Origin of the sequence: Burkholderia sp. BCC0405, from assembly GCF_902833075.1 — a bacterium.
GTDB lineage: Bacteria > Pseudomonadota > Gammaproteobacteria > Burkholderiales > Burkholderiaceae > Burkholderia.
The window spans coordinates 225,311-451,614 of sequence record NZ_CADFEO010000002.1 but is presented as its reverse complement, the minus strand read 5'-3'; the positions used below and the strand labels follow the sequence as shown (position 1 = coordinate 451,614).

Sequence of the window (226,304 nt, the reverse complement as noted above, 5' to 3'; positions counted from 1 at the left end):
ACTTTTTTACGCTAAGATTGAACTCCGGTTCTTCATCGGGCATCTATACGTGCCCGATGCCTCATTCGCTCCTCACCAATAACCAGATGGACAGCTCTCCTGCGTCGCTCCGGATTTTCCGGACGCTCGGCACGCTGGCAGCCTGTATTGCGGGCCTGTCGCTTGCGCTTCCGACACCGGCATTCGCCGATCTGCTCGACCAGCGCTCCGAACTGATCAACAAATTCGTCAACGAAATGCACGCCGATCCGCTCGCCGCCGATTGTGCAGCGCACGGCAGCTTCATTGCCAGTACGTCGTCTGCCTTCGACCGCGTCGACTTCGCGCCGAACGCATTTGACAGCGGCAACGCGACGATCACGCCATGGAACGACTCGTTCGACCAGGGCAAGCAGCGCGTGAAGGTCGACAATATCGTCACGGTCGACGGCCTCGGCATCCACAGCGACGGCAGCGACCCGACGCCGCTGAAATTCCGATGCGGCTATGTCGGTCAGCAAATGCTCGCGTTCAGCTGGAACGACCCGGTTCCGCCGCTTAAGCCGCGCGTCGAGCGCTCCTCGTCCTCGACGAAGAAATTCAAGGGCAAGACGCACCGAGGCAAGGGCAAGGCAAAGGCATCGAGCCGCACCGGCAGCAAGAAGGCCGTTGCAACGAAAAAGTCGAGCGGCCAGAAGAAGGTCGTGAAGAAGAAAACCGCGAAGAAGTCCTGATACGACGAAGCGACATCGACAGAAGCGAAAAAGCCGGGGCATCCTGAGATGCCCCGGCTTTTTTTCTCATGTCGCGACGCTACGCTTACGCGAACGTGTCGAGGTGCACCAAGATCGCCGCCAGCATCGCCGCGCCAAGCGCCGCGCTGCGCTCGCCGTTCCAGCCGACTCGTTCGTCGGGCAGGTTGGCGTTGTCCTTGAACGGCATCTCGAGCGTCAGCGACAGGCAGCCGAACTGATGGCCGATGTACTTCGACGCGAGCTTGAGTGCATCCTCCTTGTACTTGCTCGCGGCATAGCCGTGCTCAGTCTGGAAGTCGGGGCTCGCGACCTTGAACGCTTCGATGAACGCGGTCTGCTCCTTACCCTGCTGCTCGGTAAAGCTCGGCAGCATCTCCGACCCTGCAACGAACACGTACGGCAGATCCTCGTCGCCGTGAATGTCGAAGAACATGTCGCAGCCGATCGCGTGGATTGCATCGCGCACGGCCAGCACCTCGGGGCTGCGCTCGGCATCGGGCGCCATCCACTCGCGATTCAGGTTCGCGCCTGCCGCATTGGTGCGCAGGTTGCCATGCACGCTGCCGTCCGGGTTCATGTTCGGGACGATATGGAACGTCGCACGATCGTACAGCTTGCGCGCGACCGGATCGCCGGCCCAGTCGCCCCATCCGGCCAGTCGCTTGACGAGGCCTTCGACGAACCATTCGGCCATCGACTCACCAGGATGTTGGCGCGCGATGATCCACACCTTCTTCTTCGGCGTGCCGTCGGTTTCCGGCGTACCGAGCGTCAGCAGCGACATCGGTCGACCTTCGACCGTGCGGCCGAGTTCGACGACGCTCGCCTGCGGCAACTGCTGGACCGCGCCGAGAAATGCCGCGTGACGCTCTTCCGAGTACGGTTCGAAATACGCGTAATAGATGCTGTCGAATTCCGGCGTATGGTCGATGGTCATCGTCTTGCCGTCGAACGTCGTCGGCACGCGAAACCAGTCGACCCGGTCATAGCTCGCCACCGCGCTGTAATTGCGCCAGCCCGACGGATACGCGCATTCGGCAGCATTCTCGAACGTCATCACACAGCGCTCACCGCGCGCACCGGTCAAGCGGTAGTAAAACCATTGCGCGAATTCCGAGCGGGTGTCGCCGCGCACGCGCAGCCGAATCGCATCGGGACTGTCGCACGACACGACGTCGATTGCGCCTGCGTCGAAATTGCTGGTGATCGAAAGGGCCATCTGTCTCTCCTTGGACGACCGGAACAGGCGCTGTAGCGCTTGCCCGGCCTCATGCATGCGCCGGCCGTCTCGTGAACGGCCGGCAGGGTCACTCGCCGACTCGCCGGCGATATACGTAAGTCGAATCATTCGACGCTGCCGCATCGAACGCATAGCCTTCCGTCGCGAAATCCTTCAGCGCCTTCGGGTCGGTAATACGGTTCTCGACGATAAAACGCGCCATCAGGCCGCGCGCACGCTTCGCATGGAAGCTGATGATCTTGTAGCGGCCGCCCTTCCAGTCCTCGAAAACCGGCGTGATGACGGGCGCGGCAAGGAGTTTCGGCTTGACCGACTTGAAGTATTCGGTCGATGCGCAGTTGACCAGCACGCGCGCCGCGCCGCTGCGCGTTTCGAGCTGTTCGTTCAGCGCCTGCGTGATGCGGTCGCCCCAGAACGCGTACAGGTCCTTGCCGCGCGCGTTCGCGAAGCGCGTGCCCATCTCGAGCCGGTACGGCTGCAGCAGGTCGAGCGGACGCAACAGCCCGTACAGGCCCGACAGCACGCGCACGTGCTGCTGCGCATAGTCGAGATCGGCAGGCGACAGCGATTTGGCGTCGAATCCTTCATATACGTCGCCGTTGAACGCGAGCACGGCCTGTTTCGCGTTGGCCGGCGTAAAGATCGGCGACCAGTCGGCGTAACGCTGGAAATTCAGGCGAGCGAGCGGATCGGAGATATCCATCAGCGTCGCGATGTCCTGCGGCGACAGCTTGCGCAGGCCGTCGATCAGCTCCGACGCGTCGTCGACGAATGCAGGCTTCGTGTAAGACTGGACGTGCGCGGGCGTATCGTAGTCGAGGGATTTGGCTGGAGAGAGAACGATTATCATAGAGGCTCGCTGGCACGCCGTGCCTTGCGGTCAGACGAAAACCACCGATTGTAACGAATGACCTGCTCTCTCGCCCCGCATGCCGCGCATCGCGTCGTGCTCGACTCGAACGTCTGGATCGACATCCTCGTATTCGACGACCCTGCCACGCGCCCGATCCGTGCCGCGCTCGAACGCGGCACGCTTGCCGCCGTGATCGACGGCCGCTGCCTGACCGAACTCGAGTATGTGCTCGATTATCCGCAGTTCCAGGCGCGCGCTGTCGACAAGGCGGCTGCGCTCGCGACCGTCGCCCGCCTGGCGAGCCTCGTGGAGCCGCCGGCCGTCGATGCCGACGCGCCGCCGCTGCCGAAGTGCAAGGACCGCGACGACCAGAAGTTTCTCGAACTCGCCCGCGCCGCCCAGGCCGATTGGCTCGTGTCCAAAGACCGCGCGCTGCTGAAGCTCGCGAAGCGCACTGCACGCGACTTCGGCTTCAGGATCGCGCAGCCTGCGCCCTTTGCCGAGGCTTGCGCGCTCGACGCCACGCCGGCCTGACGCACGCACCACCACCCGATTTCGACCGTATCGATGAACGCTCCTTCAGACACGCCAACGACTCCCGTTTTCCCCTCGCGCCTGCCGAACGTCGGCACGACGATCTTCACGGTCATGAGCGCGCTTGCCGCAGAAAAAGGCGCGGTGAACCTCGGCCAGGGCTTTCCGGATTTCGACTGCGATCCGCGCATCGTCGATGCGGTTGCCGGCGCGATGCGCAACGGGCACAACCAGTATCCGCCGATGGCCGGTGTCGCGCCGCTGCGCGACGCGATCGCAGACAAGATCGCGCAGGTCTATGGCCGGCGTTACGATCCGGCGACCGAGATCACCGTCACGGCCGGCGCGACGCAGGCACTGCTGACGGCGATCCTGTGCACGGTGCATCCCGGCGATGAAGTGATCGTCGTCGAACCGACCTACGACAGCTACCTGCCGTCGATCGAACTCGCGGGCGGCAAGCCCGTGTTCGTCACGCTGGAGGCGCCCGACTACGCAATCCCGTTCGACCGTCTGGCGGCTTCGATCACGCCGAAAACACGCATGATCCTGATCAACACGCCGCATAACCCGACGGGTACCGTGTGGCGCGAGGCGGACATGCGCAAGCTCGAAGAGATCGTGCGTGGCACCAACGTGCTGATCCTGTCCGACGAGGTCTACGAGCACATGGTCTATGACGGCGCGCGCCACGAAAGCGTCGCGCGCTATCCGGAACTCGCCGCGCGCAGCTTCATCGTGTCGAGCTTCGGCAAGACCTATCACGTGACGGGCTGGAAGGTCGGCTATGTCGCGGCGCCTGCCGCACTGACCGCGGAATTCCGCAAGGTCCACCAGTTCAACGTGTTCACGGTGAACACGCCGATGCAGATCGGGCTCGCCGACTACCTGCGAGACCCGGCGCCGTACCTGACGCTTGCCGACTTCTACCAGAAGAAGCGCGACTTTTTCCGGGCCGGCCTCGAACGCACGCGCTTCAAGCTGCTGCCCTGCACGGGCACGTACTTTCAGTGCGTCGATTATTCGGCGATCAGCGACCTGCCGGAAGCGGAATTCTCGAAGTGGCTCACATCGGAGATCGGCGTGGCCGCCATTCCGGTGTCGGCGTTCTATCACGAGCCGCACGAATCGGGCGTCGTCCGATTCTGCTTCGCGAAGCAGGAAAGCACGCTCGCGTCCGCGCTCGAACGGCTCGCCCGCCTGTAAGACCCGCACGGGCGGTCGCACGCCGCCCTGCGGGAACCGCGCTTACGAACGCGCGACGCTCGTCGCGTCGATATACGCCTTGCGCTCGGCCGCCACGCGCTGCGCGGCAGGCCGCTCGCCCACCTTCTTCGCATGCGCCTTCCAGTCGATGCCTGCATCGAGCAGGAAATCGCGTCCGAATATGGCTTTCGTCGCCATGCCGATGACCGGCAGATGGACCCAGGCGGCGATGTCGGCGAGTCCGAACGACTCGCCGAGCACATACGGCGAAAACTGCGTCATCTGCTTGAACGCATCGATCGCGCGCGGCAGGCGTTTCTCGACGTGTGCCTTCATCCCGTCGCTGACCTTTCCCCCGAAAAACGCTTCGGTGTAGACCTCGCGCGCCACCCATTCGAGATACAGCTCGAGCGTCTCGATCAGTTCGCGCACCTTCGCACCTGCAAACGGGCTTGCCGGAAAGATGCCTTTCTCGGGATAGCGCGCGGCTAGGTATTCGATGATCACCTGCGACTCGAACAGCGCGCCTTCTTCGGTCTTCAGAAATGGAATCTTGCCGAGCGGCGAATCGGCGAGCTGCGCCGGATCGCTGATCGGCAATCCGCATACCGACTCCTCGAACGGAATGTCGTGCTCGAGCAGGACGAACTTCACCTTGTTGTAGTAGTTGGACAACGGAATACCGCACAGCTGTAGCATCAGGGTCTCCTTCCTTGCTGAAGCGCGGCCGCATCGATGCCGGCCGCTTCGGGATTCATCGCGCTGAAAAGCACGTTCGTGCTAGTCTAAAGCAAGTTTTGCGTTCGTCACGACAACAATACCTCTGCTACTGCATCGGCCGCATCAGCGTGCGCTATGCGCCCGCTGCCGCAGCCCCGCCATTCGATGGAGACACACTCGCATGAGTGCTGAACTGCTGGCCTCGCGTCCGCCCGAGAGCGAATCGACGCTCGTCCTCACGCTATCCAATCCCGGCGCACGCAATGCGCTGCATCCCGACATGTACGCGGCCGGCATCGAAGCGCTCGCCACCGCCGAACGCGATCCCGGGATTCGCGCGGTCGTGCTCACCGGCGCCGATCGCTTCTTCTGCGCGGGCGGCAACCTGAACCGGCTGCTCGACAACCGCTCGAAGGATCCGTCCTATCAGGCCGACAGCATCGATCAGCTCGCCGCATGGGTGACGGCGATCCACGCTTCGACGAAGCCGGTGATCGCAGCGGTCGAAGGCGCCGCGGCCGGCGCGGGCTTCTCGCTCGCGCTCGCGTGCGACCTGATCGTCGCCGCTCAAGATGCGAAGTTCGTGATGTCGTACGCGCGTGTCGGCCTGACGCCCGACGGGGGCGGTTCTTGGTTCATCGCGCGCGCGCTGCCGCGCGCGACCGCGGCCGAGATCCTGTTCGAAGGCAAGCCCGTCGCAGCCGAACGTCTGTACACGCTTGGCGTCGTCAACCGGCTCGCCGTGCCCGGCGCGGCACTGGCCGATGCGCTGGCATGGGCCGATGCGCTCGCCGGCATCTCGCCGAATGCACTCACGCGCATCAAGTCACTGCTCGACGACGCAACGCTGCAACCGCTCGACGCGCATCTCGCGACGGAGCGCGATCATTTCGTCGCATCGCTGCATCATGCGGACGGCCTCGAAGGCATCACGGCATTTCTCGAGAAACGCCCGCCCCGCTACAAGCGCTGAACCGTCGCGCTTGCTTTCGAATTGACACGTCGCCACCGCATCGACCCGATGCGGCACGGCGACACCTCCCTCTCGACGACTCGGGACGACATGTGCCCCCGACGCGATGTAGCCCGACACCCGCGCACGCGCATCGGCGCGTCCGTTTCCGTCGCCAGCAGCCCGCATCGATCCATGCTCTAATGACCGCCTGTCGCGGCGCTGCCTGCGCCGTTTTCGCGCATGCAACAAAGGAGTTCACGATGATCGACGTCTATAGCTGGGCGACCCCGAACGGCCACAAGGTGCACATCATGCTCGAGGAAACGGGCCTCGCTTATCGTGCCCACCCGGTCGATATCGGCGCCGGCGACCAGTTCAAGCCGGAATTCCTGAAGATCAGCCCGAACAACAAGATCCCCGCGATCGTCGATCCGGACGGCCCCGGCGGCAAGCCGATCTCGCTGTTCGAATCGGGCGCGATCCTGATCTACCTCGCGGAGAAGACCGGCAAGTTCCTGCCGACCGATCAAGCCGCACGCTATGCGACGCTCGAATGGCTGATGTTCCAGATGGGCGGGGTCGGCCCGATGCTCGGACAGGCACACCACTTCCGCCTGTACGCGCCCGAGAAGATCGAATATGCGGTCAACCGCTACACGAACGAAGCGAAGCGCCTGTACAACGTGATGGACAAGCGTCTCGGCGAATCCGAATATCTCGCGGGCGACGCGTACACGATCGCGGACGTTGCGACGTTCCCGTGGACGCGCTCGTGGCAGAACCAAGGCATCGTGCTCGACGAATTGCCGAACGTGAAGCGCTGGTACGACACGATCGCCGCACGACCGGCCGTGCAGCGCGGCGTCGAAGTGCTCGCATCGCTGCGCACGGCGCTGCAGGGCGACAAGGCGCGCGAGGTGCTGTTCGGCGCGACGCAATACGCGAAGCACTGACGCGCATGGGAAAAGCGGGGCGGCATCCGTGCATGCCGCCCCGCGCTTCAGAAGTAATGCAGCGTGATGAATTCCGCCGCGCAAACAGGCAGTGGCGCGTCGGGGCGCTCGACCTGCATCGTCACCGACCACGTCACCTGCACACCGCCCCGCGCGGCCTCGGCGGTTTCCTTTACCGCAAACAGCGCACGCACGCGCGCGCCGACCGGCACCGGCTTCAGGAACCGCACGCGGTTCAGTCCGTAGTTCACGCCCATCTTCTGCTCGAAATGCATCGCATCGGCCATCAACGCCGGAATCAGCGACAGCGTCAGGAACCCGTGCGCGATCGGGCCGCCGAACGGAGATTCGCGCCGGGCGCGTTCGGGATCGACGTGAATCCATTGATGATCGCCGGTCGCATCGGCAAAGCCATCCACACGGCGCTGGTCGATCGCGATCCAGCCGCTCGCAAGCGGCTCTGCGCCCACACGTGCCTGCAGCGCTTGTGCCGATGCGATCAGCGGCATGGTCGTGTCGGTCATGCTTGCGTGCCTCCCGGATGGCGCAGCCCGAAGATCACCTTGGTATGCACAGTGATCACCGTCTCGCCGGCGCCGTTCACGCCGACCCACTCCGTCGACACGATGCCGCGGTCGGGTTTGCTCTCCGACACGCGCTTGTCGTGGACCTTCTGATACATCGTGATCGTGTCGCCGGCGCGCACCGGCTTGAGCCAGCGGATCGAATCGATGCCGGGCGAGCCCATGCTCGTCGAGTCCGACCCGAGCTTCCTGATGAGCAGGCTCATGAACACCGAACACGTATGCCAGCCGCTCGCGACGAGCCCGCCGAAATGCGATGCCTTCCCGGCCTCTTCGTCGAGATGGAACGGCTGTGGATCATAGCGTTGCGCGAACGCCTTGATGTCGTCGGGTTCGAACGTGTAACGGCCCACTTCGGTGGTACTGCCGACCACCAGGTCTTCGTAACTGATGCCCACTAGGTGTCTCCTTGTCTGGCGCGCTCTCGCGTCGCCGTCATGCCGCGTCGGTCTGCGCGAAATCGGGCAGCGCCGCGATGCGGGCAAGATGATGATCGGTGTCGCCGAGCGTCGTCTCGATGATCGTCAGCCGCTTGAACAGGTGCGCGGCGGCGACCTCGTTGGTCACGCCCATACCGCCGTGCAGTTGAACGGCCTGCTGGCCGACGAAGCGAGCGGCGGCGCCGACACGTGCTTTCGCGGCCGACACGGCCTTGCGCCGCGCATCGGCATCGCCGCTCGCGTAGCGTACGGCCGCCAGGTAGGTCAGCGAACGTGCCTGCTCGGCGTGGATCAGCATGTCGACCATCCGGTGCTGCAGCGCCTGGAAACGCGCGATCGGCACGCCGAACTGCTCGCGCGTCTTCGTGTATTCGACCGTGGCGCGATTCAGTTCGTCGAGCGCGCCGACCGCTTCCGCGCACAGCAGGAACGTCGCATAATCGGCAACCTGCTCGAGGGCCGCAGCATCGCGCGCACCGCCCGTCAGCAGTCGCGCCGGCGTTTCATCGAACTCGATCGTCGCAGCACGCTGACCGTCGATCGTCCGGTAGTCGACCACCTTCGCGTTCGCGGCATTCCGTTCGACGACGAAGAGGCCGATGCCGCCGCCGTCGACGCGTGCGGGCACGATCCACACATCCGCCTGCGCGCCATGCTGAACGACCGACTTCGTGCCGGTCAGCCGCGACGTGCCGCCCTGCTCGCGCGCATGCGTGTCGATTTCGAACAGGTCGTAGCGCGCATGCGGTTCGTGGAACGCAACCGCCACGCGCTTCTGCCCCTGCGCGATCGCCTCCAGCAGCGCCGCATCCTCACCGGCGCCGCCGCCGGCGATGCGCAAGGCCTCGACGCCCACCGTCGTTGCCCAGTACGGCTCGATCACGAGCGCGCGGCCGAGCTCCTGCATTACGACCAGCATGTCGACCGGGCCGCCGCCAAAGCCACCCTGCGCGTCCGGCACGGGCAGCGCGGTCAACCCCAGTTCGGTGAACGCGCGCCATTGCGCGTCCGACACGCCCGCGTCGCTGCACACGATGGCCTGGCGCGCTTCGAAGCCGTATTGCTCGCCGAGATAACGACGTAGCGCGTCGGCGAACTGCTGCTGCTCATCGGTAAAGCTGAAATCCATGGTTGTCTCCGTTCCCTGATCACAGCCCCAGAATCATCTGCGCGATGATGTTCTTCTGGATCTCGTTCGAACCGCCGTAGATCGACGTCTTCCGGTAATTGAAGTAGTACGCGGCAAGCGGTGCCGCATCGTCGTCGCCCGCGGCGCTATGCTCGCGCTGGCCGTCGAGGAACGGTACGTCGAACGGTGCGGCGAGCGGGCCGATCGCGTCGACCATCAACTCGGTGAGCGCCTGCTGCACTTCCGTGCCCTTGATCTTCAGCATCGACGCCTCGGGGCCCGGCCCCTTCCCGCTCGTCTCGCGGCTGACGACGCGCAGCACCGTCACCTCGAGCGCCATCAGTTCGACCTCGAGCGCCGCGACCTTCGCGGCAAACACGGGATCGGCGAGCAACGGCTTGCCGTTCTTGCGCTGGTTCGACGCCACGCGCTTCAGGAACGCGAGCTCGCGCTTCGACGCACCGACTCGCGCGATGCCGGTGCGCTCATGGCCAAGCAGGTATTTCGCGTAGGTCCAGCCGCGGTTCTCGTCGCCGACGAGATTGTCGACCGGCACCTTCACATCCTCGAAGAACACCTCGTTGACCTCGTGGTCCTCGTCGAGCATGACGATCGGGCGCACCGTGATACCGGGCGTCTTCATGTCGATCAGCAGGAACGAGATGCCCTCCTGTTTCTTCGCGGCCGGATCGGTACGCACGAGGCAGAACATCATGTCGGCGTACTGGCCGAGCGTCGTCCAGGTCTTCTGGCCATTGACGACGTAGTGGTCGCCCCGGCGCTCGGCACGCGTGCGCAACGACGCGAGGTCGGATCCCGAACCCGGCTCCGAGTAGCCCTGGCACCACCAGTCGGAGCCGTCGAGAATGCGCGGCAGATAATGACGTTTCTGCGCTTCGCTGCCGTATTTCATCAACACGGGCGCGACCATCGATACGCCGAACGGCAGCACGGTCGGCGCGCCGATCCGCGCGCACTCCTCGTCCCATATGTGCCGTTGCGTCGCGTTCCAGCCCGGGCCGCCATATTCAACCGGCCACGCGGGCGCGGACCAGCCGCGCTGGCCGAGAATCCGGTGCCAGCTCGCGAAATCCTCGCGGCCGAGTCGTTTGTGATCGAGTACTTTGGCGCGCAGTGCGTGAGGCAGGTTGGCCTCGAGCCAGGCGCGAACGACGACGCGGAACGCGTCGTCCGAGGGGGAATAATCCAGATCCATGCGCAGTGTCTCCTGTCGACCGGAGTTAGCGCTTCAGCGGTTAGTCCGGTCCCGTGCAAGGCTGTCCGCAGCCGTCCGGCCCGGCAAGGAATCACTGCATACGTTATTGCAGCGGTTCTTTAAGCGCGGCAGGAATCGGCAGCGGCATCACGTCGATGCCTTCTTCGGCCAAGGATTGCGCATCTTCGGCGGTCGTAACGCCACGAATGCTGCGTGCCGGCGCCTCGTTGTAATGGATGCGCCGCGCTTCCTCGGCGAAGCGCTCGCCCACGTTCTCGGTTTTCTCCAGCACCTCGCGCAGCGCACGCATCACCTGCGCCTGCAGCGCACGCGGATCGGCCGGCTGTGCCTGCGTCGCGCCCGACAAGTTCAGGCGCGGCGCCGACGGCAGACGGCTGACCTCGGTCGTTCCGCACACCGGACATTCGACCAGCTTGCGGGACAACTGCGCTTCGAATTCATCGGCGGAAGCGAACCAGCCTTCGAACCGATGATCGTGCGGGCACTGTAAATCGAGGACCTTCATGCTGAATCAGGGCGTGTAGCGAGTGTAGCGCAAAAAGCAGTTTTGTGAACGGTCGTGCTAAATACCGGTCGCGCGACGCGGCGGCGCCGCGTCACCCGATTGTAACGCGGTGCCCCACCTGCCGCTGACGCCGCGCTCAGGGCGTCAGGACCGGCCCGAGCGGCCACGTACCGGACAGCACCTTGTCGAGCCACATCGCGCCGATGATCGTCTTCACATCGGAGATCTGGCCCGTACGCACCCATTCCTGCAGATCGGCCTGCGTCGCGATGAAGGTCTCGAGGAATTCGCCTTCGTCGAGCTTGCGCTCGCCGGCCGTCAGCCCGCGCGCCAGGTACAGGTCGATGAATTCGGTCGAATAGGAAATGATCGGGTGAATCCGGGCCAGGAACACGTACTCGCGCGCCGTGTAGCCGGTTTCTTCGCGCAGTTCGCGCACCGCGCATGCGAGCGCGCCTTCGTCAGGATCGAGCTTGCCGGCCGGGAATTCGGCCATCACCTTGCCGATCGGGTAGCGATACTGGCTTTCCATCAGCACGCGGCCGTCGTCGAACAGCGGGATCACCATCACTGCGCCCGGATGCTGGACGTATTCGCGCGTGGCCTTCTTGCCGTCCGGAAGACGGACGGTATCACGCTTGAGCTTGAGGAACGCGCCTTCGAAGATTGCCTCGCTTTCGAGGCAGGTTTCGGTCAGTGCGGCGTCGTGATTGGGTAGTTCGGCCATCGGCGGCTCCGGGAATGAGCGCGACGGCCGAAGCCGTCAGCGTCGTTTGACGAGATACTGGAACGTGAAGCCGGGAAACGCGAACACGACGAAAAGACTGAACGTGATCGCGTAGAACTGCCAGCCTTGTTCGAAGCGGTTGCCGGCGCGCGACTCGAGCCAGAAGCCGAGTGCGCCGACGATGAAGTACAGCACGATCAGCTCGCCGATCCGCACCCACCCGCTCTTCTTCGCCGTGCCGAACGGCACGACGGCGAAGAGGCGTTGGTTCAGGAACGGCAGGTTGGCGCAGACGAGCGCCAACAGCACGATAAACCAGCCGGCTGCCGACATTACAGCGGCAGCGTGTGACGAATTGCCTGCAGGCAGGCCGTCAGCAGCGGGCTCGGGATCAGGCCGAGCGCGACGACCGCCAGGCCGTTCAGCACGAGGATCGTGCGCTTGCAGAAATCGCCCGAGATCGGCGTCGTATCCTGCGGTGCATCGAAGTACATCAGCTTCACGATGCGCAGGTAGTAGAACGCGCCGAACAGCGACGTGATCACGGCCAGCACGGCCAGCCACGTGAGGCCCGCGTTGACGGTCGCCTCGAGCACGGCGAGCTTCGCGTAGAAGCCGACGGTCGGCGGAATACCGGCCAGCGAGAACATCATGACCATCATCACGAACGCGAACACCGGGCTGCGCTTGTTGAGGCCCTTGAAGTCGTCGATCGTTTCGGCTTCGAAATCGCGGCGGGCGAGCAGCATCACCACGCCGAACGAGCCGAGCGTCGTGATCAGGTAGACGATTGCGTAGAACATCGCCGAGCTGTATGCGTTCGCCGGCGCCGTCGCGTCGCCCTTCACGATGCCCGCGAGCAGGCCGAGCAGCACGAAGCCCATGTTCGAGATCGCCGAGTACGCGAGCATCCGCTTGATGTTGCGCTGGACGATACCGGTGATGTTGCCGACGATCAGCGACAGCGCGGCGAGGATCACGAGCGCGGTCTGCCAGTTCTGTGCGAGCGGCAGCAGGCCCATCACCAGGAAGCGCAGGCCCCATGCGAACGCGGCAACCTTCGGGCCGCCGCCGACGAACAGCGTCATCGCGGTCGGTGCGCCCTGGTAGACGTCCGGCACCCACATGTGGAACGGCACGGCGCCGAGCTTGAACGCGATACCCGCGACGATGAAGACCACGCCGAACATCAGCACGGCTGCGTCGGTGTTGCCGCCGACCGCCTTGTACACCTCGCCCAGCTCGAGCGAGCCGGTCGCGCCGTACAGCATCGAGATGCCGTACAGCACGAAGCCCGATGCGAGCGCACCCAGCACGTAGTACTTCATCGCGGCTTCGCTCGACTGCGCGGCGTCACGGCGCAGCGCGATGACTGCGTACAGCGACAGCGACATCAGTTCGAGACCGAGGTACAGCGTCAGGAAGTTGTTGCCCGACACCATGACCAGCTGGCCGAGCAGCGAGAACATGCCGAGCAGGAACACGTCACCGCGGAACATGTCGCGATCTTCGAGGTACTTGCGCGAATAGACGAGCGAGACCGCGAAACCGAACGACACGACAGCCTTCATCATGCTCGCGAACGAGTCGACGACGACCATCTTCGAGAAGAAGTAGTACTGCTGCGGGTCGAGCGCCTGCACCGCGAACCACACGCCGGCGACGACCGACGATACGACCGCGATCAGATAGGTCAGGCGGCGGCCGGAAGCGCCGGTAAAGGTGTCGTTCAGCCATGCGACGACGATGGCGGCCATCACCAGCGCGTCAGGCAACAGGACATTCATAGGAGCATTCATGATCTTGAGTTCCTCCGCTCGCGATTACTGGGCCAGCGGCAGCTTCGACTGCGCGACGTGGGAGAGGAGGTTTTCCACGGAAACGTGCATCACGTCGGTGAAAGGCTTCGGATAAAGGCCCATCAGCAGCGTGAACGCGGCGAGCACGGCCAGCATCAGGAATTCGCGACGGCCGATGTCCTTCAGCTTGGCGACGTGATCGTTCGCAACGGCGCCGAAGTACACGCGCTTGTACATCCACAGCGTGTAGGCAGCGCCGAGGATCAACGTGAATGCCGCGCCGAATGCGATCCAGAAGTTGTACTGGACGGCCGCGAGAATCACCATGAACTCGCCGACGAAACCCGACGTACCCGGCAGGCCGCAGTTGGCCATCGAGAACAGCATCGCGAAGGCCGCAAACTTCGGCATCACGTTGACGACGCCACCGTAGTCGGCGATCTGACGCGAGTGCACGCGGTCGTACAGCACGCCGATGCAGAGGAACATCGCGCCCGACACGAAGCCGTGCGAGATCATCTGGATGATCGCGCCTTCGACGCCGAGCTGGTTGAAGATGAAGAAGCCGAGCGTGACGAAGCCCATGTGCGCGATCGACGAATACGCGACCAGCTTCTTCATGTCGGCCTGCACCATCGCGACGAGGCCGATGTAGATCACCGCGATCAGCGACAGCGTGATCACGACGGGCGCCAGGAAGTGGCTCGCGTCAGGCGTGATCGGCAGCGAGAAGCGCAGGAAACCGTACGCGCCGAGCTTCAGCATGATCGCAGCCAGCACGACCGAGCCGCCCGTCGGCGCTTCCACGTGCGCGTCCGGCAGCCAGGTGTGGACCGGCCACATCGGCACCTTCACGGCAAACGCGAGGAAGAACGCGATGAACAGCAGGATCTGTGGCGTCATCGCGATCTTGGCGTTCTGCCACGTCGCGAGGTCGAACGAATGCGTTTCCGTATACAGGTAGATCAGCGCGACCAGCATCAGCAGCGAGCCGGCCAGCGTGTACAGGAAGAACTTGAATGCCGCATACACGCGGTTCGGGCCGCCCCATACGCCGATGATGATGTACATCGGGATCAGGGTCGCTTCGAAGAACACGTAGAACAGCAGGCCATCGGCCGCCGAGAATACGCCGATCATGATCCCGGACAGGATCAGGAACGCCGCGAGGTACTGCGCGACGTTCTCGGTGATCACTTCCCATGCGGCGATCACGACGATCACCGTAATCAGCGCGGTCAGCACGACGAACCACATCGAGATGCCGTCGACGCCGAGGTGATACGCAATGTCGAAGCGCTCGATCCAGGTCGACTTCTCGACGAACTGCAGCGCAGCCGTGCTCGAATCGAAGCCCGTGATCAGCGGGATCGTGACCGCCAGGCCGAGCAGCGAACCGATCAGCGCGATCCAGCGGGCCGTCCCCGGATTTTTGTCGTTACCCACCGCAAGCACGAGGAGGCCGAAAACGATCGGCAGCCAGATCGCGGTACTGAGAATCGGAAAAGCGTGCATTAAGTTGTCCCCCCGCCTTATTTGCCGCCGAGCGTTACAAACAGGGTCAGGAGCCCCAGCATGCCGATGATCATGGCGAACGCGTAGTGATAGATGTAACCGGATTGGAGGAAGCGGATCACGCCGGCGAACCAGCCGATGAACCGGGCGCTGCCGTTGACGAGGCCGTCGATCACCACGACGTCACCCTCCTTCCACAGGCCGCGGCCGATCGCCACCGAACCTCGGGCGAACACCACTTCGTTGATCTTGTCCATGTAGTACTTGTTGTCCAGCAGCGTGTAGATCGGGCCGAACGCGCGGCGGATCGACGCCGGCAGCTCCGGACGCTTCAGGTACAGGAACCAGGCGACAACGACACCGGCGAGCGCGAGCCAGACCGGCAGGCCCGACACCGAGTGCAGGCCCATGCCTACCCAGCCGTGGAACTCTTCGGCCATCTCGGCCAGCGCCGGATGGTTTTCGCCGATGAAGATCACCTTGTCGAACGCAACGCCGTGCTGGAAGAAGTCACCGAACAGCATCGGGCTGATCGCGAGCGCGCCGATGATGACCGACGGGATCGCCAGCAGGACCAGCGGCACCCACACGACCCACGGGGTCTCGTGCGGTTCGTGCGCGTGATCGTCATGACCGTGGCCATGGCCGTGGTCGTCATGACCGTGCGCGGCTGCCATGCCCATCGGCGATTCCGGATGCTTCGGCTTGCGGAAGCGCTCTTCGCCGTGGAACACCAGGAAGTACATGCGGAACGAGTACAGCGCGGTGACGAACACGCTCGCGACGACCGCGAAGTACGCGAAGCCCGAACCCGGCAGGTGCGACAGCTTCACCGCGTCGATGATCGAGTCCTTCGAGTAGAAGCCCGAGAAGAACGGCGTGCCGATCAGCGCGAGCGAACCGACGAGCGACGTGATCCACGTGATCGGCATGTACTTGCGCAGGCCGCCCATGTTGCGCATGTCCTGGTCGTGGTGCATGCCCATGATGACCGAACCTGCGCCAAGGAACAGCAGCGCCTTGAAGAACGCGTGCGTCATCAGGTGGAACACGGCGACCGGGTAAGCGGATACGCCGAGCGCGACGGTCATGTAGCCGAGCTGCGACAGCGTCGAGTACGCGACCACGCGCTTGATGTCGTTCTGGACAATACCGAGGAAGCCCATGAAGAGCGCCGTGATCGCGCCGATCACCGTGATGAACGACAGCGCGGTATCCGACAGCTCGAACAGCGGCGACATGCGCGACACCATGAAGATGCCGGCGGTCACCATCGTCGCCGCGTGAATCAGCGCGGAGATCGGGGTCGGGCCTTCCATCGAGTCCGGCAGCCACACGTGCAGCGGGAACTGTGCCGACTTACCCATCGCGCCGATGAACAGGCAGATACAGGCGACGGTCAGCAGGCCCCAGTCGGTGCCCGGGAAGTGCAGGCTCGCGAGCTCAGCGCGCTTCGCGAACACTTCGCCGTAGTTCATCGAGCCGGCGAATGCGAGCAGCAGGCCGATGCCGAGCAGGAAGCCGAAGTCGCCCACGCGGTTCACGAGGAACGCCTTCATGTTCGCGTAGATCGCGCTCTCACGCGTGAAGTAGAAGCCGATCAGCAGGTACGACACCAGACCCACCGCTTCCCAGCCGAAGAACAGCTGCAGGAAGTTGTTGCTCATCACGAGCATCAGCATCGAGAACGTGAACAGCGAGATGTACGAGAAGAAGCGTTGATAGCCGTCTTCTTCCGCCATGTAGCCGATCGTGTACACGTGCACCATCAGCGAGACGAAGGTCACGACGACCATCATCATCGCGGTCAGCGAATCGACGAGGAAGCCGACTTCGAGCTTCAGCGAGCCGACGTTCATCCATTCGTAGACGGTCGCGTTGAAGCTTGCGCCGCCCATCACGTCGAAGAAGACTTTCGCCGACAGGAGGAACGCGATCATGACGCCGAGGATCGTGATCCGGTGTGCGCCCTTGCGCCCGACTGCGTTCCCGAACAGCCCCGCAATCAGCGAGCCGGCCAGCGGAGCGAGCGGAATCGCCAGCAGCAGGTTTTCATTGAGTGTCGTTGACATAACAGCGTTGCCTGAAATTAACCTTTGAGCTGATCGAGATCCTCGACATTGATCGTGTCGAGCTTACGGAACAGGGTCACCAGAATCGCAAGACCGATCGCGGCTTCCGCTGCGGCGACAGTCAGCACGAAGAACACGAAGATCTGGCCGTGCACATCGCCGAGGTAGTGCGAAAACGCGACGAAGTTGGTATTCACCGCCAGCAGCATCAGCTCGATCGACATCAGGATGATGATGACGTTGCGGCGGTTCAGAAAGATCCCGACGATCGCGATCGCAAAGAGGATCGCGCCGAGCACGAGGTAGTGAGCAAGAGTCAGCATGGTTTTCCTTTCCTCCGCTTAGCCGTTGGTGCTCGAACCGGCTTCGCTCTGCGCCGTTTCCGGCTGCGGCTTTTCCGCGTCCATCTTCACGAGGCGCACGCGATCGTTGCGGCGCACCTTGACCTGATCCGACACGCGCTGGCGCTTGCTGTCCTTGCCCTTGCGCTCGGTCAGCCCGATCGCGGCAATGATCGCGACCAGCAGCACGAGGCCGGCGATTTCAAACGCGAAGATGTAGTCGGTGTAGATCACCTTGCCGATCAGGCGCGTGTTCGACCAGTTGGCCATCTCGCCCGTCGCCATCGCGTGCACCGTCTGCGTGTCGCCGTAGCCGCGCCACAGGATCAGCGCGGTTTCGATCACGATGATCGCGCCGACCACGGTCGCCATCGGGACGAAGCGCTTGAAGTCGCGGCGCAGGTAGTCGATGTTGATGTCCAGCATCATCACGACGAACAGGAACAGCACCATCACGGCGCCCACGTAGACCAGCACCAGCAGGATCGCGAGGAACTCCGCTTCCAGCAGCATCCAGATCGCGGCGGCGTTGAAGAACGCCAGCACAAGGAAAAGCGCAGACGCCACCGGGTTGCGCGAAGTGATCACCTTCAGCCCTGATACCACCAGGAGCAGCGCGAAGATGTAGAACAGTACGGTCGTGAATTCCATGATTACCGGTTCATCGTTAGGCCATAGTCAGGCGCGGCTTGCGGGACGCCCGCACCCGTCGCGGCGGCGCGGCCCGATCCTGCCGGGCCGGCACTTCAAACACAATCAACGATACGGCGCGTCGGCAGCCTTCGCCGCGGCGATGTCCTTCTCGTAGCGGTCGCCCACCGCGAGCAGCATTTCCTTCGTGAAATACAGGTCGCCGCGCTTCTCGCCGTGGTACTCGAGAATCTGCGTCTCGACGATCGAATCGACCGGGCAGCTCTCTTCGCAGAAACCGCAGAAGATGCACTTCGTCAGGTCGATGTCGTAGCGCGTCGTGCGGCGCGTGTTGTCCGCGCGCGTTTCCGACTCGATCGTGATCGCCATCGCGGGGCACACGGCCTCGCACAACTTGCACGCGATGCAGCGCTCTTCGCCGTTTTCGTAGCGACGCAGTGCGTGCAGCCCGCGGAAACGCGGCGAAATCGGGGTCTTCTCTTCCGGGAACTGCACGGTGACCTTGCGCTTGAACGTGTAACGGCCGGTCAGCGCGAGCCCCTGCAGGAGCTCGGTCAGGAAGAAGGTCTTAAAGAAGTGTTGGATTGCGCTCATGATTTCGTCCGATTACTTCACCCAGATGTTGAGCGGCGACATCATCCAGAAGCCGACCACGACCACCCAGACCACCGTGACGGGCAGGAACACCTTCCAGCCCAGGCGCATGATCTGGTCGTAACGGAAACGCGGGAACGTCGCGCGAACCCAGATGAACACCGACAGCAGCGCGAATATCTTCAGCACCAGCCAGAAGATGCCCGGGATGAACGACAGGAATTCGAACGGTGCGTCCCAGCCGCCGAGGAACAGCGTGGAGGCCAGCGCCGAGATCACGATCATGTTGATGTACTCGGCGAGGAAGAACAGCGCGAACGCCATACCCGAGTAATCGATCATGTGACCGGCAACGATCTCCGACTCCCCTTCCACCACGTCGAACGGGTGGCGGTTCGTTTCGGCGATGCCCGAGATGAAGTACACGACGAACGCGGGCAGGAGCGGCAGCCAGTTCCACGACAGGAAGTTCACGCCGTGGCCCGCGAAGAAGCCGTGCTGCTGCGAACCGACGATTTCCGACAGGTTCAGGCTGCCGGCCGTCATCAGCACCAGCACCAGCGCGAAGCCCATCGAGATTTCGTACGAGACCATCTGCGCCGCGGCGCGCATCGCGCCGAGGAACGCGTACTTCGAGTTCGACGCCCAGCCCGCGAGAATCACCGCGTACACGCCGATCGACGAGATCGCCATCGCGTACAGCAGGCCCGCGTTCACGTTCGCGAGGACCGCTTCGGCCTGGAACGGGATCACGGCCCACACGGCAAACGCCGGCACGACGGTCATCACCGGCGCGATCAGGTACAGCCAGCGGCTGGCGGCGCTCGGCTGAATGACTTCCTTCAGCAGCAGCTTCAGCACGTCGGCGATCGGCTGCAGCAGGCCGCCGGGGCCGACGCGGTTCGGGCCGAGACGCACGTGCATCCAGCCGATCAGCTTGCGTTCCCACAGAATCAGGTACGCGACGCACAGCAGGATGACGACGGAGACGACGAGGATGCGCACGATTGCCCACACCGTCGGCCACGCGAAGCCGAGAAGCTGGGACCCGCCCGCGTTGATCGTATCGAACAAGCTCATTTACGCCTTCTCCACCACCAGTTCACCGGACAGGCTGCCGAGCGCTGCGCCGGCAGGCGTCGCCGCCGACACGCGAACGACGGTCTCCGCAAGATTCGCGTCGCGCACGGCCGGCAACTGCACCGCACGCTCGCCCTGGCGCACGCGCACCGCGTCGCCTTCCTTCAAGCCCAGCTTGTCGAACAGCGCGGCCGGCAGGGCTGCGGCATTCGCCGCCTTCGCGGCGGCCGTCAGGTGCAACGCACCTGCGCGGCGCACAAGTGCGTCGGCGTGATAGATCGGCACATCGGCCAGGCGCTCGAAACCGCCATTCGCGGCATTCGCCGCAACGCGCACCGGCGCGACCGACGTCTGGTTCGACAGGCGGCTCGCGACGCCGGCGTCGCCGAGTGCCGCGAGACGCACGTCTTCCACGGTCTCGTATTCGAAGTTCGGCAGGCCGAGCAGGCTACCGAGCACGCGCAGCACCTTCCAGCCCGGACGCGTGTCGCCGAGCGGGCGCACGACGCCGTTGAAGCTCTGCACGGTGCCTTCCGCATTCACGTACGTACCGGCCGTTTCCGTGAACGGCGCAACCGGCAGCAGCACGTCCGCGTAGTCGAGGCCGTGCTTGAACGGCGACATCACGACGACCATTTCCGCCTGGTTCAGCGCGGCAAGCGCCTGTGCCGGATCTGCGGTGTCGAATTCCGGTTCGACGTTCAGCAGCACGTAGCCCTTGCGCGGCTGCGCGAATGCTTCGCGTGCATTCAGGCCGCCTTCGCCCGGCAGCGCGCCGACGACGTGCGCGCCGACCGTGTTCGCCGCTTCCGTCAGGAAGCCGAACGTGGCGCCGGTGTTATCGGCGATCCACTTGGCGACGGCGTGCAGCTTTGCGAATTCCGGATGGCGGACCGCGACGTTGCCGAGCAGCACCGCGCGGCGTTCGCCGTTCGCGAGCGACTGGGCGACAGCCTGCGCGGCCGGCGATGCGGTGACGCCCGCGAGCGTGTCGGGCAGTGCGACGCCGCGCAGTTGCGCGACGGCCGCTGCGATACCGGCCAGCTGGTCGAGCCATGCCGACGGTGCGGCAACGATGCGCTGCGCGGTCGGGATCAGTGCGTCGTCACCGGTCGCGTGCAGGAAATGCAGCTTCGCGCCGTTCTTCGCGGCCTGACGCAGGCGGGCGGCGAACAGCGGGTGGTCGCGGCGCAGGAACGAACCGACGACGAACGCGGCGTCCACGTTCGACAGGTCGGCGATCGGCATGCCGAGCCACGGTGCGCCCTGGACCGGCGCCGAGAAATCCTGCTGGCGCAGACGGAAGTCGACGTTCGGCGTCTTCAGTTCGTTGGCGAGCTGCTTCACGAGGAACAGCTCTTCAGCGGTGCTGTGCGCGCTCGCGAGCATCGCCAGCGCGTTCGCGCCGTGATCCGCGGCGATGCCCTTCAGGCCCTTCGCGACGTATTCGAGTGCGGTCTGCCAATCGGTTTCGATCCACTGGCCGCCCTGCTTCAGCATCGGCTTCGTCAGGCGCTCTTCGCTGTTGAGGCCTTCATACGAGAAGCGATCCTTGTCCGAGATCCAGCATTCGTTGATGGCTTCGTTCTCGAACGGCAGCACGCGCATCACGCGGTTGTTCTTCACTTGGACGACGAGGTTCGCGCCGACGGAATCGTGCGGGCTCACCGACTTGCGGCGCGACAGTTCCCACGTACGGGCGCTGTAGCGGAATGGCTTGCTGGTCAGCGCGCCGACCGGGCACAGGTCGATCATGTTGCCCGACATTTCGGAATCGACCGTCTTGCCGACGAACGTCGTGATTTCCGAGTGCTCGCCGCGGCCCAGCATGCCGAACTCCATCACGCCGGCGACTTCCTGACCGAAGCGGACGCAGCGCGTGCAATGGATGCAGCGCGACATTTCTTCCATCGAGATCAGCGGGCCCACGTTCTTGTGGAACACCACGCGCTTCTCTTCCGAGTAGCGCGACGACGACTTGCCGTAACCGACCGCCAGATCCTGCAGCTGGCATTCGCCGCCCTGATCGCAGATCGGGCAGTCGAGCGGGTGGTTGATGAGGAGGAATTCCATCACCGACTGCTGCGCCTTCACGGCCTTGTCGGATTGCGTATGGACGATCATGCCGGCCGACACGGGGGTCGCGCAGGCAGGCACGGCCTTCGGCATCTTCTCGACTTCGACGAGACACATCCGGCAGTTGGCCGCAACCGACAGTTTCTTGTGATAGCAGAAGTGAGGAATGTACGTATCCGCCTTGTGCGCAGCCTGGATCACCATGCTGCCTTCGGGCACCTCGACCTTCTTGCCGTCTATTTCAAGTTCAACCATGATGGTGAATGGTCCTTAACCTATTTCCGCCCGTTCGCGCCTTCGCCCGACCGTGCGCTCAAATTCCGCAACCGGGTTCGCTTCAGGCAGCCGCCGCGTGCGCGTGGCCGCCGACCATGCAGTGCTTGTGCTCGACGTGGTACGCGAATTCGTCCCAGTAGTGCTTGAGCATCCCGCGTACCGGCATCGCCGCCGCATCGCCGAGCGCACAGATCGTGCGGCCCATGATGTTCTCGGCGACCGAGTTCAGCAGGTCCAGATCTTCCTGGCGGCCTTCGCCGTGCTCGATACGGTTCACGACGCGATACAGCCAGCCGGTGCCTTCGCGGCACGGCGTGCACTGGCCGCACGATTCCTCGTAGTAGAAGTACGACAGGCGCAGCAGCGAGCGCACCATGCAGCGCGTCTCGTCCATCACGATCACCGCGCCGGAACCGAGCATCGAGCCCGCCTTCGCGATCGAATCGTAGTCGAGATCCGTCTGCATCATGATGTCGCCCGGGATCACCGGCGCCGACGAACCGCCCGGAATCACGGCCTTGATCTTCTTGCCGCCGCGCATCCCGCCGGCAAGCTCCATCAGCGTCGCGAACGGCGTGCCGAGCGGCACTTCATAGTTGCCCGGACGCTCGACGTCGCCCGACACCGAGAAAATCTTCGTGCCGCCGTTGTTCGGCTTGCCGATCTCGAGGTAATTCTGCGGCCCGATGGACAGCAGGAACGGCACCGCCGCGAACGTCTCGGTGTTGTTGATCGTGGTGGGCTTGCCGTACACGCCGAAGCTCGCCGGGAACGGCGGCTTGAAGCGCGGCTGGCCCTTCTTGCCTTCGAGCGACTCGAGCAGTGCCGTTTCCTCGCCGCAGATGTACGCGCCGTAACCGTGGTGCGCGTGCAGCTGGAACGAGAATTCCGAGCCCATGATGTTGTCGCCGAGGAACCCGGCAGCGCGCGCCTCATCGAGCGCGGCTTCGAAGCGCCGATACACTTCGAAGATTTCGCCGTGGATGTAGTTGTACCCGACGGTGATGCCCATCGCGTACGCGCCGATGGCCATGCCTTCGATCAGCGCGTGCGGGTTCCAGCGCAGGATGTCGCGATCCTTGAACGTGCCCGGCTCGCCTTCGTCCGAGTTGCAGACGAGATACTTCTGCCCCGGGAACTGGCGCGGCATGAAGCTCCACTTCAGGCCGGTCGGGAAGCCTGCACCGCCACGGCCACGCAGGCCCGACGCCTTAACGTCGGCGATCACCTGCTCGGGCGGAATCTTTTCGTCGAGAATGCGGCGCAGCTGCTTGTAGCCGCCGCGCGCAACGTAATCCTCGAGATGCCAGTTCTCGCCGTTCAGACCAGCGAGGATCAGCGGTTTGATGTGACGGTCGTGGAGGGACGTCATTTCGAGAGCTCCTCAAGCAGCTGGTCGATCTTGTCGCGGCTCATGAAGCTGCACATTCTGTGATTGTTCACCAGCAGTACCGGCGCATCGCCGCACGAGCCCATGCATTCGCCTTCCTTCAGCGTGAACTTGCCGTCGGGCGTGGTCTCGCCGAAGCCGATGCCCAGCTTCTGTTTCAGGTAGTCGGCAGTCGCTTCAGCGCCACCGTCCGGGCCCAGCTGGCACGGCAGGTTCGTGCAGAGCGTGATCTTGTGCTTGCCGACCGGGTTGAGCTCGTACATCGTGTAGAACGTCGCGACTTCCTGCACGGCAACGGCCGGCATGCCGAGATAGTCCGCAACGAACTGCATCAGTTCGGGCGACAGCCAGCCGTGCTCTTCCTGAGCAACGGCCAACGCCGACATCACGGCGGACTGTTTCTGATCGGCGGGATACTTCGTCAACGCTCGATCGATTTCCTTCAGGCCTTCAGCTGAGATCATTTTCAGACACGACTCTTTCAATTCCTACCGAACGAACAACCTGCCGCACACTGGGGTGCATGGACGGCAGACCTGGCGCTCACTCTGTTGACAGCTTGCGAAGCCGCGCCGGTTCAGCGCGCATCGCGTGTGACTTACTGCTCGCCGCCCGCTCTCGCGGGCAAGCGCAACCATTAGCGATCGATTTCGCCGAACACGATGTCCTGCGTACCGATGATCGTGACGGCGTCGGCGATCATGTGACCGCGCGCCATTTCGTCGAGCGACGCCAGGTGAGCGAAACCCGGTGCGCGAATCTTGAGGCGATACGGCTTGTTCGCACCATCCGACACGAGGTAGATGCCGAACTCACCCTTCGGATGCTCGACCGCCGCGTACGCTTCGCCTTCCGGCACATGGAAACCTTCGGTGAAGAGCTTGAAGTGGTGAATCAAGTCTTCCATGTTGGTCTTCATGCCGACGCGCGACGGCGGTGCAACCTTGTGATTGTCCGTCATCACCGGGCCCGGATTCTTGCGGAGCCACTCAATACACTGTTTCGCGATGCGGATCGACTGGCGCATTTCTTCGACGCGCACCAGATAGCGGTCGTAGCAATCGCCGTTCACGCCGACCGGCACGTCGAAATCCATGCGATCGTACACTTCGTACGGTTGCTTCTTGCGCAGATCCCAGGCGATGCCCGAGCCGCGCAGCATCGGGCCCGTCAGGCCCATCTGCAGCGCACGTTCCGGGCTGACAACGCCGATCCCGACCAGACGCTGTTTCCAGATCCGGTTGTCGGTGAGCAGCGTTTCGTATTCGTCGACGCACTTCGGGAAGCGCGTGAAGAAGTCGTCGATGAAGTCGAGCACCGAGCCGCTGCGCGCTTCGTTCATCTTCGCGAGCGCCTTCTCGTTGCGAATCTTCGACGCCTTGTATTGCGGCATTGCGTCAGGCAGGTCGCGGTAGACGCCGCCCGGACGATAGTACGCCGCGTGCATCCGGGCGCCGGACACCGCTTCGTACACGTCCATCAGGTCTTCGCGTTCGCGGAACGCGTACAGGAACACGGCCATCGCGCCGACGTCGAGCGCGTGCGCACCGATCCACATCAGGTGGTTCAGCACACGCGTGATTTCGTCGAACAGCACGCGGATGTACTGTGCACGCTCCGGCACGTCGATGCCGAGCAGCTTTTCGATCGCGAGCACGTAGCCGTGCTCGTTGACCATCATCGACACGTAGTCGAGACGGTCCATGTACGGCACGGACTGGATGAACGTCTTGGATTCCGCGAGTTTTTCGGTCGCGCGGTGCAGCAGGCCGATGTGCGGATCGGCGCGCTGGATGACTTCGCCGTCGAGCTCGAGCACGAGGCGCAGCACGCCGTGCGCTGCCGGGTGCTGCGGGCCGAAGTTGAGCGTGTAGTTCTTGATTTCTGCCATGACGCCCCCTTAATGTTTCAGACCGCCATAGCGATCCTCGCGGATCACGCGCGGCGTGATTTCGCGCGGCTCGATCGTCACCGGCTGGTACACGACCCGCTTCTCTTCCGGGTCGTAACGCATTTCGACATAACCCGACACCGGGAAGTCCTTGCGGAACGGGTGGCCGATGAAGCCGTAGTCGGTGAGGATGCGGCGCAGGTCGGGGTGGCCTTCGAACACGATGCCGTACAGGTCGAACGCTTCGCGCTCGTACCAGTTCGCGGAGGTCCAGATGTCGACCAGCGATGCCACGATCGGCAGGTCGTCGTCCGGCGCGAATGCGCGCAGGCGCAGGCGCCAGTTGTTCGTGACCGACAGCAGGTGCGACACGGCCGCGAAACGCGGGCCGTCGTAGGCGCCGTCGCCGAAGGTCTGGTAGTCGACGCCACACAGGTCGATCAGCTGCTCGAAACGGAGCTTCGGATCGTCGCGCAGTGTCTTTGCGACTTCGAGGTAATCGCTCGCCTTCACGACGAGCGTCAGTTCACCGATCGCTTCGGTGAGGCTCACCACGCGCGCGCCGAGCGCGGCTTCGAGGTTTGCCTTGAGGGTCTCGATTTTGCTTGCCATATTGAGGGGACGCTCGGGGCTTTATTGACGGGCGATGGTATTGGTGCGGCGGATCTTCGCCTGAAGCTGGATCACGCCGTAGACCAACGCCTCGGCCGTGGGCGGACAGCCCGGCACGTAGACGTCGACCGGCACGATCCGGTCGCAGCCACGGACCACCGAGTACGAGTAATGGTAGTAGCCGCCGCCGTTCGCGCACGATCCCATCGAGATCACCCAGCGCGGCTCGGCCATCTGGTCGTACACGCGACGCAGCGCGGGCGCCATCTTGTTGCAGAGCGTGCCAGCGACGATCATCACGTCCGACTGACGCGGACTCGGGCGGAACACGACGCCGAACCGGTCCAGGTCGTAACGGGCCGCGCCCGCATGCATCATTTCGACGGCGCAACACGCGAGCCCGAACGTCATCGGCCACAGCGAGCCGGTACGCGTCCAGTTGATCAGCTTGTCAGCCGTCGTGGTGACAAACCCTTCCTTCAAGACCCCTTCGATACTCATTTGCTTTCCACTCCAGACGAGCGACCGAGCGTGGCCGCCCATGCAAACCGGCGATTAACCCATCACTCCCAGTCGAGGCCGCCTTTCTTCCAGATATAGGCAAAGCCCAGCAGGAATTCGAGCAGAAAAATCATCATTGCGATGAAACCCGGCCAGCCGATATCCCGGAGCGCGACGCCCCACGGAAACAGGAATGCGGTTTCGAGATCGAAGATGATGAACAGGATAGCGACGAGGTAGTACCGGACGTCGAATTTCATCCGGGCGTCTTCAAAGGCCTCGAAGCCGCACTCGTACGGTGCGTTCTTCTCGACGTCCGGCTTGTTGGGACCAAGGAGCTTGCCGATGCTGACCAGCGCTATACCTAAACCAGTGCCCACGAGAAGGAACAACAAGACGGGGTAATAGGCTGCGAGGTTCAAGGCAATCCTCTATCGGTTGGTTCTGAGCGTCCGGAGAATACCACCATCCGGCGGAAGGAATCATTTCGGAGTGCATGCGATCGCAAGACAACCGCAAGCACACCCCAGAAATGAAAAATGCCAGCCACTAGAAGCGGCTGGCATTGAGTAACTTTGGTGCCGACGGCGAGACTCGAACTCGCACAGCTTTCGCCACTACCCCCTCAAGATAGCGTGTCTACCAATTTCACCACGTCGGCACTGCATGCAACCGGGGTTGTAACTACTTGTTTCCCGCGAATCGCTTCAAGAATTAAATTCTAACCTGACTTCCGGAATTGTTCAACGCACAACCGCAAAAATTTTAACTTTTTATTTCGGGACGTCCTGGCCCGGCGCGCTTGCAGCCGAACCTGCCGCAGCGGATGCCGCAACAGCCGGCGCCGATGCTGCAGGCGCGGATGCCGGTGCGGTCGCGACCCCACCCAGCACGCCCGCCGACGGCGTCGACTTGTACGAACCGAGGTACGTCAGCGCGAGCGTCGCGACAAAGAAGATCGTCGCGAGAATGCCCGTCGTACGCGACAGGAAGTTCGCCGAGCCCGTTGCACCGAACAGGCTGCCCGACGCGCCGCTGCCGAACGCAGCGCCCATGTCCGCCCCCTTGCCGTGCTGCAACAGCACGAGACCAATCACACCGAGTGCAGACAGCACCTGCACCACAATAATCAGCGTCTTGAATAACAGCATCACACCCACCCGAATGGATCAGGCGACCGGACCGACCGGCCGCCGTCATGGTTCAATTCGATCGCAGACCGCTCAACGTGCGGCCCGGCAGATCGCCAGGAAATCTTCCGCCTTCAGCGACGCGCCGCCGATCAGGCCGCCGTCGATGTCCGGCTGCGCAAACAGCTCTTCCGCGTTGTCCGGCTTCACGCTGCCGCCGTACAGCACGGACACGTCCGCCGCACCCTTTGCCGCGAGACGCGCACGCAGGAACGCGTGTACGTCCTGCGCCTGCGCCGACGTCGCGCTCTTGCCCGTGCCGATCGCCCAGACCGGCTCGTACGCGACGACGATGCGCGCAGCCTCTTGCGCGGTCAGCACGGCCAGCACCGCGTCGAGCTGCGCACCGACCACCTGCTCGGTCGCACCCGACTCGCGCTCGTCGAGCGTCTCGCCAACGCACACGACCGGCGTGAGCCCCGCAGCGAGCGCGCGCTGCGTCTTCGCCGCAACCGTCTCGTTGCGTTCGCCGTGATACGCGCGGCGCTCCGAGTGACCGACGATCGCATAGCGTGCGCCGAACTCCGCGACCATCGCGGCCGCCACTTCACCGGTGAACGCGCCCTGCTCGTGCGCCGACACGTCCTGCACACCCCACGCGACACGGCCGCCGTCGAGTTGCGCCTGAACCTGCGCGAGATACGGGAACGGCACGCACACGCCGACCGACGTTTCGGCCGCCACCGCGCCCGCGCCCTGCACCACTTCGTTCAGCAACGCCTGGTTGCCGGCCAGCCGGCCGTGCATCTTCCAGTTGCCGATCACACGCTTAGTTCTCTGTTTCGACATCGTGTCTGTCTCGTCACCGCTTGGTCATTAACGCGCCGGAATCCGGCCGTCAGGTTTGATCTGGCGAAGCAAACCCGCGATTTTACTGCGCGCGGCTTGAACCGGTCAAACCGCGCATGTCAAGCCCGGCCGCACGGGCCGTCAGGCGTTCGTACCCCAATCGAGCACGATCTTGCCGGTGTGCTCGCTGCTTTCCATCAGCGCGTGCGCCTGCGCGGCGTCCGCAGCCGGCAATACGCGATAGATCACCGGCTTGATGCGGCCGTCGGCAAGCAGCGGCCACACGCGCGCCTTCAGTTGCGCGGCGATCTGCGCCTTGAACTCGACCGGACGCGGGCGCAGCGTCGAACCCGTGATCGTCAGCCGGCGACGCAGGATCTCGCCCAGGTTGACATCGGCCTTCGCGCCGCCGAGCAGCGCGATCAGCACGAGACGGCCGCCATCCGCGAGCGCGGACAGTTCGCGCGGCACGTACGAGCCCGCCACCATGTCGAGGATCACGTCGACGCCGCGATCGTGCGTCAGCGACTTCACGACCTCGACGAAGTCTTCGGTCTTGTAGTTGATCGCGCGTTCGGCGCCGAGCGCCTCGCACGCGCGGCATTTGTCGGCGGTGCCGGCCGTCGCGAACACGCGAAAACCGAGCGCATGCGCGATCTGGATTGCCGTCACGCCGATGCCGCTCGAGCCGCCCTGCACGAGCAGCGTTTCCTGCTCGCCCCCCTCTCCCGCGCCGAGCTGCGCGCGGTCGAACACGTTGCTCCACACCGTGAAAAACGTTTCGGGCAGCGACGCGGCCTCGATATCGGTGAGCCCGCCGGGCACCGGCAGGCATTGCGGCAGCGGTGCGACCGCATACTCGGCATAGCCGCCGCCCGCGAGCAACGCGCACACGCGATCGCCGAGCTTCAGGCCGAACGGATTCAGCGCGGCGTCCGACAGATCGCCGCCGACGATCTCGCCCGCGACCTCGAGGCCCGGCAGATCCGATGCACCCGGCGGCGGCGCATACGCGCCCTTGCGCTGGAACACGTCGGGCCGGTTCACACCGGAAGCCGCCACCTTGATCAGCACTTCGCCGCGCTTCGGTTCGGGGCGCGAACGCTCCGCAAGCTTCAGCACGTCGGGGGCACCGAATTCGGTGATTTCGATGGCTTTCATGGTGGTGGTCGCTCCAGGATCAGGTCGGAATCGGATGACGCGCCCGCACGCGGCACGGGCGCCCGGCCGGCGCTGCTGCGCCGCACAACGATGCTACAGAAAAAACGGCCGGCACGCTTTCGCACTGCCGGCCGTTGATCCGCCTGCCCGCTTACTGCTGCGGCGGCGTGTCCGACTGCGGCGCCGCCGCTGCTTCATTCAGCAGCGCCTTCGCCGACAGACGCACGCGACCCTTTTCGTCCGTCTGGATGACCTTGACCTTCACTTGCTGGCCTTCCTTCAGGTAGTCGTTGATGTCCTTCACACGCTCGTTGACGATTTCCGAGATGTGCAGCAGACCATCCTTGCCCGGCAGCAGGTTCACGATCGCGCCGAAATCGAGCAGCTTCAGAACCGTGCCTTCGTACACCTGGCCGACTTCGATTTCGGCCGTGATGTTCTCGATGCGCTTCTTCGCTTCGGCCATGCCGTCGCTGTTCGTGCTTGCGATCGTCACGACGCCGTCGTCGGAGATGTCGATGGTCGTGCCGGTTTCTTCCGTCAGCGCACGGATCACCGAACCGCCCTTGCCGATCACGTCGCGGATCTTTTCCGGGTTGATCTTGATCGTGATCATGCGCGGAGCGAATTCCGACAGTTGCGTGTTCGCGCCGGAAACGGCTTGCGTCATCTTGCCGAGGATGTGCATGCGGCCTTCCTTCGCCTGCGCGAGCGCAACCTGCATGATTTCCTTCGTGATGCCCTGGATCTTGATGTCCATCTGCAGCGCCGTCACGCCTTGCTCCGTACCGGCCACCTTGAAGTCCATGTCACCGAGGTGATCTTCGTCGCCGAGGATGTCGGTCAGCACCGCGAACTTGTTGCCTTCGAGGATCAGGCCCATCGCGATACCCGCGACGTGCGCCTTCATCGGCACGCCGGCGTCCATCAGCGCGAGACAGCCGCCGCACACCGATGCCATCGACGACGAACCGTTCGATTCGGTGATTTCCGACACGACGCGAATCGAGTAGCCGAATTCATCGGCGCTCGGCAGGCACTTGACCAGCGCACGCTTCGCGAGACGGCCGTGACCGATTTCGCGGCGCTTCGGCGAGCCGACGCGGCCCGTTTCGCCGGTCGCGAACGGGGGCATGTTGTAGTGGAGCATGAAGCGCTCGCGGTACTCGCCTTCGAGCGCATCGATGATCTGCTCGTCGCCCTTCGTGCCGAGCGTCGCGACGACCAGCGCCTGCGTCTCGCCGCGCGTGAACAGCGCCGAGCCGTGGGTACGCGGCAGCACGCCGGTGCGGATTTCGATCGGGCGCACGGTGCGCGTGTCGCGGCCGTCGATGCGCGGCTCGCCGTTCAGGATCTGCGAACGGACGATCTTGGCTTCGATGTCGAACAGCACGTTGCCGACGGTTGCCTTGTCCGCCGCGACCGTACCGGCCGCCTGTGCGTCTTCCTCGAGCTTCGCCGAGGTTGCTGCGTAGACTTCCTTCAGCTTCGCCGAGCGTGCCTGCTTGTCGCGGAGCTGGTAGGCAGCGAGCAGGTCGTTCTGTGCCAGCTCGGTCACGCGCGCGATCAGCGCTTCGTTCTTCGGTGCCGGCTGCCAGTCCCACTCGGGCTTGCCGCCTTCGCGCACCAGTTCGTGGATCGCGTCGATCGCGACCTGCATCTGCTCGTGGCCGAACACCACGGCGCCCAGCATCACGTCTTCCGACAGTTGATCGGCTTCCGATTCGACCATCAGCACGGCACGTTCCGTGCCCGCGACGACGAGGTCGAGGCTCGATGCCTTGATCTGGTCACGCGTCGGGTTCAGCACGTATGCGTCGTCGATGTAGGCAACGCGTGCGGCGCCGACCGGGCCGTTGAACGGCAGGCCCGACACGGCGAGCGCAGCCGATGCGCCGATCAGCGCGGGGATGTCCGCCGGGATTTCCGGATTCACGGACAGCACGTGGATCACGACCTGGACTTCGTTGTAGAAGCCTTCCGGGAACAGCGGGCGCAGCGGACGGTCGATCAGGCGCGACGTCAGCGTCTCGTGCTCCGACGGACGGCCTTCGCGACGGAAGAAGCCGCCCGGGATCTTGCCGGCCGAGTAGGTCTTCTCGAGGTAGTCGACGGTCAGCGGGAAGAAATCCTGGCCCGGCTTCGCCGACTTCGCGCCGACGACGGTTGCCAGCACGACGGTGTCTTCGACGTCGACGATCACGGCGCCACTTGCCTGGCGAGCGACTTCACCGGTTTCGAGGCGCACCTTGTGCTGGCCCCACTGGAATTCCTTCACGACCTTGTTGAACATGGACATGGTTGCTCCTTTGAATTCATGCATTTCATTCGCCGCGCCGGCCATCCCGCGCGGCGGCGTCCCGACCGAATCACCCGGAGCAAGGTGTGTTTTTTATGCCATTCCAGCGCGGCGCTCGTGCAGCAACGCGCTGGAATGACACAAATCCTGCCCCGGTATCGGTCGTTGCGGCGGCCCCGCACCTGCGTGCCGGACAGCCTGCGGTGCGCGTGACGCTACGCACCGCGCAAAAACAAAATGCCTGTATCAGCGGACTGACACAGGCATCTTGCTGGCGGCAATCGCCTCGATTACTTACGCAGACCCAGCTTCTCGATCAGTGCGCGGTAACGGTCGGCATCCTTGCCCTTGAGGTAGTCGAGCAGCTTGCGGCGGCGGCTCACCATGCGCAGCAGGCCGCGGCGGCTGTGGTGATCCTTCGCGTGGGTCTTGAAGTGACCCGTCAGTTCGACGATACGTGCGGTCAGCAGTGCGACCTGGACTTCGGGCGACCCCGTGTCGTTGGTACCGCGGGCGAACTGAGCAACAACTTCCGACTTCTTGATATCTGCAACAGACATGTGATTTCCTTTCTAACTGAACAGGCGGACACGGAAGAATGGCCGTGCCGTGACTTACAACCGGCGCGCATTGTAGCACAACTCCGCGCCGTTCTTACCGCCTCCTGTCACGGGCGCGTCATCGAGCAGGCGGACGGCATCTCGGTGCGCTGCGCCGGCACCGCAAGCACCGTCCGGAAGCCGTAGCCCGAACCCTCGTTGTCGAAGCGCACGCCCGGCGTGCCGACCTTGTCCATCTCCATCACGTAAAGGGGCTGGATCAATTGATGATCCTGCGCCCGCATCCGCGACGCGTGGAAGCCGTCGTCGAACGACAGGCCCTCCAGCGCGCGCGCGACCGCGACGGGGTCGGCCGAACCCGCGCGGTTCATCGCGGCGGCCAGCATCTCGATCATCAGGCTCATCCGTCGCACCGGGTAGTCGTCCTGGGCGGCCGGAAAGCGGTTCCGGAACGCGCGGTAGAACGCGTCGGATTTCGCGCCGCCCGCGTTCGGGTGCCAGTCCGCCACGGCCACGACCCGCCCGACGCCGGCATCGCCGAGTGCGGCCGGCGCGCCCAGGCTGTTGCCGTAGAAGGTATAGAACTTCGCATTCAACCCCTGCTCGCGCGCCGCCTTCACGAGCAGCGTGAGGTCGTTGCCCCAGTTCCCGGTGACGACGGCGTCGGCGCCGCTCGCGCGGATCTTCGCGATGTACGGCGAGAAATCCTTGATTCGCCCGATCGGGTGGAATTCGTTGCCGGCGATCGCCACGTCCGGGCGCCGCGCGGCCAGCGCCTGCCGTGCAAGCGCGCTGACGTCGTGGCCGAAACTGTAGTCCTGATTCAGCAGGTAGACCTTGTGGAGCGCGCGGTCGCGCGCCATCACGTCCGCGAGCGCGGCCATCCGCATGCCCGCGTGCGCATCGAAGCGGAAATGCCAGAAACTGCAGCGCGCCCCGGTCAGCGCCGGATCGTCGGCCGAATAGTTGAGGAACAGCGTCCGGCTGTCCGGATCGCGCGCGTTCAGCTTGTCGAGCGCCGCGACCAGCGCGGCTGCGACGGCCGAACTGTTGCCCTGCGCGACGAACCCGATATGGCGGTCCGCGGCCGCGCGCAACTGCACGAGCGCTTCCTCGGGGCTGCCCTTGCTGTCGAGCACGACGAGTTCGAGCGGATGGGCGCCGTCGCGCAACTTCACGCCGCCCGCCGCGTTGACCTGCTCGACGCCGAAGCGCAGGTTGCGCTCGACCGCCGCGCCCGCATTCGCGAACGGGCCCGACATCCCCTCGATCAGCGCGATCCGCACCGGCTCGCCGCCGGCAAACGCGGACGACGCCAGCATCCACCCCGCGCTCAATGCGAGCGCACACCGCTTCCACCCCTGCATCGGCCACCTGCCCTTCAATCTGCCCGAGAAGCGCGGATCATAGGCCGACGCCCCCGCCGCCCGCAAGCGCGACGCGCCCGGCGATCCGTACCGATTTTTTCCGTGCGATGCGCGGTCGCGCGCCGTCCGTGATAAAACGGGACTTGTTTCCGTGTTCTGGAGAATCCCCATGCGCATTCGCATTTCCGCGCGCCTGCCGGTACTGCTCGCCAGCGCCGCCGCGCTGCTGGCCGGTTGCGCGCAACCGTGGCAGCAATACCAGGCCGGCCAGGACGAGTCGGCGATCGTCGCACGCATGGGCCCGCCGCGCGAGATCTACGACCTGCCCGGCGGCGGCAAGCGCCTGATGTGGCCGACCCAGCCGATGGGAGAAATCACCATCGCGGCCGACGTCGACGCGGCCCACAAGATCGTCAACGTGCGCCAGGTCCTGCAGCCGAACGAGTTCTATCGCGCAGAGATCGGCAAATGGACGAAGACCGACGTCCTCGTCAACTTCGGACGCCCCGTCGAGACGTCCTACTTCCCGCTGATGAAGCGCGAGGTGTGGACCTACCGGTATCTCGAGGACAACGTCTGGTACATGATGTACAGCTTCTACTTCGATCCGCAGGGCATCCTGCGTATCACGCAGAAAACGCCCGACCCGCTGCACGACCCCGACCGCCGCAACCTGTTCTGACCGATTACGCATTTACGCGCAATTTTCACCGTGGCCATTCACGAATCATTGCGTGAATGGCCATTTCCTTTTTCCCGCCTCTCTATTAATTCGGAAAATTCGGCGGAAATCTTTTCCGATCGGTGACATTCCGATGGCACCACGCTGACATCCCTGTCATGCGGGCCTTTCCGCGCAAACACGCATGCGCGGTGCATGTCATGCGGTGAATTGGTGCGTGCAATGCACTACGCCAAATCAATTTGAAACAAATTGTTTCAAGCCACCCGAAGTGCTAGGGCATACCCCTAATATCAGTCGAAACCCAACCTTTCAATTTAGAAAGAATGTCATTGCGTCATTTCTGCCGATATCCGTTTGCCTTCATCACAAAGGAGTCCTCATGAATCGCCCCAAGAGCATGCTGGTTGCCAACATCGCCTGGGCCCGCGAAACGCGTGAATATACGCCCGGCTTCTTCGACGCGCTCGCGCGCGGCCAAAACCCGCGCGTGCTGTGGATCGGCTGCGCCGACAGCCGCGTGCCGGCCGAAACCATCACGCACTGCGCGCCCGGCGAGCTGTTCGTCCATCGCAACATCGCGAACCTGTTCCATCCCGACGACGACAATTCCGCCAGCGTGCTCGAGTACGCGGTGCGGGTGTTGCAGGTCGACCACGTGATCGTGTGCGGGCACTACGGATGCGGCGGCGTACGCGCATCGCTGCTGCCGCCACCAGCCGACCTGCCGCACGTCGCACGCCGCATCGCGCCGCTGTGCGCGCTCGCGCGGCGCCATCGCGACGCGCTGGACGGGCTCGACGACACGGCCGCCGCAGACCGCCTCGCCGAACTCAACGTGCTGGAACAGGTACGGCTGCTGCGCGCGTCCCCGATCGTGCACGGCCGCGAACGGCCGCCGCTCGTGCACGGCTGGATCTTTTCCCTCGCCGACGGCCGCCTGCAGGAACTCGATTCCGGCTACACCACGCCGGCCGTCGACGTCGAATCCGTGCAGGCCGCGACGGCCGGCGCGCTCGGTTGACCTACCCCGCCCCAAGCCAATGAAATCGCCCCAACCATGAAACTGAACGAGCGCCTGTCCACCCTGCCGCGCGACATCGTCGCCGGCGTTGTCGTTTTCCTCGTCGCGCTGCCGCTGTGTCTCGGCATCGCCAATGCTTCCGGCGTCGAGCCATTCGCCGGGCTCGTGTCCGGCATCGTCGGCGGCATCGTCGTCGCGCTGCTGAGCGGCTCGTCGCTGTCCGTCAGCGGGCCGGCCGCCGGCCTCGTCGTGATCGTCGTCGAAGGGATCGCGCAACTCGGCAGCTTTTCCGCGTTCCTGCTCGCGGTCCTGCTGTCCGGCGTACTGCAATTCGGGTTCGGCATGCTGCGCGCCGGCCGTTTCGCCGCCTATGTGCCGTCGCCCGTCATCAAGGGCATGCTCGCGGCGATCGGGCTCCTGCTGATCCTGAAGCAGATTCCGTTCGCATTCGGCATCGGCGGCTCCGCCGCGCAATCGTTTGCGAATTGGCCGGGCCTGCCGGTCGCGTGGGCCGCGACAGCCATCGCGCTCGCGTCACTCGCACTGCTGGTCGCATGGGACACGCCCGCGCTGCGCCGCTTCGCGCTGGTGCGCTCGGTGCCGGCCCCGCTCGGCGTGGTCGTGCTGGGTATCGGCGCCACGCTCGCGCTGAGCGTCGTCGCACCGTCGGTTGCGCCGGGCGCCGCCCATCGCGTGACGCTGCCCGAACTCGGATCGTTCGCGGCCTTCGCGGCGTCGCTCAAGCATGCGGAGCTCGGCCCGAACTTCGCGCAGCTCGTCAATCCGGACGTGTGGCGCGTCGCGATCACGCTTGCGGTCGTCGCAAGCCTCGAGACGCTGCTGAGCCTCGAAGCAGTCGAGCAGATCGACCCGAAGCGCCGGCCGACCCAGCCCGACCGCGAGCTCAAGGCCCAGGGCGTCGGCAATCTCGTCGCGGGCGTGGTCGGCGGGCTGCCGATCACGTCGGTGATCGTGCGCAGCTCGGTGAACGTCAATGCGGGCGCGCAAAGCCGGATGTCCGCAATCGTGCACGGGATGCTGCTGCTCGCGAGCGTGTTCGCGCTCACCGGCCTGATCAACCTGATCCCGCTCGCGAGCCTGGCCGCGATCCTGATCCACACCGGCTTCAAACTCGCGAAACCGGCGCTGTTCCGTTCGGTGATGAAACAGGGGCCGGCTGCGTTCGTGCCGTTCGCCGCGACGATTGCCGGCGTGCTCGCGGTCGACCTGCTGTTCGGCATCGCGCTCGGCCTTGCCTGCAGCGTGCTGGCGGTCGCCGTCGCGAACCTGAAGAGCCCCGTCACGCTCGCGCAGCACGACGACCACTTCCTGCTGTCGTTCCGCAAGGACGTGTCGTTTCTCGGCAAGGTCCAGGTCAAGCACCACCTGCGGCACATTCCCGACCGGGCCGCGGTGATCATCGACGCGACGCGCGCCGACTACATCGACCACGACGTGCTCGAACTGCTCGACGCGTTCGTCGCCGATGCGCCGCAGCGCGGCATCGCGGTCGAGTTCCGGCGGCGCAGCCCGGCGCCGCGCACGGCCACGCGCCGCTGGCTGTTCCGCGCGCCGGCCGCCGAATGAGCGACGCATGAAAAACGCCCCGGCGGCGCAGGGCCGCACGGGGCGTTTCGGGTGATGCGCAGCGCGCTGCGATTATGAGCGCTGCGGATTGACCTTGTCGTCCTTCGAATGCAGCTTGTTCAGTGCGGAGATGTACGCCTTCGCGGATGCGGCGACGATGTCCGGATCGGTGCCGACGCCGTTGACGATCCGCCCGCTCTTCGACAGACGGACCGTCACTTCGCCCTGCGCCTGCGTGCCGGTCGTGATCGCGTTCACCGAGTACAGCAGCAGCTCGGAGCCGCTGCCGACTTCGCCCTCGATCGCGTTGAACGTCGCGTCGACCGGACCGTTGCCGCGCGCCTCGCCGGTCACTTCCTTGCCTTCGACCCCGAACACGACCTTCGCGTGCGGCTGCTCGCCCGTTTCCGAGTGCTGCGACAGCGACACGAATTTGAAGTGCTCCTGCTCGTGCGCGAGCGCCGATTCCTCGGACACGATCGCGATGATGTCTTCGTCGAAGATCTCGGCCTTGCGGTCGGCCAGATCCTTGAAGCGCATGAACGCGGCATTCAGTTCGCTCTCGCTGTCGAGCGACACGCCAAGCTCCTGCAGGCGCTGCTTGAACGCGTTGCGGCCCGACAGCTTGCCGAGCACGATCTTGTTCGCGGTCCAGCCCACGTCTTCCGCGCGCATGATCTCGTAGGTGTCGCGCGCCTTCAGCACGCCGTCCTGGTGGATGCCCGACGCGTGCGCGAACGCATTTGCGCCGACCACGGCCTTGTTCGGCTGCACGACGAAACCGGTGATCTGCGACACGAGCTTCGACGTCGGCACGATCTGCGTCGTGTCGATGCCGACGTCGAGGCCGAAGTAGTCCTTGCGGGTCTTCACGGCCATCACGATTTCCTCGAGCGACGTGTTGCCCGCGCGCTCGCCGAGACCGTTGATCGTGCACTCGATCTGACGCGCGCCGCCGATCTTCACGCCGGCGAGCGAGTTCGCGACGGCCATCCCGAGGTCGTTGTGGCAGTGCACCGAGAAGATCGCCTTGTCCGAATTCGGAATGCGTTCGCGCAGCGTCTTCACGAGGTTGCCGTACAGCTCCGGGACGCCGTAGCCGACCGTGTCGGCGATGTTGATCGTCGTCGCACCTTCGGCAATCACGGCTTCCAGCACGCGACACAGGAAATCCATGTCGGAGCGGCTGCCGTCCTCCGGCGAGAATTCGACGTTGTCGGTGAACTTGCGCGCGAAGCGCACCGCGAGGCGGGCCTGCTCGAACACCTGGTCGGGCGTCATCCGCAGCTTCTTCTCCATGTGCAGCGGCGACGTCGCGATGAACGTGTGGATCCGGAAGCTCTCGGCCGGCTTCAGCGCGTCGGCCGCACGCTGGATGTCCTTGTCGTTGGCGCGCGCCAGCGAGCAGATGGTGCTGTCCTTCACGAGACCGGCGATCGTGTGGATCGCGTCGAAATCGCCGTTCGAGCTGGCTGCGAAACCGGCCTCGATCACGTCGACCTTCATCCGCTCGAGGTGCTTCGCGATACGGATTTTCTCTTCCTTCGTCATCGACGCGCCGGGCGATTGTTCGCCGTCACGCAAGGTCGTATCGAAAATGATCAGCTTGTCTGTCATGGGGGGCTCCAGGGCTCTTTATACGGAAGTCAAACGTAACGAGATCGCGCCACCGCTGGCGACGCTCAACAACAGACGAGGCTTGACGGGGGGGCGAGAACGGTCAGCGCGGCAGGCGCGCCGAAGCTAGCGCGCGTAGCGGCGCACCGGCTAGAAGGAGGGAGAGGCGGGAAAATGCAGTCATGCCGTCGACTATAGCGGCATTCCGTTAGGTGCGCAATCGGACGGCACCCGGGGCTTCCAGCGGCCCGGTTCGAAAAAGGGGGCAAAAGAAAACGGCGGCCTCAGGCCGCCGTTTCCGGGCAAAAAACGCGCGTCAGTGATCGCGCTGCGACGAGCGGGCCGGATTCGCGCGCCCGCGGATGGCCATGTAGGCCCAGAACACGTAGCCCGACAGCCCGTACAGCACGAACAGGCAGAACAGCATCAGCGGCGGATCGGACGACACGAGCACGAACGCGACGACGACGAGCAGGATCGCCGCGAACGGCACGCGGTGCCGCACGTCGAGCGCCTTGCCGCTGTAGAACGGCGCGTTCGACACCATCGTCACGCCCGCGTAGATCGTCAGCACGAACGCGACCCACGGCAGCCAGCCGAGCTTCATCGGCACGCGGTTGTCGGTGGCGAGCCACACGAAGCCCGCGATCAGCGCGGCGGCGGCCGGACTCGGCAGCCCCTGGAAGAAGCGCTTGTCGACGACGCCGATGTTCGTATTGAAGCGCGCGAGCCGCAGCGCGGCGCCCGAGCAATAGACGAACGCGGCGAGCCAGCCCCAGCGGCCGAGATCCTTCAGCACCCACTCGTACATCACGAGCGCGGGCGCGACGCCGAACGACACCATGTCCGACAGGCTGTCGAACTGCTCGCCGAACGCACTCTGCGTATGCGTCATGCGCGCGACGCGCCCGTCCATCCCGTCGAGCACCATCGCGACGAAAATCGCGATCGCGGCGATCTCGAAACGCACGTTCATCGCCTGCACGACCGCGAAGAAGCCGCAGAACAGCGCGGCGGTCGTGAACGCGTTCGGCAGCAGGTAGATGCCACGCGTCTTCAGGAACCGCTGGCGCGCGGCGCGGCGGCTCTCGATGGGTACCGGATCGGCGGCCATCCCCTTGTTGCGGCGGAACGGGCGTGGCGTCTGGCCGGAGCCGTTGCGCGGCCGGCGTGGTTTGAATGCGGCCATCGTGCGCCCCGCCGCTTACTGTTCGAGCTCGGCGAGGATCGTCGACGACGCGTAGACCTTCTCGCCGATCGACACCTTCGCGCGGCTGCCGAGCGGCAGATACACGTCGACGCGCGAACCGAAGCGGATGAAGCCGTAGCGCTGGCCGCGCGACAGCGGCTCGCCGGCGCGTACGTAGCAGAGGATCCGGCGGGCGACGAGGCCCGCGATCTGCACGGCGGTGACGGTCTTGCCGCTCGCCGTCTGGATCACGACCGCGTTGCGTTCATTCTCGGTCGACGCCTTGTCGATCGCCGCGTTCAGGAACGCGCCCGGGAAGTACTCGACCTTGGAGATCGCGCCATCGACCGGCGAACGTTGCGAATGGACGTTGAAGACATTCATGAACACGCTGATCTTCAGCGCTTCGCGGTTCGCGTACGGGTCTTGCGCGGTCTCGACCGCGACGATGCGGCCATCCGCCGGGCACAGCACCGCGTTCGGCTGCGCCGGGATCGGGCGCTGCGGATCGCGGAAGAACTGGACGACGAAGACGAGCAGCAGCCAGAACGGCCACGCGAAGCCGAAGCCCCCGACGGCATGGATCAACAGCGCGATGACGGCTGCAATCGCGATGAACGGCCAGCCTTCGCGCGCGATGATCGGATGAGGATAGTTCATGGATTCGTTCTGTGTTCGGTGAATTGCAAAGCCCGTAGGATAGCAAAAGCCGCCCGGGGCACTGCTGCCTTCGGGCGGCTTTTTGGTACCGGCCCTCTATTCGAGGGACCGGAACAGCACGCGGTGCTTAGTTCTTCGACTGGTCGACGAGCTTGTTCTTCGCGATCCACGGCATCATCGCGCGCAGCTTCGCACCCACTTGCTCGATCTGGTGCTCGGCCGTCAGGCGACGGCGCGACTGCAGCGTCGGCGCGCCTGCCTTGTTCTCGAGAATGAAGCTCTTCGCGTACTCGCCCGTCTGGATGTCGGTCAGGCACTGCTTCATCGCCTTCTTCGTCTCTTCCGTGACGATGCGCGGGCCCGTCACGTACTCGCCGTACTCGGCGTTGTTCGAGATCGAGTAGTTCATGTTCGCGATGCCGCCTTCGTAGATCAGGTCGACGATCAGCTTCAGTTCGTGCAGGCACTCGAAGTACGCCATTTCCGGCGCGTAACCTGCTTCGACCAGCGTCTCGAAACCCGCCTTGATCAGCTCGACGGTACCGCCGCACAGCACGGCCTGTTCGCCGAACAGGTCGGTTTCGGTTTCTTCACGGAAGTTCGTTTCGATGATGCCGGCACGACCGCCGCCGTTCGCTGCCGCGTACGACAGCGCGATGTCGCGCGCCGCGCCCGACTTGTTCTGCGCAACCGCGATCAGGTGCGGCACGCCGCCACCTTGCGAGTACGTGCCGCGAACCGTGTGGCCCGGCGCCTTCGGCGCAATCATGATCACGTCGAGGTCGGCGCGCGGGATCACCGCGCCGTAGTGGACGTTGAAGCCGTGCGCAAATGCCAGTGCCGCGCCCTGCTTGATGTTCGCATGCACTTCCTTCGCGTACACGTCGGCGATCTGCTCGTCAGGCAGCAGCATCATCACGACGTCGGCGCCCTTCACCGCTTCCGCGACTTCCTTGACCGACAGGCCGGCGTTCTCGGCCTTGCTCCACGACGCGCCGCCCTTGCGCAGGCCGACCGTCACGTTGACGCCGCTGTCCTTCAGGTTCAGCGCGTGCGCATGGCCTTGCGAGCCGTAGCCGATGATCGTGACTTGCTTGCCCTTGATGAGGGAGAGGTCAGCGTCTTTGTCGTAGAAAACGTTCATGATGGTTCCTTCGCTAATTCAAAAATTCAACAATTTGTTCGGATGGAGTACTGCGGGCCGGGACTTGACGGCGCACCCGGCGTGCCTGTCCGGCATCACACCTTCAGGATGCGCTCGCCGCGTCCGATGCCGGAGCTGCCGGTGCGCACGGTCTCCAGGATCGCGCCCGCGTCCAGCCCCTGGATGAACGCGTCGAGCTTGTCGCTCGCGCCCGTCAATTCGATCGTGTAGGTCTTTTCGGTCACGTCGATGATGCGGCCGCGGAAAATGTCCGCCATCCGCTTCATTTCTTCGCGCTCCTTGCCCACTGCACGCACCTTGATCAGCATCAGCTCGCGTTCGATGTGTGCACCGTCGGTCAGGTCCACCACTTTCACCACCTCGATCAGGCGGTTCAGATGCTTCGTGATCTGTTCGATCACGTCGTCGGAGCCAATGGAAACGATGGTGAGCCGCGACAGCGATTGGTCTTCGGTCGGCGCCACCGTCAAGGTTTCAATGTTGTAGCCGCGTGCCGAAAACAGACCGACCACGCGCGACAGCGCGCCCGGTTCGTTCTCCAGCAGGACGGAAATGATGTGTCTCATGTTCGCTTCTTCCAGAATGTGTCCGTGTCGATTCACTCGCGCCGCGCGCTGCCGCGTGCCGCACCGCCCTTCGTGAAGGCGGCCGCATCGGGCTCAGGCGCGCGTCGCGCCGTTACAGATCTTCCGATCCGAGCAGCATCTCGGTGATGCCCTTGCCGGCCTGTACCATCGGCCAGACGTTTTCGGTCGGATCGGTCTGGAAGTCGAGAAACACGGTGCGGTCCTTCAGGCGCAGCGCTTCCTTCAGCGCCGGCTCCACATCCGAGGTCTTTTCGATCCGCATGCCGACATGGCCGTACGCTTCGGCAAGCTTCACGAAATCAGGCAGCGCATCCATGTACGAATGCGAATAGCGCTTGCTGTATTCGATCTGCTGCCACTGGCGAACCATGCCGAGATAGCGGTTGTTCAGCGAAATGATCTTCACGGGCGTGTCGTACTGCAGGCAGGTCGACAGTTCCTGGATGCACATCTGGATCGAGCCTTCGCCCGTGATGCACAGCACGTCGTCGTCCGGGTGCGCCATCTTGACGCCCATCGCTGCCGGCAGGCCGAAGCCCATCGTGCCGAGGCCGCCGGAGTTGATCCAGCGACGCGGCTTGTTGAAACGGTAGAACTGCGCCGCCCACATTTGGTGCTGGCCGACGTCCGAGCACACGAACGCATTGCCGTCCGTCAGCTCCCACGCCTTCTCGACCACATATTGCGGCTTGATGATCTCGCTTTCGCGGTCGTATTTCAGGCAGTCCTTCGCGCGCCAGCCCTCGATGTCCTTCCACCATTGCGCGAGCGCCTCGGTGTCGGGGCCATGCTCGGCCGTCTGCAGCTGCTCGATCAGCTCCTTGAGCACTTCCTTCACGTCGCCGACGATCGGGATGTCGACCTTCACACGCTTCGAGATCGACGACGGGTCGATATCGATGTGGATGATCTTGCGCGGACGCGACGCGAAGTGCGCCGGATCGCCGATCACGCGGTCGTCGAAGCGGGCGCCGATCGCGATCAGCACGTCGCAGTGCTGCATCGCCATGTTCGCTTCGTAGGTGCCGTGCATGCCAAGCATGCCGAGGAATTTCTTGTCCGACGCGCGATAGCCGCCGAGGCCCATCAGCGTGTTCGTGACCGGATAGCCGAGCAGGTCCGCGAACTGGTTCAGTTCGCGCGACGCGTCGGCGAGGATGATGCCGCCGCCCGTGTAGATGTACGGACGCTTCGCCGTCAGCAGCAGCGACACGGCCTTGCGGATCTGGCCCGAATGGCCCTTCGTGACCGGGTTGTACGAACGCAGCGACACGCTCTTGACGGGCTCGTACTCGCACGGCGTCTTCGAGATGTCCTTCGGGATGTCGATCAGCACCGGGCCCGGACGGCCGGTGCGGGCGATATAGAACGCCTTCTTGACGGTTTCCGCGAGGTCGCGCACGTCCTTCACGAGGAAGTTGTGCTTCACGCACGGACGCGTGATGCCGACGGTGTCGCACTCCTGGAATGCATCCTGGCCGATCGCGGCCGTGGGCACCTGGCCGCTGATCACGACCATCGGGATCGAATCCATGTACGCCGTGGCGATGCCGGTCACCGCGTTGGTGACACCCGGGCCGGACGTCACGAGACAGACGCCGACGTTGCCGGTGGAACGCGCATACGCATCGGCTGCGTGCACGGCCGCCTGTTCGTGGCGCACCAGCACGTGCTGAATCTTGTCCTGCTTGTAAAGCTCGTCGTAGATGTAGAGTACCGAGCCGCCGGGGTAGCCCCAGATGAATTCGACGTTTTCATCGGCCAGTGCCTTCATGAGCACGGTGCCGCCGATGGAGTCGCTATCGGGAGGGGAAAGGGGTTCCGACGTGGAGAATTCCGCGCTGGGCATGTTCATGTTGACCTTTCGAATTTTCGGCAAAAAATTGATCGGGTGCTCTCTGCCGGGCTTGTGGCTCGGGTTCAAGCGGCGCGTCCAGTTTGAAGGGCAGGCTTCTTGGGCCAGCCTCAAATGAGACCATCACTTCATGTTGCGAATCATTGACGATAGCGGGTCGCGAATGGGTCGTCAAGCAAAATATCCCGCAGCGCATCATGGGCGCTGCCCGGCACCCCGCCGCCGCGGCTCGCGCGCAACGTGCGGCGCCCAACCCGGTGCCAAGCGGCGCGAAAATTTGATAGCATCCGCGGGTTTTACGAAATTTTTCGACCTTTTACACCACGCAGCGGCCCGCAGCGCATACCTTCACGGAATGGCATCAGACAAGGAACTCGCCGACTTTCTGGCGGGCGTCGAAAGGCGCGCGTTCAAGCAGGCTGCGTACGCCGTGCGTGACGACGATGCGTCGCTCGACATCGTGCAGGACGCGATGATCAAGCTTGCGGAGAAGTACGGCGACCGGCCGGCGGCCGAGTTGCCGCTGCTTTTTCAGCGGATCCTGCAAAACGCGATCCACGACTGGTTCCGCCGTCAGAAAGTCCGCAACACGTGGGTCACGCTCTTCTCGTCGCTGAACAACTCTGACGACGACGACTTCGACCCGCTCGAAACACTCGAATCCGCGGACGACAACGCGGGCGTCGAGAGCAGCGAGCACCGCCTCGAACGAGAGCAGGTTCTGGCCCTGATCGACGAAGAAATCCAGAAGCTTCCGGCGCGTCAACGGGAAGCGTTCCTGATGCGTTATTGGGAAGATATGGATGTCGCCGAGACTGCCGCCGCAATGGGGTGCTCCGAGGGCAGCGTGAAGACGCACTGCTCACGGGCCACCCACACGCTGGCGCACGCGCTCAAGGCCAAAGGAATCACGCTATGAGCTCCGCTCCCGCAAATCGAGAACACGAATTCGCGCTGAAGGTGCGCCGCGCGCTGGACGAGCGCGCGGCCGACCTGCCTGCCGCGACCACCGACCGTCTGGCCGTCGCCCGCCGGGCTGCGCTCGCGCGCAAGAAGCCCGAGGCCGCGACCGTGCCGGTGTTCGTGCCGGCCTTCGCCGGCGCGGCCGGTGCGTACGGCACGGCGCCAGCAAGCCGCCCGCAGGCGTCGCTCGCGCGCCGCCTGCTGCGCGCGTGGCCGCTGGCGCTGCTGCTCGCGGGGCTCGTCGGCATCGCCTACTGGGAAGACATGCAGCGCACCGCCGAACTCGCCGACATCGACGCGGCGATGCTCAGCGACGACCTGCCGCTCAACGCATATCTCGATCATGGGTTCAACGCGTATCTGTCGCGCGCTCACTAACAGACAATAACGAGGGGATCGCACGGGTGAGTCAGAAGCGCGGCCTGGCCGTATTTTTCGGATGCGTAATCGCGATCGCCGTTTCCTACGTCGCCACTTACCCACGATTCCACCCGGCCCCCGCGACGACCACCGCCGCGGCCAGCAGCGCTGCCGCGCCCGCATCGGCCGCGACCGGGCTGACCACCGAACTCCCCCCGCTCCCCCTGCCGCTGCCGGCCGCTACCGGCCCGCTGTCGTGGGCGCGCCTCACGCCGGCACAGCACGCGGCACTCGCGCCGTTCGCCGACCAGTGGGACGGCTTCAGCGACGCCCGCAAGCGCAAATGGCTGAAGATCGCATCGCGTTTCTCGAAGTTGACGCCCGATGACCAAAAACGCCTGCAGGACCGGATGACCGAATGGGCGCGGATGACGCCCGAGCAGCGCCGCGTCGCGCGCGAGAATTACCAGAGTGCGAAGGAGCTTTCCGCGCAGGCGCGCGAGCGTGCGTGGAAGGCGTACCAGCAACTCCCCGAAGAGCAGAAGGAACGTCTCGCGGCCGCCGAGCGCCGCCGCCGGCCGAGCGTCGTCAGCGCGCCGCCGACCGTTGCCGACCGCGATGTCCGCCGCCTCGTCAATTCGCACGAACACCCGGCAAACGGCCCGGCCACCGCACCGGCGCCCGTCTCGGCCGCCGTCGCGCCGCCGGTGCCCGCATCGTCGACGGCCGGCACCGCATCCGCACCGGCTGCCGTGGCGCCGGTGTCGCCCGCCGACGCCCCCTCGCTGTTCAAGGGCTCCTGAGCGGCCGTGGCGAACGCCCGCGCACCCGAAACCCCGGCCGCCGCGCCGTCCGTGCGGCGGCGCCTCGCCGCGCTGCTCTACGAAGGTGTGCTGCTGTTCGGCGTGGTGTTCTTCGCCGGACTCGCGTTCAGCCTCGCCACGCAGCAACGCAACGGCCTCGTCCATCACAACCTGCTCGCCGCCTGGATCGCGCTCGTGGTCGGCGCGTACTTCGTCTGGTTCTGGACCCACGGCGGCCAGACGCTGCCGATGAAGACCTGGCGGCTGCGACTCGAATCGTCGAGCGGCCGGCCGCTGAGCGCGGGCCACGCGCTCATCCGCTATGCGCTCGGCTGGCTGTGGTTCCTGCCGCCGCTCGCGCTGCATCCGCTCCTCGGCCTGTCGGTCCCCGTCACGCTCGCGCTCACCGCCGCATGGATCGTCGTGTGGGCCGGCGCCGCGCGGCTGCATGCCGGCCGCCAGTTTCCGCACGACCGGATCGCCCGCACACGCGTCGTTGCGATGCCACGTTGACGCGCCGCATTCGCCAGACGAAAAAACCTCGCCGAGGCGGCTCCCGCCCGGCCTGACAGGCTTGCCAGACAACGGTCGGCCGTTCCGTACGGCAGATTTCACAACGCCCCGTCATTCACTGCTAAACACCCTGCAGCGGTCGTAATAAGAACGTCTCGTGACTGTCACGGCACAGTCACGCCCGCATGGCGGAATGCCGGTAATGTCAACCGGCGCGAGTCATGCATGGGCCAGAAATCGTCCGCGACCTCCCTGTTCCGTCACCCCATCGGCGCCCGCGCCGCCACGGCTTTCCTGTCCGGTGCTGCCGCAGCCGACGGGCTGGTGTCGCAAGACCCGCCAGCCGGGCACGCCACGCAGCATGACGATCCCGATTCGTCTGCCCACCGCTACCGCACCATCTGGCTGTCCGACATCCACCTCGGCTCAAGCGGTTGCCAGGCGCCGTACCTGCTCGACTTCCTGCGCCACAACGATTCGGAGTACCTGTACCTCGTCGGCGACATCATCGACGGCTGGCAACTGAAGAAGGGCTGGTACTGGCCGCAGGCACACAACGACGTCGTGCAGAAGATCCTGCGCAAGGCACGCAAGGGGACGCAGGTCGTCTACATCCCCGGCAACCACGACGAAGGCGCGCGGCAGTTCTGCGACCTCGCGTTCGGCGACATCCAGGTGCGCGGCGAGGCATTCCACACGACGCTCGCGGGCAAACGTTTGTGGATCGTGCACGGCGACCTGTTCGACGGCGTGATCCAGCACGCGAAATGGCTCGCGTACCTCGGCGACACGCTCTACACGCTGATCCTCGTGCTGAACCGCTGGTTCAACCGGATCCGCAGCCGGCTCGGCTTCCAGTACTGGTCGCTGTCGCAGTACCTGAAGCACCAGGTCAAGAACGCCGTCAACTTCATCTCGCAGTTCGAGACCGTGATGACCGACGAGGCCCGCCGCCGCGGCTGCGACGGCGTCGTGTGCGGCCACATCCACAAGGCGGAGATCCGCGACATCGACGGCGTGCTGTACTGCAACGACGGCGACTGGGTCGAAAGCCTGTCCGCACTCGTCGAAACGATGGAAGGCGAACTGAAGATCGTCTACTGGACGGCGATGCGCACCGCACCGGCGGAGACCACGTCGCGCAAGGCCAAGGCCGCTGCCTGACACCCCCTACTTACAGGACAAAGCCGCGATGAAGATCATGATCGTCACCGACGCGTGGGAACCGCAGGTCAACGGCGTCGTGCGCACGCTGAAGAGCACGGCGCGCGAACTCACCGCGCTCGGCCACCGCGTCGAACTGCTGACGCCGCTGGAATTCCGCACGGTGCCCTGCCCGACCTACCCCGAGATCCGCCTGTCGATCCTGCCGTACCGCAAGCTGCGCGCGCGGATCGATGCGTTCGCGCCCGACGCGCTGCACATCGCGACCGAAGGCCCGCTCGGCCTCGCCGCGCGACGCTACGCGCGTTCGCGCAAACTGCCGTACACGACCGCGTACCACACGCGCTTTCCGGAATACGTGCAGGCGCGCTTCGGCATCCCGCTCGCCGCCACCTACCGCTTCCTGCACTGGTTCCACGGCCCGTCGCTCGCGGTGATGGCGCCAACGCCGGTCGTCAAGCAGGATCTCGAGAAATTCGGCTTCACGAACGTCGTGCTGTGGACGCGCGGCGTCGATCTCGACATCTTCCACCCGATGGAATCGAAGGTGCTCAACACCGCGCGGCCGATCTTCCTGTACGTGGGCCGCGTCGCGATCGAGAAGAACGTCGAGGCCTTCCTGCGCCTCGACCTGCCTGGCTCGAAGTGGGTCGCGGGCGAAGGCCCCGCGCTCGCGGAGCTGAAGTCGCGCTATCCGGAAGCAAACTATCTCGGCGTGCTGTCACAGGCCGAGCTCGCGAAGGTGTATGCTGCGGCCGACGTGTTCGTATTCCCGAGTCGCACCGACACGTTCGGCCTCGTGCTGCTCGAGGCGCTCGCCTGCGGCACGCCGGTTGCCGCGTATCCCGTGACGGGCCCGATCGACGTGCTCGGCGATGGCGACGCCGGCGCAATGCACGAAGACCTGCAGGAAGCCTGCCTCGAGGCGCTGAAGATCGAACGCACCACTGCGCGCGCGTGGGCCGAACGCTTCTCGTGGCGCGCGGCGTCCGAGCAGTTCGCGTCGCATCTGAAGCCGCTGCCGAAGACCGCGTACTCGCCAGCAGAAGGTGCCGCCGTTTGAAACGAGACCTGAACGACAAGACCCCGCCCCCCGACGCAACGCCGCAACGGCACCGCCCGTTCGACGAGGAAGAGCCGCACGCCGACGCGGACGTGCACGCGCACGAGCCGCTCGGCCCCGACGATCGGCTCGCGCCGCTGCCGCCGAACCCGTACAAGCGCCATCGCGGCATCACGCGCGCCTGGTACGCCCTCAAGCATTCGCTGAACGGCTTTCGCGTCGCGATCCGCGAGGAGAGCGCGTTTCGCCAGGAACTCACGCTCGCCGCGCTGATGCTCCCGATCGGCGCGTTCGCGCCGGTGCCGGCCGCATCGCGTGCACTGCTGATCGCCTCGGTGCTGCTCGTGCTGATCGTCGAGCTGCTGAACTCGAGCGTCGAGGCCGCGATCGACCGCATCTCGCTCGAGCGCCACGAACTCTCGAAGCGCGCGAAGGACCTCGGCAGCGCAGCCGTGACGGTCGCGCTGTTCGCATGCGTGACGACGTGGGGCTTCGTGCTCGGACCGGTCGTCGCACGCTGGCTCGGCTTCTAGACGACTGCCCGGCGGGCACCTGCGTACCGCCCGCGTGCGGCGCTGCAACATGCGCCGCGCGGGCCTGCGAACACGAAATGCCCCGATGTGGCGGAACCCCGGTTTATAATCGTCCGCCAGACATAGAACAGCAACCCGCGCCGGACGAATCACGCAGCATCGATTGCAGCGCCCGCCCAGTCCGGCACACACAGGGCCGGACGACATGGAAGCGAAACCTCCCCGCCGCACCCGCGAACGGATTCTCGAGTTGTCGTTGAAACTCTTCAACGAGATCGGCGAGCCGAACGTCACGACCACGACGATCGCCGAGGAAATGGAAATCAGTCCAGGCAACCTGTACTACCATTTCCGCAACAAGGACGACATCATCAACAGCATCTTCGCGCAGTTCGAGCAGCAGATCGAACGGCGGCTGCGCTTTCCCGAAGATCATCGTCCGACAATCGACGAAACCTGGTCGTACCTGCAGTACATGGCCGATTTCATGTGGACCTACCGGTTCCTGTATCGCGACCTCAACGACCTGCTCGCCCGCAACCGCACGCTCGAGACGCACTTCAAGCAGATCATCAGCCACAAGGTGCGCTTCGCGCGCGACATGTGCGAACTGCTCGTGTCCGATGCCGAGATGGTCGCGACGCCCGCCGAGATCGAGGTCATCGCCACCAACATGGCCGTCATTTCGACGTACTGGCTGTCGTATCAGTACGTGATGCATCCGCGCAAATACAACGACCAGGACGCGATCCGCGAGGAACTGCACCAGGTCAGCATGCACGTGATCTCCGTGATGGCACCTTACCTGCGCGGCCGTTCGCGCCAGTTGTTCGACGACCTGGTCTCCGGCAAGCTGCCGAAGCGCCAGTTCACCGACTACCTGCCGCCGCGCGACGGCTCGCCGCGCCCCGCCGGCAGCCCGGTCGTCGTTGGGCAAGCCCCCGCCAAGGATGCCAAACAATGAAGGCAGTGTGTGTTTACTGCGGCTCGTCGTCCGGCGTGCGGCCCGTCTATGCAGACGCCGCGCGCGCATTCGGGCGCGCGCTCGTGGATGCGGATCTCACGCTCGTCTACGGCGGCGGCCGGGTCGGCCTGATGGGTGTGATCGCCGACGAAGTGATGGCGGCCGGCGGCCGTGCGGTCGGCGTGATCCCCGAACTGCTCGTCGACAAGGAAGTCGGTCATACGGGGTTGTCGGAACTGCACGTCGTGCCCGACATGCACCACCGCAAGAAAATGATGGCCGACCTGTCCGACGCGTTCGTCGCGATGCCCGGCGGCGCCGGCACGCTCGAGGAGCTCTTCGAGGTCTACACGTGGGCGCAGCTCGGCTATCACCGCAAGCCCGTCGCGCTCTACAACATCGATTCGTTCTACGATCCGCTGATCGCGCTGCTGCGCCATACGGTCGACGAGGGCTTCATGCGTCCGGCCTATTTCGACGCCCTGTGCGTCGAGTCGGAACCCGTCGAACTGATCGAGCGACTGCGACGCTACCAGCCGCCCGCCCGCGACAAGTGGGCGCCCGACGCAGCCAAGTAACCGTCACCGGAACCCGCACGCGATGACCGCACCGTCCGACCGCAAGGCCGTCCTCATCACCGGCGCGAGCCGTGGCATCGGCCGCGCGACCGCCGTACTCGCGGCCGAACGCGGCTGGGACGTCGGCATCAACTACGCGCGCGACGCGGCGGCGGCCGAACTTACCGCGCAGGCCGTCCGCGACGCGGGCGGCCGTGCGTGCGTCGTCGCGGGCGACGTCGCGAACGAAGCCGATGTCGTCGCGATGTTCGACACCGTGACGACCGCATTCGGCCGCATCGACGCGCTCGTCAACAACGCGGGCATCGTCGCGCCGTCGATGCCGCTCGCCGACATGCCGGCCGACCGGCTGCGGCGGATGTTCGACACCAACGTGCTCGGCACGTACCTGTGTGCGCGCGAAGCCGCGCGCCGGCTGTCCACGGACCGCGGCGGCCGCGGCGGCGCGATCGTCAACGTATCGTCGATCGCGTCCCGGCTCGGCTCGCCGAACGAATACGTCGACTATGCGGGGTCGAAAGGCGCGGTCGACTCGCTGACGATCGGCCTGGCGAAGGAGCTCGGCCCGCACGGCGTGCGCGTCAACGCGGTGCGCCCCGGCCTGATCGAGACCGAAATTCACGCGAGCGGCGGCCAGCCGGGCCGGGCAGCCCGCCTCGGCGCAACGACGCCGCTCGGCCGCGCGGGCGAAGCGCAGGAGATCGCCGAAGCGATCGTCTGGCTGCTGGGCGACGCGGCGTCTTACACGACGGGCGCCCTGCTCGACGTCGGCGGCGGCCGGTAATTCCGCCCGGCGGCGCTTCAAAATCGCCGCCCGCAACAATCCGTCGTCACGACACCACAAATCTCCACAATTCCGTGACACGAACGGTAAACCGCCGTAACAATTCCGTGGTTTACTAGCGGACATTCAGACGCGTGTCATCAACACCTGTCCGCTAGCCCTTGATGTGACCCTAAACGGTCCTGCCGATGTCGCCGGACCGCCTCGACCCGACCCGAGATTCCTTCCATGTCTGGAACCGCAGCGCCCAGCCGGCGACGCACGTCTGTGCCCGCTCCGGCCCAGCGCACCCGCTCGACCGCCGACGCCGACCTCACTGCAATGCTCGACGCCACCGGCACGCCCGTCGTCGCCTCGACCGCCGCAGCCGGCACCACGCGCGAACGCTCGCTCCTGCTCGGCTGGCGCACGTGGCTGTTCGTCGCCGCACTGATCTGCGCCTATACGCTGCCGGGCGTGCTCGGCCACGATCCGTGGAAGCAGGACGAAACCTACACGTTCGGCATCATCCAGCACATGCTCGAGACCGGCGACTTCGTCGTGCCGACCAATGCCGGCCTGCCGTTCATGGAAAAGCCGCCGCTTTACGCGTGGGTCGCGACCAGCCTCGCATGGCTGCTGCAGCGCGTGATGCCGCTGCACGACGCGGCACGGCTCGCGAGCGCGCTGTTCGCCGCACTGGCGTTCGGCTTCATCGCGCGCGCGGCGCGCGTCGCCAGCCGCGCAGACTCCTGGTTCGATCTGCGCGTGATCGGTCCCGTCGTGCTGAGCGCGGGCACGCTCGTCGTCATCAAGCACGTACACGACATGATGACCGACGTCGCGCTGTTCGCCGGCACGGCAATCGGCTTCTGCGGGTTGCTCGAACTCGTGATGCAGCACGTCGCCCGCGCGCAGCAGATGCGGCACGGGCTGCCGGTCCGACCGTCGGGCCGCTGGGCCGCGCCGATCTTCGGCGCGGGCGTCGGCATCGCGCTGATGGCGAAGGGGCTGTTCGTGCCGCTCGTGTTTGCGGCCACGCTCCTCGGCACACTGGTGCTCTATCCGGCCTGCCGCACCCGCTCGTTCGCGCGCGCGCTCGGCGTCGCCGCACTGGTGTTCGCGCCGTTCGCACTCGTGTGGCCGACCGCGCTGCTCCTGCGCTCCGAGACGCTGTTCATGACGTGGTTCTGGGATAACAACGTCGGCCGCTTCTTCGGTTTCTCCGTCCCCGAACTGGGCGCGGAAAACGACAAGCCGTTGTTCATCCTGCGCGCGTTCCTGCTCGTCGGCTTCCCGGTCGCGCCGCTCGCGATCGCCGCGCTCGCGCGCGGTGCGTGGCGCAACTGGCGCACGCCGCGCATCGCGCTGCCCGTGATATTCACGGGCATCGGGCTCGTCGTGCTGCAAGTGTCCGCAACGTCGCGCCAGCTTTACATCCTGCCATTCTTCGCCCCGCTCGCACTGGTCGCTGCGCAGGCGATCGAACGCCTGCCGCGCCGGCTACATCTCGCGTGGGATTACCTGAGCCGCTTCCTGTTCGGCACGATCACCGTGCTCGCATGGGCGATCTGGGCGGTGATGACCGATCCGGCTGCATCGCACACCTATCTCGCGCCGCTCGGCCGCTGGCTACCGCTCGACTGGACGATGCCGGTCGAGCCCGCGCTCGTGATCGGCGCACTCGTGCTGACGGTCGGCTGGTTGATGCTGCTGCCGAAGCTGCGCGCGACCGGCCTGTGGCGCGGCGCACTGTCGTGGGGTGCCGGTGCGCTCGTCGCGTGGGGGCTCGTCTATACGCTGCTGCTGCCGTGGCTTGACATCGCGAAGAGCTACCGCTCGGTGTTCGACGACCTGAACGCGCATCTCGCGCTCGAATGGAACGACGGCGACTGCATGGTAAGCGTCGGTCTCGGGGAGTCGGAAGCGCCGATGCTGTACTACTTCTCCGGAATCCAGCACACGCCGATCGACGATGCGCAGGCTGCCCGCTGCACGTGGATGATCGTCCAAGGCAAGCAGACCGTCGGTCCAGCACCCGGCAGCGGGTGGAAACCGTTCTGGTCCGGCGCCCGCCCGGGCGACTCCGCGGAACTGCTGCGCGTCTACGTGCGCACGCCCGAATAACACCTGCAATGAAGCACGAGACGGCGCGCCGCGCCGTCTCGTGCTGGTCCATCCAGATACCTGCCGAAGGTCGACCATAGCTGCCTGAACGCGGTGCACGCCCCGCGCGATACGCGCCCTCCGCCAGCCGATTTCCACGGCACCCGCGACTCCGCGGGCCTGCCCCCTCCCCCGCGTCACGCCACCGGCCCGGATCTTCAGAACGAGGAGCCGGGCTCGCGAAGAAACGCCGTCTCCTCGTCGCTCGATACCCGACCGAGAATCGCGTTCCGGTGCGGAAAACGGCCGAAGCGCTCGACGACGGCCGCGTGCAGCAGCGCGAAGCGGTGATAGCGCTCGCACCCTGCCTCGTCCCGGATGCCCGCGCACAGGCGCACGGCCTCTCGCTGGCTCTCGACCGACTCGTCGTGCTCGAACGGCAGATACGCAAACGCGCGGTGATGCCCGCTCGGCAATTGCGCGTCCCAACCGGCCGCAACGACGCGGCGCGCGAGCGCCTTCGGATCGGCGGCAAACGCGCGCGGCGTGCCGCGATGAATGTTGCGCGAGAACTGGTCGAGCACGACGATCAACGCAAGCGCCCCCGACGGCGAGCCCGCCCAGTGATCGCAAGCCCCGTCGCACGCGGCGTCGAGCAATGCGCCATAGCGCGTGCGCAGCACGTCGTCGAACGCCGCACCGCCGTTGAACCAGACCTTGCGGTCCTGCCCGAATTCGGCCGAACCCGGCGCGCCGAACCAGAAATCCAGAATCTCCCGCGCTTGCGGATCGAGCGCCGCCGCGCCCGCGTGGGCGGTGTCGATCGTCATGCAAACTCCAGTACGAGGCGGCGGGTGCGCGCGCTCTTCTTTTCCAGTTTCGCAACCCGGAGCGCGCCGATTTCGGACGTGTTGCGCACATGCGTGCCACCGCACGGCTGCAGGTCGACCTGCTCGATGCGCAGCAGCCGCACACGGCCGAGACCCATCGGCGGCTTCACGCTCATCGTGCGCACGAGATCCGGCCGTGCGGCCATCTCGTCGTCGGTGATCCATTCGGTCGTGACCGGGTGTGCGCCGGCCACCAGGCCGGCGAGGCGCCGCTCGACGTCATCGCGATCGATCGCGTCGGAAGTCGCGAAATCGAGCCGCACGTAGTCGGCCGTCACGCTGCAGCCGTCGACCGCGTACGGCAGCACCGCGCACATCAGGTGTGCCGCCGTATGCAGCCGCATGTGGCGGTAGCGGCGCAGCCAGTCGATCTCCGCGACCACGCGCGTGCCCGGCACGAGCGCCGCGACACTCGCCTCCTGCCCCGGTGCGGGCACGTGCACGGCGTCGTCGGGCGTCGCGCCGTCGAACCTGGCCTTGCGTGTATCGGCAATCGCGATCGCGCTGCCGTCGGGCAACGTCAGCGTGCCGGTGTCGCCGGCCTGGCCACCGCCAAGCGGATAGAACACGGTACGGTCGAGCCGGATACCGTCGTCGCCGACGGCCAGGACGACCGCGTCGCATTGCGTGAGGTATGCGTCTTCGCGAAACAGCGCTGGTGTCGTCATCGGGCGAGCCTCGTATCGATTGGGGGAAGCGGCCAGTGTCGCGCCGCTCGGCGCGCGCGCCCAGACGCAGATCGTCCCGCGCGCGGGCGGCGGCGTACCGGTCGATCAACCGGGCCGGTTGCGCATCCAGTCGGCCGTGTCGTAGAACGAATGCATGAGCCGCTCGCGCAGCGGCTCGGGCAGCCCGATGTCGTCCATCGCCCACGCCATGCAGCGCAGCCACTGGTCGCGCTCGACCGACGCGATCGGGAACGGCAGGTGCCGCGCGCGCAGCCGCGGATGGCCGAACCGGCCGATGTAGTGGTCCGGGCCGCCGAGCCACCCGCACAGGAACCAGAACAGCTTGTCGCGCGAACCGTCGAGCGATACCGGATGCAGCGCGCGAATCTGCGCGAACTCGGGCTCGAGGTCCATCAGGTCGTAAAAGCGGTCCACCATTTCGCGCACGCGGGCTTCACCGCCCACGAGCTCGAACGCCGTCGGCTGCGACGGCGCATCGTCATTCACATCGGTCATACGGATAGTCGGAAAACAGGATCTTCGGGGCCGCCGGCGACGCTCATGCGTCGCGCAGGGACTGCAGCGCGGGGCGCCGCAACACATTATGCAGGCTCAGCCAGCCGGCCGCACCGGCGCACGCGACGCCGGCCACGATGCCGGCCGGCACGAGCCACGGATCGACGGCGAGCTGGAAGTCGAACACGCGCGACGCAAGCGCCCAGCCGACCGCGATCGCACCCGCCGATGCCAGCGCACCGGCCAGCGCGCCGACCACGACGAACTCCGCGCGCTGCACCGCGTTGACCTGCGCCCGTGACGCGCCGAGCGCGCGCAGCAGCGCGGCTTCGCGCACCCGCTCGTCGCGCGTGCCGGCAAGCGCCGTGTACAGCACGAGCACGCCGGCCGCGAGCGTGAACGCGAACAGGAACTGCACCGCGCCGACCACCTGCAGCATCATCCGCTGCAACTGCGCGAGAATCGGCGCGACGTCGATTGCGGTCAGGTTCGGGTAGCGCGCGATCAGCGGATCGAGCAGCGCGGCGTCCGATGCCGGCAAATGGAAGCTCGTCAGGTACACGGCCGGGAAATCCTTCAGCACCGGCGGTGGCATCAGCACGAAGAAATTGACGCGGAACGAACCCCAGTCGAGCTTGCGCACACTCGTGATCGGCGCGTCGACCGTCAGCCCCGTCACGTCGAAACGCAGCACGTCGCCCGGCTTCACGTTCAGCGTCTTCGCGAGGCCAGCCTCGATCGACATCTGCGGCGTGGCCGCGTTGCCGAACCAGCCGCCTGCGACGATCCGGTTGTCGGACGGCAGCTCGGTCGTATAAGACAGGTTGAACTCGCGGTCGACGAGCCGGCGCGCCTCCTCGGACGGGTACGCGTCCGGATTCACCGGCTTGCCGTTGATCGCGACGAGACGGCCGCGCACCATCGGCGCGGGCACCGCGTCGCGCACACCGTGCGCGCTCAGGTAGGCCGCGACGTCGGCGCGCTGGTCCGGCTGGATGTCGATCAGGAATTGATTCGGCGCATCGGGCGGTGTCGACTGCCGCCAGCCCGCGACGAGGTCGTTGCGCGTGATCGCGATCAGCAGCAGGCACATCAGGCCAAGCGCGAGCGCGGTGATCTGCAGCGCGCTGGCCGTGCCGCGCCGGTGCAGCGACGCGAGTGCGTAGCGCCAGCCGATGCCCGCGGCCACGCGTGCATTGCGCACCGCGCGCGCGGCGGCGAACAGCACGAGCCGCGCGATCAGCGCGAAACCGACCAGCGCGCCGGCGAAACCGCCCGTGACGATCAGCCCGAGTTTCAGGTTGCCGGCGGCCGCGATCAACAGCCCCGCGAACAGCACGACACCGATCGCATACGCGGCCCATGCCGTGCGCAACGCGTCGCCCCACTCGCGCCGCAGCACGCGCACCGGCGGCACGCGCGTGAGCGGCACGAGCGGCGGCAGCGCGAAGCCGAGCAGCAGCACGAGCGCGACGCCCACGCCGATCAGCGCCGGCCACAGCGTGGGCGGCGGCAGCACCACGTCGATCAGGCCGCCGAGCGCGGCCAGCAGCGCCCAGTGGCCGCCGTAGCCGAGCACCGCGCCTGCAGTGCCGGACACGATCCCGATGCCGGCGAATTCGAGTGCGAACAGCGCGCCGAGCGTGCGGCGGCTCACGCCAAGGCAGCGCATCGTCGCGCAGCCGTCGAGATGGCGCCGCATGTAGCGCTGCGCGGCCATCGCGATCGCGACCGCCGCGAGCAGCGCGGTGAGCAGGGCGACGAGCGTCAGGAAGTGACGCGCACGATCCAGCGTCTGCCGCACTTGCGGCTGGCCTTCCTGCAACGACTCCAGACCGACGCCGCGCAGTTTCCCGCCGTCGACACGTGCGTGCGCATACGCTTCGAAGCGCGCGACGGCCTGCTGGTCGCCGGCAACCAGCAGCCGGTACGTGACACGGCTGCCATAGCCCGTGAGCCCCGTCGCGGCCAGTTCGTCCGCGCGCATCATCAGCCGTGGCGAAAAATTGACGAAGGAAAAACCGCGATCGAGTTCGCGGGAGATCGATGCGGCGACCTTGAACACGCGCAGCCCGACGCGCACCGTATCGCCCGCCTTCAGGTGCAACGCATCGAGCAGTGCCGGATCGGCCCACACGGTGCCGGGCGCGGGAATCCCGGCGGCCTTCTGCGCGACGGCAGCGCCGGCCGGCAGGATCTCGACCGCGCCGCGCAACGGATAGCCGGGGGACACGGCCTTCACGGCCGCGAGGCGCGAGGGCGCGGCGTCGGCCGCCTGCCCGCCGGTGGCGGACGCGATCATGCTCGGGAAGATGGCGGTCGTCGCGGTACGCAGGCCGAGCGCGCGGGCCTGCCCGTCGAACGACGGATCGACGGGGCGATCGGCCCGCACGACGAAATCGGCGCCCAGCATCTGGCGCGCGTCGCGCTCGAGCCCCTGGCGCAGCCGGTCGGCGAGGAAGCCGACGCTCGTCAGCGCCGCGACCGCGAGCACCAATGCAAGGACGAGCAGCGTCAACTCGCCCGCGCGCCAGTCGCGCGCGGTCATGCGTGCGGCCTGGCGGACCAGGTCGCGCAGGCCGAAGCGGCCGCCATGCGCGCTCACCTCATGGCCAGGTTGCCCGGCCGGCGGCTGCGCCGCGTGTTGCCGCCCCTTCAATCGCGCTTCCCCCCGATCGAGTTCAGCCGCGACACCATGTGGTTCGCCATGCCGCGAAAGCCGCCGGAGACGCCGCGCCACAGGCGCGGGAGCGCCCACGCGGAGGCCGCGATGAAGGCGGCCAGCAGCACGAGGAACGCGAGCGGAACGAAGAACGCGAGCACGAGCCCGCCGACCACGAGGCCGTCCTCGGTCGACGACGCGATCCAGTTCGAAATCGGTTCGGGCGACAGGTTGATCATCGCGCGCGTGCCGGCCTTCGCCACATGCGCGGCACCGGCGAGCGAGCCGCCCGCGAGCCCCGCGACCGCGAGCACGGCCGGATCGGCATGGCCGAGCGCGCCGGCTGCGAGCACGGCACCGGCCGGAATGCGGATGAAGGTGTGCACGGCATCCCACAGCGAGTCGAACGCGGGGATCTTGTCGGCAAGGAATTCAGTGACGGTGAGCACGGCTGCGGCGCCGATGACCCACGGCGACGTCAGGACGGCCAGCGTGTCGGGCAGGTGGAGCCAGCCGAACCGCGCCAGCACGCCGGCGATCAGCACCGTCAGGTACAGGCGCAGGCCGCTCGCCCACGCGAGCCCCGCGCCGAGCGAAATGGCTTCGATCATGGCCCTCTCCTTGCACTTTCCGTGCGCTTTGCCGATTGATCGGATCGAGGCGGACAGACCAGCCGCGCGGCGCGTGGCGACCGGCACCGCGTGCCGCGAAAAGCACGACGGTATTCAGGCCCGAATGCGTTCCATTATAGACAGGCTGGACGGGCGGACGGCGCAATTCCGCAGTGCGGCGCCCGGGCGCGGGGGCACCCGGGTGCCTTCGTCAGGCAGCCGACGACAGCTTGAGGCCGATCAGCCCCGCGACGATCAGCGCGGCGCTCGCGACGCGCGCGACGGTCAGCGCCTCGCCCATCATCACGATGCCGAACACGAACGCACCGACCGCGCCGATGCCCGTCCACACCGCGTACGCGGTGCCGAGCGGCAACTGGCGCATCGCGACCGCGAGCAGCCCGAAGCTGGCCAGCGCCGTCACGATCGTAAACACCGACGGACCGAGCCTCGTAAAGCCGTCCGACGATTTCATGCCGGCCGCCCAGGCCACTTCCAGCAAACCGGCAATGAACAACCATACCCACGCCATCTCGACGTACTCCGTATCGGATGGGGCCGTCCCCGTTGAAACGAATGACCCGGGGTCGTCCCCGGGCGGCGCCGAGTATAACAAGATGCTTACGGACGCGGCGCGCGGCCGGGGGCCGATCGGGGCCGCGACCGGCCGGGCCCGGTCAGTTCGATACGCGCTTCGGCGTGGCGCCGCCGACGCAGCGGTCATCGCGGTACAGCGCCCACTCCTCGCACACGCGACCGTCCTTGAACACGCACATGCCGACCTGCCCGCTCGACAGGTTGCGGATCGTGTGGCGACCGCCGAGCTTGGCGCAATTGACCGACGCGGGATTGGCCATCGCCTGCTGGGACGACGATGGTTGCTGCCCGGACGGCAGCGGTTGGGCGAACGCGCCAGACGCAGCAAGCGCCAGCGCACAGATGACGACCAGACGGACGGACATTGCACGCTCCTCGTTTTCGTTCGCGGAACGGTCAGGATAACGGGGAATGAGCGCCGGGTGTACAACGCGCGTGTCGGCCGCGAGACTGTCGCGCCGGCGCAACCGTGCGGGCGCGCGACGTCACGCGCACGTGCGCCGCCGCGGCCCGGCCCGGGCCCGTCATGCGGCGCCGACGAGCCGGTAGCCGACACCCGTCTCGGTGACGATGTACTCGGGCTGCGCCGGGTCGCGCTCGAGCTTCTGGCGCAGGTGCGCCATGTAAATCCGCAGATAGTGGTGGCTCTCGACGTGAGACGGCCCCCACACGTCGCGCAGCAGCTGGCGGTGCGTGAGCACGCGCCCCGCGTGCCGCACGAGCGTCGCGAGCAACCGGTACTCGAGCGGCGTCAGGTGCACGATCTCGTTGTCGCGCCACACCTGGCGCAGCGCAAGATCGACGCTCACGGTGCCGAAGCTCACCTTCGGCGATTCGTTCGCACCGCCCTGGTTGCGCCGGCGCAGTTGCGCGCGGATCCGCGCACGCAGTTCGGACACGCCGAACGGCTTGGTCAGGTAATCGTCGGCGCCGGCGTCGAGCGCCGCGACCTTCTCTTCCTCCTGCGTGCGCGCGGACAGCACGATCACCGGCACCTCGGACCAGCCGCGCAACTCCCGGATCACGTCGAGGCCGTCGGTATCGGGCAAGCCGAGGTCGACGATCACGAGATCGGGCTTGCGCGTCGCCGCGTCGATCAGCCCCTGCTTGCCCGTCTCGGCCTCGAACACCGCGATGTCCTCCTCCTCGAGCGCGGCGCGCACGAAACGGCGGATCTGCTTTTCGTCCTCGATCAGGACGACGGTCAGGCTGGGTTCACTCATGGTCTGGCAATGATTCGGATGGGGACGACGCGCCCGGCACATCGGGTTCGTCGTCGGGTACGGCAGGCGCGGCCGGCGGCGTCTCGACCGGCAACGTGAACCAGAAGCGCGCGCCCGTCACGTGGCCGTCGGGCGCGGTGCGGTTGAGCGCGCCGATTTTACCGCCGTGCGCCTCGACGATCGCGCGGCAGATCGCGAGGCCGAGGCCGATGCCCGGCGTCGCCGATTCCTTCTCGCCGCGCGTGAACTTGTCGAAGATCCGCGTTTCCATCCCGGCCGGCAGGCCGGGGCCGTAGTCGTCGACGAGCACGCGCACGAACGGCAGCCCGTCTTCGGTCACGCGCTCGGCGCCGATGTCGAGCGGCGTATCGGGCGGCGTGTACTTCGCCGCGTTCTCGAACAGGTTGGTGAACAGGCGCTCCATCAGCACCGCGTCCATCTGCAGGAGCGGCAGGTCGGCCGGCAGCACGACGCGCGCGGAATGACGCGCAAGCACGCGCTTGCATGCGGCGAGTGCCGCGCCGACGGTTTCCTCGAGCAGCGACCACTGGCGCTTCAACTGCAGGCTGCCGGCCTGCAGCCGCGCCATGTCGAGCAGGTTCGTGACGATGCCCGTCATCCGCAGCGCCTCGTCGTGGATCGCGTCGACGAGTTCGCCCTCGCGCTGCGCGAAGCGCTCGGCCGCCGCCGCGTCGCCGCCCTGCGCGGCCGCGCGCCCGTTCGCGAGCATCGACGAGAAGCCGACGATCGTCGTGAGCGGCGTGCGCAGGTCGTGCGAGATCGCCGACAGCAGCGAGTTGCGCAGCCGCTCGGATTCCATGCTCACCAGCGCGTCGCGTGCGATCTCCACGTAGTGCACGCGTTCGAGCGCGAGCGCGATCTGCGCGGCGAATGCGTCGAGCATCCGCTGCTGCTCCGGCACCTCGAGTTCGCGCGGCTCGCGCGACGCAACCGCGAGCACCCCGCGCGTGCGCATCGGCGCCTTCAGCGGCAAGTACAGCGCGACCGTCGCAGGCAACGTATCGGTGCCGCGGCCGGCCGGCTTCTGCTGGTCGTACACCCATTGGCCGACGTCGCTGTCGAGATCGGCGCCCGTCAGCGTGACGGCCGCATCGGGATCCTCGATCTTCTGGCGCACCTTGTCCGCGCTGTCGGGCAGCAGGAACGCGACGCGCGCGCGGAACACCTCGCCCACGTGGCGGCTGCCGATCTCGACGATCTGCTCGGTCGTCAGCGCCGCGCCCAGCTCGCGCGCCATCGCATAGATCGCGCCGGTGCGGCGCTCGCGGCGCTGCGCGACGCTCGCCTGGCGCGTCAGCGTCGAGGTCAGGTGGCTGATCACGAGCGACGTCAGCAGCATCCCGAAGAAGGTCAGCAGGTATTGCGTGTCGCTGACCGAGAACGACATGCGCGGCGGCACGAAGAAATAATCGAACGCGGCCACCGACAGGAACGACTGCAGCACGCCCGGGCCGCGCCCGAGCCGCACGGCCGAGAACACGACGCCGAGCAGGTACAGCATCACGAGGTTCGTGAGGTCGAGCCGCTCGGAGACGAGGCTCGCGACGACCGTGATTGCCGCGCAGATGGCGGCCGCATACACGTAGTGCCGCGGCGGCGAACGATGCGTGCCGAACTGCGCGAACGCATCGCGCCAGTCGCGCGCACGCGCGTCGAGCGGTGCGGCGCGCGCCTCGTCGCTCGCGGACGCACGGATCAGCATCAGGTCGACGTCGCCCGCGCGTTCGGCGAGCTTCTCGCCGAACGGCCGCACGAAGCGACGCATGAGTCCGACCTTCGGCGAGCCGCCCGCGACGATCTTCGACACGTTGCGCACCTTCGCATAGCCGATCAGCGCGGCAACCGCGTCGGCGCCGGCGAGCGTGGCCGTCTCCGCACCGAGTTCGGCCGCGAGCTTCAGCGCGTCGAGCGTGCGTTGCCGCCGCGCATCGGGCAGCCGCTGCAGGCGCGGCGTCTCCACATAGACCGCGATCCAGTCGGCCTTCAGGCTCGCCGCGAGCCGCGCGGCCGCCCGCACGAGCGTCGGCGCCTCGGGGCCCGGCCCGACGCACACGAGCAGCCGCTCGCGCGCCTGCCAGATGCGCTGGATCGAACGGTCGGCGCGGTATTCGCGCATCTGCGCGTCGACCCGGTCGGCCGTGCGCCGCAGCGCCAGTTCGCGCAGCGCGATCAGGTTGCCCTTGCGGAAGAAGTTGCGCACCGCGCGCTCGGCCTGCTGCGCGAGATAGACCTTGCCGTCGCGCATCCGCTCGAGCAGCTCCTCGGCCGGCAGGTCGACGAGCGTGACTTCGTCGGCCGCGTCGAACACGCGGTCGGGCACCGTCTCCCACACGCGGATGCCGGTGATCGCGCCGACCACGTCGTTCAGGCTTTCCAGGTGCTGGACGTTGACGGTCGTGTAGACGTCGATGCCCGCGTCGAGCAACTCGTACACATCCTGCCAGCGCTTCAGGTGCCGGGCGCCCTGCACGTTCGAGTGTGCGAGTTCGTCGACGAGGATCAGTTGCGGCTGGCGCGCGAGCGCGCCGTCGAGATCGAATTCGGTGAGCGTGCGGCCGCGATAGTCGATGCGCGCGAGCGGCAGCACGTCGAAGCCGTCGAGCAGCGCGGCGGTTTCGCTGCGGCCGTGGGTCTCGACGATGCCGACGACGACGTCGACGCCTTCCTGCAGGCGCTGGCGCGCGGCCTGCAGCATCGCATAGGTCTTGCCGACACCGGCCGATGCGCCGAAGAAGATCTTGAGCTGGCCGCGCCGCTGCTTTTCTTCGTCACGCTGCAGCTTGTCGAGGAGTTGGTCTGGATCGGGACGATTCATGCGTCAGAAAGGCGGAGCGCCCGGATGCGCGCGAGTACCAGCATTGTTGTTCCAAATCGCCGCAAAAGGCAAAGACGGCGCATGCGCCGTCGGGAAAAAGGGGCGTCCGGCGCGAATCGGGCCGCGCCGGACGCCGGTTGCCGCCGCAAGCCTGGACGCGCGGTCAGTGCGCGGCCTGGGCCGCGTCGAGCGCGAGGTTCAGCTTCAGCACATTCACGCGCGGTTCGCCAAGCACGCCCAGCTGGCGGCCCGTCGTGTTCGCGGCGACGAGTTGCGCGACCGCGTCGGGCGCCAGGTTGCGCGCCTTCGCGACGCGCTCGACCTGGTACGCGGCGGCGGCCGGCGTGATCTCCGGATCGAGGCCGCTCGCCGACGCCGTCACGAGGTCGACCGGCACCGGCTTCGACATGTCGGTGCCCGCGTCGCGCAGCGCGGCGATGCGCCCCTTCACCTGGTCGGCGAGCGACGGGTTCAGCGGGCCGAGGTTCGAGCCGCCGGAGCCGGTCGCGTTGTACGGCATCGGCGCGGTAGCCGACAACCGGCCCCAGAAGTACTTCGGCGCATCGAACTGCTGGCCGATCAGCGCGGAGCCAACTGCCTTGCCGTCCTTCTCGATCAGGCTGCCGTTCGCCTGCGACGGGAACACGGCCTGGCCGAACACGGTCATCACGGCCGGGTAGGCGAGCCCCGTCACCGCGGCCAGCACGGCAAAGATCACGACGAGCGGACGAATCAACGTTTTCATGATGTTTCCTTCAAATACGACCAGCTCAGGCCCAGCCGAGCGCCGCGAGCGTCATGTCGATCAGCTTGATGAACGGGAACGGCAGCAGCACGCCGCCCAGGCCGTACACCAGCAGGTTGCGGCGCAGGAGCGATGCCGCGCCGAGCGGACGGTAGGTCACACCCTTCAGCGCCAGCGGGATCAGCGCGACGATGATCAGCGCGTTGAAGATCACCGCCGACAGGATCGCCGACGCCGGCGACGTCAGGTGCATGATGTCGAGCACGCGCAGTTGCGGATAGGTGGTCACGAACGCGGCCGGGATGATCGCGAAATACTTCGCGATGTCGTTCGCGATCGAGAACGTCGTCAGCGAGCCGCGCGTCATCAGCATCTGCTTGCCGATCTCGACGATCTCGATCAGCTTCGTCGGGTTCGAGTCGAGGTCGACCATGTTGCCGGCTTCCTTCGCCGCCTGCGTCCCGGTGTTCATCGCGACCGCCACGTCGGCCTGCGCAAGCGCCGGCGCGTCGTTGGTGCCGTCGCCCGTCATCGCGACGAGACGCCCGGCCGCCTGGTGCTCGCGGATCGTCGCGAGCTTGGTTTCCGGCGTCGCCTCCGCGAGGAAATCGTCGACCCCTGCTTCCGCCGCGATCGCCGCCGCCGTCAGCCGGTTGTCGCCCGTCACCATCACGGTCTTGATGCCCATCTTGCGCAGTTCCGCGAAGCGCTCCTTGATCCCGCCCTTCACGATGTCCTTCAGCTCGATCACGCCGAGCACGCGTGCCGCACCCTCATGCTGGTCGGCCACGACGAGCGGTGTGCTGCCGCGGCGCGCGACGTCGTCGACCGCGCGGCGCACTTCTTCCGGGAAGCGGCTGCCGTGTGTCTCGACGTAGTTGCGGATCGCATCGGCCGCACCCTTGCGGATCTCGCGGCCGGGCAAATCGACGCCGCTCATCCGCGTCTGCGCGGAGAAGCCGATGAACGTCGCGTGCAACTGCCCCATGTCGCGCTGGCGAATGTTGAAGCGCTCCTTCGCGAGCACGACGATGCTGCGGCCTTCCGGCGTTTCGTCGGCGAGCGACGACAGCTGCGCGGCATCGGCCAGCGCTTCCTCGGTCACGCCCGGCGCCGGCACGAACGTCGATGCCTGGCGGTTGCCGAGCGTGATCGTGCCGGTCTTGTCCAGCAGCAGCACGTCGACGTCGCCGGCCGCCTCGACCGCACGGCCCGACGTCGCGATCACGTTCGCCTGCATCATCCGGCTCATCCCGGCCACGCCGATCGCGGACAGGAGGCCGCCGATCGTCGTCGGGATCAGGCACACGAGCAGCGCGACGAGCGCGGTGATCGTCACCACGTGGCCGGCCTTCATCGCTTCGACCGAGAACATCGAGAACGGCAGCAGCGTCGCGGTCGCGAGCAGCATCACGATCGTCAACGCGACGAGCAGGATCGTCAGCGCGATTTCGTTCGGCGTCTTCTTGCGCTTCGCGCCTTCGACCATCGCGATCATCCGGTCGAGGAACGCCTCGCCCGGGTTCGCGGTGACCTTGACGACGATCCAGTCGGACAGCACGCGCGTGCCGCCCGTCACCGACGAGAAGTCGCCGCCCGACTCGCGGATCACCGGCGCGGATTCGCCGGTGATCGCCGATTCGTCGACCGATGCGACCCCGTCGACCACCTCGCCGTCGGCCGGGATCACGTCGCCGGCCTCGACGAGCACGACGTCGCCACGGCGCAGCTCGGTCGCGGTCGTGATGCGGATCGGCGACTTCGGGTGCGGCTCGTTGAGCTTCTTCGCCATCACGTCCTTCTTCGCGCTGCGCAGCGACGCGGCCTGCGCCTTCGAGCGCCCTTCCGCGAGCGCCTCGGCGAAGTTCGCGAACAGCACGGTGAACCACAGCCACAGCGCGATCGCGAGGATGAAGCCCGCGGGCGCCTCGGCCTGGCCGGCGAGCGCCGCGATCCACAGGATCGTGGTCAGGATGCTGCCGACGTACACGCAGAACATCACCGGGTTGCGGAACTGCGTGCGCGGCGTGAGTTTCTTGAACGAGTCCACGATCGCCGGGCGCAGCAGCGCCGGATCGAACATGGACCGTGTTGCGGAATGTTGAGTCATTGCGATCTCTTCAATCTCTTCAGTCTTTTCAAGGTGTCGCCATGCGGGCGCGCATCACGCGCCCAGCCACATCATCAGGTGCTCGACGCCCGGGCCGAGCGCAAGCGCCGGCACGTAGGTCAGCGCGCCCACCAGCAGCACGGTGCCGAGCAGCAGCACGACGAACAGCGGACCGTGCGTCGGCAGCGTGCCGCTCGTCACCGCGATGCGCTTCTTCGCGGCCAGCGAGCCGGCGATCGCCAGCACCGGCACGATCGTGCCGAAGCGGCCGAACCACATCGCGATCGCGGTCATCCAGTTGTAGAACGGCGTGCCGACCGTCAGGCCCGCGAACGCGCTGCCGTTGTTGTTGGCGGCCGAGCTGAACGCGTACAGGATTTCCGAGAAGCCGTGCGGCCCCGGGTTCGCGATGCCGGCCTTGCCCGCATCGGCGAGCACGGCGACCGACGTGCCGACCAGCACCAGCAGCGGCGTGAGCAGCACGACGATCGACACCATCTTCATCTCGTAGGACTCGATCTTCTTGCCGACGTATTCCGGCGTGCGGCCGATCATCAGGCCGGCGACGAACACCGCGAGCAGCGCGAACACGAGCATCCCGTAGAGCCCCGAGCCGACCCCGCCGTAGACCACCTCGCCGAGCTGCATCAGCAGCATCGGCACGAGGCCGCCGAGCGGCGTCAGCGAATCGTGCATCGTGTCGACCGCGCCGCACGACGCGGCCGTCGTCGCGACCGTGAAGATGCCGCTCTGCGCGATCCCGAAACGCGTTTCCTTGCCTTCCATGTTGCCGCCCGGCTGCAGCGCGCTCGCCGACTGGTCGACGTGCAGCGCGGCGAGCGTCGGGTTGCCGCCCTGCTCGGCGTTGACCTCGACGCCGACCGCGACCGCGAACGCAACCGTCATCGCCGCGAGCACCGCGATGCCCTGCCGGCGGTCGCCGATCACGCGGCCGAACACGAGGCACAGCGCGGCCGGGATGATCAGGATCGAGAAGATCTGCAGGAAGTTCGCGAACGGCGTCGGGTTCTCGTACGGGTGCGCCGAGTTCGCGTTGAAGAAGCCGCCACCGTTGGTGCCGAGCATCTTGATCGCTTCCTGCGACGCGACCGGGCCCATCGCGAGCGTCTGCTTCGTGAGCGGGGTCGGCACCGTCACCGGGTTGCCCTTGTCGTCCTTCACCGGGTTGCCCTGCGCGTCGAGCTTCGGCGCCGCATAGGTGCTCGCCTGCAGCACCGGCACGTCCTGGTACGCCTTCATGTTCTGGATCACGCCCTGGCTCATCAGCAGCGCGGCGATGATCATCGACATCGGCACGAGCACGTACATCGTCACACGCGTGAGGTCGACCCAGAAGTTGCCGATGGTCTGCGACGTATGTCGCGCGAAGCCGCGGATCAGCGCAACCACGACCGCGATGGCAGTCGCTGCCGACAGGAAGTTCTGCACGGTGAAGCCGAGCATCTGCGCCAGATAGCTGACGGTCTGCTCCGGCGTGTAGTCCTGCCAGTTCGTGTTGGTGACGAAGCTGATGGCCGTGTTGAACGCGCCATCGACCGTCATCGCGCCGAATTGCTGCGGGTTGCCGGGCAGGAAGCCCTGCAGGCGCAGCAGGCCATAGAGGAACAACGCGCCGAGCGCGTTGAACGCGATCGTCGCGACCGCGTACTGCTTCCAGTTCATCTCGCTGCCGGCGTCGACGCCGGCGATGCGGTACAGCGCGCGCTCGAGCGGCCCGAACACGCGCACGACGCGCGAACTGCCATCCATCACCGCCGTCAGGTAGCGGGAGACCGGAACGGCCGCCGCCAGCAGCACGACGATGAACAGCAACGATTGCAACAGGTTGTTCGCGTTCATTCGATGTCCTCCGCGCGCAGCAGCGCAAAGACGAGGTACGCGAACAGCAGGGCCGTCGAGGCGCCCGCCAGCCAAAGCATCCAGGTCATGCTCGCCCCCCGCGACCGTATTGCACGAGCTTCTCGCAACCGGCAATCAAACCGAGGATCAGCGCGGTGAAAAGCACCAGGGCGCCGATAAAAACCCCATCCATTTTTGTGTTCTCCGTCGTCGAAGTCAGACGACTAGAACCTTATGGGAACGCACGTAAAGGACGGGTCAAAGGTATCGGGGCGCGTATAAAAAACGCGTAAACGCGGAATTCAGGGGAGGACGGCAGGAACCGTGAGGCAGGACGGACGGCGCCGTGGCGCCGCCCGGAAAAGCGCGTGCCGGCGGGGCGCCGGCACGAAAAGGCAGCTCAGGGAACGAGGATCGTCGAGCCGGTAGTCTTGCGCGCTTCGAGATCCTCATGCGCGCGGCCGACTTCCGCGAGCGGATAGCGCTGGTTGATGCTCGTCTTCACCTTGCCCGACAGCAGCACGTCGAACAGCTCGGCGGCGGCGGATTCGAGATCGGCACGCTTCGCGATGTACGAGAACAGCGTGGGCCGCGTAAAGAACAGCGAGCCGCGCGACGAGAATTCCTTCGAATCGATCGGCGGCAGCGGGCCCGACGCATTGCCGAAGCTGACGAACATCCCGAGCGGCGCGAGGCTGTCGAGCGAGCCGATGTAGGTGTCGTTGCCGATCGAGTCGTAGACGACCGGCACGCCCGCGCCGTTCGTGATCTCCTTCACGCGCTGCGTGAAGTTCTCGCGCGTGTAGACGACCGGATGGTCGCAACCGTGCGCCTTCGCGAGCGCGGCTTTCTCGTCGGAGCCGACCGTCCCGATCACGGTCGCGCCGAGCGCCTTCGCCCACTGGCACACGAGCAGGCCGACGCCGCCGGCCGCCGCGTGGATCAGGATCGTGTCGCCGGCTTTCACCGGATACGTGCGGCGCAGCAGGTAGTGCGCGGTCAGGCCCTGCAGCATCACCGACGCCGCGTCGTCGTAGCTGATGCCGTCGGGCAGCTTCACGAGCCGCTCGGCCGGCATCACGCGCTCCTGCGCGTACGCGCCCGGCGGCTGCCCGACGTACGCGACGCGGTCGCCCGGCTTGAGCGCGGTCACACCTTCGCCGACGGCCGTCACCTCGCCCGCCGCCTCCATCCCGAGGCCGCCGGGCAGCGCTTGCGGGTAAAGGCCGGTGCGAAAATAGACGTCGATGTAGTTGAGGCCGACCGCGTGCTGCCGGATCCGGACTTCACCCGCCTTCGGTTCGCCGACCTCGACATCGACCCACTTCATCACATCCGGGCCGCCCGGCTGGTCGTATCGGATTGCTTTCGGCATCGTTTCGCTCCTCGTTTCTGATTCGGTCAGGGAAAAATCCGGGTCGGCGACACGCGGAGCCGGCCGATTCATCCGGGAACCGGGTGGCAGGGCCGTGTCGCGACGCCCGATTCTCGCGCGCCGCGGCCATCCGTGCATGGCCCTGCCGACAGCAGGGGCAATCAGGCGCGGGCAGCGCCTAGCAAACGTCCTGCATGTTGCGCGCCAGATCGTCGAGCAGCATCCGCGCGGTCGCGACGTTGGTCGCGACCGGCACGTCGTGCACATCGCACGCGCGCACGAGCGCGGTGATGTCGGGGTCGTGCGGCTGCGCGGTCATCGGGTCGCGCAGGAACACGACGATGTCGACGCGGCCGTCGGCCAGCTCCGCACCGATCTGCAGGTCGCCGCCGAGCGGCCCCGACAGCTTGCGCTCGACCTCGAGCCCGTGCGCGGCGGCGATGCGGCCGCCCGTCGTGCCCGTCGCGACCAGCCGGCACTGCGCAAGCGTCTCGCGGTACTGGCCCGCGAGCGCGACGATCTCGTCCTTCTTCGCGTCGTGCGCAATCAATGCGATGCGGGGTTTGCTCATCTCCAGATCCTTCGTTTCAGGTTGTTGTCGTGAAAGGCAGTGCGCGCGTCAGAACGTGCCCGGATACGCGCCGCCGTCGAGCAGCCAGTTCTGCCCGGTGATGTAGCCGGCATGCACGCTGCACAGGAACGCGCACGCCGCGCCGAACTCTTCGCGCGTGCCGAGGCGGCCGGCCGGGATGTCCTTCGTGCGCCGCGCGCGCATCTCGTCGACGCTCACGCCCTGCGCCTTCGCCGACGCGGCGAGCGTGGTCGCGATCCGGTCGGTGTCGAACAGGCCCGGCAGCAGGTTGTTGATCGTCACGCCCTGCCCCGCGACCTTGCGCGACAGCCCCGCGACGAAGCCGGTCAGCCCCGAGCGCGCGCCGTTCGACAGCGCGAGCACGTCGATCGGCGCCTTCACGGCCGAGCTCGTGATGTTGACGATCCGGCCGAAACCGCGCGCGATCATCCCGTCGAGAGTCGCGCGGATCAGCTCGATCGGCGTCAGCATGTTCGATTCGAGCGCGCGGATCCAGTCGTCGTGCGAGAAGTCGCGGAAGTCGCCGGGCGGCGGGCCGCCGGCATTCGTCACGAGAATGTCCGGCTGCGGGCACGCGGCGAGCGCGGCCGCGCGCCCGTCCGGCGTCGTGATGTCGCAGGCGACCGCGGTCACCGACACGTTCGCGCCGGCGCGGATCTCCTCCGCGGTTTCCTCCAGCGTGGCGCGCGTGCGCGCGACGATCACGAGGTTCACGCCCTCGGCGGCCAGCGCTTGCGCGCAGCCACGGCCGAGCCCCTTGCTTGCCGCGCACACGAGCGCGGTCTTTCCTTCGATACCGAGATCCATCGTCGACTCCTTGGTGGCGACACGCGCCGGCTCGGCCCCGTCGCGCCGGCGCATGGACCCCGGGCGGGTCAGGCGGGCAATCGGGCGGGCGCGGGTGCGCGGATTGTCGTGAGACGTCGATATTATCCGGATCGTGCGGCGCGCCTTGGTAAAATTGCGGGCATAAGCGCGCGGCCGGCTTGCGCCCGCCGCCGCCCCCGATCCTCTTTTGCCGCCAAGGCGCCCCCGCCATGAAACAGGACAGCCGTTTCCCGAATCTCTTCATCACCGATCACCCGCTGATCCAGCACAAGCTCACGCACATGCGCGACAAGGACACGTCCACGCGCACGTTCCGCGAGCTGCTGCGCGAAATCACGCTGCTGATGGGTTACGAGATCACCCGCAACCTGCCAATCACGACCAAGCGGGTCGAAACCCCGCTCGTCGAGGTCGACGCGCCGGTGATCGCGGGCAAGAAACTGGCGATCGTGCCGGTGCTGCGCGCAGGCATCGGGATGTCGGACGGCCTGCTCGACCTGGTTCCGTCCGCGCGCGTCGGCCACATCGGCGTGTACCGCGCCGACGACCACCGCCCGGTCGAATACCTGGTGCGCCTGCCGGACCTGGAAGACCGCATCTTCATCCTGTGCGACCCGATGGTCGCGACCGGCTACTCGGCCGTGCACGCGGTCGACGTGCTCAAGCGCCGCAACGTGCCGGCCGCGAACATCATGTTCGTCGCGCTGGTCGCCGCCCCCGAGGGCGTGCAGGTGTTCCAGGACGCGCACCCGGACGTGAAGCTGTTCGTCGCGTCGCTCGATTCGCACCTGAACGAGCATGCGTACATCGTGCCGGGCCTCGGCGACGCGGGCGACCGCCTGTTCGGCACCAAGAACTGAGCACCGGCACGGCCGCGCGGCGCGCGGCCCGGCTCGCGGCGGCCTGCCTGGCCGTCCGGCCATGCGCGGCGGCCCCGATCAGGCGGTCGCCGCGTGATAAAATCTCGATCCACTCGACACGCGCGGCCCCGCGGCTTCATGCCCGCCGAAACGGCCGCCGATTCAACGACACATTGAAACAATCGCCCGCGCAGCGCGCCCGGGCACGGAGAAAGGTATGGCTGGTCATTCGAAATGGGCCAACATCAAGCATAAGAAGGCAGCGGCCGACGCGAAGCGCGGCAAGATCTGGACCCGCCTTATCAAGGAAATCCAGGTCGCGGCGCGCCTCGGCGGCGGCGACGTCAGCTCGAACCCGCGCCTGCGCCTCGCGGTCGACAAGGCGGCCGACGCGAACATGCCGAAGGACAACGTCAAGCGCGCGATCGATCGCGGCGTCGGCGGCGCGGATGGCGCGAACTACGAGGAAATCCGTTACGAAGGCTACGGCATCAGCGGCGCGGCGGTCATCGTCGACACGCTGACCGACAACCGCACCCGCACGGTCGCGGAAGTCCGCCATGCGTTCTCGAAGTTCGGCGGCAACATGGGCACCGACGGCTCGGTCGCGTTCATGTTCGATCACGTCGGCCAGTTCCTGTTCGCACCGGGCACGTCGGAAGACGCGCTGATGGAAGCCGCGCTCGAAGCCGGCGCGAACGACGTGAACACGAACGACGACGGTTCGATCGAAGTGCTGTGCGACTGGCAGGCATTCTCGGCGGTGAAGGACGCGCTCGAAGCCGCGGGCTTCAAGGCCGAACTCGCCGAAGTGACGATGAAGCCGCAGAACGAAGTCGAATTCACCGGCGACGACGCGGCGAAGATGCAGAAGCTCCTGGACGCGCTCGAGAACCTCGACGACGTGCAGGACGTGTATACGAACGCCGTCATCGTCGAGGAATGATGTGCCGGCCGCCGTGCTCCTGTCGCGGCGGCGGCCCGACCGAATCCGCGGCCGGCGCGCCTGAGCGTGCCGGCCGCCCTGTTTTCTAGTCTGCGGGGAATCCCATGAAACTACTCGTCGTCGGTTCCGGCGGCCGCGAACATGCGCTGGCGTGGAAGCTCGCGCAGTCGCCGCGCGTCCAGATGGTCTACGTCGCACCCGGCAATGGCGGCACGGCGCAGGACGAGCGTCTGAAGAACGTCGACATCACGGCGCTCGACGAACTCGCCGATTTCGCGGAACGCGAAGGCGTCGCGTTCACGCTCGTCGGGCCGGAAGCGCCGCTCGCGGCCGGCATCGTCAACCTGTTCCGCGCGCGCGGCCTGAAGGTCTTCGGCCCGACCCGCGAAGCCGCGCAGCTCGAGAGCTCGAAGGATTTCGCGAAGGCGTTCATGAAGCGCCACGGCATCCCGACCGCCGAGTACGAAACGTTCTCCGACGCGGCCGCCGCGCATGCGTACATCGACGCGAAGGGTGCGCCGATCGTCGTGAAGGCCGACGGCCTCGCGGCCGGCAAGGGTGTCGTCGTCGCAATGACGCTGGAAGAAGCGCACGAAGCCGTCGACATGATGCTGTCGGGCAACAAGCTCGGCGACGCCGGCGCGCGCGTCGTGATCGAGGAATTCCTCGATGGCGAGGAAGCGAGCTTCATCGTGATGGTCGACGGCAAGCACGCGCTGGCGCTGGCTTCCAGCCAGGACCACAAGCGCCTGCTCGACGAGGATCGCGGCCCGAACACCGGCGGCATGGGGGCGTATTCGCCCGCGCCGATCGTCACGCCGCAGATGCATGCACGCGTGATGCGCGAGATCATCATGCCGACCGTGCGCGGGATGGAGAAGGACGGCATCCGCTTCACGGGCTTCCTGTATGCGGGCCTGATGATCGACAAGGAAGGCAATCCGCGCACGCTCGAGTTCAACTGCCGGATGGGCGACCCGGAAACGCAGCCGATCATGGCGCGCCTGAAGAGCGATTTCTCGAAGGTCGTCGAGCAGGCGATCGCGGGCACGCTCGACACGGTCGAGCTCGATTGGGACCGCCGCACCGCGCTGGGCGTCGTGCTGGCCGCGCACGGTTATCCGGACGCGCCGCGCAAGGGCGACCGCATCAACGGGATCCCGGCCGAGACCGAACAGGCCGTCACGTTCCATGCAGGCACGACGCTGGACGGCGACAAGCTGACGACGTCCGGCGGCCGCGTGCTGTGCGTGGTCGGTCTCGCCGATTCGGTGCGCGAAGCGCAGCAGCATGCGTACGAGACGATCAACCAGATCAATTTCGAAGGCATGCAGTACCGCCGCGACATCGGCTTCCGCGCGCTCAACCGCAAGAACGCTTGACGTCGCGATCGCCGCCCCGCCCTCGTGCGGCGGCGGCTCCTCTGCCGGGGTTCGTTAGAATGCCCGGCAGGGGCCTTTTTTACGGCCCCCGCTTCGGGTGGGGGCACCCAGTCCAGACATGACCGATTCGACCTACGACGTAGCGCGCGTGCGCACGTACCTCCAGGGCCTGCAAACACGCATCGCCGACGCGCTCGGCGCGCTCGACGGCACGCCGCTCGCGACCGACGCATGGCAGCGCGGGCCGGCCGAACGCCTGCGCGGCGGCGGCTGCACGCGGATTCTCGAAGGCGGCCGCGTGTTCGAACGCGCGGGGATCGGTTTTTCCGACGTCGCGGGCGATGCGCTGCCGCCGTCGGCGAGCGCGGCGCGCCCGCAGCTCGCGGGCCGCGGCTTCGAGGCGCTCGGCGTGTCGCTGGTGCTGCACCCGCGCAATCCGTATTGCCCGACCGTGCACATGAACGTGCGGATGCTGATCGCGACGAAACCTGGCGAAGAGCCCGTGTTCTGGTTCGGCGGCGGCATGGATCTGACACCGGTTTACGGTTTCGAGGACGACGCCCGGCATTTCCACCAGACCTGCAAGGATGCGCTCGACCCGTTCGGCGTCGAACTCTATCCACGCTTCAAGAAATGGTGCGACGAGTATTTCTTCCTGAAGCACCGCAACGAGATGCGCGGCATCGGCGGGATCTTCTTCGACGATTTCTCGGAGCCCGGTTTCGAACGCTCGTTTGACATGATGCAAAGCGTCGGCGACGCGTTCCTGCAGGCCTACCTGCCGATCGTCGAACGCCGCGCCGAGCTGCCGTACGGCGAGCGCGAGCGCGACTTCCTGGCGTACCGCCGCGGCCGCTATGTCGAATTCAACCTCGTGTTCGACCGCGGCACGCTGTTCGGCCTGCAAAGCGGCGGCCGGACCGAGTCGATCCTGATGTCGATGCCGCCGGTCGCGAACTGGCGCTACAACTGGCAGCCCGAGCCGGGAACGCCCGAAGCGCGCCTGTACAGCGACTTCATCGTGCCGCGCGACTGGGTCTGACCCGCACGCGCGCTGCTTCAAGAAAAGGACGCGTTTCTGGACACCACCGCCCGCCCCGCCCCGCTGCCGCGTCGTATCGGCTTGCTGGGCGGCACTTTCGACCCGATCCACGACGGCCATCTCGCGCTCGCGCGCCGGTTCGCCGAACTGCTCGGCCTGACCGAACTCGTACTGCTGCCCGCCGGGCAGCCGTACCAGAAGCGCGACGTGTCGGCCGCCGAGCATCGGCTCGCGATGACGCGCGCGGCCGCCGGCTCGCTGTCCGTGCCGGGCGTGAGCGTGACCGTCGCCACCGACGAGATCGAGCACGCCGGCCCGACCTACACGGTCGAGACGCTCGCGCGCTGGCGCGAGCGGATCGGCCCGGACGCGTCGCTGTCGCTGCTGATCGGCGCCGACCAGCTCGTGCGCCTCGACACGTGGCGCGACTGGCGCAAGCTGTTCGACTACGCGCACATCTGCGTGTCGACGCGCCCGGGTTTCGACCTCGGCGCGGCGCCGCCGGACGTCGCGCAGGAAATCGCCGCGCGGCAGGCCGGCGCCGACGTGCTGAAGGCCACGCCGGCAGGCCGTCTGCTGATCGATACGACCCTTTCGTTCGACATTGCCGCGACCGACATCCGCGCCCACCTGCGCGAATGCATCGCGCGCCACGCGCAAATGCCCGACGCATCGGCCGAACATGTACCGGCCGCCGTATGGGCCTATATTCTTCAACATCGCCTCTACCATTCCTGAATCCATGGATATTCGCAAACTGCAGCGCGTGATCGTCGACGCCCTCGAAGACGTCAAGGCGCAAGACATCAAAGTGTTCAACACCAGCCACCTGACCGAACTGTTCGACCGCGTGGTCGTCGCTTCGGGCACCTCCAACCGCCAGACCAAGGCGCTCGCGTCGAGCGTGCGTGACAAGGTCAAGGAAGCCGGCGGCGACATCGTCAGCTCCGAAGGCGAAGACACCGGCGAGTGGGTGCTCGTCGACTGCGGCGACGCGGTCGTGCACATCCTGCAACCGGCCCTGCGCCAGTACTACAACCTCGAGGAAATCTGGGGCGACAAGCCCGTGCGGATGAAGCTCGGCGGCGGCAAGGGGAACGGCTTCGCCACGGCCAGCGAAGGCGGCGAAGACGAAGAGGAAGAGGAAGCCGCGCCCGCACGCCCGGCGCGCAAGACGGCCGCCCGCCGCCGTTGAGCCCCGAGTCGCTACGCCTCTCCCGATGAAGCTTTTCATCCTTGCGGTCGGCCACAAGATGCCGGGCTGGATCGCGTCCGGCTTCGACGAGTACACGAAACGGATGCCGCCCGAGCTGCGCATCGAGTTGCGCGAGATCAAGCCCGAACTGCGTTCGGGCGGCCGCAGCGCCGAAAGCGTGATGGCGGCCGAGCGGCAGAAGATCGAGGCCGCGTTGCCGAAGGGCGCGCGCCTCGTCGCGCTCGACGAGCGCGGCCGCGACTGGACCACGATGCAGCTCGCTCAGGCACTGCCCGGTTGGCAGCAGGACGGCCGCGACGTCGCGTTCGTGATCGGCGGCGCCGACGGGCTCGATCCGGAACTGAAAGCGCGTGCCGATACGCTGCTGCGCATCTCGAGCATGACGCTGCCGCACGGGATGGTGCGCGTGCTGCTCGCCGAACAGCTTTACCGGGCGTGGAGCATCACGCAGAATCACCCCTACCACCGCGCATGACGTGTCGTCCTCGAGACGCGCGCCACGTGCGCACACCGAGATAACGACACCATGCCGTCCAGCACGCCCCCCGCGCTTTTCCCGATCCTTTACCTCGCTTCGCAAAGCCCGCGCCGCCAGGAGTTGCTGCAGCAGATCGGCGTACGCTTCGAACTGCTGCTGCCACGCCCCGACGAGGACGCCGAGGCGCTCGAAGCCGAACTGCCCGGCGAGGCCGCCGATGCTTACGTGCGGCGCGTGACCGTCGCGAAGGCCGAAGCCGCGCGTGCGCGCCTCGTCGCGAGCGGCAAGCCCGCCGCCCCCGTGCTGGTTGCCGATACAACCGTGACGATCGACGGCGCGATCCTCGGCAAGCCCGCCGACGACGCCGACGCGCTCGCGATGCTCACGCGCCTCGCGGGCCGCGAACACGCGGTGCTGACCGCCGTCGCCGTGATCGACGCGAGCGGCGAACTGCTGCCGCCCGCGCTGTCGCGCTCGTCGGTGCGCTTCGCGGCGGCGTCGCGCGACGCGTACGCGCGCTATGTCGAATCGGGGGAGCCGTTCGGCAAGGCCGGCGCGTACGCGATCCAGGGGCGCGCCGCCGAGTTCATCGAGCGAATCGACGGTTCCCATTCAGGTATCATGGGTCTGCCCCTTTTTGAGACCGCGGCGCTATTGCGCGCCGCGCGTGTCGCCTTCTGAATCCCACCATGAACGAAGAAATCCTGATCAACCTCACGCCGCAGGAAACGCGGGTCGCACTCGTCCAGCAAGGCGCGGTGCAGGAGCTTCACGTCGAGCGCACGCTGTCGCGCGGGCGGGTCGGCAACATCTATCTCGGCAAGGTCGTGCGCGTGCTGCCGGGCATGCAGTCGGCGTTCATCGACATCGGCCTCGAGCGCGCGGCGTTCCTGCACGTGGCCGACATCTGGCACCCGCGCCTCGCGGGCGAGCCGCAGTCGAACACGCCGCACCAGCCGATCGAGAAGACCGTGTTCGAAGGCCAGACGCTGATGGTCCAGGTGATCAAGGATCCGATCGGCACGAAGGGCGCGCGGCTGTCGACGCAGGTCAGCATCGCGGGCCGCACGCTCGTCTACCTGCCGCAGGAGCCGCATATCGGCATCTCGCAGAAGATCGAGAGCGAGGCCGAGCGCGAGGCCGTGCGCGCGCGCCTGACAGCCGTGATCCCGCCGGACGAGAAAGGCGGCTACATCGTGCGCACGATCGCCGAGGACGCAACCTCCGACGAGCTGGCCGGCGACGTCGCTTACCTGCGCAAGACCTGGGCGACGATCGTCGCGCAGGCGCAGCGGTTGCCGGCGACGAGCCTGCTGTACCAGGATCTCGATCTCGCGCAGCGCGTGCTGCGCGATTTCGCGAACGACGACACGACGCGCATCCAGGTCGATTCGCGCGAGACGTACCAGCGCCTCTCCGAATTCGCGTCCGAGTTCACGCCGGCCGTGAGCGCGAAGCTGCACCACTACACGGGCGAGCGGCCGCTGTTCGACCTGTACAACATCGAGACGGAGATCCAGCGCGCGCTGTCGCGCCGCGTCGACCTGAAATCGGGCGGTTACCTGATGATCGACCAGACCGAGGCGATGACGACGATCGACGTGAACACGGGCGGCTATGTCGGCGCGCGCAACTTCGACGACACGATCTTCAAGACCAACCTCGAGGCCGCGCACACGATCGCGCGGCAACTGCGGCTGCGCAACCTCGGCGGGATCATCATCATCGACTTCATCGACATGGAGAACGCCGAGCATCGCGACGCGGTGCTGTCCGAACTGAAGAAGGCACTGTCGCGCGACCGCACGCGCGTGACGGTCAACACGTTCTCGCAGCTCGGGCTCGTCGAGATGACGCGCAAGCGCACGCGCGAATCGCTCGCGCACGTGCTGTGCGAGCCGTGCCCGACCTGCCAGGGCAAGGGCCAGGTGAAGACGTCGCGCACCGTGTGCTACGACATCCTGCGCGAGATCCTGCGCGAGTCGCGGCAGTTCAACCCGCGCGAATTCCGCGTGATCGCCGCGCAACAGGTGATCGATTTGTTCCTCGACGAGGAATCGCAGCATCTCGCGATGCTGATCGACTTCATCGGCAAGCCGGTGTCGCTGCAGGTCGAGTCGAACCTGAGCCAGGAGCAGTACGATATCGTGCTGATGTAACGTTCCGTCCATCCGCCGCCGGCATCGCCGCGCGGCGCTTCGATCCGGCACCCGGGCCGCCCGCGACGGCACCCGCTGCCGCCCTTTTCTACTACCCTTTTCGCATTCAACGCATACCATGAGCCAAGGCCACAACCGCCGCCAGCGCAAGAAACTCCACATCGGCGAATTCCAGGAACTCGCGTTCAACGCCACCGCGCATTACCGCAACGAGATGTCCGACCTCGAACGCGGCCAACTGATCGACGCGTTCATCGACTTCGTCGAAGCGAACGGACTGCTGACCGTCGCGTCGGCGGACGAAGGCATCGGCGCTTACGTGATTTCCGGCGCACCGCGCGGCACGACGACCGACGCCGACCGCGAACTCGTGCGCGGCTGGCTGGCCGCACGGCCGGAACTGACCGACGTCAAGGTCAGCGAATTCACCGACGCGTGGTACCCGGAAGCCTGAGCTTCCGGTTTCACACCCCTCGCGCAGCGCCCGCGCCTGCCCGCCGCCACGGCGGGCGAGGCCGGCGCCGCCCCGTTCCTGCCCCTGCGCCGTCGCGCGCCCCCCGCCACCCACTCACACGATTCGCGCCGCGATCCCTTCCTTTTCCCGACAGTGCGCCTCCAGCAAGCCATCGAAATCGGTCCTGAAAGCAAGACACGTTAAACTCTCACCTCGCGTGGTGCGCCGCCCGCACCCGCCATCCATCGCCAGCCGCGTGCCCTCGTGCCGCCCCCGACCCATGGAGTGAGTGTCAATGAGCGGCGGACTTCCGTTTCCCGCATCCCGCAAGTCGTTGCCGTCCTCGACGGTCTTCCTGATCCTCGCCGCCGCCGCGCTGCTGTCCGGCTGCGGCCTGCTGCCGGTCCAGAATCCGCCTGCGCCGATCAGCGAGGCGCTCGTCGAGCCCATCGAGGAAACCGCCGGCGAACCGCTGACGATGCCGCCCGTGCCCGCACCGACGCACCCGGGGGAACCGGAGGCGCCAAAGAAGCCGCACCGCGAAGTCGCGCGGCCGAAGCCCGTGCAGCGCCCCGAATCGCCGACACCGCCACCGCCGCCCCCCCCGCCGATCGTCGCGACGCGCCCGCTCGACCGCACCCAGATCCATGCGTTGCTCGACAGCGAAGTCGCGCGCCGCAACGGCAAGGTGATCGGCCGCGCGGTCGACATGGTGACCGACGCGAGCGGCAAGCCGCGCGAGATGGTCGTCAACCTGCAGGGCTTCATGGGTGTCGGCGACCGCAAGGTCATCTTCCCGTGGAACGTGTTCCGCTTCACGCCGGGCGGCAAACAGGAGCCGATCGTGCTCGACGTGCCGTCGGGCGACCTGCCGCCGGCCGCGCGGCCCAAGGCCGTGCCGCTGTCGGGTTCGGCCGCTGCCTCACCCGCGACGCGACTGCCGTTGCTCGACAGCGACGTCGAGCGCCCGAACGGCACGAAGATCGGCCGTATCGTCGACGTGCTGATCGACCGCGCATCGCAGCCGCAGGCGGTCGTGCTCGACCTTGGCGGCCTCGTCAATACCGACCGCCGTTCGATCGCCGCGAGCTGGGGCGCGCTGCGCTTCGTCACGCGCGACAAGGCGCTGCGTCCGCAGCTCGACCTGAACGACGCGCAGATCAAGGCGTCGCCGCCCTACGCGGCCGACAAGCCGATCGTCGCGGTTTTCCCGCCCGTTGCCCCGGCACCGGCCTCGCCTGCGAGCACGACCCGATGACGATCAAGCATTCCGTCAGCGTACGCAGTCTGCGGTCCCTCGACTGGCTCAACTTCTTCGTTGCAAACGTTCAAACCGGGTTCGGTCCGTTCATCGCGTCCTACCTCGCGTCGCACAAGTGGACGCAGGGCGAGATCGGCATGGTGCTGTCGATCGGCACGATCAGCGCGATGGTCAGCCAGGTGCCGGGCGGCGCGGCCGTCGATGCGCTGAAGAACAAGAAAGGCGCGGCCGCGTGGGCAATCGCGGCCATCATCCTGTCCGCGGTGCTGCTCGCGTCGAGCCCGACGATCGTGCCGGTGATCGCCGCCGAGGTGTTCCACGGCTTCGCGAGCTGCATGCTCGTGCCGGCAATGGCCGCGATCTCGTTCTCGCTCGTCGGCCGCGCCGACCTCGGCGACCGGCTCGGCCGCAACGCGCGCTGGGCGTCGATCGGCAGCGCGGTCGCGGCGGGCCTGATGGGGCTCACCGGCGAATACTTCTCCGCACGCGCGGTGTTCTGGCTGACCGCCGTGCTCGCGCTGCCCGCGCTGTTCGCACTCGCGATGATCCAGCCGACACACGAGGTGATCCCGCAGTCGTCGAAGCCCGACGACCACGACGAAGCCGGCGAGCGCGAAACGCTGCTCGAGCTGCTGCGCGATCGCCGGATGCTGATCTTCGCGGCGTGCGTCGTGCTGTTCCACCTGTCGAACGCGGCGATGCTGAACCTCGCGGCCGGCGAAGTCACGGCCGGGATGGGCGAGAACGTACAGCTCGTGATCGCCGCGTGCATCATCGTGCCGCAGGCGATCGTCGCGATGCTGTCGCCGTGGGTCGGCCGCTCCGCGCAACGCTGGGGGCGCAGGCCGATCCTGCTGCTCGGGTTCTCGGCGCTGCCGGTGCGCGCGCTGCTGTTCGCCGGCGTGAGCAGCCCCTACCTGCTGGTGCCGGTGCAGATGCTCGACGGCATCAGCGCGGCCGTGTTCGGCGTGATGCTGCCGCTGATCGCGGCCGACGTCGCGGGCGGCAAGGGACGCTACAACCTGTGTATCGGGCTGTTCGGGCTCGCGGCCGGGATCGGCGCGACGCTCAGCACGGCTGCGGCCGGCTACGTCGCCGATCACTTCGGCAACGCCGTGAGCTTCTTCGGGCTCGCCGGCGCCGGGGCGCTCGCGGTGCTGCTGGTCTGGCTCGTGATGCCCGAAACGCGCGTCGAGAACGGTGACGCGGCCGCCGACGAACCGGCCGCCACATCGCCCGAACAGGCGCGCTGACGCCGGCGCGCCGCCGTTCCCGCTTCTTGGCCAACGCATGATGGATACGATCAGGACACTCAACGAAGCCCGCCAGCAGATCCAGCAGTCGATCTTCGATCTGTTCAAGGGGCTGTCATTCAGCGAACGGCTCGCGCAAGGCGGGTTGATGGCGCTGCAGGCCGTGTGCGGCGCATGCCTCGCGTACGTGATCGGCCGTGCGCTGCACACCGAGCAGGCCGTGTGGGCGTCGATCACCGCGATCGCCGTGACACAGCACAACTATTCGGACACGATGTCGCTGTCGCGCGACCAGTTCATCGGCGCGATGGTCGGTGGCGTGCTCGGCTTCGCCGGCGCGGCGCTCGGCGGCGACCGCCTCGTTGCGTATGCGATTACCGTCGCGGTCGTGATCGTCTGCTGCTGGTGCCTGAACGTCGGCAGCGCGGCACGGCTCGGCGGCGTGACCGCGACGATCGTGCTGCTGTTTCCGGGCAACGGCCCGCTGTGGGACATTCCGCTGATGCGGCTCGGCGAGGTGGCGCTCGGCACCGTGTGTGCGCTGGGCGTGTGCTGGGTGATGTCGAAAATCGAGCGCCGCTGGTTCCGCCACACAGCCGCAAAGTAACGCGGTGAACCGGCTGCCCGGCGCGCATCGCGGCATCGCGATCCGTGTCGGGCCGTCAGCCAGGTCAGTCACCGATCCGCAGCACGATACCGGAGCCGATCTGCACGAGCAGGTGATCCCCGCCGATGCCAACCCATTGATAGCCGCGCGGCGGCGGGCTCAGGTGATAGCCGCGCCAGTCGTCGATCACATACTGGCGATCGCGGAACTCGGGAGGAAGCCGGTCGCCCTGGTGCCACTCGCGGCGCGGCTGGTCGGCCCAGCGCGGCGGCACGTCTTCAACGCGGCCGGGTCCTTTGCGCATGTCATGCTTGCCATGGCCATACGCATGGCTATTGCCATGATCGCGCCCCTGGTCATCCTGTTGTGCGCTGGCTAACGTCGGCGCCGCCAACGCGGCGGCCACGAACAAAACGGCAAGAATCGGGTGCCTTGTTACCATCATCCACCTCCCGTCGAACCGCCGGCGCCGGGATGACGCCGCGGCCGTACAAGGCTAGCACACCTCGCAGGCCCCGCCAGTCGCGCGGCTTCACGCGCGGGGCAGCGGGTATACTCTCGCTCACCTTCGATCCGTACGATTTTTCATGGCTGAATCTACGCTCGGCGTCGCCATCATCGCCCACAACGCGGCCCGCCGGCTCGCACAGTGCCTCGACGCACTCGCTTTCGCGGACGACATCGTCGTCGTCGACGGCGGCAGCACCGACAACACCGTCGAGATCGCCCGAGCGCACGGCGCCCGGGTAATCGTCGCCGCCGACTGGCCGGGCTTCGGCCCGCAGAAGAATCGCGCACTCGCGGCGCTGTCGACCGACTGGGTGCTGTCGATCGATACCGACGAAGTCGTATCGGACGAACTCGCCGCATCGATCCGTGCGGCGATCGGCGCGCCGCGGGTCGACGTCTATGCGGTCGATCGCCTGTCGGCGTTTTGCGGCAGCTGGATCCATCACAGCGGCTGGTATCCGGACTGGATACCGCGCCTGTTCCGGCGCAACGCCGCCCGCTTCTCGGACGACCTCGTCCACGAGCGGCTGGTGTTCGACAGCCGCGCCGAGCGGCTCGACGGCAAGCTGCTCCATTATTCGTACGACGACATCGAAGCAGTGCTGCGCAAACTCGACACGTATTCGAGCGCCGGAGCGCGACAGCGCCGCGCGGCCGGCGAGCGGGCGACGGTTGGCAAGGCCATCCGGCGGGGGATCTGGGCGTTCGTGCGCACCTACGTCATGCGCCGCGGATTCCTCGACGGGCGCGCGGGACTGATGATCGCAGTATTCAACGCGGAGACGGTGTACTACCGCTTCCTGAAGCTCGCGCACGACGATACGCACGCGTCTGGCCGCTAGACGGCCACGGCGCGCAGGTTACGCGCCGCCGCGCGGCAGCGCCGACACGTCGATCACCGATTCGCGCGGAGCCTCGACGGCCGGGCGCCCTTCGACGAGCGCCGTCGCGACGGCAATCACGCGCTGCGCGGAGAGCTCCGTCAGGCAGCGGCTCCAGCTTTCGAGATGACGATCGCAACCTTCGAGCTTGCACGGCACGCACTCGCCGTCGCCTTGCATCAGATAGACGTTGCCGCGCTGCGCCGAGCCGCACAGCGGCCAAGGCTCGTCGTGCGCGAGCCAGTTTGCAGGCCACGGCCCCCAGCGCACCGGGTTGGACGGCCCGAACAGCGCGAGCGTCGGCGTCCCGCACGCGGCAGCGACGTGGGTCGCGCCGGTGTCCGGCCCCACGAACAGCCGCGCGCGGCGAATCAGTTCGGCGGTCTCGCCGAACGTCAGGCGCCCGACGAAATTCGCGACCGGCTCGCCCGCGGCAGCCACGATCCGCTGTGCATACTCGACCTCCGCCGCGCCCGGCCCGCCGCTCAGCGCGACATCGAAGCCGCTTGAGCGCGCCCAGCGGATCAGTTCGACCCAGCCGTCCTCACGCCACTGCTTGTAACGGAACATCGGGGATGGGTGCAGTACGATGTGCGCCCGCGTGCGCGACAGCGCGGCCGGCCCGTACAGCAGCGCGTCGAAGCGCGCGATGCGCGCCGGATCGGTGCCGATGCCGGGGGCGACCACTTCCGCGCAAGGCATCACGCCGAGCGCTTCGGCAATCGCGAGACTGCTCGTCACCGTATGGACGTCACCGTGCCGGTTGAGCGCAATACCGTCCAGCATGAAGCGCGTCAGCCGCGTGACCCGCTCCGGATCGACGAGCCCCACGCGCCGGCGCCCGCCGAACCACGTGTAGAAACGGGCGCGATCCGAACTGATCGCCGCGCATGCGAGATCGTAGCGGCGCCACAGGCGCAATGCGTCGGCGAACCGCTCGCGCGGCTTCGCGCGCTGTGCGACGACGATCACGCGACGAACGTCCGGATTGTGCTCGAGCACGCCCTCGGTGCCGCGAAATACGACCATGTCGATCTGCGCGTCGGGCCACTGCCGCTTCAGCGAGCGAACCAGCGGCGTCGTCAGCAGCACGTCACCGATTCTGCGGGTGCAGGCGACGAGAATGCTGCGCGGCGGCGTATCGAACGTAAGGGGAGCGGTCACGGCGGGTATCGGCTGAGGGAGGCGGGCCATTTTAGCGAAATCGCGTTGCGCGAACCATGCGGCCTGCTCAGCGCACGGCCGTGAGCAGGCAATCGGCAAGCGCGGCGAAGCGCCGGTTCGCGGCAGGCACGTCAAACGTCGCGATCCGCGCAGCCGCGTTGGGCGCGAGCGCCGCGCGCACGGCCCGATCGGATACGAGGCACTCCAGTGCGGCCGCCATCGCGTCGACGTCGCCAACCGGCACGAGCAGGCCCGCGCGGCCACCGTCGAGCATGTCCCGCGGGCCCGTCGGGCAGTCGGTCGCGAGAACCGGCGTGCCGAGCGCCATCGCCTCGCCGAGCACCATGCCGAACCCCTCATAGCGGCTGCTCAGCACGAGCGCCTCGGCCACGCGTACGTACGGGAACGGATTCGCGCAATAGCCCAGGAAGTGCACGGCATCGCCAATCCGCAGTTCATCCGCAAGCTGCTCGAGCGCCGCGCGGTCGGGCCCGTCGCCGAGCAGCACGAGATCCGCGGCGTTCGGCCGGCGCGTGCGCCATTGCGCATACGCCCGGAGCAGCGTGCGATGATCCTTCTGCCCTTCGTCGAGCCGCGCGACCGACACGACGAAGCGCTCGGCCGGCCGCTCGAACGGCATCGTCGCACGCCGCCGGATCGCATCGATATCGATCACGTTCGGCAATTCGACGATTCGCACGCCGGAGCCCGCGAACATCTTCTCGGCCTCCTGCTGCATCGCGGGCGTCAGCACCGTGATCGCGGCATAGCGCGCGTACTGGCGCGTGCGGCGCGCCATGTAGGCATCGCCCTTGTGGCCGAAGCGCGCGACGAAACTGTAATGGCTGACGCCGAACCACGGCGCGGTTCCGCGACCGGCGATCCGCCGCAGCGAGAAATCGTAATCGCAAACGAGATCGTAGCCGGCGGCGACCTGCAGGAAGCGACGCCCGATCAGCGGGCGGATCACCGCGTGGGTCGTCAGCTTGTGCAGCAGCTTCTCGTGAAGCCGCAGCCGACGGCGACGCTCGACCTGGTGCAGCACGTGCGACCAGCGCGCCGTCGCCAGCACATGGACCGGCACGTCGGCGGGAATCGCTCCGCTGCGCCGCAGCGCATCCAGTGCATCGGTCGGAAACGCCACGGACAGCGCGGGCGCAACCACCCGCCTGTCGAGCGCGTTCAGCCACGCGAGCAGCGCCGTTTCGGTACCGCCACGACCGAAATCGTCGATATGAAACAGCACGCGCACGGGCTTGCCGGTCGTGGTGCAATCCGCTTCGTCAGTGCGTGTCGCGACGTCGCTCATGTCAATTGATCTTCCATTGCGCGCGGGGCCCTTCCGACGCAGCGCCTGTCGCTACGTCTGGTCTTCATCTTGTGCCTTGCCGGTCCAGCCGCGTCGCGTAAAACGGGCGCAATCGGCGTGGTGGCGGTCGGTCCGCCCGTGGCGCGGCGGCCGGCCACGCATCGTTCAGGCCGCCTGCTGCTGATACTGGATGCGGTGGAGGTGCGCGTACAGACCGCCTTGACGCAGCAGTTCCTCGTGACTGCCCTCCTCTGCGATCCTGCCTGCTTCGAGCACCAGGATCCGGTCGGCGCGTTCGATCGTCGACAACCGGTGCGCGATCACGAGCGTCGTGCGACCTTCCATCAATCGCTCGAGCGCCGCCTGCACGTGACGCTCCGATTCGGAATCGAGCGCCGACGTTGCTTCGTCGAGGATCAGGATCGGCGCGTCCTTGTAGATCGCACGTGCGATCGCGAGACGTTGCCGCTGGCCGCCGGAAAGCCGCATGCCGTTGCCGCCGACGATCGTATCGAGCCCGTCCGGCATCGCCGCCACCGCGTCCGCGAGGTTCGCCGCCTCGAGCGCGGCCTGCACGCGCGTGCGATCCGGCGTCTGGCCGTAAGCGACGTTCGCGGCGATCGTGTCGTTGAACAGCACGACGTCCTGGCTGACCATCGCCATCTGGCTGCGCAGCGCGTGAATGTCGTAGTCGGCAATCGGCACGCCGTCGAGCAGGATCGCGCCGCCCATCGGATCGAAGAAGCGCGGCAGCAGGTTCACGAGCGTCGTCTTGCCGCTGCCGGACGGTCCGGCCAGCGCCACCATTTCGCCCGGCGCGACCTTGAATGCGATGCGATCGAGCGTCGGCTGCCCGGTTGCGCCATAGTCGAACAAAACGTCGCGGAATTCGATTTCCCCACGCGCATGCGCCAGCGGCCGCCCGCCGCCCGTCGGCTCGACCGGCTCGTCGATCAATCCGAAGATCAGTTCGGCAGCCGTCATCCCGCGCTGCAGCGGCTGATTGACGTCGATCAGGTGCTTGAGCGGCGAAATCACCAGCAGCATCGACGTGACGAACGCGACAAAGCCGCCGACCGTCGTCTGGTCATTCGACGACTGCACGACCGCGATCGTGATCACGATGGCCAGGGCGATCGACGCGAGGAATTGCGTGAGCGGCTGCGCGAGGCCGCCGGAAACCGTCATGCGCATCGCGTAGCCGCGCAGGCGCTTGCTCATCGCGGTGAAGCGATCGATTTCGTACGGCTCGCCGTTGTGGACCTTGACGACCTTGTAGCCCGCCACCGTTTCCTCGACGACGTACGACAGCTCATTCGTCAGTGCCTGATGCTCGCGGTTCAGGCGCCGCAGCCGGCGGTTGATCTTGCTGACGAGCCAGCCGATGCCCGGCAGGATGACGGCGACGATCAACGTGAGACGCCAGTTCAGGTAGAACAGGTAGCCGAGCAGGAAGATGACCGTGAGCGAATCGCGCACGAGCGTCACCATCACGCTCGTCAGCACGTTGAGCACCTGGTTGACCTCGAACACGATCGCATTGATGACCGTGCTCGCCGTCTCGCGCTGGAAGAACGACGCGCTCGTGTGAATCATCCGTTCGAACATGCGCAGACGCAGATCGAGCAGGATCCGGTTCGACACATAGCTCAGCAGATAGCCCGATGCATACTGGGCAACGCCACGCACGAGCGCGAGCCCGATGACCGCAGCGGGGACGAACCATTTCGCATTGTTGCTCCCGTGGGAGCCGAAGCCACGGTCGAGGAGCGGCTTGAGCAACGCCGGAATCCCGGCTTCCGTGGCGGCAACGACCCCCATCGTGGCGATGGCGAGCACGATGATGCCGAGCAACGGACGCACGTGCGGCCAGAGACGATTGAGCAGCGTGGCGGGTGTGGTACCCGAAACGCTCATGGGTTTGCTCAGGGTGTTCGGACTATCCAAAGATGATCCTTGTGATGCCGCGAACGGCCGATGGACGGAAAGAGGCCCGGCATTATACCCGTATTAGCCATACCGGCTGCGGATGCGCGGCGTCGCCTCCCCCGGCGCGCAACCGCCCTGTCGCCGCATGCGCGGCGGCCATTGCCCCCAAACCGCCTGTCGAGCGTCTAATGTGGGTTCCCGTGCACCGGCAGCCTGGACGCGAACTGGCTCGCCTTCTCCGCTGCGATGCTGGCGCGCTCCGCTTCGAATTCCGGCTGGCGGCCGGTGCGATCGCCGACGGAACGCGTGTCGTCGGCCGCGGCGAGCTCACGCTTGCGCGCCTCGATCCACGCCAGCAGCGTCGCCAGTGTCAGCGCGAAAAATGCGGTATTCATCACCAGCGTCAATACGTCGATCGTCAACCCGAAGATGACCGTGGCGCCGACCATCGCGAGCCCCAGATACGACGCGGTCACGATTTCAGGATCAGGATGGGTACGATTGCGCCAGAACGGCATGAACGTCCCGGCATACAGGAAGAACAGGGCCGCGACGCCGACGGTGCCCATTTCCGCCAGAACCGAGAAGAACTCGCTGTGAGCTCGGCCGTTCACGATGACGGCCTGCACTTCGCCCCGCTCCGCTTTCGCGCGCAGCTCGCGCTCCAAGCTACCGCGCCCCACGCCCAGCACCGGATGCGCCAGATACAGCTCCGTGGAGGCGCGCCACAGGTTGAGGCGGATTCCCGTCGACGTGTCGGCGTCGCCCCGCTGCATCGCCGTCATGTCGGAGCCAAACGCGGCGACGCGTTCCCGCACGACGCTCGTGCTCGCAAGCGCGCCGATACACGCCAGCACCACGACGCCGAACACGACGCGCGCTCTCAGGCTGACCAGCCAGTGCCGGCCGCCGGCCGCCGCCCAGATGAGAAACGGCAACGCAATCCACCCGCCGCGCGCCCCCGACAGGTAGGACGCATAGCATCCGGCCACGAGCGCGAGGGTCTTGACAACGACTTCAAGCCACGAGACGTCCGGGCTACGCCGGATCGATGCCATCGACAGGAAGCCGAGGATCAGCGCCGTATCGCCGAACGGAATCGGATTCGTGAACGTGTTGCCGACGCGATCGATCCCGTACGCGACTTGCGGGTGGGCCAACTGATAGAACACCCAGATTCCGGTTCCCAGCGCGCCGATCACAAAGCCCCACTGAACCCGCCTGAGGTGCCGCGAAGGCAGCGATGCCAGAAAGAAAAAGCTCGGAATGACGAGCACGAGGCGCAACAACGGGTCAAGTGACGGAAATGTACCGGTTCGCAGCACGAGGATCTGGAACAGTACGACGCAAGGCAGCGCGAGCAGCGCAAACACCAGCGAGCGATACTTCCGATACAGTTCCGCCGCACTGCGGCGATGATCCACCCTGCCCAGGTAAAAGAGGGACAACGTAAACACCATGAAGAAGCAGTATCCGGTACCGCCTTTCAACGAAAGCATCAAGGCTGGCGACAGGACGACGGCCGCCGTTGCGACGAAATCTGACAATCGGGTGGTGCGCATCAGGTTGGAACGAGTTGCCTAAATATCGATCAATTATAGCCGAAGGCCCGGCCGGAATTTGTCGATTGGGGGCCAGTTCAGGCCGCAACCGGGCGGCCGAAATCGGGGGATTTTCGGATCATCGAGTGCCTGTCTCAGCGCCCCGCCCAGCCGGATTCGCGCGTCGGGTGTAGTGTCCGCGGCCGGCGCTCAGCGCGTATCGCGAGGCCGAGTCTCATTGATTCACCGCCTGCCATGCGGCGCGGCAGACGACCATTCCTGCCCGCAACGCGCCTCGGCATCGCCGGCGCCGCACCACGGCAGGGATCGCGTCATGCTGCTGGGATCAAGCCCCCGCGCGCGCGACATCGGGCTTGTGGAGCCGGGTGGCCAGCGCCATGAGTGCATTCACGTGGGCCGTTACGCCGGTGTCGTAGGTGACGGCCCCGCGTGCAATTTCGTCAGGTGCGCACCGGCCGTCGAGCGTCGCCTGGACCGCTCGACGCAGTGCCGTGCGCAGCGATTGCACATCGCCCGGCTCGAACAGGAATTTCGCGTGACCCGCGATCGCGTCGCAGCAACCGATGTTGGAGGAGAAAATCACCGGCGTGCCGCACATGACCGATTCGATGCCCACCAGCCCGAACGGCTCGTACTTCGACGCGAGGATCGTGAAATCGGCCGCACGGTAGCCGGCCTCCATGTCCTTTACGTACCCGATGTAGCGCACCTGCCTGCTCGCCGACTCCGGCGGGCGCCCCGCCACGGCGACGACAACGGGCAGATCGAGATCACGCAGCGCCGCTTCGATCAGCGGCAGCCCTTTCCGTTCATGGCTGCCCGACGGAAACAACAGCACGACCTCGTCGTCGGCAAAGCCGAAGCGCTTGCGCAATGCAGCGCGTGTTGCGGCGTCGCACGGCGCGAATCGCGAGCCGTCGACCGGCGGAAACAATACGCTGATCTTCACGTCGTCGATCTCGTACAACGTACGCAGTTCGGTCCGCATCTGCGGCGAATGCGCGACCACGACGCTCGCCTGGCGATATTGACGCGTCTCGAGCCCGATCTGCATTCGATCCGACCAGGTGGGCGTACGGCCGATCGCCCCCAGGAAGCCGCGATGGGTGCCGCCGCAAATCGCGATCTCGGACGACTCGACCCGGTTGCAGCCGATCAGTACGTCGACGCCTGCCGCGCGGCGCTCCCCGCGCAGCCGCCAGGAAAACCACGTGTCGCGCAACTTGCCTGGCAGGAACGACACGTTGATCCGATATGCATCGACCAGCCGACGCTCCGGCAATGCCTCGTCGAATCGCCGCGCAAAAAACGCCGGCTTCAGGCCGCGCGCGGCAAGGCCGCGCACCAGATCCATCGCATAGCGTTCCAGCCCGCCGCCATGCTTGAGCGCGTTGGCCGAGATACCTAACTTCATTTTGCGTGCAAGTCCCTCAAAGGAAAGGGCTTCTTCAGTAAAGCAAATCGACGGCATCCGCCCCGAATGCCTGACGCAATTCGGTGACCAGTTCGTCGTTCGGCTTGACCCGCCAAGTATCACCGAGGTGAAGCTCGCCCTGGGCGACCGCATTGCGATAGACGATCCGCACCGGCAAGCCGCTCGGGATCACGGGCTGCGGGCGCCGCCCGCCGTCGCGACCGCCGCGTGGCGCCGGCGCTTCCACGACAGGCATTTCCTCGGCTTTCACGACGCGCGGCTCGAGCACGCGGCGCAGCGCGGCCGCGTCGGCGTTGCCGTTCATCGTCAGCCGCACGGCCTGCGCATAGCGGCTGCGCGCGCGCTCGAGATCCATCACGGTATCGGCCGTGAAGCGGATGCCGCCCGTGAACGCATCGTTGCGCGCCTGCCCCTGCACGATCAGCAGCTCATCTTCCTTGAACAGCGCCTTGTTCGCCTCGAACTGCTCGTTGAAGATCGTGATCTCGCACTGGCCCGAACCATCGTCGAGCAGCGCGATCAGCATCTTGCCGCGCTGGGTCATCTGCGTGCGCAGCGACGCGATGATGCCGGCCACGAGCTTGTCGCGCCCTTCCTTCAGGTCACCGACCTTCTGCCGCACGAAGCGGCGGACCTCGTCGCGATACGCGTCGAACAGGTGGCCGGACAGGTAGAAGCCGAGCGCACCCTTTTCTTCCTGCAGGCGGCGCTTGTCGTCCCATGCGGGCTCGTCGACGAGCGCATGCGCGTGCGGCGACTCGGCGCCCATGTCGAACAGGCCGGCCTGCATCGCGTTCGCCTCGGCCTGGTCGGCCGCTTCCATCGCCAGCGGCACCGACGCGATCAGCTGCGCACGGTTCGTGTTCAGCGAATCGAACGCGCCGGCACGGATCAGCGCCTCGACCGTGCGGCGGTTGACCACGCGCCGGTCGATCCGCTCGCAGAAGTCGAACAGGTCGGTGAACGCCTTTTCCTCGCGGGCGCGCAGGATTTCCTCGATCGCGTTCTGGCCGCTGCCCTTCACCGCGCCGAGACCGTAGCGAATCGTGCGCGAACGCTTGCCATCGGCTTCGGCGACCGGCTCGAAGCGGTAATGCGACTGGTTGATGTCCGGCGGCAGCACGGCGAGGTTGTTCACGACGCAGTCGTCGAACAGGATCTTCACCTTGTCGGTGTCGTCCATCGCGAGCGTCATGTTGGCCGCCATGAATTCGGCCGGATGGTGCGCCTTCAGCCATGCCGTGTAGTACGCGAGCAGCGCATAGGCGGCCGCGTGCGACTTGTTGAAGCCGTAGCCCGCGAACTTCTCCATCAAGTCGAAGATCTCGTCGGACTTCTCGCGCGTGAGGCCGTTCTTCGCCGCACCCTCGGCGAAGATCTCGCGGTGCTTGACCATCTCCTCGGGCTTCTTCTTGCCCATCGCGCGACGCAGCAAGTCCGCGCCGCCGAGCGAGTAGCCGCCGATGATCTGCGCCATCTGCATCACCTGCTCCTGATAGACCATGATGCCGTAGGTCTCTTTCAGGACGGGCTCGACGCGCGGATCCGGATACTCGACCTTCTCGCGGCCGTGCTTCCGTGCGCAGAAGCTCGGGATCAGGTCCATCGGGCCCGGACGGTACAACGACACGAGCGCGATGATGTCCTCGAAGCGGTCGGGCTGCGCATCCTTCAGCATGCCCTGCATCCCGCGGCTTTCCAGCTGGAACACCGCGACCGTATTGGCCTTTTTCAGGATCTGGAACGAGGCGGGATCGTCGAGCGGCACCTGCGCGAGCGACCAGTCGGCCTTCGACGGATCGAGGCGGCGGATGTAGCGCTCGGCCCAGTCGAGGATCGTCAGCGTCGTGAGACCCAGAAAGTCGAACTTCACGAGCCCGACGGCTTCGACGTCGTCCTTGTCGTACTGGCTGACGACGCCGCCGTCCTCGCCCTGCGTGTACAACGGGCAGAAATCGGTCAGCTTGCCGGGCGCGATCAGCACGCCGCCCGCGTGCATCCCGACGTTACGCGTGAGGCCTTCGACGCGCTGCGCGAGATCGAGCAGCTGGTGCACCTCGTCCTCGTGGTCGTAGCGCTCCTGCAGCTGCGGCTCCTCCTTCATCGCGTCGGCGATCGTCACGTGCTTGCCCGGCTTGAACGGGATCAGCTTCGCGACGCCGTCGGTGAACATGTAGCCGAGGTCGAGCACGCGGCCGATGTCGCGCACGGCCGCCTTCGCGGCCATCGTGCCGAAGGTGGCGATCTGCGACACGGCGTCCGCGCCGTACTTCTCCTTCACGTACTGGATCACGCGGTCGCGGCCGTGCTGGCAGAAGTCGATGTCGAAGTCGGGCATCGACACGCGTTCCGGGTTCAGGAAGCGCTCGAACAGCAGGTTGTAGCGCAGCGGGTCGAGGTCGGTAATACCGAGCGCATACGCGACCAGCGAGCCGGCGCCCGAGCCGCGGCCCGGGCCGACGGGCACGCCGTTGTTCTTTGCCCAGTTGATGAAGTCCGCGACGATCAGGAAGTAGCCCGGGAAGCCCATCTTCGTGATGGTCCCGCACTCGAATTCGAGGCGCTTGTAATACGTGTCGCGCTGCGCTTCGCGTTCGGCTTCGACCGGATACAGCTGCGCGAGACGGGTCTCGAGCCCTTCCTTCGACAGCTGGACCAGGTAGTCGTCGAGCGACATGCCGTCCGGCGTCGGGAACAGCGGCAGTTTCGGCTTGCCGAGCTCGAGCTTCAGGTTGCAGCGCTTCGCAACTTCGACCGTGTTCGCGATCGCCGACGGCAGGTCGGCGAACAGCGCAACCATGTCGGCCTGCGTGCGGAAATACTGGTCGGTCGTGAAGCGCTTCTGGCGCCGCGGGTTCGCGAGGATGTCGCCTTCCGAGATACACACGCGCGCCTCGTGCGCGGTGAAATCGTCGTCGGTCATGAACTGCGTCGGGTGCGTCGCGATGACCGGCAGCTTCAGCGCCGCGGCGAGCGTCGCGGCCTGCTGGATGTACGCCTCGGCGCCCGGCTGGCCGTAACGCTGCAGCTCGATGTAGAAGCCGCCCGGGAACACCTTCGCCCAGCGCTCGGCGTGACGGCGCGCGGCTTCTTCGTTGCCCGCGGCAAGCGCGAGCCCGATGTCGCCCTGCTGCGCGCCCGACAGCGCGAGCAGCCCTTGGGCGAGCTCGCCGTCGAGCCAGCTCGCGTCGAGTTCCGCACGGCCGCGATACTGGTTCGTGAGCCACGCCTTCGACAGCAGCTCGCAGAGATTCAGGTAGCCGACCTTGTCCTTGACGAGCAGCAGCAGCCGCGACGGCTTGTCGCGGTCGTCCGGATTGGCGATCCAGACGTCGCAGCCGGCGATCGGCTTGATGCCCTTGCCGCGGGCTTCCTGGTAGAAACGGACGAGGCCGAATGCGTTGCCGAGATCGGTGAGCGCGAGCGCGCCCTGACCGTCTGCGGCCGCCGCCTTGACGATGTCGTCAATGCGCACGATGCCGTCGGCAATCGAGAATTCGGAGTGAACGCGAAGATGGACGAAGCGGGGATCTGACATGGGCGCTATTGTAGCCGCCCCGCCGCGCAGCCTGCCCAAAAAATCCCCGCGCCGGCCATTCGGCCAATGCACGCGACCGCACGTCGCGCGGCTGGCCAAACGGCTGGATGCCGGCCTGCGCGCGGTTTGCGGGATAATACGGTTTTTCGAATCAACGCCCCGGCTTCGCACCCCTTTTTTGCGGGCCGCCGTGCGGCCGTTTTCCCGTCGGACCATCATGACCATCGTCAACCTCGCCGCCTACCACTTCGTGTCGCTCGACGCGAACGAGCACTGGCGCCCGCTCGTCACCGCCCGCTGCAACGAACTCGGCCTGCGCGGCACGATCCTGCTCGCGCCGGAAGGCATCAACCTGTTCGTCGCCGGCACGCGCGAAGCCACCGACGCGTTCATCGCGTACCTCCGCCACGACCCGCTGTTCGAAGGCAAGTTCGCGTCGCTGCAGTTCAAGGAAAGCCTGTCCGACTCGCAGCCGTTCCGCCGCATGCTCGTGCGCCTGAAGCGCGAGATCATCACGATGAAGAAGCCGGCGATCAAGCCGGAACTCGGCCGCGCGCCGTTCGTCGACGCGCAGACGCTGAAGACGTGGCTCGACCGCGGCCACGACGACACGGGCCGCCCGGTCGTGATGCTCGACACGCGCAACGCATTCGAAGTCGACGTCGGCACGTTCGACGACGCGCTCGACTATCGGATCAACAAGTTCAGCGAATTCCCGGAAGTGATCGACGCGAACCGCGCCGACCTCGAAGGCAAGACGGTCGTGTCGTTCTGCACGGGCGGCATCCGCTGCGAGAAAGCCGCGATCCACATGAAGGAAATCGGCATCGAGAACGTGTACCAGCTCGAAGGCGGGATCCTGAAGTATTTCGAGGAAGTCGGCGGCGCGCACTATCACGGCGACTGCTTCGTGTTCGACTACCGCACCGCGCTGAATCCGCAACTCCAGCCCACCGAGAACGTCACGTGCTTCGCGTGCCGCGCGGTCGTCACGCCGGACGCGCAACAATCGCCAAGCTACGTGCCCGGCAAGTCGTGCCCGGCCTGCGCACCGGCAGCCAGCGCCGCGTAAGCGCGCGCGGCCCCGCGCCCCGATGACCGCCTATCGCGGCCGCTTCGCGCCGTCGCCCACCGGCCCGCTGCATTTCGGATCGCTGGTCGGCGCGCTCGCGAGCTGGCTCGACGCGCGCGCACACGGCGGCACATGGCTCGTGCGCATCGAGGATCTCGACGGCCCGCGCACGGTGCCCGGCGCCGCCGAGGATATCCTCGCGACGCTCGCGCATTTCGGCATGACGCCCGACGAGCCGCCCGTCTGGCAAAGCACGCGCGATGCCGCGTACACAGCCGCGCTCGAACGGCTCGTCGCGGCCGGGCTCGTCTATCCGTGCGGCTGCACGCGCAAGGAAATCGCCGATTCGCTGCGTGCCGCGCACGAGCGCCACACGACGCTCGCCTACCCCGGCACCTGCCGCACCGGCCTGCACGGCAAGCCCGCGCGTGCGTGGCGGCTGCGCGTGCCGGACGGCGACGATGCGATCGTCACGTTCGACGATCGCTGGCAGCACACGCAGTCGCAGAACCTCGCGACAGAGGTCGGCGATTTCGTGCTGAAGCGTGCGGACGGACAATGGGCCTATCAGCTCGCGGTCGTCGTCGACGATGCCGATGCGCACGTCACGCACGTCGTGCGCGGCGCGGACCTGCTCGACTCGACCGCGCGCCAGATCCACCTACAGCACTGCCTCGGCGTGCCGACGCCGCGATACCTGCATGTGCCCGTCGTCGTCGATGCGAACGGCGAAAAGCTCAGCAAGCAGACCGGCGCGACCGCGCTCGAACGCGACGATCCGCTGCCGGCGCTGCAGGCCGCGGCCGCGCACCTGGGCCTCGCGCTCGCATGCACGACCCTCGATGCGTTCTACGCAGCCGCAACGGCCGCATGGGCGACGCGCTTCGGGCGGCAGGCCGGCTAGCGCACGGCAGCTGGCGGCGGCCGCGGCGATCGGGCAGCAGCCGGATGCCGCTTGCATCGTCCGCAGCCTGCGCCCCGCCCCTCCCCCAATCTAACCGCAGCCCCAATGAAAAACGGGCACATGCTCATCGCATGCACCCGCTTTTCCTGCAGCGCTCGCGCGCTGCGTGTCACATCGGCCCGGCTTACACCGACGGCTTGCGCGGCATCCCGAACCCGCCGAGCAGTGCGGCGACCTGACGCTTCGGCCCCTTCTTCTCGGGCTGCTGCGCGGGCTGCGCGTCGTCGTGCTGCTTCGCCGACGCCGACGGCTCGTACGGCTTCAGGAAAAAATCGTCGACCGGCGCTTCGTGGCGACGGTGATGACCGCGCTCGGAACCGCCCGGCCGGCGCCCCGACGCGCCGCGATGCTCGTCGCGATCGCGACGGCCACCTCGTTCGCCGCCCCGCTCGGCACCGCGCTCGCTGTTGCGATCGCCGCCGCGGTCGTTGCCGCGCTCGTCGTGACGATGGCGTGCGGGCTTGTCGAGCGCGAGCGTCTGCACTTCGAGCGGACGCTTGATCAGCTTCTCGATATCGGCAAGCTGCTTGCGCTCGTTCGGGCTGCACAGCGACAGCGCGTCGCCCGTCGCACCCGCACGGCCGGTACGGCCGATCCGGTGCACGTAGTCTTCCGCGCTGAACGGCAGGTCGAAGTTGATCACGGCCGGCAGTTCGGCGATGTCGAGGCCGCGCGCGGCCACGTCGGTCGCGACCAGCGCCTCGATCTCGCCGCGCTTGAACGCGTCGAGTGCCTGCATCCGCTCGATCTGCGTCTTGTCGCCGTGGATCGCCGACGCGACCACGCCGTCGCGCTCGAGATTGCGCGCAAGGCGGCTTGCGCCGATCTTGCTGTTGCAGAACACGATGACCTGCTTGAGGCCGCGATCGCGCAGCAATTGCACGACGGCCGCCTGCTTGTCGCCTTCGGCGACGTCGTAGACGATCTGCGTGACGTTCGCGTTCGTCGAGTTGCTGCGTGCGACTTCGATCGTCTGCGGGTTGCGCAGGTAGGTCGACGCAAGCTTCTTGATTTCCGGCGAGAAGGTGGCCGAGAACAGCAGCGTCTGGCGCTCCTTCGGCAGCAGGTTCAGGATGCGCTGCAGATCGGGCAGGAAGCCCATGTCGAGCATCCGGTCGGCTTCGTCGAGCACGAGGATCTGCACCTGGCCGAGATTCGCCGTTTTCTGCTGTACGTGGTCGAGCAGACGGCCGGGCGTCGCGATCAGGATCTCGACGCCGCGGCGCAGTTCGGCCATCTGCGGGTTCATGTCGACACCGCCGAACACGACCGCGCTGCGCAGCGGCGTGTGCTTCGCATACGCGTGCACGTTCGCGGCGACCTGGTCGGCGAGTTCGCGGGTCGGCGTGAGGATCAGCGCACGCACCGGGTGGCGCGCCGGAGACGCGCTCGTGTTGGCCTGCGGCAGCAGCCGCTGGATGATCGGCAGCGAGAAACTCGCGGTCTTGCCGGTGCCTGTTTGCGCGGCGCCCATGACGTCGCGGCCGGCGAGCACGACCGGAATGGCCTGCGCCTGGATCGGCGTCGGCGTCGTATAACCCTGCTCCGCAATGGCTTTCAGGATATCGGCGGCAAGGCCGAATTGATCGAAGGTTGCGTCGACGGGCTTGGCGACAGAATTGGACATGGTGGCGTTTCGCTCAAAAGGCGCGGCGGGGACATCGTGCGTCAGGCCAGCCGGGCCTGCGCTCATCACAATTCGGAATTAGACGGAGCCGCGGCGCGCCGCGCGGCGCCGCTCTGGCGCTTGGGACCGGTTCAATGCGAACGCTGGACGCCAGGCCGTGCGGACTCCGTTCGGCGCGAATGCCGACGGAAAGGGCCGTATTGTAGCACTGCGCAGCCATCTGTCCGTGACAACGCCGCGAACAGCCGCGACGGCGGTTCGCGCGGCGGGCCCGGGCAGCCCGTGCGGCAGACGAATGACCCGATCGGATTCACCTGATCGGCCCGCGGCTGATTTCAGGGGGCTGATCCCGGATCGTCTGGCGCGGTCGCCCGCCGCCAGCCCGCTTGCCGGGCCGGCAGGCCCGGGAGCCGGCCGCCGGCAGGCACCGGCCGCACGATCCACGTTCCCGCCGGGCGCTCAGCCCTTCTTCTTTTTCTTCTCGACCTGTACGCAGTCACCCAGCAGCGGCGGCGCGTTCGGGTCGGCGATCTCGTCGCGCAGCGTCGCTTCCTTGCCCTTCGTCCACCACGTATAGCGGCCGGCCTGGTAGCGCGCGCCCGACGCCGACACGGTGTCGACGAACAGCATCTGCCTTCCGTTGACCGGCACGAGCGCGAAGCTCTGGCCGTTGCCCGCGAGCCAGTACGACACGCGCACCGGTTGCTTCTGGTTCGCGCACTGGTAGACGGCGAACTGGCGCGAATCGGCGTCGATCTCTTCGACGGTCAGTTGCGCGGCATGCGCGACGGAAACGGCCGTGCCGGCGAGCGCGAGCGCGGCGAGGGTTTGGCGAATCATGCAGGTCCTCTCACGAGACGGGTGAAAACGCGCCCTCGCGGGGCGCGCGATTATTGCTGGCGATCGGGACGGGTATCGTGATCAGGGATCGATGACGTCGGCACACGCGTCGGTCGGTGCGGCCGCGACATGGCCGACGAGCGGCACGATCTTGAGCCCGGCCGAGGCGACCCGGCACGGTGCGGCCGCGAGGCCGCAACCGGCGAGGTTCACTGCAAGCGCCAGCGCGGCGGCCAGCTTCCCGATACGCAGCCACGTCGGCGCCATCGTCCTCTCCTGGTTGCGTCAGCGTGCCGACACGGGCCGGACGGCCGCGGCGGCACGCTTCGCGCGTTCGCGGGCTTCGTCGACGGTCGCGCCGGTCGCCAGCGCGACGCCCATGCGCCGCTTCGCAAAACTTTCCGGCTTGCCGAACAGGCGCAGGTCCGCGCCCGGCACCGCGAGCGCGTCGCGCACGCCCTCGAACGCGATCCCGCGCTCGTCGAGCCCGCCGTAGATCACGGCCGACGCGGCCGGCGTACCCAGCGCCGGATCGACCGGCAGCCCGAGAATCGCACGCGCGTGCAGCTCGAATTCCGACTGGCGCTGCGACGCAAGCGTGACGAGGCCCGTATCGTGCGGCCGCGGGCTCACCTCGGAGAACCAGACGTCGTCGTCGCGCACGAACAGCTCGACGCCGAACATCCCGCGCCCGCCGAGCGCCTCGGTGACCTTGTGCGCGATCTCGCGCGACTTCTCGAGCGCCACCGCGCTCATCGGCTGCGGCTGCCACGACTCGACGTAGTCGCCCGCGACCTGCACGTGGCCGACCGGCTCGCAGAAGTAGGTGCGCGTGGCGTCCGTCGCCGGATCGATCGCGCGCACGGTGAGCTGCGTGATCTCGTAATCGAAATCGATGAAACCCTCGACGATCACGCGGCCGTGGTTCACCCGTCCGCCCGCCATCGCGTAGTCCCACGCCGGCTTCACGTCGGCTTCGGTCTTCACGACCGACTGCCCCTTGCCCGACGACGACATCACGGGCTTCACGACGCACGGCATGCCGATCTTCGCGATCGCCGCGCTGAACGCCTCGAACGAATCCGCGAACGCATACGGCGAGGTCGGCAGGCCGAGCTCCTCGGCCGCGAGCCGGCGGATCCCTTCACGGTTCATCGTGAGCTGCGTCGCGCGTGCGGTCGGGATCACCTCGGCAAGGCCGGCCGCCTCGATCGCCGCGAGCGCGTCGGTCGCGATCGCCTCGATCTCGGGCACGATCAGGTGCGGGCGTTCGGCTTCGACGATCGCCCGCAGCGCGGCGGCGTCCGTCATGTCGATCACGTGCGCGCGGTGCGCGACCTGGTGGCCCGGTGCGTCCGGATAGCGGTCGACCGCGACGACTTCGACGCCGAGCCGCTGCAACGCGATGATGACTTCCTTGCCGAGTTCGCCGGCGCCGAGCAGCATGACGCGCGTGGCCGAGGGTGAGAGCGGCGTACCGAGCCGCTGACCGATCTGCATGTGATTACCCGCTTCTGGTGGAGGACGAAAACGGCTCCGATGTTAACACGCGCCACGGCACCGGTTTTGCGCGTTTCGCCGCGCCGACGCCCGGCCGCGGGCCGCTCGCAAGCGGGCTGCGAACGTTTTCACGCGCGAAGTGTCGGCTCGCCTGCCGCGGGGTGGGTGCGTTACTCTTACGCCTTGATCAGAATCCGATGAGGAACGAGGCTCATGTCCCACCTGTCCGCCGCCGCACGCGCACGCACCGGCCTGCTTCGTCCGCTGCGCGCGCCGCTTTGCGCGTTGACGCTTGCCACGCTTCTCGCCGCCTGCGCAATGCCGACCCACCCCGATTCCGCCGCCCCCGCGCCCGACCCGTACAATCCGGCCGCCGTCCAGCTGCTCGACGACACGAGCTGGGAACTCACCAGCTGGCTGAATGCCGACGGCACGCAGCGCGCGATCCCGCACGGCGACAACGGCGAGCCGATCAAGCTCGCGCTGTCGACCGACTCGGGCATCCGGCGCGCCAGCGGGTTCTCGGGCTGCAATCGCTACACGGGCACCTATGCGATCAAGAACGGCCTGTTGAGCTTCGGGCCGCTCGCCGGCACACGGATGGCCTGCCCGAATACGCTCGGCGGCCAGCTCGAAACCGCGTACCTCGACGCACTCGCCCACGTCGACAAGACCGGCGTGCAGATGCGCGAGCCGCAGCAATTGCAGATCGTGACCACTTCCGGCGCAACGCTGACCTTCACGCACCGGAGCCCCTGATGCACGGCGCGCGCGAAGGCCGACCGACCGCCTTCGCGTGGCGCGCCACGCGCGTGTGCCGCGCACACGCGTCGCGCGGCGTGAATCGAATGCACGCCGCGTTAGAGTCTTGTTCGCCGGCCGGTTAAACTCGGCGGGTCGCGCCCCGCGCGCCCCTCCCCACTCCTGTTTCAAAGCATGCACACGGTTGTCTTCGGCTGGTTCGGCATCTCCGCCGTCTGGTTCCTCCTTCTCTTCTGGCGTCTCGTGCAGGCGATGCTGCCCGGCGGCGGCGGGCTCGCCGGCCGCGGCTCGATCCGCCTGTGGCTCGGCTTCGCCGCCGTGTTCGTGGCCAGCTGCACGCTGACGAGCCCACTGTCGGGCCCCGACACGAACGCGCTCGGCCATGCGTTCTCCGCAGGCTTCGCCCACGTGCTGGGCCCGATCGGCACGCCGGTCGCGATGGTCGTGCTGTTCTTCGCCGGGTTGCCCTGGCTGATCGGCATCGGCTGGCGGCAGTTCGCCGCGTGGGTCGATACGTCGTTCGGCGTCAAGCTGGCGCGCGACGGCGGTGACGACGAAGTGCGCGGCATCGCCGACCTGCCGCGCAGCGCGTTGCATCGCGACGACGATGTCGTCCAGCCGACCACCGCACATACCGTCAATTCGATGGCGCCGCGCCGGAACGGCCGGTATTCGCGCCCGACGCTGTGGAAACCCGACCCGCAGGCGCAGCTGCGCAGCAGCACGCCTGCCCGTCCGCACGTGGAACCTGTTGCGCCGTCGGGCTGGTTGAAGCCGGCCGCGCCCCAGCGCAGCATGCCGACACCGCCCGCGCCGATCCCCCCGGCCAGTGCGATGCCGCCGCCGACGACCGGCAGCACCGCCAGCCTCGCGCGCGCGGCAGCAAACGCACAAGTCCCGCGCCCCGATCCGGCCCCGCTTCCTGCCGGATTCGAACCCGTCCGCCCGCGGCCGACTGCCGCGCGACCGACCACCGCCACGTTGAAGCCGACCCCGCCGCGCACCACGGTCACGCCGCGGCCGGCCACCACGCAGCCGCAGCGCCCGCCGGTACGCCCCGTCGCAGGCGCCGGTTCGGCCGGCCTGCCGTCGGATGCGGCACGACGTCGCCCGGCGCAGCAAACGCCGGCGCGCGCACCGCTCTATGCGTGGACGGAAAAACCCGCCGCACCGATCACGCCGGCGCCGAGCGTGCACGACACGCTGCGCTCGATCGAGGCCAGCACCGCGCAATGGGCGACGCTGGGTGGTGCGCAGTCGGACGGTGCGGGGCACGCGGCGGCAGCTGCAACTGTGGCCGGTGTGGCCGCGGCAGCAGCCGGCATGGCAGCGCCGGCGGCAGCGACCGTGCCGGCCGGGTTCGCCTCCGCGGCCCACGGCCTGGCGGCGCATGACGCCAGTGTTCCGCTCGCACACGATGCGACGCCCGCGTACGACGACAACGCACCGATCATGCTCGACGCGTTCGTGCCGGCAGCACCCGCTGTCGATGCACCGGTTGCGGATGCGGGCGCCGTGACGCTCGACGCCGCCGCACCGCACGCGGCGCCGAATACCGTCATCGACGACGCCGCGTTCTCGCATCGCGCCGATGACGAGAGCCGGCACGCCGACGATGCCGCTGCCGCACCGGCATCGGGCATCACGCCCGCGCCGGCGTTCGACGCACCCATCGACCTCGCGCCGTGGGAAGACCTCGCCAGCCAGCCGGTTTCCGGGTTCGACGCGTCCGCGTGGCACCCGGTCGCCGCGTCATCGACGGCTGTGACGGGATCGGAACCGGCCAATGCCGCGTCCGCGCAACCGACGACCGAGGCGGCTCACGACATCGCCGCGAGCAACCCGCCGGCATCGTTCGACACTGACGACAAGGACACGGCGCAATCGGCTGCTGCAATCGATCGCACGGCCTCGGCCCGCATGCCGCAGGGCATCGCCGACGCGCACGCCGACGTGAAGCCCGCCGGGAACATCGCGCCGTTCGCGGCCCCCCCCTCTTCGCCGATCGCCGAAACGACATCGCGCACAAGTGCCGACACCCGGCCATTTGCTGCAGCGGCGGCACCGTCCGCATCGAGTGCCGCACTGGAAGCAGCCAAGTCGGACACGGTGGAACCTGCAGCGCCGCTGACGGCAATCGCTCATGGCGCCGCACCGGCCGCGGCATGGACGTGGACGCCTTCGACGGCGCAACCGGCCACGACGAATACGCCCGTCACCGCGGAATTGCCGAAATCGCCGGTTACGGCTCAACCGTTTGCCGCCGCGCAAGCTCCGTCGGCAAATACTGCGTCGCCGCTCGCCGGCACCGCCCACGATTCGACCTCGCAAGCGTCCGCATCCGCATCGGGCATTGCGCCTGTCGCCGTCACCGCCTTGTCGGACGGTGTGATCGGCACGGTATCCGGTTCGCTGGCTCAACCGGCTGAGTCGAACGCTGCATCCATCGCGCCGGCATCCCCGATCGGCGTGACCGGCGCTGCGTCGGCTCCGCTTTCGCAGCCGGCCACTTCGGCATCGAACGCTGCATCCGTCGCGCCGGCGCCTCCGGTCAGCGTTGCGGGCACGACAGACGGTTCGCCCCTCCGTGCATCGACACCCGCGTCGTCCGTCACGCCCGCCGTGACGCCTTCGACGGCCGGCGTGTCGGCTTCGACTTCCGGTTCGACCGCGCCTGCGCCCGCCATGCCGGCGATGGCTGCCACGGCACCCGTCAATGTAGCGTCGGGCCTGATCACTACACCGTCCGCGCCCGCCCCGACGCTTCAGGCCAACCCGGCAACCTCGTCGACGGGTACCACATTCGGCACCTCCGGCGCAGTCGCACCGCAGCCGACCGCAAGCCTGCCCGTACCACCGGCCGCTTCCGACACGACTGCACCGTCCTCCGCCCCAAACGCATCGATCGCCACGGCGGCAGCGACGCCAGCGCAACCGATCGCCAGTGCGCCCGCCGCTCCGGCCGGCTCGCTGACGTCCTTCGGCGTAACCACCGCGACGCTGGCTCCGTCGATCGCTTCCGCACCTGCAGCAATCGAAGCCACGACGTTTTCAACCCCGCCCGCCTCGGCCTCGTCGCCGGCAAGCTGGCCCGCGTCGAATGTCTCCGCGGCACCGGCAGCCCCATTGGCCGCGGCGCCGCAACCCCCAGCAACGATCCCCGGCGCGAGCCTGTCCGCACCGGCGGCGGTCGCGCCCGTACCGGCGATGCCCGTCGGCCACCCGGCCGAAGCGGCCACCGCCGCGGCGACCGCACCGGCCGTGCCGATCGAAGCCGCATCGCCGCCGCCCGCCGACACCCCCGCGCGCCCACCGCGCCCGAACGCGTTCGAATTCCACGCGCCCGCGTCGTTCAACGTCGAACTGCCGACGCTCGACCTGCTTGAGCCCGCGTCCGACGACGTCGAAATGATCACCGAGGAACATCTCGCGCAAACGGCGCAGGTGATCGAACAGCGGCTGCAGGAATTCAAGGTGCCGGTGACGGTCGTCGGCGCTTCGGCCGGCCCCGTGATCACGCGCTTCGAGATCGAACCCGCGCTCGGCGTGCGCGGCAGCCAGATCGTCGGGTTGATGAAGGACCTGTCGCGCGGCCTCGGCCTCACGTCGGTCCGCGTCGTCGAGACGATTCCCGGCAAGACCTGCATGGGCCTCGAACTGCCGAACGCGAAGCGCCAGATGATCCGCCTGTCGGAAATTCTCGAGTCGCGCCAGTACCAGCACTCTGCCTCGCAGCTGACGATCGCGATGGGCAAGGACATCACCGGCCACCCGGTCGTCACCGATCTCGCGAAGGCGCCGCACATGCTTGTCGCCGGCACGACGGGCTCGGGCAAGTCGGTCGCGATCAACGCGATGATCCTGTCGCTGCTGTACAAGGCGACGCCGGAAGACGTGCGGCTCATCATGATCGACCCGAAGATGCTGGAGCTGTCGGTCTACGAAGGCATCCCGCACCTGCTCGCGCCGGTCGTCACCGACATGAAGCTCGCGGCGAACGCGCTGAACTGGTGCGTCGGCGAAATGGAGAAACGCTACCGGCTGATGTCGGCCGTCGGCGTGCGCAACCTCGCGGGCTTCAACCAGAAGATCCGCGACGCCGAAGCGAAGGAAAAGAAGATCGGCAACCCGTTCTCGCTGACGCCCGAGGATCCGGAGCCGCTGTCGACGCTGCCGCTGATCGTCGTCGTGATCGACGAGCTGGCCGACCTGATGATGGTCGCAGGCAAAAAGATCGAGGAACTGATCGCGCGCCTCGCGCAGAAGGCGCGTGCGGCCGGCATCCACCTGATTCTCGCGACGCAGCGTCCGTCCGTCGACGTGATCACGGGCCTGATCAAGGCGAACATCCCGACGCGCGTCGCGTTCCAGGTGTCGTCGAAGATCGACTCGCGCACGATTCTCGACCAGATGGGCGCCGAATCGCTGCTCGGAATGGGCGACATGCTGTTCCTGCCGCCGGGCACCGGTTATCCGCAGCGCGTGCACGGCGCGTTCGTCGCCGACGAGGAAGTGCACCGGATCGTCGAATACCTGAAGCAGTTCGGCGAGCCGCAGTACGAGGAAGGGATCCTCGACGGCCCGGCCGCCGACGGCGCGACGCAGGACCTGTTCGGCGATGCGCCGGATGCGGAAGCCGATCCGCTGTACGACGAAGCCGTCGCGTTCGTCGTGCGCACGCGGCGCGCGTCGATCTCGTCGGTGCAGCGGCAGTTGCGCATCGGCTACAACCGCGCGGCGCGCCTCGTCGAGCAGATGGAGACGGCCGGGCTCGTGTCGGCGATGGGCATCAACGGCAGCCGCGAGGTGCTCGTGCCGGCCGCGGCCGACTGAGCGCGGCGGCCGGTCGGCCGCCGGCAACCGGTACGGGCGCACCGGGAAACCGGCCGCCCCCCGAAAGGGCGCTGCATCGGCAGCGCCCTTTTCCTTTACTGCACCGGCACCAGCTTGAAGTCGACCGGCTTGCCGACCGCCACCTTCTGCGGATTCAGGCCGAGCTGCCCCGTTTCGACATTGCGGCTGAACACGTAGAACGTATCGCTGTCCTGGTTGCCAACGATCAGCCACTTGCCGGTCGGATCGATCAGGAACTCGCGCGGCGTCTTGCCGAGGCTCGACTGGCGGCCGACCAGCTTCAACCGGCCGTCCGCCTGGTTCACCGCGTAGATCACCAGGTCGTTCGCATCGCCGCGGTTGCTCACGTACAGGAAGCGGCCGTCCGGCGACAGGTGGATCGCGCCGCCGCCGACCTTGCCCTTGAAGCCCGGCGCGGTCATCGACACGGTCTCGACCGGCGTCAGCTTGCCGTCGTGGTAGCCGAACACCTCGACCGACGCATTGAGCTCGCTCGTCACGTACGCGTACCGGCCATCAGCGCCGAACACCATGTGACGCGGGCCCGAGCCCGCCTTCACCGGCGTGTAGCGCGTGTCGGTCGGGCTGATCAGCCCGCGGCTGCCGTCCACCGTGTAGCGGTAGCCGTAGATCTTGTCCGTGCCGAGATCCTGCACGAACAGGTAATGGCCGTCCGGCGAAAACACCGTCGAATGCACGTGCGCGCCGTCCTGGCGACCCTTCACGGGCCCAGTGCCTTCATGATGCACCGTCAGCACGGCCTGACCGACCGCGCCATTGTCGCGCAGCGGAAACACCGCGAAGCTGCCACCCGGATCCTTCGCGACCGAGTAGTTGGCCGTCACGAGGTATTTGCCGTCCGGCGACAGCGCGAGATAGCAAGGATCGTTCCCTTCCGACGACACGCGGTCGATGAAGCTCAGCGCGCCCGTCTTCGCGTCGAAGCGGAATGCGCTGACGCCGCCGCGCTGCGTCGCCGGGCCGTCGTCGCCGGGCAGTTCGTTGACCGCGTAGACGGTGCGACCGTCGCGGCTCGGCAACAGGTACGACGGATTCACGGTCTTCGCCGACGACACGGGCGCGACGCTGCCGGTTTTCGTATCGAAGCGGTAAACATAGATGCCGTCGCTGCCGCCCCCCGTATAGGTGCCGACGAGCAGGTTGTAGACGCCGTCGGCCGGGGCGGGCGATTGCTGCGCAAATGCGTGGGTCGCGGAAAGGGAGAGCACGATCGCGAAACCTTTCATCCAGTGAGCGAGCCTAAGCGGGAACCCTCGTGTCGAAGCGCGTGCGTCACGCTCGCGTAAACGGTTGGGCATTGAATCCTCCTTGCATCGAGTCGCTTCAAGTGTTGAGATAGGACGAAACGCCGGCCGTTCATGCGCTCCGCCGCCCGGCCGAGTATACGGGGCGCGGCGCCAGCGCGTGAAGCCTTGGCCACCGCCGCCCGCATTGTGAACTCGAATACCCAAGGATCGCCTGCCCATGCCTGCCCTGATCGAAGACTACGCCCTCGTCGGCGACGGCCACACCGCCGCGCTGATCGCCAAAGACGGCTCCGTCGACTGGCTGTGCTGGCCCCGCTTCGATTCGGGCGCCTGCTTCGCGGCGCTTCTCGGCACGCCCGAGCACGGCCGCTGGCTGCTCGCGCCGGCCGCCGACGCCGCGATCACGCACACGACGCGCCGCTATCGCGGCGACACGCTGATTCTCGAAACCGACTACGAAAGCGCCGACGGCGCCGTCACCGTGATCGACTTCATGCCGCCCGGCAACGGCTGGTCCGAACTGGTGCGGATCGTCGTCGGCCGCCACGGCACGATGAAGATGCGCATGGAGCTGGTGTTGCGCTTCGACTACGGCTTCTCGGTCCCGTGGGTCACGCAGCTGACCCGCGAGGACGGCATGAAGGCGATCGCGGGCCCCGACACCGTCGTGCTGCGCACGCCGGTGCCGCTAGCCGGCAAAAACCTCCACACGCTCGCGGAATTCACGGTAACCGCGGACGAGCGCGTGCCGTTCTCGCTGAGCTATGCGGCGTCGCACCTGCGGCTGCCGCCCGCGCGCGATCCGCTGTCGATGCTCGCACGCACCGAGAACTACTGGCTCGATTGGTCGGGCCGCTGCCAGGTGCAGGGCCGCTACGCGGCCGCGGTGCGCCGTTCGCTGATCACGCTGAAGGCGCTTGCGTACGAGCCGACCGGCGGCATCGTCGCGGCGCCGACCACGTCGCTGCCCGAGAAGATCGGCGGCAACCGCAACTGGGACTACCGCTACTGCTGGCTGCGCGACGCGACGATCACGCTGCTCGCGCTGATGCGCGGCGGCTACTACGACGAGGCGCGCGCGTGGCGCACGTGGCTGGGCCGGGTGATGGCCGGCTCGCCCGAGCAGATCCAGATCATGTACGGGATCGCCGGCGAGCGCCGGCTGCCGGAAATGGAGCTCGACTGGCTGCCCGGCTACCAGGACTCGAAGCCGGTGCGCATCGGCAACGGCGCCGCGAACCAGCTGCAGCTAGACGTGTTCGGCGAGGTGATGGCCGCGCTGCACCTCGCACGGGTGGGCGGCCTGCAGGCCGACGACACGGTCTGGTCCGTGCAGTGCGCGCTGCTCGATCATCTCGAGAAGATCTGGCAGGAACCCGACGAAGGCATCTGGGAAACGCGCGGCGGCCGCCGCCATTTCACGTTCTCGAAGGTGATGGCGTGGGTCGCGTTCGACCGCGCGATCAAGTCGGCGGAGATGTTCCGGCTGCCCGGCTCGCTCGACCGCTGGCGCGCGCTGCGCGACCGGATCCATGCCGACGTGTGCAACAACGCGTGGCACGAAAGCAAACAGGCGTTTGCACAGAGCTACGGCAGCGACGAGCTCGACGCGAGCGTGCTGCTGATGCCGCTGCTCGGCTTCCTGCCGCCGGAAGATCCGCGCATCGTCGGCACGGTCGAAGCGATCGAGCGGGAATTGCTGCATGACGGGCTCGTGCTGCGCTACCGCACGACCGACTACGACGACGGCCTGCCGCCTGGCGAAGGCACGTTTCTCGCGTGCAGCTTCTGGCTGGTCGACAACTATGCGCTGCTCGGCCGGATCGACGACGCGCACCGCCTGTTCAGCCGGCTGCTCGCGCTGTCGAACGATCTCGGGCTGCTCGCGGAGGAGTACGACCCGGTCGCCGGACGGCTCGTCGGCAACTTCCCGCAGGCGTTTTCCCATGTGGCGCTCGTGCATACCGCGATGAACCTGATGCACCACGAGGACGCGATGGCGCGCGCAGCCGGCCAGCCCGCGCCGGCCGTCGCGACGGGGCGCTGAACGGGGGCGCGAGCGACTTGGTCAGAGAACGTCAAATCGCAAAACTTTGATGAAAAATCGGGGAAATGTTGCATTGCACCACCCATCGTTGTCCGATATGATCGACGCGATTGTCCGGCCGCAATGCAACATGGCCGGTCGCTGACCCACACGGCACGCCGCGACGCCCCACGCCGCCCTTGCGCACCGTCCCCCACGCGGGAGTAGCCTGCATGCTTTACCAATTGCACGAATTCCAGCGGGCGATGCTGAGCCCGCTCACGGCCTGGGCCCAGGCCGCCTCCAAGTCGTTCGCCAATCCGTCCAGCCCGTTCTCGCTGATGCCCGGCGCGACGCGGATGGCCGCCGCGTACGAACTGATGTACCGGCTCGGCAAGGATTACGAGAAGCCCGAATTCAACATTCATCAGATCGTCAAGGACGGCCACAACATTCCGATCGTCGAGCAGACGATCGTCGAGAAGCCGTTCTGCCGGCTGCTGCGTTTCAAGCGCTATTCGGACGACGCCGACGCCGTCACGCAACTGAAGGACGAGCCGGTCGTGCTGGTCTGCGCGCCGCTGTCGGGCCACCACTCGACGCTGCTGCGCGATACGGTGCGCACGCTGCTGCAGGATCACAAGGTCTACATCACCGACTGGATCGACGCGCGGATGGTGCCGGTCGAAACCGGCCCGTTCCACCTGCACGACTACATCGCGTACATCCAGGAGTTCATCCGTCACATCGGCGCGCGCAACCTGCACGTGATCTCGGTGTGCCAGCCGACGGTGCCGGTGCTCGCGGCGATCTCGCTGATGGCGAGCCGCGGCGAGGACACGCCGCTCACGATGACGATGATGGGCGGCCCGATCGACGCGCGCCGCAGCCCGACTTCGGTGAATTCGCTCGCCACGCAGCACTCGACCGCGTGGTTCGAGAACAACGTGATCCACACGGTGCCCGCCAACTATCCGGGCGAAGGCCGCCAGGTGTATCCGGGCTTCCTTCAGCACACGGGCTTCGTTGCGATGAACCCGGAGCGGCACGCGCAATCGCACTGGGATTTCTACCAGAGCCTGCTGCGCGGCGACGAGGATGACGCCGAAGCGCACCGCCGCTTCTACGACGAGTACAACGCGGTGCTCGACATGGCCGCCGAGTATTACCTCGAGACGATCCGCATCGTGTTCCAGGAATTCCGCCTGGCCGAAGGCACGTGGGATGTCGAAGGCGAGCGCGTGCGTCCGCAGGACATCAAGCGCACCGCGCTGATGACGATCGAGGGCGAACTCGACGACATCTCCGGCAGCGGCCAGACGCACGTCGCACACGAGCTGTGCACGGGTATCCCGCAGGATCAGCGCCGCAGCCTGACCGCCGAGAAGTGCGGTCACTACGGGATTTTCTCGGGCCGCCGCTGGCGCACGATCATCTATCCGCAACTGCGCGACTTCATCCGCGAGCATGCACCGGAGCCGAAGCACGGCGCGACGAAGGATGTCCCGGCAGCACCGGCGGCCAAGACGCTCGTGGCCGTGCCGGCCAGCAACGCGCCGGCCGAAACGACGCGCGCTGCCACGGCGAAGCGCACGCGCGCGAAGGCGCCGGCGAAAGCCGCCGCCCCCGCCAAGGCCGCATCGGCCGCACCGGCCGAGAAACGCGCCGCCGGCAGCCCACGCGCAAAGGCCGTGCGCCCGCGCAAGGCCGCCTGACGCACCGCGTTCCGACGAAAAAACGCCGCCGTTGCCTGCGCACGGCGGCGTTTTCACATCTGGCGGCGCATCAGCGCCGCAGCAGATACGCGAGCAGCACTTCGGTGTTCATCCGGACCATCTCGGCCCGCTCGTCGGAATCGGTGAAATCGCGGCCGAGCGTCGCGGCGAGCGTGAAGCGGTTCGACACGATGTAGTAGCCGAGCCCCGACAGCGTGACGTAGAAGCGCAGCGGATCGACGTCGGTGCGGAACAACCCGGCCTTCTGGCCGCGCGTCAGCACGTTGCCGAGCTTCGCGACGATCGGCGACATCATCTCGCGGATCCGGGTCGACTTGTGCAGGTAGCGCGCTTCGTGCAGGTTCTCGTTGTTGATGAGCCTGAGCAGTTCCGGATGGTCGCGGTAGTAGTCCCAAACGAAATGCGCAAGCCGCGTGACGGCTTCGACCGGCGCGACGCCGTCGAGATCGAGCTCGCGCTCGGCCTCGGTCAGCGCGGAGAACGCGTGTTCGAGCACGGCCGTGAACAACTGCTCCTTGCTGCCGAAGTAGTAATAGAGCATGCGCTCGTTGGTTTCGGCCCGGCGCGCGATCTGGTCGACGCGTGCGCCGAACAGCCCTCCACTCGCGAACTCTTCGGCTGCCGCCATCAGGATGCGGCGCCGCGTACCTTCAGGATCTCTTTTGATTTTTGGCTGATTCATGGTGGCGTTTTGCTATGTGAGCCGCGTGATCCGGACCGGCACCCCCACCGCCTCGGCGCCGGCCGCCGTGGAACTGGCGAGCCGCGGGCGGCCGCCCTCCTGCTGAGCCCCTGCAAAAAAGCGGTTCGATTATGCGCACAGACGGCGTCCAGCGCAATGCGGGAAATCGGCGATAATCGAGCTTTGGCAAACCTTTCCGGCCACGCCCGACGTGGCCGAGAGCCATTCGGCGCCGCTGCGCCCGTTGTCACCGTGACCGATTCCAAAACACTCGCAGATCGCATCGAAGATCTGCTTCCCCAGACGCAATGCACGAAGTGCGGCTATAACGGCTGCCGCCCGTACGCCGAGGCGATCGCCGCCGGCGACGCGAACTACAACCAGTGCCCGCCCGGCGGCGCCGAAGGCATCGCGCGCCTGTCGAGCCTGCTCGGCAAACCGGTGATTCCGCTGAACCCCGTCAACGGCAGCGAGCATCCGCGCGCGGTCGCCTTCATCGACGAAAGCCTGTGCATCGGCTGCACGCTGTGCATGCAGGCGTGCCCGGTCGACGCGATCGTCGGTGCGCCGAAGCAGATGCACACGATCATCGAATCGCTGTGCACGGGCTGCGACCTGTGCGTGCCGCCCTGCCCGGTCGACTGCATCGCGATGCTGCCGGTGACCGGCGAACGCACCGGCTGGGACGCGTGGTCGCAGGAACAGGCCGATGCCGCGCGCGAACGCCACGACCTGCGGCTCGCGCGCCAGCGCCGCGAACGCGAGGCCGCCGAAGCACGCGCGGCCGCACGCCGCGCGGCCAGTGCCGCGAAGCCGGCGGCGGCACCAGCGGAAACGCAATCCGCCGCCCCGGCCGTAGACGACGCCGAAGCGAAGAAGCGCGCGATCATCGCCGCCGCGCTCGAACGGGCACGCAAGAAGAAGGAAGAACTGTCCGGGCAAGGCGCCGGGCCGAAGAACACCGAAAGCGTGAGTGCGGCCGTCCAGGCGCAGATCGACGCGGCCGAGGCACGCCGCAAACGGCTCGCCGAACAACAGGCCCAGCGCGACGCCGAAGCGGCAGCCGCGAGCGGCACCGACGAAGAGAACGACGCAGGCAACGACGGCCCAGGCGGCCCGTCCGCACCGCCCGACCAGAACGCTCCATGAACGCCAGCAAACGACGCGCGATCTACGAAACGCTGCAGAGCCTCAATCCGCATCCGACCACCGAGCTCGAATACTCGACGCCGTTCGAGCTGCTGATCGCCGTGATGCTGTCCGCGCAGGCGACTGACGTATCGGTCAACAAGGCGATGCGGAAGATGTTTCCGGTCGCGAACACCCCGCGACAAATCGTCGCACTCGGCGAAGAAGGCGTCACCGAGTACATCAAGACGATCGGCCTGTACCGGACCAAGGCGAAGAACGTGGTCGCGACGTGCCGGATCCTGCTGGACCGCTACGACGGCGAGGTGCCGGCCGATCGCGAAGCGCTCGAAGGGCTGCCTGGCGTCGGCCGCAAGACCGCGAACGTCGTGCTGAACACCGCGTTCGGCCAGCCGACGATTGCGGTCGACACGCATATCTTCCGCGTCGCGAACCGCACCGGGCTCGCGCCGGGCAAGGACGTGCGCGCCGTCGAGGCCGCGCTCGAGAAGTTCACGCCGAAGGAATTCCTGCAGGATGCGCATCACTGGCTGATCCTGCACGGGCGCTACGTGTGCAAGGCCCGCAAGCCCGAATGCTGGCACTGCGCGATCGAGCCGCTGTGCGAATTCAGGCCAAAGACGCCACCGCCGAACGAGTGACGCGCAACCGCGGCTGACGTGCCGCAACCGCCCGGCACGGAATGCGAGCATCGCCGCGACTGTCGACACGAGCGCGATCGCGATCGCGAGCATCGACGCCCAGCCGCCGACCGTCGCGGGCCACCGCGGCTGGCGACGAACCTAGCCCGCGCTTACCCGCGCCCTCCCTGGCACCGGCTCAGGGCGCCGGCAACCGGCCGGCGCCGCGCGCCCGCGCACTGCACGCCTGGCGGGCCACCGCGCAATCCGCTCCCGCCCACGGCCAGCGCCGTCCGCCGACCCGGCGTACAATGCGCGACGCGGCATCACGCCGTCCGAATCACGACGTTTCCCCACCATGTTCAATCCAAGTCGCGACGAAGTGCGTCGCTTTTTCACCGAGACCTGGCGCAAGCAGCGCGCGGGAGAGATCCTGACGCCGCTGGAAGCGATGGCAGCCGACTGGATCGTCGAGCACCCCGAATACCACGACGAACTCGCCGACGCCGATGGCGCCACCGCGCGCGAGTACACGCCCGAGGAAGGCCGCACGAACCCATTCCTGCACCTGTCGATGCATCTCGCGATCAGCGAGCAGTTGTCGATCGACCAGCCGCCCGGTATCCGTGCCGCGCACGACAAGCTCGCGGCCAAGCTCGACTCGACCCACGACGCGCAGCACGTGATCATGGAATGCCTCGGCGAGACAATCTGGGAAGCCCAGCGCACCGGCACGCCGCCCGATACCGACGCGTACCTGCAGCGCATCCTGCGCCGCGCGTCGCGCGACTGAGCGCCGCGGCTCCGGCCCACGGGCGCCGGAGCGCGGACAAAAAAATACCCCGCCTCGGCAGGGTATTTTTGCTGCGCGGGCCCGTCGGGCCTGCCGCGCTTACTTCTTGAACACCAGATCGGTTTCTTTCAGCGACTCGATGTAGGCCGCGATGTCCTTCATGTCGCTGACCGACAGGCTCTGCACCTGTGCCTGCATGATCGCGTTGTTGCGACCGAGCAGCGGATTCGTCAGGCCCATCTGGTACTGGCGCATCGCCCACACGAGATAGTCGGCATGCTGGCCGGCGAGGCGCGGATATTCGGCGTTGATCGGCTTGTTCATCTGCGCGCCGTGGCAGGCGGCGCAGTTGTGCGATTCGACCAGTTCCTTGCCCTTCGCGATGTCCGCCGCGTGCGCGGTACCGATCGCGAGGCCGGCCGCCAGTGCAACCGCCGCCGTCTTGAATGCGTTGTTCATGAATGCTCCTGTCCCGCCGGAGAGATCGGCGGCGCGCTTACTTGTAGGGGTTGTCCTTCGAGTCGGCCTTCTGGGCGGCGTAGTACGCCGCCAGATCCGCGATGTCCTGGTCCGTCAGCGAACCGGCAATCGCATTCATCGACGGGAAGTGACGATCCTTCTTGCGGTAGGCCTTCAGCGCGTTCTCGAGATATTGCTGGTTCTGGCCGCCGAGGACAGGCACCCGGTAGACCTCCGGATACGCCGCGCGGTAGTCCTGGATGCCGTGGCAACCGATGCACATGGCGACCTTGCTCGCCCCGTCCTTCGGGTTGCCGACCACACCGGCCGCCTGCGCGCTGCCCGCGAGCGCCACGAGCGCTGCGACAACGACGTGTTTGCCGACGAATTTGTTCATAGCTCTTGTAACCTAGCTTGAGGGGAAACTGGCGCCGAAGCGGCAACGGCCCGCGCCGTTTTGCTTATCGGATCGCCACGCAGGCCAAAAAAAACGGCCAGATTGTACCGCGTCGGCGGGGAACGCGTCCATAAGGCGCCCCGGTTCGCCCCGCCGCAGTCCCGCCACGATACGCGGGCACGGCCCAACCGGACAGCCCTTCTGACTTATACTGGGTTTTTTTCCCCGATTGAGAAGAGCGCCGCCATGCGTTTCGAAGGGTCCTCGCACTACGTCGCCACCGACGATCTGAAGCTCGCGGTCAATGCCGCGCTGACGCTGCAACGCCCGCTGCTGATCAAGGGCGAGCCCGGCACCGGCAAGACCATGCTCGCCGAGGAAGTGGCCGCCGCGCTCGACATGCCGCTGCTGCAGTGGCACATCAAGTCGACCACGAAGGCGCAGCAGGGCCTGTACGAATACGACGCCGTGTCGCGGCTGCGCGATTCGCAGCTCGGCGACGAGCGCGTGAAGGACATCTCGAACTACATCGTCAAGGGCGTGCTGTGGCAGGCGTTCGATGCCGAGCACCCGAGCGTGCTGCTGATCGACGAGATCGACAAGGCCGACATCGAATTCCCGAACGACCTGCTGCGCGAGCTCGACCGGATGGAATTCCACGTGTACGAAACCCGGGAAACGGTCCGCGCGAAGCATCGCCCGCTCGTCATCATCACGTCGAACAACGAGAAAGAGCTGCCCGACGCATTCCTGCGGCGCTGCTTCTTCCACTACATCCAGTTTCCCGATCCGGCGACGATGCAGAAGATCGTCGCGGTCCATTTCCCGGACATCCGCGAGGAGCTGCTGCGCGCGGCCCTTGAGAGTTTCTTCGAATTGCGCGGCGTGTCGGGCCTGAAGAAGAAGCCGTCGACGTCCGAGCTGCTCGACTGGCTGAAGCTGCTGCTCGCCGAGAACATCCCGGCCGACCAGTTGCGCGGCGTGGACGCGAAGCAGATCGTGCCGCCGCTCGCGGGCGCGCTGCTGAAGAACGAGCAGGACCTGAGCCTGCTCGAACGGCTCGTCTACATGAACCGGCACAACCGGTAATCCTCTCCCACCCGCGAAGGCCCGGCCATGCTGCTCAATTTCTTCTACGCGCTGCGCGCAGCCAAGCTGCCCGTCTCGGTGAAGGAATACCTGACGCTGCTCGAATCGCTGAAGGCCGGGCTGATCTCGCCGTCGATCGACGCGTTCTACTTCCTCGCGCGGATGACGCTCGTCAAGGACGAGCAGTACTTCGACAAGTTCGACCAGGCGTTCGGCGCGTATTTCCACGGCGTGTCCGCCCTGCCGTCCGAAGCATTCGACATTCCGCTCGACTGGCTCGAGAAGCGCCTCGAGCGCGAACTGTCGCCGGAGGAAAAGGCGCAGATCGAGGCGATGGGCGGACTCGACAAGCTGATGGAGCGCTTGAAGGAACTGCTCGACGAGCAGAAGGAGCGCCACGAAGGCGGCAACAAGTGGATCGGCACCGGCGGCACGTCGCCGTTCGGGCACGGCGGCTACAACCCGGAAGGCGTACGCATCGGCGGCCCGTCGAACGGCAACCGCACCGCGGTAAAGGTGTGGGAAGCACGTGCGTATCGCGACTACGACGATTCCGTCGAGATCGGCACGCGCAACATCAAGGTTGCACTGCGGCGGCTGCGCCGCTTCGCCCGTGAAGGCGCCGCCGAAGAGCTCGACCTGCCCGGCACGATCCGCAGCACCGCCGCGAACGCGGGCTGGCTCGACCTGCGGATGGTGCCCGAGCGCCACAACAACGTGAAAGTGCTGATGCTGCTCGACGTCGGCGGCTCGATGGACGATCACATCAAGCGCACCGAAGAGCTGTTCTCGGCCGCGAAGGCCGAATTCAAGCACCTCGAGTTCTACTACTTCCATAACTGCGTGTACGACCACCTGTGGAAGAACAACCGCCGCCGCCACTCGGAACGCACCGCGACGTGGGACGTGCTGCACAAGTTCACGCCCGACTACAAGCTGATCTTCGTCGGCGATGCAACGATGAGCCCGTACGAAGTGCTGCAGCCCGGCGGCTCGGTCGAGTACAACAACCCGGAAGCCGGCGCCGTGTGGCTGCGCCGCCTCGCCGACCAGTTCCCCCACCATGCATGGCTGAACCCGGAGCCCGAGCGGCTATGGGAATACCGGCAGTCGGTCGCGGTGATCCGCGACCTGCTCGGCCATTGCATGTATCCGCTCACGCTCGCGGGCCTCGAAACCGCGATGCGCGCACTCAGCAAGTAACCGCAGCCCCCCAAGACTCGCAGGCCGCGTCCGAGCGGCCTCCCCCGGAGATAGCATGAACCCCTCGCCCACCGCGAGCGCCAGCCGCGCCGGCGGCCGCCGCTTTTTCGCCGATACTTCCGTCTCGGCGCTCGTCGCCGGCTTCGTCGCGATGATGACGGGCTACACGAGCTCGCTCGTGCTGATGTTCCAGGCCGGCCGCGCCGCCCACCTCACCGATGCGCAGATCTCGTCGTGGATCTGGGCGCTGTCGATCGGCATGGCGCTGACGACGATCGGCCTGTCGCTGCGCTTTCGCGCGCCCGTCGTCGTCGCGTGGTCGACGCCCGGCGCCGCGCTGCTGATCGCATCGCTGCCGGGCGTGCCCTATCCCGAGGCGATCGGTGCATTCGTCGTCTGCGCGGTGCTGCTGACGGCCGTCGGCGTGAGCGGCCTGTTCGACACGCTGATGCGCAAGATTCCGGCCGGCATCGCCGCCGCGCTGCTCGCGGGCATCCTGTTCGAGATCGGCATCGAGATCTTCCGCGCCGCGCAGTTCCAGACGGCGCTCGTGCTCGCGATGTTCTTCACGTACCTGATCGTCAAGCGGATCGCGCCGCGCTATGCGATTCCGACGACGCTGATCGTCGGCACCGCGGTCGCCGGCGGGCTCGGCCTGCTCGACTTCAGCGGCTTTCACGTCGCGTTCGCGAAACCCGTGTTCACGATGCCCGCGTTCTCGATCGCGTCGATCGTCAGCATCGGCATTCCGCTGTTCGTCGTCGCGATGGCGTCGCAGAACGTGCCGGGCATCGCGGTGCTGCGCGCGGACGGCTATCAGACCCCGTCGTCGCCGCTGATCGCGACCACCGGCCTCGCGTCGCTGCTGCTCGCGCCGTTCGGCTCGCACGGCGTCAACCTTGCGGCGATCACAGCCGCGATCTGCACGGGCCCGGAAGCGCACGAGGATCGCGCGAAGCGCTACACGGCCGCCGTGTGGTGCGGCACGTTCTACCTGATCGCGGGGATCTTCGGCGCGACGATCGCCGCGCTGTTCGCAGCGCTGCCGAAGGCGCTCGTCGTATCGGTCGCCGCGCTCGCGCTGTTCGGCTCGATCATGAGCGGCCTCGCGAACGCGATGCAGGACGTGAAGCAGCGCGAAGCCGCGCTCGTCACGTTCATGGTCACCGCATCGGGCCTCACGCTGCTGTCGATCGGCTCGGCATTCTGGGGGCTCGTCGCGGGGATCGTCACGCAGGTGATCCTGAACGCGCGCCGACCCGCGTGACGCCGCACGGCGCCCGCCGCTGCGGCCATCGGGCACGCCAGAACGTGCGCGACACGAATCGGGCCTAGAATAGCGGATCGGAGGCGGTGCCCGGCGCCGCCTCGCTTCGCCGCCGCGTTCGCGCGGCCCGTGAGAACCCGGCGCGTTGCGCCCTTCTTCCGAATCGCCATGACTACCGCACTCGACCAGCTGAAGCAGTACACGACCGTCGTCGCCGACACGGGCGATTTCCAGCAGCTTGCGCAATACCAGCCGCGGGATGCGACCACGAACCCGTCGCTGATCCTGAAGGCCGTCCAGAAGGATGCGTACAAGCCGATCCTCGAGAAAACCGTCCGCGATCATCGCAACGAAAGCACCGATTTCATCATCGACCGCCTGCTGATCGCATTCGGCACCGAGATCCTGAAGCTGATCCCGGGCCGCGTGTCGACCGAGGTCGACGCGCGCCTGTCGTTCGACACGCAGCGCTCGATCGACAAGGGCCGCGAGCTCATCAAGCTGTACGAAGCAGCCGGCATCGGCCGCGAGCGTATCCTGATCAAGCTCGCGTCGACGTGGGAAGGCATCCGCGCGGCCGAAGTGCTGCAGAAGGAAGGGATCAAGTGCAACATGACCCTGCTTTTCTCGCTCGTGCAGGCCGCCGCGTGCGCGGAAGCCGGCGCGCAGCTGATCTCGCCGTTCGTCGGCCGCATCTACGACTGGTACAAGAAGCAGGCCGGCGCGGAGTGGAATGAAGAGAAGGACGGTGGTGCGAACGATCCGGGCGTGCAGTCGGTACGCCGCATCTACACGTACTACAAGACGTTCGGCTACAAGACCGAAGTGATGGGCGCGAGCTTTCGCACGACCAGCCAGATCACCGAACTCGCCGGTTGCGACCTGCTGACGATCAGTCCCGATTTGCTGCAGAAGCTGCAGGACAGCAACGAGACCGTCACGCGCAAGCTGTCGCCGGAAGCGCTGCAGGATAAGCCCGCCGCGCGCGTCGCGATCGACGAGGCCGCGTTCCGCTTCCAGCTGAACGACGACGCGATGGCGACCGAGAAGCTCGCCGAAGGCATCCGCGTATTCGCCGCCGATGCGGTGAAGCTCGAGAAGCTGATCGACTCGCTGCGCTGAGCCGCGACACGCGTCAGCGGCTGTCAGCAACACTGGCGACAGCCGTCGGCACGCGCGCCGCATACGGCCGCGAACGTCATGTTCGCGGCCGTTTTTATTTTTCATTCCATCGTCAAGCCCGCGCACTACAATCCACGTCACGGGTGCGTCGGCCGCCTCCCGAGGCGCCCTTTCCCAGTCAGTCTTGCACGACGCCGGACCCGCGCAGCTGTGCAGGCCGGCTCCCCGCTACAGGAGACAACGATGCAAGTTCAACCGTACCTGACGTTCTACGGTCGCGCCGACGAAGCCCTTCAGTTCTACGAAAAGGCGCTCGGTGCGAAGACGATGTTCAAGATGCACTTCAAGGACGCGCCGCCGAATCCCGACTACCCGATGAAGCCGGAGATGGCCGACAAGGTGATGCACGCGAGCTTCACGATCGGCGACTCGATGATCATGTGCTCGGACGGCGATTGCAATCAGCCCGGCGGCGGCACGCATGCCGGCTATTCGCTGTCGCTGAACCCGGCGACGGTCGAGGAAGGCCAGAAGCTGTTCAATGCGCTCGCCGACGGCGGCGAAGTGACGATGCCGTTCGGCAAGACGTTCTGGGCGCTCGGCTTCGGGATGGCGAAGGATCGTTTCGGCGTGCACTGGATGGTCAACGTCGAGGACCTGTCTCAGCGCGAGGACCTCGCGCAACGCGCGGGCCAGTAACGCACGCGTCAGCCGCCCGGACCGCCGCGCAGCCGCGGCGATCCGGGCGGGACCGTTACTTGCGCAGCACCTCCGCCAGCGCCTGCTCGAGCGTGTCGCTCGAGCGGCACGCGACGCTCGCGCCCTTCTGCTTGCCGGCCGCCACCACGCCGGCCATGCCCGCGACGTCGATCGACACGGTCACGCCCTGCGTCGCTTCGTCGAGGCGCGTGACGACCTTCCGCGTGTGCGTCACGTTCGACGTCTGCTTCAGTTCGGAACAATCCAGGAAGTTGCCCGCGTTCGGCTAATCGGCATACGCGGCAGCTACGAGCCGGGCGTCGCGATCACTGACGCGCGCCGCGAGCTTGTGGGCCGCATGGAACTGGGCGACCGCCGCCCACACTTCGTCGTACTTGCGATTGCCGATCACGACGCGCGATGCGGCGCCATCCTTTGACGCTTCGGACGCGCCGGATGCATCGTCGGCCGCGAAACGAACACACGGCCACACGCGGCGTTCGCGGGGCACCATGCAAAACGCCCGCGATTTGCATCGCGGGCGTCGTGTCGAAACTGCGACAGAAGCTCCGGGGAATCAGCCCTCGACGACGTCGAGATAGTCCTCCGGCCGCGTGCGATCCTCCGCATGCGCCATACCCATCACGCGCACCAGCACGCTCACCACCACGGCCACCACCAGGTTCACGATCAGCGACCACACGGCGGCATAGCCGGGAATCGCGAGACCGAACAGGTGGATCGTGAAGATCGATCCGGCCAGCTTCAGCGAGATCGCCATCCACGTGCCGCACACGATGCCGGCCGCCCAACCGGCCAGCAGGCCGCGATGGTCGAGCACGCGGGTGTACAGGCCGAGCACGATCGCGGGCAGCGTCTGGATGATCCAGATCCCGCCGAGCAGCTGCAACTGGATCGCATAGGTCAGGGGCAGCCCGAGAATGAACGCGACGGCGCCGACCTTCACGATCAGCGACACGAGCTTCGCGACGTGCGTTTCCTGCTCGTGCGACATGTTGCGGTTCACGAACTCGCGGTGAATGTTGCGCGTGTACAGGTTCGCGGCCGCGATCGACATGATCGCGGCCGGCACCAGCGCGCCGATACCGATCGCCGCGAACGCGACGCCGACGAACCACGACGGGAAATACTGGAGGAACAACGCGGGCACCGCGAAGTTCGGCCCGAACGCCTTGAAGTACGGCGCGTACTGCGGCATGTCCTTCACGCCCGATGCGAGCGCCATGTAGCCGAGCAGCGCGAGCAGTCCGAGCACGAACGAATACGCCGGCAGCATCGCCATGTTGCGGCGGATCGAGTTGCCGGACGACGACGACAGAATCGCCGTCACCGAATGCGGATACAGGAACAGCGCAAGCGCCGAGCCGATCGCAAGCGTCGCGTACGCACTGTAGCCGTTCAGGCTCGTCGCGTCGGGCGCCTTCAGCAGCAGCTTCGCGGGCGGCACGCTCGCGAAGATGTGCCCGAAGCCGCCGAGCTTCGCCGGGATCACGATGACCGCCGCGGCGATCGTGATGTAGATCAGGACATCCTTGACGATCGCGATCATCGCGGGCGCGCGCAGGCCCGACGTGTACGTGTACGCGGCGAGGATCGCGAACGCGATGATCAGCGGCAGATCGCCGACGAAACCGGTCGTATCGAAGCCGAGCGCGCCGATCACCACTTCGATGCCGACGAGTTGCAGCGCGATATACGGCATCGTCGCGACGATGCCCGTCACCGCGATCGCGAGCGCGAGCATCCGGCTGCCGTAGCGCGCGTTGACGAAGTCGGCGGCCGTCACGTAGCCGTGCCGCTTCGCAATGCTCCACAGCTTCGGGAACACGACGAACGCGAACGGATAGATCAGGATCGTGTACGGCAGCGCGAAGAAGCCCATCGCGCCGGCGCCGAATACGAGCGCGGGCACCGCGACGAACGTGTAGGCCGTATAGAGGTCGCCGCCGAGCAGGAACCACGTGACGATCGTGCCGAAGCGGCGGCCGCCGAGGCCCCATTCGTCGAGATGGGCGAGATCGCCGCGGCGCCAGTTCGCGGCCAGGAAACCGATGATCGTGACGCCGATGAACAGCAGGACGAAGACGAAGGTTGCACCGAGATTCATCGCGCGCCTCCCTGCGGGCCGCTCGCCTTCCACGCGTTCTTGGTCTTGAAGTACACGAACGCGGTGATCACCGCGCTGATGAAGACCCAAAGCAGCTGGTACCAGTAGAAAAACGGAAAACCCAACCATTGCGGTTCGATCTTGCTGTACGACGGTACCCAGACCATCGCGATCAGCGGCAGCACCAGCAGCCAGAGCCAGCGCTTGGCGGCCCGGTTGGCGTCGGCATCGTGAGCCATGACGTCTCCTCTTCTATCCCGGTTATCGATCTTGTTGAGCGGGTACGGCGCCGAGAGGAGCGCAAAACGGGTAGGCTGCGGCTCCCCTGGCTTCGCGCCAGTATAGGAGCCGCCAGCACGCGGTCAAGCGGGGGCGAACCCGAGGTGATCCGCCCCTTGTCGCGAGGTTGCACCGGCATGCCGCCGGCGCACGAAGCGTCAGATCGCGAACGAGGTGTCGCGTGCGCCGGTCGTTTCTTTCAAAGCTTTCACCCACTTGCGGGCGGGCAGCTTCAGCGTGTCCTCGATCAGCTTCGCCCGTTCGTCGAGCTGCGCGAACGACACGTCGAGCGCGGGGCCCGAGAACGCGATCGCGATCCGGTTGCCGTCATGCACTTCCGGCAGCACGATCACGCGATGATCGAACGCCGCGTTCAGGTGCTTCATGTTGCGCACGAAGCTCGGATGATCGCCGAACAGGTTGATCGTCGCGATGCCCGCGTCGGCGAGACAACCGCGCACCGCGCGGTAGAACGCGACGCTGTCGAGCACGGGGCCGCGCGCGGTTGCATCGTACAGGTCGATCTGGATCGCGCCCGTCGTGCCGCGGTTGGCCGCATCGTTGACGAAATCCCAAGCGTCGGCTTCGTGCACGGCGAGACGTGCATCGTCGGGCGGCAGCGCGAACATCGTGCGCGCGGCGACGATCACGGCCGGGTTCAGCTCGACGGCCTCGACCTTCGCGTGCGGCAGGAAGCGATGCGAGAACTTGGTCAGCGCGCCGGTGCCGAGCCCGAGCTGAACGATCCGCCCGGGCGTTTCGAGGAACAGCAGCCACGCCATCATCTGCTGTGCGTACTCGAGCTCGATATGCAGCGGCTTCGAGATCCGCATCGCGCCCTGCACCCATTCGGTGCCGAAGTGCAGGAAGCGCACGCCGCCCTCTTCGGAGAACGTAACGGGCGCGAAGCGCGGCTTGCGCGGGGTTTCGAGCACGGGCACGTCGTCGTGTTCGTCGATGTCCGGGCGGCGCTTCACGCGCGGCGGCTGGAGTTTCTCGGAGCCGTTGTAGGCGGACGGCTTGCTGCGCTTGGACGCGCGCGCCTCGGCGGACGCGCGCTTGATCAGTCGGGTCATGTGTGAATCTCGCTGGGTGAAGCTGGTTTTAGCGGACGAGAGGATAGCATTGGCGGGGATCCCGCCGCTGGACCGGCGCGCCTTCGCCACGCCGGCGCCATTGCCGTCGGATTCGTCACCATTCGCACGAAGGGACCTGGATGTAGCCGCCGGCGCGCCGTGCCTGGATCGGAATCGGCGCACAATGCGATCGGGTGTCCGCCTGGCGTCGAGGAGGTTCCATGGAGTCGACCAACAAGAAGATCTGGTTCCCGGCGAAACGCTACGGCTGGGGATGGGGGTTGCCGGTCGCGTGGCAAGGCTGGGTCGTCCTGCTGCTCTTTGTGCTCGGGCTCATCGCGGTTGCGACGCACGTCTCGCCCGCCCGGTCACCGCTGGCGTTCGCGGCATGCATCGTGGCGCTGGTGGCTGCGCTCACGGTCGTGTGCTGGCTGAAAGGCGACAAGCCGAAATGGCGCTGGGGCAAGGACGAATAAGCGACGATCCGCCAATGCGTCAGGCGCGAATCCCGCGCCACTGCACCAGCTTCTGCTCAAACGTCAGCATCGCATTCGCCGGGCTCGACGACGGCAGCACGAGCGTGTCGTACCCCGCCGCGCCGATCACCTCTGCAAACCGCCCCGCCGTCTTGCCGTTGAAGCAGACCTTCTTCAGCAGCGGCGCGTGAGCTCTCAACGCATCGAAATCGTTCGGCTTCGCGTGGCGGATCGCCGAATCGAGGCTGCCCTCGCGATGGCACGCGGCCAGTACGTCCCAGATACCGATCCCGTGCGACAGCACGCGCTCGAGCCGCGCGTCGTACGCGAGCTCGTGCAGCCCGTGCTCGCCGAGCACCGTGCCGAGCAGCCGCCAGAACTGGTTGCGCGGATGCGCGTAGTACTGCGCGGCATCCAGCGACGCCTCGCCCGGAAAGCTGCCGAGGATCATCGTGTGCGTATTCGCCGTGACGACCGGCGGGAAACCCCGCAACATTACGCGCCTCCGCCCGGCCCGCCCGAGCGCGGCCCGTCGCCGTGCGCATCGAGATGGCGCCACAGCGCGGGCAGCATGCACTCGGTGACCATCAACGGCTTGCCGTGACGCTGGAATACCGAGCGCCGTGCGGCGAACGAATGCGGCGCTCGCGCACCGCCAAGCGCATGGGTCGCCAGCGCATACAACGGATGGCCGGCGATCACGCGCCGGCTGACGAGCGCCGAACGCTCGACCTGCGGATCGCTGTACAGCAGTTCCGCGAGCGGCCGCGTGCGCAGCCGCCGCATGGCCTGCCACACACCCTTGCTGGCGGAAAGCGGCGCGATGCTGTGCGCGGCGACGAACGGCGAGCCGTCGACCGAGAGGATCACCTCGCGCACCCACATCGGCGCGCGCGGCGCACAGGCGACCGCGTCCGGCTCGTCGAACCACGGACAGTCGACGGCCTCGCGCGTCACGCGCACGTTCACGCGGCCGAGCCGCGCGAGGTGCGCGGTCAGCGATCCGCCGCGCGTCAGCCAGTCGCGCTGGTCGAGCGTGCAGCCAGGCCGCGGCGTCTCGCGCCAGCCGGCCTGGCCGCCGTCGAATCGCAGGCGCGTCTTCACGCGGCGCGCGACAGCAGCAGCGCGTTGGTCCGCTTCACGAAGTTCGCCGGATCGTCGAGCATGCCGCCTTCGGCCAGCAGCGCCTGATCGAACAGCAGATGGCACCAGTCGCCGAAATCGGCGCTGTCGGCGTTCAACTGCTTCACGAGCGCGTGCTCAGGATTGATCTCGAGGATCGGCTGCATCGCCGGCGCGTTCTGGCCGGCCGCCTTCAGCATCCGCTGCAGGTAGCCGCTCATGTCGTTGTCGTCCGCGACGAGGCACGACGGCGAATCGGTCAGGCGGAACGTGACGCGCACTTCCTTCACCTTGTCGCCGAGCGCTTCCTTCATCTTCTCGACGACGGGCTTGATCGCCTCGCCGGCCTGTTCCTGCGCCTTCTTCTCTTCGTCGTTCAGCTCGCCGAGATCGAGGTCGCCGCGCGCGACGCTTGCGAGCGGCTTGCCGTCGAATTCATGCAGGAACGACAGCATCCATTCGTCGACGCGATCGGTCAGCAGCAGCACCTCGACACCCTTCTTGCGGAACACTTCGAGATGCGGGCTGTTCTTCGCCGCTTGCCACGTATCGGCCGTCACGTAGTAAATCTTGCTCTGCTCGGGCTTCATGCGCGACACGTAATCGGCAAGCGACACGTCCTGCGCGTCGGTATCGCCGTGCGTGGACGCGAAGCGCAGCAGCTTCGCGATGCGCTCGCGGTTCGCGTGATCTTCGCCGAGGCCTTCCTTCAGCACCTGGCCGAATGCGCCCCAGAACGTCTTGTACTTCTCCTTGCCGGCATCCTCTTCCGCGTTCGCGAGCTCTTCGAGCATCGACAGCGCGCGCTTCGTCACGCCTTCGCGGATCGCCTTCACGTCGCGGCTTTCCTGCAGGATCTCGCGCGACACGTTCAGCGGCAGGTCGGCCGAATCGACGACGCCCTTCACGAAGCGCAGGTATTGCGGCAGCAGCTGCTCGGCGTCGTCCATGATGAACACCCGCTTCACGTACAGCTTCAGGCCGCCGCGATAGTCGCGGTTCCACAGGTCGAACGGCGCATGCGACGGCACGAACAGCAGTTGCGTGTACTCGCTGCGGCCCTCGACGCGGTTATGCGTCCACGTGAGCGGATCCTGGTGGTCGTGCGCGATGTGCTGGTAGAACTGCGTGTACTGCTCGTCGGTGACGTCGCCCTTCGAACGCGTCCACAGCGCGCTCGCCTGGTTGACGGTCTCGTCCTCGTCCTTCAGGACCATCTCGCCCTTTTCCTGATCCCATTCTTCCTTCTGCATCAGGATCGGCAGCGCGATGTGGTCGGAATACTTCTGGATGATCGACTTCAGGCGATGCGACGACAGCAGTTCGTCCTCGCCTTCGCGCAGGTGCAGCGTGATCGTCGTGCCGCGCTGCGCGCGCTCGATCGCGTCGATCGTGAAATCGCCCTCGCCCGCGCTCTCCCAGCGCACGGCTTCGTTCGCCGGCAGGCCCGCGCGGCGCGTCTCGACGGTGATCTTGTCGGCAACGATGAAGCCCGAGTAGAAACCGACGCCGAACTGGCCGATCAGCGCCGCATCCTTCTGCTGGTCGCCGGACAGCTTCGTGAAGAATTCCTTGGTGCCCGAGCGCGCGATCGTGCCGAGGTTCGCGATCGCCTCGTCGCGGCTCATGCCGATGCCGTTGTCGTCGATCGTGATCGTGCGCGCGGCCTTGTCGTAGCCGATGCGGATGCGCAGGTTCGGATCGTTCTCGTACAGCGCGTTGTCCGCGAGCCCCTCGAAACGCAGCTTGTCGGCCGCGTCGGACGCGTTCGACACCAGTTCGCGCAGGAAGATTTCCTTGTTGCTGTAGAGCGAATGGATCATCAGGTGGAGGAGTTGCTTGACCTCTGCCTGAAAGCTCATCGTTTCATGTGCCATGGATGCTGTTTCCTCTTACTTGAACTTGGATGGTGTGGCGCAGGCGGCCGGCGCGCGATGCCGCGAGGCCCGCGAACGGGCGACCGCCCGGCGCCGGCGGTTCGCGCGCCTATCTGGGGGTGGCGCGTGCGATTTCAAGGGCCGGCGTGCGGCGCCGCGTCACGACGCGCGCCGCACGGCCGAGTCGATATAGCGCGCGAGAAACCCCGGCAACGCCGGATCGCCGCAGTTCGCGACGTTGAAGCGCGTCCACGTCGACGACGACTGCTGCGGCGAAAACAGGCTGCCGGGCGTCAGCAGGAACCCCGCTTCGTGCGCGGCGGCCGCGAGCGCGTCCGAATCGACGCCCGTGTCGGCCCACAGGAACATCCCGGCCGCCGGCATCGTGAAGAGCCCCAGCCCGGTGCGCTCCAGCATCCGCGCGGTCTTGTCGCGCACGCCGTCGAGCCGCGCGCGCAGCCGCTCGACATGGCGCCGGTAATGCCCTTCGGTCAGGATCTTGTACAGCACGCGCTCGTTGAGCTCGGGCGTCGTCATCCCGACCAGCATCTTCTGGTCGGTGATCGCCTTCGCGATCTCCGGTGCGCACGCGACGTAGCCGACCCGCAGGTTCGCCGCGAGCGTCTTCGAATAGCTGCCGAGGTAGATCACGCGCTTGAGCTGGTCGAGGCTCGCGAGGCGCGTGGCCGGATAGCTCGGCGGGCACAGGTCGCCGTACACGTCGTCCTCGACGACGAGGAAGTCGTACGCCTCCGCGAGCTTCAGGATCCGGAACGCCTGCGCGGCCGACAGCGACGTGCCGGTCGGGTTCTGCAGCACCGAGTTGATCACGAGCATCTTCGGCCGCCACATCTGCACGAGCGTCTCGAGCGCGTCGAGATCGGGGCCGTCCGGCGTGTACGGCATCCCGACGAGTTGCGCGCCCTGCGCCGCGAAGCGGCCGAACATCTGGAACCACGCAGGATCGCCAACGATCACCGCATCGCCTGGCTTCACATAGATCCGCGAGATCAGGTCGATCGCCTGCGTGATCCCCGACACCAGCACGATCTGTTCGGGCTTCGCGCCGATCTCCACTTCGGCGAGGCGCGTCTGCAGTTGCTGGCGCAGCGGCAGGAAGCCCTGCGCGGTGCCGAAACCGAGCATCTGCGCGCCGGACTGGCGCCCCAGCGCCCGCAGCGCGCCGGTGATCAGCTCGCCGTCGAGCCAGCGGCCCGGCAAATAGCCGAGACCCGGCCCCTTTTCCGGGCTGACGGTGTGCAGCATGTTGCGCAGCAGCCAGACGACGTCGATCGTGTTGTGCACCGGCGCGGCCTCGGCCACGCGCGCGACGCTGTCGGCCAGTTGCGGGCCGGCGGCCGTGCGCTCGCGCACGTAGAAGCCCGAGCCGCGCCGCGAGTCGAGGTAGCCCTGCGCGACGAGGCGCTCGTACGCCTCGACGACGGTGAAGCGCGACACGCTTTTGTCGAGCGCGAGCTTGCGGATCGACGGCATCCGCATGCCGGGCCGGAACACGCGTTCGTCGATGCGCCGCCGCGCCCACTGGACAAGCTGGTCGACGAGCGTGAGCGTGGCGGTGTCGTGCGGCACGGGAATCTGGGCGAGTGGGACGGTGGACATGGGCGGCAGCTCCAACTGTACCGAAGGCTATCGCACCGATTGTACCGTTACTGTGCCGGTAGCGACGATTACAGTTGACCGGAATGGCGACGGTGCGGCCACCGTTTCGGCCCGCCGCACCTGGCGCCGCGCCCACCGGCCTGCATTGCGGCCGGTCCGGCCACCGCCCGGCGCATCGCCTGCCCACCATGACACTTTCGCATCCCGACCGACGTTCATGCCAGCCCGCTCCCTGACACTCGACCATCTCGTGATCGCCGCGCGCACGCTCGACGAAGGCGTACGCCATGTCGCCGACGCGCTCGGCATCGAACCGGCCGGCGGCGGCCGCCACCCGTTGATGCGGACCCACAATGCGCTGTTCGGCGCGTGGGGCGGGCTCTACCTCGAAGTGATCGCGATCGATCCCGACGCACCGGCGCCAAACGACAGCGCCGAGCCGCCGCGCGCGCGGCTGTTCGGGCTCGACGACCCGGCCATGCACGCGCGGCTCGCGCAAGGCCCGTTTCTCGCGCACTGGGTCGCGCGCGTCGACCGTCCGCGCCAGCTCGCGCTGTGGCAGCGCCAGTATCCGGCGCGCATCCCGCCGGTCGTCGCGATGCGGCGCGGCGACCTGAGCTGGGGCCTCACGGTGCCCGACGACGGCACGTTCCCCGCGTGGCAAGGCGTAGGCGACGGCCTCCTGCCGTCGCTGATCCAGTGGGACAGCGCGCGCCACCCGGCCGAATCGCTGCCGGGAGACGGCGTCGCGCTGACGGCGCTCAAGGGCACCCACCCGCATGCGGACGCGATCCGCGAGCAGCTCGACTGGCTCGGCGCCGCCCACCTGCTCGACCTCGAAGCCGCCGACGGCCCGCCCGCGCTGGTCGCCGAATTCGACACGCCGCGGGGCGCGCGCACGCTGCGCTGAGCGCCCGCCGCCCCCGACTACACCTGATACTGGCAACACGGAGACACCCACGACATGAATTCGCGCGAAACCCGGGGCATGCTGCTCGGCCTCATCGGCGTGATGATCTTCAGCCTGACGCTGCCGATGACGCGCATCGTCGTCTCCGAACTCCATCCGCTGCTCAACGGGCTCGGCCGCGCGCTCGCCGCCGCGGTGCCGGCCGGCCTGCTGCTGTGGTGGCGCCGCGAGCCGCTGCCGACCCGCGCGCAGCTGAAAAGCCTCGCGATCACGTCGGCGGGCGTGATCATCGCGTACCCGGTGTTCTCCGCGTGGGCGATGAAAACGGTTCCGGCCTCGCACGGCGCGGTGGTCAACGGCCTGCAGCCGCTGTTCGTCGCGCTGTACGCGGCCTGGCTGTCGCACGAGCGGCCGTCGAAGGCGTTCTGGGTCAGCGCGGTGGCCGGCAGCGCGCTCGTGATCGCGTTCGCGCTGCGCGACGGCGGCGGCACCGTGCAGGCCGGCGACGCGCTGATGCTCGTCGCGGTCGGCATCGGCGCGCTCGGCTATGCGGAAGGCGCGCGCCTCGCGCGCCAGATCGGCGGCTGGCAGGTGATCTGCTGGGCGCTCGTCGTGTCCGCGCCGTTCCTCGTGCTGCCGGTCGGCTGGCTCGCGTGGATGCAGCATGCCGCGCATCCGGGCCCGCTCGCGCTGCGCACGTGGCTCGCATTCGGCTACGTGACCCTCTTTTCGCAATTCATCGGCTTTTTCGCGTGGTATGCGGGGCTCGCGATGGGCGGCATCGCGCGCGTCGGCCAGGTGCAACTACTGCAGATTTTCTTCACGATCGCCTTTTCCGCGCTGCTGTTCGGCGAAACGGTGACGCCGTCGACGTGGCTGTTCGCAGCCGCGGTGATCGCCACGGTGGTGCTCGGGCGCCGCTCGGCGGTCGCCGCCGCGCCGCAACCGGCTCGCGCCGGCTGAACAGCTGCGCCATAATGGACGTTTTGCCTGATCGGTTTGCCCACCCGGCCGCGAAGGCTCGATCGCGCTCGTGCCTGCCCACCCGGCGGCGTCGAAGCGATTTGCCCGAACGACCTTTCTTGACTGACCACGATATCCGAACGAGGAGACTATGAATCCGAGCGACCTGCATCCGCCGCACTGGCAGCTTTCCGAACGCGCACGCAAGCTGACGAGCTCTGCCATCCGCGAAATCCTGAAGGTCACGGAACGCCCCGAGGTCATCTCGTTCGCCGGCGGCCTGCCCGCCCCTGCCACGTTCCCGGCCGAACGCATGCGCGCGGCCGCCGATCGCGTGCTGCGCGACGCGCCGGCCGCCGCGCTCCAGTACAGCGCGACCGAAGGCTACCTGCCGCTGCGCGAATGGATCGCCGAGCGCTACAGCGTGCGCGTGTCGCAGGTGCTGATCACGACCGGCTCGCAGCAGGCGCTCGACCTGCTCGGCAAGGCGCTCGTCGATCCGGGCAGCCCGATCCTCGTCGAAACCCCGACCTACCTCGGCGCGCTGCAGTCGTTCTCGCTGTACGAGCCGCGCTACGTGCAGGTGCCGACCGACGAACAGGGCCTGCTGCCGGACGGCCTCACGCCCGAACTCACGCAAGGCGCGCGCCTGCTGTACGCGCAGCCGAACTTCCAGAACCCGACCGGCCGCCGCCTGCCCGTCGAGCGCCGCCGCGCGCTTGCCGCGTTCGCGCAGTCGAGCCCGTTCCCGGTGCTGGAAGACGATCCGTACGGCGCGCTGAACTACCGCGGCGAGCCGCTGCCGACGATGCTGTCGATGGCGCCCGACCACATCGTGCACCTCGGTACGTTCTCGAAGGTGCTCGCGCCGGGCCTGCGGATCGGCTACATCATTGCGCCCGAGGAACTCCACTTCAAGCTCGTGCAGGCCAAGCAGGCCACCGACCTGCACACGCCGACGCTCACGCAGCGCATCGCGCACGAAGTGATCAAGGACGGCTTCCTCGACGAGCACATCCCGACGATCCGCGAGCTGTACAGCGCGCAGTGCGACGCGATGCTCGGCGCGCTCGAGCGCCACATGCCGGAAGGCGTCACGTGGAACCGCCCGGAAGGCGGGATGTTCATCTGGGTGAACCTGCCCGGGCAGATCGACAGCATGAAGCTGCTCGCCACGGCCGTCGACAACCACGTCGCGTTCGTGCCGGGCGCGCCGTTCTTCGCGGACAACGCGCAGCAGAACACGCTGCGCCTGTCGTTCGTGACGGTGCCGCCCGAGAAGATCGAGGAAGGCGTCGCGCGCCTCGGCAAGCTGCTGCGCGAGCGCCTCTGATCCCCTTTTTCCTGTCACGACCCTTTACGAGGAATCGAACACATGGCTAACGTCTACGACAAGCTGAAGTCGCTCGGCATCGAGCTCCCGACCGCCGGCGCACCGGCCGCCGCCTACGTGATGAGCGCGCAAAGCGGCAACACGGTCTACCTGTCGGGCCACATCGCGAAGAAGGACGGCAAGGTCTGGGCCGGCAAGCTCGGCGCGGATCTGCAGACGGAAGACGGCAAGGCCGCCGCCCGCTCGATCGCGATCGACCTGCTCGCGACGCTGCACGCCCACACCGGCGACCTGAACAAGGTCACGCGCATCGTCAAGCTGATGAGCCTCGTCAACTCGACGCTCGACTTCACCGAACAGCACGTCGTGACGAACGGCGCGTCGGAACTGATCGCGGAAGTGTTCGGCGACGCAGGCAAGCACGCGCGCTCGGCATTCGGCGTGGCGCAGATCCCGCTCGGCGCGTGCGTCGAAATCGAGCTGATCGCCGAAGTCGCGTAACAGGCGCGCCGCGATGCCCACTCAGCTCGTGCGCTTCAAGCAGGTCGACGTCTTCACGTCGGTGCCGTTCAAGGGCAACCCGCTCGCCGTGGTGTTCGACGCCGATTCGCTCGGCGACGCCGACATGCTCGCGATCGCCCGCTGGACGAACCTGTCGGAAACGACGTTCCTCTGCACGCCCACCGATCCGGAAGCCGACTACCGCGTCCGGATCTTCACGACGGAGGGCGAGCTGCCGTTCGCCGGCCACCCGACGCTGGGCACCGCGCACGCGTTCCTGGAAAGCGGCGCACAGCCGCGCACGCCGGGCCGGCTGATCCAGCAGTGCGGGGTCGGCCGGGTCGCGCTGCGCGAGCAGGCCGACAGCTGGGCGTTCGCCGCGCCGCCGGCCCGCGTCACGCCGCTCGACCGGTCGGACTACGCGGCGCTGGCCGCCGCGTTGCGCAGCGACGCGCTCGATCTGGATGCCGAGCCTTGCGCGGTCGACAACGGCGCACCGTGGCTGGTCGTGCGGCTGAAGTCGGCAGACGCCTGCATCGGCCTGACGCCCGATCCGGCCGCGCTGGCGGCGCTCACGCGCCGCTACGGCACGGACGGCGTCGCGCTTTACGCGCCGCACGCCGAAGGCGGCCCCGCGACGTTCGAAATCCGCTGCCTGATGACGGGCGGCAACTTCGGCTTCGGCGAGGATCCCGTCACCGGCAGCGCAAACGCCGCGCTCGCCGGGCTGCTGACGCGGCAGGAACGCCGCCCCGGCCAGTCGTATACGGCCCGCCAGGGTACGGCGATCGGCCGTGACGGCCGCATCGTCGTCAGCTACGACGAAGACGGCACCACGTGGATCGGCGGCCATGTCGTCACGGTCGTCGACGGCACCTTCCTGTCACCCGCCTGACATTTCGCGATGTGCGACGGCGCCGGCCCGTCCGGCGCCCCCTACGATTCGCCCAGCTATCGCAAAAACGTTCCAGCCAGTAATATCGGGCCTAATCCGTTGTTTCGGAGGTCTGTCCATGGTTGCGTGTCCCGCGAACGAACAGACGTCGGGACAACCCGAACCATAGCCAGCCATCCGGACGGATGGCGCACGCGAGCAGGACGCCACCCTCTTCGATGAGCTCCGCCCGGTCCAACCACACGCCGCCGACCCGGCCGCTACGCGCGCCGCGCAAATCGCGCCGGCGGGCGCTATTTGCGATCCCGCTGCTCGGGATGCTGGCGCTTGCGCTGCTGTGGGCCGTGATCATCGCGCGTCTGTCGGTGGAAAAGGACAGCGCGTACAAGGAAGCAGCGGCTTCCGCGGCGATCCTGTCCTCCGCGCTCGAGCAGCATACGGTCAAGGCGATCCACCAGGTCGACCAGATCACCCGCTTCGTCAAGTTCGAATTCGAGAAGTCGCCCGCGCGCTTCAACCTCGCCAGCGCCGTCGAGAAAGGCGTCGTGCCGAGCGACACGCTGATCCAGGTGTCGCTCGTCAACGCGAAGGGCATCCTGTTCGCCAACACGGCCGAGCTTCACCCGCAGCCGATCAACTTGTCCGACCGCGAGCACTTCAAGGTCCACCTCGCGCACAACGACGACCGCCTGTTCATCAGCAAGCCCGTGCTCGGCCGCGTGTCGAGCCACTGGACGCTGCAGATGACGCGGCGCCTGAACAACCCGGACGGCAGCTTCGCGGGCATCGTCGTCGTGTCGGAAGACCCGAGCTACTTCACGAACGACTTCTACAACAACGCGGCGATCGGCAAGGAAGGCGTGATCGCGGTCGTGTCCGATACGGGCGCCGTGCTCGCGCGGCGCACGGGCTCGGTCAGCAACGCGCCCGGCGCGTTTTCGGCGTCGGGCGTCTACCCGATCGCCGAGCGCGTGACGGGCACGATCATCGACCCGATCGACGGCGTGACGCGCATCGTGTCGTACCGCCACCTCGACGGCTACCCGCTCGCGGTGATGGTCGGGCTGTCGCAAACCGAGGAATTCGCGGACTACTACCACACGCGCAACGTCTACCTGCTGATGACGAGCTTCATCACGCTCGCGATGCTCGCGTTCTTCGGCGTCGCGACGGGCCTGATCGGCAAGCTGCTCGGCCGTGAGCGCGAAATGACGCAGCTCGCCGAATACGACCTGCTCACCGGCCTCGCGAACCGCTACGCGACGCTGCGCGGGCTGCGCAACGACGTGTCGATGCCGGCGAGCCTGTCGCGGCTCGGGCTGCTGTTCATCGATCTCGACAACTTCAAGACCGTCAACGACACGCTCGGCCACAACGCCGGCGACATCGTGCTGCAGATGACCGCGTCGCGCCTGTCCGATGCGGTCGGCGACGAAGGCTCGCTCGCGCGCATCGGCGGCGACGAATTCGTCGTGGTGATGAAGGGCGACGACGTCGAGCGGCGCGCGGTGCGGCTCGCGGAAGCGATCATCCGGATGTTCGGCGACCCGTTCGACGTGCGCGGCAGTTCGTTCGTGCTGCATGCGAGCATCGGCATCGCGCTGCACTCCGTCGCGAACGAAAGCGAGATCGACCTGCTGAAGAAGGCCGACCTGGCGATGTACAGCGCGAAGGACGCCGGCAAGAACTGTTACCAGTTCTATGCGCCGCACCTGTCGCACCGCGCCGACCACCTGATGCGCTGGGAACAGCAACTGCGTGTCGCGCTCGCCGAGGGGCAGCTGTTCCTCGCGTACCAGCCGAAGATCGACCTCACGCACCGCCACATCACCGGCTTCGAGGCGCTCGCACGCTGGGATCACCCCGAGCACGGGATCATCTCCGCGAACGAATTCATTTCGATTGCCGAATCGACCGGCCTGATCGTGCCGATCGGCGACTTCGTGATCCGCACCGCATGCGAGCAGATCGCGCGCTGGCGCGACGAAGGCCACGACACGCTGACGCTCGCGGTCAACATCTCGCCCGTGCAGTTCTGGCGCGGCGACCTGATCGAGACGATCTCGCGCACGCTGCAGGAAACCGGCATCGACGCGAACCGGCTCGAAATCGAGATCACCGAAACCGCGATGATGGAATATCCGGAGCTCGTGTCCGAGAAGATCGTCGCACTGAAGAAGCTCGGTATCCGGATCGCACTCGACGATTTCGGCACCGGCTATTCGTCGCTGTCGTACCTGCACCGCTTCTCCGTCGACACGCTGAAGGTCGACCGCTCGTTCGTGCAGGCCATCCCGAACGATCGCAGCGTGTGCGTGATGGTGTCGTCGATCGTGCACCTCGCGCGCTCGCTTGGCCTGACCGTCGTCGTCGAAGGCACGGAAACCGAGGAGCAGATCACGTGGCTGGCCGCGCTCGGCGAGATCGAGGCGCAGGGCTTCCTGTTCTCGCGACCGGTGCCGGCCGACGCGATTCCTGCGCTGATCGCACGCTTCGGCGTGCGCGGCGACTCGCCGAACGTGATCGCGCACCGCGCGACCGGCAGCACGGGCGCGTAATCGCCCCGCGGCCGTGGCGCGCGCCGTCATTGTTTCGTTTTCCGATCCGATTGCCTGGTTCATGAACTAGCGTTTTCGCGCATGGCAGTGTCACGGTGCGCGGTGGACAATCGGGAGGGCCAACGTGTCGGCGGGCCGCCGGCATGGTCACACGCGAGAGATCGGGCTCCGTGCCCATACCACCAACATGACCACCGTCGAAATCGAAGCGACCGCTGATGTCGAACAGGCGCAGGCGTCCCTGTGGGACCTGTTCAAGGTCGTCGCCAGCATTTCGGCGGTCTCGTGGGGCGGGCTGTCGATGATGGCGCAGCTCGAACGCCACTACGTGGAACGGCTGCGGCGCATCGAGCCCAACGTATTCGGCGATCTCGTCGCCCTTGCCTGGCTGGTGCCGGGCCCCGTCGGCTGCAACGTCGCGGTGCAGGTCGGCCAGATCCTGCACGGCCGCGCCGGCGCGTGGATCGCCGGCATCGCCAGCGTGCTGCCGTTCTCCATCCTGATGACGCTGTTCGCGATCTTCTATCGCACGCCGCTCGTGCGCTCGCTGGCCGCGCCGATGCTGATCAATCACTTCGGGATGGTGCTCGCCGCGCTGATCGGCGTCACGTGGGCCAAGCAGCTGCGCTCGCTCGCGCGCACACGGCGCGAACAGTTGATCGCCGCGCTGTCGACGATTCTGCTCGCTTTCGCGCATAATGCGGCCGCCTTCGTCGGGATTCTCTTCGCGGCATTCGCGGCGGGCTGGCTGACCGGGCCGCCGCAACGCGACGCAGTCGATTTCACGCTGTCGACCCGCGACCGTAACCTGCTCGTGCTGCTCGGCGTGCTCGTCACGCTGTTCGCGGTGCCGCTGCCCGGCGATTACCAGGCGACGCTGCTGTGGCCTCGCCTCGCCGGCGCCGGCATGACGCTGTTCGGCGGCGGCTTTTCCGCGCTGCCCGTGCTCAAGACGCTGTTCGTCACGCCCGCAACGGGCATCTCCGATCACGACTTCACGCTTGCGTTCGCCCTGTCCCCTGTCGCGCCGGGACCGCTGCTGAACGTCGTGCCGTTTCTCGGCTACCTGACCGACGGCTGGGTCGGCGCGCTGCTCGCGACGGCCGCGCTGTTCATTCCGTCGGGGTGCCTCGTCGTGTTTGCGCAGAACCACCTCTTCCGGCTCAAGCGCCATTCGCGCTTCGAGCACGGGATGCGCCTGCTGCGTGCCGCGACGACGGGTTTTCTGGTCGTCGCCGTCGTGAGGATCCTGTACCGAGAACCGGCCGACCCCGTTTACTGGCTGACGGGCGCCTTCGCGACGCTATGCTTTGCGCGCTTCAAGGTGCCCGTCTACGCCGTGTACGGCACGGTCGCGGTTGCGTGCGGCGTGTGGCTGCTGGCCGCCGCGCGCTGACGGGCGACCGCCGCCGCCCCGCCGGGTGCTACCGGCATTCGCCCCTGTCGCCTCTCTCGTCCGTCCAGTTCGTCCTCAACCTGCCTGCACCGCAACCCGGCGCGCCATCCAGCGGGCGCGCAGCGCGTCGTAAGCGAGGTTGAAGCAGAACGTGTAAGGCAGGAAGAACAGCACGATGCCGAGGTCGAGCAGCAGCGCCTCGACGAGGCTCACGTTCAGCCACCACGCGGCTACCGGCACCACCATCGCGACGAGGCCGAGCTCGAACATGAGCGCATGCGCGATCCGCATGCCGAGCGTGCGCGTCAATCCCGCCCGCCGCTCGAAGCGGTCGAACAGCGTGTTGAACGCCATGTTCCACGCCATCGCGATCAGCGACACCATCACCGTCAGCACGCCGACGTGCGCCACCGGCATGTCGAGCAGCCACGCGCCGATCGGCGCGCACAGCGCGATCGCAACCAGCTCGAACGTCAGTGCATGCAGCAGCCGTTCCGTCACCGTTTTGTTGACCTGTTTCATGATTCACTCCGATTCGTGTACTTCACTGATGGCAGCCATTTTGATCGGCGAAACCGTATGAATCCAGTTTGATATCATCGGTTTTACCGATATATCGCCATCCGGAGCGCCGCATGCGCCACGCACCCGAAGCCCTGCTCGCATTCGCCGAAGCCGCCTCGCTCGGCTCGTTCACGGCCGCTGCGCGCAAGCTCGGCAAGCGCCAGTCGACCGTGTCGGAGGCGATCGCGAACCTCGAGATCGATCTCGGCGTGCAGTTGTTCGACCGCTCGACGCGCGCACCGACGCTGACCGACGCCGGGCGCGCACTGTTGCCGCAGGTGCAGCGCGCGCTCGAAGCCGGCGCGGCGATCGACCGCACGGCCGCGCGGCTGGCGCGTGGCGAAGAAGCGCGGCTGACGCTGGTCGTGTCCGATACGTACCAGTCGAAGCGCTACGAGGAAACGTTGATGGCGCTCGAACAGCGCTTTCCGGCGCTCGAGCTCGAATGCCAGATCGCCGAGCACGAGGACGTGCTCGACCTGATCCAGCAGGGGCGCGCGCAGCTCGGGCTGATGGCCGCGCGGGCGAGCTACCCGGCCGATATCGGCGCGGCGACGATCGCGGAGGAGTCGGAGATCGGGCTGTTCGTCGGCCGCACGCACGCGCTCGCCGAATACGGCGATGCCGACGTGCCGCACGCCGCGCTGTGCGACGTGCGCGAACTGCGCCTCAATACCTATGTGAAAACGGAAGGCCGCGGCGCCGACGACCGGATCGTCGTCGGCACGCAGCACTGGCTGGCGCCGAGCTACCTGATGCTGCTGGAGATGGCCGTGCTCGGCTTCGGGTGGGCCGAACTGCCGCGCTGGATGGTCGACCACTTTGCGCGCGATCGCCTGTGCGAGCTGCGCGCACGCGGCTGGCCGCGCCGCGTACGGGTCGATGCGGTCTGGTCGCGCAACCGGCCGCTCGGCCCGGTCGGCTCATGGCTGCTCGATGCGATGCTGGCCGCGTAACGGCGCTTGCCGGTGCACCGGCGGCTGCACGCGGGCCGGCGGGCCCCGGGTCGATCAGAACCCGCGCGACAACACCGCCGCGCCGATCGTGACGACGCCGAGCACGAGGTTCACGAGGACGAGCAAGCGCACCGTATTCACCGCGCGTGCGCCGTCCGGCCACTTCTGCGCCTGCACGGCACGGCGGATGCGCGGGAACAGCGCGAACCGGATATGCCCGAAGATCAGCATCATCACGACGCCGAGCCCGGCCATCGCGTGCAGCGACCACGTCGCGTGCGCGCCGCCGAATTCCACGAGCAGGAAGCCGCCGGACAGCAGGATCACGATCACGGAACCCGAAACCCAGTTGAAGAAGCGGCCGAACACGCCTTCGATCAGCGGCAACCGAAGCTGCGGCGACAGGTCGGACAGCGCCGGACGCAGGCAGAAGTTGGCGAAGACCATCCCGCCCACCCACACGGCGACGGCCAGCAGATGAAGAAACAGCGCGACGGAGACAGCATGGGACATGACGGCGATCCTGTGAGGAGTTGGGTGCGGCGAACGGCCGCGTCGCACGCGGCTCAAGCGACGTTCGACCGGATTGTCGCCGCACGGTTCAGACCCCAGGCGCGATTTCACACTATTTTGCAAGTTCCGCGCGACATCGCCACGCTTGCTTACCCGCATCCCCCACCAAAAGAAAAGGCCGCACGTCCGCCGAAGCGGAGGTGCGGCCTTCGATCGCGGCCGAGCCGGACGATCGAACGTGCGCAGCGTCAGCCGAGTAGCGGACGCAGCTCGCTGACGACCTTGAGCTTCGTGTCCGGCGCGCGGCCCTTGCGTGCGCGCTTGCCGACGTGCGGCGCCAGCCCCGCATACGACAGCGTCTCGTCCATCGCCTTGCCGCCGCGGCCGGTGCCGATCAGCACGACGCCCGCCGGATCGATCGCGAGCGCCTGAACGAGCGTTTCCTTGTCGTCGAGCGCCATCAGGATCACGCCGCGCCCGCCGCCGGACAGCGTCTTCATCTCGTCCATCCCGAACACGAGCAGGCGGCCGCCGCTCGACAGGCACGCAATCTGCGTTGCTTTCGGCAGCACCGGCATCGGCGCGAGCGGCACCGCGCCTGCGTCGATCGTCATGAACGCCTTACCGGCCTTCACGCGGCTCACCATGTCGCCGACCTTCGCGAGGAAGCCAAAGCCGTTGCTCGACGCGAGCAGCAGTTGCTGGTCGGCCGGCGCCGCGAAGTAATGCATCAGGTGCGAGCCCGATTCGAGCTCGATCAGCGACGTGACGGGCACGCCGTCGCCGCGCCCGCCCGGCAGCACCGACACGTCCACCGAGTACACGCGGCCGCTGCTGCCCCACGCGATCAGGCGGTCGGGCGTGCGGCACTGGAACGCCGCGTACAGGTGGTCGCCCGCCTTGAACGTGAAGCCGGCCGGGTCGAGCCCGTGGCCCTTCAATGCACGCACCCAGCCCTTCTGCGACACGACGACCGTCACCGGTTCGTCGACCACCTTCGCCTCGAACGTCGCGCGCTTTTCCTGCTGGATCAGCGTACGGCGATCGTCGCCGTACTGCTTCGCGTCGGCCTCGATCTCCTTGATCATCAGCCGCTTCATCGCGCTTTCGTTCGCGAGCAGTTCCTCGAGCTTCGCCTTTTCGTCGCGCAGCGCTTCGAGCTCCTTCTCGATCTTGATCTTCTCGAGACGCGCGAGCTGGCGCAGGCGGATTTCGAGAATGTCTTCCGCCTGCCGTTCGCTGAGGCCGAACGCGCTCATCAGCGCGGCCTTCGGCTCGTCCGACTCGCGGATGATGCGAATCACCTCGTCGATGTTCAGGAAGACGATCATCCGCCCTTCGAGGATGTGGATGCGGTCGTCGACCTTCGCGAGACGATGGCGGCACCGGCGCGTCATCGTCAGCTGGCGGAACTTCACCCACTCGTCGAGGATCGTCAGCAGGCCCTTCTGGCCCGGCCGGCCATCGGCGCCGATCATCACGAGGTTCAGCGTCGCGTTCGATTCGAGGCTCGTATACGCGAGCAGCGTGTTCACGAATTCCGTCTGGTCGATCGTGCGCGACTTCGGCTCGAACACGAGCCGCACCGCCGCTTCCTTGCCCGACTCGTCGCGCACTGCGTCGAGCAGGTCGAGCATCGCCTTCTTCGTGTTGAGCTGCTCGGGCGTGAGCGTCTTCTTGCCGAGCTTGAGCTTCGGGTTCGTCAGCTCCTCGATTTCCTCGAGCACCTTCTGGCCCGACGTGCTCGGCGGCAGCTCGGTGACGACGAGCTGCCACTGGCCGCGCGCAAGCTCCTCGATCTTCCATTTCGCGCGCACCTTCAGGCTGCCGCGGCCGGTTTCATAGGCCGCCGCGATTTCCGTGTCGCTCGAGATGATCTGGCCGCCGCCCGGGAAATCCGGGCCGGGAATCAGGTTCATCAGCTCCGCGTGCGTGAGCTTCGGATTACGGATCAGCGCGACCGCCGCCGCCGCGACTTCGCGCAGGTTGTGCGAAGGGATTTCGGTCGCAAGACCGACCGCGATGCCCGACGCGCCGTTCAGCAGCACGAACGGCATGCGGCTCGGCAGCGTCTTCGGCTCCTCGAACGAGCCGTCGTAGTTCGGCATGAAGTCGACCGTGCCCTGGTCGATCTCGTCGAGCAGCAGCTTCGCGATCGGCGTGAGGCGTGCTTCGGTGTATCGCATCGCCGCCGCGCCGTCGCCGTCGCGCGAGCCGAAGTTGCCCTGCCCGTCGATCAGCGGGTAGCGCAGCGAGAAATCCTGCGCGAGACGCACCAGTGCGTCGTACGCCGACTGGTCGCCGTGCGGGTGGTATTTACCGAGCACGTCGCCGACCACGCGCGCCGACTTCACCGGCTTCGCGTCCGGGCCGAGGCCCATTTCGTTCATCGCGTAGAGAATCCGGCGCTGCACCGGCTTCTGGCCGTCGCAGACATCGGGCAGCGCGCGGCTCTTCACGACGCTGACCGCGTAGCTGAGATACGCCTGCTCCGCGTAGTTGCCGAGCGTCAGCGCTTCGGCGTCCGGTGCATCGGAACCGGCGAAGAGATCGGAAGTGTTGTCGTCCATCTGAATTCCGTATTCGTAAGTGGCGTGAGGCCGGGCCGGGTATCATCCCCGGCCGCGCGGGCGCTCGGCTTAGATATCCGCTTCGACGTCGTTGCCCTTTTCCTCGAGCCAGCCGCGCCGCGCGGCTGCCTCGCCCTTGCCCATCAGCATCGTCATGCGCGCGACGGTCGCCTCGTAGTCGAGCTCGCCGAGCTTCACCGGCATCAGACGGCGCGTGTCGGGGTTCATCGTCGTATCCCACAGCTGCTCGGCGCTCATTTCGCCGAGACCCTTGAAGCGGCTGATGCTCCATTGCGTCTCGCGCACGCCGTCCTTGCGCAGCTTGTCGAGGATCGCTTCGAGTTCGCCGTCGTCGAGCGCATAGAGCTTCTGCGCGGGCTTCTTGCCGCGCGCGGGCGCATCGACGCGGAACAGCGGCGGACGCGCGACGTACACGTGGCCGCGCTCGATCAGTTGCGGGAAATGCTTGAAGAACAGCGTGAGCAGCAGCACCTGGATGTGCGAGCCGTCGACGTCCGCGTCCGACAGGATGCAGATCTTGCCGTAGCGCAGGTTCGACAGGTCGACGGTGTCGTCCGGGCTGTGCGGATCGACGCCGATCGCGACCGAGATGTCGTGCACCTCGTTGTTCGCGAACAGGCGGTCGCGCTCGGTTTCCCACGTGTTCAGCACCTTGCCGCGCAGCGGCAGGATCGCCTGGTATTCCTTGTCGCGGCCCATCTTCGCGGAGCCGCCCGCCGAGTCGCCCTCGACGAGGAACAGTTCGTTGCGCGCGATATCTTCCGTCTCGCAGTCGGTCAGCTTGCCGGGCAGCACCGCGACGCCCGAGCTCTTGCGCTTCTCGACCTTCTGGCCCGCGCGCGTGCGCGCCTGCGCCTGCTTGATCACGAGTTCGGCGAGCTTCTTGCCGTGCTCGACGTGCTGGTTCAGCCACAGCTCCAGTGCCGGACGCGAGAACGACGACACGAGCTTCACCGCGTCGCGGCTGTTCAGGCGTTCCTTGATCTGCCCCTGGAACTGCGGATCGAGCACTTTCGCGGACAGCACGAACGACACGCGCGCAAACACGTCTTCCGCGAGCAACTTCACGCCCTTCGGCTGCAGGTTGTGCAGTTCGACGAAGCTCTTGACCGCCTGGTAGAGACCGTCGCGCAGGCCGGATTCGTGTGTGCCGCCGGCCGGCGTCGGGATCAGGTTCACGTACGACTCACGCACGAGCGAGCCTTCCTCGCTCCATGCGACGACCCACGACGCGCCCTCGCCTTCGGCGAAGGTGTCGTCGCCCGAACGCGAATCGGCGAAACGCTCGCCTTCGAACAGCGGGATCAGCAGCTCGCTGCCGTTCATTTCGTCGAGCAGGTAGCCGCGCAGGCCGTCCTCATATTTCCACGTCTGGCGCTCGCCGGTCTTCTCGTTGACGAGCACGACCTCGACGCCCGGCAGCAGCACGGCCTTCGAGCGCAGCAGGCGCTGCAGTTCGCCGAGCGGCAGGTTCGGCGAATCGAAATACTTCGGATTCGGCCACACCTGCACGCGCGTGCCGGACTTCTTCTCGCCGCGGCCCGCGCCTTGCGTCGCGAGCGGTTTCACGACGTCGCCGTCGGCGAAGCCGAGTTCCGCGATCTTGCCGTCGCGCCAGACCGTCACGTCGAGGCGCGTCGCCAGCGCGTTCGTCACCGACACGCCGACGCCGTGCAGGCCGCCCGAGAACGTATAGGCGCCGCCTGCGGCCTTGTCGAACTTGCCGCCCGCGTGCAGGCGCGTGAATACGATCTCCACGACCGGCACACCCTCTTCCGGGTGCATGCCGAACGGGATGCCGCGGCCGTCGTCCTCGACAGACACCGACTGGTCCGCATGCAGCGTGACCGTGATCTGCTTGCCGTAGCCGCCAAGCGCCTCGTCGGACGCGTTGTCGATCACTTCCTGGATGATGTGCAGCGGATTCTCGGTACGGGTGTACATGCCGGGGCGCTGCTTGACCGGCTCGAGACCCTTGAGCACCTTGATCGATGCTTCGCTATAGGCCGCGCTGGGTTTCTTCGTTGACATAGGCGCTGAATTTCGTCATTCATCGGGACGTTGTCCACACCTCGTGTGGATAACGTCGTGGACAAAACGTTGAGTTCCGTAAAAAAGCGAATCGAAACAACGGTGTGCTTGGACTGCTCCGAAAGCGGGCGCGCGGCGTGCGCTGCGCTGCCCGGGACGCGCGGTATTTTACTGGTTCCGCGTGGCACGCCAATCGCGCAATCGCGCGCGGCGGCCGCCGGCCGCGCGACGCGTCACGCGTTTTACGCGGGCTTGCGCTTCGCCTCGAGCGTTTCCCACCGTTCGAGCGCGGCGAGCAATTCGTCGTCGATCGCCGCGAACCGCTCGGTCAGGCGCGTGCCTTCCTGCGGATCCTTCGCGAAAATCGAGCCGTCTTCGAGCTGCGCATTGATCGTTTTCTGCTCCTCTTCGAGCGCGGCAATCTTCTCCGGCAGCGAATCGAGCTCGCGCTGCTCGTTGAACGACAGCTTCACCGTGCGTTGCGCGTTGCGGCCCGCGGCGCTTTTCGCCGCCTCTTCCTTGACGGGCGTCGCCTCCTTGACCGCGCGCTTGGCCGCTTCCTGCTGCGCGAGCTGATCCGCGCGCGTGCTCTGGATCTGCCAGTCGGTGAAGCCGCCGACATATTCGCGCCACTTGCCGTCACCCTCGGCCGCGATCACCGACGTCACGACGTTGTCGAGGAACGCGCGATCGTGGCTGACGAGCAGCACCGTGCCGTCGTAGTCGGCCAGCAGCTCCTCGAGCAATTCGAGCGTCGGGATGTCGAGGTCGTTGGTCGGTTCGTCGAGCACCAGCACGTTGGCCGGACGCGCGAACAGGCGCGCGAGCAGCAGCCGGTTGCGCTCGCCGCCCGACAGCGACTTCACCGGCGAACGCGCGCGTTCCGGCGCGAACAGGAAATCGCCGAGATAGCTCATCACGTGCTTGCGCACGCCACCGATCTCGACCCATTCGCTGCCGGGGCTGATCGTATCCGCGAGGCTCTTTTCCTGGTCGAGCTGCGCACGCATCTGGTCGAAATACGCGACCTGCAGGTTCGTGCCGGTGCGCACCGTGCCTTCGTCGGGCTTCAGTTCGCCGAGAATCAGCTTGAGCAAAGTCGTCTTGCCGGCGCCGTTCGGGCCGATGAAGCCGATCTTGTCGCCACGCATCACCGTCGTCGAGAAGCGGTCGACGACCGTGCGGCCGCCGTAGCGCTTCGTCACGTCGGTCAGCTCCGCGACGATCTTGCCGGACTTCTCGCCCTGCGCGACGTCGAGCTTCACGTTGCCCTGCGCGTTGCGGCGCTCCGCGCGCTCGTTGCGCATCTGGACTAGCCGCGCGATGCGGCCGACGCTGCGCGTACGGCGTGCTTCGACGCCCTTGCGGATCCACACTTCCTCCTGCGCGAGCAGCTTGTCGAACTTCTCGTTTTCCACGCGCTCGATTTCGAGCTGCTGCGCCTTGCGCGTCTGGTACGCGGAGAAATTGCCCGGGTACGACAGCAGCCGGCCGCGATCGAGATCGACGATGCGCGTCGCGACGCGGTCGAGGAACGCGCGATCGTGCGTGATGAACAGCAGGCCCGCGCGCTGCGCGACGAGCAGCTCTTCCAGCCAGCGGATGCCGTCGAAGTCGAGGTGGTTGGTCGGTTCGTCGAGCAGCAGCACGTCGGGCTGCAGCACCAGCGCGCGCGCCAGCGCGACGCGCTTCTGCATCCCGCCCGACAGCGCGTCGACCGGCGCGTCGACGTCCGCCAGGCCGATCTGCGCGAGCGTCATCGACACGCGCGTGCGCCAGCTCCACGCGTCGTGCGCATCGAGCGACGACTGCAGCGCGTTCATCCGCGCGAGCAACGCATCGTGCTCGGCGCCTTCGGGGATATCCGCCAAGCGGTGCGCGATCGAATCGTATTCTTCGAGCAGTTCGCGCGTGTGCGCCAGCCCCGATGCCACTGCGTCGAACACCGTCGCGCCCGGCTCGAATTCAGGCTCCTGCGGCACATAGACGGTCACGAGCTCCTGCTGGCGCGTGACCAGGCCGTCGTCGGGCTTCGCGAGCCCGGCGACGATCTTCAACAGCGACGACTTGCCCGCGCCGTTGCGGCCTATCAGGCCGACGCGCTCGCCGGCTTCCAGCGAGAAATCCGCGTGATCGAGCAACGCGACGTGACCGAACGCGAGCTGCGCGCCGGAAATGGAATAGAGCGACATGGGGAGACGGCGATGAGAGAAATCGGAAGCGCCCATTGTACCGGTCGCGGGCGACGCCACCGGTATGGCCGGACGGATAAGCCCGGCAAACGGGTCGAGGGGCGGGCTGGAACGCGCTTTCGACGGCTGGCAGGCAGTGCCCAGCGAAGCGCGTCGATGCGATGCGCATGGTACACCGGGTGCGCCCGGCTTCCGGTCGCGGACGCCGGCCTCGGGTTCCGGGCAAAAGGCCCGCGTCGGCCGGATGCCTGCGGCCAGCCGATCGATCATGCCGCGCCGGACGCCCAAGGCGCCCGTACGCGGCGCACGCGCTTACTTCACATTGATCGAGATCGTCGAGCTCATTTCGGGGCCGTACGACCGGTGCATGCCGTCGCCGAACTGCAGCGTCAGCGTATGCTGGCCGGGCGGCAGCTTGATATCGGTTTCGGTCTGCGCCTTGCCGAAGTGCAGTGAACGTTGGTTCGCGGGAATCACGTCGCCCTTCGGGACCGGCTGGCTGTCGATCAGCAGGTGATGATGGCCGGTATTCGGCGTCATGTCGCCGGCCGGTCGAAGTTCCATCCCTTCGACCCCGAACTTCACGTGCACCGGGTTCGACACCGTCGCGCCCTCGCTCGGCGCTTCGAAATACACGCGCGCCTCGGCCCGCGCCATCGTCGACACGGCCATCGCCGCCACACACACCGCACCCGCGATCCACTTTCTGTTCAGCATCGTATTCTCCTTATGATTGGACAGCCCGGGAAGCATACACCGCACGCAGGGCATATGTGCTTCGGTTGCGTTGTTCGCGATGCGTACGTTTAACACGACGTTGCGGAGCCGTTCGGCGAAATTCCGGTACCATTGCGCCTTTCGTCCGCCGGCCAGGCCGCGGACGGCATCACCGGATTTCCATTTTTCCTGAGCGCTACATGAGCGAAGTAACCGAATACCAGAGCTGGGTCTGCCTGATTTGCGGGTGGGTCTATAACGAAGCGGAAGGGCTGCCCGACGAAGGCCTCGCACCCGGCACCCGTTTCGCCGACATTCCCGCCGACTGGCGCTGTCCGCTGTGCGATGTGGGCAAGGAAGATTTTGTCGTCGTCGATTTCTGATTCGCTGACGCTCTGATTTTCCGGTCGCGGCCGATTGCGCGATCACGCGCGCCGGCGTGCATTCCGCCCCGCCGACGCGCCGCGTGTTTGCTATACTCTGCGCGCTGTCCACACCGCCGTCCGGTTCGCGTGTTTTGCGATCACCCGGACTTGGCTCTCCCCGTAGTTCAATGGATAGAACAAGCGCCTCCTAAGCGCTAGATACAGGTTCGATTCCTGTCGGGGGGACCAGCCATCCTCATGCCTTCATCCACTTCCCCATGATCAAGCACCGCAACGACGGCGACGAAAAGCGCCTGACGTCGAAGCAGATCGGGAAGCCTCGGCAGCCAAACTGCACGCCCTATCGTCACGCTTGGTGAAGGTGAAGCGCAGATTCACTCGACGCAAGTCACCAATCGATTGACTCCCCACATCAGCCCTAGTACACTTCGCGCCGCGGGGTGGAGCAGTCTGGCAGCTCGTCGGGCTCATAACCCGAAGGTCGTAGGTTCAAATCCTACCCCCGCAACCAATACCGAAGCCCGCTCTGCGAAAGCAAGCGGGCTTTTCGCTTTCCGCATGCCCTGCCGCGTGTGCGCTGACTGCCTGCACCGCGCACAAATTGCAGAACATTGAGTCCCTGGCGTCTCCTGCGACACACGATCGCACCCCGTCCGATCACTTCTGTCTCGCGGCATACATTGCGTAGAATTCCGAACCTTCTCCAGCACCCGGACTCCCGCCATGATTCGAGCGATCGCGGCACTCGCCGCGCTTTCAGCGACGACCGGCACGGCAAACGCCGCCGACACCCTCACCGCGCCCGCGAAGCAACGCTATGTCAGCCCCGGCATCGCCAACATCATGAACGCAGCAGCACCGCACGCAGAAACCTCCTCCACCAATTCACGCTGCCGTGAACTGGCCGCCGGCATCGACGCCGTCACGCACGCCCCCGACCGAGGCCAGAAGATCGTGCGCGGGATGGGCCGGGACGGCAAGCCGCGCAACGAGCTGCGCGCTCACGACAAGCGCGCCGATCTCGAAACCGAGCATCACCGGCTCGGCTGCCGATAACGAACGCAACGCCACCCGGTCGAAAAATCACGCCGACTGCCTGGTCGTGTTGTCGGCGCTACACCCGGCCGAACGTTCCGACACAGTTCGGCAGACGCTGATCGCGATGCGCGAGCGCACGGTGGAGAATCTGCGCGAACGCCTCAGCCAAGGTGTCGCGACCGGCGAAATCGCGGCGCAAGCCAACCTCGACGCGATCGCACGGTACTACGTGACGGTCCAGCAGGGGATGTCGATTCAGGCGCGCGACGGCGCAAGCCGTCGCGATCTGGAGGCCGTCGTGCAAGCCGCGCTGGCCGCGTGGCCAGCGCTCGTCGGTACGGGCGGCACGTAACGGCAGGACGTCGCGGCCGCGCCGTAACGTTACTGCTTCGCCGCGTGCTGCACGTCCTTCGACGCATGCCACACGCGATAGCGCACCTCGAAGCCATCCGGCACATAGACGACGAGCGGCAGGCGGCTGTTGTAGCGCAGCAGCTGGCCGTCACCGCGCACCTGCACGAACCGTTGCTGCGGCGCCTGGCCCGGGCACGCCATCAGCGTCGATGCCGGCCCTTTCACGTCGGTGAGCTGGTAGTACGTGTAGCCCCAGCCCTTCACGTCCTCGGCGGTCAGCTCGCCGCCGAACCACTGCTGGTTGCAGTCGGTCTGCAGCATCTTGCCGATCATCAGCTCCACGCGCGCATCGCCTTCGTTCTCGAGTGCGGGCAGCGCGATCACGACGCGCTGCTGGCCGGCCGCTGCCTGCGGAAACATCTTGATCGACTCGGCCGGCACGGCGGGCGCCGAAGCAGGCCCGGCCACGCAGGCGGCGGCAGTCGTCACGCAGAAGGCGGCCAGCGCGGCCCGGATCGCGAATTTCATCGATGTACTCCTGAAAAACAAATGAGCCCCGGATGCTAACACTTTCGTCGCAATACCTTACGGCACTGTAATTTGACGACACAATTGCAAACAGCTGGCAATCCCCTTGCGCGGTACTTATAGGGGAACCAACGGAGAACATCATGCTGAAGCTCATTGCCGCCGCCGGCGTCGCCACCCTGCTGGCCGGCTGCGTCGTCGCCCCGGATGCCGGATACGGCTACGGGCAGCCCTACTATTCCGCACCGGGCTACGCGTACGCCCCGTCGCCGGTGTACGGCACGGTCAATATCTGGGGCGGTGGCGGCGGACGCGACTGGGATCGTGGCCGGCGCGATTACCATCGCCGGGACGGCGATCGTGGCAACCGCGGCAACGGCTGGGGGCACGGCGGCGGACACCGCGGCGACTGGAACGATGGCGGCGGAGGCGGAGGCGGCGGCCATCGCCACTGACCCATGCATTTGCAACCGTTTGTATCCGCACACCGCGCGCCAGGATGGCCGACGCGTCACGCAGACGAACGCACGGCCGCGCAAAAGACGAAGGCCCTCGCATGAAGCGAGGGCCTTTTGTCGTCCGGTGCGGCGAAGCGAACGGCGGTGGCGCCGACCGTTCGCGCTTCGCGCGGCCGCCTGCTTACCAGCCGGCCGGCTGCGCGTAGCCGCCCGATACGGGCGCGCCGCACACATACGCGCGCTGGTAGCGGTCGTAGCAATAGTTCGGGCCGTCGTCCTGGTACTGCGCCTGCTGGTAGGTCGGATACGCAGGCTGCTGGTACGCGGGTGCCTGGTAGTACGTCGGCGGCTGATAGGCCGGTGCCTGGTATGCAGGCGCCTGGTATGCCACGGGCGGATTCATCGCGGACGTCACGATCGCGCCCAGCACCGCGCCGCCGATCAAGGCGCCGATGACGGCACCACCGTCGCGATCATGCGCGGATGCCGGACCTGCCATGGCAAGCGAACCGGCGAGGACACACACTGCGGCAATTTTTTGCATGATGGACTCCCACGCGAAGTGGTACTGGATGCGACGCATTGTGGCGGCATGCGGCCGTAATAGATGCAGCAAGTGGTAACGCGCGATTACGGGTATCACGCACATCGAAATGCGCCGGCGCCGTGCTACGATTTTCGGCATACAGGAGACGCCGTCATGCAGCCCGAAACCGCCCGCCGTTTCGATACCGAATTCGCCCCGCGCATCGCACAGGCGATCGCCGCCTTCTTCGCCGATCACGTGCTGACCGACGTCGTCCCATATGGCGGCCACGGGCACCCGACGTGCGTGCAGATCCGCAGCGCACCGCACGAGCATGTCAGCGGCTTCGAGCATCCGCTGAACCTCGAGCTGACCTGGGACACCGACGAAATCGAGAGGCTGATGGAGCCGGACGGCCCGCAACGCTTCGAGCACTATCTGGCCGCACTGCCGAAAAAGCTGGGCGCGTGGCAGGGCGCGCGCGACATCGATCTCCTGTCGCGCACACAGGCCGACCCGCTCGTGCGGCTCGGCGGCCTCGACTTCGAAGGCTGAGTGCCGGCGTCGCGCCATGCGGCCCGGTGATACACTCGACCGGCCCGCTCCAGCGCAGTTGCGCCGGCCGGGCCGCTCATCGCCGCCTCCACCCTTTTCGCATGGTTGCGCACGCAACCGGCAACCGGGCGCGCGGACAACCACGCATCTGCTCCCGCCATGAACGCCGATACCGGCCTGCCGCTTCCGCAACGCTACTGGGCGATCGTCTGCGTCGCACTGGGCATCACGCTCGCCGTGCTCGACGGCGCCATCGCGAACGTCGCGCTGCCGACGATCGCGCACGACCTGCACGCATCCGACGCCGCATCGATCTGGATCGTCAACGCGTACCAGCTCGCGGTCACGATCACGCTGCTGCCGCTCGCATCGCTCGGCGAGCGCATCGGATATCGCCGCATCTACATCGCGGGGCTCGCGCTGTTCACCGCGGCGTCGCTCGGCTGCGCGCTCGCGGGCTCACTGCCGATGCTGGCCGTGATGCGCGTGATCCAGGGCTTCGGCGCGGCCGGCATCATGAGCGTCAACGCGGCGCTCGTACGGATGATCTACCCGTCGTCGATGCTCGGGCGCGGGCTGTCGATCAACGCGATGGTGGTGGCGCTATCGTCGGCGATCGGGCCGACGGTCGCGTCCGCGATCCTGTCGTTCGCATCGTGGCCGTGGCTGTTCGCGGTCAACGTGCCGATCGGCATCGCCGCGGTACTCGGCAGCCTGCGCGCGCTGCCGGCCAACCCGCTGCACGATGCGCCGTACGATTTCCCGAGCGCGCTGATGAACGCGTGCGTGTTCGGGCTGCTGATCACCGCCGTGGACGGGCTCGGCCACGGCGAAGGCCATGCGTACGTCGCGGCCGAGCTGGCCATCGCGTTCGTCGTCGGCTACTTCTTCGTGAAGCGCCAGCTGTCGCAGCCGGCGCCACTGCTGCCGGTCGACCTGATGCGCATCCCGATGTTCGCGCTGTCGGTCTATACGTCGATGGCGTCGTTCACGTCGCAGATGCTCGCGTTCGTCGCGCTGCCGTTCTGGCTGCAGAATTCGCTCGGCTTCTCGCAGGTCGAGACGGGCCTGTACATGACGCCGTGGCCGCTCGTGATCGTGTTCGCCGCGCCGCTCGCAGGCGTGCTGTCGGATCGCTATTCAGCCGGCATCCTTGGCGGGATCGGGCTCGCGCTATTCGCGGCCGGGCTGTTGTCGCTCGCGACGATCGGCGCGCACCCGGGCACCGTCGATATCGTGTGGCGGATGGCGCTGTGCGGTGCGGGCTTCGGGTTGTTCCAGTCGCCGAACAACCGCGCGATGCTGTCGTCGGCGCCGCGCGAGCGCAGCGGTGGCGCGGGCGGCATGCTGAGCACCGCGCGGCTGACCGGGCAGACGCTTGGCGCCGCGCTCGTCGCATTGATTTTCGGGCTCGCGCCCGATCGCGGGCCGACGACTGCGCTCTATGTCGCCGCGACGTTCGCTGCGGTGGCCGCGGTCGTCAGCATGCTGCGCATCGCTTCGCCGCGGCCGGACGCGGCAACCTGACAGCGCCGTCCGTCGCGCGCCGCTTGCGGATGCCCGCGCGTCATTCGGCGCCGAGCGCGTCCGTCACGAAACGCACGCGCGCCTGCACGCTGTCGCGCGGCAATTCGATCAGCCGGTAGCCATATGTCGTATAGCACTCGACCATCGCGTCGTAGGTGCGCACGGCTTCCGCGAAATCCTGCCTGCGCTCGGTGTCCTGCATATAGATGTCGGGCCACGGCGGCGCGATGAACACGCGCGGGTGATAGCGGAAACGGCGGGCCGCTGCTTGCGCATGCGCGGGCACCGGCAGCCCCGCCAGTCTCAGGTAGCCGACCACGTCCGGCACGCCACGATCGAAGAACACGGGCCCGCGCGCGCGGCGCGCGAGATCGTATGAGCGCATCTCCCAGCTCAGCATCAGCTCGGCGAACGCGGCCGGGTCGCGCCATGGCAGCGCCTGACCGTCGATCGCCATCTGGTCGCGGATCACGCCACGGCCGGCTTCCTGCGAGCGCGAGAAACCGGCGTGCTCGAGCGCATCGAGCAACGTGCTCTTGCCCGAGCCAGGGCCGCCGGTCACGACGAAGAAGCGGCGCGTGGCATCGTCCTCAGCGCCGGGCGCCTGGCCGAAATCACGCATGCGCAACCCGCCGGCCCGCGCGCCGCGTGACCGACGCGGCGGCCGCGACACTGCGCAAGTCGGCAACGAACGTATCGCGCCAGACCGACAGGTCATTCACGCGCAGCCGCGCGAGGTTCTCCTCGTGGCGCGCCTGCCGCTCCGCGAGCGGCATCGACAGCGCGCGCTCGAGCGCCTCGGCCATCTGCGACAGGTCGTACGGATTGACGAGGAGCGCGCCGGTCAGCTCCGCTGCCGCGCCCGCGAACTCCGACAGCACGAGCACGCCCGGATCGGCCGGATCCTGCGACGCGACGTACTCCTTCGCGACGAGATTCATCCCGTCGCGCAACGGCGTCACGTAGCCCACCTGCGACATCCGGAAGAACGCCATCAGCAGGTTGCGCTCGTACTTGCGGTTCAGGTACTGGATCGGTGTCCAGTCAAGCTGCGAGAAGCGGCCGTTGATCCGGCCCGCCTCGCCTTCGAGCGTTTCGCGAATGTCCTGATAGGTCTTCACGTCGGAGCGCGTCGGCGGCGCGATCTGCAGGAGCGACACGCGCCCCTGCCAACCCGGCGCATTCGCGAGCATCCGCTCGAACGACTGGAAGCGCTCCACCAGCCCCTTCGAGTAATCGAGGCGGTCGACGCTCATCACCAGCTTGCGGCCGTCGAGCGCCTCGCGCAGCATCTTCACCGGCTTGCGCGTGCCGTACTGGACGGCCGCCTGCGCGATCGCGTCGGGATGCACGCCGATCGGATAGGCGGCAACCTTCACGACGCGACCGTGCGCGTGCAGCATCCCGTCGTCGCTCGCCGCACCGATCCCGCGCCGCTCGATGTAGTCGGTAAACGCCTGCTTGTCGGTCTCGGTCTGGAAGCCAGCGACGTCGTACGCGCACATGAACTTCACGAGTTCCTCGTGCGGCGGCACGAGACGCAGCATGTCGGGCGACGGAAACGGAATGTGCAGGAAAAAGCCGATCGGGTTCTTCACGCCGAGCTCGCGCAGGTAATGCGCGAACGGCAACAGGTGATAGTCGTGCACCCAGATCAGGTCGTCGGGGCGCAGCAATGCGGCAAGCTGCTTGGCGAGCATCGCGTTCACGCGGAGATAGCCCGCGTACTCCTGGCGGTCGAAGCGCGCGAGATCGCCGCGGTAATGGAACACCGGCCACAGCGTCGCGTTCGAGAAGCCGCGGTAGTACTGGTCGTAGTCGCGCCGGGTCAGCCCGACCGTCGCGTAGGTGACGTTGCCGTCCCGCTGGATCGCGGGCTCGGCGTCGGGCGCGCCGACGATCTCGCCGTTCCAGCCGAACCAGACGCCGCCCGTTTCCTTCAGCGCGTCCATCACGCCGACCGCCAGGCCACCCGCGCTCGGGCGCGTGTCCTCGCCGGCGGCGACACGGTTCGATACCACGATCAATCTGCTCATGCGGCTTCCCCTCCTCGATTCGATTGGCTGGCGCGCGACGCGCGCCACGGCGGACACGGCTCCTCGAAGGCGGCCGTGCAGCGATTCAGACGTGAGCAATGCAGGTGTGAAAGACAGCGGCCGAATGCGGCGGCAATGACATCAGGCGTCCTGCTCCTGGCCGAGATCCCGCTGATAGTCGAGCCCTTCCGGGCGAGCGCCGCCCTGGTTGTGATCGCCGTCGGACGGCGTCTCGCCCGGCGCGCCGGCAGGCGGTGACGGTGGCGCGTCGGTCCGCGGACGCGGGTGGTCTGCCGCTGGGTCCGGCGGCCGGGGCGAAAACCGTTTCGAACGACGCATGGCTGGGTGTCTCATGTGCGGCGCGGCCCGAGGCCGTCGTAGAAACATTCCATGACTCAAAAGTCTAGGTCGCTTCCTTGCATGCCAAGGTAACAATTGCCTTCAATTTGTAACGTTTCGACCCCTCTCGATTCATCTGTCCGACAATGGCGCCGCGCGCACGCGCGGCCTGCCGTCCGGCGATTTGTCAAAGCTTTGCAATTTTCCTATGACAATTGCGAAACAATGACGCGGCATGACGGCGTGCATGCGACGCCGCTCACCCAGACAGGACTTGCACTCAGGGATGAACAATCGTTTCGAATCGCGGCGCCGGGCCATGCCGGCGCGCGTCGTGCTGGCCGTGATCGCCACGGCCGCACTGCTGTCCGGCTGCAACTCGCTGTACAGCGAGGGCGCGACAGCCGGCGCCGGTATCGCGGGCGCCGCGATCGCCTCCAAGGTCACCAGCAACGCCGCCGTCGCGACGGGCATCGGCCTCGGCGCCGTCGCCGGCGCGCGAGCGGGCGTCCAGTACACGCAGCGCGTCGCACACCGCTACACACAGGACCAGATCGCAAAGGCCGCCGGCCCGCTCGACGTAGGCGGCGTCGCGCCGTGGTCGACGCACCACGCGTTCCCGATCGAGGACGACGAGCAGGGTCGCGTGACGGTCAGCCGGATGATCAGCATCGGCCCGCTCGACTGCAAGGAAATCGTGTTCGCGGTCGACACGCCCGCCAAGGGCGACAAGGCTGCGCAATCGGCGTTCTACGTCGCCACGATCTGCCGCGACGGCCCCGTGTGGAAATGGGCGTCGGCCGAACCGGCGACCGAACGCTGGGGCGCGCTGCAATGAGCGTCGCGCTTCGTATCGCGGCCATCGGCGCGCTGTGCGCGGCGACGGCCACGCTGTCGGGCTGCGGGTCGGTCGGCGCGGCGAGCGGCGCGCTCGCCGGCGCGGCGACGGGCCTCGTCACCGCGAACCCGGCGATCGGCGTCGGCGTCGGGATTGCCGTGCAGGCGGCGACCGACGAAGCCGTCAACCGCACGATGAAGCAGCTCCATCAGAACCAGCAGGACGCGATCGCGAAGGTGGCCGGCAGCCTGGCCGTCGGCGACGTGAAGCCGTGGAAGGTGAAGAACACGCTGCCGCTCGAAAACGGCGAAGGCGAAGTGCGCGTCACGCGCGCATACGCGTCGGCGCTCGCGATGTGCAAGGAATTCGCGTTCTCGGTGAAGGACGGCGACAAGGCCGACTGGTATTTCGCGAATGCGTGCCAGCAAGGCGCGCACTGGAAGTGGGCGTCGGCGGAACCGGCGGTCGACCGGTGGGGGAATCTGCAGTAACCGTGCGATGCGCGGCGCGTGACGTGCGGCGCATACACACATGCCGGGCCGTACGGCCCGGCAAGTCGATCAGGACTCGACGTCCTCGAGACTGAAAATCTCGGTCTGGTCGTTGTACGAAAAGATCTCGCCGTAACGGCCCCAGTCGATCACCGCGTCGAGCGTCTCCTCGGCGGCGCCGTCCGACAGGAAATCCTCCAGTTCCTGCTCGAAGCGCACGCGCGGCGCACGATGGCCCGGGCGCTCGTTCAGCACCTTCTTGATCCGCGCGGCGAGCGGCACATGCTTCAGCAGGTGATCCGCGAACATCAGCTTGCGCTCCTGCGTGCCGAATTCCGCGAACACGCGCCCCGGCGGCGTCAGGAACACGTCCCCTTCCCGCACGTCCGCGAAACCGAGGTACTGCAGCACTTCGGCGATCGGGAACAGGTCGTCGACCTCGAGGTGCAGCGTGCGCGCGATTTCCGGCATGTCCGCGCGGCCGTGGTAAGGCGCCATCGCAAGCGTCTCGATCAGGCCGGCCATCAGGTTGGTCGACACCTGCGGCAGCCAGCTGCCGAGCTCGAGCCCCTTCTTCGTCGCCTCGCCGGTCTGGCGGGCCGTCATCTTCGCGTAGATGTCGTCGACGAGCTTGCGGAACGCCGGGTCGAGCCGGTTGCGCGGATGCTTGAACGGCACCTTGATCTCGGCGATCACGCGGCCCGGGTTCGACGACAGCACGAGGATCCGGTCGCACATGAACACCGCTTCCTCGATGTTGTGCGTGACGATCAGCACCGACTTGATCGGCATGCGGCCCTGCGTCCACAGATCGAGCAGGTCGGTACGCAGCGTCTCGGCCGTCAGCACGTCGAGCGCGGAGAACGGCTCGTCCATCAGCAGGATCGTCGGATCGACGACGAGCGCGCGCGCAAAGCCCACGCGCTGGCGCATGCCGCCCGACAGTTCGCGCGGATACGCGTTCTCGAAGCCGTCGAGACCGATCAGGTCGATCGCGGCAAGCGCACGCTCGCGCCGCTCGCGTGCGCCGACGCCGAGTGCTTCAAGGCCGGCCTCCACGTTCTGCAGCACGGTGAGCCACGGGAACAGCGCGAAGGTCTGGAACACCATCGCGACGCCTTCGGCCGGGCCGCGCAGCGGCTGGCCGAGATAGGTCACTTCGCCGCCGGTCGGCTCGATCAGCCCGGCGATGATGCGCAGCAACGTCGACTTGCCCGAGCCGGAACGGCCGAGCAGCCCGACGATCTCGCCTTCGCGCAGCGACAGGTTCGCATCGTCGAGCACGAGCAGCTCGCCCTGCGTCTTGTTGAAGCCGCGACAGACATGATCGACGCGCAGGATTTCCTCACCGAGGCGCGGCGGTTGGTTCGTCTGGACGGGGGCGTTTACAGCATTCGGATTGTGCATCGCGTTTCGCTCTCAATCGGTCTCAGTCGAGCCGCAGCTTCGCTTCGGCGAAGGCATACAGCGGACGCCACAGCAGGCGGTTGAACAGGGTAACGAACAGGGACATCACGGCGATGCCCAGGATGATCTTCGGAAAATCGCCGGCCGCGGTGGTCTGCGCGATATAGGCGCCGAGGCCGTGCGCCTCGATCTTGGTATTGCCCCACTGCACGGCTTCCGACACGATGCTCGCGTTCCAGGCACCGCCCGATGCGGTGATCGCGCCGGTCACGTAGTACGGGAAGATACCGGGCAGGATCGCCTGCCGCCACCACTGCCAGCCACGAATGCGGAAGTTCGTCGCCGCTTCGCGATAGTCGTTCGGGTAGGACGTCGCGCCGGCAATTACGTTGAACAGGATATACCACTGGGTGCCGAGCACGATCAGCGGCGACAGCCAGATGTCGGGATTCAGGTGGAAGCGCGCGATCACGATCACGAACACCGGGAACAGCAGGTTCGCCGGGAACGCCGCGAGGAACTGCGCGAGCGGCTGCAGCTTTTCGGCGAGCTTCGGGCGCAGCCCGATCCACACACCGATCGGCACCCAGATCACCGATGCGATCGCGATCAGCACGACCACGCGCAGCAGCGTGATGAGCCCGAGCACGACCACATGGCCGACGTCGGTCATCGTCACCCCGGTCGACACGAAGCTGATGACGCGCCACACGATATACGCCGTGCCGATCAGCACGAGCACCGCCCACGCAATGTCGACCGTGCGCGACGCCTTCTTCTCGACTTTCGGCAGCGAAAAGCGCATCGCACCGGACAGCGGCAGGCGCAGCGGAATCCGCGCGGCTTTCGCGAAGAACCAGCCGGCCGGCACGAGCAGCTGATGAATCAGCCGTGTGCGGCGCACGAGGTCGAGCAGCCAGGACTGCGGTGCATCGCCCGACGCGGTGTTTTCCATCCGGAACTTGTCGGCCCACGCGATGAGCGGGCGGAACAGGAGCTGGTCGTACGCGAGGATCACGACGGTCATCGTGAGGATCACCCAGCCGATCGCACCGAGGTTCTTGTCCGAGATCGCCTGCGCGAGATACGCGCCGATGCCCGGCAGCGTGATGGTCTGGTTGCCGACGGTGATGGCCTCCGACGCGACGACGAAGAACCAGCCGCCCGACATCGACATCATCATGTTCCAGATCAGGCCCGGCATCGAGAACGGCACTTCGAGCTTCCAGAAGCGCTGCCACGAGGTCAGGTGGAAACCCCGCGACACTTCGTCCAGATCGCGCGGCACCGTGCGCAGCGACTGGTAGAAGCTGAACGTCATGTTCCACGCCTGGCTCGTGAAGATCGCGAAGATCGCCGCAAGCTCGGCGCCGAGCACGCGGCTCGGGAACAGCGCGAGGAAGAACGTGACCGTAAACGAGATGAAACCGAGCACCGGCACCGACTGCAGGATGTCGAGGATCGGGATCAGCACCATGCCGGCACGCCGGCTTTTCGCGGCGAACGTGCCGTAGATCAGCGTGAACGCAAGCGACGCGACCATCGCGGCGAGCATCCGCAGCGTGGTGCGCAACGCGTATTCGGGCAGGTTCGACGGGTCGAGCGAGATCTTCTGCGTCTGCAGCGTGCCGATCGGCGCCATCGTTTCGTGGAAACCGACGACCGCCATCGCGATCAGGCAGATGATCAGCGGAAACGCGATGAAATCCCACCGGTTCGGCAGCACACGCCACGCGGACGCGTTGGCGGTCCGGTTCGGATTGAAGAATCCGACGTCCATCAGGCGCTCTCCCCGGTAAGGCCGAACGAAGCCGGCAGTCGATGTTGATTCATGGCAAAGCGCACGGGTGCGGTAATTCGATTGACTGACGATCGCGAGCGCGCGGGGCGCCGCGCGTGCGTGCATGCGCTGCCGCGCCCCGGACGAGTCGGCCGCGACGGCACGACACTACACCAACCTGTATTTCAGGTACAACCGTCCGGGAACGGCGCGGGCGCTGCACGGATCGTGCCTGGCGGGCGCGTGGGCGGATGGCGGGTGCGTGGGTCGAGCAGCCCGGCCGCAGTCTTTCGGCCGGCATGCAGGCACGAATTATGCCGTGATCCGGCCCGCCCGGGAACCCGCCAGCCGCACGCGCGCGCAAACCCTGTCGGACGTCACCAGCCGGATACAACTAAGCGGGTATGATCAGGGCTGGCCCTTGGGGTCTGTTGCGGACGGTCCGATGGCAATGCATGCGCGTGCCCGATGTCAACAGGCCCTGGGGATCAATCGACGAGCGGGAGGAAAGGGAATGGCAGGAAACTTGGTGATCGTCTGCCGCGATCAGGATGCCGACGCGTTCTACGAATTGATGCAGGAGTACGGTTCGTTCCAGACGCGATTGTCGTCGACGGCGTGGTACCTGAACATGAACATCGTGCCTGAATCGCTGCAGGAGGAAATCCTGGAACGCCTCGGCCGGTATACGACCGTCTACATCTTCGAGGCCACCAGCGTGACCTACAACACCATCGACAGCAACGCGGCCGAGACGCTCGGTACGCTGTTCGGCGAATGATGCCGCGCGGCGCCGGCCCGGCCGGGCTGGCGCCGCAGCCGCTCATGCGGCCTGTGCGTGGCGTTCGTCCTTCGGCACGACCTCGAACGGGAATGTCATCGCGACGCGCAGGCCGCCTTCGGGGCGGTTGCCGATGTCGCACGCCCCGCCCAGCCTGAGAACGAGCCGCTCGACGATCGCGAGCCCGAGCCCGCTGTGGCCGTTGCCGCCGCGCGCGGGGTCGAGCCGCACAAACGGCCGCGTGGCCGCCGCGAGGTCGCGCGGCGCGATCCCGCCGCCGCTGTCGCTGACCGACAACACGTAGCCGGTCGACGTGCGCGCCGTCTCGACGAGCACGGGCGGCGCACCGTACGCATGGGCGTTGTCCAGCAGGTTCGACAGGATCCGGTCGAGCGTCGCCGTCGGCAGCCGGAAGCCCGGATCGGCGTCGAGCCGGGTCTGGACCGTCGGCGCATTCGGCGCGACCGCGCGATAGCTGCGCGCGATCCGCTCGCACGTCTGATCGACCGGCACCGGTTCGCTGCGATCGGACCCGCCGTGCGCAAACACCAGGAATTGATCCACGATGTGCGACATCGAATCGACGTCGCGCACGACGCCATCGCGCAACCGGACGTCGTCCATCATTTCCGCCCGCAGGCGCATCCGCGCAAGCGGCGTGCGCAGGTCGTGCGCCACGCCCGCCAGCATCACCGCACGGTCGCTCTCGGCTTGCGACACCTGTTCCACCATCTGGTTGAAGCCATGCGTGAGCTGGCGCAGCTCGCGCGGGCCGCGCTCGCGCAGCGGCGGCACCGGTTGGCCGCGGCCAAAGCGGCCGACCGCGCGCGCCAACGAACGCAGCGGCTGCTGCAGCTGCCAGGCGGCGAACAGCGCGGCGATCACGCCGGCCGAGAAGATCGTGCCGAGCCACAACAGCATCCGGTCGAGCGAGCGTGGCGGCCGCAGCGGCTGAACCGGCACCACGATCCAGTTGCGGTCGGTCGGCTCCTTCACCCACAGCACCGGCGGATGGCCGGGCGCGCCGATCTCGACGCGCGTGCCGGGCGGCATCCGCTCGCTGACGTCGTCGCGGAACCGCTTGAGCGGCGCCGGCAGGTTCTCGTCGCCGCCCTTCGGCACGTCGGCGCTGTCCGGCGTCACGAGCCGCACGCGCGACGGCAACGGCTGGTCGGGCGTGCGCTCGACGTGCTGGCGCACCGCGTCGACCAGGAACGCGGCCTCCTCGACCGCATAACGCGTCTGCATCTGGTTGCGCTCGAGCCGCATCGCGAAAAACCACGCGAAATGCGACAGGAGCAGGACGCCAACGACGAGCAGCGCAAGCCGCCCGAACAGCGAATCAATGGGTTTGCGCATGAGCCTCGCCGTCGGGCACGAATACGTAGCCGCGCCCGCGCACCGTCTGGATGAAGCGCGGCGTCGACGGATCCGTTTCGAGGATGCGGCGCAGGCGCCACACCTGGACGTCGATCCCGCGGTCGGTACCGTCGTACTCGGGCCCGTGCAGCAGCTCGAGCAGCCGCTCGCGCGTGAGCGTACGCAGCGCGTGGTTCACGAAAATCTTCAGCAGCGCGAATTCGCTGCTCGACAGCGTGGCCGGCTTGCCGTCGACCGACAGCGTGCGCGCCTGGAAGTCGAGCACGAAGCGGCCGAACGCGAACGGCTCGCGCTGTTCGGGCGCCGCGGCCGACGGCGTCGCGCGGCGGCGGCGCAGCACGGCCTGCACGCGCGCGAGCAGCTCGCGCGGGTTGAACGGCTTGCCGAGGTAGTCGTCCGCGCCGAGTTCGAGCCCGACGATGCGGTCGACGTCGTCCGCGCGGGCGGTCAGCATGATCACGGGGATGTCGTCGCCGGCCGCGCGCAACTGGCGCAGCGCGGTCAGGCCGTCGACGCCCGGCATCATCAGGTCCAGCACGATCAGGTCGGGCCGCTCGCGCTCGAGGCGCTTCTCGAGCGTCGCCGCGTCGTGCAGCACGGACACTTCCATCCCCTGGCGCACGAGGTAGTCGCGCAGCAGGTCTCGGAGTTCTTGGTCGTCGTCGACGATGAGGATCTGGGTAGTCATGGCTCGAAGTTTACCGCGCGAGGGCGGAGTCAAAGAACGAAACAAAGGGACGAAAGGGTTACTGCGGGTTACCGCGCAAGCCAAGTGTAATGCGCGGTAACCCGGCGACCGCCCCACGTAACACCGGCAGCGGCCTGCATCGCTAACCTGCGTCTTACCGGATGTGGTACTTGGCGTTCCCGGTACCGCATCGCCGGACCCTTTGGATACAAGGAGTTTCTGAAATGTATAAGAAGACTTCCCGCGTGGCCATCGCGGCCGCCACCGTGCTCGCTCTCGCATTCGGCACCGCGCATGCCGCGCAGCCCAACGACATGCCGCCTCCGGGCGGCCCCGGCGCCCACCAGATGCACGGCGGGCACGAAGGCGGCCCGTTCCGCGCAATCATGAAACTGCACGACCAGCTGAAGCTCAATGCGTCGCAGGAGCAGCAATGGCAGGCGGCCGTCAACACGATGAAGCAGAATCGTGAAGCGATGCGCAAGAGCCACGAGCAGATGCGCGAGCAGTTCAAGGCGCAGCAGAACCAGCCGATCCTCGACCTGAGCGCGATGCACTCGGCACGCCAGCAGGCCGAGTCGCAGAACGCGCAACTACGCGAGCAGACGTCCGCCGCGTGGCTCACGTTCTACAACGGGCTGAACGACCAGCAGAAGACGATGGTCAGCACGGCGCTCAAACAGCAGTTCGCGAAGATGGAACAGCGCCACGAGAAGATGAAGGAGCGCTGGCAGCAGCATCGCGCGGCCAAGGCCGCGTCGGCGCCGGCGCAGTAAGCCGGCGGGCCGCTACCCGGAGCGGCATCGAAGGGGACGCGGGCACTGGCCCGCGTCCCCTTTTTGCGTTTCAGGCCACGTCGAACAGCAGCACCTCGGCCGCCCGGCCGCGCGCGAACGACACCGCGTCCACACCGCCGATCCGTGCGCCGTCGCCCGCGGCCAGCGCGTGGCCGTTCACCTCGAGGTCGCCGCGCACCACGTGCACGTATGCGCGGCGCCCGGCCGGCACGTCGAACGCCGCCGCTTCATCGCCGTCGATCAGCCCCGCGAAGATGCGTGCGTCCGCCCCCATCGACAGCGCCCCATCGCCACCGTCCGGCGCCGCCAACAGCCGCAGCCGCCCGCGTTTCTCGTCGTCGGCAAAGCGCGTCTGCACGTAGCCGGGACGGCCGCCGGCCCCGGCCGGCGCAAGCCAGATCCGCAGCAGGCGCAACGGCTCGTCACGCGACGTGTTGGTCTCGCTCAGCATGACGCCGGTGCCGGCGCTCATGCGCTGTACGCCGCCCGCGCGGACGATCGCCCCGTTGCCGAGGCTGTCGCGATGCGCGAGCGCGCCGTCGAGCACGTAGGTAACGATTTCCGCGTCGCGGTACGGCCGCATCCCGTAGCCGCGGGTCGGTGCGATGCATTCCTCGTTCAGTTCGCGCAACGCGCCAAACGCCGACGGCCCGCTCCGGCCGGACGCCCGGGGAAAGCTGTGACGGAATTCGTGCCAGCCATGGCTGCGCTGGTCGCGATCGGCGGCGCGGCGGATCTGGAACATGGGACGGACACTCCGTGAGATGCGTGGTTCTGGCATGCCGTCACTGTATGAGTGTGCCAATCGCGCCACAATCCGCCGCCTGCGCACCGCATCGTTGCACCAGCGGATGCAATTTATGCAATGCCCATTGCGAATGCAGCGATTATCGCAACAGCCGGATCAATGTGTCGAAGAATCGATCGGTCCGCCCGGATTGCCGGTTTCCGGGTATCGCGTTCGGGTAAAATACCGGCCTTTTGGCGTTCGCCGTTGCGGCGGCCGCCATTGCCAGAGCGCCGATCGGCGATTTTTGGCCGTCTAGAATACGCCGCGACGCCCGTTCCAACCGGCCGCGAGCGCTCCCGGAAAGTCAGCAACAGAAGGATGGAAATGAAGAAGGCCGCCCTGTGCGCCGCCCTCGCCCTCGTGGCGGGCAGCGCCTTCGCGAAGGAGTGGAAGACCGTGCGGATCGGCGTCGACGCCAGCTACCCGCCGTTCGAGTCGACCGCGCCGAGCGGCGAGATCGTCGGCTTCGACGTCGATCTCACCAAGGAAATCTGCAAGCGAATCAACGTGAAATGCGTGTGGGTGGCGCAGGATCTCGACGGGATCATCCCGGCGCTGAAGGCGAAGAAGTACGACGTCATCGTGTCGTCGCTGACCGTCACGGACAAGCGCCGCGAACAGATCGACTTCTCCGACAAGGTATACGACGCGCCGGCGCGGATGATCGCGAAGACCGGCTCGCCGCTGCTGCCGACGATCGCATCGCTGAAGGGCAAGCGCGTGGGCGTCGAGCAGGGCTCGACCCAGGAAACCTACGCGAAGGCGTACTGGGAGCCGCAGGGCGTGACGATCATTCCTTACCAGAACCAGGACCAGGTCTATGCCGATCTCGGCTCGGGCCGTCTCGACGCGACGCTGCAGGACGAGCTGCAAGCCGACTACGGTTTCCTGCGCACGCCGCGCGGCAAGGGCTTCGCGTTCGCCGGGCCGGAAGTGAAGGATCCGAAGACGATCGGCGACGGCACCGCGATCGGCCTGCGCAAGGAAGACACGGACCTGAAGCTCAAGATCAACAAGGCGCTGGCCGACATGCACAAGGACGGCACGTACGACCGGCTGTCGCACAAGTATTTCGCGTTCAGCGTCTATTCCGCTTCGGCCCGCTGAGCGACGCAAAGAAGCGACAACGGATGCGGGGGCGGCCCCGCATCCGCGCAGTACAGGCAGTCGACCACGCGCCGTCCGCCCCCTCGTCCGCCGCTCGCGCGGCGGACAGGCCCGGCACCGTTGCCGGGGCGGACGGTCATGATACGCACGGGGCGTTCCGCGCAGCTTGGCGGACGCGTCTTTCGCGGCGCACCGCGTGCGCCCTAAGGGACCACACCAGGGACCACATATGTTTCTACAAGGTTACGGCCCGCTGATCCTCGCTGGCACCTGGCAAACCGTCAAGCTGGCGGTGCTTTCGCTTGCGCTGTCGTTCCTGCTGGGCCTGCTCGGCGCGGGCGCGAAGCTGTCGCGCAACCGGTTCACGAACGGCGTCGGCACCGTCTACACGACGCTGATCCGCGGCGTGCCCGACCTCGTGCTGATGCTGCTGCTGTTCTACAGCCTGCAGATCTGGCTGAACATGGCGACCGACGCACTCGGCTGGGACCAGATCGACATCGACCCGTTCCTCGCCGGCGTGCTCGTGCTCGGCTTCATCTACGGCGCGTACTTCACCGAGACGTTCCGCGGCGCGTTCCTGTCGGTGCCGCGCGGCCAGCTCGAGGCCGGCAGCGCGTACGGGATGACGAGCTGGCAGGTGTTCACGCGGATCATGTTCCCGCAGATGATGCGCTTCGCGCTGCCGGGCATCGGCAACAACTGGCAGGTGCTCGTGAAGTCGACCGCGCTCGTGTCGATCATCGGCCTCGCCGACGTCGTGAAGGCGTCGCAGGATGCCGGCAAGGGCACGCTGCGGTTCTTCTTCTTCACGCTGATCGCGGGCGCCGTCTACCTCGCGATCACGACGATCTCGAACTTCGTGCTGATGTGGCTCGAAAAGCGCTACTCGACCGGCGTCCGCAAGGCTGACCTATGATCGAACTCATCCAAGAATACTGGCGCAACTATCTCTACACCGACGGCTATCGCATCACCGGTGTCGCGATCACGCTGTGGTTGCTGGTCGTGTCGATCGGCCTCGGCTTCTGCCTGTCGATACCGCTCGCGGTCGCGCGCGTGTCGAAGAAGAAGTGGCTGTCGAGCGCCGTGTGGCTCTACACGTACGTGTTCCGCGGCACGCCGCTCTACGTGCAGCTGCTGCTCTGCTACACGGGCCTCTATAGCCTGCAGGCCGTGCGCGGCACGCCGATGCTCGACGCGTTCTTCCGCGACGGGATGCACTGCACGCTGCTCGCGTTCACGCTGAACACCTGCGCGTACACCACCGAGATCTTCGCGGGCGCGATCAAGGCGACGTCGTACGGCGAGATCGAAGCCGCGCGCGCGTACGGGATGTCGACGTTCACGATGTATCGCCGCGTGATCCTGCCGTCGGCGCTGCGCCGCGCGCTGCCGCTGTACAGCAACGAAGTGATCCTGATGCTGCACGCGACCACCGTCGCCTTCACCGCGACCGTGCCGGACATCCTGAAGATCGCCCGCGACGTCAACTCGGCGACCTACATGTCGTTCCATGCGTTCGGCATCGCCGCCCTGCTCTATCTCGTGATCTCGTTCACGCTCGTGTGGCTGTTCCGCCAGGCCGAGCGCCGCTGGCTCGCGTATCTGCGCCCGCAAGGCAAGTAAGTTTTCGCAGGACTATTGATGAATTCCCAGACTCAGAAGCTTTTCGTCGACGATCTGCACAAGCGGTACGGCGACAACGAGGTGCTCAAGGGCGTGTCGCTGAAGGCGAACTCGGGCGACGTGATCAGCGTGATCGGCTCGTCCGGCTCCGGCAAGAGCACGATGCTCCGCTGCATCAACTTCCTCGAACAGCCGAACGCGGGCCGCATCTTCGTCGACGGCGAGGAAGTGCGCACCGCGCTCGACAAGACGGGCGCGCTGCGCGCGGCCGATCCGAAGCAGCTGCAGCGCGTGCGCACCAAGCTGTCGATGGTGTTCCAGCACTTCAATCTCTGGTCGCACATGAACGTGATCGAGAACGTGATGGAAGCGCCCGTCAACGTGCTCGGCATTCCGAAGAAGGAAGCCGAGGAGCGCGCCCGCGCGTATCTCGAGAAAGTCGGCCTCGCGCCGCGCGTCGAGAAGCAGTATCCGTCGCACCTGTCGGGCGGCCAGCAGCAGCGCGTGGCGATTGCGCGCGCGCTGGCGATGCATCCGGACGTGATGCTGTTCGACGAGCCGACGTCGGCGCTCGACCCGGAGCTGGTGGGCGAAGTGCTGAAGGTGATGCAGAAGCTCGCCGAGGAAGGCCGCACGATGATCGTCGTCACGCACGAGATGGGTTTCGCGCGCAACGTGTCGAATCACGTGATGTTCCTGCACCAGGGCCGCGTCGAGGAAGAAGGCGTGCCGTCCGAGGTGTTCGCCAACCCGAAGAGCGAACGCCTGCGCGGGTTCCTGTCGGGCAGCCTCAAGTAACGCACGCCGCACGAGCGGGCGCCCGCGGTTCGCCGCGCGGCGCCCGTTTTGCGTTTACGCGGTCACCGGCGCGCTGTCGGCGAACGCGCGCAGTTCGTCGCCCGCGAGCCGGTAGCGCACCCATTCGCTCTGCGGCGCCGCGCCGACGCTCTCGTAGAAGCGGATCGCCGGCTCGTTCCAGTCGAGCACGCTCCACTCGAAACGCCCGCAGCCCGACTCGACCGCGATCCGCGCGAGCGCCTTCAAGAGCCGCAGCCCGGCGCCCGCGCCACGAAAACGCGGCGACACGTACAGATCCTCGAGATACAGCCCCTGCCGGGCAAGCCACGTCGAATACGAGAAGAAATACACGGCGAAGCCGGCCGGCTCGCCGTCGACCTCACACATCAGCGCGCGCGCCGGCGATCCCTCGCCGAACAGGCTGCGCTCGAGCGACGCGGGCGTCGCGATCACTTCGTGTTCGGCCTTCTCGTAGATGGCCAGTTCGGTGATGAAACGCAGGATCTGCGGCACGTCGGCGACGGTGGCGGAACGGATGTCGATTTGCACGGGGTGAGCCCTCCTCCGGCCCTGACTTGAAACGGAACACGGCGCCGCGCAGCCGCGCTGGCGCCGATCAGATCGTCATGCTACGTTCACGCTGCGCCTGCAGGAAGTGCAGTTTCTTCATCTGGACCTGAATATGATGCATCCCGATCTGCGCCGCCTCGACCTGAACCTGCTGCTCGTGTTCGATGCGCTGTACCGTCACCGCTCCGTCGCAGCGGCCGCACACGAACTCGCATTGAGCCCGTCCGCGCTGAGCCACGCGCTTGCACGGCTGCGCGAAGCGATCGGCGACGCGCTGTTCGTGCGCCTCGGCAACGAGATGCAGCCTACCGTGCGCGCCGACGACATCGCCACCTGGGCCGGCGACGCGCTCGACGCGATGTCGAAGGGGCTCGCCCGCGCGCGCCGCTTCGATCCCGCGCATAGCGACCGCACGTTCGTGTTCGCGGCGACCGACTACACGGCATTCGCCGTGCTGCCGGCGTTTCTCGCCCGCATCCAGCATGTGGCACCACGCTTGCGGATCCGCGTCATCCATTCCGACCGGAAGATTTCCGTCGACGAACTCGCGGCCGGCCGCATCGATTTCGCGCTCGGCTACCACGAGGAATCGGCGGCCGACGCACCGGGCATCGAGGACTTCGACTGGTTCTCCGACGACTACGTCGTGATCGCGAGCGCCACGCATCCGGACATCCGCCGGCGGCTGACGCTCGACCAGTACCTGGCGGCACGCCATGTGGTCGTCACGCCGTGGAACGAGTCGCGCGGCGTCGTCGACCATGTGCTCGACCGGCTCGGCCTCGCGCGCCAGGTCGCCGTGCAGTTGCCGACCGTGCTGGCCGCGCCGTTCGTGATCGCGGAATCCGCGCTGCTGATGACCGTGCCGCACCGCGCCGCGCAGGCGCTGCGGCACGCGGCGCCGATCCGCATCTTTCCGGCGCCGTTCGAGATCCCGCGCTACACCGTGAAGGTCTACTCGCACGCGAAACATGCGCGCACCGATGCGCATCGCTGGATTCGCGCGCAGTTGCTCGACGCAAGGCCGGAGCCTGCCTGACCGACCGCCGGCGCATCGCGTTGCGCGTTGCGCGTTGCCGAGCAGGCTCGACAAGCACCGGCCGGCGACGTCCGGCAGCCGCCTATTCATTACGAAATACTTACCAATTCCTCATGTCGGGCGTTTACGCTCGCGCCCTCGCGACGTCAATAGTGGCAATCCTTGACCCCTGTTTGTGAAATCCGTGTCTTCCTTGCGGGACAAGGGTTTTCCGTTAATTGCAAACCCTCGGCGCATCGGTTGCGCACCGTGTTGCATGGCAATTTGACGACAGGTGTTAGTCAAACAACGATTTCCATCGCCACAAAATTGTATTTTTGCTAAATTAGTAACCAAAGTAGCAAAACGAAGTTCGTGAAATGTAGTTTAGCTTCACGACACTACAAGGAGACCCCGCAGGCCGACCCGGCTGCGCGGGACCAATCAACGGTTTTCCGTCCGCTTGCCCGCGTGCTGCGCTTACCGGCCCTGCACGAGGTCTCCCTGGTTATCCCGCTTTTGCCCGGCGCTCGCGCTCCGGGCATCTCGTGCAGTCTGGGTTGACTTTTTGACAGGGTATGGAGGAGATGATGAAGAAAGCTTTGGTCGCGGCCGCGCTGATGGCTGCTGGGGTGGTGACGGCGCACGCGCAGAGCAGCGTCACGCTGTATGGTCGCCTGGATGCCGGCCTCGAGTACTTGAACGGCCTGCAAAACGGCCACCAAGTGCGCGCGGAAAGCGGCGACTGGGGCACGAGCCTCTGGGGCTTGAAGGGCACCGAGGACATCGGCGGCGGCAACAAGATCCTGTTCCACCTGGAAGGTGCGTTCAACACGATGAACGGCGGCCTCGGCACGAGCGGCTCGATCTGGGATCGTTTCGCAACCGTCGGCATCTCGAACGACCACTACGGTACGCTGCTGTTGGGTCGCGAACTCGCGATCGCCAACGGCGTGTGGGACTTCGACCCGTTCGGCCAGTCGGCCTGGTCGACGGCATCGCTGGTGCGCGGCCGCAACTGGAACAAGACCAGCAACAACGTGTCGTACCAGTCGCCGCAGTTCTACGGCCTCGACTTCTACGGCCAGTTCTCGTTCTCGAACTCGACCAGCTTCAACGGCAACACGACGGCCGGCGCAGCGGGCCGTGCAGCAGGCGCACAGATCACGTACACGAACTCGCTGTTCCAGCTGCGCGGCATCTACGACGAAACGCGCGACAGCAACGGCCGCTTCTCGGACGTGTTCAACTACTCGCGTGAATACTTCGCGGGCGTGAACGTGTTCCTCGGCCAGTTCAAGCTGCAGGCGGCCTACCAGGCATCGCGTGCGGACGGCAGCGGCGGCCCGGCAGTCAATGCCGGCATCACCGGCACGCAGCAGGTCTGGGGCGGCGTGACGTGGCAAGCTACGCCGGCAGCGGCGCTGATCGCGGCTGCATATCACGTGAATGCCAACAACGGCGGCGGCAACGCGAACATCTACACGGTCGGCGGCTCGTACAACATCTCGAAGCGCACGCTGTTCGACCTGCAGGTCGCGACGGTGCGCAACAGCAAGAACGCCAACTTCGGCCTGAACGCGAACGGCGCCGGTACGGCCGTGTCGACGGGCAACCCGAATCCGGGCGGCAGCCAGACCGGCGTCTACGCCGGCATCCAGCACCTGTTCTGATCAGACGCCGTTCTCAAAGAATCGATTCGACGACGTTTTCCACGCTGCTGCGAGAGGCGCGTATCGGTGCGGTACCCAACCGGGTATCGCACCGTTTTTTATTGGCGGGCCGGTTTCGTGCGGCCCACTGACGAATGCGGCGCTCAGACGGCCGCTTCGTTCTCCTCGCCGGTGCGGATGCGGATCACGCGCTCGACGTCCGACACGAAGATCTTGCCGTCGCCGATCTTGCCGGTGCGCGCCGCGCCGATCACAGCATCGATCACCTGGTCGACCTGCGCTTCCGCGACGACCACCTCGATCTTCATCTTCGGCAGGAAATCGACGACGTATTCGGCGCCGCGATACAGCTCGGTATGGCCCTTCTGGCGGCCGAAGCCCTTCACTTCCGTCACGGTCAGGCCCGTGAGACCCACTTCGGCGAGCGCTTCGCGGACTTCGTCCAGCTTGAACGGCTTGATGATGGCGGTGATGCGTTTCATGATGGTTGTCCCTCAATGCTCGTTTGGATGAAAAATCGCGATCCCGATTGTAAGCCGGCGAGCCGCGCACGGCGCGACACGGCTCAATCGAGCCGTTCGGTAAAGCGTGACGTGATCGGGTAGCGCCAGTCGCGCCCGAATGCGCGATGCGTGACGCGAATGCCGATCGGCGCCTGGCGGCGCTTGTATTCGTTGATCTTGATGAGCCGCGTCACGCGCTCGACGTCGGCCTGGGCATAACCCGCCGCGACGATCTCGGCGAGCGGCCGGTCCTCTTCCATGTACATCCGCATGATCGCGTCGAGCACGTCGTACGGCGGCAGGCTGTCCTGGTCGGTCTGGTTCTCGCGCAGCTCGGCCGACGGCGCGCGCGTGAGGATCCGCTCGGGGATCACGTCGCGCAGCAGGTAATCGGCCGTTTCGTTGCGATAGCGGCAGAGCCGGTACACGAGCGTCTTCGCGATGTCCTTGATCACCGCGAACCCGCCGGCCATGTCGCCGTACAGCGTGCAGTAGCCGACCGCCATCTCGCTCTTGTTGCCGGTCGTCAGCACGATCGAGCCGAACTTGTTCGACAGCGCCATCAGCAGCGTGCCGCGGATGCGCGCCTGGATGTTTTCTTCCGTCGCGTCTTCCGCGCGGCCCGCGAACTCGCCCGCGAGCGATGCGCGGAACGCGTCGAACATCGGCGCGATCGTGATCTCGTCGTAGCGCACGCCGACGCGCCGCGCCATTTCCGCCGCGTCGGTGGTCGAGATGTCGGCCGTGAAGCGCGACGGCATCATCACCGCGCGCACGCGCTCGGGCCCGAGCGCATCGCATGCAACGGCCAGCACCAGCGCCGAATCGACGCCGCCCGACAGTCCGATCAACGCGCCCGGAAACCCGTTCTTGCCGATGTAGTCGCGCACGCCCGTCACGAGCGCGCGGTACACCTGCGCCTCCGTCGACAGCTCGGGCGCGATCGCGCCCGGCAGCGGCCGCGGGCCGTCGAATTCGACGATCGCGTGCCCTTCGTCGAACTGCGGCATCTTCGCGACCAGCGCGCCCTGCGCGTCGAGCACGAACGAGCCGCCGTCGAACACGAGCTCGTCCTGCCCGCCGACGAGGTTCACGTACACCATCGGCAGCCCGGTTTCGCGAATCCGCGCGCGCAGGATGTCGAAACGCACCGCTTCCTTGTTCATGTGGTACGGCGAGCCGTTCGGGATCAGCAGCACCTGCGCGCCGGCAGCCTTCGCGATCTGCGCGGCCGATGCGTGCCACGCGTCCTCGCAGATGATCACGCCGAATTTCACGCCGTTCAGATCGAACACGAGCGGCTCGGCGTCCGTCGCGAAGTAGCGCTTCTCGTCGAACACCTCGGCGTTCGGCAGATCCTGCTTGCGGTAGGTGCCGACGATCTCGCCGCCGACGATCAGCGATGCCGCGTTGTAGGTATCGGTGGGCGGCACGCCGCGCTCGATCGGGCGGTTTGCATTACCATCGACGGCTGACGCGTGCATGCCTTCGCCTGCGCCGCGCAGCGGATGGCCGACCAGCACCGCGAGCCCGTCGAACGCCTTCAGGGCGTCGGCGAGCGCGTCGAGCGCAGCCGCGGCCGCCGCGTAGAACGCGGGCCGCAGCAGCAGGTCTTCCGGCGGATAGCCGGACAGCGCGAGTTCCGGCGCGACCATCAGCCGCGCACCATCGTTGTGCGCGGCGCGTGCGGCCGCGACGATCCGCGCGACGTTGCCGGCGAAGTCGCCGACGGTGACGTTGATCTGGGCGAGAGCGAGTCGGGTCTTCATGGCGGGATCGGCGCAGCCCGGCGGCGCGCCCTGAACGGCTGACGAAAACGTCCCGGTGCGGGCCGCGCAGGCCCGCGCATCCGGCGACACAGAATGGTACGGATTCACGCTTGAAACACGAACGCATCGATTATCGCACGGGCATCCTGTCGTCCCCCGCGGAGGTGCCGGCCGAGGAATGGAACGCGCTGCTTGCCCGCGACGCGCAGCCGACGCCCTTCCTGCGCCACGAATTCCTCGACGCGCTGCACGTCGCGCGCTGCGCGGTCGACGATACCGGCTGGTCACCCCGCTTCGTCACGCTGACCGACCCGCGCACCGGCCGCCTCGCGGCCGCCGCGCCCGTCTATGCGAAACAGCATTCGTACGGCGAATACGTGTTCGACTGGGCGTGGGCCGACGCGTACCAGCGCAACGACCTGCCCTACTACCCGAAGCTGCTGTGCGCGGTGCCGTTCACGCCCGTGCAGGGCACGCGCCTGCTCGCGGCCGACGACGACGCGCGCCGCCGGCTCGCGGCCACGCTGCTCGCCTTCGCCGAGCAGAGCGACGTGTCGTCGCTGCACGTGCTGTTCCCGACCGGCGACGAAGCGGCGCTCCTCGAATCGATGGGGATGATGCTGCGCGAAGGCGTGCAGTTCCACTGGATCAACGACGGCTACCGCCACTTCGACGATTTCCTCGCCACGCTCGAGCAGAAGAAACGCAAGAACATCCGCGCGGAGCGGCGCAAGGTGCACGATGCGGGCGTGACGTTCCGGCGGCTCACCGGCGACCGGATCACCGACGCCGACTGGCGGTTCTTCTCGCGCTGCTACCGGCAGACCTATCGCGAACACTATTCGAGCCCGTACCTGAACCTCGACTTCTTCCGCACGATCGGCGCGACGATGCCCGAGAACCTGCTGCTCGTGATCGCGGAAGCCAACGGCCAGCCGATCGCGAGTGCGCTCGCCGTCTACCGGCGCGGCGAAAACGGCGGCGGCACGCTGTACGGCCGCTACTGGGGCGCGGTCGAACATGTGCCGTGCCTGCATTTCGAAACGGCCTACTACCAGTTGCTCGAATTCTGCATCGAGGCCGGGCTCGATACGTTCGAAGGCGGCGCGCAAGGCGAACACAAGCTCGCGCGCGGCTTCCTGCCGACCGTCACGCACTCCGCGCACTGGCTCGCGCACCCGGCGTTCTCGGACGCGGTCGCGCGCTTTCTCGAACGCGAGACCGAGCATATTCACGCGTACGTCGACGAACTGCGCGAACACGATCCGTTCCGGCGCGGCACCGGGTAACGCGAGACGGCTCGCGCGCCGGCCCGCATCGGAAGCATCCGGCGCGTGGCCGGCCGGGGCGCCGCCCCGGGCCCGCCCGATGCATGACGCGGCCGGTCAGCGCGCCGCGAGCGACACCGCCCGCGACAGCGCCTGCGGATCGCGCGACGACGCGGCGGCCGTGAGCGTATAGCTGCCCGCACTGACCCGCCATGCATGCGTGGTCACGTCCCAGGTCGCGAAACGCTGCGACGGAATCGCAATGCCGACCGTGCGCGCCTCGCCCGGCTGCAGCGCGACCTTGGTCCAGCCGACCAGCCGCTTCGGCGGTTCGCCGAGCGATGCGGGCAGCGCCGCATAGACCTGCACCGTCTGCACGCCGGCCCGCGCGCCCGTGTTCGTCACGGTCACGCCGACCGTCACGTTGCCCGATGCATCGGCCGCCGCGGTCATCCCGGAAAGCGCGTACGTCGTGTACGACAGACCGTAGCCGAACGGGAACAGCGGCTCGATTCCCTTCGCGTCGAACCAGCGATAACCGTACGCGAGGCCTTCCGCATAGACCGATTGCTGGCTCGCCGGATCGATCGCCGGTTGCGGCAGGTCGGCTTCCTGCTTCGGGAACGTCAGCGGCAGCCGGCCCGACGGGTTCGCATCGCCGAACAGCAGGTCGGCGATCGCCTGGCCGCCCTGCACGCCCGGATACCACGCTTCGAGCACGCCATGCACGTTCGCGAGCCACGGCATCAGCACGGGGCTGCCGTTCTCGAGCACGACGATCGTGCGCTTCGCCTTCGCCGCGACCGCGGCGATCAGCGCGTTCTGGTCGTACTGCTGGTTGTACGGATCGGCCTTCGCGTCGGGCAGCGACAGGCTCGCCAGGTCAAGCCCTTCCGTCTGCCACTGCGTCGCGAACACGATCGCGACATCGGCCTGCGCGGCCGCGCTCGCCGCGGCATTCGCGTCGGTTCCGTCGAGATAGCCGACCGACGCGTTCGGCGCCTTCGCGCGGATCGCCGCGAGCGGCGCGGACTTGTACCAGGTCGCGCAACCGCCGAACAGCATACCGGCCGGTTGCTGACAGGTCGTCACCGCATTGCCGTCGATCGCCGGCACCGCGCCCGAGCCGCCGCCCGACAGCACGCCCGCGTCCGCATGCCCGCCGATCACGACCACCGACTTCAGCGCGCCGGCCGCCAGCGGCAGCACGGGCTGCGCATCGCCGGGCGCGGCCGCATTCTTCAGCAGCACCGCGGATTGCCGCGCGATCGCGAGCGCATCGGCATTGCCCGCGGCCTCGTCGATCGCGCCGCCCGCCTTCGGCGGCGCGTCCATCACGCCGATGCGGATCAGCGTGCGCAGCTTGCGCTGCACCATGTCGTTCAGCCGCGACGCAGACACGCTGCCGGCCTGCAGCGCCGCGCGCAGCTTCGTATTGAAGTACGAGCCGAGCGGTGCGTTGCCGTCGTCGGCCGCGCCCGGCTGTTCCTCGTCGAGCCCCGCCTGCACGGCCGCGACCGTCGAATGCGTCGCGCCCCAGTCCGACTGCACGACGCCCTTGAAGCCCCATTCGTTCTTCAGCACCGTCGTCAGCAGATACGGGTTCTCGCACGCATACACGCCGTTCAGCTTGTTGTACGAGCACATCACGTTGCCCGGCCGGCCGTCCTTCACGCCGATCTCGAACGCGAGCAGCTCGGCCTCGCGCATGGTTCGCTCGTCGACGACCGAATCGACCGTCATCCGGTTGGTTTCCTGGTCGTTGAACGCGAAATGCTTGATCGTCGCGATCACCTTCTGCGCCTGCGTCGCCTGCGTGCGCGCGGCGCCAAGCGTGCCCGCGAGCACCGGATCCTCGCCCATGTATTCGAACGTGCGGCCGTTGCGCGGCTCGCGCGCAAGGTTCACGCCGCCGCCGAGCCCTTCCGCGAAGCCGAGCGCGCGCAATTCGAGCGCGATGCGCGTGCCGTAGGTGCCGGCGAGCGCCGGATCCCACGTCGCCGCGAGCGCGACCGGCGCGGGCAGCGCGGTCACGCGCGCATTCTTCACGTTCACGCCGCCTGCCGAATCGGCGCTGCTGACGCCCGGAATGCCGAGCCGCGGCACGCCCGGGATGTAGCTCGCGCCGTTCAGCGCGTCGGCCGGAAACGGGCCGCCCAGGTCGAGTGCGGGCATTCCCGTGCCGTGCACGAGCTGCAGCTTCTCGTCGGTCGTCAGTTGCGCGACGAGCGCGGCCGCGCGCTGGTCGGCCGCGGCGTCGGGGTCGGCCGGCGCGGCCGGGCCTGCGTGGATGTCGTCGCCGCCGCACGACGCGAGCAGCACCGTGAGCGCACACGCGGACGCAATCGTCGAACACCGGAACAGCGAAGTTTTCATTGATCCTCCTGAATCGATCTGTTGTACTGGTCGCCACACTCCAGCGTCCGAGTCTAAGAATCGACCGGTCACCACGCTTGACCGGCAGGAGCATGCGTTGACCTCTCGCAGCGGGGACAAACCCGAACGGCATGACGACAGGGAGACAGGCATGGAGCTGCGACAGAAATCGGTATCCGTCCGGATATACCGCTGGCTGTGCGAAGACGCGCGCGCGAACGGCGTCGACATCGCCCCGCTATACGAGACGCTCGGCATCGGGCCGGCCGAGCTCGCCGACAACACGCGCCGCATCGCGGGCGACCGGCACGTCGCCGCGATGCGGCTGACGAGCGCGTGGCCGCTGTCCTGGTACCGCTCGCCGCCGCACGCCGTGCCGTGGCTCGTGCCGTTCCCGGAACTCGCGGGCGTCACGTGCAACGCGGCGACGCTGCGCGACGCGCTGCACGGCTACCTGCACTATCGCGAGCTGATCGGCAACGTCGACTGGATCTTCGCGCACGAGAACGGCGACGCGATCGCGATCGAATACGTGAACGAAGGCGATGGCCGGCACGCAGACAGCGCGCTCGCGAACCTGGCGATCCTCGCGGCGCTCGCCCGCCTGTACGATCCGCACGTGCGTGTCGACGGCGCGGAATTCGCCGGCCGTGCATTGGTGCCCGCGGCCGCGCTGCGCGACATGCTCGGTGCGCCGGTGTCGTTCGATGCCGCGCACAACCGCATCGTGCTGCGCTCCGCGCACTTCGACACGCCGTTCGAGCGCTACAACGCACCGCTCGCCGACATCCAGCGTCATGCGGCCGACACCGCGCGCGACCGGGTTCGCGTGCGCTCGACGTTCGGCTCGTCCGTCGAGCAATGCGTGCGCGACTGGCTGCGTACCTCCGACGACGCCGACGTGCCGACCGACACGCTGATGCAGCACGTCTGCACGCGCTTCGCGATGTCTCGCTGGACACTGCGCCGGCGGCTGCATCGTGAAGCCGTCGGCTTTCATGCACTCGTCGCGCAGGCGCGGCTCGGCGAGGCGCGCGACCTGCTGCTGAATACGCGCTTGCCGATCGGCGAGATCGGCGTGCGCGTCGGTTTCCGTTCGACGAGCGCGTTCACGCGCTTCTTCACGCGCGAACTCGGCGCGGCGCCGAGCCGCTTTCGAGACGGGCATGGCGACCGGTGGCGTTGACGGGCACTTTTTCTGAGACACTGGCGGCTTCGCCCCCCGCCGACCTGCCATGTCCTGGTTTCTGTATCTGATCGAATGCGCCGACGACAGCGTCTACACCGGCATCACGACCGACGTTGCCGCGCGCTTCGACGAGCATGCCACCGGCAAGGGCGCGCGCTATACGCGCTCGCGCAAGCCGCGCGCGGTGCTCGCGTCGTTTCCGCTGCCGGACCGGTCGAGCGCGTCGCGCGCCGAATACTGGGTGAAGCGGCTCACGCCCACGCAGAAGCGTGAGCTGGCGGCAGGGCTGCGGACGCTGGAATCGGTGCTGCCGACGGAGGTGGCAATCGACGGCAGCGGTGAGGTGGCCGGATTGAAGGCGGGTACGCGCGGGCAGAAGAAGGTGAAGAAGGTGAAGAAGGCGGAGGACGTCGATAGCGCGACGCAGACAGCTGAAATTGGGCAGCCTGATGCGAAGACGGCAACAGCCGGGAAAGCCGGGAAAGCCGCCAAGTCTGCGAAAACCGCGAAACCGCGACAAGCCGCCCAGGCACCGAAGGCGGCAAAAGCCGCGCCGGTCGCGAAGCGCGCCGGCAATGCGGTCGCAAAAAAGACCGCGTCGCGCGGCACGCCGTCGCAAAAGAACCGACAGGGCGCGTCTCCGTCGTCGAAAGGAAAAGCGCCATCAGCCAGCGGCAAGCCCGTCACGAACGGACGCGACACCCCTGCCCCCGCGCCGACTCGCCGCCCCACGTCGGCCACGGAAACCGCCGAAGCCACCGTGCCCTCCGTTGCCGCTCGACGCGCCAAACGCACGACGGGCACGACGGGCACGACGGGCACGACGGGCGCGTTGGCCACCGCCGCCCCGCCCGCATCCCCTTCCGCACGCAAGCAGACCGCACGCACAAAACAAAACCGCGCGGCCTCCTGAGGAGACACGCGCGGTTTGCGTTTCGCACGAACCGGCCGTCGGCCGGTACGCCGCTTACTTCTTGTAGTTCGCTGCGCCGTCGGCGATTTCCTTGTGCGCGGCTTCGATGCCGGCCCAGCCTTCGACCTTCACCCACTTGCCCTTCTCGAGCGCCTTGTATTGCTCGAAGAAGTGCTTGATCTGATCCTTCAGGTACTCGGGCACGTCGTCGATCGACTTCAGGTTGGCCGTCATCGGGCAGACCTTGTCGTGCGGCACGGCGACCAGCTTCGCGTCGACGCCCGACTCGTCGGTCATCTGCAGCATGCCGAGCACGCGCGAACGCACGATCGAGCCTGCCAGCAGCGGGAACGGCGTGATCACCAGCACGTCGACCGGATCGCCGTCGCCCGACAGCGTCTGCGGGATGTAGCCGTAGTTCACCGGGTAGCGCATGCCCGTGCCGATGAAGCGGTCGACGACGAGGAGGCCCAGTTCCTTGTCCGCCTCGTACTTCACCGGATCGCTTTGCGCGGGAATCTCGATGATCACGTTGAAATCTTGCGGCAGGTCCTTGCCGGCCGGAACATGATTGAAGCTCATGAGCACTCTCTGTAGGTCGATGGGAATTCGGGACAGGGCGCCGCGGCCGATGCACCGCCGCAGGCGTCCCGCAAGGGAATGCGCCATTATAGCCAATCGACCGGTGGCGTCCGGATGACGATCGGCCGATAATCGTTCCGGATGCCCGGCCGTCGGACCGCCGGCCGCGTTATGGGGAATCGATGCGGGCGTTGAAGTGGTGTCGCCGGTCGATGGCGAAGCATGGGGCTCGAGTAAGCGCAAAGGCGCTCATTCGGATCTACCGCAAAGTATGGGACCCGAGCAGGCGCTGAAGCGCTAAACCGGGTCAACCGCAAAGCATGGGACCCGAGCAGGCGCAAAAGCGCTAACCCGGGTCAACCGCAAAGCATGGGACCCGAGCAGGCACAAAAGCGCTAACTTGGGTCGACCGCAAAGCATGGGACCCGAGTAAGCGCTGAAGCGCTAACTCGGGTCGACAGGAGCTGGCATGGAAGAGGCGAAGCACTTCATCGCGGGCGAATGGACGTTGCCCACGCAACTGGAAACCATCGCGGTCATCGATCCATCCGACGGCCAGCCATTCGCATCGATCGCCCGCGGCACGGCGCCCGACATCGAGCGCGCGGTCGCCGCGGCCCGCGACGCATTCGCGGGCCCGTGGGGCGCCGCCAGCGCCGCCGAGCGCGGCCGCGTGCTGATGCGGCTGTCGGCGCGTGTCGCCGCCGCGATCGAGGAACTCGCCGCGATCGAGGCGCGCGACACCGGCAAGCCGCTGAAACAGGCACGTGCGGACGCCGCCGCGCTCGCGCGCTACTTCGAGTTCTACGCGGGCGCCGCCGACAAACTGCACGGCGAAACCCTCCCCTATCAAGCCGGCTACACGGTGCTGACGGTGCGCGAGCCGCACGGCGTCACGGGCCACATCGTGCCGTGGAACTACCCGATGCAGATCTTCGGGCGCAGCGTCGGCGCCGCGCTCGCGGCCGGCAACGCATGCGTCGTCAAGCCGGCCGAGGATGCGTGCCTGTCGTTGCTGCGCGTCGCCGAGCTGGCCGCCGAGGCCGGGTTGCCGGCCGGTGCGCTCAACATCGTCACCGGCTACGGCCATGAAGCGGGCGCCGCGCTCGCGCGCCATCCCGGCATCGACCACATCTCGTTCACGGGGTCGCCTGCCACCGGCAAGCTGGTGACGCAGATGGCGGCCGAGAACCACGTACCCGTCACGCTCGAACTCGGCGGCAAGTCGCCGCAGATCGTGTTCGCCGATGCCGATCTCGAAGCGGCGCTGCCCGTGCTCGTGTCCGCGATCGTGCAGAACGGCGGGCAGACCTGCTCGGCCGGCAGCCGCGTGCTGATCGAGCGCGCGGTGTACGAACCGCTCGTCGAGCGGCTCGCCACCGCGTTCAACGGGCTGCGCGTCGGCCCCAGCCGAGCCGACCTCGATTGCGGCCCGCTGATCAACGCGAAGCAGCAGCAGCGCGTGTGGGATTTCCTGTCCGACGCGCAGCACGACGGCATTCCGATGGCCGCGCACGGGCAGGTCGTCGCCGACGCGCCCGAAAGCGGCTTCTACCAGGCGCCCGCGCTGCTGCGCGACGTGCCGCCGTCGCACCGGCTCGCGCAGGAGGAAGTGTTCGGCCCCGTGCTCGCCGCGATGCGTTTCGTCGACGAAGACGAAGCCGTCGCGCTGGCGAACGGCACGCCATACGGTCTCGTCGCGGGCATCTGGACGCGCGACGGCGCACGCCAGATGCGTGTCGCGCGGCGCCTGCGCGCGGGTCAGGTGTTCATCAACAACTATGGCGCGGGCGGCGGCGTCGAGCTGCCGTTCGGCGGCGTCGGCCACTCGGGGCATGGCCGCGAGAAAGGCTTCGAGGCACTGTACGGCTTCACCGTGCTGAAGACGATCGCGATCCGGCACGGCTGATTGCGTAGCAAGCAGCACGCGGCACGTGGCCGGCAGCGCCCGGCCGCGTGCCGAAACACGACGGCACTCATATCCAGCACAGGAGACACACCATGCGGTTGAGCGGCAAGACGGCAATCGTCACGGGCGGAGGCTCGGGGTTCGGCGAAGGCATCGCGAAGACGTATGCGCGCGAAGGCGCGAACGTCGTCGTCAACGACCTGAACGGCGCGGCGGCCGAGCGCGTCGCGAGCGAGATCGCGCTCGCGGGCGGCAAGGCCATCGCGGTGGCCGGCGACGTGTCGAAGCGGGATGACTGGCACGCGCTGCTGCAGGCCACGCTCGACGATTTCCGCGCGGTGCAGATCGTCGTGAACAACGCGGGCACCACGCACCGCAACAAGCCGGTGCTCGACGTGACGGAAGCCGAATTCGACCGCGTGTACGCAGTCAACATGAAGAGCCTGTTCTGGTGCGTGCAGACCTTCGTTCCGTACTTCCGCGAACAAGGCGGCGGCGTGTTCGTGAACGTCGCGTCGACGGCCGGCGTGCGGCCGCGCCCGGGCCTCGTCTGGTACAACAGCACGAAGGGCGCGATGATCACCGCAAGCAAGTCGCTCGCGGCCGAGCTCGGCGCGGATCGCATCCGCGTGAACTGCATCAACCCCGTGCTCGGCGAAACGGCGTTGATGACGGAATTCATGGGCTGCGAGGATACCCCCGAGAACCGCAGCCGTTTCCTCGCGACGATCCCGCTCGGCCGCTTCTCGACGCCGCAGGACATCGCGAACGCGGCGCTTTACCTCGCATCCGACGAGGCCGAGTTCATCACGGGCGTCTGCCTCGAAGTCGACGGCGGGCGCTGCATCTAGCCGTATCCCGGCTGCCCGGCCGGCACAACGTTCACGCAGGCATCGCACGAAACCGGGTCCGGCGCCCTGCGCCCGCCCCGGCCCATGACAAACCCAACAAAAAGGACAGGAGACAACATGGCAACATCGACGCAGTCGCTGCCGGGCTCGTCCGGCGCATTCGAGGAAGCGACCTACCGCAAGGTGTCGTGGCGACTCACGCCGCTTCTGCTGCTGTGCTACGTGGTCGCGTATCTCGACCGCGTAAACGTCGGATTCGCGAAGCTGCAGATGGCGAGCGACCTGAACCTCAGCGATACCGTCTACGGGCTCGGCGCCGGGATCTTCTTCTTCGGCTATTTCCTCTTCGAAGTGCCGAGCAACATCATCCTGCACAAGGTCGGCGCGCGCGTGTGGATCGCACGCATCATGGCGACGTGGGGCGTGATCTCGATCCTGACGATGTTCGTCACGACGCCCACGATGTTCTACGTGATGCGTTTCCTGCTCGGCGTCGCCGAAGCGGGCTTCTTCCCCGGCGTGATCCTCTACCTCACCTACTGGTATCCCGCGCACCGGCGCGGCCGCATGACGACGTTCTTCATGACGGCCGTCGCCTTGTCCGGCGTGATCGGCGGGCCGCTCTCGGGCTTCATCCTGAAGGCATTCGACGGCATGAGCGGGTGGCACGGCTGGCAATGGCTGTTCCTGCTCGAGGGTATTCCATCGGTGCTGGTTGGCGTCGTCGTGTTCCTCAAGCTGGACGAGCGGATCGAGAAGGCAACCTGGCTGACCGACGACGAAAAGGCGCTGCTCGCGCGCAACGTCGACGCTGAAGAAGCCACCAAGGAAGACCTGCCGCTCGGCGCCGTGATGTCGAGCCCGCGCGTGTGGCTGATGGCGCTGATCTACTTCTCGTTCGTGATGGGGCTCTACGGCGTCGGCTTCTGGCTGCCGACGATCATCAAGGCCACCGGCGTGACCGACACGTTCATGATCGGCCTGCTGTCGGCGATTCCGTATGCGGCCGCAGTGGTCGCGATGATCCTGATCGCACGCAGCGCGGACCGGCACCGCGAACGCCGCTGGCACGTCGCGATTCCGGCCGCGATCGGCGCGCTCGGGCTCGTGCTGTCGGTGATCTGGGCGCACCAGACCGCGCTCGCGATGCTCGGCCTCACGCTCGCGACGATCGGCATCCTGACGACGCTGCCGCTGTTCTGGAGCCTGCCGACCGCGTTCCTCGGCGGCACCGCGGCCGCGGCCGGCATCGCGATGATCAACTCGATCGGCAACCTCGCCGGCTTCCTCAGCCCGTACATGATGGGCTGGCTCAAGCAGGCAACGGGCGCCAACGATTCGGGCATGTACGTGCTTGCCGGGTTCCTCGTGCTCGGCGGGTTGCTGGCGCTGTCGGTGCCGAAGCGGCTGGTCGACAAGTGATGCGGAGCGCGACACGATCATGACGACGGAGCCAACCCGCATGCCCCATCGAATCCTCCGGGCAGCCGGCAGCCGCGTGCTGGTCCGCGATCCTGCCGCCGGGCCAGTCCAACGCGAAAGCGATGCGCTCGACCTCGTCGCGCTCGCGTACGAGCACGAAGCCGACTGGGTCGCGGTCCCCGCGGACGCGCTGCACGACGACTTCTACCGGCTCGACAGCGGGCTGGCGGGCGCCGTCCTGCAGAAGCTCGTCAACTACGGCGTCAGGCTCGGCGTGGTCGGTGACATCGAACGCTGGCTTGCGCGCAGCGAAGCGCTTCGCGCGCTCGTTCGCGAATCCAATCGCGGGCAATCGGTGTGGTTCGTCGCGAACGAGGAGGACCTGCTGCGCAAGCTCGGCGCATGACGTGTCGTCCAGCCCCACTCCGGACGAAAAAAAGCCCCGAAGGCCGGACAACCTTCGAGGCTTTGTTGCGCAGGTTGCGCGAGCCGCCTGCAGCAGGCAGCCCGAGTGACCGGCGTCAGACCACCGTGATCGCGAGCGCGCTTTCGCGGTAATGCTTCGCCGCCTTGTCGGTTTCGCCGAGATGCTCGAACAGGCGCGCGAGCGCGCGATGCGTACGCACCTTCAGCGCCTCGTTGTCGGCCAGCTTCAGTGCCGATTCGAGGAACGACTGCGCCTTGCCCCACAGTTGCTGCTGCTGGCACAGGCGGCCGAGTGCGAACAGCAGGTCGGCATCGTCCGGGTGATCCTTCTTCCACCCTTCCGCCTTCTGGATCAGCGGCAGCGCATCGGCGCCGGCCGTGTCCGGGTAACGGCGCAGCAGGCGGGCATCCCAGTTGTGCGCGAGCGCGTCCTCGACGATGCGGCGCGCTTCGTTGCGGCGCTCGAGCGGGACGAGCAGATCGGCCGCGAGATCGGCGAGACGCGGCGACTGGCGCTCGGCCGGCGACAGCGACTGCCACACCTCGAGCAGCGCGTCCGGGTCGTGCCGGCGTTCGCGCAGCAGGTTTTCCGCAGCCTGCTGGCGCAGCCGCACGGCCGCGGCCGGATGCAGCGCCTCGCGCTTCTCGAGCGCCTTCGCGAGCTTCAGCACCTCGGCCCAGTTCTTCAGCTGCTGCTGCGCACGCAGCGCGACCTGCTGCGCATGGATGCGCTTGCCGCCCGCCTGCAGGTCGGCCAGCGCGGCAAGGGCGCCGTCGGCATCGCGCGCATCCGCTCGCATGTCGGCCGCGGCGAGCAGCCGCGCGTCCTGCCATTCCGGCGCGTCGACCTTCGACAGCCAGTCGTCACGGCGCGTGTACTCGTGCATCCGGTGCGCGGCCGTGGCCGCGACGAGACTCGCCGCGCCCTGGTTCGCATCGACCGACAGCGCTTCGCGTGCGGCCTTCTCCGCCCGCGAGAAGCGGCCCGCGTACAGGTTCGCGATCGCGTCGCGCAGCGATGCCTGCGCCTTCTCGTTGCGCGAGCGCGCCCGATACGCGGCGACCCGCTGCGGCATGCGCCAGATGTTGCGCACGATGCGCAGCAGCGCATACACGGCGATGAACAGCACGACGATGGCGATCACGAACAGGTTCAGCGACACGTCGATCCGGTACGGCGGATAGACGAGCAGCACCTGCCCCGCGTCGAAACGGCCGACGGTGGCAAGCGCAGCGGCGATCGCGAACAGGATCGCGAGCCAGACGATTCCTCGAAGCGTCATCGTTACCCCCGGCTCTTGAACTGCTGAACGGCGTTCAGGCTGGTGTTCAGGTTCGGCACCGCAACCGTCAGCGACGCGCCGTCCACCTGCTTGAGCAGATCCTCGACGGTCTGCGTGTCCTTCGATGCCTGGTCGAAATACTTCCCGAGCGACGCCTGCGCGGCGTGCAGGTCGGCCTTCATCGCGCCGTCGTTGCGCGCGAGCAGCGACAGGCGCGCGGTCAGCAGGCGCAGCTTCACGTTCTCGCGCACGAAGTAGCCCTGGTCGGGCGACGCGAGCATGGCGTCGGCGTTGTCGATCCGGCGCACCTGCACGAGCCCCTTCAACTGCTGGCCGAGGCCGGCCGAGAAGTCGTGCCACCACACCTTCCAGCGCGGCTCGCCGGCCACGGCCGACGACGCGGCGTCGGCCGGCGCGGCCTTCGGCGCCTCGTGCGGGACGATCGCTTCGCCGGACAGCGGCAGCGCGTCGATCTTCGCGATCGCGTCGTCGAGCTTGATCGCAAGGCCGGTGAGGTCGGCCGACGGTGCGGCCTTCAGCTTCTCGATGTCGAGCGCGAGCGCCTTGCGCACCGTGACGGCCTGCGCGCTCTGCGACGTCGCGAGGCGCGCGTCGGCGTTCTGCAGCGCGATCAGCGCGAGCTGCGTGTTGCCGGTCAGTTGAAGCTGCTGGCTCGCGCTCGACAGCATCTGGTCGACTTCCTCGAGCATCCAGGCATCGCGGTTGCGCGACAGGTCCTGGTATTGCTGCTGCAGCGCCTGCTGCGCGCTCTGCGCGTCGGCGAGCTTGCCGTCGAGCTGCGCGAGCTGCGTGTCGACCTGGTGCGTGCTCGCGAGCGCCTGCTCGGTCTTCAGGCGCGTCTCGGCCGTCTGCGCATCGAGCGCCTTCTGGCGCGCGACGAACGTGCCGTCGAGCCGGTCGATCTTGCGGTTCAGCGCGTAGCCGCCGACGCCCGCCGCGCAGCCGAGCACGACGACGACGAACCACAGCACCGCGCTGCCGCCGCGGCGCGCGGGCGGTTCGGACGCCATATAGGCAGGACGGGACGGCGGTGCGGATGCAGCGGCCGGCTGGGAAGCGACGCTGTTGGAATCGTTGGTATCTGTCATGCGTTTAGTCACCGGTGCGGCTGTCGCCGGTTGGACGGCCTGGTCGGCCATCGTTCGAAACGCGCGGACGATGCGCTCATCGCCCGCGCCGGTCAGCGTAATCCTATCAAAACCCAATGCACGCGCGGTCTGCTCGATCCGCGGATGCGGCGTCACGAGCGGCGCGTGCTTCAGCGCGTCGATCTCGGCATCGTTCAGATGCGCCCGCGCGAGTTCGTGCAGGTTGCGCACGCCTTCCGAGCTCGTGACGAGCCACGCATGCGGCTCGCCGTCGAGCAGCGCATGCACGCGCTCCCACGCGCCGACGCGCGGATCAGGCACGACGCGCCGATATGCGGCGACGAGCGCGACATCCGCGCCGGCCTCGCGCAGCCGGTCGGCGAGCCATTCGCGCCCGCCGTCGCCGCGCACGATCAGCACGCGCTTGCCCGCCAGCGCCTGCGCGCCGCCGAATGCGGCCTCGATGCACGCGAACAGGCTTTCCGAATCGTAATGGGGTACGCCGCCGTCGGCCGGCGCCTGCGGCGCGATCACGCGATACGCGGGCGCCGCGATGCCGTGACGCTCGAGCGCCGCGACGCTGCCGGGCCCGACCACGCCGACCGGCAGCGCGTTCGGCCAAATCGCGCCGTACTGCGCGAGCGCGCGGTCGATCGCGTTCGGCGACACGAAAATCACCAGCGCGTAGTCGGCGAGCGCCGCGAACGCTGCGTCGAGCGGCGCAGGATCGTCGAGCGGCGCGATGTCGATCAACGGGAATTCGAGCACGTCGCAGCCGGCCTCGGCCAGTTGCGACGCGAGCGCGCCGGACTGGCCGTCCGGGCGCGTCAGGACAGCGGTGAACGCGCGCGCGCCGCCCGCCATCAGGCGTCGCCCTTGCCGGCGGGCGGCGCGCCCGCGAGCAGCGCCTGGACGATGTCGAGCGCGCCTTGCGCCTCAAGTTCGTCGGACACGGCGCGGCCGAGCGCGAGCGCATCGGCGACGGTCATGACGGCCCCGCACGCCTCCGCCGTCAGCACGCGTTTGCCGTCGGTCGTCGACACGCGGCCCGTCAAGTACAGTTCGCCCGCGCGCCACACCGCGTGCGCGGCGAGCGGCACCTCGCAGCTGCCGCCGAGCGCGCGAGACACCATCCGCTCGGCCTCGACCGCGAGCGCGGTCTGCGGGTCGTGCAGCGGCGCGAGCCACGCCGCGACGTCGCTGCGCTGCGATGCGATCTCGATGCCGAGCGCGCCCTGGCCCGCGGCGGGCGGGCTCGCCTCGACGTCGAGCAGCGCGCGGATCCGCGCGTCGAGGCCGAGGCGTTTCAGGCCGGCGGCCGCGAGGATGATCGCCGCGTAGTCGCCGCGATCGAGTTTCGACAGGCGCGTGTCGAGGTTGCCGCGCAGCGGCCGCACCTCCAGGTGCGGGTAGCGCGAGCGCAGCATCGCCTCGCGGCGCAGGCTCGACGTGCCCACCACGGCGCCGGCTGGCAGCGCATCGAGCGACGCGTAGTCGTTCGACACGAATGCATCGCGCGGGTCCTCGCGCTCCATGATCGCGGCGAGCGAGAAGCCGTCGGGCAGCGCCATCGGCACGTCCTTCAGCGAATGCACGGCGAGATCGGCGCGGCCGTCGGCCAGCGCGGCCTCCAGTTCCTTCACGAACAGCCCCTTGCCGCCGACCTTCGACAGCGTGCGATCGAGAATCTGGTCGCCGCGCGTCGTCATCCCGAGGATTTTCACGTCACAAGCTGGATATAATTTGCGCAGCGCATCACGCACATGTTCGGCTTGCCACATCGCCAGGCGGCTTTCGCGCGAAGCAATCGTCAACGTCGCGGGCGGCTGTGCCTGTTGCGGCCCGGCCGCAGGGGTCTCGGAATTCATTGCTGGAACATCGAAGGACGGGATTGAAGATCGAACAATGGTAGCACGCACGCCCCTGCCCGCCCGGGCCCGGAGCCTGCGCCCGGCCTGCCGCCGAGCGGGTCGCGGCGCCGATGTGCGGATGCGCCGCACGTAGCTGGTTGCATGACCGTAGTTTCGCAGTTTCCGCAGTTCCTTTTGACTCGAGCTTTCCCAAGGAAACCCATCGTGAAGTCTTCCGGATCGGCGCGTACGGCGCGCCGCAATGCTGCCCTGTCCTCCTCCGACGCCTCGACGGACCCCGTCGCCACCACCGCGAACGGCCGTGCGAAAACGGCAACGAAACCGAAAGACCCGATACGTCAGACAAAACGCACGGCGAACGCCGCCGGCCCGGCTGCCCGCACCGCGGCCCGCACGGCCGGCGCGACGAAGTCCGGCACGCGCACGCGCGAGGACAAGGACGGCCCGCTGTTCGAGGACATCCGCTTCCTCGGCCGCCTGCTCGGCGACGTCGTGCGCGAACAGGAAGGCGACACCGTGTTCGACGTCGTCGAGACGATCCGCCAGACCGCGGTCAAGTTCCGCCGCGAGGACGACAGCGAAGCCGCGCAGACGCTCGAGAAGAAGCTGCGCAAGCTGACGCCGGAGCAGACGGTGAGCGTCGTGCGCGCGTTCAGCTATTTCTCGCACCTCGCGAACATCGCGGAAGACCGCCACCACAACCGCCGCCGCCGCATCCACGCGCTGGCCGGCTCCGCGTCGCAGCCCGGCACGGTCGCGTACGCGCTCGAACAGCTGAAGACGACCGGCAACGCGTCGAAGCGCCTGCTGCAGCGCTTCTTCGACGATGCGCTGATCGTGCCGGTGCTCACCGCGCACCCGACCGAAGTGCAGCGCAAGAGCATTCTCGACGCGCAGCACGACATCGCGCGCCTGCTCGCCGAGCGCGACCAGGAACTGACGAGCCGCGAGCGCCAGCACAACGAAGCGATGCTGCGCGCGCGCGTGACCGCGCTGTGGCAGACCCGCATGCTGCGCGACGCGCGCCTGACGGTCGGCGACGAGATCGAGAACGCGCTGTCGTACTACCGCGCGACGTTCCTCGACGAACTGCCCGCGCTGTACGGCGACATCGAGGCCGCACTCGCCGAGCACGGCCTGTCCGCACGCGTACCCGCGTTCTTCCAGATGGGCAGCTGGATCGGCGGCGACCGCGACGGCAACCCGAACGTGACCGCGGCAACGCTCGACGAAGCGATCAACCGCCAGGCCGCCGTGATCCTCGAGCACTATCTGGAACAGGTGCACAAGCTCGGCGCCGAGCTGTCGGTGTCGAACCTGCTCGTCGGCGCAAACGACGCCGTGAAGGCGCTCGCGGCAGCTTCCCCCGACCAGTCGCCGCACCGCGTCGACGAGCCGTATCGCCGCGCGCTGATCGGCATCTACACGCGCCTCGCGGCAAGCGCGCGCGTGCGTCTCGGCGAAGGCACGGTGCCCGTGCGCAGCGCGGGCCGCGGTGCGCCGCCCGTGCGCGCGATCCCGTATGCGGATTCCGACGCGTTCGTCGCCGACCTGAAGGTGCTGACCGCGTCGCTGGACGAACACCACGGCACGTCGCTCGCCGCGCCGCGCCTCGCGCCGCTCGTGCGCGCGGCCGAAGTGTTCGGCTTCCATCTCGCGAGCATCGACCTGCGCCAGAGCTCCGACATCCACGAAGCCGTGGTCGCCGAACTGTTCGCCCGCGCGGGCGTCGAGGCCGACTACGCGGCACTCGCCGAGGAAGACAAGCTGCGCGTGCTGCTCGCCGCGCTCGCCGATCCGCGTCCGCTGCGCTCGCCGTACCTCGAATACTCGGCACTCGCGCAGAGCGAGCTCGGCGTGTTCGAGAAGGCACGTGAAGTGCGCGCGCAATTCGGCGCACGCGCGGTGCGCAACTACATCATTTCGCATACGGAAACCGTCAGCGACCTCGTCGAGGTGCTGCTGCTGCAGAAGGAGACGGGCCTGCTCGAAGGCGCGCTCGGCGTACCGGGCGGCGATGCGAGGAACAGCCTGATGGTGATCCCGCTGTTCGAGACGATTCCCGACCTGCGCGACGCCGCGCGCATCATGCGCGAGTACTTCGCACTGCCGGGCATCGACGCGCTGATCGCGCATCAGGGCGCCGAGCAGGAAGTGATGCTCGGCTATTCGGACAGCAACAAGGACGGCGGCTTCCTCACGTCGAACTGGGAGCTGTATCGTGCGGAGCTCGCGCTCGTCGACCTGTTTCGCGACCGCAAGATCACGCTGCGCCTGTTCCACGGCCGCGGCGGCACGGTCGGCCGCGGCGGCGGCCCGACCTACCAGGCGATCCTGTCGCAGCCGCCGGGCACCGTGAACGGCCAGATCCGCCTGACCGAACAGGGCGAGGTGATCGCGAGCAAGTTCGCGAACCCGGAGATCGGTCGCCGCAACCTCGAGACGGTCGTCGCCGCGACGCTCGAAGCAACGCTCCTGCCGCAGAACAACGCGCCCGCGCAGTTGCCGGCGTTCGAGGCCGCGATGCAGACGCTGTCCGATTCGGCGATGGCCGCGTACCGCGCGCTCGTCTATGAAACCCCGGGCTTCACCGACTATTTCTTCTCGTCGACGCCGATCACCGAGATCGCCGAGCTGAACATCGGCAGCCGCCCGGCTTCGCGCAAGCTGCAGGATCCGAAGCAGCGCAAGATCGAGGACCTGCGCGCGATTCCGTGGGGCTTCTCGTGGGGCCAGTGCCGGCTGCTGCTGACGGGCTGGTATGGCTTCGGCAGCGCGGTGAGCGCGTATCTCGACGGCGCGCAGGACGACGCCGAGCGCACAAAGCGCGTCGCGCTGCTGAAGAGGATGAACAAGACCTGGCCGTTCTTCTCGAACCTGCTGTCGAACATGGACATGGTGCTCGCGAAGACCGACCTCGCGGTCGCGTCGCGCTACGCGCAGCTCGTTTCCGATCGCAAGCTGCGCAAGCACGTGTTCGAGCGGATCGTCGCGGAATGGGAGCGCACGTCGCAGGCGCTGGCGGAAATCACCGGGCACGAAGGCCGCCTCGCGACCAACCCGCTGCTCGCGCGCTCGATCAAGAACCGCTTCCCGTATCTCGATCCGCTGAACCACCTGCAGGTCGAGCTGATCAAGCGTCACCGCGCGGGCGACACGAACGCGCGGCTGCGCCGCGGGATTCACCTGACGATCAACGGGATCGCGGCCGGCCTGCGCAACACCGGCTGACCCGCCTGCGGCGCGGTGTGATTCCGCGCCGACCGACATCGTGGAAGCCGCGATACGCGATGGTGCGTATCGCGGCTTTTTCATGCGCGGGCAAAACCGCCGCGGCGCCCCTCACGCTCAGTGCGCGTCGATCAGCAGCGCGTCGTGTTCGAACGAACCGTCGGGCTGCACCGCGTAGTAGGCGCGCACCTCGTCGGGCGCATGCGCCCACAGCGCGCGAATGCCGGTGACGCTGTCGGCCGGCGTGCGGATGCGCGCGACCCACGTATCGAAATCGATCGGCAGCCGCCAGCGGCTGTGCACCTGCGCGTCGAAGCCGGCTTCGCGGAACATCGCCAGCCATTCGTCCGCACGGTAGTCGCGCACGTGCGACGCGTCGCGCAGCACTTCCGCGGCCTGCAGGTAGGTATCGAGAAGCGGATGGTCGTTGCCGGCGATATCGATCATCAGCACGCGGCCGCCCGGTTTCAGCACGCGGCGCACCTCGGCGAGCGCCGCGCGCATGTCGTGCCAGTGGTGCGCGCTCATCCGGCTCACGACCCAGTCGAACGTCGCCGGGTCGAACGGCAGTTGCTCGGCCGGGCCCTGCTGCGTGCGGATGTTGGCGAGCCCGCGTTCGCGCGCGGCCGCGTCGACGGTCGCGAGCATCTGCGCGGCGAGATCGTAGGCGACCACGTCGCGCACGTGCGGCGCAACCGCGAAGCTCGCATGGCCGGCGCCGCAGCCGAGATCGAGCACCGCGGCGTCGGGCGTTGCGCGCACCGCATCGGCGAGCGTCTGCAGATCCGCACCCGTCGCATGGACCGTGCTCGTCAGATAGGCGGCGGCCGTCGTGCCGAATGCGTCGGCGACCTGGTCGTGGTGTTTCATCGTTCGCTCCTTTGTACCGTTGCCGGCACGACAGACGCCTGCGCGCCTGTACCGGCCCCATGCAACGCGTTTTGTGGGACGCGCGCTGCCCTGCCAGCACGCGAGCCGCTACAATAGGCCTGCGTTTGTACCAGTACAAGTTAAGCAGTTATTCTGGTATTCGATACACCTGCCTGATCGTTGCCGCGCCCCCGCTTCCCTTTCACCGTTTCCGCATGAACCACCCGTCCTCCGCCCCGGTCCCGCCGCTCGACGCCACCCCCGCTCGTGCACTCGGCGAATTCATCCGCGCCCACCGCGAGCGGCTGTCGCCGCAGGCCGTCGGCCTGCCGCCCGGCCCGCGCCGCCGCACGCCGGGGCTGCGGCGCGAGGAAGTCGCGCAACTGTGCGGCGTCAGCCCGACCTGGTACACGTGGATCGAGCAAGGCCGCCCCGTGTCCGCGTCGGCCGACGCGCTCGCGCGGATCGCCGTCGCGCTGCAACTGTCGAAGGCCGAGCGCGCGTACCTGTTCGAGCTGGCCGCGCAGCGCGACCCGGCCGAACCCGACGTCGCGGGCGGCGACCTGCCGCCGACGCTCGCCGCGACCGTCGCGGCAATCGCGACACCCGCGTACGTGCTCGACCGGCAATGGAACGCGCTCGCATGGAACGCACCGGCCGCCGCGCTCTTTTCCGGCTGGCTCGACGGCGAGCACGACCGCAACCTGCTGCGCTTCACGTTCATGTCGCCCGCCGCGCGCACGCTGATCGTCGACTGGGAAACCCGCGCGCGACGGCTCGCGGCCGAATTCCGCGCCGATTCGATCCGTCACCTGGCCGATGCGCCTACTCGCGCGCTGATCGACGCACTGACCGCCGGCAGCGATGCGTTCGCGCAGTACTGGGCGTCGCAGGACGTGTTCGAACGCGAAGGCGGCCTCCGCGAATTCGACCATCCGGCCGACGGTCGCCTCGTGTACCAGCAGATCACGCTGAAGCCCGCGCACCGCGAGGACCTGAAGCTGGTGGTGCTGGTGCGCGACTGAACGGGCCGGCACGCGCCCGCGCGCCGCCGCGAACGGCTGCGCGCCGCGGCGGGCAGGCCCGCGAATGTTAGAATCGCGGGATTCCCCCGGCGGCGCACGCCGCCCAAACATCCCCCTTCGAAGAATCGCCATGACGTCCCAACTGCACAAAAAGGGCGAGGCCTGGTCGGCCCGCTTCTCGGAACCGATGTCGGAGCTGGTCAAGCGCTACACGTCATCGGTATTTTTCGACAAGCGCCTCGCGCTCGTCGACATCGCCGGCTCGCTCGCGCACGCGAACATGCTCGCCGCGCAGAAGATCATCAGCGCCGACGACCTGGCCGCGATCGAACGCGGGATGACGCAGATCAAGGGGGAAATCGAGCGCGGCGAATTCGAATGGCAGCTCGACCTGGAAGACGTCCACCTGAACATCGAGGCGCGCCTGACCGCGCTGATCGGCGACGCCGGCAAGCGCCTGCACACGGGGCGCTCGCGTAACGACCAGGTCGCGACCGACATCCGCCTGTGGCTGCGCGGCGAGATCGACCGTATCGGCGGCCTGCTGAACGACCTGCGCGGTGCGCTGCTCGATCTCGCGGAACAGAACGCCGACACGATCATGCCGGGCTTCACGCACCTGCAGGTCGCCCAGCCCGTCACGTTCGGCCACCACCTGCTCGCGTACGTCGAGATGTTCTCGCGCGATGCGGAGCGCATGCGCGACTGCCGCACCCGCGTGAACCGCCTGCCGCTCGGCGCGGCCGCACTCGCCGGTACGAGCTACCCGATCGATCGTCACGCCGTCGCGAAGACGCTCGGCTTCGACGGCATCTGCACGAACTCGCTCGACGCGGTGTCGGATCGCGATTTCGCGATCGAATTCACGGCCGCCTCCGCACTCGTGATGACGCACGTGTCGCGCTTCTCCGAAGAACTCGTGCTGTGGATGAGCCCGCGCGTCGGCTTCATCGACATCGCCGACCGCTTCTGCACCGGCAGCTCGATCATGCCGCAGAAGAAGAACCCGGACGTGCCCGAACTCGCGCGCGGCAAGACGGGCCGCGTGAACGGCCACCTGATGGCGCTGCTGACGCTGATGAAGGGCCAGCCGCTCGCGTACAACAAGGACAACCAGGAAGACAAGGAACCGCTGTTCGACACGGTCGATACCGTCGCCGACACGCTGCGGATCTTCGCCGAGATGGTTGCCGGCATCACCGTGAAGCCGGACGCGATGCGCGCGGCCGCGCTGCAGGGCTTCTCGACCGCCACCGACCTCGCCGACTACCTCGTGAAGCGCGGCCTGCCGTTCCGCGACGCGCACGAAGCCGTCGCGCACGCCGTAAAGATCTGCGACGACCGCGGCATCGACCTGGCCGACCTGACGCTCGACGAAATGAAGCAGGAACTGCCGAACGTCGCGCACCTGATCGGCGAAGACGTGTTCGGCTACCTGACGCTCGAGGGCTCGGTCGCCAGCCGCAACCACCCGGGCGGCACCGCGCCCGACCAGGTGCGTGCGGCGGTCAAGGCTGCGCGCGCCGCGCTCGGCCAGTAAGCCCGCTGTTCCGGACGGACGCCTGCGGCGTCCGTTTTTCGTTCGGGCGGCTGTCGCGCCGCCGATCGCCTTCCCTGCTTCCCGAATGCCGCCGATGACTTTTTCCGCCGCGCTCTTCGACATGGACGGCCTGCTCGTCGATTCCGAGCGGACCATCATGAACACGTGGATCGACGTGTCGAATGCGCACGGCGTCACGCTGACCACCACCGACTACCTGCAGATCGTCGGCCGCTCGTTCGCCGAAGGCCAGATCATCCTGGCGCGCCTGATCGGCCACCCCGATACGTTCGACGCAGTGCGCACCCGTGTGCGCGAGCAACTCGCGGCACCCGAACCGCATCCGAAGTTTCCGCTGAAGTCCGGCGCGTTCGCGCTGCTCGACGCGCTCGCGCAGGCCGGCATTCCGTGCGCGGTCGCGTCGTCGTCCGCGTGCGACGTGATCCGCGCGCGGCTCGACGCGGTCGGCGTGCTGCCGTACTTCCGCGCGATTGCGGGCGGCGACGAAGTCGCGCGCGGCAAGCCCGACCCGGCCGTCTACCGGCTCGCGGCCGAGCGCCTCGGCGTGCCGGCACACGCGTGCGTCGCATTCGAGGACAGCGACTTCGGCGCGCAGTCGGCCGCCGGCGCGGGCGCATCGGTCGTCACCGTGCCCGACCTGAAGGCGCCGACACCCGAAATCGTCGCGCTGAGCCTCCACGTGCTCGCCTCGCTCGACGATGCGGTCGCGCTCGTGCCGTCGTGGTTCGGCGGGCGCGACACGCAACGGCCGGCATAGATCGCCTGCCGCCCCATGCAAAAACGGGCACCTTGGGTGCCCGTTTTGCCGTATCGCCGTACAACCGGCTTCGCGATTGCGCTTACTCGTTGCCGGCCGTCTCCGACAGCCGCTTCATCGTCGCAATGCGCGCGCCGATCAGGTCGACGCGGCCGTCCTCGCCGACGAGCGGCGCCGTCGCATCGCGGAACCCGACCCACGCGCGCTGCGCGCGGACGAGCGTCGCGGCCGAATGCGCGGGCATCTTGCGGCGCAGCTTCTGGTAATAGCGGTTCAGGTCGAACAGCGCGTGCTCGCACGCGGCGTCCTGTTCGCACGGCCGCACGCGGCGCACGGCCGGATCGCGCGGCGCGTTCGCCGGCTTGCCGTTCGGCTTGGCCGCGCTCGGGGGATTCATTGCGCCGCCCTGCGCGCCGCTCGCGGCCGCGACCGGCACGGCGGCAGGCGGAGGCGCATAGCGATCGGCGGCACCGCGCAGCGCCAGCGCGCGATCGCGCACGGGCTGCAGTTGCAGGTCGGCCCTCGACATCGCGTACGACGTGCCGCGCGTCGTGTCGTACACCGCCTTCAGCAGATGCGCTTCGTCCTTGCGCCACGTGAGCCAGTGACGCTGGCTGTCCTGCCAGCCGCGCTTCGCGTCGGCCGGCGCATCCTTCAACAGGCGCTGATACGCGCCGTCCATCACGGCCTGCCACTGCTGCTGCGCTTCGCCCATGCACTGGATCTGGCCGGCCGGCGAGGACCGGTCGCGCCGCGCGAGGCATTGCCGCATCGCGACGTCGATCGGGTCGGCCGCCGCGACTTCCGCGTGTGCGACACCCGCGCCCGCCAGCCCGGCCGCCCCTGCCGCCCAGACGACGAGCGCGGCCAGCGCCGCGCGCATCGCCTGGATTCGTCCGTGCGTCGCCATCAGTCGCGCACGCAGTCGACGAAGTACTCGACGCGGCCGTTCACCTCTTCCGCGACGAGACCGTGGATGTCGGTGTGGAAGCCCGGGAAGCGTTCGTTGAAGTCGCGCGCGAACCGCAGGTAGTTCACGATCGTCTTGTTGAAGCGCTCGCCCGGGATCAGCAGCGGGATGCCCGGCGGGTACGGCGTGAGCAGGATGCTCGTCACGCGGCCTTCGAGCTCGTCGAGCGGCACGCGGTCGATCTTGCGGTGCGCGAGCTTCGCGAACGCGTCCGACGGCTTCATCGCCGGCTCCATGTCCGACAGGTACATCTCCGTCGTCAGGCGGGCGATGTCGTTCGCGCGGTACACGTCGTGGATCTGCGTGCACAGGTCGCGCAGGCCGACACGCTCGTAGCGCGGATGCTGCGCGACGAATTCCGGCAGCACGCGCCACAGCGGCTGGTTGTTGTCGTAGTCGTCCTTGAACTGCTGCAGCTCGGTCACCATCGAGTTCCAGCGGCCCTTCGTGATGCCGATCGTGAACATGATGAAGAACGAATACAGGCCGGTCTTCTCGACGATGATCCCGTGCTCGGCCAGGTATTTCGTGACGATCGCGGCCGGAATGCCGGTTTCGCCGAACTCGCCGTCGACGTCGAGCCCCGGCGTGATGATCGTCGCCTTGATCGGGTCGAGCATGTTGAAGCCTTCCGCGAGCGGGCCGAAGCCGTGCCAGTGGTCGTTCGGCTTCAGCATCCAGTCTTCGCGCGAACCGATGCCTTCTTCGGACAGGTTGTCCGGGCCCCACACGCTGAAGAACCAGTCGTCGCCGTATTCGGCGTCGACCTTGCGCATCGCGCGGCGGAAGTCGATCGCTTCCGCGATCGATTCCTCGACGAGCGCGGTGCCGCCCGGCGGCTCCATCATCGCGGCCGCGACGTCGCACGATGCGATGATCGCGTACTGCGGGCTCGTCGACGTGTGCATCAGGTACGCCTCGTTGAAGCGGTGCTTGTCGAACGTGCGGTTCTCCGAATCCTGCACGACGATCTGCGACGCCTGCGAGATGCCCGCGAGCAGCTTGTGCGTCGAGTGCGTCGCGAACACGAGGGCGCCGGTGCGCGGACGGCCGTCGCCGATCGCGTGCATGTCGCGGTAGAAATCGTGGAACGTCGCATGCGGCAGCCACGCTTCGTCGAAGTGCAGCGTGTCGAGCAGGTCGCCGAGCAGGTCCTTGATCATCTCGACGTTGTAGACGACGCCGTCGTACGTGCTCTGCGTGATCGTCAGGATCCGCGGCTTCATGTCGGGGTTCTCGCGCAGCGCCTCGCGCGCGAACGGGTTCGCCTCGATCTTCTTGCGGATGTTCTCCGGCTTGAATTCGTCGCGCGGGATCGGCCCGATGATGCCGAAATGGTTGCGCGTCGGCGTGAGGAACACCGGAATCGCGCCCGTCATCGTGATCGCGTGCAGGATCGACTTGTGGCAGTTGCGGTCGACCAGCACGATGTCGCCGGGCGCGACCGTCGCGTGCCAGACAATCTTGTTCGACGTCGACGTGCCGTTGGTCACGAAGAACAGGTGGTCCGCGCTGAAGATGCGCGCCGCGTTGCGCTCGGACGCCGCGACCGGGCCCGTGTGGTCGAGCAGTTGGCCGAGTTCGTCCACCGCGTTGCAGACGTCCGCGCGCAGCATGTTCTCGCCGAAGAACTGGTGGAACATCTGGCCGAGCGGATTCTTCAGGAAGGCGACGCCGCCCGAGTGGCCCGGGCAGTGCCACGAGTACGAGCCTTCGTCCGCGTACTTGACGAGTTCCTTGAAGAACGGCGGCGCGAGCGAGTCGAGATAGACCTTCGCCTCGCGGATGATGTGGCGCGCGACGAACTCCGGCGTGTCCTCGAACATGTGGATGAAGCCGTGCAGTTCGCGCAGGATGTCGTTCGGCAGGTGGCGCGACGTGCGCGTCTCGCCGTACAGGAAGATCGGGATGTCCGCGTTGCGGCGGCGCACTTCGGTGACGAACGCGCGCAGTTCGATGATCGCGGTCGCCAGCTCGGGCAGTTCGCCGTCCGGGCCGGTTTCGCCGAGCATGAGTTCGTCGTCGTCGATCGACAGGATGAAGCACGACGCGCGGCTCGACTGCTGCGCGAACGACGTCAGATCGCCGTAGCTCGTGAGACCGAGGACTTCGACGCCCTCCTTCTCGATCGCTTCGGCCAACGCCCGGATGCCGGAGCCCGAGATGTTCTCGGAGCGGAAATCTTCGTCGATGATGACGACGGGGAAACGAAACTTCATGGGCGATTCTCCAAAAAGAACGACCGCGGCGCGTCACGCGCAGCGGTCACCCGGAAACTGGTGAGACGTTATGCAACCAGATCAGGTTTTCGGCAGCGTGACACCACGCTGCCCCTGATACTTGCCGCCGCGATCGGCGTACGACACGTCGCACACTTCGTCGCTCTCGAAGAAGAGCACCTGCGCGACGCCTTCGTTCGCGTAGATCTTCGCGGGCAACGGCGTGGTGTTCGAGAATTCCAGCGTGACGTAGCCTTCCCATTCGGGTTCGAACGGCGTCACGTTGACGATGATCCCGCAGCGCGCATAGGTCGACTTGCCGAGGCAGACCGTCAGCACGGTGCGCGGGATGCGGAAATATTCGACGGTGCGGGCCAGCGCGAACGAGTTCGGCGGAATGATGCACACGTCGCCCTTGAAATCGACAAACGAACCCTCGTCGAAGTTCTTCGGATCGACGATCGTCGAATTGATGTTCGTGAAGATCTTGAATTCGTCCGCGCAGCGGATGTCGTAGCCGTAGCTCGACGTGCCGTAGCTGACGATCCGGCGGCCGTCCTCGGACGCACGAACCTGATCGGGCACGAACGGCTCGATCATCTTGTGCTCTTCGGCCATGCGCCGAATCCATTTGTCGGACTTGATGCTCATGCCAGCCTCCGCCGGGCCGTCCCAAGAAGGCTGACCGCCCCCTCGAGGGGCAGCGAACAAAGTGAGCGTGGGGGTCGATTCATATCGGGGCGCCAGGAAACGCTGCGTGACGGAAAACGGAGGCCGCCATTCGGGACGGCGGCCGGGGAAAGGCCGACATTTTACGCGATCATCGGCCCGCGCACGCGGCGGCCGTCAACGGATCACGCCGCAGGCAAGCGCGGGCCCCGCGCCATGCTGCGCAAACGCGGGATCGCTCGGGTCGCGGTGCACCAGCGCCGCGCGGTTCATCGCCGAGCGCACGCCGTCGAGGGCCAGATCGGGCGCGACGATGAAGCCGGCCGCGACGCCGTTCGCGTCCGCGTGGATGTTGCCGAGATCGCCGGCGACGCGAGCGCCCGCGCGCAGCCGGTCGGCCGCCGGCGCGAACACCTGGCCGGCGCTCGAGCCGTCGCCCGCGTTGCAGTCGCCGCGTTCGTGTACCTGTAAAGCGTGATCGCTGTTCGGCGGCAGCCCGGCCAGGTTGTAGGTAACCTGCACGCCGTCCGGACGCTCGACGAACGTCACCGCGCCGCGCGCCTGCGAGCCGACCGTCGGCTGCAGTTGTGCGTCGGCCCGTTTTTCGTGCGACGAGGAAAAGGAGGTGCAGCCGGCCAGCAGGCCCAGCGCGGCGGCGGCCAGCAGCGCGCACCGCACGCGGCCGGCGCGCACGCCGTGATGTCGTTGTTTCATTCGATCCTCATGCCGGCTGGCAGCCGTTTGACACGACGGCCGCGCCGGGCAGGTAAAGGGACCCGGGAAAAGTCGCCATGATACCGCGCCTCGCGGCGCCGTAAACAGCGTGAGGCCCCGCCCCGCAAGGGTTTTACGTATTTTGAACAACGATCGACGGGAACTTCGACGTCATGTCGCGCGATCGCTCGGCAATCGCCAGCGCGACCCCGCGTGCGATGTCGCGGTAGCGACGCGCCAGCGCGCCTTCGGAATCGGCCACGACCGTCGGCGTGCCGCTGTCGGCCCGCTCGCGGATCGCGATGTCGAGCGGCAGGCTGCCGAGCACGTTCACGCCATAGTCCTTCGCCATCCGCTCGGCCCCGCCGGCGCCGAAGATGTGCTCCTCGTGGCCGCAGTTCGAACAGATATGGATGCTCATGTTCTCGACGATGCCGAGGATCGGAATCCCGACCTTCTCGAACATCTTCAGGCCCTTTTTCGCGTCGAGCAGCGCGATGTCCTGCGGCGTCGTGACGATCACCGCGCCCGTGACAGGCACGCGCTGCGCGAGCGTGAGCTGGATGTCGCCCGTGCCGGGCGGCATGTCGACGATCAGGTAGTCGAGCTCGCGCCAGTTGGTCTGGCGCAGCAACTGTTCGAGCGCGGAGGTCGCCATCGGGCCGCGCCACACCATCGGGTTGTCTTCCTCGATCAGAAAGCCGATCGAGTTTGCCTGCAGCCCGTGGCCGACGAGCGGGTTCATCGACTGGTTGTCGGGCGACTCGGGACGCTGGCCGTGGATACCGAGCATCGTCGGCAGCGACGGGCCGTAGATGTCGGCGTCGAGAATGCCGACCGACGCGCCTTCCGCGGCGAGCGCGAGCGCGAGGTTGACGGCCGTCGTGCTCTTGCCGACGCCGCCCTTGCCCGACGCGACCGCCACGATGTTCTTCACGTTCGGCAGCAGCTTCACGCCACGCTGCACCGTGTGCGCGACGATCTCCTGCGACACCGCGACGCGCGCGTCGCGCACGCCGGCCACGGCCTGGAGCGCTGCGGCGATGCGAGCGCGCACGTCGTCGTGCTGGCTGCGCGCGGGATAACCGAGCACCACGTCGAGCGCCACGACATCGCCGTCGATCGCGACGTTGCGCACGCCCTTGTTCGCCGCATACGGTCGGCCGGTATTGGGGTCGACGACGGCCGCCAAAGCGGCGTCGACTTGTGCCCAGTCAATGCTCATCGAAACTCCGTGAAAACGTTTTTCTCGCGCGCAAACGTCAAGAAATATCAAATTACGCTGCGAAAATCGGGAAAAGTGAAAGAATCTGTTGCACGCCATTGCGCGAACGCGCGACCCGGCGCACTCTTCGCGTGCGGCATGCTATGGGGCCAAATCGGCCGCTTACCGCCTATATTGTAGAGGCTGACGCGTCGCCCTGTCCCAACAGCCACGCTGACGGACAGGGCATGCGGCCACCTCGGCGGCTGCCGCGGGCGCAGGCCTGCCCTCCTTTTTTGGGCAGCCCGCGCAGGGAGCCGTAACTGTTGTTGTCGTTGTCGACTCGTTCAACCAAGAGAGGAATCCAAGATGAACATGAAAATCGCGACCCGCTTGTCCGTCTTCGCATTGGCCGGCGCACTGCTGGCAGGCTGCGCCACGCAGCAGGGCAACAACACGGCCGTCGGTACCGGCACGGGTGCGGCGCTGGGCGCAGGCATCGGCGCGCTGGCGGGCGGCGGCAAGGGCGCGGCGATCGGCGCAGGCGTCGGCGCGCTGGTCGGTGGCGTGACGGGTTACAACTGGCAAGCGATCAAGAACAAGCTCGCGCCGTCGGCAGCGCAAACGGGTACGCAAGTGACCGAGCAGCCGGACGGCTCGCTGAAGCTGAACGTGCCGAGCTCGGTGACGTTCGCGACGAACCAGTACGCGATCACGCCGGCCTTCACGCCGCTGCTGAACGACCTGGCGACGACGCTGAACCAGAACCCGCAAGTGACGGCATCGATCGTCGGCTACACGGACAGCACGGGCTCGGCGCAGCTGAACCAGACGCTGTCGCAGAACCGCGCGCAAAGCGTCGTGAACGCACTGGCGCAGCGCGGCGTGAACGGCGGCCGCCTGTCGGCGCAAGGCATGGGCGCATCGAACCCGATCGCGGACAACGCGACCGAAGCTGGCCGCGCACAGAACCGCCGCGTCGAAATCTACCTGCGCGCAGCGCAGGCGCATTAAACGCACGACGAGGGGAACGCGCGGGCTCGCCGCCCGCGCAGCCCCGCCGGACAAGGCTTCCGGCGGAGCCGGTAACCAATCGAAAAAATTTTCGAACTTCTGTCGCGGGCCGTGGTCAGTATTTATGGTACGCGGCTGGTGTTGCCGGCGCGTCACCATTCTCCTCTTGTCGTTGTTGCTCCGGGGCCGTATCCGCCCCGGTTTTTTTTGCCTGCAGAAATCGTGCTGCGATGCAGCACAACACCGTCGGGCCTACCGCTTGCGTAGCCCGTCCGTTTCGGCGCCCGGTCAAGGGCGCCTGCCCGCGTCGCTGGCGCGCGCCCCTGCTAGAATCGCAGTTTCCCGTCGTTTTACCGCTGTCCCTCTACAGACCCTATGTCCGCATCCGACCTCACTCCCGTGCAGGCTGCGGCGCCGCAAGGCCGCCGCCAGATCCTCGTTACGTCCGCACTGCCCTATGCCAACGGGCAGATCCACATCGGCCACCTGGTCGAGTACATCCAGACCGACATCTGGGTGCGGACGCTGCGAATGCATGGCCATGAGGTCTACTACATCGGCGCCGACGACACGCACGGCACGCCGATCATGCTGCGCGCGGAGAAGGAAGGCCTGAGCCCGAAGCAGCTGATCGATCGCGTGTGGAACGAGCACAAGCGCGATTTCGACAGCTTCGGCGTGTCGTTCGACAATTTCTACTCGACCGATTCGGACGAGAACCGCGTGCTGAGCGAGAAGATCTACGTCGCGCTGAAGGACGCCGGCTTCATCGCCGAGCGCGAGATCGAGCAGGCATACGATCCCGTCAAGGAAATGTTCCTGCCGGATCGCTTCATCAAGGGCGAGTGCCCGAAGTGCCACGCGAAGGACCAGTACGGCGACAGCTGCGAAGTGTGCGGCTCGACCTACCTGCCCACCGAACTGCTGAACCCGTATTCGGTCGTGTCGGGCGCGACGCCGGTGCGCAAGACGTCGAAGCACTACTTCTTCCGTCTGTCCGATCCGCGCTGCGAAACGTTCCTCCGCGAATGGGTGAGCGGCCTCGCGCAGCCCGAAGCGACCAACAAGATGCGCGAGTGGCTCGGCGACGCCGGCGAGGCCAAGCTCGCCGACTGGGACATCTCGCGTGACGCGCCGTACTTCGGCTTCGAGATCCCGGGCGCGCCCGGCAAGTATTTCTACGTGTGGCTCGACGCGCCGGTCGGCTATTACGCGAGCTTCAAGAACCTGTGCGACCGCAACGGCATCGACTTCGATGCGTGGGTCCGCCCGGGCTCGACCACCGAGCAGTATCACTTCATCGGCAAGGACATCCTGTACTTCCACACGCTGTTCTGGCCCGCGATGCTCGAGTTCTCGGGCCACCGCACGCCGACCAACGTGTTCGCGCACGGGTTCCTGACGGTCGACGGCGCGAAGATGTCGAAGTCGCGCGGCACGTTCATCACCGCGCAGAGCTACATCGACACCGGCATGAACCCGGAATGGCTGCGCTACTACTTCGCCGCGAAGCTGAACGCGACGATGGAAGACATCGACCTGAACCTCGACGACTTCCAGGCGCGCGTGAACAGCGACCTCGTCGGCAAGTACGTGAACATCGCGAGCCGCGCGGCAGGCTTCCTGATCAAGCGCTTCGACGGCCGCGTGCAGGACAGCGCGATGAACCACCCGCTCGTCGCGAAGCTGCGCGAGGCAATCCCGCAGATCGCCGCGCACTACGAAGCGCGCGAGTACGGCCGCGCGCTGCGCCACACGATGGAGCTCGCGGACGAAGTGAATGCGTACGTCGACGGCGCGAAGCCGTGGGATCTCGCAAAGGATCCGGCCAACGCGGTCGCGCTGCACGAAACCTGCAGCGTGAGCCTCGAGTCCTTCCGCCTGCTGTCGCTCGCGCTGAAGCCGGTGATGCCGCGCGTCGCCGTTGCCGTCGAATCGTTCTTCGGGATCGCGCCGCTCGCATGGGCCGATGCCGCGAAGCCGCTGTCGTCGGAACAGCCGATCAAGGCGTACCAGCACCTGATGACGCGCGTCGACCCGAAGCAGATCGAAGCGCTGCTCGCCGCGAACCGCGATTCGCTGCAGGCCGAAGCCACCGGCGCGGCTGTCGCGAGCGCGAACGCCGCGAAGGATGCGAAGAACAACGCGAAGGCGAAGGCGGACGCGAAGCAGGCGGTCGTGAACGGCGCGGACGATGCCCCCATCTCGATCGACGATTTCGCGAAGATCGACCTGCGCATCGCGAAGATCGTCGCGTGCCAGGCCGTCGAAGGCTCGGACAAGCTGCTGCAGCTCACGCTCGACGTCGGCGAGGAAAAGACCCGCAACGTGTTCTCGGGCATCAAGTCCGCATACCAGCCCGAGCAACTCGTCGGCAAGCTGACCGTGATGGTCGCGAACCTCGCGCCGCGCAAGATGAAGTTCGGCCTGTCCGAAGGGATGGTGCTTGCCGCGTCGGCAACCGACGAGAAGGCCGAGCCGGGGCTCTACATCCTCGAGCCGCACAGCGGCGCGAAGCCCGGCATGCGCGTGAAGTAAGCCGAACGCGCGGCTGCTCGCGCGAAAAAAAGCCCCGCACGTCGTGCGGGGCTTTTTTCATGGCTGCTCGGCACGCCGCTCGCGGGCGCCGTCACTGCCGAACCACCGGTCGAAACGCCGCGTGTAGTTCAGGTCGACGCCCTGGAACGTGCCGCCGTACGCGGACACCGACCAGAAGCGCGTCAGGTTGATCGTCGCCTTGAATGCGTTGCTCGCCGATTGCAGGCCCTGCTCGAAGCCGAGCACGAACCGCTCGTTGATCGCCTTCGACACCAGCACGACCTGCGGGTCGGTCAGGCCGACTTCGCTGCGGCCGACCGAGACCTCGTCGAGACCGAAGGTCTGCGCAACGCGCTTGCCGGTCACGCTGCCGAGCAGCCCGAGCGCCGCCGTCATCGCACCCTGCTGGCCGACGTTGTTGCCCTGGTCGGTGCCGTGCCCGAACAGCAGCCACGACAGCTTTTCGTTGTCCGTGACGTTCGGCTCCGACACGAGCTTGACCGTCAGCGACTGGATCGTGCCCGTTACCTGCACGCCGGCCTCGACCTCCTGGTTGCGCCGCATCGCGAGGATGTTGACGCCCGGGTTCGACACGGGGCCGTTGAACGTGAAGAAGCCGTTCTCGATCGCGAGCTTGCGGCCGAACGACGTATACGTCGACCCTTCGGTCACGCGCACGTTGCCGACCGCGCGCAGCGGCGCGCCCGGCGCGCTCATCACGGTGATCGTGCCGCGCAGCCCGAGATCCGCGCCATGGCCCTTGAAGCGGAAGTTGTTGCCGAGGCCGATGTCGATGTTCGCGCGCGGCGCGAGCGACGGCGCCGGCTTGCCCTCGGCCGGCTTCGGCTTCGCGACCGCGGTGCCGGTCGGCGTCTCGCCGCGCACCGTACCGTCCGGCCCCACGATCACCACATCGTCCGACAGGTGCGGCGCCGATTCCTCGGGCAGGTCGAACAACGCGCGGTCGACGACGAACTTGCCGTCGATCGACAGCGCGCCGCGCGGCCCGTCGTTCGCGACCGTTGCCTTGCCCGACAGCGACAGCTTGCGATCCGGCGCCGCGAACAGTTCGAGCTTGTCCGCGACGATGCTCGCCGTCAGGTCGGGCGCCTCGCCATCGAGGCGCACGCGGCCGAGCGCGCGCAGCGTACCGTCGCCGCCGTGAAATTCAACCTGCTGGAATTCGACGAGGTTCTCCGATAGCTTGATGCGTACGATACCGTCCTTCAACTGCACGCCCTGGTCGATGAGCGTCGCGGACAGGTCGTCGCCCGTCAGCATCCCCGACAGGTTAGGCTTCGCCGGCGTGCCCGCGACCGTCAGCTTCAGCGCCGCGCGCCCGCCGAGCAGATAGCTCGGCCCGAACAGGTTGCCGGTCGTCTTCAGCGCCGGGATATCGGCGTCGATGCGGCCCGACAGCGGGCCGTCGTCGACCACGCCGAACATGCCATCGCGCAGCGCGAACGGCACGGTGACGTTCGCGTCGAGCGTGCCGATCCGGTTCGCCTTCGCGAGCGCCGTCACGTTGAGCCGGTTGCCGGGCGTGAAGCTCGCCCGCGCGGACAGGTCGGTCAGCCCCAGCGATGCGATGCCGCGCCCGCTCTCGATCGTCACGTCGCCGCCGCGACGCTTCACCTGCACATAGCCCGTCGAGTTCGCGCCGACCGAGAAATCCCAGTCGGCGTCGAGCACGACGTCGGTCCGCACCGGCGGCCGCTGGCCCGTCAGCTCCTGGCGGACCTCGAGAAAACGCGCGATCGACGCGCCGCTCACCGAGCCCGCCGAGCGCATCTGGCCGTGATCGAACACGAACGATTTCAGGTCGATCGCCGCGCCCTCGAGCGTGAGCCGCGTCGCGCCGAGCGTCACGCGGCCGGCGCCTGCCGATACGGTCAGCGGCGACTGAAGCGCGATGGCCGGCGTGCCGCGGTTCGCAAGACGCGTGACGGTGCCGTCCCAACGCATCCCGTCGCGGTTCTCGACCACGCCGCCGTTCGCCGCGAGCGTCACGTCGATCACGCGGCCACCGGCCGTCCCGAGCGCCGACGCGTCGAGCGTGTGCTTTGCGCGCGTGCCGTCGAGATTCGCGCGCAGCGATTTCAGCTTCAGCGAGCCGAGCGCGATGTCGGACGCGTCGGCCGTCAACACGAGCGCGCCGTGCGCGCCGTCGCGGATGTCCGCGCGGCCCTGCGCCGCGCCGATCCGGTTCGAGCCGACGACCACGTGCTCGGCCTTGTAGGTGGCCGTCACGTTCGGGTGCGCGAAGCTGCCGGTCAGGTCGCCCTGCGCCTGCACGAGCCCTTCCACGCCGAAGCCGAGCCGGTCGAGTTGCGGCGCGTCGACGACGAAGCGAAGCCGGTCGCCCGGCGCGCCGAAGCTGCCGCGCAAGTCGACATGGTTGCCCGCGATCGACAGGTTCGCGTTGCTCGGCAGAATGCGCGAGCCGGCGAGCTGCACGACGCCGGCGCCGGTCAGCGGCACGCCGTCGTACAGGCTGTCGCCGAGCTTGAAGGTCGCCTTCGTCGACACCTGCGGCGCGAACGCGCCCGATGCGGTCAGCGTGCCCGACACGCGCGTCTCGCCGCGCTGGGCCGGCGCCTTCGCGACCTTGGCGGGCGCCTTGCCGCCACCCGCCTTCGGCGCACCCATCGCGGCGAGCAGCAGCGGATCGAATGCGGTCAGCGTCGCCTTCGCGTCGTAGCTCGAATGCGCATCGTGGCGGAACACGCCCGTCAGGTCGATCCGGCCCTTGCCCGCCGTCACGCGCGCGTCGGTCAGCACGGTCTGCTGCGGCGTCAGCGCAACCTTCGCGCGGGCGCCGAGCGCGAGCTTCGCGTCGTTCAGGTTGAAGTCGACCGTCGTCACGTCGCCCGCGAGCGTCACGCCGAGCGGGCCGGCGAGGCGCATCGGCCGCAGCTCGGCGACGAAGGCATTCAGGTCGAGGTTCGCGACCTTCAGGTCGAAGCGGCCCTTGCCGCCCGTCAGCGTGCCGTTGCCCGTCACGCTGCCGTCGCGGATCAGCTTCAGCGCGAGCGCGTCGATCCGCTGCGCGTGCGCGTCGAGATGCACGTTCGCGTGCGCGTCGATCACCGGCAGCAGGTGATCGCCGAGCGTGCCGGGTTTCGCGTTGACGATCGACACCGGGCCCGTCACCGCGAAACCCTTCGCGGGCTCGGCCCCGGCCGGCGCGGTCACGGGCGCGAGTTCCGCGCGCACCGCGAGATCGGCGGCCGGTGCGCCGGGCGCGAGCGCCTGCGGGTTCACGTGATCGAACGCGAGCGACGCGCGCGTGAGCGGCACCGCGCCGAGCGGTGCGGCCTCGACGTGCGCGCGCCCGTTCAGCTTCATCCCGCTTGCGTCGACGTCGGCGACGAGCGCCTCGAGCGAGCCCGACACGCGAGCGCGCGCGTCAACCGGCTCGTCGGACAGCTTGCCCGCATACGTGGCTTCCCCCGTCAGCGCGAACGGCTTCACGCCATCGAGCTTCGCGCGTGCGGTCAGCGCGCCGTACGGCGTATCGACGCCGTCGAGCACGAGTTCATGGTGACGGCCGTCACTGCGGCCGTTCAGCGCGATATGGTCGAGCTGCGTCGTCGAGCCGCCGTCGTGGATCGCAAGGTGATCGACGCGCAGGTCGTCGATGCGCAGCTGCAGCGGCAGGCTCAGGTCCTGCGGCGTCGCGCTTGGCGTCGACGGCCCCGGCGGGATTCGCACGTCGATCGTGCCGGCGCGAAGATAGGCGATGGACAGCCGCCACGGCGCCCGGGTCAGCGCCCAGCGGCCGTCGAGCCGGTCGATGCGGATTTCGGTGCCGGTGCCGTCGGGGCTCGTCCATGCGAACCCGCGCAACCGCACGCCGGTCGCGAGCGAGCCGCCGTCGAGCGTGCCCGCGAGCCGCGCGCCGAGCACCCGCTCGGCCACCTGCCACGCGAGCCGCGTGCCGTGCTCGGTGGTCACCGCGGCCAGCACGAGCCCGAGCGCCAGCACGACGAGCAGCGCGACCGTCACAAGCGCCCACGCGGCGACCCGCCCGATGCGCGCGAAGGGCCCGCGGCGCGGCGCGCGCGGCGGCGCGTCGGGCGCGCCGTCGGGCGCGTCCGGATCGTGAGGCGGCGGCGTGTCGTTCGGGTCCTTCGTCATGCGGTTCGTCGTCGGTGAAGCGGTATGGTCAGAAAGCGATGCCGAGCGTCAGGTACGGGCGCACGCTATGGTTGCGCAACCCGTACGCGACATCGACGTTGATCGGGCCGACGGGGCTGCGCCAGCGCGCGCCGATGCCGACACCCGGGTAGAACACCTTCTCGCCCCACGCATCGGTGGCGGTGCCGATGTCGAAGAACGTCGCGGCGCCCCAGTCGCGGTTGAACCAGTGCTGGTATTCGGCGGTGCCCGTCATCAGGTACTTGGTCGGCAGCACGGAGCCGTCGACGCTGTTGCCGATGCTCTGGTAGCCGTAGCCGCGCACCGAGTTCGAGCCGCCCGCGCGGAACAGCAGCGACGCCGGCACGCCGGACGAGCTGCCGCTCGTGAACACGCCGCCGAGTTCCGCGCGGAACACGAACAGGTCGCGCTTGCCGATCGGCAGGTACTGCTGGCCGCGCGCGTAGCCGCGGATGAAGGTCTGGTCGGTCAGCACGCCCTTGACCGCGAAGCCGGCCTCGGCGTGGATCAGGTTGCCCGAGCGCGGGAACAGCGGATCGTCGACGTTGCGGCGCGTCCACGCCCATTGCGGCACGAGCGCGCGGCTCGTGGTCGGCCCGGCGCCGTTCTGGTCGAGCCGGTCCTGGTAGTACATCAGCGAATACGAATAGTCGATGAACTGGCCGGTGCGCGTGCGCTGCGCGCCGATCCGCGCGCTGTAGATGCGCGTGTCCGACACGTTGGTGTTCGTGTACGACGCGAGCACGCTGTTGGTCCAGCCCTTCTCGCCCGGCGGCATCGACAGCTGGACCTGCCCGTATTGCTGGATCTGGTCGAGCCGGCCCGACACGGTCAGCGGCCATGCGGCGCCGAACGTGTCGAGATACGTATAGGAGCCCTGCACGTGCGGCCCGGTATCGGTGGCAAAGCCGACGCCGCCGCGGATGTTGTTGTACGGGAACTCGCTGACCTTCACGTGCACGGGCGTGAGCTCGGGCTTCGACGTATCATCGCCGACGTCGATCGCGACGCTCGCGTAATACGGCGTGTTCTGCAACTGCCGCTGCAGTTCGGTGATGCGCTGCACGTCGTAGATCTCGCCTTCCGACAGCGGATTGACGTTCGTGACGATCTTTTCCGGATAGCGCCGCACGCCGTCGACGTCGACCTTGCCGATCGTGAACGTCGGGCCGCTGTCGAACGTGACCGCGAGCGTCGCGCGCTGCGTGCGCGGGTCGATGCGCGCCTCCGACGACACGATCTTCCCGCCGAGATAGCGGCGCGACTGCAGTTGCTTGAGCGCGGCCCCCTTCGCGCCGTCCCAGTCGGACTGCGTGAACGGATCGCCCGGCTTCAGCGAGAACGCGAAACGCGTCGCCGCTTCCTGCTTCGGATCCTCGGTGTCGATGGGCCCCTTGAACGTCAGGTCGACACTCGACACGATCGTCTGCTTCCCCGGATCGACCGCGATGCGCACGTCGCGCTTGCCGTCGCGCGTGCGCACGTCGGTGCGCACGACCGGCGAGAAATAGCCGGCCGTCGCGGTCAGGTCGCGCACCTGCTGCGGCGTGGCGGTGACGAGGAAGTCGAACTGGTCGTCGCTGATGTCGTCGCGCTTCGCGAAACGCGCGATATCGAGATGCGACTTGAGCAGCTTGCGAATCGAGCGCGGCGCGTCGATGTCGACGTCGTACTTCGCGTGGGCCGGCAGCGCGAAGCACGCGGCAAGGCAACCCGCGAGGGCCACCCGCGCGGCGCCGGCGCGATTGCGTTCCACGCGCGGGCCCGCGTCATGTGCCGCATGTGCTTGCTGGTTCGACTGCCCCGCCAAATATCACCCCGCCCTCGGTTATCACGGTTTTGTGGAAAACCCTGTATTTGACCACAGGGTGCTGGCACCAAAGCTTAATGTTTGTAAACCGCTTCGCAAGCGAGCGCGCGTGGCCGCGGCATCATGCGTGACGGTGCGCTTCCCGGTGCCGGCTGCATGCCAGCCCGCGGATTCGACGCGCGATTGACGCCGGCCGTTCCCGCGATGCGGTAAAATCCCGCCATCGTGAATCCGGCGCATCGTGCGCCGCCCGAAACGGAAAACCCAGCCATGCCGTACCAGTCCGATGTCACGCAGTTCCTGAACCAGCTCAAGCAGCAGAAGCCGACGCTCGAGGAAGAGCAGCGCAAGGGCCGTTCCCTGCTGTGGGACAAGCAGCCGATCGACCTCGAAGAGCGCGCCGAGCAGCAGGATTCGCGCGTGAAGCAGACGTCGTACGTCTACTACCAGAACTTCTGACGACGTGAGCGCGGCAGACGAGGCCAACGCCGCCCGGCAGGACGACGCGATCGCCGCGCCCGCGGGCGCCGATTCGACGCCCGACACGGTCGACGGTGTCGCGGCGTTCGCTCGCCTGTACGGCGAGCCGCTCTTCAAGCTGCCACAGGATCTCTACATCCCGCCCGATGCGCTCGAGATTTTCCTCGAGACCTTCGAAGGCCCGCTCGACCTGCTGCTCTACCTGATCCGCAAGCAGAACTTCAACGTGCTCGACATCCCGATGGCGCAGGTCACCGCGCAATATCTGGGCTACGTCGACCAGATCCGCACGTCGAACCTCGAACTCGCGGCCGAGTACCTGCTGATGGCCGCGATGCTGATCGAGATCAAGTCGCGGATGCTGCTGCCGGTCAAGAAGGCCGACACCGGCGAGGAAGCCGAGGATCCGCGCGCCGAACTCGTGCGCCGCCTGCTCGAATACGAGCAGATGAAGCTCGCCGCGCAGCGGCTCGACCAGTTGCCGCAGCTCGGCCGCGACTTCCTGCGCGCCGAGGTCTACATCGAGCAGAGCGTCACGCCGCGCTTCCCCGACGTGAATTCGGACGACCTGCGCGCCGCATGGGCCGACGTGCTCAAGCGCGCGAAGCTCGTCCAGCACCACAAGATCTCCCGCGAGGAGCTGTCGGTGCGCGAACACATGAGCCTGATCCTGCGCCGGCTGCAGAACGCGCGCTTCATGGAGTTCGCCGAGCTGTTCGACACGTCGCGCGGCGTGCCGGTCGTCGTCGTGAATTTCATCGCGATGCTCGAACTCGCGCGCGAGTCGCTCCTCGAGATCACGCAGGCCGAACCGTTCGCGCCGATCTACGTGCGTCTCGCGTACCTGCCCGCGTAACCCCCGCGCCCGGCCTTTCCGTTCTCCCGAGCCATCCCGGCACCCTCGCCGCCTCAGCGCAGCCCGGCACGGCCGTGCGAGCCGTTACCGGCACGCCCGATTAAAAAGTGAACGATCGTTCTTTTTCCGATGCGTTTGGCGGCCAAATCCTCTACAATCCGCCGACGCCCGATGCGCCGCCCGCGCGCCGGCGTTCTCCGCTTCGACCCCGACGCCGCTGCTGCGGCGCCAACGCGCGCCAGCGCGAGGAACCCGCTACCCGATCATGAAAGTCATCAGCTCGATCCATGAACTGCGCGACCAGCTGCGCGGACAGAACCGCACGGCGTTCGTGCCGACGATGGGCAACCTGCACGAAGGGCACCTGTCGCTGATGCGCCTCGCGCGCCAGCACGGCGACCCGGTCGTGGCGAGCATCTTCGTCAACCGGCTGCAATTCGGCCCGAACGAGGATTTCGACAAGTATCCGCGCACGCTCCAGGACGATATCGAGAAGCTGCAGAAGGAAAACGTCTACGTGCTGTTCGCGCCGACCGAGCGCGACATGTACCCGGAGCCGCAGGAATACCGCGTGCTGCCGCCGGACGATCTCGGCGGGATCCTCGAAGGGGAATTCCGGCCCGGCTTCTTCACCGGCGTGTGCACGGTCGTGACGAAGCTGATGGCCTGCGTGCAGCCGCGCGTCGCCGTGTTCGGCAAGAAGGACTACCAGCAGTTGATGATCGTGCGCCGCATGTGCCAGCAGCTCGCGCTGCCGGTCGACGTCATCGCCGCCGAAACCGTGCGCGACGAGGACGGCCTCGCGCTGTCGTCGCGCAATCGCTACCTGTCGGCCGACGAGCGCAACGAAGCGCCCGAACTCGCGAAGACGCTGCAGCGCATCCGCGAGAGCGTGCTCGGCGGCGAACGCGACCTCGGCAAGCTCGAGGAAATGGCCCGCACGCATCTGGCCGGCCGCGGCTGGGCGCCCGACTACATCTCGATCCGCCGCCGCGCGAACCTGATCGCGCCGAGCGCGGCCGAGCTAGAAGCCGGCGAACCGCTCGTCGTCGTCGCCGCCGCGAAGCTCGGCGCGACGCGCCTCATCGACAACCTGGAAATCTGACGGGCCGCCCCGCCCGCGCCTCTCACGACGCATCACGGAGACACCATGCAGCGCCACATGCTCAAATCGAAGATCCATCGCGCGGCCGTCACGCACTGCGAGCTGCACTACGAAGGCTCGTGCGCGATCGACGAAGACCTGCTCGACGCATCGGGCATCATCGAAAACGAACGGATCGACATCTGGAACATCAACAACGGCGAGCGCTTCTCGACGTACGCGATCAAGGGTGAGCGCGGCAGCGGGATGATCTCGCTGAACGGCTCGGCCGCGCGTCGCGCGCAACTCGGCGACCTCGTGATCATCGCGGCGTTCGCGATGGTCGACGAAGCCGAGCTGCAGGCCGGATGGAAGCCGAAGCTCGTGTTCATTGACGACGGCAACAAGATCAAGGGCCACCGCGATCACGTGCCGACGCAGAACTGGACCTGACCTGAACGGCCACCCGCGCGGCCTGGCGCGCGGGAGCAGCCGCGCCGCTTGTGGTCGAAGGGCCGGATTCCGTACGCCACGGAACCCGGCCCTTTCTCGTTTCATCGTGCGCCGGTCCGGCGGCCGCGCGATCAGGACGCCTTGGCGGCCTTCTCCGTCTTCTCTGCCTTGGGCGCCCGGCGTTCGGCCCATTCGACGATCGGCCGCCACTGTTCGAGATCCTTCTCGACCCGGCTCTTCGCGACGTCCCACAGCGTGAGGCCGTGCGCGGCGATCTGCACGTAGTTCTGCGTGTCGCGCACGTAGCCGAGCACCGGCAGGCCGAGCCCCTCGACGAACCGGTGAAGCTGGTCGGACGAGCGCGTGCGTGCGTCGACCCGCATCCCGACGATCCCGACCTCGACGCTGCCCTTGCGCACGGCCTTCTCGCCGGCGAGGCGCTCCAGAAACTGCTGCGTGGCCAGGATATCGAACAGCGACGGCTGCAGCGGCACGATCACCTTGTCCGCCAGTTGCAGCGCGACGTTGAGCCGGTTGCCGTGCAGGCCGGCCGGCGTGTCGATCACGGCATATTCGAGGCCGCGCGGCGGCTTCGTCGGCGCGTCCGGATCAAGCTCCCATGCCTCGATCGCCGGCAATCCGGCCGGACGCAGGTCGAGCCACGCATGCGCGGACTGCTGCCGGTCCAGGTCGGCGAGCGCGACCCATGCGCCCTGCGCCGCGAAATAGCCGGCAAGATTGGTGGACAGCGTGCTCTTTCCCACGCCGCCCTTCGGATTCGCCACCACGATCACCGTCATGAATTCCCCCGAAAGAGCCGCGCGGCGCCGGCCGCATGGCAGGCGCCGCTCGATTGCGGATACAGGGAGCGATGATATCGGCAAACAGGGGGTCACCGGAACGGGTTGCGCCGCGCCGTGTCGGCTTACCTTCTCCTTACACACGCCGAACCGCGGCCTCCCGTGCGCCGAGCGCGAACGCGCCGCCACCCAGCAGCGCTTGCACGGCGAGCGTGACGGCCCAGAATGCCGGATACTCCCAGCCGCCGTTCGGCGACGCGAAGCTCCAGCCGTTCGGCAGATGCGCGGCGGTCGCGCCGAGCATGAACGGCAGCAGCACGAGCGCGGCGACGCGCACGCGCAAGCCCGCGAGCAGCGCAAGGCCTCCCGCCAGTTCGACGAACGTCGTCAGGTACGCGAGCCAGCCCGGCAGGCCGATCGACGCAAAGAACTGGGCGGTGCCGGGCAGCGTGAAGACGAACACCTTCTGCGCGACGTGCGCGAGGTACAGCACGCCGAGCGTGACGCGCAGCAGGGTCGCGGCAAATTCGTTGAGGCGATTGGGGTTCATGGCGAATTCCTTCGTGAGTGGTGTGAATGGATCGCACTCTATTCGAATCGATTCGACCGATAAACACGCCAATCTGCTTTAACTGATTCCCATATGGAACGAATCAGGTCATAAAAAAGGGCATGACCGATCATGCCCCGGTGCGAACCTCAGTAACCGCTTTTGCCTTGTGACGAATCGGCGCCGGACGGGCTGCCGCCCGCGCCGTACGAATCGCACGCTTGCGCATAAGCCGACGCGCCCAGCAGCGCCGCCAGCAGCACGCTCCACCACCACCGAACCTTCATCGCCGCACTCCTCCGGACGAACCACCGCCCACCTGTGTTGTACGCGATCCGGCGGAAAATGCGAGGCCTGTTGCATCCGGCCCCGGCCCGCGCGTCAGCGGAATTCCGCGTACAGCGCGTCGAGGTCGAGATGCTCGGCGAACGTATCGGCAAGCCGCTCGAGCGATGCCTCGCGCAGCGCCGGATAGTCGATGCGTTCCGCACCGTCGAGCCCGGCCCACGCAAGCAGCGCCGTGCAGGCGTCCGGCGAGTCGAACAGCCCGTGCACGTAGGTCGCGAGGATCTGGCCATCGCCGGAAACCGCGCCGTCGGGGCGCGTGCCGTCCTGCGCGGCGTCGGCCGCCAGCGCCAGCGCGGGCGACTCGAGCGCAGGCCCGTGCGTATCGCCCATGTGGATCTCGTAACCACGCACGGCAGCCCCGCCCGGCAGCGCGAGACGCCCCGTCACGTTCTTCAGCGTCTTGTCGGGCTGCAGCGTCGTGCCGAAATCGAGCAACCCGAGCCCCGGCACGCTGCCGGGCGCACCTTCGAGGCCGAACGGATCGTCGAGCGCGCGGCCGAGCATCTGCATCCCGCCGCAGATGCCGATCACCTTGCCGCCGTAGCGCAGGTGGCGACGGATCAGCGTGTCCCAGCCCGCGTCGCGCAACCATGCGAGATCGCGCTGCACGCTCTTCGAACCGGGCAGGATCAGCAGGTCCGCGTCCGGCACGGGGCCGCTCTTCCAGTACGTGAATTCGACCTGCGGATGCGCACGCAGCGGATCGAAATCGGTGTGGTTGCTGATGCGCGGCAGCGCCGGCACGACGACGCGCAGCACGCCGGCGTCGCCCCGTGCGGCTGCGCTACGCGCCTGAGCGGGCAGCATGTCCTCGGCGTCGAGCAGCAGCCCGTGCAGGTACGGCAGCACACCGAACACGGGCTTGCCCGTTTGCGCGCGCAGCCAGTCGAGCCCCGGTTCGAGCAGCTTGATATCGCCGCGGAAGCGGTTGATCACGAAGCCGCGCACGCGCGCACGCTCGCTGTCCGACAGGCACGCGAGCGTGCCGACCAGGTGCGCGAACACGCCGCCGCGGTCGATATCGGCGACGAGCACGACCGGGCAGTCGACACGTTCGGCAAACCCCATGTTCGCGATGTCGCCATCGCGCAGGTTGATCTCCGCCGGGCTGCCCGCGCCCTCGACGATCACCGTGTCGTAGCCGGCACGCAGGCGCGCGTACGACTCGAGCACGGCATCGAACGCGACCGGCTTGTAGTCGTGGTAAGCGCGTGCGTCGAGATTCATGCGCGCCTTGCCGTGAATGATCACCTGCGCGCCGCGGTCGCTCGTCGGCTTCAGCAGCACGGGGTTGAAATCCGTATGCGGCGCGACGCCCGCGGCCAGTGCCTGCAGCGCCTGCGCGCGGCCGATCTCGCCGCCGTCGGCCGTCACCGCGCTGTTGAGCGCCATGTTCTGCGGCTTGAACGGCGCAACGCGCGCGCCGGCGCGGCGTGCCAGCCGGCACAGGCCGGCAACCAGCGTGCTCTTGCCCGCGTCGGACGTCGTGCCCTGGATCATCAGCGCGCCGCGCGGCCGCGGCTCGGGTGCATTCATCGTATAAAGGTCGTCGCGAGGCAAAGGCCGCATTATCCCCCGCGCCGGTATGCCCGCGCCGTTACAATCACGCGATGATTCCGCACGACCTCACCTTCGTCCTCGGCGGCGCGCGCTCGGGCAAGAGCGCGTATGCCGAGCGGCTCGCCGCCGACAGCGGCCGCCCCGTCGCCTACATTGCGACCGCAACTGCCGCCGATGCCGAATTCGCCGAGCGCATCGCGCACCATCGCGCGCGCCGGCCGGCCGACTGGGGTTTCGCCGACGCGCCCGTCGATCTCGCCGGCACGCTCGCGCGGCTCGACGATCCGCACGCGTGCCTGCTCGTCGACTGCCTGACGCTGTGGCTCACGAACCTGCTGTGCCCGGCCGACGGCGAACCGCTCGACGATGCGCAGTACGCGGCGCAGGTCGACCGGCTCGAGCATGCGTTGCGCAGCGCGCACGCCAAGGTGATCGTCGTGAGCAACGAGATCGGGCTCGGCGTCGTGCCGCTCGGGTCGGTCACGCGCCGCTACGTCGACGAGCTCGGCCGCCTGAACCAGCGCGTCGCCGCGCTTGCGACGCGCGTGACGCTGCTCGTCGCCGGGCTGCCGCTCGACCTCAAGACGGGAGCGCCGTCATGCTGATGCTGTCGCTGCCCGTCGTCGCGATGTTCGCGGTCGCGGCCGCGATCATCGACCGCGCGATCGGCGAACCGGCCGGCTGGCATCCGCTCGTCGCGTTCGGCCGCCTCGCCGCGCGCATCGAAGGCGCGCTGAACACGGGCCGGCGCGGCCGCGTGGTCGGGGTCGCCGCGTGGATCGCGGCGGTCGTGCCGCCGGTCGCCATCGCGGCATGGCTCACGGCCGTGCTGCCGTGGCCGCTTGCGGCCGCGCTGCACATCGCGCTACTGTGGTTCGCCCTCGGCGCGAAAAGCCTCACGGACCACGTCGCGCCGATCGCGGCTGCGTTGCTGCGGCATGACCTCGGCGCCGCCCGCGCGCTGACCGCGCGCATCGTGTCGCGCGACACGAGCGATGCGGACGAAGGCGCGCTGTCGCGTGCGGCCGTCGAATCGGCGCTCGAGAACGGCAACGACGCGATCTTCGGCGCGCTGTTCTGGTTCGTCGTCGCAGGCGGCCCCGGCGCGCTGCTGTTCCGGCTCGCGAATACGCTCGACGCAATGTGGGGCTACCGCACGCCGCGCTTCCTAACCTTCGGCTGGGCCGCCGCGCGCCTCGACGACGCGCTGAACTGGCTTCCCGCGCGCCTCACGGCCGCGAGCTACGCGCTGCTCGGCGACACGGCCGCCGCATGGCGCTGCTGGCGCACGCAGGCGCGCCACTGGGACAGCCCGAACGCGGGCCCGGTGATGGCTGCCGGCGCCGGCAGCCTGAACGTGCAGCTCGGCGGCCCCGCCGTCTATCACGGCGAGATCGAGGACCGTCCCGCGCTCGGCACCGGCGCAACGGCAACCGCCATTCACATCGTCGCCGCGCTGTCGCTCGTCACGCGCACACTTGCCCTGTGGCTCGCGCTGCTGGTGGCGAGCGGCGCACTCGCCATGGCCATCCATCATGTCTGACACCCGCATCGCGCACGGCGGCAACCTGCATGAAGCCGCGCGCCGCCACGGCATTCCGTACGACACGTGGCTCGACCTGTCGACCGGCATCAATCCGGCCGGCTATCCGGTCCCGCCCGTCCCGGCCGACGCGTGGCGCCGGCTGCCCGACGACGGCGACGGCCTCGCGGCCTGCGCCGCGCAGTACTACCACGCACCCGATCCCGCACACGTGCTGCCGGTTGCCGGCAGCCAGGCCGCGATCCGCGCGTTGCCCGCGTTGCTGCCGACCGGCGACGCCGGCGTCGCGCCGCTCGCGTACGGCGAATACGCGCCTGCCTTCACGCGCCACGGCCATCGCGTCGTCGCGCTCGATATCGATGCGGATACGCTGCCTGCGACGCTGCGCCACGTCATCGTCGGGAATCCGAACAACCCGACTGCCGAGTTCGTGCCGGCCGAGCGCCTGCTCGATTGGCACGCGCAACTGGCGTCACGCGGCGGCACGCTGATCGTCGACGAGGCATTCGCCGATACGGGCACGACGCGCTCGCTCGCGCCGCACGTCGATCGTCCCGGGCTCATCGTGCTGCGTTCGGTCGGCAAGTTCTTCGGGCTCGCCGGCATCCGCGCGGGCTTCGTGCTCGCGCGCCCAGACCGGATCGTCGCGCTGCGCGACATGCTCGGCGCATGGACGGTCGGCGGCCCCGCCCGCCACGCGGTCGCCGCGGCGTTCGCCGATCGCACCTGGCAGGCCGCCGCCCGCGAACGGCTCGCGGCCGACGGCGAGCGGCTGGCCGGCTTGCTGCGCGCGCACGGCTTCGCGGTTCGCGCGACGCCGCTCTTCAGCTGGACCGACGACCCGCGCGCCGCGGCGCTGCATGCGGCACTCGCGGCACGCGGGGTCTGGACGCGGCACTTCCCGACACCGTCGAGCGTACGCGTCGGTCTGCCGGGGAGCGAAGCGGAATGGCAGCGCCTCGGCGACGCGCTCGCGCACTGCGTGCCGACGCTGCAACGGGAATCCACATGAATCCGTCCATGTTTCGCCGGCTCGCGCCAGTCGCGTTACTGGCCGCGCTCGCTGACGCGCCACTCGTCCACGCCGATGTCACGGCACGCGACGACGCCGGCAATGCCGTCACGTTGCCCGCGCCCGCGCAGCGCGTGATCAGTCTTGCACCGCACGCGACCGAGCTGGTCTACGCGGCCGGCGGCGGCGCGAAGCTCGTCGGCACCGTCACGTACAGCGACTATCCGCCCGCCGCGCAAGCGATACCGCGCGTCGGCGACAACAAGGCGCTCGACCTCGAGCGGATCGCCGCGCTGAAGCCCGACCTGATCGTCGTCTGGCGGCACGGCAACGCCGAGCGGCAGACCGACGCGCTGCGTGCGCTGCACATCCCGCTGTTCTTCAGCGAACCGAAGCATCTCGATGACGTATCGTCGTCGCTGCGCCGGCTCGGCACGCTGCTCGGCACGCAACCGGCTGCCGATGCGGCCGCGGCCGCCTATACACGCGACATCGCGGCGCTGCGCGCGCGTTATGCCGCGCGCACGCCGGTCACGATGTTCTTCCAGGTCTGGGATCGGCCGCTGATGACGCTCAACGGGGCGCACCTGATCAACGACGTGATCGAGCTGTGCGGCGGCCGCAACGTATTCGCGTCGCTCAAGCCGCTCGTGCCGACCGTCACCGACGAGGCTGTGCTCGCGGCGAATCCGGAGGCGATCGTGACGACCGGCGTGGGGGCATCGCGGACGGACGAACCGCTGCCGAGCCTGGCGCGCTGGCGCATGTGGCCCGCCCTGACGGCCGTGGCACGCAACAACCTGTTCGCGATCGACGGCGATCTGCTGACGCGGCCGTCGCCGCGGATCGCGCTGGGCGCGGCTGCGCTGTGCGAGGATCTCGATACCGCGCGTGCGCGGCGGCCGCACTGATTGCCGGCGACTTGCGCGTTCGTCGCGCGTCAGATGTCTGAGACGAATTGACCGCGCGCTGCGTCGTTCGCACGCGGTTGCCAGCGCACCTATTCGTCCCAGTGCACCGCTTCCCACATTCGCGTGGCGGCATCCATGCGCAGCCAGACGACGCCAACTGGCGGTACGGGGCGCGACAGCAGCGTATCGAGCGGCACGCGCAGTACATGCGATGCGAACGTCCGGATCACGCCCGCATGCGTGACGACCCATTGCGGCCGGTCGAACTGCACCACGGCGTCGACCCGCCCCGCGACCCGCGCGGCAAATCGCGCAACGCTTTCGCCGCCATGCGCACACGCATGCATCAGGTCCGCCGCCCACGCATCGAGCGCCGCGCGATCGATATCGTCCCAGCGCCGCATTTCCCACGCGCCGAAATCCATTTCCTGCCAGCCAGCGTCGCACCGTAACGGCACGCCGCATGCCTGCGCGAGCCGTTCGGCCACCGACGCGCAGCGCGTCAGCGGGCTCGTCCAGACCTGTTCGGGAAGCGGCACGCGGAGTGCCGACAAATGCGCGCGCACGGCCTGCGCGCCGGCGTCGGCCGGTGCAGCGAGCGGCACGTCGCTGCGTCCGTAGCAGATGCCCGGCTCGACGCCGACGGCAGGATGACGGATCAGGACGACGTCCATCCGAGCACCACGAGATAGATCGCCAGTTCGCACAGTTGCTGCGTGAAGCCGAGACAGTCGCCGGTATAACCGCCGATCCGCTTCACGAAATAGCGGGCGGCCCACGCGCGCACGAGCACGAGCGCACCGCATGCGGCAACGCCCATGCGCCAGTCGGGCCAGAACAGCCAGGGCAATCCGAATAGCGCCGCGACGCACGCCGCGCGTGCGCCCATCCGTTGCGCAACCGGTTTCGCCTTGCCTTCGGGCCGCACGTAATCGAGCGTCATCAGCAGGCTCACCGCCGCCGCGCGGCTCGCCGCATGCGCGGCGATCATCGTCCACGCGGCACGCAACGGCAGCATGGACGCAAGCGCCTGCCATTTCACGCCAAGCGAGATCACGAGCGCGACTGCGCCGAACGTGCCGATCCGCGAGTCGTGCATGATGCGCAGCACGTCGTCGCGCGTATAGCCGCCGCCGAATGCATCGCAGCTGTCGGCCAGGCCGTCCTCGTGAAAGGCGCCCGTTGCGAGCAGCGTCGCGGCCATCGACAACCCGACCGCGATCGACGGCGGCAGCACGCGCAGCGCAGCGAGATAGACGAGCGCGCCCCATGCGCCGACCCATGCGCCGACGAGCGGGAAATAACGCGCGGCCTGGTCGAGATCGCCGGCTGCGTAGCCGATCGCGCGCGGCACGGGCACGCGGGTGAAATAGCCGAGCGCGACGAAGAAGTAACGCAGTTCGGCCCGCACGCCGCGCGCGCGATCAGGCGCCACGATTGTCGACGCCGGCGGATTCGAAGCTCGCCATCTCGGTGAGGAATGCGGCAGCCGCACGCACGAGCGGCAGCGCGAGCGCCGCGCCCGTGCCTTCGCCAAGCCGCAGGTCGAGCGCGAGCAGCGGCTTCGCGCCGAAATGCTCGAGCATGCGCCGGTGCCCGGCCTCGTGCGACGTATGCGAGAACACGCAGTAGTCGCGCACGCCAGGCACGATGCGCTCGGCGACGAGCAGCGCGGCCGTCGCGATGAAGCCGTCGACGAGAATCGTCATCCGCTCGCTCGCGGCCGCGAGGTACGCGCCCGTCATCATCGCGATCTCGAAGCCGCCGAACGTCGCGAGCACATCGAGCGGCGCGATCGCGTGCGAGTGCTTGACGAGCGCGCGTCCGAGCACCGCGCGCTTGTGCGCGAGGCCCTGGTCGTCGAGGCCCGTGCCGCGCCCGACGCACGCGTCGATCGGCACGCTCAGCAGGCGGCTCATCAGGCACGCGGCCGACGACGTGTTCGCGATTCCCATCTCGCCGAAGCCGATCACGTTCGTGCCGAGCGACGCATGCAGGCGCACGCGCGCCGCGCCGGCCGCGAGCGCCGTCATCGCCTCGTCGCGCGTCATCGCCGGCTCCGCCGCGAAGTTGCGCGTGCCGCGCGCGACCGGCAGCGACACCAGCCGGTCGGACAGCGGCAGCGGCGACGCGACGCCCGCATCGACGATCTCGAGCGTGCTCTGCGCGACGCCCGAGAGCGCGTTGATCGCCGCACCGCCGGCGAGGAAGTTCGCGACCATCTGCGCGGTCACCGCTTGCGGATAAGGACTCACGCCCTCGGCGGCAATCCCGTGATCGCCGGCAAACACGATCATCACGGGACGCCGCACGACCGGCCGCTCCGTGTGCTGGATCAGGCCGATCTGCAGCGCGATCGCCTCGAGCTGGCCGAGGCTGCCGGGGGGCTTGGTCTTGTGGTCGATCACGTGCTGCAGGCGCTTGCGCAGTTCGTCGTCGAGCGGCGCGATCGCGGGCGGGAAGTGGGTTGGGGTCGTCATCGAAGTGCCGGGTCGTTGGCGCGGTGTGCGCCGCGCATCGGAAAAGAAAAGGTCATTGTCGCTCGGGCCACGCCGGCAGTAGCGCATCGCGGCCGTTCTCGCGGATCAGCACGAGCGGATAACCGAACGCATCGCTCGCGCGCTCCGGCGTCAGCACGTCGTGCACGGGGCCGGCCCACGCATGGCCGCGGCCGTCGAGCAACAGCGCATGCGTCGCGAAACGCCGCGCGAGATTCAGATCATGGCACGAGAACAGCACCGTGCGCGGGCCTGCGTCGAGCCATGCCGCCAGCGCGGTCAGGCAATCGATCTGGTGATGCAGGTCGAGATGCGCGAGCGGCTCGTCGAGCAGCATCAACGGCGCGTCCTGGCACAGCGTCGCGGCCAGCGCGACACGCTGCCGCTCGCCGCCCGACAGCGACAGCACGTCGCGAGAAGCGAGCGCGGTCAGGTCGAATGTCGCCAGCGCGTCGCGCGCGGCCGCGCGGTCGCCGTCGCGCTCCCATCCCCAGCCGCCGAGGTACGGAAAGCGGTTGAGCAGCACCGTGTCGAAGACGGTCGCGCTGAAGGCGTCGTGCAGTTGCTGCGGCATCAGCGCGCGACGCTGCGCGAGTTGCTCGGGCGGCCATGCGGCAAGCGGCCGGCCGTCGATCTCCACGTGTCCGCCGGCCGGCGGCTGCAGCCCGGCGAGCGTCGCGAGCAGCGTCGTCTTGCCCGCGCCGTTGGGCCCCGCGACGCACCAGATCTCGCCGGGACGGAATGCCCGGGTAAAGCCGTCGAGCAGCGTGCGCGCACCGGCCTTCAGCGTCAGGCCGACGGCCGCGTAGTTCATGTCGCCGGCAGTGGCATGCAGTGCGGCCCCCGTCATCGCATTGGCCTCCTCAACAACATCCACAGGAACACCGGCACGCCGATCAGCGCGGTCATCACGCCGACCGGCAGTTGCGCGGGCGCGATCACGGTACGTGCGAGCAGGTCGGCCGCCATCACGCCGCCGCCGCCCGCGAGCATCGCGGCCGGCAGCAGCATGCGCTGGTCGTTGCCGAAGGCGAGCCGCAGCGCATGCGGCGCGACGAGGCCGACGAAACCGATCGTGCCGGCCGTCGTCACCGCGGCCGCGGCTGCCAGCGACGCGACGAGATAGATCCGCACGCGCAGGCGCGCAACGGGCACGCCGAGCGCGAGCGCGGTCGCGTCGCCGCGCAGCAGCACGTTCAGTTGCGGCGCGGCCGGCAGCGCGACGCATGCGGCCAGCAACAGCGCACCCCAAGCGAACCACGGCGCGGTCACGCCGTTCAGGTCGCCGGTCAACCAGAAGATGATCCCGCGCAGCCGTGCATCGGGCGCGAGCGACAGTAGCAGCGTGACGAGTGCGCCCCACCCCGCCGCGATCACGACGCCCGTGAGCAGCAGCCGCGGCGACGCATCGCGCGCTTCGCCGCGCCACAGCTCGCGGCGTGCGAGACCGAGCACGAGCGCGACCGACACGAGCGAGCCGGCGAACGCCGACGCATCGACGAGCCACCACGCGCCGCCCGCGATCATCGCGACGAGCGCGAAGCCGGCCGCGCCACCCGACACGCCGAGTACGTACGGCTCCGCGAGCGGATTGCGCAACAGCACCTGCAGCAGTGCACCGGCCAGCGCGAGCAGCGCGCCGCACGCGAAACCGGCGAGCGCGCGCGGCAGGCGCAACGTGCGGACGATATCGGCGAACAACGCGTCGCCGCCATGCGGCACGAGCGACGCAAGCGCCTGCCATGGCGACATCGGCACGCTGCCGATCGACAGCGACGCGACGAACAGCAACGCGACCGCCGCGGCCAGCGCGGCCCAGATCGCGGTGGCGCGCGCGGCGCTCATGCCGCGCACGGCGCCGCACACGACGTGCGGCGCGCACGCTTTCGGCTACCGGCCGGTCGTGACGTGAGCGCCGCGCGGACGATTGGGGTCAGCATCGAAGAAGGTTCCGTGAAGCGTTGCGCGCCCCGCCTCCCCGCAGGCCGCGCGTCACGAAGCCCGTGCGGGCTCCCCGT

The 226,304-nt window shown here is 67.3% G+C and carries 209 protein-coding genes, 3 tRNA genes, 2 pseudogenes and 1 riboswitch (1 of these 215 cut by a window edge); of the genes and pseudogenes, 95 read left to right on the top strand and 119 right to left on the bottom strand.

Features of this window, described 5'->3' with window-relative positions; all coding sequences use genetic code 11:
* Positions 1-56 precede the first annotated feature (56 nt).
* The gene (locus HWX36_RS05225) at positions 57-713 is read left to right on the top strand and encodes a hypothetical protein (protein WP_175951155.1); all 657 of its coding nucleotides are present in this window, start codon (positions 57-59) and stop codon (positions 711-713) included.
* 85 nt (positions 714-798) lie between these two features.
* Here HWX36_RS05225 and HWX36_RS05220 read toward each other — a convergent pair whose 3' ends face one another.
* Together HWX36_RS05220 and yaaA are read right to left on the bottom strand one after the other, a co-directional pair.
* Positions 799-1,953 carry a carboxypeptidase family protein gene (locus HWX36_RS05220; protein WP_175951154.1) on the bottom strand — a complete coding sequence of 385 codons (1,155 nt, stop codon included), beginning with the start codon at positions 1,951-1,953 and terminating at the stop codon, positions 799-801.
* Positions 1,954-2,041: 88 nt separating this feature from the next.
* Positions 2,042-2,824: a peroxide stress protein YaaA gene (gene yaaA / locus HWX36_RS05215; RefSeq protein WP_175951153.1), complete on the bottom strand. Its 783-nt coding sequence runs from the start codon at positions 2,822-2,824 to the stop codon at positions 2,042-2,044.
* 57 nt (positions 2,825-2,881) lie between these two features.
* Between yaaA and HWX36_RS05210 the strand changes: the two genes are divergently transcribed.
* Positions 2,882-3,361, top strand: a complete 480-nt coding sequence (locus HWX36_RS05210) for a putative toxin-antitoxin system toxin component, PIN family (RefSeq protein WP_175951152.1) — start codon at positions 2,882-2,884, stop codon at positions 3,359-3,361.
* A 33-nt stretch (positions 3,362-3,394) separates the two neighbouring features.
* A complete protein-coding gene (locus HWX36_RS05205) occupies positions 3,395-4,567 on the top strand; it encodes a pyridoxal phosphate-dependent aminotransferase (protein WP_175951151.1) in 1,173 nt (390 codons plus the stop codon).
* A gap of 42 nt (positions 4,568-4,609) precedes the next feature.
* On the opposite strand, the gene HWX36_RS05200 is transcribed toward HWX36_RS05205, so the two are convergent.
* On the bottom strand, positions 4,610-5,266 hold the full coding sequence (locus HWX36_RS05200) for a glutathione S-transferase (protein WP_175951150.1): 657 nt from the start codon (positions 5,264-5,266) through the stop codon (positions 4,610-4,612).
* A gap of 202 nt (positions 5,267-5,468) precedes the next feature.
* Here HWX36_RS05200 and HWX36_RS05195 point away from each other — a divergent pair, with 202 nt between their 5' ends.
* Both HWX36_RS05195 and HWX36_RS05190 read left to right on the top strand, forming a co-directional pair.
* Entirely contained in the window at positions 5,469-6,260 is a 792-nt protein-coding gene (locus HWX36_RS05195) for an enoyl-CoA hydratase (protein ID WP_175951149.1), read from the top strand.
* A gap of 242 nt (positions 6,261-6,502) precedes the next feature.
* Complete coding sequence (locus tag HWX36_RS05190) at positions 6,503-7,195, top strand: glutathione binding-like protein (RefSeq protein ID WP_175951148.1); 693 nt, start codon at positions 6,503-6,505, stop codon at positions 7,193-7,195.
* A gap of 47 nt (positions 7,196-7,242) precedes the next feature.
* Here HWX36_RS05190 and HWX36_RS05185 read toward each other — a convergent pair whose 3' ends face one another.
* From HWX36_RS05185 to HWX36_RS05050, 28 genes are all read right to left on the bottom strand, one after another.
* The gene (locus HWX36_RS05185; protein ID WP_175951147.1) at positions 7,243-7,719 is read right to left on the bottom strand and encodes a MaoC family dehydratase; all 477 of its coding nucleotides are present in this window, start codon (positions 7,717-7,719) and stop codon (positions 7,243-7,245) included.
* On the bottom strand, positions 7,716-8,177 hold the full coding sequence (locus HWX36_RS05180; RefSeq protein ID WP_175951146.1) for a MaoC family dehydratase: 462 nt from the start codon (positions 8,175-8,177) through the stop codon (positions 7,716-7,718). The genes HWX36_RS05185 and HWX36_RS05180 overlap by 4 nt, the downstream gene beginning before the upstream one ends.
* Before the next feature lie 37 nt (positions 8,178-8,214).
* A complete protein-coding gene (locus HWX36_RS05175; protein ID WP_175951145.1) occupies positions 8,215-9,348 on the bottom strand; it encodes an acyl-CoA dehydrogenase in 1,134 nt (377 codons plus the stop codon).
* 19 nt (positions 9,349-9,367) lie between these two features.
* Complete coding sequence (locus HWX36_RS05170) at positions 9,368-10,564, bottom strand: acyl-CoA dehydrogenase family protein (RefSeq protein ID WP_175951144.1); 1,197 nt, start codon at positions 10,562-10,564, stop codon at positions 9,368-9,370.
* A 103-nt stretch (positions 10,565-10,667) separates the two neighbouring features.
* A complete protein-coding gene (locus tag HWX36_RS05165; protein WP_175951143.1) occupies positions 10,668-11,090 on the bottom strand; it encodes a DUF1178 family protein in 423 nt (140 codons plus the stop codon).
* A gap of 136 nt (positions 11,091-11,226) precedes the next feature.
* The gene (locus HWX36_RS05160; protein WP_175951142.1) at positions 11,227-11,817 is read right to left on the bottom strand and encodes an NUDIX hydrolase; all 591 of its coding nucleotides are present in this window, start codon (positions 11,815-11,817) and stop codon (positions 11,227-11,229) included.
* 36 nt (positions 11,818-11,853) lie between these two features.
* On the bottom strand, positions 11,854-12,150 hold the full coding sequence (locus HWX36_RS05155) for a DUF2818 family protein (RefSeq protein WP_046544751.1): 297 nt from the start codon (positions 12,148-12,150) through the stop codon (positions 11,854-11,856).
* Positions 12,150-13,604 (bottom strand): NADH-quinone oxidoreductase subunit NuoN, encoded by a 1,455-nt coding sequence (nuoN, locus tag HWX36_RS05150; RefSeq protein ID WP_174944551.1) that lies wholly within the window; start codon positions 13,602-13,604, stop codon positions 12,150-12,152. Before nuoN ends, HWX36_RS05155 begins: the two co-directional genes overlap by 1 nt.
* Before the next feature lie 36 nt (positions 13,605-13,640).
* Positions 13,641-15,131 (bottom strand): NADH-quinone oxidoreductase subunit M, encoded by a 1,491-nt coding sequence (locus HWX36_RS05145; protein WP_021162817.1) that lies wholly within the window; start codon positions 15,129-15,131, stop codon positions 13,641-13,643.
* A gap of 17 nt (positions 15,132-15,148) precedes the next feature.
* Positions 15,149-17,203 carry an NADH-quinone oxidoreductase subunit L gene (nuoL, locus tag HWX36_RS05140; RefSeq protein ID WP_175951141.1) on the bottom strand — a complete coding sequence of 685 codons (2,055 nt, stop codon included), beginning with the start codon at positions 17,201-17,203 and terminating at the stop codon, positions 15,149-15,151.
* Between the two features lie 17 nt (positions 17,204-17,220).
* Positions 17,221-17,526, bottom strand: a complete 306-nt coding sequence (gene nuoK / locus HWX36_RS05135; RefSeq protein WP_006478272.1) for an NADH-quinone oxidoreductase subunit NuoK — start codon at positions 17,524-17,526, stop codon at positions 17,221-17,223.
* Positions 17,527-17,544: 18 nt separating this feature from the next.
* The gene (locus tag HWX36_RS05130) at positions 17,545-18,195 is read right to left on the bottom strand and encodes an NADH-quinone oxidoreductase subunit J (RefSeq protein WP_069747466.1); all 651 of its coding nucleotides are present in this window, start codon (positions 18,193-18,195) and stop codon (positions 17,545-17,547) included.
* A gap of 105 nt (positions 18,196-18,300) precedes the next feature.
* Positions 18,301-18,789, bottom strand: a complete 489-nt coding sequence (gene nuoI / locus HWX36_RS05125) for an NADH-quinone oxidoreductase subunit NuoI (protein WP_011352695.1) — start codon at positions 18,787-18,789, stop codon at positions 18,301-18,303.
* Positions 18,790-18,801: 12 nt separating this feature from the next.
* Positions 18,802-19,869 (bottom strand): NADH-quinone oxidoreductase subunit NuoH, encoded by a 1,068-nt coding sequence (gene nuoH, locus HWX36_RS05120; RefSeq protein WP_175951140.1) that lies wholly within the window; start codon positions 19,867-19,869, stop codon positions 18,802-18,804.
* Positions 19,870-22,200 carry an NADH-quinone oxidoreductase subunit NuoG gene (nuoG, locus tag HWX36_RS05115; RefSeq protein ID WP_175951139.1) on the bottom strand — a complete coding sequence of 777 codons (2,331 nt, stop codon included), beginning with the start codon at positions 22,198-22,200 and terminating at the stop codon, positions 19,870-19,872.
* Positions 22,201-22,282: 82 nt separating this feature from the next.
* Positions 22,283-23,593 carry an NADH-quinone oxidoreductase subunit NuoF gene (gene nuoF, locus HWX36_RS05110; RefSeq protein WP_175951138.1) on the bottom strand — a complete coding sequence of 437 codons (1,311 nt, stop codon included), beginning with the start codon at positions 23,591-23,593 and terminating at the stop codon, positions 22,283-22,285.
* Positions 23,590-24,075 (bottom strand): NADH-quinone oxidoreductase subunit NuoE, encoded by a 486-nt coding sequence (gene nuoE / locus HWX36_RS05105; protein WP_175951137.1) that lies wholly within the window; start codon positions 24,073-24,075, stop codon positions 23,590-23,592. The genes nuoF and nuoE overlap by 4 nt, the downstream gene beginning before the upstream one ends.
* 173 nt (positions 24,076-24,248) lie before the next feature.
* Positions 24,249-25,502 (bottom strand): NADH-quinone oxidoreductase subunit D, encoded by a 1,254-nt coding sequence (locus HWX36_RS05100; RefSeq protein ID WP_034184888.1) that lies wholly within the window; start codon positions 25,500-25,502, stop codon positions 24,249-24,251.
* Positions 25,503-25,511: 9 nt separating this feature from the next.
* Positions 25,512-26,114: an NADH-quinone oxidoreductase subunit C gene (locus HWX36_RS05095; protein WP_006478264.1), complete on the bottom strand. Its 603-nt coding sequence runs from the start codon at positions 26,112-26,114 to the stop codon at positions 25,512-25,514.
* 21 nt (positions 26,115-26,135) lie between these two features.
* Positions 26,136-26,615, bottom strand: coding sequence for an NADH-quinone oxidoreductase subunit B (locus HWX36_RS05090; RefSeq protein WP_006398799.1), 480 nt, complete (start codon positions 26,613-26,615; stop codon positions 26,136-26,138).
* Between the two features lie 62 nt (positions 26,616-26,677).
* The gene (locus HWX36_RS05085; RefSeq protein ID WP_006398798.1) at positions 26,678-27,037 is read right to left on the bottom strand and encodes an NADH-quinone oxidoreductase subunit A; all 360 of its coding nucleotides are present in this window, start codon (positions 27,035-27,037) and stop codon (positions 26,678-26,680) included.
* 154 nt (positions 27,038-27,191) lie between these two features.
* Positions 27,192-27,276: transfer RNA gene (locus HWX36_RS05080), tRNA-Leu, on the bottom strand.
* 112 nt (positions 27,277-27,388) lie between these two features.
* Complete coding sequence (gene secG / locus HWX36_RS05075; protein ID WP_011352700.1) at positions 27,389-27,766, bottom strand: preprotein translocase subunit SecG; 378 nt, start codon at positions 27,764-27,766, stop codon at positions 27,389-27,391.
* A 72-nt stretch (positions 27,767-27,838) separates the two neighbouring features.
* Positions 27,839-28,594, bottom strand: coding sequence for a triose-phosphate isomerase (gene tpiA, locus HWX36_RS05070; RefSeq protein ID WP_175951136.1), 756 nt, complete (start codon positions 28,592-28,594; stop codon positions 27,839-27,841).
* 141 nt (positions 28,595-28,735) lie between these two features.
* Positions 28,736-29,755 carry an NAD(P)H-quinone oxidoreductase gene (locus HWX36_RS05065; RefSeq protein ID WP_175951135.1) on the bottom strand — a complete coding sequence of 340 codons (1,020 nt, stop codon included), beginning with the start codon at positions 29,753-29,755 and terminating at the stop codon, positions 28,736-28,738.
* Positions 29,756-29,906: 151 nt separating this feature from the next.
* Positions 29,907-32,054: a polyribonucleotide nucleotidyltransferase gene (gene pnp, locus HWX36_RS05060; RefSeq protein WP_175951134.1), complete on the bottom strand. Its 2,148-nt coding sequence runs from the start codon at positions 32,052-32,054 to the stop codon at positions 29,907-29,909.
* Between the two features lie 290 nt (positions 32,055-32,344).
* A complete protein-coding gene (rpsO, locus tag HWX36_RS05055) occupies positions 32,345-32,614 on the bottom strand; it encodes a 30S ribosomal protein S15 (protein WP_006398792.1) in 270 nt (89 codons plus the stop codon).
* 107 nt (positions 32,615-32,721) lie between these two features.
* Positions 32,722-33,981 (bottom strand): branched-chain amino acid ABC transporter substrate-binding protein, encoded by a 1,260-nt coding sequence (locus HWX36_RS05050; protein WP_175951133.1) that lies wholly within the window; start codon positions 33,979-33,981, stop codon positions 32,722-32,724.
* Positions 33,982-34,150: 169 nt separating this feature from the next.
* Between HWX36_RS05050 and HWX36_RS05045 the strand changes: the two genes are divergently transcribed.
* The 3 genes from HWX36_RS05045 (at position 34,151) to HWX36_RS05035 (ending at position 37,274) form a co-directional block, all read left to right on the top strand.
* A complete protein-coding gene (locus HWX36_RS05045) occupies positions 34,151-34,663 on the top strand; it encodes a hypothetical protein (protein WP_174915878.1) in 513 nt (170 codons plus the stop codon).
* A 382-nt stretch (positions 34,664-35,045) separates the two neighbouring features.
* Complete coding sequence (locus HWX36_RS05040) at positions 35,046-35,687, top strand: carbonic anhydrase (protein WP_175951132.1); 642 nt, start codon at positions 35,046-35,048, stop codon at positions 35,685-35,687.
* A 36-nt stretch (positions 35,688-35,723) separates the two neighbouring features.
* The gene (locus tag HWX36_RS05035) at positions 35,724-37,274 is read left to right on the top strand and encodes a SulP family inorganic anion transporter (RefSeq protein WP_175951131.1); all 1,551 of its coding nucleotides are present in this window, start codon (positions 35,724-35,726) and stop codon (positions 37,272-37,274) included.
* Positions 37,275-37,346: 72 nt separating this feature from the next.
* On the opposite strand, the gene HWX36_RS05030 is transcribed toward HWX36_RS05035, so the two are convergent.
* The 6 genes from HWX36_RS05030 to HWX36_RS05005 form a co-directional block, all read right to left on the bottom strand.
* The gene (locus tag HWX36_RS05030; RefSeq protein WP_175951130.1) at positions 37,347-38,891 is read right to left on the bottom strand and encodes a 2-isopropylmalate synthase; all 1,545 of its coding nucleotides are present in this window, start codon (positions 38,889-38,891) and stop codon (positions 37,347-37,349) included.
* Positions 38,892-39,207: 316 nt separating this feature from the next.
* Positions 39,208-40,080, bottom strand: a complete 873-nt coding sequence (gene pssA / locus HWX36_RS05025; protein WP_069747452.1) for a CDP-diacylglycerol--serine O-phosphatidyltransferase — start codon at positions 40,078-40,080, stop codon at positions 39,208-39,210.
* Positions 40,081-40,095: 15 nt separating this feature from the next.
* A complete protein-coding gene (locus HWX36_RS05020; RefSeq protein ID WP_011352710.1) occupies positions 40,096-40,740 on the bottom strand; it encodes a phosphatidylserine decarboxylase in 645 nt (214 codons plus the stop codon).
* Between the two features lie 127 nt (positions 40,741-40,867).
* The gene (gene ilvC, locus HWX36_RS05015) at positions 40,868-41,884 is read right to left on the bottom strand and encodes a ketol-acid reductoisomerase (protein WP_174942625.1); all 1,017 of its coding nucleotides are present in this window, start codon (positions 41,882-41,884) and stop codon (positions 40,868-40,870) included.
* A 95-nt stretch (positions 41,885-41,979) separates the two neighbouring features.
* The gene (ilvN, locus tag HWX36_RS05010; protein WP_011352712.1) at positions 41,980-42,471 is read right to left on the bottom strand and encodes an acetolactate synthase small subunit; all 492 of its coding nucleotides are present in this window, start codon (positions 42,469-42,471) and stop codon (positions 41,980-41,982) included.
* Positions 42,472-42,583: 112 nt separating this feature from the next.
* On the bottom strand, positions 42,584-44,347 hold the full coding sequence (locus HWX36_RS05005; RefSeq protein ID WP_039370559.1) for an acetolactate synthase 3 catalytic subunit: 1,764 nt from the start codon (positions 44,345-44,347) through the stop codon (positions 42,584-42,586).
* Positions 44,348-44,702: 355 nt separating this feature from the next.
* Here HWX36_RS05005 and HWX36_RS05000 point away from each other — a divergent pair, with 355 nt between their 5' ends.
* The 11 genes from HWX36_RS05000 (at position 44,703) to HWX36_RS04950 (ending at position 54,178) form a co-directional block, all read left to right on the top strand.
* The gene (locus HWX36_RS05000) at positions 44,703-45,266 is read left to right on the top strand and encodes an RNA polymerase sigma factor (protein ID WP_011352714.1); all 564 of its coding nucleotides are present in this window, start codon (positions 44,703-44,705) and stop codon (positions 45,264-45,266) included.
* The gene (locus tag HWX36_RS04995) at positions 45,263-45,688 is read left to right on the top strand and encodes a DUF3619 family protein (protein ID WP_174915872.1); all 426 of its coding nucleotides are present in this window, start codon (positions 45,263-45,265) and stop codon (positions 45,686-45,688) included. The genes HWX36_RS05000 and HWX36_RS04995 overlap by 4 nt, the downstream gene beginning before the upstream one ends.
* 26 nt (positions 45,689-45,714) lie before the next feature.
* Positions 45,715-46,473 (top strand): DUF3106 domain-containing protein, encoded by a 759-nt coding sequence (locus HWX36_RS04990; protein ID WP_175951129.1) that lies wholly within the window; start codon positions 45,715-45,717, stop codon positions 46,471-46,473.
* Between the two features lie 6 nt (positions 46,474-46,479).
* Complete coding sequence (locus HWX36_RS04985; RefSeq protein ID WP_175951128.1) at positions 46,480-46,986, top strand: RDD family protein; 507 nt, start codon at positions 46,480-46,482, stop codon at positions 46,984-46,986.
* 225 nt (positions 46,987-47,211) lie between these two features.
* Complete coding sequence (locus HWX36_RS04980; protein WP_175951127.1) at positions 47,212-48,150, top strand: UDP-2,3-diacylglucosamine diphosphatase; 939 nt, start codon at positions 47,212-47,214, stop codon at positions 48,148-48,150.
* 28 nt (positions 48,151-48,178) lie between these two features.
* On the top strand, positions 48,179-49,213 hold the full coding sequence (locus HWX36_RS04975; RefSeq protein WP_175951126.1) for a glycosyltransferase family 1 protein: 1,035 nt from the start codon (positions 48,179-48,181) through the stop codon (positions 49,211-49,213).
* On the top strand, positions 49,210-49,746 hold the full coding sequence (locus HWX36_RS04970; protein WP_011352720.1) for a diacylglycerol kinase: 537 nt from the start codon (positions 49,210-49,212) through the stop codon (positions 49,744-49,746). The genes HWX36_RS04975 and HWX36_RS04970 overlap by 4 nt, the downstream gene beginning before the upstream one ends.
* A 205-nt stretch (positions 49,747-49,951) precedes the next feature.
* On the top strand, positions 49,952-50,710 hold the full coding sequence (locus tag HWX36_RS04965; protein WP_175951125.1) for a TetR/AcrR family transcriptional regulator: 759 nt from the start codon (positions 49,952-49,954) through the stop codon (positions 50,708-50,710).
* Entirely contained in the window at positions 50,707-51,288 is a 582-nt protein-coding gene (locus HWX36_RS04960) for a TIGR00730 family Rossman fold protein (protein WP_175951124.1), read from the top strand. Before HWX36_RS04965 ends, HWX36_RS04960 begins: the two co-directional genes overlap by 4 nt.
* A 22-nt stretch (positions 51,289-51,310) precedes the next feature.
* Positions 51,311-52,072 (top strand): SDR family oxidoreductase, encoded by a 762-nt coding sequence (locus tag HWX36_RS04955; RefSeq protein ID WP_175951123.1) that lies wholly within the window; start codon positions 51,311-51,313, stop codon positions 52,070-52,072.
* A 228-nt stretch (positions 52,073-52,300) separates the two neighbouring features.
* A complete protein-coding gene (locus tag HWX36_RS04950) occupies positions 52,301-54,178 on the top strand; it encodes a glycosyl transferase (RefSeq protein ID WP_175951122.1) in 1,878 nt (625 codons plus the stop codon).
* 197 nt (positions 54,179-54,375) lie between these two features.
* Here the strand turns inward: HWX36_RS04950 and HWX36_RS04945 are convergent, their stop codons facing one another.
* The 16 genes from HWX36_RS04945 to HWX36_RS04870 form a co-directional block, all read right to left on the bottom strand.
* Positions 54,376-54,987: a DUF924 family protein gene (locus HWX36_RS04945; RefSeq protein ID WP_175951121.1), complete on the bottom strand. Its 612-nt coding sequence runs from the start codon at positions 54,985-54,987 to the stop codon at positions 54,376-54,378.
* Positions 54,984-55,715 (bottom strand): alanyl-tRNA editing protein, encoded by a 732-nt coding sequence (locus tag HWX36_RS04940; protein WP_175951120.1) that lies wholly within the window; start codon positions 55,713-55,715, stop codon positions 54,984-54,986. Before HWX36_RS04940 ends, HWX36_RS04945 begins: the two co-directional genes overlap by 4 nt.
* A 105-nt stretch (positions 55,716-55,820) precedes the next feature.
* Positions 55,821-56,231 carry a group II truncated hemoglobin gene (locus HWX36_RS04935; protein ID WP_175951119.1) on the bottom strand — a complete coding sequence of 137 codons (411 nt, stop codon included), beginning with the start codon at positions 56,229-56,231 and terminating at the stop codon, positions 55,821-55,823.
* Between the two features lie 43 nt (positions 56,232-56,274).
* Positions 56,275-58,890, bottom strand: a complete 2,616-nt coding sequence (locus tag HWX36_RS04930) for an FtsX-like permease family protein (RefSeq protein ID WP_175951118.1) — start codon at positions 58,888-58,890, stop codon at positions 56,275-56,277.
* Positions 58,887-59,504, bottom strand: a complete 618-nt coding sequence (locus tag HWX36_RS04925; RefSeq protein ID WP_175951117.1) for a DUF4126 domain-containing protein — start codon at positions 59,502-59,504, stop codon at positions 58,887-58,889. The genes HWX36_RS04930 and HWX36_RS04925 overlap by 4 nt, the downstream gene beginning before the upstream one ends.
* 211 nt (positions 59,505-59,715) lie before the next feature.
* On the bottom strand, positions 59,716-60,036 hold the full coding sequence (gene sugE / locus HWX36_RS04920; protein ID WP_175951116.1) for a quaternary ammonium compound efflux SMR transporter SugE: 321 nt from the start codon (positions 60,034-60,036) through the stop codon (positions 59,716-59,718).
* 145 nt (positions 60,037-60,181) lie between these two features.
* Positions 60,182-60,466 carry a DUF333 domain-containing protein gene (locus HWX36_RS04915; protein ID WP_175951115.1) on the bottom strand — a complete coding sequence of 95 codons (285 nt, stop codon included), beginning with the start codon at positions 60,464-60,466 and terminating at the stop codon, positions 60,182-60,184.
* 159 nt (positions 60,467-60,625) lie between these two features.
* Positions 60,626-61,324, bottom strand: coding sequence for a two-component system response regulator KdpE (gene kdpE, locus HWX36_RS04910; RefSeq protein ID WP_175951114.1), 699 nt, complete (start codon positions 61,322-61,324; stop codon positions 60,626-60,628).
* Positions 61,317-64,160, bottom strand: a complete 2,844-nt coding sequence (locus HWX36_RS04905) for a DUF4118 domain-containing protein (RefSeq protein ID WP_175951113.1) — start codon at positions 64,158-64,160, stop codon at positions 61,317-61,319. The genes kdpE and HWX36_RS04905 overlap by 8 nt, the downstream gene beginning before the upstream one ends.
* A 163-nt stretch (positions 64,161-64,323) precedes the next feature.
* Positions 64,324-64,905 carry a potassium-transporting ATPase subunit KdpC gene (kdpC, locus tag HWX36_RS04900; RefSeq protein WP_175951112.1) on the bottom strand — a complete coding sequence of 194 codons (582 nt, stop codon included), beginning with the start codon at positions 64,903-64,905 and terminating at the stop codon, positions 64,324-64,326.
* Positions 64,906-64,930: 25 nt separating this feature from the next.
* Complete coding sequence (kdpB, locus tag HWX36_RS04895; RefSeq protein ID WP_175951111.1) at positions 64,931-67,015, bottom strand: potassium-transporting ATPase subunit KdpB; 2,085 nt, start codon at positions 67,013-67,015, stop codon at positions 64,931-64,933.
* 54 nt (positions 67,016-67,069) lie between these two features.
* Positions 67,070-68,875, bottom strand: coding sequence for a potassium-transporting ATPase subunit KdpA (kdpA, locus tag HWX36_RS04890; RefSeq protein WP_175951110.1), 1,806 nt, complete (start codon positions 68,873-68,875; stop codon positions 67,070-67,072).
* Positions 68,872-68,964: a K(+)-transporting ATPase subunit F gene (kdpF, locus tag HWX36_RS04885; protein WP_006752209.1), complete on the bottom strand. Its 93-nt coding sequence runs from the start codon at positions 68,962-68,964 to the stop codon at positions 68,872-68,874. Before kdpF ends, kdpA begins: the two co-directional genes overlap by 4 nt.
* Positions 68,965-69,275: 311 nt before the next feature.
* Positions 69,276-70,250, bottom strand: coding sequence for a quinone oxidoreductase (locus HWX36_RS04880; protein WP_175951109.1), 975 nt, complete (start codon positions 70,248-70,250; stop codon positions 69,276-69,278).
* A 178-nt stretch (positions 70,251-70,428) separates the two neighbouring features.
* Positions 70,429-70,821: a methylglyoxal synthase gene (locus tag HWX36_RS04875; RefSeq protein WP_006478230.1), complete on the bottom strand. Its 393-nt coding sequence runs from the start codon at positions 70,819-70,821 to the stop codon at positions 70,429-70,431.
* Positions 70,822-70,869: 48 nt separating this feature from the next.
* Complete coding sequence (locus HWX36_RS04870) at positions 70,870-71,649, bottom strand: SDR family oxidoreductase (protein WP_175951108.1); 780 nt, start codon at positions 71,647-71,649, stop codon at positions 70,870-70,872.
* A gap of 230 nt (positions 71,650-71,879) precedes the next feature.
* Here HWX36_RS04870 and upp point away from each other — a divergent pair, with 230 nt between their 5' ends.
* From upp to HWX36_RS04805, 13 genes are all read left to right on the top strand, one after another.
* Positions 71,880-72,530: a uracil phosphoribosyltransferase gene (gene upp, locus HWX36_RS04865; RefSeq protein WP_011352740.1), complete on the top strand. Its 651-nt coding sequence runs from the start codon at positions 71,880-71,882 to the stop codon at positions 72,528-72,530.
* Between the two features lie 217 nt (positions 72,531-72,747).
* On the top strand, positions 72,748-73,476 hold the full coding sequence (locus tag HWX36_RS04860) for a YebC/PmpR family DNA-binding transcriptional regulator (RefSeq protein WP_175951107.1): 729 nt from the start codon (positions 72,748-72,750) through the stop codon (positions 73,474-73,476).
* A 104-nt stretch (positions 73,477-73,580) separates the two neighbouring features.
* On the top strand, positions 73,581-74,858 hold the full coding sequence (gene purD, locus HWX36_RS04855) for a phosphoribosylamine--glycine ligase (protein WP_175951106.1): 1,278 nt from the start codon (positions 73,581-73,583) through the stop codon (positions 74,856-74,858).
* A 118-nt stretch (positions 74,859-74,976) separates the two neighbouring features.
* On the top strand, positions 74,977-75,900 hold the full coding sequence (hemF, locus tag HWX36_RS04850; protein WP_175951105.1) for an oxygen-dependent coproporphyrinogen oxidase: 924 nt from the start codon (positions 74,977-74,979) through the stop codon (positions 75,898-75,900).
* Between the two features lie 12 nt (positions 75,901-75,912).
* Positions 75,913-76,638 carry a nicotinate-nucleotide adenylyltransferase gene (locus HWX36_RS04845; RefSeq protein ID WP_175951177.1) on the top strand — a complete coding sequence of 242 codons (726 nt, stop codon included), beginning with the start codon at positions 75,913-75,915 and terminating at the stop codon, positions 76,636-76,638.
* 4 nt (positions 76,639-76,642) lie between these two features.
* Positions 76,643-77,095, top strand: a complete 453-nt coding sequence (rsfS, locus tag HWX36_RS04840; RefSeq protein WP_175951104.1) for a ribosome silencing factor — start codon at positions 76,643-76,645, stop codon at positions 77,093-77,095.
* 25 nt (positions 77,096-77,120) lie between these two features.
* On the top strand, positions 77,121-77,591 hold the full coding sequence (gene rlmH, locus HWX36_RS04835; protein WP_011352746.1) for a 23S rRNA (pseudouridine(1915)-N(3))-methyltransferase RlmH: 471 nt from the start codon (positions 77,121-77,123) through the stop codon (positions 77,589-77,591).
* Positions 77,592-77,642: 51 nt separating this feature from the next.
* Positions 77,643-78,275 (top strand): Maf family protein, encoded by a 633-nt coding sequence (locus HWX36_RS04830; RefSeq protein ID WP_175951103.1) that lies wholly within the window; start codon positions 77,643-77,645, stop codon positions 78,273-78,275.
* An 8-nt stretch (positions 78,276-78,283) separates the two neighbouring features.
* Positions 78,284-79,753, top strand: a complete 1,470-nt coding sequence (gene rng, locus HWX36_RS04825; RefSeq protein ID WP_175951102.1) for a ribonuclease G — start codon at positions 78,284-78,286, stop codon at positions 79,751-79,753.
* A gap of 118 nt (positions 79,754-79,871) precedes the next feature.
* A complete protein-coding gene (locus HWX36_RS04820) occupies positions 79,872-80,207 on the top strand; it encodes a 50S ribosome-binding protein YggL (protein ID WP_175951101.1) in 336 nt (111 codons plus the stop codon).
* A gap of 295 nt (positions 80,208-80,502) precedes the next feature.
* The gene (locus HWX36_RS04815; protein ID WP_175951100.1) at positions 80,503-81,465 is read left to right on the top strand and encodes a PRC-barrel domain-containing protein; all 963 of its coding nucleotides are present in this window, start codon (positions 80,503-80,505) and stop codon (positions 81,463-81,465) included.
* Positions 81,462-82,721: an MFS transporter gene (locus tag HWX36_RS04810; RefSeq protein WP_175951099.1), complete on the top strand. Its 1,260-nt coding sequence runs from the start codon at positions 81,462-81,464 to the stop codon at positions 82,719-82,721. Before HWX36_RS04815 ends, HWX36_RS04810 begins: the two co-directional genes overlap by 4 nt.
* Positions 82,722-82,761: 40 nt before the next feature.
* Positions 82,762-83,328, top strand: coding sequence for an FUSC family protein (locus tag HWX36_RS04805; RefSeq protein ID WP_175951176.1), 567 nt, complete (start codon positions 82,762-82,764; stop codon positions 83,326-83,328).
* Positions 83,329-83,392: 64 nt separating this feature from the next.
* Here the strand turns inward: HWX36_RS04805 and HWX36_RS04800 are convergent, their stop codons facing one another.
* Positions 83,393-83,773, bottom strand: coding sequence for an RcnB family protein (locus tag HWX36_RS04800; RefSeq protein WP_175951098.1), 381 nt, complete (start codon positions 83,771-83,773; stop codon positions 83,393-83,395).
* A gap of 142 nt (positions 83,774-83,915) precedes the next feature.
* On the opposite strand from HWX36_RS04800, the gene HWX36_RS04795 reads away from it, so the two are divergent.
* On the top strand, positions 83,916-84,680 hold the full coding sequence (locus HWX36_RS04795) for a glycosyltransferase family 2 protein (RefSeq protein ID WP_175951097.1): 765 nt from the start codon (positions 83,916-83,918) through the stop codon (positions 84,678-84,680).
* Positions 84,681-84,698: 18 nt separating this feature from the next.
* Here the strand turns inward: HWX36_RS04795 and HWX36_RS04790 are convergent, their stop codons facing one another.
* From HWX36_RS04790 to dnaE, 6 genes are all read right to left on the bottom strand, one after another.
* Complete coding sequence (locus tag HWX36_RS04790) at positions 84,699-85,913, bottom strand: glycosyltransferase family 9 protein (RefSeq protein ID WP_175951096.1); 1,215 nt, start codon at positions 85,911-85,913, stop codon at positions 84,699-84,701.
* Positions 85,914-85,950: 37 nt separating this feature from the next.
* Positions 85,951-87,192 carry a glycosyltransferase gene (locus tag HWX36_RS04785; protein WP_175951095.1) on the bottom strand — a complete coding sequence of 414 codons (1,242 nt, stop codon included), beginning with the start codon at positions 87,190-87,192 and terminating at the stop codon, positions 85,951-85,953.
* A 165-nt stretch (positions 87,193-87,357) separates the two neighbouring features.
* The gene (gene msbA / locus HWX36_RS04780; protein ID WP_244136323.1) at positions 87,358-89,109 is read right to left on the bottom strand and encodes a lipid A export permease/ATP-binding protein MsbA; all 1,752 of its coding nucleotides are present in this window, start codon (positions 89,107-89,109) and stop codon (positions 87,358-87,360) included.
* 197 nt (positions 89,110-89,306) lie between these two features.
* Entirely contained in the window at positions 89,307-90,683 is a 1,377-nt protein-coding gene (locus HWX36_RS04775; protein WP_175951093.1) for an O-antigen ligase family protein, read from the bottom strand.
* A 325-nt stretch (positions 90,684-91,008) separates the two neighbouring features.
* Complete coding sequence (locus tag HWX36_RS04770) at positions 91,009-92,097, bottom strand: glycosyltransferase family 4 protein (protein ID WP_175951175.1); 1,089 nt, start codon at positions 92,095-92,097, stop codon at positions 91,009-91,011.
* Positions 92,098-92,131: 34 nt separating this feature from the next.
* Positions 92,132-95,656 (bottom strand): DNA polymerase III subunit alpha, encoded by a 3,525-nt coding sequence (gene dnaE / locus HWX36_RS04765; protein WP_175951092.1) that lies wholly within the window; start codon positions 95,654-95,656, stop codon positions 92,132-92,134.
* A gap of 217 nt (positions 95,657-95,873) precedes the next feature.
* Between dnaE and HWX36_RS04760 the strand changes: the two genes are divergently transcribed.
* Both HWX36_RS04760 and gluQRS read left to right on the top strand, forming a co-directional pair.
* Positions 95,874-96,728, top strand: a complete 855-nt coding sequence (locus HWX36_RS04760; RefSeq protein ID WP_175951091.1) for a sulfurtransferase — start codon at positions 95,874-95,876, stop codon at positions 96,726-96,728.
* 22 nt (positions 96,729-96,750) lie between these two features.
* A complete protein-coding gene (gene gluQRS, locus HWX36_RS04755; protein ID WP_175951090.1) occupies positions 96,751-97,632 on the top strand; it encodes a tRNA glutamyl-Q(34) synthetase GluQRS in 882 nt (293 codons plus the stop codon).
* A gap of 184 nt (positions 97,633-97,816) precedes the next feature.
* On the opposite strand, the gene HWX36_RS04750 is transcribed toward gluQRS, so the two are convergent.
* From HWX36_RS04750 to purT, 4 genes are all read right to left on the bottom strand, one after another.
* A complete protein-coding gene (locus tag HWX36_RS04750) occupies positions 97,817-99,385 on the bottom strand; it encodes a DEAD/DEAH box helicase (RefSeq protein ID WP_175951089.1) in 1,569 nt (522 codons plus the stop codon).
* Positions 99,386-99,778: 393 nt separating this feature from the next.
* A complete protein-coding gene (locus HWX36_RS04745; protein ID WP_175951088.1) occupies positions 99,779-100,159 on the bottom strand; it encodes an MliC family protein in 381 nt (126 codons plus the stop codon).
* Between the two features lie 81 nt (positions 100,160-100,240).
* The gene (locus HWX36_RS04740; RefSeq protein ID WP_175951087.1) at positions 100,241-100,426 is read right to left on the bottom strand and encodes a DUF6726 family protein; all 186 of its coding nucleotides are present in this window, start codon (positions 100,424-100,426) and stop codon (positions 100,241-100,243) included.
* Between the two features lie 18 nt (positions 100,427-100,444).
* A complete protein-coding gene (gene purT, locus HWX36_RS04735) occupies positions 100,445-101,659 on the bottom strand; it encodes a formate-dependent phosphoribosylglycinamide formyltransferase (RefSeq protein ID WP_175951086.1) in 1,215 nt (404 codons plus the stop codon).
* Positions 101,660-101,872: 213 nt separating this feature from the next.
* On the opposite strand from purT, the gene HWX36_RS04730 reads away from it, so the two are divergent.
* Together HWX36_RS04730 and HWX36_RS04725 are read left to right on the top strand one after the other, a co-directional pair.
* On the top strand, positions 101,873-102,418 hold the full coding sequence (locus tag HWX36_RS04730) for an META domain-containing protein (protein ID WP_175951085.1): 546 nt from the start codon (positions 101,873-101,875) through the stop codon (positions 102,416-102,418).
* 177 nt (positions 102,419-102,595) lie between these two features.
* Entirely contained in the window at positions 102,596-107,254 is a 4,659-nt protein-coding gene (locus HWX36_RS04725; RefSeq protein ID WP_175951084.1) for a DNA translocase FtsK, read from the top strand.
* Between the two features lie 95 nt (positions 107,255-107,349).
* Here the strand turns inward: HWX36_RS04725 and HWX36_RS04720 are convergent, their stop codons facing one another.
* Positions 107,350-108,594: a lactonase family protein gene (locus HWX36_RS04720; RefSeq protein WP_175951083.1), complete on the bottom strand. Its 1,245-nt coding sequence runs from the start codon at positions 108,592-108,594 to the stop codon at positions 107,350-107,352.
* Positions 108,595-108,760: 166 nt separating this feature from the next.
* On the opposite strand from HWX36_RS04720, the gene HWX36_RS04715 reads away from it, so the two are divergent.
* Complete coding sequence (locus HWX36_RS04715) at positions 108,761-110,590, top strand: glycoside hydrolase family 15 protein (RefSeq protein WP_175951082.1); 1,830 nt, start codon at positions 108,761-108,763, stop codon at positions 110,588-110,590.
* Between the two features lie 212 nt (positions 110,591-110,802).
* Complete coding sequence (phaZ, locus tag HWX36_RS04710; protein WP_175951081.1) at positions 110,803-112,284, top strand: polyhydroxyalkanoate depolymerase; 1,482 nt, start codon at positions 110,803-110,805, stop codon at positions 112,282-112,284.
* Positions 112,285-112,354: 70 nt separating this feature from the next.
* On the opposite strand, the gene HWX36_RS04705 is transcribed toward phaZ, so the two are convergent.
* Positions 112,355-112,987: a TetR family transcriptional regulator gene (locus HWX36_RS04705; RefSeq protein ID WP_011352787.1), complete on the bottom strand. Its 633-nt coding sequence runs from the start codon at positions 112,985-112,987 to the stop codon at positions 112,355-112,357.
* Positions 112,988-113,143: 156 nt separating this feature from the next.
* Here HWX36_RS04705 and rsxB point away from each other — a divergent pair, with 156 nt between their 5' ends.
* Both rsxB and nth read left to right on the top strand, forming a co-directional pair.
* Positions 113,144-114,136: an electron transport complex subunit RsxB gene (gene rsxB / locus HWX36_RS04700; RefSeq protein WP_175951080.1), complete on the top strand. Its 993-nt coding sequence runs from the start codon at positions 113,144-113,146 to the stop codon at positions 114,134-114,136.
* Entirely contained in the window at positions 114,133-114,777 is a 645-nt protein-coding gene (gene nth, locus HWX36_RS04695; protein WP_042976184.1) for an endonuclease III, read from the top strand. The genes rsxB and nth overlap by 4 nt, the downstream gene beginning before the upstream one ends.
* A 30-nt stretch (positions 114,778-114,807) precedes the next feature.
* Here nth and HWX36_RS04690 read toward each other — a convergent pair.
* Positions 114,808-114,906, bottom strand: a pseudogene (locus tag HWX36_RS04690) (EamA/RhaT family transporter); the annotation flags it as partial.
* Positions 114,907-115,114: 208 nt separating this feature from the next.
* On the opposite strand from HWX36_RS04690, the gene HWX36_RS04685 reads away from it, so the two are divergent.
* The gene (locus tag HWX36_RS04685; RefSeq protein ID WP_089495376.1) at positions 115,115-115,549 is read left to right on the top strand and encodes a DUF1841 family protein; all 435 of its coding nucleotides are present in this window, start codon (positions 115,115-115,117) and stop codon (positions 115,547-115,549) included.
* Between the two features lie 99 nt (positions 115,550-115,648).
* Here the strand turns inward: HWX36_RS04685 and HWX36_RS04680 are convergent, their stop codons facing one another.
* Positions 115,649-116,008, bottom strand: a complete 360-nt coding sequence (locus tag HWX36_RS04680) for a cytochrome c (RefSeq protein WP_175951079.1) — start codon at positions 116,006-116,008, stop codon at positions 115,649-115,651.
* Positions 116,009-116,045: 37 nt separating this feature from the next.
* A complete protein-coding gene (locus HWX36_RS04675) occupies positions 116,046-116,405 on the bottom strand; it encodes a cytochrome c (RefSeq protein WP_175951078.1) in 360 nt (119 codons plus the stop codon).
* A 246-nt stretch (positions 116,406-116,651) separates the two neighbouring features.
* Between HWX36_RS04675 and HWX36_RS04670 the strand changes: the two genes are divergently transcribed.
* The 5 genes from HWX36_RS04670 (at position 116,652) to HWX36_RS04650 (ending at position 121,785) form a co-directional block, all read left to right on the top strand.
* Positions 116,652-117,494, top strand: coding sequence for a MoxR family ATPase (locus tag HWX36_RS04670; protein ID WP_011352794.1), 843 nt, complete (start codon positions 116,652-116,654; stop codon positions 117,492-117,494).
* A 27-nt stretch (positions 117,495-117,521) separates the two neighbouring features.
* Positions 117,522-118,697 (top strand): VWA domain-containing protein, encoded by a 1,176-nt coding sequence (locus tag HWX36_RS04665; RefSeq protein WP_175951077.1) that lies wholly within the window; start codon positions 117,522-117,524, stop codon positions 118,695-118,697.
* 55 nt (positions 118,698-118,752) lie between these two features.
* The gene (locus HWX36_RS04660) at positions 118,753-119,964 is read left to right on the top strand and encodes a benzoate/H(+) symporter BenE family transporter (protein WP_175951076.1); all 1,212 of its coding nucleotides are present in this window, start codon (positions 118,753-118,755) and stop codon (positions 119,962-119,964) included.
* 168 nt (positions 119,965-120,132) lie between these two features.
* A complete protein-coding gene (gene tal / locus HWX36_RS04655; RefSeq protein ID WP_175951075.1) occupies positions 120,133-121,086 on the top strand; it encodes a transaldolase in 954 nt (317 codons plus the stop codon).
* Positions 121,087-121,329: 243 nt separating this feature from the next.
* Positions 121,330-121,785 carry a VOC family protein gene (locus tag HWX36_RS04650; protein WP_175951074.1) on the top strand — a complete coding sequence of 152 codons (456 nt, stop codon included), beginning with the start codon at positions 121,330-121,332 and terminating at the stop codon, positions 121,783-121,785.
* Between the two features lie 55 nt (positions 121,786-121,840).
* Here HWX36_RS04650 and HWX36_RS04645 read toward each other — a convergent pair whose 3' ends face one another.
* The 5 genes from HWX36_RS04645 to HWX36_RS04625 form a co-directional block, all read right to left on the bottom strand.
* Entirely contained in the window at positions 121,841-122,020 is a 180-nt protein-coding gene (locus HWX36_RS04645; RefSeq protein ID WP_175951073.1) for a hypothetical protein, read from the bottom strand.
* A gap of 51 nt (positions 122,021-122,071) precedes the next feature.
* Positions 122,072-122,299 (bottom strand): hypothetical protein, encoded by a 228-nt coding sequence (locus HWX36_RS04640; protein ID WP_175951072.1) that lies wholly within the window; start codon positions 122,297-122,299, stop codon positions 122,072-122,074.
* Between the two features lie 63 nt (positions 122,300-122,362).
* A complete protein-coding gene (locus HWX36_RS04635) occupies positions 122,363-123,913 on the bottom strand; it encodes a sodium:solute symporter family protein (RefSeq protein ID WP_175951071.1) in 1,551 nt (516 codons plus the stop codon).
* Positions 123,910-124,152 (bottom strand): DUF3311 domain-containing protein, encoded by a 243-nt coding sequence (locus HWX36_RS04630; protein ID WP_011352801.1) that lies wholly within the window; start codon positions 124,150-124,152, stop codon positions 123,910-123,912. Before HWX36_RS04630 ends, HWX36_RS04635 begins: the two co-directional genes overlap by 4 nt.
* A 198-nt stretch (positions 124,153-124,350) precedes the next feature.
* Positions 124,351-125,268, bottom strand: coding sequence for a spermidine synthase (locus HWX36_RS04625; RefSeq protein WP_175951070.1), 918 nt, complete (start codon positions 125,266-125,268; stop codon positions 124,351-124,353).
* A gap of 221 nt (positions 125,269-125,489) precedes the next feature.
* Here HWX36_RS04625 and HWX36_RS04620 point away from each other — a divergent pair, with 221 nt between their 5' ends.
* Positions 125,490-125,744: a hypothetical protein gene (locus HWX36_RS04620; RefSeq protein WP_175951069.1), complete on the top strand. Its 255-nt coding sequence runs from the start codon at positions 125,490-125,492 to the stop codon at positions 125,742-125,744.
* 19 nt (positions 125,745-125,763) lie between these two features.
* Here the strand turns inward: HWX36_RS04620 and HWX36_RS04615 are convergent, their stop codons facing one another.
* The 4 genes from HWX36_RS04615 to HWX36_RS04600 form a co-directional block, all read right to left on the bottom strand.
* Entirely contained in the window at positions 125,764-126,240 is a 477-nt protein-coding gene (locus HWX36_RS04615; RefSeq protein ID WP_175951068.1) for a DNA-deoxyinosine glycosylase, read from the bottom strand.
* Positions 126,240-126,836, bottom strand: a complete 597-nt coding sequence (locus HWX36_RS04610) for a chorismate lyase (protein WP_175951174.1) — start codon at positions 126,834-126,836, stop codon at positions 126,240-126,242. Before HWX36_RS04610 ends, HWX36_RS04615 begins: the two co-directional genes overlap by 1 nt.
* Positions 126,837-126,844: 8 nt before the next feature.
* Positions 126,845-128,743 carry a molecular chaperone HtpG gene (gene htpG, locus HWX36_RS04605; protein ID WP_175951067.1) on the bottom strand — a complete coding sequence of 633 codons (1,899 nt, stop codon included), beginning with the start codon at positions 128,741-128,743 and terminating at the stop codon, positions 126,845-126,847.
* Between the two features lie 159 nt (positions 128,744-128,902).
* Complete coding sequence (locus HWX36_RS04600) at positions 128,903-130,363, bottom strand: PLP-dependent aminotransferase family protein (protein ID WP_175951066.1); 1,461 nt, start codon at positions 130,361-130,363, stop codon at positions 128,903-128,905.
* A 217-nt stretch (positions 130,364-130,580) separates the two neighbouring features.
* On the opposite strand from HWX36_RS04600, the gene HWX36_RS04595 reads away from it, so the two are divergent.
* From HWX36_RS04595 to HWX36_RS04565, 7 genes are all read left to right on the top strand, one after another.
* Positions 130,581-131,273 (top strand): VOC family protein, encoded by a 693-nt coding sequence (locus HWX36_RS04595; protein WP_175951065.1) that lies wholly within the window; start codon positions 130,581-130,583, stop codon positions 131,271-131,273.
* 54 nt (positions 131,274-131,327) lie between these two features.
* Positions 131,328-132,236, top strand: coding sequence for a DMT family transporter (locus tag HWX36_RS04590; protein WP_175951064.1), 909 nt, complete (start codon positions 131,328-131,330; stop codon positions 132,234-132,236).
* Positions 132,237-132,387: 151 nt separating this feature from the next.
* Positions 132,388-133,569, top strand: coding sequence for a PLP-dependent aminotransferase family protein (locus tag HWX36_RS04585; protein ID WP_175951063.1), 1,182 nt, complete (start codon positions 132,388-132,390; stop codon positions 133,567-133,569).
* Between the two features lie 42 nt (positions 133,570-133,611).
* The gene (locus tag HWX36_RS04580) at positions 133,612-134,070 is read left to right on the top strand and encodes a RidA family protein (protein WP_006478174.1); all 459 of its coding nucleotides are present in this window, start codon (positions 133,612-133,614) and stop codon (positions 134,068-134,070) included.
* 13 nt (positions 134,071-134,083) lie between these two features.
* Positions 134,084-134,965 (top strand): PhzF family phenazine biosynthesis protein, encoded by an 882-nt coding sequence (locus HWX36_RS04575; RefSeq protein WP_175951062.1) that lies wholly within the window; start codon positions 134,084-134,086, stop codon positions 134,963-134,965.
* A gap of 218 nt (positions 134,966-135,183) precedes the next feature.
* Complete coding sequence (locus HWX36_RS04570) at positions 135,184-137,523, top strand: EAL domain-containing protein (protein WP_175951061.1); 2,340 nt, start codon at positions 135,184-135,186, stop codon at positions 137,521-137,523.
* Positions 137,524-137,710: 187 nt separating this feature from the next.
* Positions 137,711-138,919 (top strand): chromate transporter, encoded by a 1,209-nt coding sequence (locus HWX36_RS04565; protein WP_175951060.1) that lies wholly within the window; start codon positions 137,711-137,713, stop codon positions 138,917-138,919.
* Positions 138,920-138,994: 75 nt separating this feature from the next.
* On the opposite strand, the gene HWX36_RS04560 is transcribed toward HWX36_RS04565, so the two are convergent.
* Entirely contained in the window at positions 138,995-139,441 is a 447-nt protein-coding gene (locus HWX36_RS04560) for a multidrug/biocide efflux PACE transporter (protein WP_175951059.1), read from the bottom strand.
* A gap of 113 nt (positions 139,442-139,554) precedes the next feature.
* Between HWX36_RS04560 and HWX36_RS04555 the strand changes: the two genes are divergently transcribed.
* The gene (locus HWX36_RS04555) at positions 139,555-140,439 is read left to right on the top strand and encodes a LysR family transcriptional regulator (protein WP_175951058.1); all 885 of its coding nucleotides are present in this window, start codon (positions 139,555-139,557) and stop codon (positions 140,437-140,439) included.
* A gap of 54 nt (positions 140,440-140,493) precedes the next feature.
* Here HWX36_RS04555 and HWX36_RS04550 read toward each other — a convergent pair whose 3' ends face one another.
* The 5 genes from HWX36_RS04550 to HWX36_RS04530 all read right to left on the bottom strand — a co-directional run bounded on the left by HWX36_RS04550 (position 140,494) and on the right by HWX36_RS04530 (position 148,483).
* Positions 140,494-140,952: a CopD family protein gene (locus tag HWX36_RS04550; RefSeq protein WP_085041971.1), complete on the bottom strand. Its 459-nt coding sequence runs from the start codon at positions 140,950-140,952 to the stop codon at positions 140,494-140,496.
* Between the two features lie 248 nt (positions 140,953-141,200).
* On the bottom strand, positions 141,201-143,522 hold the full coding sequence (parC, locus tag HWX36_RS04545) for a DNA topoisomerase IV subunit A (protein WP_175951057.1): 2,322 nt from the start codon (positions 143,520-143,522) through the stop codon (positions 141,201-141,203).
* A gap of 69 nt (positions 143,523-143,591) precedes the next feature.
* Entirely contained in the window at positions 143,592-145,574 is a 1,983-nt protein-coding gene (gene parE / locus HWX36_RS04540) for a DNA topoisomerase IV subunit B (RefSeq protein WP_175951056.1), read from the bottom strand.
* Between the two features lie 242 nt (positions 145,575-145,816).
* The gene (locus HWX36_RS04535; protein WP_175951055.1) at positions 145,817-147,802 is read right to left on the bottom strand and encodes an ATP-binding cassette domain-containing protein; all 1,986 of its coding nucleotides are present in this window, start codon (positions 147,800-147,802) and stop codon (positions 145,817-145,819) included.
* Between the two features lie 276 nt (positions 147,803-148,078).
* Positions 148,079-148,483, bottom strand: a complete 405-nt coding sequence (locus HWX36_RS04530; protein WP_175951054.1) for a DUF4399 domain-containing protein — start codon at positions 148,481-148,483, stop codon at positions 148,079-148,081.
* 200 nt (positions 148,484-148,683) lie between these two features.
* Between HWX36_RS04530 and HWX36_RS04525 the strand changes: the two genes are divergently transcribed.
* From HWX36_RS04525 to HWX36_RS04505, 5 genes and pseudogenes are all read left to right on the top strand, one after another.
* Positions 148,684-148,866 (top strand): rubredoxin, encoded by a 183-nt coding sequence (locus HWX36_RS04525; protein ID WP_011352822.1) that lies wholly within the window; start codon positions 148,684-148,686, stop codon positions 148,864-148,866.
* Between the two features lie 156 nt (positions 148,867-149,022).
* Positions 149,023-149,097, top strand: a tRNA-Arg gene (locus HWX36_RS04520).
* 206 nt (positions 149,098-149,303) lie between these two features.
* Positions 149,304-149,380, top strand: a tRNA-Met gene (locus tag HWX36_RS04515).
* Positions 149,381-149,592: 212 nt separating this feature from the next.
* Positions 149,593-149,925, top strand: coding sequence for a hypothetical protein (locus HWX36_RS04510; RefSeq protein WP_175951053.1), 333 nt, complete (start codon positions 149,593-149,595; stop codon positions 149,923-149,925).
* A 37-nt stretch (positions 149,926-149,962) separates the two neighbouring features.
* Positions 149,963-150,259, top strand: a pseudogene (locus HWX36_RS04505) (TetR/AcrR family transcriptional regulator); the annotation flags it as partial.
* Positions 150,260-150,288: 29 nt separating this feature from the next.
* Here HWX36_RS04505 and eco read toward each other — a convergent pair.
* The gene (eco, locus tag HWX36_RS04500; RefSeq protein ID WP_175951052.1) at positions 150,289-150,789 is read right to left on the bottom strand and encodes a serine protease inhibitor ecotin; all 501 of its coding nucleotides are present in this window, start codon (positions 150,787-150,789) and stop codon (positions 150,289-150,291) included.
* 143 nt (positions 150,790-150,932) lie between these two features.
* Between eco and HWX36_RS04495 the strand changes: the two genes are divergently transcribed.
* Complete coding sequence (locus HWX36_RS04495) at positions 150,933-151,244, top strand: hypothetical protein (protein ID WP_175951051.1); 312 nt, start codon at positions 150,933-150,935, stop codon at positions 151,242-151,244.
* A 184-nt stretch (positions 151,245-151,428) separates the two neighbouring features.
* Here the strand turns inward: HWX36_RS04495 and HWX36_RS04490 are convergent, their stop codons facing one another.
* Positions 151,429-151,791: a hypothetical protein gene (locus HWX36_RS04490; RefSeq protein ID WP_175951050.1), complete on the bottom strand. Its 363-nt coding sequence runs from the start codon at positions 151,789-151,791 to the stop codon at positions 151,429-151,431.
* 156 nt (positions 151,792-151,947) lie between these two features.
* Here HWX36_RS04490 and HWX36_RS04485 point away from each other — a divergent pair, with 156 nt between their 5' ends.
* Complete coding sequence (locus tag HWX36_RS04485; protein ID WP_175951049.1) at positions 151,948-152,328, top strand: DUF5594 family protein; 381 nt, start codon at positions 151,948-151,950, stop codon at positions 152,326-152,328.
* A gap of 159 nt (positions 152,329-152,487) precedes the next feature.
* The gene (locus HWX36_RS04480) at positions 152,488-153,855 is read left to right on the top strand and encodes an MFS transporter (protein ID WP_175951048.1); all 1,368 of its coding nucleotides are present in this window, start codon (positions 152,488-152,490) and stop codon (positions 153,853-153,855) included.
* 40 nt (positions 153,856-153,895) lie between these two features.
* Here the strand turns inward: HWX36_RS04480 and HWX36_RS04475 are convergent, their stop codons facing one another.
* The 3 genes from HWX36_RS04475 to HWX36_RS37005 all read right to left on the bottom strand — a co-directional run bounded on the left by HWX36_RS04475 (position 153,896) and on the right by HWX36_RS37005 (position 156,230).
* On the bottom strand, positions 153,896-154,477 hold the full coding sequence (locus HWX36_RS04475; protein WP_175951047.1) for an AAA family ATPase: 582 nt from the start codon (positions 154,475-154,477) through the stop codon (positions 153,896-153,898).
* On the bottom strand, positions 154,470-155,891 hold the full coding sequence (gene otsA / locus HWX36_RS04470; protein WP_175951046.1) for an alpha,alpha-trehalose-phosphate synthase (UDP-forming): 1,422 nt from the start codon (positions 155,889-155,891) through the stop codon (positions 154,470-154,472). Before otsA ends, HWX36_RS04475 begins: the two co-directional genes overlap by 8 nt.
* 141 nt (positions 155,892-156,032) lie before the next feature.
* Positions 156,033-156,230 (bottom strand): hypothetical protein, encoded by a 198-nt coding sequence (locus tag HWX36_RS37005; protein WP_244136322.1) that lies wholly within the window; start codon positions 156,228-156,230, stop codon positions 156,033-156,035.
* A 286-nt stretch (positions 156,231-156,516) separates the two neighbouring features.
* Between HWX36_RS37005 and HWX36_RS04465 the strand changes: the two genes are divergently transcribed.
* Together HWX36_RS04465 and HWX36_RS04460 are read left to right on the top strand one after the other, a co-directional pair.
* Positions 156,517-157,068, top strand: coding sequence for a hypothetical protein (locus HWX36_RS04465; protein ID WP_175951045.1), 552 nt, complete (start codon positions 156,517-156,519; stop codon positions 157,066-157,068).
* Positions 157,065-157,559 (top strand): hypothetical protein, encoded by a 495-nt coding sequence (locus tag HWX36_RS04460; protein WP_175951044.1) that lies wholly within the window; start codon positions 157,065-157,067, stop codon positions 157,557-157,559. The genes HWX36_RS04465 and HWX36_RS04460 overlap by 4 nt, the downstream gene beginning before the upstream one ends.
* A 69-nt stretch (positions 157,560-157,628) precedes the next feature.
* Here the strand turns inward: HWX36_RS04460 and HWX36_RS04455 are convergent, their stop codons facing one another.
* Together HWX36_RS04455 and HWX36_RS04450 are read right to left on the bottom strand one after the other, a co-directional pair.
* A complete protein-coding gene (locus HWX36_RS04455) occupies positions 157,629-158,966 on the bottom strand; it encodes a nitrate/sulfonate/bicarbonate ABC transporter ATP-binding protein (RefSeq protein ID WP_011352844.1) in 1,338 nt (445 codons plus the stop codon).
* Positions 158,967-158,988: 22 nt separating this feature from the next.
* Complete coding sequence (locus tag HWX36_RS04450; RefSeq protein WP_175951043.1) at positions 158,989-160,746, bottom strand: ABC transporter permease subunit; 1,758 nt, start codon at positions 160,744-160,746, stop codon at positions 158,989-158,991.
* A 514-nt stretch (positions 160,747-161,260) separates the two neighbouring features.
* Here HWX36_RS04450 and HWX36_RS04445 point away from each other — a divergent pair.
* Complete coding sequence (locus tag HWX36_RS04445; RefSeq protein ID WP_014896379.1) at positions 161,261-161,527, top strand: hypothetical protein; 267 nt, start codon at positions 161,261-161,263, stop codon at positions 161,525-161,527.
* Between the two features lie 42 nt (positions 161,528-161,569).
* On the opposite strand, the gene HWX36_RS04440 is transcribed toward HWX36_RS04445, so the two are convergent.
* Together HWX36_RS04440 and HWX36_RS04435 are read right to left on the bottom strand one after the other, a co-directional pair.
* Positions 161,570-162,886, bottom strand: a complete 1,317-nt coding sequence (locus HWX36_RS04440) for an ATP-binding protein (protein ID WP_175951042.1) — start codon at positions 162,884-162,886, stop codon at positions 161,570-161,572.
* Positions 162,870-163,595, bottom strand: coding sequence for a response regulator (locus tag HWX36_RS04435; RefSeq protein WP_009693256.1), 726 nt, complete (start codon positions 163,593-163,595; stop codon positions 162,870-162,872). The genes HWX36_RS04440 and HWX36_RS04435 overlap by 17 nt, the downstream gene beginning before the upstream one ends.
* A 224-nt stretch (positions 163,596-163,819) precedes the next feature.
* Between HWX36_RS04435 and HWX36_RS04430 the strand changes: the two genes are divergently transcribed.
* On the top strand, positions 163,820-164,371 hold the full coding sequence (locus HWX36_RS04430) for a periplasmic heavy metal sensor (RefSeq protein WP_175951041.1): 552 nt from the start codon (positions 163,820-163,822) through the stop codon (positions 164,369-164,371).
* Positions 164,372-164,441: 70 nt separating this feature from the next.
* Here the strand turns inward: HWX36_RS04430 and HWX36_RS04425 are convergent, their stop codons facing one another.
* On the bottom strand, positions 164,442-165,137 hold the full coding sequence (locus tag HWX36_RS04425) for a pirin family protein (protein WP_175951040.1): 696 nt from the start codon (positions 165,135-165,137) through the stop codon (positions 164,442-164,444).
* 369 nt (positions 165,138-165,506) lie between these two features.
* On the opposite strand from HWX36_RS04425, the gene HWX36_RS04420 reads away from it, so the two are divergent.
* The 4 genes from HWX36_RS04420 to HWX36_RS04405 all read left to right on the top strand — a co-directional run bounded on the left by HWX36_RS04420 (position 165,507) and on the right by HWX36_RS04405 (position 168,716).
* Positions 165,507-166,289, top strand: a complete 783-nt coding sequence (locus HWX36_RS04420) for an ABC transporter substrate-binding protein (protein ID WP_175951039.1) — start codon at positions 165,507-165,509, stop codon at positions 166,287-166,289.
* A gap of 229 nt (positions 166,290-166,518) precedes the next feature.
* Entirely contained in the window at positions 166,519-167,208 is a 690-nt protein-coding gene (hisQ, locus tag HWX36_RS04415; RefSeq protein ID WP_027786761.1) for a histidine ABC transporter permease HisQ, read from the top strand.
* Positions 167,205-167,918, top strand: a complete 714-nt coding sequence (locus HWX36_RS04410; protein ID WP_059233487.1) for an ABC transporter permease — start codon at positions 167,205-167,207, stop codon at positions 167,916-167,918. Before hisQ ends, HWX36_RS04410 begins: the two co-directional genes overlap by 4 nt.
* An 18-nt stretch (positions 167,919-167,936) precedes the next feature.
* Positions 167,937-168,716: an ABC transporter ATP-binding protein gene (locus HWX36_RS04405; protein WP_175951038.1), complete on the top strand. Its 780-nt coding sequence runs from the start codon at positions 167,937-167,939 to the stop codon at positions 168,714-168,716.
* Positions 168,717-168,770: 54 nt separating this feature from the next.
* On the opposite strand, the gene HWX36_RS04400 is transcribed toward HWX36_RS04405, so the two are convergent.
* Positions 168,771-169,265: a GNAT family N-acetyltransferase gene (locus tag HWX36_RS04400; RefSeq protein WP_175951037.1), complete on the bottom strand. Its 495-nt coding sequence runs from the start codon at positions 169,263-169,265 to the stop codon at positions 168,771-168,773.
* Between the two features lie 133 nt (positions 169,266-169,398).
* Between HWX36_RS04400 and HWX36_RS04395 the strand changes: the two genes are divergently transcribed.
* Together HWX36_RS04395 and HWX36_RS04390 are read left to right on the top strand one after the other, a co-directional pair.
* Positions 169,399-170,325, top strand: coding sequence for a LysR family transcriptional regulator (locus tag HWX36_RS04395; protein ID WP_175951036.1), 927 nt, complete (start codon positions 169,399-169,401; stop codon positions 170,323-170,325).
* Between the two features lie 566 nt (positions 170,326-170,891).
* Positions 170,892-171,977 carry a porin gene (locus HWX36_RS04390; RefSeq protein WP_175951035.1) on the top strand — a complete coding sequence of 362 codons (1,086 nt, stop codon included), beginning with the start codon at positions 170,892-170,894 and terminating at the stop codon, positions 171,975-171,977.
* Between the two features lie 143 nt (positions 171,978-172,120).
* On the opposite strand, the gene HWX36_RS04385 is transcribed toward HWX36_RS04390, so the two are convergent.
* Positions 172,121-172,459, bottom strand: a complete 339-nt coding sequence (locus tag HWX36_RS04385; RefSeq protein ID WP_006398637.1) for a P-II family nitrogen regulator — start codon at positions 172,457-172,459, stop codon at positions 172,121-172,123.
* A gap of 83 nt (positions 172,460-172,542) precedes the next feature.
* Entirely contained in the window at positions 172,543-174,249 is a 1,707-nt protein-coding gene (locus HWX36_RS04380; protein WP_175951034.1) for an NAD+ synthase, read from the bottom strand.
* A 110-nt stretch (positions 174,250-174,359) separates the two neighbouring features.
* Between HWX36_RS04380 and HWX36_RS04375 the strand changes: the two genes are divergently transcribed.
* Positions 174,360-175,538, top strand: a complete 1,179-nt coding sequence (locus HWX36_RS04375) for a GNAT family N-acetyltransferase (RefSeq protein ID WP_175951033.1) — start codon at positions 174,360-174,362, stop codon at positions 175,536-175,538.
* A gap of 96 nt (positions 175,539-175,634) precedes the next feature.
* On the opposite strand, the gene HWX36_RS04370 is transcribed toward HWX36_RS04375, so the two are convergent.
* Complete coding sequence (locus HWX36_RS04370; protein WP_175951032.1) at positions 175,635-177,893, bottom strand: glycoside hydrolase family 3 C-terminal domain-containing protein; 2,259 nt, start codon at positions 177,891-177,893, stop codon at positions 175,635-175,637.
* A gap of 151 nt (positions 177,894-178,044) precedes the next feature.
* Between HWX36_RS04370 and HWX36_RS04365 the strand changes: the two genes are divergently transcribed.
* Entirely contained in the window at positions 178,045-179,079 is a 1,035-nt protein-coding gene (locus HWX36_RS04365; protein WP_175951031.1) for an AraC family transcriptional regulator, read from the top strand.
* A 49-nt stretch (positions 179,080-179,128) separates the two neighbouring features.
* Positions 179,129-179,995 carry a GIY-YIG nuclease family protein gene (locus HWX36_RS04360; RefSeq protein WP_175951030.1) on the top strand — a complete coding sequence of 289 codons (867 nt, stop codon included), beginning with the start codon at positions 179,129-179,131 and terminating at the stop codon, positions 179,993-179,995.
* 54 nt (positions 179,996-180,049) lie between these two features.
* Here the strand turns inward: HWX36_RS04360 and ppa are convergent, their stop codons facing one another.
* Positions 180,050-180,577: an inorganic diphosphatase gene (gene ppa / locus HWX36_RS04355; RefSeq protein ID WP_027786751.1), complete on the bottom strand. Its 528-nt coding sequence runs from the start codon at positions 180,575-180,577 to the stop codon at positions 180,050-180,052.
* A gap of 469 nt (positions 180,578-181,046) precedes the next feature.
* On the opposite strand from ppa, the gene HWX36_RS04350 reads away from it, so the two are divergent.
* From HWX36_RS04350 to HWX36_RS04335, 4 genes are all read left to right on the top strand, one after another.
* The gene (locus HWX36_RS04350) at positions 181,047-182,486 is read left to right on the top strand and encodes an aldehyde dehydrogenase family protein (protein ID WP_175951029.1); all 1,440 of its coding nucleotides are present in this window, start codon (positions 181,047-181,049) and stop codon (positions 182,484-182,486) included.
* Positions 182,487-182,578: 92 nt separating this feature from the next.
* Complete coding sequence (locus HWX36_RS04345; protein WP_175951028.1) at positions 182,579-183,337, top strand: SDR family oxidoreductase; 759 nt, start codon at positions 182,579-182,581, stop codon at positions 183,335-183,337.
* A 117-nt stretch (positions 183,338-183,454) separates the two neighbouring features.
* The gene (locus HWX36_RS04340; protein ID WP_175951027.1) at positions 183,455-184,759 is read left to right on the top strand and encodes an MFS transporter; all 1,305 of its coding nucleotides are present in this window, start codon (positions 183,455-183,457) and stop codon (positions 184,757-184,759) included.
* 40 nt (positions 184,760-184,799) lie between these two features.
* Positions 184,800-185,165: a DUF4180 domain-containing protein gene (locus HWX36_RS04335; RefSeq protein WP_175951026.1), complete on the top strand. Its 366-nt coding sequence runs from the start codon at positions 184,800-184,802 to the stop codon at positions 185,163-185,165.
* 115 nt (positions 185,166-185,280) lie between these two features.
* On the opposite strand, the gene HWX36_RS04330 is transcribed toward HWX36_RS04335, so the two are convergent.
* The 3 genes from HWX36_RS04330 to hemC are packed head-to-tail and all read right to left on the bottom strand — an operon-like array spanning position 185,281 to position 189,445.
* On the bottom strand, positions 185,281-186,468 hold the full coding sequence (locus HWX36_RS04330) for a heme biosynthesis protein HemY (RefSeq protein ID WP_175951025.1): 1,188 nt from the start codon (positions 186,466-186,468) through the stop codon (positions 185,281-185,283).
* Between the two features lie 2 nt (positions 186,469-186,470).
* The gene (gene hemDX, locus HWX36_RS04325) at positions 186,471-188,441 is read right to left on the bottom strand and encodes a fused uroporphyrinogen-III synthase HemD/membrane protein HemX (RefSeq protein ID WP_175951024.1); all 1,971 of its coding nucleotides are present in this window, start codon (positions 188,439-188,441) and stop codon (positions 186,471-186,473) included.
* A complete protein-coding gene (gene hemC, locus HWX36_RS04320; RefSeq protein WP_175951023.1) occupies positions 188,441-189,445 on the bottom strand; it encodes a hydroxymethylbilane synthase in 1,005 nt (334 codons plus the stop codon). Before hemC ends, hemDX begins: the two co-directional genes overlap by 1 nt.
* Before the next feature lie 207 nt (positions 189,446-189,652).
* On the opposite strand from hemC, the gene ppc reads away from it, so the two are divergent.
* On the top strand, positions 189,653-192,679 hold the full coding sequence (gene ppc, locus HWX36_RS04315) for a phosphoenolpyruvate carboxylase (protein ID WP_175951022.1): 3,027 nt from the start codon (positions 189,653-189,655) through the stop codon (positions 192,677-192,679).
* A gap of 117 nt (positions 192,680-192,796) precedes the next feature.
* On the opposite strand, the gene HWX36_RS04310 is transcribed toward ppc, so the two are convergent.
* Positions 192,797-193,549, bottom strand: coding sequence for a class I SAM-dependent methyltransferase (locus HWX36_RS04310; protein WP_175951021.1), 753 nt, complete (start codon positions 193,547-193,549; stop codon positions 192,797-192,799).
* 215 nt (positions 193,550-193,764) lie between these two features.
* Between HWX36_RS04310 and HWX36_RS04305 the strand changes: the two genes are divergently transcribed.
* The 3 genes from HWX36_RS04305 to HWX36_RS04295 all read left to right on the top strand — a co-directional run bounded on the left by HWX36_RS04305 (position 193,765) and on the right by HWX36_RS04295 (position 196,892).
* Positions 193,765-194,574, top strand: a complete 810-nt coding sequence (locus HWX36_RS04305) for a helix-turn-helix transcriptional regulator (protein ID WP_129512718.1) — start codon at positions 193,765-193,767, stop codon at positions 194,572-194,574.
* 130 nt (positions 194,575-194,704) lie between these two features.
* On the top strand, positions 194,705-196,114 hold the full coding sequence (argH, locus tag HWX36_RS04300; RefSeq protein ID WP_175951020.1) for an argininosuccinate lyase: 1,410 nt from the start codon (positions 194,705-194,707) through the stop codon (positions 196,112-196,114).
* Between the two features lie 94 nt (positions 196,115-196,208).
* The gene (locus HWX36_RS04295; RefSeq protein ID WP_175951019.1) at positions 196,209-196,892 is read left to right on the top strand and encodes an HAD family phosphatase; all 684 of its coding nucleotides are present in this window, start codon (positions 196,209-196,211) and stop codon (positions 196,890-196,892) included.
* 82 nt (positions 196,893-196,974) lie between these two features.
* Here HWX36_RS04295 and HWX36_RS04290 read toward each other — a convergent pair whose 3' ends face one another.
* The 5 genes from HWX36_RS04290 to apbC form a co-directional block, all read right to left on the bottom strand.
* Positions 196,975-197,802 (bottom strand): lysozyme inhibitor LprI family protein, encoded by an 828-nt coding sequence (locus tag HWX36_RS04290; RefSeq protein ID WP_175951018.1) that lies wholly within the window; start codon positions 197,800-197,802, stop codon positions 196,975-196,977.
* The gene (locus tag HWX36_RS04285; RefSeq protein WP_006497175.1) at positions 197,802-200,081 is read right to left on the bottom strand and encodes an arginine/lysine/ornithine decarboxylase; all 2,280 of its coding nucleotides are present in this window, start codon (positions 200,079-200,081) and stop codon (positions 197,802-197,804) included. Before HWX36_RS04285 ends, HWX36_RS04290 begins: the two co-directional genes overlap by 1 nt.
* An 81-nt stretch (positions 200,082-200,162) precedes the next feature.
* On the bottom strand, positions 200,163-200,732 hold the full coding sequence (gene dcd, locus HWX36_RS04280; RefSeq protein ID WP_006398615.1) for a dCTP deaminase: 570 nt from the start codon (positions 200,730-200,732) through the stop codon (positions 200,163-200,165).
* A 195-nt stretch (positions 200,733-200,927) separates the two neighbouring features.
* Complete coding sequence (gene sodC, locus HWX36_RS04275) at positions 200,928-201,464, bottom strand: superoxide dismutase [Cu-Zn] (protein WP_175951017.1); 537 nt, start codon at positions 201,462-201,464, stop codon at positions 200,928-200,930.
* Between the two features lie 133 nt (positions 201,465-201,597).
* Positions 201,598-202,689 carry an iron-sulfur cluster carrier protein ApbC gene (apbC, locus tag HWX36_RS04270; RefSeq protein WP_175951016.1) on the bottom strand — a complete coding sequence of 364 codons (1,092 nt, stop codon included), beginning with the start codon at positions 202,687-202,689 and terminating at the stop codon, positions 201,598-201,600.
* Positions 202,690-203,037: 348 nt separating this feature from the next.
* On the opposite strand from apbC, the gene HWX36_RS04265 reads away from it, so the two are divergent.
* Both HWX36_RS04265 and metG read left to right on the top strand, forming a co-directional pair.
* Positions 203,038-203,682 (top strand): OmpA family protein, encoded by a 645-nt coding sequence (locus HWX36_RS04265; protein WP_175951015.1) that lies wholly within the window; start codon positions 203,038-203,040, stop codon positions 203,680-203,682.
* Positions 203,683-204,057: 375 nt separating this feature from the next.
* A complete protein-coding gene (gene metG / locus HWX36_RS04260) occupies positions 204,058-206,220 on the top strand; it encodes a methionine--tRNA ligase (protein ID WP_175951014.1) in 2,163 nt (720 codons plus the stop codon).
* A 57-nt stretch (positions 206,221-206,277) separates the two neighbouring features.
* On the opposite strand, the gene HWX36_RS04255 is transcribed toward metG, so the two are convergent.
* Positions 206,278-210,360 (bottom strand): translocation/assembly module TamB domain-containing protein, encoded by a 4,083-nt coding sequence (locus HWX36_RS04255; RefSeq protein WP_175951013.1) that lies wholly within the window; start codon positions 210,358-210,360, stop codon positions 206,278-206,280.
* Between the two features lie 28 nt (positions 210,361-210,388).
* A complete protein-coding gene (locus tag HWX36_RS04250) occupies positions 210,389-212,191 on the bottom strand; it encodes an autotransporter assembly complex family protein (RefSeq protein ID WP_175951012.1) in 1,803 nt (600 codons plus the stop codon).
* Between the two features lie 270 nt (positions 212,192-212,461).
* Between HWX36_RS04250 and HWX36_RS04245 the strand changes: the two genes are divergently transcribed.
* From HWX36_RS04245 to panD, 4 genes are all read left to right on the top strand, one after another.
* Positions 212,462-212,650: a DUF3460 family protein gene (locus HWX36_RS04245; protein WP_174916416.1), complete on the top strand. Its 189-nt coding sequence runs from the start codon at positions 212,462-212,464 to the stop codon at positions 212,648-212,650.
* Between the two features lie 4 nt (positions 212,651-212,654).
* On the top strand, positions 212,655-213,527 hold the full coding sequence (locus HWX36_RS04240) for a ScpA family protein (protein ID WP_175951011.1): 873 nt from the start codon (positions 212,655-212,657) through the stop codon (positions 213,525-213,527).
* 265 nt (positions 213,528-213,792) lie between these two features.
* Positions 213,793-214,632 (top strand): pantoate--beta-alanine ligase, encoded by an 840-nt coding sequence (gene panC / locus HWX36_RS04235; RefSeq protein ID WP_175951010.1) that lies wholly within the window; start codon positions 213,793-213,795, stop codon positions 214,630-214,632.
* 45 nt (positions 214,633-214,677) lie between these two features.
* Positions 214,678-215,064 (top strand): aspartate 1-decarboxylase, encoded by a 387-nt coding sequence (gene panD, locus HWX36_RS04230; RefSeq protein WP_069248606.1) that lies wholly within the window; start codon positions 214,678-214,680, stop codon positions 215,062-215,064.
* Between the two features lie 131 nt (positions 215,065-215,195).
* Here panD and HWX36_RS04225 read toward each other — a convergent pair whose 3' ends face one another.
* The 4 genes from HWX36_RS04225 to HWX36_RS04210 all read right to left on the bottom strand — a co-directional run bounded on the left by HWX36_RS04225 (position 215,196) and on the right by HWX36_RS04210 (position 218,298).
* The gene (locus HWX36_RS04225; RefSeq protein ID WP_166961133.1) at positions 215,196-215,864 is read right to left on the bottom strand and encodes a ParA family protein; all 669 of its coding nucleotides are present in this window, start codon (positions 215,862-215,864) and stop codon (positions 215,196-215,198) included.
* Between the two features lie 136 nt (positions 215,865-216,000).
* Positions 216,001-216,414: a DoxX family protein gene (locus tag HWX36_RS04220; RefSeq protein WP_175951009.1), complete on the bottom strand. Its 414-nt coding sequence runs from the start codon at positions 216,412-216,414 to the stop codon at positions 216,001-216,003.
* A 149-nt stretch (positions 216,415-216,563) separates the two neighbouring features.
* Positions 216,564-216,701 carry a hypothetical protein gene (locus HWX36_RS04215; protein ID WP_175951008.1) on the bottom strand — a complete coding sequence of 46 codons (138 nt, stop codon included), beginning with the start codon at positions 216,699-216,701 and terminating at the stop codon, positions 216,564-216,566.
* A 94-nt stretch (positions 216,702-216,795) separates the two neighbouring features.
* Positions 216,796-218,298 carry a cobyric acid synthase gene (locus HWX36_RS04210; protein ID WP_175951007.1) on the bottom strand — a complete coding sequence of 501 codons (1,503 nt, stop codon included), beginning with the start codon at positions 218,296-218,298 and terminating at the stop codon, positions 216,796-216,798.
* 74 nt (positions 218,299-218,372) lie between these two features.
* On the opposite strand from HWX36_RS04210, the gene cobU reads away from it, so the two are divergent.
* Genes cobU through HWX36_RS04190 form a run of 4 tightly spaced genes read left to right on the top strand, consistent with a single transcriptional unit; the run spans position 218,373 to position 221,788 of the window.
* Positions 218,373-218,927, top strand: a complete 555-nt coding sequence (gene cobU, locus HWX36_RS04205) for a bifunctional adenosylcobinamide kinase/adenosylcobinamide-phosphate guanylyltransferase (RefSeq protein ID WP_175951006.1) — start codon at positions 218,373-218,375, stop codon at positions 218,925-218,927.
* Positions 218,921-219,865: an adenosylcobinamide-phosphate synthase CbiB gene (cbiB, locus tag HWX36_RS04200; RefSeq protein ID WP_175951005.1), complete on the top strand. Its 945-nt coding sequence runs from the start codon at positions 218,921-218,923 to the stop codon at positions 219,863-219,865. Before cobU ends, cbiB begins: the two co-directional genes overlap by 7 nt.
* The gene (gene cobD / locus HWX36_RS04195) at positions 219,858-220,877 is read left to right on the top strand and encodes a threonine-phosphate decarboxylase CobD (protein ID WP_175951004.1); all 1,020 of its coding nucleotides are present in this window, start codon (positions 219,858-219,860) and stop codon (positions 220,875-220,877) included. Before cbiB ends, cobD begins: the two co-directional genes overlap by 8 nt.
* Positions 220,874-221,788 (top strand): cobalamin-binding protein, encoded by a 915-nt coding sequence (locus HWX36_RS04190; protein WP_175951003.1) that lies wholly within the window; start codon positions 220,874-220,876, stop codon positions 221,786-221,788. Before cobD ends, HWX36_RS04190 begins: the two co-directional genes overlap by 4 nt.
* An 89-nt stretch (positions 221,789-221,877) precedes the next feature.
* Here HWX36_RS04190 and cobC read toward each other — a convergent pair whose 3' ends face one another.
* Genes cobC through HWX36_RS04165 form a run of 5 tightly spaced genes read right to left on the bottom strand, consistent with a single transcriptional unit; the run spans position 221,878 to position 226,131 of the window.
* Positions 221,878-222,462, bottom strand: coding sequence for an alpha-ribazole phosphatase (gene cobC / locus HWX36_RS04185; RefSeq protein WP_175951002.1), 585 nt, complete (start codon positions 222,460-222,462; stop codon positions 221,878-221,880).
* Positions 222,447-223,223, bottom strand: a complete 777-nt coding sequence (locus HWX36_RS04180) for an adenosylcobinamide-GDP ribazoletransferase (RefSeq protein ID WP_175951001.1) — start codon at positions 223,221-223,223, stop codon at positions 222,447-222,449. The genes cobC and HWX36_RS04180 overlap by 16 nt, the downstream gene beginning before the upstream one ends.
* Positions 223,213-224,268 carry a nicotinate-nucleotide--dimethylbenzimidazole phosphoribosyltransferase gene (gene cobT, locus HWX36_RS04175; RefSeq protein WP_175951000.1) on the bottom strand — a complete coding sequence of 352 codons (1,056 nt, stop codon included), beginning with the start codon at positions 224,266-224,268 and terminating at the stop codon, positions 223,213-223,215. The genes HWX36_RS04180 and cobT overlap by 11 nt, the downstream gene beginning before the upstream one ends.
* Before the next feature lie 52 nt (positions 224,269-224,320).
* Positions 224,321-225,136 carry an ABC transporter ATP-binding protein gene (locus HWX36_RS04170; RefSeq protein WP_175950999.1) on the bottom strand — a complete coding sequence of 272 codons (816 nt, stop codon included), beginning with the start codon at positions 225,134-225,136 and terminating at the stop codon, positions 224,321-224,323.
* Positions 225,133-226,131: an iron ABC transporter permease gene (locus tag HWX36_RS04165; RefSeq protein WP_175950998.1), complete on the bottom strand. Its 999-nt coding sequence runs from the start codon at positions 226,129-226,131 to the stop codon at positions 225,133-225,135. The genes HWX36_RS04170 and HWX36_RS04165 overlap by 4 nt, the downstream gene beginning before the upstream one ends.
* A gap of 158 nt (positions 226,132-226,289) precedes the next feature.
* Positions 226,290-226,304: riboswitch (cobalamin riboswitch) on the bottom strand; it runs 237 nt beyond the window's last position.

What these genes read in the sequence shown, in the direction of transcription:
- HWX36_RS37005 (WP_244136322.1), bottom strand. Translation starts at nt 156,230, where the DNA reads ATGCGTCGTTCGAAACGGTTTTCGCCCCGGCCGCCGGACCCAGCGGCA.
- HWX36_RS04555 (WP_175951058.1), top strand. Translation starts at nt 139,555, where the DNA reads ATGCGCCACGCACCCGAAGCCCTGCTCGCATTCGCCGAAGCCGCCTCG.
- HWX36_RS05090 (WP_006398799.1), bottom strand. Translation starts at nt 26,615, where the DNA reads ATGAGTATCGAAGGGGTCTTGAAGGAAGGGTTTGTCACCACGACGGCT.
- HWX36_RS04795 (WP_175951097.1), top strand. Translation starts at nt 83,916, where the DNA reads ATGGCTGAATCTACGCTCGGCGTCGCCATCATCGCCCACAACGCGGCC.
- HWX36_RS04485 (WP_175951049.1), top strand. Translation starts at nt 151,948, where the DNA reads ATGCAGCCCGAAACCGCCCGCCGTTTCGATACCGAATTCGCCCCGCGC.
- HWX36_RS04225 (WP_166961133.1), bottom strand. Translation starts at nt 215,864, where the DNA reads ATGACGGTGATCGTGGTGGCGAATCCGAAGGGCGGCGTGGGAAAGAGC.
- pssA (WP_069747452.1), bottom strand. Translation starts at nt 40,080, where the DNA reads ATGGCCGCATTCAAACCACGCCGGCCGCGCAACGGCTCCGGCCAGACG.
- cobC (WP_175951002.1), bottom strand. Translation starts at nt 222,462, where the DNA reads ATGGACGTCGTCCTGATCCGTCATCCTGCCGTCGGCGTCGAGCCGGGC.
- HWX36_RS04665 (WP_175951077.1), top strand. Translation starts at nt 117,522, where the DNA reads ATGCTGCTCAATTTCTTCTACGCGCTGCGCGCAGCCAAGCTGCCCGTC.
- ppa (WP_027786751.1), bottom strand. Translation starts at nt 180,577, where the DNA reads ATGAGCTTCAATCATGTTCCGGCCGGCAAGGACCTGCCGCAAGATTTC.
- HWX36_RS04815 (WP_175951100.1), top strand. Translation starts at nt 80,503, where the DNA reads ATGAGCGGCGGACTTCCGTTTCCCGCATCCCGCAAGTCGTTGCCGTCC.
- sodC (WP_175951017.1), bottom strand. Translation starts at nt 201,464, where the DNA reads ATGAAACAACGACATCACGGCGTGCGCGCCGGCCGCGTGCGGTGCGCG.
- HWX36_RS05190 (WP_175951148.1), top strand. Translation starts at nt 6,503, where the DNA reads ATGATCGACGTCTATAGCTGGGCGACCCCGAACGGCCACAAGGTGCAC.
- HWX36_RS04560 (WP_175951059.1), bottom strand. Translation starts at nt 139,441, where the DNA reads ATGAAACAGGTCAACAAAACGGTGACGGAACGGCTGCTGCATGCACTG.
- HWX36_RS04635 (WP_175951071.1), bottom strand. Translation starts at nt 123,913, where the DNA reads ATGAATCTCGGTGCAACCTTCGTCTTCGTCCTGCTGTTCATCGGCGTC.
- tal (WP_175951075.1), top strand. Translation starts at nt 120,133, where the DNA reads ATGACTACCGCACTCGACCAGCTGAAGCAGTACACGACCGTCGTCGCC.
- HWX36_RS04285 (WP_006497175.1), bottom strand. Translation starts at nt 200,081, where the DNA reads ATGAAGTTTCGTTTCCCCGTCGTCATCATCGACGAAGATTTCCGCTCC.
- HWX36_RS04600 (WP_175951066.1), bottom strand. Translation starts at nt 130,363, where the DNA reads ATGTCCACCGTCCCACTCGCCCAGATTCCCGTGCCGCACGACACCGCC.
- HWX36_RS04565 (WP_175951060.1), top strand. Translation starts at nt 137,711, where the DNA reads ATGACCACCGTCGAAATCGAAGCGACCGCTGATGTCGAACAGGCGCAG.
- HWX36_RS04310 (WP_175951021.1), bottom strand. Translation starts at nt 193,549, where the DNA reads ATGAAACACCACGACCAGGTCGCCGACGCATTCGGCACGACGGCCGCC.
- HWX36_RS04215 (WP_175951008.1), bottom strand. Translation starts at nt 216,701, where the DNA reads ATGAAGGTTCGGTGGTGGTGGAGCGTGCTGCTGGCGGCGCTGCTGGGC.
- HWX36_RS04625 (WP_175951070.1), bottom strand. Translation starts at nt 125,268, where the DNA reads ATGACCCGACTGATCAAGCGCGCGTCCGCCGAGGCGCGCGCGTCCAAG.
- HWX36_RS04390 (WP_175951035.1), top strand. Translation starts at nt 170,892, where the DNA reads ATGATGAAGAAAGCTTTGGTCGCGGCCGCGCTGATGGCTGCTGGGGTG.
- HWX36_RS04595 (WP_175951065.1), top strand. Translation starts at nt 130,581, where the DNA reads ATGCCAGCCCGCTCCCTGACACTCGACCATCTCGTGATCGCCGCGCGC.
- eco (WP_175951052.1), bottom strand. Translation starts at nt 150,789, where the DNA reads ATGAAATTCGCGATCCGGGCCGCGCTGGCCGCCTTCTGCGTGACGACT.
- HWX36_RS04980 (WP_175951127.1), top strand. Translation starts at nt 47,212, where the DNA reads ATGGGCCAGAAATCGTCCGCGACCTCCCTGTTCCGTCACCCCATCGGC.
- HWX36_RS04265 (WP_175951015.1), top strand. Translation starts at nt 203,038, where the DNA reads ATGAACATGAAAATCGCGACCCGCTTGTCCGTCTTCGCATTGGCCGGC.
- HWX36_RS05065 (WP_175951135.1), bottom strand. Translation starts at nt 29,755, where the DNA reads ATGAAAGCCATCGAAATCACCGAATTCGGTGCCCCCGACGTGCTGAAG.
- HWX36_RS04720 (WP_175951083.1), bottom strand. Translation starts at nt 108,594, where the DNA reads ATGCCCAACCGTTTACGCGAGCGTGACGCACGCGCTTCGACACGAGGG.
- HWX36_RS04685 (WP_089495376.1), top strand. Translation starts at nt 115,115, where the DNA reads ATGTTCAATCCAAGTCGCGACGAAGTGCGTCGCTTTTTCACCGAGACC.
- HWX36_RS04830 (WP_175951103.1), top strand. Translation starts at nt 77,643, where the DNA reads ATGCCGTCCAGCACGCCCCCCGCGCTTTTCCCGATCCTTTACCTCGCT.
- HWX36_RS05035 (WP_175951131.1), top strand. Translation starts at nt 35,724, where the DNA reads ATGAAACTGAACGAGCGCCTGTCCACCCTGCCGCGCGACATCGTCGCC.
- HWX36_RS04670 (WP_011352794.1), top strand. Translation starts at nt 116,652, where the DNA reads ATGCGTTTCGAAGGGTCCTCGCACTACGTCGCCACCGACGATCTGAAG.
- HWX36_RS05160 (WP_175951142.1), bottom strand. Translation starts at nt 11,817, where the DNA reads ATGGCCGAACTACCCAATCACGACGCCGCACTGACCGAAACCTGCCTC.
- HWX36_RS04255 (WP_175951013.1), bottom strand. Translation starts at nt 210,360, where the DNA reads ATGACGAAGGACCCGAACGACACGCCGCCGCCTCACGATCCGGACGCG.
- HWX36_RS05000 (WP_011352714.1), top strand. Translation starts at nt 44,703, where the DNA reads ATGGCATCAGACAAGGAACTCGCCGACTTTCTGGCGGGCGTCGAAAGG.
- HWX36_RS04525 (WP_011352822.1), top strand. Translation starts at nt 148,684, where the DNA reads ATGAGCGAAGTAACCGAATACCAGAGCTGGGTCTGCCTGATTTGCGGG.
- HWX36_RS05220 (WP_175951154.1), bottom strand. Translation starts at nt 1,953, where the DNA reads ATGGCCCTTTCGATCACCAGCAATTTCGACGCAGGCGCAATCGACGTC.
- HWX36_RS04580 (WP_006478174.1), top strand. Translation starts at nt 133,612, where the DNA reads ATGGCTAACGTCTACGACAAGCTGAAGTCGCTCGGCATCGAGCTCCCG.
- HWX36_RS04880 (WP_175951109.1), bottom strand. Translation starts at nt 70,250, where the DNA reads ATGCCGAAAGCAATCCGATACGACCAGCCGGGCGGCCCGGATGTGATG.
- HWX36_RS04630 (WP_011352801.1), bottom strand. Translation starts at nt 124,152, where the DNA reads ATGGCTCACGATGCCGACGCCAACCGGGCCGCCAAGCGCTGGCTCTGG.
- HWX36_RS04440 (WP_175951042.1), bottom strand. Translation starts at nt 162,886, where the DNA reads ATGCGCAAACCCATTGATTCGCTGTTCGGGCGGCTTGCGCTGCTCGTC.
- ilvN (WP_011352712.1), bottom strand. Translation starts at nt 42,471, where the DNA reads ATGAGACACATCATTTCCGTCCTGCTGGAGAACGAACCGGGCGCGCTG.
- HWX36_RS04190 (WP_175951003.1), top strand. Translation starts at nt 220,874, where the DNA reads ATGAATCCGTCCATGTTTCGCCGGCTCGCGCCAGTCGCGTTACTGGCC.
- nuoL (WP_175951141.1), bottom strand. Translation starts at nt 17,203, where the DNA reads ATGTCAACGACACTCAATGAAAACCTGCTGCTGGCGATTCCGCTCGCT.
- kdpC (WP_175951112.1), bottom strand. Translation starts at nt 64,905, where the DNA reads ATGAAAACGTTGATTCGTCCGCTCGTCGTGATCTTTGCCGTGCTGGCC.
- HWX36_RS04340 (WP_175951027.1), top strand. Translation starts at nt 183,455, where the DNA reads ATGGCAACATCGACGCAGTCGCTGCCGGGCTCGTCCGGCGCATTCGAG.
- nth (WP_042976184.1), top strand. Translation starts at nt 114,133, where the DNA reads ATGAACGCCAGCAAACGACGCGCGATCTACGAAACGCTGCAGAGCCTC.
- dcd (WP_006398615.1), bottom strand. Translation starts at nt 200,732, where the DNA reads ATGAGCATCAAGTCCGACAAATGGATTCGGCGCATGGCCGAAGAGCAC.
- HWX36_RS04455 (WP_011352844.1), bottom strand. Translation starts at nt 158,966, where the DNA reads ATGCACAATCCGAATGCTGTAAACGCCCCCGTCCAGACGAACCAACCG.
- HWX36_RS04715 (WP_175951082.1), top strand. Translation starts at nt 108,761, where the DNA reads ATGCCTGCCCTGATCGAAGACTACGCCCTCGTCGGCGACGGCCACACC.
- HWX36_RS04805 (WP_175951176.1), top strand. Translation starts at nt 82,762, where the DNA reads ATGGATACGATCAGGACACTCAACGAAGCCCGCCAGCAGATCCAGCAG.
- HWX36_RS05165 (WP_175951143.1), bottom strand. Translation starts at nt 11,090, where the DNA reads ATGAAGGTCCTCGATTTACAGTGCCCGCACGATCATCGGTTCGAAGGC.
- nuoI (WP_011352695.1), bottom strand. Translation starts at nt 18,789, where the DNA reads ATGAGCGCAATCCAACACTTCTTTAAGACCTTCTTCCTGACCGAGCTC.
- HWX36_RS04365 (WP_175951031.1), top strand. Translation starts at nt 178,045, where the DNA reads ATGGAGCTGCGACAGAAATCGGTATCCGTCCGGATATACCGCTGGCTG.
- HWX36_RS04475 (WP_175951047.1), bottom strand. Translation starts at nt 154,477, where the DNA reads ATGCGTGATTTCGGCCAGGCGCCCGGCGCTGAGGACGATGCCACGCGC.
- rlmH (WP_011352746.1), top strand. Translation starts at nt 77,121, where the DNA reads ATGAAGCTTTTCATCCTTGCGGTCGGCCACAAGATGCCGGGCTGGATC.
- purT (WP_175951086.1), bottom strand. Translation starts at nt 101,659, where the DNA reads ATGCAGATCGGTCAGCGGCTCGGTACGCCGCTCTCACCCTCGGCCACG.
- HWX36_RS04360 (WP_175951030.1), top strand. Translation starts at nt 179,129, where the DNA reads ATGTCCTGGTTTCTGTATCTGATCGAATGCGCCGACGACAGCGTCTAC.
- HWX36_RS04860 (WP_175951107.1), top strand. Translation starts at nt 72,748, where the DNA reads ATGGCTGGTCATTCGAAATGGGCCAACATCAAGCATAAGAAGGCAGCG.
- sugE (WP_175951116.1), bottom strand. Translation starts at nt 60,036, where the DNA reads ATGGCGTGGGTATGGTTGTTCATTGCCGGTTTGCTGGAAGTGGCCTGG.
- HWX36_RS04995 (WP_174915872.1), top strand. Translation starts at nt 45,263, where the DNA reads ATGAGCTCCGCTCCCGCAAATCGAGAACACGAATTCGCGCTGAAGGTG.
- kdpB (WP_175951111.1), bottom strand. Translation starts at nt 67,015, where the DNA reads ATGACTCAACATTCCGCAACACGGTCCATGTTCGATCCGGCGCTGCTG.
- HWX36_RS04330 (WP_175951025.1), bottom strand. Translation starts at nt 186,468, where the DNA reads ATGACGCTTCGAGGAATCGTCTGGCTCGCGATCCTGTTCGCGATCGCC.
- parC (WP_175951057.1), bottom strand. Translation starts at nt 143,522, where the DNA reads ATGGACGACAACACTTCCGATCTCTTCGCCGGTTCCGATGCACCGGAC.
- HWX36_RS04660 (WP_175951076.1), top strand. Translation starts at nt 118,753, where the DNA reads ATGAACCCCTCGCCCACCGCGAGCGCCAGCCGCGCCGGCGGCCGCCGC.
- HWX36_RS04490 (WP_175951050.1), bottom strand. Translation starts at nt 151,791, where the DNA reads ATGCAAAAAATTGCCGCAGTGTGTGTCCTCGCCGGTTCGCTTGCCATG.
- cobU (WP_175951006.1), top strand. Translation starts at nt 218,373, where the DNA reads ATGATTCCGCACGACCTCACCTTCGTCCTCGGCGGCGCGCGCTCGGGC.
- ilvC (WP_174942625.1), bottom strand. Translation starts at nt 41,884, where the DNA reads ATGAACGTTTTCTACGACAAAGACGCTGACCTCTCCCTCATCAAGGGC.
- HWX36_RS04435 (WP_009693256.1), bottom strand. Translation starts at nt 163,595, where the DNA reads ATGACTACCCAGATCCTCATCGTCGACGACGACCAAGAACTCCGAGAC.
- HWX36_RS04575 (WP_175951062.1), top strand. Translation starts at nt 134,084, where the DNA reads ATGCCCACTCAGCTCGTGCGCTTCAAGCAGGTCGACGTCTTCACGTCG.
- HWX36_RS04785 (WP_175951095.1), bottom strand. Translation starts at nt 87,192, where the DNA reads ATGAGCGACGTCGCGACACGCACTGACGAAGCGGATTGCACCACGACC.
- HWX36_RS04955 (WP_175951123.1), top strand. Translation starts at nt 51,311, where the DNA reads ATGACCGCACCGTCCGACCGCAAGGCCGTCCTCATCACCGGCGCGAGC.
- HWX36_RS04395 (WP_175951036.1), top strand. Translation starts at nt 169,399, where the DNA reads ATGATGCATCCCGATCTGCGCCGCCTCGACCTGAACCTGCTGCTCGTG.
- HWX36_RS04620 (WP_175951069.1), top strand. Translation starts at nt 125,490, where the DNA reads ATGGAGTCGACCAACAAGAAGATCTGGTTCCCGGCGAAACGCTACGGC.
- HWX36_RS05175 (WP_175951145.1), bottom strand. Translation starts at nt 9,348, where the DNA reads ATGGATTTCAGCTTTACCGATGAGCAGCAGCAGTTCGCCGACGCGCTA.
- HWX36_RS04915 (WP_175951115.1), bottom strand. Translation starts at nt 60,466, where the DNA reads ATGTCCGTCCGTCTGGTCGTCATCTGTGCGCTGGCGCTTGCTGCGTCT.
- HWX36_RS04820 (WP_175951101.1), top strand. Translation starts at nt 79,872, where the DNA reads ATGAGCCAAGGCCACAACCGCCGCCAGCGCAAGAAACTCCACATCGGC.
- yaaA (WP_175951153.1), bottom strand. Translation starts at nt 2,824, where the DNA reads ATGATAATCGTTCTCTCTCCAGCCAAATCCCTCGACTACGATACGCCC.
- HWX36_RS04975 (WP_175951126.1), top strand. Translation starts at nt 48,179, where the DNA reads ATGAAGATCATGATCGTCACCGACGCGTGGGAACCGCAGGTCAACGGC.
- otsA (WP_175951046.1), bottom strand. Translation starts at nt 155,891, where the DNA reads ATGAGCAGATTGATCGTGGTATCGAACCGTGTCGCCGCCGGCGAGGAC.
- msbA (WP_244136323.1), bottom strand. Translation starts at nt 89,109, where the DNA reads ATGAGCGTTTCGGGTACCACACCCGCCACGCTGCTCAATCGTCTCTGG.
- argH (WP_175951020.1), top strand. Translation starts at nt 194,705, where the DNA reads ATGACGTCCCAACTGCACAAAAAGGGCGAGGCCTGGTCGGCCCGCTTC.
- rng (WP_175951102.1), top strand. Translation starts at nt 78,284, where the DNA reads ATGAACGAAGAAATCCTGATCAACCTCACGCCGCAGGAAACGCGGGTC.
- HWX36_RS05170 (WP_175951144.1), bottom strand. Translation starts at nt 10,564, where the DNA reads ATGGATCTGGATTATTCCCCCTCGGACGACGCGTTCCGCGTCGTCGTT.
- HWX36_RS04370 (WP_175951032.1), bottom strand. Translation starts at nt 177,893, where the DNA reads ATGAAAACTTCGCTGTTCCGGTGTTCGACGATTGCGTCCGCGTGTGCG.
- HWX36_RS05095 (WP_006478264.1), bottom strand. Translation starts at nt 26,114, where the DNA reads ATGGCAAGCAAAATCGAGACCCTCAAGGCAAACCTCGAAGCCGCGCTC.
- HWX36_RS04615 (WP_175951068.1), bottom strand. Translation starts at nt 126,240, where the DNA reads ATGTTGCGGGGTTTCCCGCCGGTCGTCACGGCGAATACGCACACGATG.
- HWX36_RS04445 (WP_014896379.1), top strand. Translation starts at nt 161,261, where the DNA reads ATGGCAGGAAACTTGGTGATCGTCTGCCGCGATCAGGATGCCGACGCG.
- HWX36_RS04940 (WP_175951120.1), bottom strand. Translation starts at nt 55,715, where the DNA reads ATGACGACACCAGCGCTGTTTCGCGAAGACGCATACCTCACGCAATGC.
- HWX36_RS04165 (WP_175950998.1), bottom strand. Translation starts at nt 226,131, where the DNA reads ATGAGCGCCGCGCGCGCCACCGCGATCTGGGCCGCGCTGGCCGCGGCG.
- nuoG (WP_175951139.1), bottom strand. Translation starts at nt 22,200, where the DNA reads ATGGTTGAACTTGAAATAGACGGCAAGAAGGTCGAGGTGCCCGAAGGC.
- HWX36_RS04760 (WP_175951091.1), top strand. Translation starts at nt 95,874, where the DNA reads ATGACCATCGTCAACCTCGCCGCCTACCACTTCGTGTCGCTCGACGCG.
- HWX36_RS05130 (WP_069747466.1), bottom strand. Translation starts at nt 18,195, where the DNA reads ATGGAATTCACGACCGTACTGTTCTACATCTTCGCGCTGCTCCTGGTG.
- pnp (WP_175951134.1), bottom strand. Translation starts at nt 32,054, where the DNA reads ATGTCCATGTTCAACAAGGTCGTGAAGGAATTCCAGTGGGGCCAGCAC.
- HWX36_RS04290 (WP_175951018.1), bottom strand. Translation starts at nt 197,802, where the DNA reads ATGGCGACGCACGGACGAATCCAGGCGATGCGCGCGGCGCTGGCCGCG.
- HWX36_RS04935 (WP_175951119.1), bottom strand. Translation starts at nt 56,231, where the DNA reads ATGACCGATGTGAATGACGATGCGCCGTCGCAGCCGACGGCGTTCGAG.
- HWX36_RS04770 (WP_175951175.1), bottom strand. Translation starts at nt 92,097, where the DNA reads ATGAAGTTAGGTATCTCGGCCAACGCGCTCAAGCATGGCGGCGGGCTG.
- HWX36_RS04730 (WP_175951085.1), top strand. Translation starts at nt 101,873, where the DNA reads ATGTCCCACCTGTCCGCCGCCGCACGCGCACGCACCGGCCTGCTTCGT.
- rpsO (WP_006398792.1), bottom strand. Translation starts at nt 32,614, where the DNA reads ATGTCTGTTGCAGATATCAAGAAGTCGGAAGTTGTTGCTCAGTTCGCC.
- HWX36_RS05045 (WP_174915878.1), top strand. Translation starts at nt 34,151, where the DNA reads ATGCGCATTCGCATTTCCGCGCGCCTGCCGGTACTGCTCGCCAGCGCC.
- HWX36_RS04510 (WP_175951053.1), top strand. Translation starts at nt 149,593, where the DNA reads ATGATTCGAGCGATCGCGGCACTCGCCGCGCTTTCAGCGACGACCGGC.
- nuoK (WP_006478272.1), bottom strand. Translation starts at nt 17,526, where the DNA reads ATGCTGACTCTTGCTCACTACCTCGTGCTCGGCGCGATCCTCTTTGCG.
- HWX36_RS05200 (WP_175951150.1), bottom strand. Translation starts at nt 5,266, where the DNA reads ATGCTACAGCTGTGCGGTATTCCGTTGTCCAACTACTACAACAAGGTG.
- HWX36_RS04210 (WP_175951007.1), bottom strand. Translation starts at nt 218,298, where the DNA reads ATGAATGCACCCGAGCCGCGGCCGCGCGGCGCGCTGATGATCCAGGGC.
- HWX36_RS05185 (WP_175951147.1), bottom strand. Translation starts at nt 7,719, where the DNA reads ATGACCGACACGACCATGCCGCTGATCGCATCGGCACAAGCGCTGCAG.
- HWX36_RS05145 (WP_021162817.1), bottom strand. Translation starts at nt 15,131, where the DNA reads ATGCACGCTTTTCCGATTCTCAGTACCGCGATCTGGCTGCCGATCGTT.
- HWX36_RS04430 (WP_175951041.1), top strand. Translation starts at nt 163,820, where the DNA reads ATGTATAAGAAGACTTCCCGCGTGGCCATCGCGGCCGCCACCGTGCTC.
- secG (WP_011352700.1), bottom strand. Translation starts at nt 27,766, where the DNA reads ATGCTGTTATTCAAGACGCTGATTATTGTGGTGCAGGTGCTGTCTGCA.
- HWX36_RS04585 (WP_175951063.1), top strand. Translation starts at nt 132,388, where the DNA reads ATGAATCCGAGCGACCTGCATCCGCCGCACTGGCAGCTTTCCGAACGC.
- panC (WP_175951010.1), top strand. Translation starts at nt 213,793, where the DNA reads ATGAAAGTCATCAGCTCGATCCATGAACTGCGCGACCAGCTGCGCGGA.
- kdpA (WP_175951110.1), bottom strand. Translation starts at nt 68,875, where the DNA reads ATGAACGCGAACAACCTGTTGCAATCGTTGCTGTTCATCGTCGTGCTG.
- HWX36_RS05100 (WP_034184888.1), bottom strand. Translation starts at nt 25,502, where the DNA reads ATGGCAGAAATCAAGAACTACACGCTCAACTTCGGCCCGCAGCACCCG.
- HWX36_RS04725 (WP_175951084.1), top strand. Translation starts at nt 102,596, where the DNA reads ATGCACACGGTTGTCTTCGGCTGGTTCGGCATCTCCGCCGTCTGGTTC.
- HWX36_RS04345 (WP_175951028.1), top strand. Translation starts at nt 182,579, where the DNA reads ATGCGGTTGAGCGGCAAGACGGCAATCGTCACGGGCGGAGGCTCGGGG.
- HWX36_RS04750 (WP_175951089.1), bottom strand. Translation starts at nt 99,385, where the DNA reads ATGAGCGCAGGCCCGGCTGGCCTGACGCACGATGTCCCCGCCGCGCCT.
- HWX36_RS05050 (WP_175951133.1), bottom strand. Translation starts at nt 33,981, where the DNA reads ATGCAGGGGTGGAAGCGGTGTGCGCTCGCATTGAGCGCGGGGTGGATG.
- HWX36_RS04675 (WP_175951078.1), bottom strand. Translation starts at nt 116,405, where the DNA reads ATGAACAAATTCGTCGGCAAACACGTCGTTGTCGCAGCGCTCGTGGCG.
- HWX36_RS04380 (WP_175951034.1), bottom strand. Translation starts at nt 174,249, where the DNA reads ATGAAGACCCGACTCGCTCTCGCCCAGATCAACGTCACCGTCGGCGAC.
- cobT (WP_175951000.1), bottom strand. Translation starts at nt 224,268, where the DNA reads ATGACGACCCCAACCCACTTCCCGCCCGCGATCGCGCCGCTCGACGAC.
- HWX36_RS05030 (WP_175951130.1), bottom strand. Translation starts at nt 38,891, where the DNA reads ATGACAGACAAGCTGATCATTTTCGATACGACCTTGCGTGACGGCGAA.
- phaZ (WP_175951081.1), top strand. Translation starts at nt 110,803, where the DNA reads ATGCTTTACCAATTGCACGAATTCCAGCGGGCGATGCTGAGCCCGCTC.
- hemDX (WP_175951024.1), bottom strand. Translation starts at nt 188,441, where the DNA reads ATGGCGGGCGGCGCGCGCGCGTTCACCGCTGTCCTGACGCGCCCGGAC.
- htpG (WP_175951067.1), bottom strand. Translation starts at nt 128,743, where the DNA reads ATGGCACATGAAACGATGAGCTTTCAGGCAGAGGTCAAGCAACTCCTC.
- tpiA (WP_175951136.1), bottom strand. Translation starts at nt 28,594, where the DNA reads ATGTCGAAACAGAGAACTAAGCGTGTGATCGGCAACTGGAAGATGCAC.
- kdpF (WP_006752209.1), bottom strand. Translation starts at nt 68,964, where the DNA reads ATGACCTGGATGCTTTGGCTGGCGGGCGCCTCGACGGCCCTGCTGTTC.
- HWX36_RS04405 (WP_175951038.1), top strand. Translation starts at nt 167,937, where the DNA reads ATGAATTCCCAGACTCAGAAGCTTTTCGTCGACGATCTGCACAAGCGG.
- HWX36_RS04220 (WP_175951009.1), bottom strand. Translation starts at nt 216,414, where the DNA reads ATGAACCCCAATCGCCTCAACGAATTTGCCGCGACCCTGCTGCGCGTC.
- panD (WP_069248606.1), top strand. Translation starts at nt 214,678, where the DNA reads ATGCAGCGCCACATGCTCAAATCGAAGATCCATCGCGCGGCCGTCACG.
- nuoN (WP_174944551.1), bottom strand. Translation starts at nt 13,604, where the DNA reads ATGAATGTCCTGTTGCCTGACGCGCTGGTGATGGCCGCCATCGTCGTC.
- HWX36_RS04425 (WP_175951040.1), bottom strand. Translation starts at nt 165,137, where the DNA reads ATGTTCCAGATCCGCCGCGCCGCCGATCGCGACCAGCGCAGCCATGGC.
- HWX36_RS04950 (WP_175951122.1), top strand. Translation starts at nt 52,301, where the DNA reads ATGTCTGGAACCGCAGCGCCCAGCCGGCGACGCACGTCTGTGCCCGCT.
- HWX36_RS04960 (WP_175951124.1), top strand. Translation starts at nt 50,707, where the DNA reads ATGAAGGCAGTGTGTGTTTACTGCGGCTCGTCGTCCGGCGTGCGGCCC.
- kdpE (WP_175951114.1), bottom strand. Translation starts at nt 61,324, where the DNA reads ATGAGTGAACCCAGCCTGACCGTCGTCCTGATCGAGGACGAAAAGCAG.
- HWX36_RS05210 (WP_175951152.1), top strand. Translation starts at nt 2,882, where the DNA reads ATGACCTGCTCTCTCGCCCCGCATGCCGCGCATCGCGTCGTGCTCGAC.
- nuoF (WP_175951138.1), bottom strand. Translation starts at nt 23,593, where the DNA reads ATGACGTCCCTCCACGACCGTCACATCAAACCGCTGATCCTCGCTGGT.
- rsfS (WP_175951104.1), top strand. Translation starts at nt 76,643, where the DNA reads ATGGATATTCGCAAACTGCAGCGCGTGATCGTCGACGCCCTCGAAGAC.
- HWX36_RS04450 (WP_175951043.1), bottom strand. Translation starts at nt 160,746, where the DNA reads ATGGACGTCGGATTCTTCAATCCGAACCGGACCGCCAACGCGTCCGCG.
- HWX36_RS04680 (WP_175951079.1), bottom strand. Translation starts at nt 116,008, where the DNA reads ATGAACAACGCATTCAAGACGGCGGCGGTTGCACTGGCGGCCGGCCTC.
- HWX36_RS04810 (WP_175951099.1), top strand. Translation starts at nt 81,462, where the DNA reads ATGACGATCAAGCATTCCGTCAGCGTACGCAGTCTGCGGTCCCTCGAC.
- HWX36_RS05155 (WP_046544751.1), bottom strand. Translation starts at nt 12,150, where the DNA reads ATGTCGGCAGCCGGCTGGTTTATCGTGCTGTTGGCGCTCGTCTGCGCC.
- HWX36_RS05040 (WP_175951132.1), top strand. Translation starts at nt 35,046, where the DNA reads ATGAATCGCCCCAAGAGCATGCTGGTTGCCAACATCGCCTGGGCCCGC.
- HWX36_RS04570 (WP_175951061.1), top strand. Translation starts at nt 135,184, where the DNA reads ATGAGCTCCGCCCGGTCCAACCACACGCCGCCGACCCGGCCGCTACGC.
- parE (WP_175951056.1), bottom strand. Translation starts at nt 145,574, where the DNA reads ATGTCAACGAAGAAACCCAGCGCGGCCTATAGCGAAGCATCGATCAAG.
- HWX36_RS04465 (WP_175951045.1), top strand. Translation starts at nt 156,517, where the DNA reads ATGAACAATCGTTTCGAATCGCGGCGCCGGGCCATGCCGGCGCGCGTC.
- HWX36_RS04495 (WP_175951051.1), top strand. Translation starts at nt 150,933, where the DNA reads ATGCTGAAGCTCATTGCCGCCGCCGGCGTCGCCACCCTGCTGGCCGGC.
- hemF (WP_175951105.1), top strand. Translation starts at nt 74,977, where the DNA reads ATGACCGATTCGACCTACGACGTAGCGCGCGTGCGCACGTACCTCCAG.
- HWX36_RS04965 (WP_175951125.1), top strand. Translation starts at nt 49,952, where the DNA reads ATGGAAGCGAAACCTCCCCGCCGCACCCGCGAACGGATTCTCGAGTTG.
- HWX36_RS04640 (WP_175951072.1), bottom strand. Translation starts at nt 122,299, where the DNA reads ATGGTGCCCCGCGAACGCCGCGTGTGGCCGTGTGTTCGTTTCGCGGCC.
- HWX36_RS04705 (WP_011352787.1), bottom strand. Translation starts at nt 112,987, where the DNA reads ATGAATCAGCCAAAAATCAAAAGAGATCCTGAAGGTACGCGGCGCCGC.
- hisQ (WP_027786761.1), top strand. Translation starts at nt 166,519, where the DNA reads ATGTTTCTACAAGGTTACGGCCCGCTGATCCTCGCTGGCACCTGGCAA.
- dnaE (WP_175951092.1), bottom strand. Translation starts at nt 95,656, where the DNA reads ATGTCAGATCCCCGCTTCGTCCATCTTCGCGTTCACTCCGAATTCTCG.
- HWX36_RS04775 (WP_175951093.1), bottom strand. Translation starts at nt 90,683, where the DNA reads ATGCGCACCACCCGATTGTCAGATTTCGTCGCAACGGCGGCCGTCGTC.
- HWX36_RS04530 (WP_175951054.1), bottom strand. Translation starts at nt 148,483, where the DNA reads ATGCTGAACAGAAAGTGGATCGCGGGTGCGGTGTGTGTGGCGGCGATG.
- HWX36_RS05005 (WP_039370559.1), bottom strand. Translation starts at nt 44,347, where the DNA reads ATGAACATGCCCAGCGCGGAATTCTCCACGTCGGAACCCCTTTCCCCT.
- HWX36_RS04550 (WP_085041971.1), bottom strand. Translation starts at nt 140,952, where the DNA reads ATGTCCCATGCTGTCTCCGTCGCGCTGTTTCTTCATCTGCTGGCCGTC.
- HWX36_RS04480 (WP_175951048.1), top strand. Translation starts at nt 152,488, where the DNA reads ATGAACGCCGATACCGGCCTGCCGCTTCCGCAACGCTACTGGGCGATC.
- HWX36_RS04335 (WP_175951026.1), top strand. Translation starts at nt 184,800, where the DNA reads ATGCCCCATCGAATCCTCCGGGCAGCCGGCAGCCGCGTGCTGGTCCGC.
- HWX36_RS04925 (WP_175951117.1), bottom strand. Translation starts at nt 59,504, where the DNA reads ATGATCGAAGCCATTTCGCTCGGCGCGGGGCTCGCGTGGGCGAGCGGC.
- HWX36_RS04460 (WP_175951044.1), top strand. Translation starts at nt 157,065, where the DNA reads ATGAGCGTCGCGCTTCGTATCGCGGCCATCGGCGCGCTGTGCGCGGCG.
- HWX36_RS04650 (WP_175951074.1), top strand. Translation starts at nt 121,330, where the DNA reads ATGCAAGTTCAACCGTACCTGACGTTCTACGGTCGCGCCGACGAAGCC.
- HWX36_RS04535 (WP_175951055.1), bottom strand. Translation starts at nt 147,802, where the DNA reads ATGGGCGCTTCCGATTTCTCTCATCGCCGTCTCCCCATGTCGCTCTAT.
- cobD (WP_175951004.1), top strand. Translation starts at nt 219,858, where the DNA reads ATGTCTGACACCCGCATCGCGCACGGCGGCAACCTGCATGAAGCCGCG.
- HWX36_RS05195 (WP_175951149.1), top strand. Translation starts at nt 5,469, where the DNA reads ATGAGTGCTGAACTGCTGGCCTCGCGTCCGCCCGAGAGCGAATCGACG.
- HWX36_RS04385 (WP_006398637.1), bottom strand. Translation starts at nt 172,459, where the DNA reads ATGAAACGCATCACCGCCATCATCAAGCCGTTCAAGCTGGACGAAGTC.
- HWX36_RS04870 (WP_175951108.1), bottom strand. Translation starts at nt 71,649, where the DNA reads ATGGATCTCGGTATCGAAGGAAAGACCGCGCTCGTGTGCGCGGCAAGC.
- HWX36_RS04245 (WP_174916416.1), top strand. Translation starts at nt 212,462, where the DNA reads ATGCCGTACCAGTCCGATGTCACGCAGTTCCTGAACCAGCTCAAGCAG.
- HWX36_RS04420 (WP_175951039.1), top strand. Translation starts at nt 165,507, where the DNA reads ATGAAGAAGGCCGCCCTGTGCGCCGCCCTCGCCCTCGTGGCGGGCAGC.
- nuoH (WP_175951140.1), bottom strand. Translation starts at nt 19,869, where the DNA reads ATGAGCTTGTTCGATACGATCAACGCGGGCGGGTCCCAGCTTCTCGGC.
- HWX36_RS04790 (WP_175951096.1), bottom strand. Translation starts at nt 85,913, where the DNA reads ATGGCCCGCCTCCCTCAGCCGATACCCGCCGTGACCGCTCCCCTTACG.
- HWX36_RS04875 (WP_006478230.1), bottom strand. Translation starts at nt 70,821, where the DNA reads ATGAGCAAACCCCGCATCGCATTGATTGCGCACGACGCGAAGAAGGAC.
- nuoE (WP_175951137.1), bottom strand. Translation starts at nt 24,075, where the DNA reads ATGATCTCAGCTGAAGGCCTGAAGGAAATCGATCGAGCGTTGACGAAG.
- metG (WP_175951014.1), top strand. Translation starts at nt 204,058, where the DNA reads ATGTCCGCATCCGACCTCACTCCCGTGCAGGCTGCGGCGCCGCAAGGC.
- HWX36_RS05020 (WP_011352710.1), bottom strand. Translation starts at nt 40,740, where the DNA reads ATGAACTATCCTCATCCGATCATCGCGCGCGAAGGCTGGCCGTTCATC.
- HWX36_RS05205 (WP_175951151.1), top strand. Translation starts at nt 3,395, where the DNA reads ATGAACGCTCCTTCAGACACGCCAACGACTCCCGTTTTCCCCTCGCGC.
- HWX36_RS04590 (WP_175951064.1), top strand. Translation starts at nt 131,328, where the DNA reads ATGAATTCGCGCGAAACCCGGGGCATGCTGCTCGGCCTCATCGGCGTG.
- rsxB (WP_175951080.1), top strand. Translation starts at nt 113,144, where the DNA reads ATGCGGGAAATCGGCGATAATCGAGCTTTGGCAAACCTTTCCGGCCAC.
- HWX36_RS04740 (WP_175951087.1), bottom strand. Translation starts at nt 100,426, where the DNA reads ATGGCGCCGACGTGGCTGCGTATCGGGAAGCTGGCCGCCGCGCTGGCG.
- HWX36_RS04170 (WP_175950999.1), bottom strand. Translation starts at nt 225,136, where the DNA reads ATGACGGGGGCCGCACTGCATGCCACTGCCGGCGACATGAACTACGCG.
- gluQRS (WP_175951090.1), top strand. Translation starts at nt 96,751, where the DNA reads ATGACCGCCTATCGCGGCCGCTTCGCGCCGTCGCCCACCGGCCCGCTG.
- HWX36_RS04295 (WP_175951019.1), top strand. Translation starts at nt 196,209, where the DNA reads ATGACTTTTTCCGCCGCGCTCTTCGACATGGACGGCCTGCTCGTCGAT.
- apbC (WP_175951016.1), bottom strand. Translation starts at nt 202,689, where the DNA reads ATGAGCATTGACTGGGCACAAGTCGACGCCGCTTTGGCGGCCGTCGTC.
- purD (WP_175951106.1), top strand. Translation starts at nt 73,581, where the DNA reads ATGAAACTACTCGTCGTCGGTTCCGGCGGCCGCGAACATGCGCTGGCG.
- HWX36_RS05225 (WP_175951155.1), top strand. Translation starts at nt 57, where the DNA reads ATGCCTCATTCGCTCCTCACCAATAACCAGATGGACAGCTCTCCTGCG.
- HWX36_RS04305 (WP_129512718.1), top strand. Translation starts at nt 193,765, where the DNA reads ATGAACCACCCGTCCTCCGCCCCGGTCCCGCCGCTCGACGCCACCCCC.
- hemC (WP_175951023.1), bottom strand. Translation starts at nt 189,445, where the DNA reads ATGAATTCCGAGACCCCTGCGGCCGGGCCGCAACAGGCACAGCCGCCC.
- HWX36_RS04745 (WP_175951088.1), bottom strand. Translation starts at nt 100,159, where the DNA reads ATGATTCGCCAAACCCTCGCCGCGCTCGCGCTCGCCGGCACGGCCGTT.
- HWX36_RS04800 (WP_175951098.1), bottom strand. Translation starts at nt 83,773, where the DNA reads ATGATGGTAACAAGGCACCCGATTCTTGCCGTTTTGTTCGTGGCCGCC.
- cbiB (WP_175951005.1), top strand. Translation starts at nt 218,921, where the DNA reads ATGCTGATGCTGTCGCTGCCCGTCGTCGCGATGTTCGCGGTCGCGGCC.
- HWX36_RS04945 (WP_175951121.1), bottom strand. Translation starts at nt 54,987, where the DNA reads ATGACGATCGACACCGCCCACGCGGGCGCGGCGGCGCTCGATCCGCAA.
- HWX36_RS04905 (WP_175951113.1), bottom strand. Translation starts at nt 64,160, where the DNA reads ATGAATCGTCCCGATCCAGACCAACTCCTCGACAAGCTGCAGCGTGAC.
- HWX36_RS04350 (WP_175951029.1), top strand. Translation starts at nt 181,047, where the DNA reads ATGGAAGAGGCGAAGCACTTCATCGCGGGCGAATGGACGTTGCCCACG.
- upp (WP_011352740.1), top strand. Translation starts at nt 71,880, where the DNA reads ATGAAACAGGACAGCCGTTTCCCGAATCTCTTCATCACCGATCACCCG.
- HWX36_RS04410 (WP_059233487.1), top strand. Translation starts at nt 167,205, where the DNA reads ATGATCGAACTCATCCAAGAATACTGGCGCAACTATCTCTACACCGAC.